Below are 166,663 nucleotides of genomic sequence, written 5' to 3'. Positions count from 1 at the left end.
CGGCCGCGGGCAGATATTGCCCGCGCCCGTCGACATTTCTGGACGCTTACTTGATGGCCTTCACACCTTCGGTCATTTCCTTCAGCCCGTCATCGACGGAGGTGCTGTCAGTCATGATCGCGTCATGCGCACGGTTGAGCACGACCTCGATCTTGGCGGCGTTCGGATTGACCGCCATCTCCAGGTAGGTTTTCGACGGCTTTAGCGCCTCTTTGCTGGCCGCATCCTCAGGAAAGCCGGGTGTTGCCGCGATCTTGGCGCTGACGTCATCCGTCTTGAGCGCGGGGAAGGTACCCGTCGAGGCGATGACTGCCGCGCCCTCAGGGCCGGTGACGAACTTGATGAAATCGAGCGCGGCATCCTTGTGAACGGAATTGGCGTTGACCGCCAGGCCCGAGATCTGCGCAGCGGTCGTGCCGGTCGCCACACCGTCGGGATGCGGGAACTTGACGATGCCCCAGTTCTTGCTCTTCGATTCACCCGATTTCACCTTGGTGATCTGGGTGCCGACGAACCAGGTTCCCATCGGCAGCATGCCGATCGTGCCATTGAAGAAGAGCGCCGAATAATGTGTGTTCGACGTCTTCAGGAAAGCATAGGAGGGAATCGCGCCATCCTTCTGCAGGGTCAGCGCCCGCTCGTACCAGGGCTTCAGGAAGCCGTAATCGCCGTCAACAAGCGTGTGTTTTCCGTCGAGGATGGCGGGCAGTTGAACGGTCGACCGCCAGGTATGCAGAAGCGCGCCGTAGGTCTTGTTGGTGCCCATGCCGCCCGAAAGCTTCTCGGCGGTTTCGTCGAACTGCGCCCAGGTCATGTCATTGGTGGGGTAGGCGACGCCTGCTTTGTCGAATATATCCTTGTTGTAATAGACGACCCAGAAGTCGGACCGGAACGGCAGCGAGTAGATCTTGCCGTCGATGGTCAGCTCCTCGATCAGGCCGCCATAAGGAGCCGGGTCGATTTTCTGATCCTTCACGAAGCCGCTGAGATCGGCGATGTTGCCGGCGCGCACCAGATTGGTGTAGCCCGGCACATCCTTGATGGTGACGATGTCGATGTCCTTGGAGCCGCCGGTCAGCTGCGTCGAGATCATCTGCTGGTAGTCCTGCGAGCCGAGGTCCATCGGCTCGAACTTCACGTTGGGATGCTTGGCCTGATAGGCCTCGATCAGAGGCTTGTAATAGGCGGTCTTGTCCCAGTCCCACAAAGCCCATTTGAGCGTCACGGCGTCCTGGGCAAGCGCTGCCCCGGCCGTCATCGCGGCCAAGGTGAAACCCGCCACGGCAAGTTTCACCGTCCCCCCGAATTTATCCAAATACATTCCCGTTCTCCTTCCCTGGATCATCTCTGGATCAGTTATTTTATGAAGCGTCTCGTATGCGGTTCGCGGTGCGGCTGTGTTGCGTTTGGCAGGTCTAGAACCGTCACCGCCGCCCGATGGACGCCGAATGCGACGGCGAACATTCCGAGTGAAAAATTGAAGGTTGCCGGCATGAACACGGAAACCGGATAGAAGAGGATGTGCGCCAGCCAAAGGCTGGCGGCAAAGGCGAGCGCGGCAAGCGCCGGGAGCGGACGGATGACGGAGGCGAGCGCGGCGAGGCGCAGCAGCCTAAGAGCCGGCAGATCGCGCATCACCATGAGAACGATGAGATGGCAGGCGAGGACCGCGACATAGGCGGTGGCGACGAGGGCGACCGTCAGCGGTGCGCTGAGCAACAGATTGTCGCGTGCGCCTGCGGCATAGGTGGCGATCGCATAGAGGCCGATTGCGAGCGCGCCGCCCAACGCCAGGCCCCAGGCGGTGGCGCGCCAGAAGTAGCGCAGAAAAGCTTCCGTGAAGTCCCTGAGAAGATAGGTGTTGCGATCTTCCACCAAGGCTACCGAGACCCGGGCCATGGCGGCGAGCGCTGCCGGCAGGGTCACGACGAAGAGGGCGGCCAGGATGAAGAGGATGTTCAGCTTGACCATCTCCCACCACTCGCGGACGAGGATCTCGGCGAACAAGGCAAGGCCGGTCCTCTTCGGCGCATCCTTCGGAATGCCCGGTCCCTCCCTCGTCCACATGTCCCGCAACCACTGCATAGCCATCTCCCGCAGGCGCCTCAGTATAGAATCGAGCGTTCCGTTTCCTTGTCGAACAGCTGCGCATTGGTCATATCGGCGACCAGCGTCGCCTCCTCGCCAATATCGGGCCGGTAGCGCGGCGAGACCCGGGCGATCAGATTGCGCCCGCCCGCCACCATGTTCAGGTGCACTTCCGAGCCCATGGGCTCGGCAAGTTCGACGATCGCCTTGAGCGGCGCCAGGTTCTCCGGTGCGATGTCGGCCGGCGGCAGTTCGTGGAAATTCTCCGGACGGATGCCGAGCACCAGTTCGCGGCCCTCGTAGGGGGCGATCCTGCTCTTGTCGAAATGGGCAGGCAGCGGCAGTTCCCGGCCGTCGAAGACGGCGACGTAGCCATCGCCCCGGCGCAGAATGGTCGAGGGCAGCATGTTCATCTGGGGCGCGCCGATGAAACCGGCGACGAACATGTTGACGGGGCGGTCATAGAGGTTCTGCGGCGTATCGACCTGCTGGATGTGCCCGTCCTTCATGACGACGATCCGGTCCGCCATGGTCATGGCTTCCACCTGGTCATGGGTGACGTAGATGAAGGTGGCGTTGAGTCGCTTGTGCAGCTTGGTGATTTCCGAGCGCATCGTGCCGCGCAGCTTGGCATCGAGATTGGAAAGCGGCTCGTCGAGTAGGAAGACCGCCGGATTGCGCACCATGGCGCGGCCAAGCGCGACGCGCTGGCGCTGGCCGCCCGAAAGGGCCTTCGGCTTGCGGTTCAGGAGATGAGAGATGTCGAGGATCCTGGCGGCGTCCTGCACCTGGGCATCGATGAAGTCACGCGACACCTTCCTGAGCTGCAGGCCGAAAGCCATGTTCTTGTAGACGGTCATATGCGGATAGAGCGCATAATTCTGGAAGACCATGGCGATATCCCGATCCTTGGAAGGAACGTCGTTCATGACGTCGCCGCCGATCTTGAGCTCTCCTCCCGATATCTCCTCGAGACCGGCGATCATCCGCAGCGTCGTTGATTTGCCGCAGCCGGAGGGGCCGACCAGAATGATGAATTCCTTGTCGGCGATCTCGAGGTCGATGTCGTGGACGACGGTGAGCGCACCGTAGCTCTTGTTCAGCTCTTTAAGCGAAATGCTGGCCATCGGGTTCTCCTGAATTCACCAATAGGAAGACCAGTTGCGCGAAAGGCGCGTCAAAGCTTCCATGTAATAATAATCTCCCCAGGAGACGCATTCATCGACACCCTCGCCGCGGCAGGTGTTGAACGGCGATTTCTTCGAATAGGTGGCGTGCAGCACCAGGCCGTTGGAGATCGTGGGGTCCTTGACCGCATAATGATCCACAAGGCTCTTCATCATGCGCCGCGCCAGCATGCGATAGCGTGCTGCCGGTTCCGGCTCGGCGAGATCGGCCATTTCCAGAAGGCCGCAGGCGGTGATCGACGCCGACGAGCTGTCGCGCGGCTCGCCGTCGCCGTCCGAAAAGACGAGATCCCAATAAGGCACCATGTCGGCAGGCAGCCGGTTGAGATAGAAGGCGAGCAGCCGGTCGAAGGTCCTGATATATTCCTCGATCCGCTCATAGCGATAGGAGAGCGCCATTCCCGAGATTGCCCAGGCCTGTCCGCGCGCCCAGGCGCTGTCGTCTTTGTAACCCTGCTTGGTGGCGCCGCGCACCGGCGCTCCGGTGATCGGGTCCATATAGAAGGTGTGATAGGTGGAATCGTCCGGCCGAACCGAGTTGGCGAGTGTGGTGCGGGCGTGAATGAGCGCGATCTCGCGGTATTTCGGATCGCCGGTTTCGCGGCTCGCCCAGTAGAGAAGCGGCAGGTTCAGCAGGCAGTCGATGATGTAGCGGTATTCCTCCGCCTTGCCCTTGCGCCCCCAGGCCTGGATGAACTGGCCGATGGGCTGGAAACGCTCGATCAACTGGTCGGCGGCCAGGATGGCGGCCCTGCGGCCATCCTTGTCTCCAACGAGCTTCCAGGCGGCGATGCAGGAGGGCGAATAGAGAAAGCCCATGTCGTGATGGTCCGTCTCGATGCGGTTCACGATCCGATGCAGGAACGACTGGACCTGGACCTGGGCGGCATCCCGGAAAACCGCCTCGCCGCTGTGCTCGAAAGCGAGCCACAGCTCTCCGGGCCAGAAACCCGCGGTCCATTGGTCGTTCGCCACGGCGGGATAGAAATTACCGACGCTCGAATGGTTCTGCGAGGCATGGGTGAACTCGGGGAGGTTGCGCCTGATCTGCCCGACGGCAAGATCGAGCGCGGCTTTGACCTCCTGGTCGGTGATCGGCTGTGGGGCGACGGACGAGACGGCGTTCATGGATTTAACCCTTCAGTCCCGTCGAGGCGATGCCTTCGACGAAGAAGCGCTGGAGAGAGAGGAAGACGACGAGAACCGGAATGAGGGCGACGACGGAGGCTGCCATGATAAGCCCGTATTCGGCCGAATATTGCGAGATGAACATGCGCAGGCCGATCTGGACGGTCTTCAGCTCGGTCTTGGTGAGGTAGATCATCGGCCCGAGAAAATCGTTCCAGGTGGTGACGAAGGTGAAGATCGTCAGTGTCGAGAGCGCGGGCTTGGACAGCGGCAGCATGATGCGCGCCCAGATCTGATACTCGTTCATGCCGTCGATGCGGGCCGCCTCGCAGAGTTCGGTCGGGATCGACATGTAGAACTGCCGCATCAGGAAGACGCCGAAGGCGGTGAAAGCCTGCAGGCAGATCAGCGCCAGGTGGGTGTTGTTGAGGCCGAATTCGCGCATCAGCAGGAATTGCGGCACCATATAGACCTGCCAGGGCATGGCGATCGTGGCGATGTAGCCGAGGAACAGGGTGTTCTTGTAGGGGAAATTAAGCTTGGCGAAGGCGTAGGCCGCAAAGCTGGAGGTCAAAAGCTGCAACAGCGTGACGATGATCGTAAGCTTCGACGTGTTGTAGATGAAGAGCGCAAGCGGGATCTTCGTCCAGATATCGACGTAGTTATGCCATTGCGGCTCGGACGGTATCCACTCGATCGGGAAGGCGAAGACGTCACGGCTGAGCTTCAGCGATGCCGAAAGCATCCAGGCGAAGGGCATCAGCATGAGGAGCGTGACGGCGATGACGATGGCGTAGATCGCGACGGATTTGAGGGTCACCTTGCGTCCTGCGATCCTCATTCGCCGTCCTCCCTCTGGCGCCGGAACTGAAAGACCGTGACCGCAAGCACGAGGAAGAACAGCACCAGGGCGACCATGCTGGAATAGCCGAGATCCCAGGAAATGAAGGCCTCGTTGTAGATGTGGTAGACGAGGACGAGCGTCGAGGTGCCGGGCCCGCCCTGGGTGATCATGTAGATCTGGTCGAACACCTTGAAGGACTGGATCGTCAGCATGACGGTGACGAAGAAGGTCGTCGGCCCGAGCTGCGGCACGGTGACATGGATGAACTTCTGCCAGAAATTGGCGCCATCGAGATCGGCGGCCTCATAGAGCTCTGAATTGATGCCCTGCAGGCCGGCCAGATAGATGACCATGTAATAGCCCATGTTCTTCCAGATGCCGAAGAGGATCACCGTCACCATCGCCCAGTGGCGATCGGCGGCCCATCCCGGCATGTTCTTGGGATCGAGACCGAGCGTGTAGAGGATCATGTTCACCGGTCCCATCTCGGGATTGAAGATCATGTTCCAGACGACCGCGACGGCCACCAGCGAGGCGACATAGGGGAAGAACATCGCCGTGCGGAAGAAGTCGCGCCCCGCGATCTTCTGGTTGAGGAGAACGGCGAGGCCGAGCGCGCAGATGAGCGTCGCCGGCACGGAGGCGACAGTATAGATCACCGTGTTCCAGAACGCCGCGATGAAGGCCTTGTCGTCGAAGAGCCGCCAAAAATTATCCAGCCCGGCGAATGTGATCGCATTCGAGCCGTCCCAATGCATGAAGGCGAGCGCGAAGGCGAACAGGATCGGGCCGAGCGTGAAGACGGCAAAGCCGATGAAATTTGGCGCGATGAAGGAGTAGGCGACGAGCGCGTTGCGGATCCTGCGCTGGCGCTTGGATAGGACCGCGACCTTCCGACCGGAGGTTGCCAGAGCGCCATCCGTCGCGATGACCGAATTCGATAGGGACACCGATGCCTCCTCTTCCTCCCGCAACGACATAGCACATATCCGGTATTGGTCAAACAAGTTCTGAACAGGTCATACGAATTTTATGGAAAGCGCAAAATACATATGATAGGTGAGCATGCAAACCAAACGGCCATCGATGCTTTTCCGGTACGGGGAGAGACATGTTCAGCGAGATTTCAGCAAAGCTGCCGGATGTGCTGGGCGATTTCACGCCCGGGGCGGTCTGCTCCGAGCGCGCCAGATGGAGCGCTGTGCCGCAAGCGGTACGGGAACTGGTCATTGGCGAGGCCGAAGAGACGCTTGCGCGCGCCTGGCCGCTGATTACGGCTTCGGATTACCGGGAGTTCACCGAAACCGGCAACCGCGCGCGCTTCGAGGAGCTTTATTTCACACGGCGCCGGATGCTCAACAATCTGGTGCTCGGCGAACTCCTCGAAGGCGGGGCGCGCTTCCTGCCGAAGATCGTCGACGGCATCTTCCTGATCGCGGAGGAGAGCGGCTGGCAGCTGCCGGCGCATAATGCCTATGAACGAAGCGGCGCGCGCTTGCCGCTTCCCGACAATTCGCAGCCTGTCGTCGATCTCTTCGCCGCCGAAACGGCCGCTCTGCTTGCCACCGTCGTCGCATTGCTTCGCGACGAGCTCGACGGCATGAGCCCCGAGATTACGGCACGCGTAGAGCGCGAGATCGAGATCCGCATCCTCTCGCCCTATCTCGGCCGGCATTTCTGGTGGATGGGCCGCGGCGAAGAGCGGATGAACAACTGGACGGCATGGATAAGCCAGAACGTCCTGTTGACGGTCTTCTCCCTGAAAACCGATCAGCCCACGCGTCACGCCGTCGTCAAAAAGGCGCTCGGCAGCCTCGACGCCTTCCTGAAGGACTATGCCGAGGACGGAGCCTGCGAGGAGGGCGTGCTCTATTACCGCCACGCCGCACTCTGCCTGCATGGTGCTTTGACGATCCTGGATACGGCGGCGCCGGGCCTGTTCGGCCGATTTTGGCAACAGCCGAAGATCCGCAATATGGCCGAATATATCGCTCACATGCATGTGGCCGGCCGCCACTATTTCAACTTTGCGGATTCCTCCGCGGTGGTCGAACCCTGCAGCACGCGGGAATGTCTGTTCGGACAGGCGGTCGGCTCTGAGATGCTGGCTGAGTTCGCTGCATCCGACAGAGCCGCTTCCGATAATCCGCACCTGCCGGGGGAATGGAACCTCTGGTATCGCGTGCAGGAACTGCTGGTCGGCCCTACGCTTCCCGCTGCCGCCGAGCCGCATCCCGCATCCCGGCGCGATATCTTCTATCCCGGCATCGGCCTGTTCATCGCCCGCGACGAGCAGTTTTCGCTTGCGGTCAAGGGCGGCAACAACGGCGAGGGCCACAACCACAACGATGTCGGCAGCGTGACGCTTTACAAGAACGGACGTCCGTTCCTGATCGATGTCGGCGTCGAGACCTATACCGCAAAAACCTTTTCGGCGCGGCGCTACGAGATATGGACGATGCAGTCGGCGTTCCACAACCTGCCGACATTTGCAGGCGTCATGCAGTTGGCTGGCGAAGCTTTTGGCGCGCGCGATGTCGAGGTCGGGTTCGACGAAGGGAGCGCGCGCATATCGCTCGATATTTCAGACGCCTATCCCCCCGAAGCGCAGTTGCACAGCTATTGGCGCGTCGTTTCCCTGCTGCGCGGCCGCCATGTCGAGATCGTCGACACCTATGACGGCGGCAAGCCGGCGGTCCTGTCGCTGATGACATGCCTGGCGCCGACCGTCAGCCCGGACAGGATCGACCTGGCCGACCTCGGCAGCATTTTCGTCGAGGGCGCCGGCGAGATCGAAATCGACGAGATCGGCGTGGACGACGCCCGGCTGAGATCGGCATGGCCCGAGAAAATCTATCGGCTGCGGGTGCCGTTTGCCGGCAGGCTGCTGAGATTGCAGATCGTCTAGAACAGGATGATTTTAGGCCGGGTCGGCCCAAAATTTGAATCCTGTTCTAAATTAAAGAGTTAGAGCATGACGTCGTCCGAAAATCGCTCACACTTTTCGGCATCATGCTCTGGGGAGGGCGAGCATGGAATTGACGCTGAAGATCGTGGATGCCGATGGGGCGGTGCTGGCGAGTTCCACAGGCCGGGACGAGACGTTCCTGGTCTATCGCCATAGCTATCGCGAAGGCGATCGCGTGATCGTGGAGGTCTCCGAGCCCGGGCATGTCTTCCTTTCCCTTGATGGCGCGATCCAACCCGGCCTGGTCTATATGAAGGAATGCGCCTATTCGCTCGCCGTGCCCTTCGGCGACAAGCGCAAGCCCTATTCGCCAAATGCCTTCAGGGGCGATATCCACCGGCTTTCAGCGCGAAGCACACGGCCGGGCGAGATCATTCACCGGCGCAATCTCGCCCTGAACCCCTGGGACGATCACGCCAATCGGGCTCTGTTTCCGCATGCGCGCGCCAATGTCGAGACCCGGGGCGAAGCGGTCTTTGCGGCGCGCAACGCAATCGACGGCGAAAAGGCCAACGATGATCACGGCTTCTGGCCCTATACGAGCTGGGGCATCAATCGCGATCCGCAAGCAGCATTGACGGTGGAATTCGGCAGGCCGGTCAGGATCGACGAGATCGCTTTCTATCTTCGGGCCGACTTCCCCCATGATTCCTGGTGGGAAAAGGTCAGCGTCACCTTCTCGAATGGCAAGACCTCCTGTTTTCCGCTGGTGAAATCGGGCACCGCCCAGGGCTTTCCCATAGAGCCCTGCATCATCGAATGGGTGGAACTACACGGTCTGATCAAGGCCGAAGACGCCTCGCCCTATCCGGCGCTGACCCAGATCGAAATCTGGGGAACCGAGGCGCCGGAGACCGGGACGTCGCGGTTGCGGTCGACGACAATTGCGGAGGCGCCGACGGGAGCGCTTGGTGACGACGTTTAGGGCGATCGCATGCGATAGCATCTCTTTCTGCTTCGGTCGGGAATAGAGGCCAAGCAACAGCTGTGGAAAGCGTGTCACGCTTCCGCCGGGCCGCCTGCCCATGCTAAGGAGGTCGGATGCGACTGCTTGTGGTGGAGGACAACAAGGATCTGGCGGCCTGGCTGGGTAAAGCCCTGCGACAGGCGCAATACGCTATCGACATTGCCCATGACGGCGAGGACGCGGAACATATGCTCAAGGTGGCGGAGTATTCGGCGATGATCCTCGACCTGGCGCTTCCCAAGCTTGATGGGTTGACGCTGTTGAAGCGATTGCGGCAGTCCGGAAACAAGCTGCCGGTCATCATCCTGACCGCGAATGCGAGCCTGGATGGCCGTGTTGCAGGACTTGACAGCGGCGCCGACGACTATCTCGCCAAACCCTTCGAAATCGCCGAGCTCGAAGCGAGGATTCGTGCAGTGGTCCGCCGCGGCCAGGACCGGGCATCATCCGAGATTACCGTCGGCAACCTGCGTTTCTCCGGCGGGACGCGGCAGTTTTTCGTCGCAGGCGAGCTGCTGCAACTGACGCCGCGCGAATATGCCGTGCTTGAGCAACTTGTCATGAAGCTTGGCAACACAGTCTCGAAAGCCGCCCTTTCTGAAAGCGTGTTCGGTTTCGACGACGAGGCGGATCCGAGCGCCATCGAAATCTATGTCCACAGGCTGCGAAAGAAGCTCGAGAGCAGTTCGGTTCAGATTGCCACGTTGCGCGGACTTGGTTATCTCCTCAGACATGTCCAGTAGCCTCGTCACAAAGGTGGGCGCGACGATCGCGCGGCTCAGCCAGAGCCTGAGGGTGCAACTGCTCTGCTGGGTGCTGCTGACCCTCTTCGGTGCGATCGGCTTCAATCTTTACGACAGCTTCTGGACGGCGGATGCCACAGCAAAGCTGGTGACGGATCGAACGCTTCTGGCCTCGGCTCGCGTCATCGCCGAAGCTGTCCGCGTCGATGAGGGCGGCAATGTTCAGGTGGACGTGCCGCCTTCCGCGCTGGAAATGTTCGATACGGGCTTCGGCGACCGGGTATTTTACCAGGTCATCACCGTATGGGGCAGTCTGGTGAGCGGTCTTCCCGACCTGCCGCTGCCGGCCGTACAGCGGGCAGGCGAGGATCGTGCGTTCCATGGCGCCGATGTGCGCGTCCTGATGCTCGACCATCCTGTCGTCGGCCTTCCCGATGACGGCACGATCTCCGTGACCGTCGCCGTGACGCATAACAGCCAGTATGCGATGCGAAGGCAGCTATGGCTTTCGGATTTTTCGAAGCAGTTCGTGCTCGTCTTCGTCGCAAGCCTGGTGACCATCCTCGGGCTTCAGCGAGGCTTGGCGCCGGCTCTGAGACTGCGGGACGCCGTGGGGCAGCGCGGGCGCAACCGTCTCGATCCGCTGCCGCCCGAGATGGTGCAGAGCGAACTGCGACCGCTCGTTCATGCCCTGAACGATCATATGGAGCGCGTCCAGAACCAGATGGCCGCACAGCGACGGTTTGTATCGAATGCCGCGCATCAACTCAGAACGCCGCTCGCGCTGATTTCGACGCAGGCGAGCGTGGCGGCCCGCGAAGCCGATGCGGCTCGCCGCGACGAGGCGCTTTTCGCCCTTCGCACCAGCACGAAGCAGATTTCGCGTCTTGCCGGCCAGCTGCTTACCTTGTCGCGGGCCGAGCCCGGAAGCCGGCGCCCGCGCAGCGATGCGACCGACCTCAGCAAGGCTGCCCGCGAGATCCTGGAAGCGCATGCCGAAGAGGCGCTCAAGCGCAACATCGACGTCGGCCTGGAAGCCGTCCGCCCGGTCATTGTCGACGGCGACGCGACGATGTTGCGCGAGATGTTGGTCAACCTCATAGACAATGCGATCCGCTATACCGGCCCGAATGGACGGGTGACCGTTGCCGTCGGGCAGGCGGACGGCAACGCCGTGGTCACCGTCGAAGACAACGGGCCGGGTATTCCGAGCGGCGAGCGCGAGCAGGTTTTCGAACGCTTCTACCGGATCATGGGGACCGAAGCCGAGGGGAGCGGTCTGGGGCTTGCGATCGTTCGGGAGGTTGTCGAAGGCGCTGGAGGTTCAGTCTCACTCGAAGATGCGGAAGGCGGTGGGCTCGTCGTGACGGTCCGGCTTCCGCTTACGTAAACCCGAATGCGCACTAATGCTCTTTCCAAGATTGAGAGAAGGCCGGGCATGGCGCCCGGCCTTCTGTTCGATCTGCCTTGGGAGGAGGTCGATTGGATCACTGGGTATCGAGGTGCTGCTGCGGACGCCATTTCGCCAGGCGGTTCTCGATCAATGTCATGATGTATTCGGCAAAAAGCGTGACGACCATGACGAGGAGGATTGCCGCGAACATGCCGGCCGCATCGAAGGTACCCTTGGCGATCGAGATGAGCTGACCGATCCCAAAGCGGGCACCGACGAATTCGCCGACGATTGCGCCGATGATCGCGAAACCGAAGGACACGTGCAGACTGGCGAAGATCCAACTCATCGCCGACGGGATGACCACCGTGCGGGTGACCTGCCAGTCCGAGGCGCCGAGAATGCGGGCATTGGCGATCATATTGCGGTCGGCCTCGCGCACACCCTGGAAGGCGTTTGCAAAGACGACGAAGAACACCATGATGAAGGCGAGAGCAACCTTGGAGGGCAGGCCGAGACCCATGATCATGATGAAGATGGGGGCAAGAACGACGCGCGGTATCGAGTTGATCGCCTTGATATAGACGGAGAAGATGTCCGACAGGAAGCGGTTGCGGCCAAGACCGATGCCGACGAAGACGCCGGTGATCGAACCCGCGAAGAAGCCGATCAAGGCCTCCTCCATCGTCACCCATAGATTATACCAGAGCGAACCTTCCGTGGTGCCTTCGGTTGCCCATTCGTAGAGGCGCTGAACGACGCCGCTCGGGCTCGAATAGAAGAACGGATCGATCCATTGCATGTTTGAGGACAGCTCCCACATGCCGATCACGAAGACCAGGATGGCGATCTGCCAAAAGCGCACCAGCGTCTTGCGCCGGCGCATTGCCTTCAGCGCCGATGCCTCGATTTCCGTGTCCGACGTGCCCGGCCGAAACATGGTGGCCGAACCGGCCTCAAGTGTGATGTGTGCCATGATATCCTCCCTCAGGCCGCTTCGCTCGCGCGGCGGTAGCTGGTCTCCACTTCCTCGCGGAGGTCCTCCCAGATCGTCTTGCAATAGTCGATGAAGCTCTGCTCGTAGCGGATTTCCGACACGACGCGCGGACGGGGGAGATCGATCGTGTAGACCGACTTTACCGTTGCTGGGCCGGCGGTCAGCACATAGACCTTGTCGGCGAGCGCGACGGCCTCTTCCAGATCGTGGGTGACGAACACCACCGAGGCCTTGCGCTCCGCCCACAGCTTTAAGAGCTCTTCATGCATGACGGTGCGGGTCTGGACGTCGAGAGCCGAAAACGGCTCGTCCATCAGCAGAATCTCCGGCTCGTTGATGAAGGTCTGTGCCAGTGAGACGCGCTTGCGCATGCCGCCGGAAAGCTGGTGGGGATAGTGATGGACAAACTTCGAAAGGCCGACACGGGCCAACCAGTCGCGTGCGCTCTTTTCCGCTTCAGTGCGCGACTTGCCGCGAAACAGCGGACCGGCCATGACGTTGTCGATCACGTTCTTCCAGGGAAAGAGTGCGTCGGTCTGGAACGCGAAGCCGACACGCGGGTCAATGCCGGTGATCGGACCGCCCATCAACCGGACTTCACCGGCACTTGGGCGTGCGAGACCCGTCACAAGATTGAGCGTCGTCGATTTGCCGCATCCGGTGGGGCCGACGACGGCGACGAACTCTCCGCGGGCGACCGTCATGTTGAAATCGCGCAAGGCCGTAAGGGACTTGCCAGTCGGCGAGACGAAGCGGCGGCTGACATTGATCAGCTCGATCGCCGGGATCTGGTTCTTGTCATTTTGCATGATGATACCTGAGGCGTGCTTTGGGCGCGTGCACGCAATGCCCATGGATCGATCGGGAGGTCGCCTCCGGTTGGGACCGGAAGCGACGCGACGCCTTACTTGACGTTCTTGACGAATTCCGTCGTGTAGGTCTTGGAAAGGTCGATCTGCTTGCCCTTGACGTTCTTGGAGAACTCCGAGAGCACGGCAAGCACGGTCTTCGGACCGTCTTCCGGCATGACGCCATCCGGTGTGAACATGCCCTTGCCGTCGTCGAGAGCCTTGATGTAGCCGTCCTTGTCGCCGACGTAGAAGTCCTTCGGCATCTTGTCCGCGATCTCGGCGGACGAATGCGTGTTGATGTAGCGCAACGTCTTGACGAAGGCGTTGGCGAGCTTCTGTGCCTCTTCCTTGTGCGCGTCGACCCAGGAGGCTTCCATGTAGAGCGAGGCGGCCGGATAGGTGCCGCCGAGCGCCTGACGGGTCGACTCGACCGTGCGCATGTCGACGAGCACGCTCGCCTCGCCGGTCTTGATCATGCGCGAGATCGTCGGCTCGGTCGTCATGCCGGCCTGGATCTGATCCTGTTGCATGGCAGCGATGAAGGTGCCGCCGGCGCCGACCGGAACCGTCACGACGTCGCCGGGCTTCAGCCCGGCCTTCGAGGCCATGAAGAGGGTCAGGAAGTTGGTGGACGAGCCGAGACCGGTGACGCCGAGGGTCTTACCTTTGAAGTCGGCCGGCGATTTGATGTCAGGATGTTTGCTCGAAACCATCTCGACTTCGCCCGGCGCCTGGCTGAACTGGACGATGGATTCGACGAATTTGCCTTTGGCCTGCAGGTCCACACAGTGGTCGTAGAAGCCGACCACGCCCTGGACGGCGCCGGCCAGAAGCTGATTTTCGGCATCGACGCCGGCAGCTTCGTTCAGCAGTTCGACGTCGAGACCCTCGTCCTTGAAATATCCGAGCGATTCGGCAAGCTTGGCGGGCAGATAGATCTGCTTTTCATAACCGCCGACCATGATGGTGATCTTATCGGCCGCATGTGCGGCGCTGGTCGCGAAAGATGCTGCGGCGAGAAGCGTCGAAAAAGCGACGGTGTGAAAAAGGCTGCGTGAAGAACGCATGGAAATCTCCTCCTGTGGTTTGCTAGCATCGTCGTCTCGCCACCTTGACCCGTGTCTCCTCCACGATGCTGCCTCTTCCTATGACGTCGAAGCTTTCAACTAGCTTTCAGTCGCGGATGGGTAAGCAGCCCGTCGAATTCCATCCATGCATCCCTCATCGCGGGAGCAACGGGCGCGTAGTCATTTCTTAAGCCAGATGCGCCGTCCCTTCCATAGATGTGTGCCCAGACGGATCTCTTTCCGAGCGCATGCAGCATCAAGCCATCGCGGCAAGCGCTTCAATGTGAAAACTGCGAGACAATATGTCCGCGATCGTCATCGCGATCTGGTGACCGGCGGCGAGCAGTCTATGAATCGACGGGCAGCCTCGACCGCGCCGCGCTCGGCGGGCCGTCATTCAGACGATTCCAGGCGCGGCGGAGCTGCCGCGCCGAGCCAAAGCCGGCGCGCATCGCGACGGCCTCCATGTCCAGCCGTGAACCGGCGAGCATCTCGCGGGCAAGAGCCACGCGCATAAGGTTGACGAAATCCGTAACGCTCATGCCTGTCTGCTCGTTGAACAGCCGTGAAAGGTTGCGCGGGCTGGCACCGCTGAGGTGCGCAAGCGACGCCACCGACCAGTCGTGAGAGGGGTTGGCGACCACCGCATCCTGCGCGCGGTGAATGACCGGGTGAATATGGTTGCGACCTTCAAGCCAGGGCGAAAGCTGCGGATCCGAGCCGCCGCGCCTGAGATAGACGACAAGATATCGCGCCACCGCGAGCGCGCAGGCATGTCCTGCTGCTTCGGCAACGATATGCAGCATGAGGTCTATGCCGGCGGTGATGCCGGCGCTCGTGAGGCGGTCTCCATCCTCGACATAGAGCCGGTTGTCCCGGACGCGCGCGGTGGGTGCGAGTCTCACCAGATCCTCTATGCAGGCGTGGTGGGTAGTGCAATCGCGGCCGTCGAGCATGCCTGCCTCGGCAGCGAGCAATGCGCCCGAGCAGATCGAGACCAGACGAATTCCCGGAAGAATGGCGCGCTTCAGCCATGCGACGATGGCAGCTTGGTCGGCGCGCTCCTGTTCGTTCCCTGGGGCGCTGTTTTTCATCGGGGCATCGGCGCTGCCGGCAATGATGACAAGCGCGGTATCGGGCAAGCGTTCCGGCAATGCGGCGACTCCCGTAACGGCAAGGCCGATCGAACTGCCGACCGTCGCCGATGGGCCGATATAGGCGACGGTAAAGCGCACTGTGCGCTGTTCGAGGTTCGCCTTGCGCAGCACTTCGATCGGGCCGGCCACGTCGAGCAGCAGCACGCGCGGCGGCACGACGACGAAGACCGGAATATCGAAGGGCTGCGCGGCGTCCGTCATGCGGCGAGCGACTTTCCGCGCCCAGCCAGGGCCTGTTCGACGGTCGCGATCCGAGCGAAACGGCCCGACAGGACCAGTTCGGTCCGGTCCCGGATTTCCTTGGCGTTCCAGGTGCGTCCTGCGGCATCGGTCATCGGGAAGGTCAGGGTCGCTTCGCCGATATAGTCGACTTGATAGCCGAGATCCGAGGCATGGCGGGTCGTGGTCTCGCAGCACTGTTCGGTGCGGATGCCGGAGACGAGGATACGACGGACGCCGTTCTCGGTCAGCCACACGTCGAGACCGGAACCGACCAGGGCGCTATGGCGGTTCTTCCTGAACGTCGCCTTGGGAGCGATCCTGAGCGGGGCGAGTGTGCTGACGAACCCGGATGCTTCCGAAAACGGCCCATTTTCATCGACATGGAAGATCTGGATGATGGGTATTCCATCGGCTTGCGCGCCGTCGATCAGAGCCTGCTGACGATCGATATAGGCGGAAGCGAGGTTTTCATCCCAGTAATCGCGGTGTCTGAAGGACTCTTGAGCGTCGATAACGAGAAGGACAGTATCATGGCCGGACATTTTTTGCTCCATGCAGGTTGATCATGAAGTCATATTCGGCGATTTGAAGACAGGGGAAAATGCGCGCGCCGGACAAATAACGGACAATTCGCGCCAATAGCCACGCTCAGGAGCGGCCTTGCGCCAAGCGCCTCGAGCCACATCCGGCGCCTGCCGGCCGTGCGCACATAATCAGTCCGCTTCCACGCAATTCCGGATCGGATGTCAGCTCGTAAAGCTTCGCAGATCCCTCAGCAAGTTGCGGTACCTGGCCTGGCTTCCGACCAGATGGTCGCGCATGGCGTTGCGGGCGGCCTGCTCGTCCCTGTCCGAGATGGCGACGACGATTGCCTCGTGCTCCCTGTGGATCAGCTTTCGATAGGCGGTCTGTTCGGCCGTCCTCGATTCCGGGACGAGCCTCGACTGCGGGATGATCGCAGAGCCCTGCGATTCCAGGAACTGCCTGAACAGCGGATTGTTCGTGGCTTCGGCGATTGCGGCATGGAGCTCGAGATCCGCATCGCGAATGGATTGATCGCTCTCGATGCATTGGAGGATTTTCCGATGACATTCGAATATCGCTTCCTCCTGTGCCGGCGAGCGGCGCAGGGCCGCTAGGCCCGCCGCCTCGATTTCGACAGGTGTTCTGATCTCGAGGACCTCAAGATCGGAGGCGACGCGGGCTTTGTCGACTTTCCGCGCGGAGAGCGCGGGATCGGCACCGAGCACGAAAATCCCCGCTCCCTGGCGCACCTCGACAAGCCCGTCGGAGCGAAGTGCGGCCACCGCCTCGCGCACGACGGTGCGGCTGACGCTGTGCGTTTCGGTCAGCTCGTGTTCGCTCGGAAGCTTGTCGCCGGCGGAATACTGGCCGCTCAATATGGCTTGCCGGAGGCTTTCGCCAACCTGTGAGACCAGCGACCCGGAGCCTTTGCTGCGATCCTTCACCTGCATTGCCACGTTTGACCCCCGCATCGGCCTCGATCCGAATGCCGTTCAAACGCGCGGCATTGCGAAATTCACGATTCATCACACATGTATGACAAATTTTGCCGCCTTTCAATGGATAAGAGCCGACGAGAGAAAATCCGGCACTGCGCTTACATCTCTCGACGCCGGTTTGGCATATGCGTGAGGACCGGTGGAAGCACTCACAACCGCCTGGTCGATTCTCCGCGTACGAATCTCGGCGTCAGGATGAAATCTTCAGGCGGCGCGGCGGCGCCCTCGGGGCTTGCTATTCTTGCCAGGAGGCGTTGTGCCGCCAATTCCCCGAGCTTCTGCGCATCCTGCACCACCATGGTGATGCGAGGCGTGATGACATTGCTCCAGGGCACGTCGTCGACCATCGCCAGCGACACGTCGTCAGGGCAGCGGAAGCCCATCTCCTGCATGACCTGAAGTGCTGCTAGGCCGGTCATGTTGTTGGCGCCGATGATGGCGGTCGGCCGGTCGCGGCGGGTCAAGAGGCTCATCGCCTGTGCATGGCCGCCAGTCCGGGTGTAGCCGCCTTCGACCACCAGCGAAGGATCGATGTCCACACCGGCGCCGGCCATCGTGTTCATGAAACCCTTCAGGCGCTCGTCGGCAGTGTGCAGGCCGCTCGGCCCGGAGATGAAACCGATGCGCCTGTGGCCGAGCTGCAGCAGATGTTCGGTCAGGATGGTGGTGGTAAGCGGGTTGTCGGAACCGACAAAATCGCGTTCCGCCCCTTCCACCTTCTGGTCGAACATCACGATCGGGGTTTTGAAGTCGCGCAGGAACGTCGCGTACTCCTCGCCGTGCCCGTTTGCCGCCAGCGCAATTCCGGCGATCTTCTGCGCTTCCAGCCGCTCCAGCAGCGCCCGTTCGAGATCGGCCCTGCCGGAGGAGTCGGCGATCAGGACGAAATAACCGTGGTCGAGCGCCTGGTGCTCGATCTTTCGACGGATGTCGCCGAAGAACATGTTGCCGAGATTGGCCGAAACGAAACCGATCAACGAGCTGCGTCCGCGCGCCAGCGTCTGGGCCACCGGGTCGATGCGGTAACCGGTCGATTTTATCGCCTGCTGGATGCGGTCGAGCGTCTCGACGCCGACCCGCTTCGGGCTGTTGAGCGCGAGCGAGACGGTCGAGATGGAAACCCCCGCAAGGCGCGCTACGTCTCGTATCGTGGTCATGTCTGTCGAACCGGTTCTAATACCTTGTTATGTCCGATTTTATTGGTCGGCGCAACATTTATGCTTCAAATCAGTTGTTTTGCGGGGCTTGCCTTTCTGATCTGGTGATCGCGAATTTCGGCTTGACAGACATCGGATCAGGCGAGATGATCATTTACCGAACCGGTTCGATATGATGTCGAGCCGGAAAACAGGGAGGAGAAACCTGTGACGAGTTCGGAACGCCAGCCGGAAAATCCGGCATCGGGTGGGGCGGAGAAACACGCCTGGTTCAGCCAGGATCGCCTGGGCATGTTCATCCATTGGGGCCTCTATGCCTTGGGAGCCCGCCACGAGTGGTTGAAGAACCGCGAAGAACTGACCGACGACCACTACCAGCGCTATTTCGACAATTTCGATCCCGATCTCTACGATCCCAAGGAGTGGGCCCGCCGGGCGCGTCTTGCCGGCATGAAATATGTCGTGGTGACGACCAAGCATCATGAGGGTTTCTGCCTGTGGGACAGCAAGGTGACGGACTACAAGGCGCCGAACACGCCCTGCGGCAAAGATCTGCTCACGCCGCTAGTCGAAGCCTTCCGCGCCGAAGGGCTGAAGATCGGCTTCTACTATTCGCTGCTTGACTGGCACCATCCCGATTTCCCGATCGACGTTCACCATCCGCTGCGCAACCATCCCGACGCCAAGGCCCTGAATGCCGGCCGTAACATCGCCAACTACGCGGCCTATATGCGCGAACAGGTGAGCGAGCTTCTGACCGGCTTCGGCCGCATCGACATCATCTGGTTCGATTTCAGCTATCCCGGGCGCGAATATCGCGGCCTGCCCGGCAAGGGGCGCGCCGATTGGGAGAGCGAGCGCCTGGTGGATCTGGTGCGCGAGCTGCAGCCCGGCATCATCGTCAACAACCGCCTCGATCTGCCGCCCGGCACCCTGCCTGACGTGACGACGCCGGAGCAGTATACGCCGCGTGTGGCCCCCGCCATCGCCAGCCAGGGGGTGCTCTGGGAAACCTGCCACACTTTTAGCGGCTCCTGGGGTTATCACCGCGACGAAGATACCTGGAAAAGCCCGGAACAGATCATCCAGCTGTTGATCGATTCCGTCGCGCTCGGCGGCAACCTGCTGATGAATGTCGGCCCGACCGGCCGGGGCACGCTCGATGCGCGCGCCATCAGCGCGCTCGAGGTTTATCAGAACTGGATGGCCGTCAACGGACGTTCCATCTATGGGGCAGGGCCATCTCGCTATCCGGTGCCTGCCGGCTGCCGTTATACCCAGCGCGGCAACCGCCTTTATCTGCATGTTTACAATTGGCCTTACCGCCACATCCACATCGAAGGTCTCGCCGACAGGATCGCCTATGCGCAGTTCCTGCACGACGCCAGCGAGGTGCACTGGCTGAGCCATGCCAAAGATGTGGATTCCAATATCGGCGTGACGGTGCCGGAAGGCATGATCACGCTCGAACTGCCGGTCCGGCGCCCGGACGTTACCGTGCCGGTGATCGAGATCGTCCTGAAGGCGTGAGCTCGATCGCACTCGCGTGTCCTTTGCGTTCATGGAGGGAGGAGAAACCCATGAAGGTTCTGAAGAAAACGCTTTTGCTTGCCGCTATCGGCAGCAGTCTTTTTGCCACAGCCGCATCGGCCGAGCAGGTCAACCTGACCTGGCAGATGTGGACCGGCTCCGAAACCGACACCAAGAGTTGGCAGCACCTGGCAGAGATGGTGACCGCCAAGTATCCCGATATCAAGGTGACGCTGACGACGACGGGCTGGGTCGACTACTGGACGCGGCTGCCGGTGCTGGCGGCATCGGGACAGCTCGCCGACATCGTTTCCATGCAGTCACTGCGCATGCCGAACTTCTATTCGCTGCTCGAGCCCCTGAATGACCGGGTCGAGGCCGATAAGTTCGACGTCGGCGCCTTCACACCCTCGATCATCGGCGGCATGTCCGTCGACAAGCAGCTTTACGGCCTGCCCTACGATGTCGGTCCGTGGGTCATCTACTATAACCAGGACGCGCTCGAAGCCGCCGGCGTTCCGCTACCGAAGCCAGGCTGGACACTTGCCGAGTTCACCGATGCCGCCAAGAAGCTGACGAAGGACGGCAAGTACGGCTTCGGTATCACTCCGACCAACTATTCGGTCCTGGCCGCGGCCTGGGGCGATAAATACGTCAACGACGCCGGCGAGCTTGACTTGACGAGTGCGAGCGCGGTTGCAGCCGCCGAGAGAGTGATCGGTTTCGCCGCCAAGGATAAGATCGCGCCGCTGGTCCCGTCGGGTGGCGCGGATCCCGGTGATGTCGTCCAGGGCCGGTTCAATTCGGGCAATGTCGCCATGTATATCGACGGCCCCTGGTCGATTATCGGCATGAAGGACCAGGCGAAGTTCAAAATCGGCCTCACCACCCTGCCGCGCGACGAAGGCGAACTCTCGGCCGTCACAGCAGGCTCCGGCTTCGGTATTTCCACGTCAAGCAAGAACAAGGATGCGGCCTGGAAGGCGATCCAGGTGCTGACCAGCCCGGAAGCGCTGACCTATCTTGCCGAAGGGGGGCGCGCATTGCCGGCGCGCACGGCGGCGCAATCCGCCTGGTACAAGGTGGCGGCCAAGGACATCACCAATGGCGGCGAGGCCATCGACTATTCCCTGGCGCACTCCGTGCCCTACGTGATCACCAACAACTGGGCAGCGGTGGAAAACCTCTTCAACCAGTATTTCCCGCCGGCTTTCGCCGGCAGCGCCGATGCCAAGCAGACGATGGAGTCCATCCAGAGCCTCGCGCAGCAATAAAGCGAGCGCGTCCGACAGGACGCGCTAGCGCCCGCCCGCGGCAGGACCTGCCGCGCATGGAGGAAGACATGTCGCAAAGCGCTGTTGCCGAAGTTCCCTTGCAGCCCGGTCGGCCCCGGCGCTTCCTGAAGCCGGAGACGCAGGCAGCCATGCTGTTCCTGCTGCCGAGCTTCCTCGGCTTCATGGTCTTCATGGCCTTGCCGATCGTGGCGTCGCTGGCGCTCAGCTTTACCAACTGGCAGCTGATCTCGACGCCGTCCTTCGTCGGCTTTCAGAATTATATCAGGCTCTTCACCGTTGATCCGGCCTTCTACACCATATTGCGCAACACGCTGTTCTTCGCAGTCGAGTATCTGGCGCTGAACCTCGTCATCTCGTTGACGCTGGCGGTCTGGATATCGAGCCTGAAGCGCGGCAAGGCGATCTTCCGGGTAATCTTCTTCCTGCCGACCTTCACGCCCACCATCGCGGCGTCGGTGGTGTGGCTGCTCATCTTCACACCGGACGGGCTGGCCGACACCATCATCCGCGCGCTCGGCCTCGGCCTGCCGAATTTCCTGCTGAGCTCGACCTGGGCCATGCAGGCGGTCGTGCTCGTCACCCTGTGGGCGAATGTCGGCTACAACGTCGTGATGTTCAACGCCGCGCTCGACCTTGTGCCGAAGCATTATCTCGAGGCGGCGACGATCGACGGCGCCAATGCCTGGCAGCGCTTCTGGCGCATCCGCCTGCCGCTCATATCGCCGACCATCTTCTTCGGCACCGTGATGACGGCCATCACCTCGCTGCAGATCTTCGACGAGATCTTTGCGATGACGCGCGGCGGGCCGGGTTCGGCGACGGCGACGCTTGGCTTTGCCATCTACCAGAAGGGCTTCACCAATTTCCAGATGGGCTATGCCTCGGCTCTCGCCTGGGTGATGTTCGTCATGATCATGGCGCTCACCATCCTGCAATTCCACATGCAGCGCAAATGGGTGCATTATGACGACTGATCCGACCTCACGGCATCCGCATTCCGTGTCCCAGCATCGTCACCGGATATTGCGGCGCATCGGCTCCTTCGCCAGTTACACGGGGCTTTCGCTGATCGCGTTGCTTTTCCTCTTCCCGTTCTTTTGGATGGTGTCGAACGCGGTGCGCTCCAATGCCGAGGTGATGGCCGTGCCGGTCCGCATCTTCCCCGAGGAATATCATTGGGGAACATTCGTCGAAGCCGTGGTTTCCTTGCCGTTCGGAACCTTCCTGTTGAATTCCTTCGTGGTCGCCTGCGGCGTTACGGCGATCGTGATTGCGGTCTCCTGCCTGTCTGCCTACGCTTTTGCTCGGCTGAAATTTCCCGGCCGGGAGGGTCTGCTGCTCACCTATCTCACCACGCTGATGATCCCGCAGGTCATGCTGGTCATTCCGCTCTTCCTCATCGTCAGCAAGTTCGGCTGGATCAACACCTATCACGGCATGATCCTGCCGGTCGCTTTCAGCTCTTTCGGCACCTTTCTGCTGCGGCAGTTCATCCTCGGTATTCCCAAGGATCTCGACGAGGCGGCGATGATGGACGGGGCTTCGCGCCTGCGCATCCTGGTTACGGTCATCATTCCGCTTGCCATGCCGGCCATCGGCCTGCTGGCGCTATTCACCTTCATCGCACAATGGAAGAGTTTCCTCTGGCCGCTGATCGCCACCAGCGGCGTCGAAATGGCCACGCTGCCGCTCGGGCTCACCCTGTTCCAGACACAGCAGGGAACCGCCTGGAACTACATCATGGCCGGTGCGACGATCTCCATGGTGCCGGGTGTCGTGCTGGCCATCGTGCTGCAGAGGGTGATTTACAAGGGCATTACCGTCAGCTCCGGCTTCGGCGGACGCTAATTTCTATAAGAGCAAAATCTTAAACGCATCACATCAAGTTTGATGTGATGTCCTTCAAGTTCGGTGGATTTGCGCCGAAGAAGGCGAATTGCGCAGCGGGATTCACGAAAACGGCCACGCTTGCATCCATCGCCTTGGCGATATCGATCTCTGCTGCCAATGCCCAGACGATCGGCGCCGGCGGAGCGCGCGTAATTACTCCGCCGACCATTTCGCACCATGCGACCACTCGCTCTTCAGCACCAACGAGATTAGATTTGAATGGAAGCTGCCACTAGCGGCTCGTGCCAGGCATAGCGTGGAAGAAGACCGGCGTATTTGGAGGCCCGCACATGCGCTTGCCACACCGCGCCATCGTTCGCCAGAAAGACAGGTGGTTCGGCGTCAGTCCATAGCGCTCCACAACCATTTATCGTCAAGCCCGGCCACAAACTCTCCAACACAATCCGCGCCTTGATCTAGTCCCGCCAGTGGCGATGCCCGCCCGTCATGTCCGGCCTTGCTGTTCGGGAGAACCCCCAAAGTAGGCTCCATGGAGAAACTTATTTCGCTCATCCATAGATAGCCGATCACAGATCAGGGGAGAGACCCGAGGGGAGAACACTGACCGCCGACAGGTCCGCAGCACGTCATCAGGCAAATGGACACAGTCTGGAATCGCCTCTTCCTCTCAAACCCTTTCTTCAATGAGCGGTATAGGCCCCGTCTACCAAATAGTGCCCCCCGGTGATGAAACTGGCCTGCTCGGACAAGAGGAAACACACAAGCGTCGCGACCTCTTCCGGTTTTCCACGCCTGCCCATTGGTTGAAGCGATGCCATGCGTCGCGTACTCGCCGCCTCAAGGTGCTCTGACAAAAGTGGCGTTTCGATCCAGCCGGGACCGACGGCATTTATGCGGATACCCAATCTCGCATACTCCATCGCAGCGACTTTCGTCAGCCCAACAACCCCGTGCTTGGCTGCGGTGTATGCCGCCGCGGTGGGTAATCCAACGGACCCGAGAGTGGAAGACAAATTCACGATTGCGCCGCCACCCAGCTTAAGCATCGCGCCAATTTCGGACTTCATACAATAGAAAACGCCGTTGAGATTGACGTTCATCACCCTGTGCCAATTGTCGAGCGGATAATCTGCGACCGCTGCGCGAACCCCATCGATTCCGGCATTATTGACGGCCAGGTCCAAGCCGCCATATGTCTCAACGGTAAAATCGATAAGCTTCTGCACATCTCCACTATCACTGACATCGACGACAAATTCATGGGCACGGCCCCCATTTGACCGGATTGCGTAGGCAGTCTTGTACGCTGCGTCCGCATCGATATCGGCAGCCACAACCTCAACACCCTCATCAGCGAGTTGTCGAGAAACGGCGGCGCCAATTCCGGAACCTGCGCCCGTTACGATCGCGACTTTTCCTTCCAGGCAAAGCTTCATCGTTTCAGTCCTTGTTGATATGCTAATATTCAATCAGAGGGAGATGGTTGATGCAGGAGGCTTCGCGGATGAACGAATGCGCATGATATTGCGGGGCTTGAGACATTTATCCGCGTGGCAGGCTCATAGTCTGTAGAGGTGGTTGTGGTGTTCAACAAGCGTCTCAATTTTGATTTGACCGGGACTGACTAAATTACTTGGCAGGTAGAAATGGACAAACACCATATCACACGCCGGGAGCTCATGTTGGGTAGCCTAGCGTTGATGCTTTCAGGATGTACTTTGGAGGATCGGCCGCCGCTGGGCTACGCATTTGCTATGGATCCGGATGTCGATCCCCGCTATCGGCGGCAGGAGGTCGCGTATACGGGAAGCGAACCTCCCGGAACCATCGTCGTTGATACAGGGAGGCGCTACCTTTACTTCGTGGAGGCGGATGGCCAGGCCACACGCTATGGTGTTGCCGTCGGACAGGAAGGACTGAGTTTCAAGGGCGAGGCCACCATCGGTCGCAAGGCAGAGTGGCCTTCGTGGAAGCCCACCGACGACATGATTCAGCGCAAGCCCCGGCTGGCGAAATATGCCGACGGCGTACCGGGAGGGCCGCTCAACCCTCTCGGCGCAGCGGCCCTTTATCTCTACCAAGACGGACAAGATACCATGTTCCGGTTGCATGGAACGAATGCTCCCTGGTCGATAGGCCATGCGGTATCAAGCGGGTGCGTTCGCTTGACGAATGCGAACATTGTCGACCTTTACTCTCGTGCTCTTGTGGGCACGCGCGTAGTCGTCATCTGATGCCATTTACCATTTGAAATCGCAGGGTTGGCTATATCGATAGGTATCTGCTAATGTAGGAATGTTGCACGTTGCATCATTTCTGCACTATCTAAAGTGCTATTGTCGCTAAACTTTGAGGTGTAGCCGTCGAAAAGCTATCCCATGATGAGGAGAGGACTTCATGATGAGCAGAATTTTAGTTGTGATCGTCGCGATGTTTGCGGTGGCCAATCTGAGCGCTTGCGGTTCGATGGGCAAGGGGAAGGCCCCACCGCCGGCAGAAGCAGTCTACAAGTAGCATATGGCGTTTGTTCTGAGGAAGGGTCGAGCAGGCCCTTCCTCTTCCTAACAGAATATACCGCCAGGCATGCCTTCGTTCGCGATTCACGGCGCAAAAGTGGCGTATCCGCTGACTTCAGGCTCGCGGTTGTAGGGCTTGCATATGGAGCATAGTGATGGCGCTTGGAAGAGGCGGTGTGTCGCTAGTTGTTATGTTGGCGGTCATGGCATCTTCATGCCAGACAGAAGACAAAAGGCCTCTACCGCATTATACGTCGAATGGCAGAGGCGTAGCTCCAACCAATGCGGCTGAAAACAAAGCAAATCGGTATTTCATCGAATTCCGCTCACGCTATGCGCTGACCTACGGCCACACCTACGTCGTTTTTGGGCGGGCGGATAAGAACGGAAATATGATCAATCCCGAAGTCGCCGGACTTGCGCCAGCATCTGACAATGCCGCGCCCTATGTATTAGGCCATTTCATACCCGTTCCGGCCTCGACCGGAGCAACGGATGGTGACCTGGAAGAGCAGTACAGGTCGGCAAGCTGGCGTGTGATGCTGACTGATAATGAATATCGCGACACAGTTGCGTATATACGCAAACTGCAGGCAACCACTCATCTCTGGGAGGCAACGGTTTATAATTGCAACGCCTTCGTGGCGGATATCGCACGGCACATGGGTTATAAGGCGCCCGGCATTTGGCTAAGGCCGCAACAATTCATTGCAACCCTGCGGGAGATGAATACAGGTTGATTGCGTGCGGGCGTTGGCGATCGCGGAAGGCCGATCATAGAAAGGTTCTGGTGACTTGATTTGAATTTATCAGTAGCCGTCGTCGGCGAGATGGTCTGGGTTCTTGGAATTGTGGCATGGTGCATCATTCGATACCCATTTGAGCGTCGCGCGAAGCGAGTGCCGGTCGTCAGCAACCGCCGTACCGGTTCGGAGGCGGTCGGGCTTGCTGCAGCTCTCGTCGGGCTTGCGATCGTGCCGGGATTTTACGTCGCGACTGGCATCCCTGAGGTGGCCGACTATACCGCCCATTTGTGGGCCGTCGTGATCGGGACAATACTTTTCTGTGCCGCAATGTGGGTCTTTCGAAGAACCCACAAGCAATTAGGACGAAACTGGTCGATTACGCTGGAGATCCGCCAGCGGCACGAATTGATATGCGCTGGCCCGTACTCCCTTGTCCGCCACCCCATGTACACGTCGTTCCTTCTGATGGGGCTTTCACAAGCGTTTCTGCTGTCGAACTGGGTGGCAGGCATGGCGGGCCTGATCGGCTTCACCGTTCTATTCTTCCTAAGGGTGGACAAGGAAGAACGTATGATGTTGGAAGTTTTCGGCCCGCAATACCACGCGTATATGGCGAAGACCAAGCGCATCATCCCTTATCTTTACTAGAGGTGGCTAGATGAGAGGCCGAACGATCAAGCTCTCGGCATCGCGACGACTTGTCGGAGATCTGATGAGATTCTCGATCGGGGTGCCACGCGTGACGGTCCAGCGGCAAATGAACCTTCGGCCGCTCCTCGATGCCAGAGACGGACCGGATGCCCGGCCGTCCTGGACTGTGCTTTTCTTGAAGGGATACGCCCTGCTCTCTCAAGAAATTCCCGAATTGCGGCGCGCTTATGTCAAGTTTCCAAGGCCGCAGCTCTATGAATATCCGGCCAGTGTGGCCTCCGTTGCCCATGAGCGCGAGCATGACGGAGAGCGGGTCGTTCTGCTGAGCATCATCAAAGCTCCCGAGCAACGCTCCATTTCCCAGCTGGAGACACTGATCCGCGCAGCAAGGTCACTTCCGGTTCTGGAGATCAAGGAGTTTCGGCGCTCTCTGAAGCTCGCTCGCGCACCTGCCCCTGTGAGGTGGCTGCTCATGTGGCTCGGGCTCAATATCGGGCGGAAGCGTGCGCGTTATTTCGGCACGTTCCAATTGTCTGTCTATTCGGGCCTGGGAGCGGAGTCCCTCAACCCGATCACCCCACTGACCACACTTCTCAACTACGGTCCAATCGGCGAGGATGGATCGGTTGCTGTCCGCATCCACTACGACCACAGGGTCATGGATGGAGCGAATGTCGCTCGGGCGTTAGAACGGTTCGAAAGAATCTTGAACGGCGAGATCGCCGACGAAGTAAAAAGCCTCGCCCAGAGCGGAACCCCTACCATCATGTCGGCGGTAGGGACGTCGAAATGACAGTGCAGGATGAGTTTCGTTTGGCTGTCGTCGTGGTTGGGGCTTCCCGCGGCATTGGACGAGCAATTGCAAAGATTGCGGCACGTGAAGACAATGTCGTCGTGCTCGTCGCGCGTTCGCCTGAAGGCCTCGCCGCTGTGGCGGCCGACGTACGGCAGGCCGGCGGCGAGGCGTTCACGCTGGAGCTGGATCTCTTCGCAGCCGATGCGTCGGCGCGTCTCGAGGCTTTTCTAACCGCCAACGATTTGGTCTGCGGCGTCCTGGTCAACAGTGCTGGGTATGGTCTGCGAGGTGCAGCAACGATACTCCCCGTCAACGATCAGCTTGGGATCATCGATCTCAATATACGCGCCCTGACCGACATGACCCTTCGCTTCCTGCCTGGAATGCTGGCGCGCGGACGTGGCGGCGTGATCAATCTCGGCTCCATAGCGGGTTTGGTTCCCGGGCCGTACATGGCTTTGTATTACGCAAGCAAGGGTTTCGTGCACTCTTTTTCGGACGCGCTCCATCAGGAAGTGCGCCGCTTTGGCGTTACCGTGACATGTGTCGCGCCCGGACCGGTATCCACCGAATTTCTTGAAAAGGCCGGCGCGAACCGGGCGGCTCTCTTCAAGATATTGCCCAAGCTGGACGCTGAATATGTCGCTGAGCGGGCCTGGAGCGGTTTCAACTCCGGCCGTCGCCGCGTTGTCCCTGGCATTTCAGCCAAGTTGATCACTCTTGTCGCCGCATTCTTGCCGACCGCAGCTATTCTCCCTCTGATCGGTCGCCTGCAGCGCAGGAGCAAAGATCCATGTCCTTGCGGTTCAGGGAAGAGCCTCAAGGAATGTTGCGGTAGCCGCTCCCCGGCACGGAGCAAGCTGCAGAAATAGTGCCCGTCGACGAGTTTGTCGAAACGATATCCGGAAAGCGGGATGATCGCGTTCAGTTGGTCGAGGAGACTACGGCGGCCGCGCAGAGCTTGACACATGAAACCGAAAGCCTTGCCGAATTGCTGCGGCGGTTTAGAACGGGCAGCGGCCGGGCATCGGAACATTGCCACTACGCGATGGCATCCTGACGTCCTGCCGATGCAGGCAAGAAAGCGCCGCCGCCTCGAAAGGGCGGCGGTGAGCGGTCATCGGCCAGCGTCGCCTCAGTGGCTCTCTGATGCGGGACCGTGAGAGTGGCCCGCAATGCTCTTGCGAACGTGACGAACTGCCGTCCAGACGGCGAAAAGCACGAGCGGGATGGCGCCGAGAACGGCGAGTTTCGACACGTGCGGATCGACGCCTAGTTCGGAAATGCTTTCCAGGCAGATCTTTGCGAGGCCGACGGTGTAATAGGTGATGGCGATGACGGAGAAGCCTTCGACCGCCTGCTGGATATGCACCTGGATACGCGCCCGTTCTTCCATCGACGTCAGCAGTGAGGCGTTCTGATCTTCGAGCTGAACTTGCACGGTGGTTCTGAGCAGGTCGCCGGCCAGGCTCACACGTTCGGCCAGTTCATCGAGGCGGCGTTCGGCGGCGTGAACCGCACGGACGGCCGGCTGAAAGCGCCGGTCGATGAAGGTGCCGATCCGCTGGCGCTGCTCGACGCGCTCCTCGCGCAGCTCCGACGATCTGCTTGCGACGATCTCGGCATAGGCTTTCGTCGCGCCGAAGCGGTGACGGGCGAGAGCGGAGAAATTGAGCACATCCGACGAGAGCTTGGTGACCTCGGAAAGCAGGGCTTTGTCGACCTTGACCGCACTCTGCATATGCGCGATCAGCAGGTCGAGGCGCCGGTCGAAGACGGACAGCTTCGACACCGTCTCGCGTGCCATCGGCAACGCCAGCAGCGCCATCATCCGGTATGTCTCGATCTCCAGGAAACGCCTGACCATGCGGCCGGTGCGATAGGCATTGAGGTTGCGGTTGAAGAACAGAAATTCGACGAAACCGCTGTCGGTCAGCCGGAAGTTCGAATGCACTTCCGCATCGCCGCCGCCGACCTGAGAGGCGACATAGTCGAGCCTCGGTTTTTCCGGACGCTGCCCGTCCTTTTCGTCCCGCACCAGCACCCGAACGGCCGCGATGATCTTCCCGTCGATCTGGCGGCAGCAGGCCTGAAACGCTTCAGGCGGATTGCTGCCGGGCTCGGTCGATGCGGGAACGACGAAGGTCAGGGTGAGGAACTCGGTATGAGCCTCCCACTTCAGCCGGCCGTCGCCGATGCGGCCGATGCCGTGGTTGCCCTCGCGGGTCGTGGAGACATCCTCCAATCCCGGCAGGGAACTTGGTATCTGAGGAGGGGCATTTTCTCCGACGATGGCGACGTGCCACACATCCGTGTCGCCATCGAAGTAAAGCGACGGCCGCGCGTGGAGCTCGTTGTGAAGTTCCCTTCGCAGCGGATGCTCGGAGCCCATCGGCATGGAAATGCACCTCTATACGATAGACAGTCGCTGGATCGCCGGATGTAACCGGGTTGCCGGCATGTGTGAGTTGACCATGGCGCCTGCGAGCCGGCGAAGGCTGACAACGCCTATAGCCTCTCCCGAACCACATGTCACCATAAAGGGCAACGATGTCGGCGGCTTGCACGACATCGTTGCCCCATTGTTCGATTGTCACCCGCTGGACTGGTGAGGCTGGCCTTACGACGAGGTTTCTTCCAGCCGTCGGCCGCCGGTCTCGATCATTCCGATAGCCGCGACCGCACCGATGGCGGCGACGATCGCGAACATCATGAACACCGAATTGATGCCCTGCGTCCCCACCATATAACCGACCGTGGTCGGCCCGACGGCCGAGGCTATGCGCAGCCATGATGTCGCAAGGCCGGTTCCGATGGCGCGCATCCGCGTCGGATAGATCTCCGGCGTGTACAGGTACAAGACCGCATTGATCGACCCGACGACGCCATAGGCAAGCGTTGCCAGCACGATCAACGACCAGAGCTGGCCTGCACCACCTGCAGCCAAGGCGCTCAACAGTGCCGCGCCGACCAGGAAGGACACGATGGCCCAAGTTCTTCGACCGATGCGGTCGATGCAGAAAGCGCAAACCAGAAGGATGGCGACTTGGGCGACATTGGTCATCGACGCCGCCCGAAGAGCGCTTCCGAGCTCGAGCTTGTAGACGGTGTGATAGAGTGTTGGCATCCAGTTGTTGAGGCTGTTGGCGACGAAGAACGAACTCGCCCAAAGGACCCAGGCAATCAACGTCCTCACGCGGAAGCGTGGAGACAGCAGCTCGCTCCAGCGGCTTCTCGGTTGCCGGGCGACCTGTGCAGGGGCGGGTGCTTCGGGCGCCGATTGCGGCTCCTGTTGATAATCGAGTTTTGCCTTTCTTGCGCTCGCCTCAGCCTGGCGGATGATCGCTTCCGCTTCGTCGAGGCGTTGCTGGCCGATCAACCAGCGCGGCGATTCCGGCAGCCGATAAAGCAGATAGGCGATGACGAGACCCGGAATGCCGCCGATGAAGAACAGCGATGTCCATCCGAGGATCGGCACGAGCAAGGTCCCAACCTGGCCGGTGATCATCAGCCCGACCGGAAAGATCATCTCGTAGAGCATGAAATAGCGGCCGCGTCCCTTCGCCCGCAAAAGTTCGCTGATATAGGTGGCCGCAACCGGCATTTCTCCTCCGACACCGATGCCCTGGATCAGGCGGCACAGGAAAAGCATCTGAAAATTGCCGGTGAGCGCGCAGGCGAGGCCCATGACCGACATCAGCGCTGTGGCCGCTGCCGCCGTGGGGACGCGGCCGAAACTTTCGGCAAGACGGCTGAAGAGCAGGGCGCCGAGCAATTGGCCGATGTAGCTGGCGGCGATCATCCAGCCGATCTGGGCCGGAGAAAGCTCCCATAGCTTGATCAGGATCGGAAGGACGAATGCCAGCGAAAGGGCATCGAAGGCATCGAGGAACGTGGCACTCCCCATGACGATCCGCGCCCGGCGGTGCCATGGTGTGAAGGGAATGGCTTCGAAACGGGCAGTCAGCGCTGCGGCGCGACCGCTGTCGGATGCCGGGGTCGGATCGTGGGCCTCAAGCCCAGCTGCGGTCGCGGATGCGGCCAGCGTAATTGTGTTGTCGTGCATTCTATCCTCCCAGATTCAGCACCTTGATGATGGGCGGCGCCTTCGTAGCGCCGGCGTTAGCCGTTAGCCGTTGACCGCCTGAACAGCGACCGGATCGCATCTGCGATCTGGTCGGGGCATTCGATCGGCGTCAGATGCCGCGCCGCGGGCAAGACGGTGAGGGATGCGCCCGGAATGGCCGCAGCGAGATCTCGGGCCGTCTCGACGGGGGTGGCGTAATCCTCCTCGCCGACGACCACCGAAACGGGAAACCGGAAACCTCCCAGATGCCGGCGCAGATCCGCATCGCCGAGCATGGCGCAGGTCGCGGCATAGGCATCGATATCGTTGGCGGTAAAGACCGACATGGCATGCTGAACCTGCGCCGGATGATCCATCCGGAATCGATCGCCGAACCAGCGCGTTGCCTGAAACTCAGCCATCGATGCCAGCCCTTCGCTGCGAGCCTTTGCCGCCCGAGCCCGCCATTCCGTGGGCGCGTTGGCACCATACCAGGCGGTGGTATCGATCAGCAGCATGGCGCGCACCAGCTCGCGGTGCCGCGCCGCGAAGGCCTGGGCCACGCAACCGCCCATGGAGCAGCCTGCGACGACGGCGTCACTCCACCCGAGTTCTCCCATCAGGTCGGCGATATCGTCGCCGAACCGCTCGACATCATAAGGGCCGGCAGGCTTGTCGCTCCTGCCATGGCCGCGGCAGTCCATCGTGACGATATCCGCATCCTCCAGCCGCCCGACGACCCGATCCCAGACACTGGCGTCGAGCGCCAGTGAATGGATCAGAACGACACGCGGCCCACCGGGCCGTCCGCTGCGTCTATATGCAAGGCCGATACCATCGGACGTTCTCGCATAGGCGACGGCGGAAGCCGTCTCGCGCACATTTGCTGCACTGTTGGACATCGACATTCCCTTACCCGGCAAGCGCCATATCGTTTTCGCCCACAAGCGGCACGTTCCACGCATCGTAGCCATAGAGCCAAGAGGTGTCTTCGTTGCCTCCTGACATCCAGGTATTGGCGCTCGAAATCGCCTGGATGCGCGAGGTGCGCGGCTTGCGGTTCGCCTCGTAGCGGCGGAACGCGCCTTCGATGTCGTCATTGTCGACGCCGGCAAGGCACCGCGCCAGCACTGCAGCGTCTTCGATCGAGGTCGCAGCCCCTTGAGCCATATAAGGCGTCATCGGATGGCAAGCGTCGCCGAGAAGCGCCACGCGTCCGTCGCTCCAGCGCGGCAATGGTTCACGTTCGAGGATTGCCCATTTGTGGCAGTCCGGGCATGCATTCAGAACCATCTGCACTTCAGGATGGAAGCCTTCATAGGCGGTGCGCAATTCCTTCACGTCGCCCTTGGCGGACCAGGATTCCGAGGTCAGCCAGTCGGCGGGCTCGGGCACGCTGGTGACGAAGTAGAGCGAGCTGCGATCAGCAGCCGTATAGTAGATGACGATATGGCGGTCGACACCCCACCACTTCGTTCTGGACGCCTGGATCTCGCCGCCGTTCATCAGGCTTGCGTCGAAGACCGCGCGGTAGGCGATCCGGCCCTTGTGGATCGGTTTGTCAGGGCCGACGACGATGTCGCGAACGAGCGAATGCACGCCATCGGCGCCGATTACGGCATCGGCATCCGCCTTCGTGCCGTCGGCGAAAGAGAGGGTCACGCCAGCCTTGGTCTGATCCAGGCCGACAAGCTTCTTGCCGAGGTGAACGATCTCCGGCGGCAGCACGGAATAGAGCGCTTCATGCAGGTCGGCCCGGTGCATGCAGAGAAAGGGCGCACCGTAAAGGCTTTCCGGCATCGGAAGCTCGCGCTTGATCTCGCCGGTATCCCAGACACGGTTGAGATGAGAATAGGGCTCGAACGCAAGCTTTTGAAGCCTGTCGAGGACGCCGATGCCGCGCAGCACGCGCGATGAATTCGGCAGCATCTGGATGCCGGCGCCGATGCGGGCAAATTTCGGTGCCTGCTCGTAGACATTTACGTCGATACCGATCTGGCGAAGGGTCGCCGCGGCGGCGAGACCGCCCATGCCGGCACCAACGATCGCGATTTTCGGTTTACTTCCAGCCATGCGATTTTCCTCCCTTGGCAATCAAGATGGAGGTAGTCGTAGTTCGGCATCCGTAGTATGTAAAATATTTATATAATTCATGTCTGAAACCTTTTAAGTTTAAGATGAAGCCCAATGGAACTGAGACACCTTCGCTATTTCGTGGCCGTCGCAGAAGAGGGGAGCATCTCGCGGGCCGCCGCGCGTCTCAACATTCAGCAGCCGCCGCTCGGTCAGCAGATCCGCGATCTCGAATATGAGCTGGGCGTTTCGCTCTTTGACCGGCATCCGAAGAAGATCTCGCTTAATGCTGCCGGCGCAGTTTTCCTTGCCGACGCCCGCGACATTCTCAAGCGGGCCGGTCAGGCAGTCGAGAATGTCCGCCGGTACGACAAAGGAGAGGCCGGCCATCTGTCGGTCGGCTTTACGAGTTCGGCGTCGCTGCATGTTCTGGCGCCGAAGCTGCTGCAGCAGTTCCGTCTTTCCTATCCGCTCGTGAAAATCGCCGTCGAAGAAAGCGAGACCTACGAACTCATTCTCGCCCTGCAGGAGGGGCGTATTGATGCAGCGTTGCTGCACATCGATGCAAATCGATTTCCGGATCTCGCCAGCACGGTGCTTTCCGAAGAGGACATGATCGTCGCCGTCCCTCTCGGCCATCCCCTCGCAGATGAAGGCCTCGGGCCAATCACCCTGAAAATGCTGGAGGGGCAGGATGTCGTCATTTATCGGCGACCCGACGGCCCAGGCATATTCGAGCGTATCTTGCAGTCCCTCGATCGTGCAGGTGTGACGCCTGCGATCGTCGATGAAGTCTATCGCATCGTCGCAGCGATCAACCTCGTTGCCGGCGGCCGCGGCGTCACGATCGTTCCGGCCTCCATGCAGGTCCTCCATCCGGAGGCCATTGCCTATCGCGCGCTCGCTCCCGGCCAACTTTCACCCTTGCCGCTCTGCATCGCTTACCGGCGTGATCTGAAGCTCTCGATCGTGAGGAATTTCGTTGCACTCACGAAGGAAATCGCTGCCGTCCCCGCGCATATGCGTGGTCGTGCCTGACCGTTGAGTGCGCGCGCTAGGCTATGAAGCAGCCGCATCGGCAGCAGAGACAGTTCGACCTCCGCCGAGGCCAGACGTCCAGGCCATCGACAATTCGAAACGCATCGAAGCGTTCGAGAGGAAACGAAAAAGCCACGGCCCTGTTGCGAGGCCGTGGCTGGTGCGTGCGCGCATTTTGCGGGACAACGCGTGACCGGTTACTTGGCGGCGAGCGCCTGGTTGACCTTGTCGACGTCGGCATTCATTGCCTTGAAGGTCTCGTCGAGGGAAAGCTCGCCGACGATCAGCTGGCTCATCCTCTGGACGATGAGCTGATAGATGGCGGAGGATCCCTTGAGACGTTCCAGGTCCCGGGCTGCCTGCGGCACGCTATTGCGGCTTCCGAGGAAGACGGCCATCGCTTCCTTGGCATTCTTGCTCTCGAGCTTGTATTGCGGGTCCTTGATGTCGGCGCCCGTCAGGACGACGTAGTTTTCAGCGATTTCACGCTGGACCTTTTCAGAGCCCAGGAACTCGATGAACGCGGCCACGGCCTCGGGAGACTTGGTGCGCTTGAAGCCGACGATCGCGGTGCCGCCGGGCATCGCATAGCAGCCGGCATCGCCGCACGGGGCGCTGATCGCCGTCCAGTCGAAGGCATCGCCGATCTTCTTCTGGAACGGATTGACCATCCAGTTGCCGGCGAGATAGGTCACGACGTTGCCGTTGACGAATTCGTCACCCATGTTCTTGTACTGGGTTCCGCCGGCAGCCCCCCACATTTCCTTGGGGAAGGAGCCGTCCTTCGTCCAGCCGTAGAGATCCGTGACATAGCGCTTGGCGGCATCGTCGGGGAAGAAGAACTTGCCGTCCTTGACGTAGTTCGAACCGTATGAGAATGCCGCGCCGGAAAAGCGGTGGCCCGAGCGGTCCATCGTGAAGGGGATCTGAGCGCCAGTCGCCTTGGCGACGCGCGCCGAGGCTTCGACGATATCCTTCAGCGTGGCGGTGGGCTTCGGAAGCGGTTCGCCGGCCTGTTCGAACAGCGTCTTGTTGACGAAGGGCAGGTTGAAGGTTTGCGACGCGATATAGCCGTTGATCGACTGCGGATCGTTGACGCCGGGGAAGCGAAGCGTGTTCAGGCTGTCGCCGTGCAGCTTGGCGAAGCCATCCGGGTCCTTCATGTAGGGACGCATGTCGAGGTAATAGGGGGCAAGCTGCCAGTCGGTGATCTTGGCGATGTCAGGGCCTTCGCCGACGGCAAGCTGCACCGGCAGCTGCTTGGCGACCGCATCATAGCCCGAAGAGACGAAGTTGACCTTGACGTCGGGATGCGCCGCCTCGAATTCCTTGCTGAGCGCTTCCATCCGCTCGACGTAAGCCTGGTCGTCGTCGGTGAACAGAAAGGTGATTGTCTTGGTTTCCGCCATGGCCGCGCCGGCCCATGCGAAAGAAGCGGTTGCCAACGCCAGTGCGACGGCCCCTGAGAGATAGGTTTTCATTTTCATCCTCCCATGAAAACATTTTCATCAATCGCGGCTTCAGCCATCGATAAATCAATTTCATATACTTGACATTCGTTCCGTCAAGCTATTTTCTGCGGCAATAGCGATGTTTTTGAGCAATTTGCAAAAATGGCGCGCACAAATAACCTAATGAAAATATTTTCATAGGATTGCGGAGGAGGCGGTCTGTGAAAACGGAATGCATCAAGCAGCCGGGCGAGATGGCGCCGGCCTACAGCGTGGCCAAGGGGCAGACGATCACGGCATGGGCCGTTTCCGGCCTGATCGCCAGCTATTTCCCCGGCGAACCGGCGCCGGCCGAAGATCGCGTAAACTATCGTTTCATCAACGGTTTTGTCGATGTCGGCGACCTGCCCTGCCGCAAGGCCTTCTGGTCGACCATGGTGGGGCGGCCGCTACTGCCCGACACCGCCTGGCCGACCGAAAGCCTCAATCTTCCCGGCTCGAACCGCCGCGTCGAGTTCACCGGCTTCTGGCACGTGCCGACGCATCTCAGGCGATGGCTGAAGGGCACGTTCAGGACTGAGGCCGCGCGAACGCTCAATCTCAGACTGAAGACCTGCGGCGGCGTTCGCATATGGGTCAACGGACAGGAGGCGGTGCGCTTCGAACCCTTCAAGCGCAACACCGAGAGCACAACCGACATAAGGTTGGCGCTGGACGCCGGAGACAATCAGATTCTCGTCCACGCCGAAGACTTGGCCGAGCGCGACACGACGTGGTTCTTCGAGCTCGAGATGCTGGACGGCGAGCCGCTCTGCGTGCTGCTGCCCATATCGCTGGACCAGGATGAGGTCCGCGAGCTGGAAGCCCTTGCGCGCGGCGTCCGTCCGGCTCGCGACGTCTTCGTCAATCAACCGCTGGAAATCATCTTCGGCGCCGCGCCGGAACGCGACCTGCCGGTGGAGCTCAAGGTCGTCGGCCATGGCCACGAGCGGCCCGTTCTCGCGCATTCCCGACTGACGCTCAAGGCCCATCAGGGCAGCCTCACGGCCGACGATATATGCGGCATTCCGGACGGTTATCACGGCGTGCATATGACGATCGGCAGCGGGCCGGGTTCGGTCACGCGGGTCATCGATGCCGGCTTCATGAGCAGCATTTCGCCGTTGCCATCAGAGGCGTCGCTCGCCGCCCGGAAGCGGCAGGCGCTGGAATACAGCGCCCGCTTCGGCGCAAACCGCGTCGGTCGCCTGATCGCCATGATGGAAACCGGCCATCACGACCAGGAAAGCTTCGACCGCATCATCGACGCAACGCTCGCCTCCATCGATGCGCGGGAGGATTGCTCGGATTTCATCATGGTGCCGCTCTTGTGGCTGCTCGGCGCCTATGCCGACCGGATGCCCGATGCCGTGGTCGATCGCATCCGGCACTCCGTTCGCTCCTACCGTTACTGGGTCGACGAGCCGGGCAACGACGCAATGTGGTTCTGGAGCGAGAACCATGTGCTCTGCTTTCATACGAGCCAGCTGCTGGCGGGACTTCTTCTACCCGACGAGCTGTTTTCGGCCTCGGGCAGGACGGGGCGGCAGCAGGCGGAACTTGCCGGCGAGCGGCTCGGCCGCTGGTTCGACAGCGTCGAAGCCCATGGCTTGGCGGAGTGGAACTCGGCCGCCTATTACCCGATCGATTTCATCGGCCTGCTGGCGCTGGAGCGCTGGGCCGAGACGGCGATGTCAGCGCGCGCCCGCGCCCAGATCGATCTCATCTTCCGGATGATCGCCCTTCATACGCTGGCAGGCGTTCCGGCCGGATCGCAGGGCCGCGCTTACGACAAGGAGTTGCGCGCCGGCCCGCTGACCGAGCTTGCGCCTTTCGCCCAGGTCGCCTTCGGGACCGGCTGGCTGAACAATGGTGTGGCGGCATTGACCATGTTCTGCGCCGGCGGCTACGAGCCGCCTGCCGATCTCAACGAGCTTGCGGCGCTCTCGCGCGCAAGAAGCGTCGAGGCGCGTTACAGCCAGGGCCTCGAGAGCGGAAAACTCGTGCTGTTCAAAAATGAGGCGGCGCAGCTTTCGACGGTCGTCGATCACAAGACCGGCCAGAAGGGGCATCAGCAGCATGTCCTCGACATCCGGCTGGCCGGCCACCCGATGGCGAGGCTGTGGGTCAACCATCCCGGCGAGGACGATCCCTGGGGCAATCAAAGGCCGTCCTATTGGGCCGGCAACGGCATCCTGCCGCGCGTTGCCCAGCATCGCGACGTTGCCCTGCTGATCGAGGACACAAGCGACGCACGCCACACATGGACGCACGCCTATATCGGCCGCGACGGGCTGGACGATCTCATCATCGAAGACAAGTGGCTCATCGCGCGATCGGGCCGGGGATTTTCTGCCCTCTGGGCGTCGAACGGCCTGGAGCTGATCACCGACGGCCCGACTGCCGGCCGCGAGGCGCGCTCCTACGGGCAGCTTTGCGGCTGGGCTGGTATCGTCGGATGCGGCAACGACGATGCCTTCAAGGCATTCATCGAACGCCTGCGCCGGACGACGGTTTCCTTCGATCCCGGGCTTCGGCGTCTCTCTCTGACGCCGCCGGGCGGCCCGGCGATCGACCTATCCTATGCCGACGGTCTTTCGATCGGTGGCGAGGCGAGGCCCTTCACCCACGATCAGCCGCATCCGATCCTCACCCACGACAGTGCAGCCTCTGGCGCCGGCACTGGCGGGCCGTTTTACTCGTAAAAACATAGGTCTCCAGCATGAACACAACATCTGTCGATAACGCCGCCCTCCTGACGACGATCGATCGCGTGGCAACGGCTTTCAGCCGGCTCAGAGGCATCAAGGAAGGTCTCGTGACGGGAAATTCCGCCTCCGGAATCCAGTTCGACGAATGGGACTGGGAAGTCGGCGTTGGTCTCTACGGCTTCCTGCGTCGCGCCATTTCCACCAATGATCAGAAAGCGCTGCAGGAACTCGTCGCCTGGTATGCCGGCCAGATCGAACGCGGCCTGCCGCCGCGCCAGATCAACAGTACGGCGCCGATGCTGCCGCTTGCAATCCTCGTTCAGCATGTCGACCGTCCCGATTTTCGCGCGCTTGTCGAGGACTGGGCCGAATGGCTCGTCAAGGAACTGCCCAAGACCGAGGACGGCGGCTTTCAGCACGTCGTCAAGGAGCGCCTCAACGAGGGCGAATTGTGGGACGATACACTGTTCATGGCCTGCCTGTTTCTCGCCCGCGCCGGCGTTCTCTGCGAGCGCAGCGAGTGGATCGACGAGGCCGTCTATCAGTTCGTGATCCACACCCGCTATCTCTCCGATCCGGTCAGCGGGCTCTGGTATCACGGCTGGACCTTCAACGGACGGCACAATTTCGCCAATGCCTTCTGGGCGCGCGGCAATGCCTGGATCACCGTCGCCATCCCCGAGCTGTTCGACCTCGTTCCGACGCTCGGCGAGAAGGACCGGCGTTTTCTGTCGAACGTCCTCGTCAGCCAGGTGCGCTCCTTGAAAGCATACCAGCGGCCGGACGGCATGTTCACGACGCTTCTCGACGATCCGTCGTCGCCGCTGGAAACCTCAGCCACGGCAGGCATTGCCTATGGCATATTGCGGGCCATCGATGCCGGCATTCTCGACAAGGACGACAGGGCCTATGCGGAGCGCGCGCTTGCGGCGGTGCTGGCGCAGATCGACGAAGAAGGCGTCGTCCACGGCGTCTCGGACGGCACGCCGATGGGCCATGACCTCGATTTCTACAGGCGCATCCCCAACGTGCCGACGCCTTATGGCCAGGCGCTGACCATGCTGCTGCTGACGGAAGTCTTTCTCGAGAACGGCCAGCGCCAATGAGCCCCGTGTCTCTTGTCGCGATCGAGCCGGCGGAGGGCGACGATACGGTCCGCCTGCAGGCGGCCATCGACGGCCTGTCGGCCTCGGGCGGCGGACGCGTGGAGCTCATGGCCGGCATTCATGTCTGCCGCGGGCTGCAGCTCAGATCCGGTGTCGACCTTCATCTAGCCGCCGGTGCGATCCTGCGTCCCGTTCCGGACTATGCCGCCTATGCGCATACGACCGTTTCGGTGATCGCCGAAAAATCCGACCGCGGCATGATCGTCGCCAAGGATGCGCGGCGCATCAGCCTGACGGGGAAGGGGCGCATCGAAGCCGGTTGCGACAGCTTCATCGTGGGAGACGACGAGACGGTGGGAACCTTCATCCCGGCCGAATTTCGTCCCCGCGTCGTCGTCTTCGAGGGCTGCGACGAGGTCGAGATCAGCTCCGTCCATATCTGCCGCTCGCCGATGTGGACGCTGCACTTCGTCAACTGCACCGATGTCGCGGTCAGGAACGTGACCATCGACAACGACCGCCGCCTTCCCAACACGGACGGGATCGTGCTGGATGCCTGCCGCGGCGCCGTCATCGAGGACTGCCGGATATCGACGGCCGACGACGGCATATGCCTGAAGACGAGCATCGGTCCTGACCGTGTCGCCATCGGGCGTTGCGAAAACATTCTCGTTCGTCGATGCTCCGTTCAGAGCCTTAGCTGCGCGCTGAAGATCGGCACGGAAACGCATGGCGACGTCACCAATGTCGTGTTCGAGGATTGCAGCGTCTCATCTTCCAACAGGGCGCTCGGCGTATTCTCCCGCGACGGCGGCCGGATATCGAACGTGAGGTTCTCACGAATTGCGGTAGAGTGCCGCGAGACGCCCGATGGTTTCTGGGGCTCGGGGGAGGCGCTGACCGTCAACGTCGTCGACCGTGTTACGGAACGCCCGGCCGGCGCCATCGACAATCTCATCGTCGAGGACATCACCGGGCGGATGGAGGGGGCGATCACCGTCATATCGACCTCGTCGGCCGGCATCAGTAACGCATCGCTGGCGCGCATCGCCATCGATCAGCAGCCTGGGCAGCTCGGCACGGCGCGGTCCTACGACCTGCGTCCGACAAACGCGGACCTTTCCCCGACAGCCGATGGCGGCGGCCGTGCCAATGCCTGGACCCGCGGGTCGGACGGGCGGGTGATCGGTCTTGAGCACTATCCGGGAGGAATGCCGGCCGTCTACGTGGCGGATGTCACCGGGCTCTCGATGAACGAGGTGCGGATCACGAGGCCGACACCACTGCCGCAAGGCTGGAACAAAAACGACGCCGTCTTCGAAACGGCGGCACCTGATGGGAGTGGGACATGGCAGAACTGAAACTTTCCAACGTCAACAAGTCGTATGGCTCGGTCAAAGTCCTGCATGACGTCGAACTCGATATCAAGGATGGCGAGTTCGTCGTCTTCGTCGGTCCGTCGGGATGCGGCAAGTCGACCCTGCTGCGTGTCATCGCCGGCCTCGAAGAGGTCACGGAGGGCGCAATCGCGATCGGGCGCCGCGACGTCAGCGCGCTCTCGCCGGCCGAGCGCAAGATCGCGATGGTCTTCCAGTCCTACGCGCTCTACCCGCATATGAGCGTTCGCAAGAACCTCGCTTTCGGCCTGGAGAACCTGAAGTTCAAGCGTGCCGAGATCGAGGCGCGGATTGCCGAAGCTGCCAGGATGCTGGCGATCGAACCCTATCTGGACCGGCGCCCGAAGCAGCTTTCGGGCGGCCAGCGCCAGCGCGTGGCGATCGGCCGGGCCATCGTGCGCGAACCGGATATTTTCCTCTTCGACGAGCCGCTGTCCAATCTCGACGCGGCGCTGCGCGTTCAGACCCGGGCCGAGATCACCAAGCTCCACCGCGAGATCAAGACGACGATGATCTATGTCACGCATGACCAGGTCGAGGCGATGACGATGGCCGACAAGATCGTCGTGCTGCGCGCCGGGCGGGTCGAGCAGGTCGGAGCACCGCTGGACCTGTTCGACAGCCCGCGCAATCTCTTCGTCGCGGGCTTCCTCGGCTCGCCGCGTATGAACATCATCAAGGGCAAGGTCGCTGGCATCGAGGAAAGCGGTGTCGTCATCGATGTCGGCAATGGTGGTAAGGTCGTCAGCGATGTCGATCCCGCCGGCATTGCGGTCGGACAGGCCGTTCTCGCCGGCATTCGGCCCGCGCATTTTTCACGTTCCAGCGAGCAAGGCCTGCCGTTCATCGTCCAGTATCACGAGGGCCTCGGCACCGAGACCTATGTCTACGGCAACCTTGAAGGCCATGACGAGCAGATCATCATTCATGAGGCCGGCCATTTCGCGCCGTCGCCTGGTGATCACATCCTGATCGACGCCGCCCCGGGGCGGGTTCATCTGTTCGATCCCGAAAGCGGCCTGGCCTTTGCCCGGCGGCCCGGACAGGGGAGGCGCTGAACATGGCGGCGCTCAAGGCAGGTGCGTTGCTGTCCCAGACAGGGGAAACGGCGATGAGAGTGGTCGAAGCCCCAATAAATGTGATCGAGCGCATCTTCGGCCGCAAGCGTATGCCATGGCTGTTCCTGGCGCCGAACCTCGTTCTGTTTGCCATCTTCACGTTCCTTCCGATCGCGATCGCGATCGGTTACGCCTTCACCGGCGGCACCAATCTTTTCGTGTCGGAGCGGCCTTTCGTCGGCCTGGACAATTTCCGCACGCTGCTTTCCTGCGGCAATTATCTGCAGCCGGGAACCTGCCAGGAATCGCTGTTCTGGACGGCCGTGTGGAACACGCTCTGGTTCGTGGCTTTCAATGTCGTCGCGACATTGCTGGTGGCGCTGATCACGGCGCTGATCCTCAATCGGGCGATCGTCGCGCGTGGTTTCTTCAGGGCGATGTTCTTCTATCCCGTCTTGCTGTCGCCCGTCGTCATCGGTCTCATCTGGAAATGGTTCCTCGATCGCAACGGGCTGCTGAACGCCTTCTTCCAGATGATTGGCATTCCCCCTGAGATCTTCCTGCTCGACGTCGGCTGGTCGCGCTTCTTCGTCGTCGCGGTATCGGTCTGGTTTCACATGGGTTTTTACACGCTCATCCTCTTGGCCGGCCTCCAGGCCATCCCGAAGGAGCTCTACGAGGCTGCCTCCATCGATGCCGCCTCACCACGCCGCACGCTGTTCAGGATCACGCTTCCCCTGCTGGCCCCCAACCTGCTGGTCGTGTTCATCCTTTTGATGATCAAGTCCGTCCAGATCTTCGACGAAGCCTGGGTTCTGACCAATGGCGGCGGCCCCGGCACGGCCAACAGCTTCATCGTCCAATATATCTACCAGATGGCATTCGGCAGCGATCTTCGCCTCTTCGGTCTCGCATCCGCGGCATCGGTTCTCATGGGGCTGGTGCTTCTGGTTCTCACCCTCATACAGCTGCGCATCGGCAAGCGAATGGAGTCCTGAGATGAACCCGATCAGCTTTTTCACGCGCACGCGCCGGGCCGGGCGCATCGATATCACCGACATATTGTCATGGGTCTGGCTGATCGGCGGAACCTTCGTGGTGTTGCTTCCGGTCCTCTGGGCGGGCCTCTCCTCGCTGAAGCCGGCCGCCGAGATCACCCGGTTTCCGCCGACGCTGCTTCCTCGGGCCGCCGTCGAGCAGACCGTGCCCGGCTTCGACAAGCCGCTCAGCCTCTGGCAGGTCACCGTCGACGGTCAGATGCGTGAAATGGCCATGGTCCGCCGCATCGGCCTCAAGGCCCAGATGGTCGATCCCGAAAATCCCGGACCACCCGTCAGCGTCGACGTCAAGGGGATGACGCCGGTGCAGAAGCTGACGGTCGCCACGCAGAATTACACCGATCCGCTGACGCGCTTCAACTTCCTGACGTTCCTCAAGAATTCAGTGTTCGTCACCTTCGTTGCAACGCTTCTGACGCTGATCGTCAACGCCATGGCGGCATTCGCCCTGTCGAAATACAAATTTGCAGGGGATACGACGGTCTTCGTCATCATCATTTCGACGCTGATGATCCCGCTCGCCGTCGTCATGGTGCCGGCCTATCTCGTCATCGTCGGGGTCGGGCTTGCCGATAACCTCTGGGGCGTCATCCTGCCGACGGTCGCCTCTCCGACCGCCGTCTTCCTGCTGCGGCAATATATGCTGACCATACCCGACGAGCTGATAGAGGCGGCGCGCGTCGATGCGGCGAGCGAATTCTGCATCTTCTGGCGCATCATCCTGCCGCTGACGGCGCCAGCTCTCGCGGTGCTGGCGATCTTTTCCGTGCTCTGGCGATGGAACGACTTCCTCTGGCCGCTCATCGTCCTCAACAGCCGCGAGAATTTCACCCTGCAGGTCGGCCTGAATGCATTCCAGGGAGAGTTCTCGGTGCAGTGGCACTATATCCTGGCGATGACATTCCTCAGCCTGCTGCCTGTCACCGTCGTCTTCCTGTTCCTGCAGAAGTACATCACCACGGGCATCGCCGGAACGGGCATGAAGTAAGCGGCGAGGCGTGGAGATAGGCCTCCCCGCAACCGCCGAAGAATCCACACCACGTCTTCCTCCCGGCTGAGGCGCGTCGCATTGAACCTGGTTCATGCGGCGTGTTTCGGCCTTTGTCTTCGTGCATGGCTCCCAAAATCGCCGCCCATTTTGTGGGCGGTATGCGTCGCCGCGAGCGTAGCGCTTGCCACCGAGGCCGGCCGCCTCCGCGACCTGATGGGCGGCCAGACGTCGATTTCAAAATGCTACGGCGTCCTGCAAATATCACAAAACGGTTTCGAAGAGCGGGATCAGGGCCGCGCCGATTGCGCCGGGGGCATCGATTATCTGCGCCACGGCAAGCCTGGGGACGTCGCGTAAAACCCCATGCCGAGGCAGGTTGTTGAATTCTGTCCGTTCGATCAGCATTCTCGCCAGTGAGTGCGGAAGCTCGCCGCCGAGGACGATCAATGCCGGGTCGAATATTGCGCAGATCGCATTGATGGCTCGATTGTGGGCCGGCGTGACGCGGTCGACCCACTCCTCAACGCCATCCCAGTCCATCAGGTCCTCGTTCTTCAGGTCCCTCAGGGTCAAGTTCATGCGCCCCTTGGCACGAAGATGTTCAAGCAGGACGCCGAGTGCAGGGCGTTCCTCGTAGTCCTGACGCCCGAAGAGAACGGAAAATTCGCCGGCGTTGCCGAAATTACCGCGAAACGGCATGCCTCCGGAAACCAGGCCGCCGCCATAGCCATGAAGATGGGCGATATAGGCGAAATCTGCGACATCGCGGCCAACGCCGAAAATGGCTTCCGCCAAGGCTGCGGTCCTGGCGACATTGTCTGCCCAGACCGGCAGCCCAAGTTGCTCTCCAAGCAGGGGTGCCAGGTCGATCAACGACCAATGAGCGAGCGGCAAGGGGCAATTGAATGCCGTCTCCAGCATGCGGTGGCCGGCGACGGCCAGGCCGACGCCGAGGACGTCACGCCGTTTGGCGCCCCGTCGGGCAAGAAGTTCTTCGACCGCCGCGTCGATCCGCTCCATTTCAACGGATAGCGAGGAGCCCGCCTGTGGGATTTCCATGTTTTCCAAAGGTTCGCCGAAACCCATGAGGCAAAGGCCGATCGAGCCGACGTTCACGGAGATGCCCAGCGTTAAACACCAGTCTTTGCGAAGGGTCAGCTCCGGGCTGGGCGGTCCCGGCCGTCGGGTTTCCGAATGGGAAAAGACGAGCATTCCTCGCTCATGAAGCCGCGCGACGATCCTGTGCAACGATTGCTGGGTGAGATCGAGCGGCTCTGTCAGGTCGGAGCGTTCGATCCCCGGAGACTTCCAGATCAGCCGCAACAGGTCGCGCTCGTTGCGGGAAGCAACGCGCATCGGTTGTGTGTCTCGCAAAAAATGCGCGGCAACATGGTCTAGCGGATCATACTTCATTTTCGGTTCGTTTTGATTTACACTGTGAGTGTGAACCACATTGGGAGGGCATTCTGCTTCTGTCAAACAAGGAATTCGATCCCCGCTTTGCCGGCACTGCTTACCTCATCGAGATTGGTCAAGCCAGTCAGGCTGACGGCCTTTCAAAGGGGATCGTGTCCGAGCGTTTGGAAGGCACGATATCGGCGTTGCGGCGATCTCAAACGAGATGGAGCGCTTGAGGCGGTTAGCCGGTCGGGGTGTGGAAAGGGAAACAACCGAGTTGCAGATATCGTTGAGATCCGAAAATACGGTGTGCGCTCCCGAGCGTGAAGTATATGGGTTTGCGCCAACCCATGAAGGCACTGACTTCGAGTCGATGGTTCGCGCCTATTCGGCGGGCTACGGGGTGTTTGGCGCGAAGCCGTTGAGCAACGATCGGGCCTTTGCCTGGGCCGCGGACTTGCGAACAAGTGAGGCATTTACGGTGCTTCATTCGGTTTATCAGAGTTCCTGGACAAGTCGGACGCTAGATGAGACGCCGCAACACCTTGCGTTTTACATTCCTCACTCGGGATCCTTCCGGCTGTCCATTGGAAAGACGGTGGTTGAAAGTGGGCCAGGTCGTCTCCTCATGGCCAACAACCACGAGGCTGGCGATCGTCTCATTCAAGGCGGCCCGCACTGCTCGGATGCCCTCTTTCTGGACTGGAAAGTTGTGAGGCGAATGCTCGTTTCACTGGTGGAAATGCCGATCCTCGACTCACTTGACCTTGAGCCGGTTGTGGATCTCGCAACGCCGTCGGGCCAGCTTATCGGCAGCCTGGTGCAGACGATCGTGCAGGGCATGCGCAATGGCGGTCCACTTCTGTCTTCACCTCTGGCCTTGGCGGCGATGAGCGAAACGCTTGCTAACCTCGTGATCCGTTTTGGCCGCCACCGTCTTTCCGACCATTTGGAAAAACAGAAAGTGTGTTTGATCGCGCCGTGGCATGTCCGGCGTGCTATCGACTATATGCACGCCAATATCGCAGAGCCCCTCACCATGACGATGGTTGCCGATGGTGTCGGTGTTTCGCTTCGTGCGCTGCAAACCGGTTTCAGGGCCTTCCGGGGAACTTCACCGGGCGGTTACTTGCGCACGATCAGGTTGCAAGCAGCTCGCGACCAATTGCGGGACCCGATGAATCAGCGATCCGTCCGCGAAATCTGCGCGCTGTGGGGTTTTTCTCATGCCGGCAGGTTCTCTATTATCTACCGCAGCGCCTTTGGAGAAAGCCCGCGCGATACGCGCCTGCGGGCTGAGCGCTTGCGATAAAGAAGGACGCCGAAAAGTGTGAACGGTTTTCGGCGTCATGCTCTAGGAGCGCGGCGGTGCGATACTGCCGCGCAGGACGAGATGGCATCCGAGTTCCAGGCGATGGGCCGGCCGCTGCGGATCGTTGGCGATCAGCCGCTGTTCGATAAGCGCGAGCGCGGCGGCGCCGAGCCTGTCTGTGGGAACGCTGACCGTCGAAAGCGGTGGACGGCTGAATTCGCCGGGGACGATATCGTCGAACCCCAGGACCGAAATCGCTTCCGGCACGCGTATGTCACGATCGGCCAATGCCTTCAGGCAGCCGAGCGCCAGATTGTCGGCCGCGCAGAAGACGGCGGTCGCGCCTTTCACCGTGGGATCGCGGTCGAGCAGCGCGTTGATGGCAGCCTCGCCGTGCCTGGGCTCATATCCCTCGGCCTCGACGATCATATCGTCAGGCACCGGAAGCTGGGCGGCAAGATAGGCGTCGGAAAAGCCGTCATATCGGCGCTGGATCGTCGTGCGGCCCTTCCAGGTCAGATGCAGGATGCGGCGATGCCCGAGCGCCAGCAGGTGCTCGATGCCGAGCCGCGCTCCGAAGCGGTTTTCGGGGGTGACCGTATCGACCAGCATGGCGGGGTCTTCTCCGTTGACGATGACAACAGGCATATCAGGGGAGGCGAGGCTTCGGATCAGTTCCGGCTGATCATCGTTCAGGACCACGATGCCGTCGGCACGTTCCGACAGCGCGATCTGCCTGACCTGAGCGCCGTCGATACGCCGGCGGGTGCTGACGAAGGGTACGATCCTGATGCCGCGGCGTTCGCACTCCCTGCGAAGACCGTTGAGGATCGTCCAGCTCACCAGATTGAGATCGCTCTCCGGTGCGGCATCGTCGGGAATCGCAAGAAGCAGGACGCGCAAGGCCGCAATCGTCGCCTTCTTCCTCCGGCGGTCGAGGTAACCCAGGCGTTTGGCTGAATCCAGAACCCTTTCGCGCACCTCGATCGTCAGCGGCGCGGTCCCGTTGAGCGCGTGCGAGGCCGTGCTCAGCGACACGTCCGCATCGCGCGCGACATCCTTGAGATTGACTTTGCGTTCCACTTTTTCCGTCGCGAATTGAGGTCCTGCCTTTGAAGGCATAGCTAACTTGATGTTTTCACATAAAAACTTGAGAAAAGCTACGTGCCTGGCGCGGTATTTTTCGTCATTCGACGATCAGTGAGGTTTGGCAAGCAGGCCATTGAGCAGCAGGTCGAAATAGACCCGCAGGAAGGCCTCCTTGTTGGGAGTGGGTACGCGGCGGTCGTCGAATATCAGCCGCAGAACTGTCGTCGTCAGGATGGGCGCGACCACGATATCGGAGAATTCCACCGGAACTTCGCGAAACTCCCCTGACGCCACACCCTCTAGAATGAGAGAGTCGACCTTGGTGATGATCGGCTCAATGAACTGATCGTGGTGGCGGTCGATCAGGTCGGGGAACCGGTGTCCTTCCGCAATGACGAGCCGCGTCAGCTCGCGGGTCGTGCGATCCTCGGCGATTTGCTCGTAGAGCAGGCCGAGAATGGAGATCAGCCGGTCGGTGGCGCTGCCGCTGAGGCTCGCGGTGATCCCCAGCAGTTCCTGAAATGGCACGGAGAAATGGTTGATCATGGCTTCGAAAAGCTTTTCCTTCGTCTCGAAGTAGACATAGACGGTACCCTTGGTGACGCCGACCCTGTCGGCGATGTCTTCGACCCTCGTGCCTGTGAAACCGCATCTCACGAATTCCTCGAAGGCGGCATCGAGAATCTGGATGGGTCGCAGCGCCTTCTGTTCAGAGCGTGTGAGCTTCTTCTGGGCTGTCATTTTTTGATCCTCCAACCTGTTGCGTGCGCTCTCTCCCTGCGACGCAAAGTTTCATTGACTAAGTGGTCAGTCAATTATATAGCAGCAGCCGTTGAGAGCAAGAGGTCAACTATGAGAACCATTCTGGTCGCCACAGCGATCATATGCGCCATCGGTCTCGGATCATGCAGCGATGAGAGCAGACCGACTGGGCCAACCCCACGAGAGGTCGGCGTCATCGTCGCTAAGCCTGAGCCGCTAGTCCAGGGCGGCGCGGTCACAGGAGAAGTGCGGGCGCGGGTTCAGACCGATTTGTCCTTCCGCGTCAGCGGCAAGATCATCGAGCGGCTGGTGGAAGTTGGACAATCCGTGAAGGCGGGGCAGCTCCTCGCGCGGATCGATCCGGAAGAACAGAAGGCCGACCTGGATGTGGCGGCGGCCAATCTTCAGTCGGCTGAGGCGCAGCAGACCCAGGCGCAGCTCGCATACGACCGCCAGCAGAGCCTGTTTCGAACGCAGGTGACGACGCGTGCGGCACTCGACCAGGCGCAGGAGGCGCTTCTGACCGCGCAGGCATCGACGAAGTCGGCGCAGGCGCTGTTGGAAACCGCTCAGGACACCTTGTCTTACACGGAGCTGAAGGCGGACGCCGATGGGATGATCACCGCCCGCAATGCCGAGGTCGGGCAGGTGGCGCAGGCCGCCCAGGTCGTCTTCACGCTTGCCCATGACGGCGACCGGGATGCCGTCTTTGAGGTGGTCGAAAGTGCGTTCCTGCGCCCGATCGACGGCGACGGCACCGTGACCCTTCTGTCTGACCCGACGCAGAAGATCGCGGCGAAGGTTCGCGAGATTTCGCCGACGATCGATTCCTCCACCGGAACCATCAAGGTCAAGGTCGCGATATCGAGCGACGCTCCGATCCCTCTCGGTGCTCCCGTCGTCGGAAGGTTCAATTACGTCTCGCAGGACGTCATCCAGCTTCCTTGGTCCGCCATGACATCCAAGGACGGCAAGCCGGCCGTCTGGATCGTCGATCCCGCATCGTCCGCGGTTTCGGTCCGAGCGGTCGACGTCGCCGGCTACGAGACCGGCAGCTTTATCGTCAAGGCGGGTGTGTCGGAAGGAGAGGTCGTGGTGGCCGATGGGACCAAGTTCCTCAGGCCGGGTGAAATCGTGTCTTATGTCAAGGAAGCTTCCAAGTGAGTATTCGTCTCAACATAGTCGCTCTGATGGTGGGCACGGCCCTGATCTCCTCCTGCGCACCGCAGGAGGAAAGCAAGGAGGAAGCGCCTCGTCCCGTGCTGTCGATGACAGTCAAGCAGACGGCCGCCGCGAGCCTGGGCCTGACCGGCACGATCGAGCCGACGATCGAGACCGAACTCGGCTTCCGGATTCTCGGGCGGATGATCGCCCGCAACGTCAATGTCGGCGATCTCGTCAAGAAGGATGACGTCGTTGCCGCCATCGATCCGCTGGCGCTGGAGCTTGCCGTGCGCAACGCGCAGTCCGACGTCGAGAACAGCGACGCCCAGCTCAGGAATGCAGTGACCACCGAGCAGCGCCAGCGTGCGCTGTTGGAGTCGCGATCCGGCACCGAAGCCTCGCTCGAAGAGGCTGAGCAGGCAAAGCGGACGGCGGCCGCCGCCGTCGCCAAGGCGCAGGCCAACCTCGACAAGGCCACGGAGCAACACGGTTACGCGCAGCTTCGGGCGGAATTCGATGGCGTTGTGACGGCGACCTCGGCCGAAGTCGGACAGGTGGTGTCGGCCGGGCAGACGGTTGTGACCATCGCCCGGCCGGACAAGCGCGACGCCGTCGTCGATGTCCCGCAGGCCGCCGCCCAGAAACTGAAGATCGGCGCGCCCTTCGAGGTGACGCTGCAACTCGATCCCACCATCCGCACGTCCGGGATCGTGCGCGAAATAGCACCGGAGGCGGAGACCTCCACCCGCACGAGCAGGACCAAGATCGCGCTCACCAATCCGCCCGAAGCCTTCAGGCTCGGCTCGGTCATCACAGCCTCGGCAACCATTGCCGCCGATCCGCAGATCGTTCTGCCTTCCTCGGCAATCCTCGTCGGCAGCGACGGCCCGAGCGTCTGGATCGTCGATGCGCCTGCCGGGAAGGTATCGCGTCGCCGCGTGAAGATCGACGGCGACGTCGAAGACGGCGGCAGCGTCCGCGTCAGCGAAGGGCTCGCACCCGGAGAAAGGGTGGTCGTGGCAGGCGTGCATAAACTTGAAGATGGCCAGGCCATTAGGATCGACCAGGAGATCAGCCAGTGAAGTCCTTCAATCTTTCCGACTGGGCGCTCGAACACCGTTCGCTCGTCTGGTACTTCATGATCGTCTTCATTCTCGCAGGCGCTTTCTCCTATGTGAAGCTCGGCCGCGAGGAAGACCCGAACTTCACGATCAAGACGATGGTGATTACCGCGCAGTGGCCCGGCGCCTCCGCCGAAGAGGTGACGCGGCAGGTGACCGACAGGATCGAGAAGAAGCTCCAGGAACTGGAATCGCTGGACTATACCAAGAGCGAGACCGTTGCCGGCCAGACGACCGTCTTCGTTGAGCTGCTGCCGACGACCAAGGCAAAGGATGTCGCTCCGACCTGGCTGCGCATCCGCAACATGATCGCCGACATCAAGGGCGATTTCCCGACCGGCGTCGTCGGTCCCTTCTTCAACGATCGCTTCGGCGACGTGTTCGGAAACATCTACGCCTTCACCAGCGATGGCCTTACCCAGCGGCAGCTTCGCGATCTCGTGGAAAACGCCCGCTCCGAGGTCCTGACCGTGCCCAACGTCGGCAAGGTCGATGTGGTCGGCGCCCAGGACGAGGCGATCTATCTGGAATTCTCCACGCGCCAGATCGCAGCACTCGGGATCGACCAGCAGTCGGTCATCCAGACCCTGCAGGCGCAGAATGCCGTCACGCAGTCCGGCTTCGTCGACGCCGGGCCGGAGCGCATCGCATTGCGGGTGAGTGGACAATTCACGTCCGAGGAAAGTCTGAGATCGATTAATCTTCGGATCAACAACCGCTTCTTTCCGCTGACCGACGTCGCCACGATCAAACGCGGCTACGTGGATCCGCCGTCGGCGCTGTTCCGGTTCAACGGCCAGCCTGCGATCGGGCTTGCGATCGGCATGAAGCAGGGCGCCAATCTTCTGGAGTTCGGCGAGGGGCTCGATGCGCAGATGAAACGTGTCGTCGCTGACCTTCCGATCGGCGTGGACGTCCACCGTGTTTCCGATCAGCCGGCCGTCGTCGACGAAGCGGTGTCCGGATTTACCCGGGCGCTCTTCGAAGCGATCGCCATCGTCCTGGTCATCAGCTTTATCAGCCTCGGTCTTCGCGCCGGCATGGTAGTGGCGATCTCCATTCCCCTCGTCCTGGCGATCACCTTCGTGGTGATGGAATATTCCGGCATTTCGCTTCAGCGCATCTCGCTCGGAGCGTTGATCATCGCGCTCGGGCTTCTTGTCGACGATGCCATGATCGCCGTCGAGATGATGGTGGCCCGCCTGGAGGCGGGCGATGGTCTCAGAAAGGCGGCCACCCATGTATACACGTCGACCGCCTTTCCGATGCTGACGGGAACGCTCGTCACGGTTGCGGGCTTTATTCCGATCGGTCTCAACGACAGCGCGGCGGGCGAATTCACCTTCACGCTTTTCGTGGTCATCGCGGTTTCGCTGATCGTTTCCTGGGTGGTGGCGGTGCTGTTCACGCCGCTTCTCGGCGTCACGATCCTGCCGAAGACCATGAAATCGCATCATGAGAAGAAGGGCCGCTTCGCCTCCGTCTTCTCCTGGCTCCTGGGCCTGGCGATGCGTTGGCGCTGGGTCACCATCATTCTGACGGTCGGCGTCTTCGGCCTTTCCGTCGGCGGCATGGGGCTGGTGCAACAGCAGTTCTTCCCCAATTCGGACAGGCCCGAGCTCATCATCGACTGGAATCTCCCTCACAACAGTTCGATCGCCGAAACCAACAGGCAGATGGCGAGATTCGAAAAAGAGATGCTGGCCGACAACGAGGATATCGATCATTGGACGACCTATGTCGGCCAGGGCGCGCCGCGCTTCATCCTGTCCTTTGACGTGCAGACGCCCAACGTGTCGTTCGGACAGACGATCATCGTCACCAAGGGACTCGACGTGCGTGACAAGGTGCGGGCGGAACTGCAGGACTATCTGACGAAAACCTTTCCCGGCACCGACGCCTTCGTGAAGCTTCTCGACATCGGTCCGCCGGTCGGCAAACCGGTCCAGTACCGGGTCAGTGGCCCCGATATTCAAAAGGTCCGCGACCTCTCCCAGCAGTTTGCCGGCGTCATCGGATCGCACCCGCTTCTGGCGAACATGGTCCTGGATTGGAACGAGCCGTCCCGCGTGGTGAAGGTCGATGTCCTGCAGGACAAGGCGCGCCAGCTCGGCGTATCCTCCGAAGACATCGCTACCGCGCTTAACGGCATCGTCGAAGGCTCGACGGCCACCCAGGTTCGAGACGACATTTACCTGGTCAACGTCATCGGCCGCGCCAGGGCATCCGAGCGCGATTCCATCCAGACGTTGCAGAACCTGCAGCTCTCCACCTCCAACGGCAAGGTCGTGCCGCTCTCCGCCGTGGCGAATTTCCGCTACGAGCTCGAACAGCCGACCATCTGGCGTCGCGACAGGCAACCCACCATAACGGTCAAGGCGGCCGTCGTTGGTCCGACGCAACCGGCCACGATCGTCGACCAGTTGAAGCCGAAGGTCGAAGAATTCCAGAAAGGCCTTCCGGTGGGATACAAGGTGGAAGTGGGCGGCGCGGTCGAATCCAGCGCCGATGCCCAGGGGCCGATCGCGGCTGTGGCTCCGCTGATGCTGTTTGTGATGGCGACCATCCTGATGATCCAGCTGCAAAGCTTCAGCCGGCTCTTCCTGGTGTTCGCCGTTGCTCCGACAGCCCTGATCGGCGTCGTCGCGGCGCTGCTGCTCAGCAACGCCCCCATGGGCTTTGTCGCGATCCTCGGCGTGCTCGCGCTCATCGGCATCCTGATCCGCAACTCCGTCATCCTGGTCGTTCAGATCGAGCATTTGCGCAGCGAAGGAATGGCACCCTGGCAGGCGGTCGTCGAGGCTACTGAACACCGCATGCGGCCGATCATGCTGACGGCCGCGGCGGCCACGCTGGCGCTGATCCCGATCTCGCGCGAGATCTTCTGGGGGCCGATGGCCTACGCCATGATGGGCGGCATCGTCGTCGGAACCGCGCTCACCCTGCTGTTTCTGCCTGCGCTCTACGTCGCGTGGTTCAGGATCCCGAGGGATGAAGGCGTTCAGACCGAAGCCGCGGCAAAGGCATGAGCATGGGCTTTGACGTCCATCGCATGCGGCCGCCGCGGCGGCCGCTGCATATCCTGGTCTCCGAGGAGAGAGCTCGATGACGGAACAGCGTTTGAACGGGTTTCCGATGGGAGCCAAGGCGATGCTGGTCGCAATCGGCCTGGCGATGCTCGCCGGTTGCGCCACGAGACCGTCGCCCGATGTGTTGAACCCGGTCCATCAGCCCGTTCACCCAGCTCATCTGAATGCATCGCTTCACACTGATGACGCCGCCCCAAGCCGGGTGAATGTGCTCGCTGCGACGAACAGGAGCCTCGACACCGCACGCGGCGGGTTCGGCAGCACCTGGGCTGACAATCTCACCTACGAGCAATATGCGTTTTCGGTCCCTCCCGGCCGGAAGGACACCGCGATCACCTATCCGACCTCGAGGCCGGATCCCGAACGCCAATTTGCCGTCATCAGGCGCAAGCAGCTTGCAAAGGACGCCTTCGTAGAGGAGGCGCTCCACTCTACGCAGTCCGACGGCACTGTCGGCATCTTCGTGCATGGCTATAACTATAGCTATCAGGAGGCGCTGTTTCGCACTGCGCAGATCGCCGCGGACGCCAACATTCCGGGCTCTCCGATTCTGTTTTCGTGGCCTTCGGCCGCAGCCGTCGCCGGCTATGTCGCCGACCGCGATGCGGCTCTCTCCTCGCGTAGCGACCTCGACTCGCTTGTCACGTCACTCTCGGCTTCAGGAAAGGTGAAACGCATCATCCTTTTCGGACACAGCATGGGCGGATTCCTGGTCATGGAAACGGTGCGCCAGCTCAAACTGCAGCATCGCGACGACGTCATCGGCAAACTGGCGGTGATCCTGGCGGCCCCTGACATTGACGTCGATGTTTTCCGCTCCCAGCTGAAGGATATCGGGCGGATGCCGATCCCGATATCTCTTCTCGTTTCGAAGGACGACCGGGCGCTGGTGGCCTCTAGCTTCATAGCGGGAGAGCGGGCGCGCGTCGGACGCCTCGATATTGACGATCCCGTCATCAGGGAGGCTGCCTTGAAGGAGAGGCTTCGGGTCATCGACATCACGTCGATCCAGGCATCCGACGGGCTGGGGCATGACCGCTACGCATCGCTCGCCAAGTTCGGAGCGCAGCTTGCCTCCTTCGAAAGCGGCAGGCGGTCGACCGCCGGCGACGTCGGCGCCTATGTCTTCGATGCTGCCGGCGCCGCGGTCGCAAGTCCGTTTCGTCTGGCCGGGCGTGTCGTCGGCTCGCAATGACCGGACTGAGGTAAGAGCGGCGATGGCTAATCCTCAGGCATCGCCAAGAGATGTGTACAATGTGACTATTAAATTGTCAGATGCACAAATGGAGAGCAGACTTTTGCCTGTGGTCAAATTGACCTCGAGGATATGGGAGGGCATTCATGAGCGTACGAAATCCGTCTCCCTCGTTGTACAACGAGGATCTTGCACCCGCCGAGGAGCGCAAATGGGGTGCATTCAGCATCTTTAACGTCTGGACGTCAGACGTCCACAGCCTGTGGGGCTATTATCTGGCGGCGAGCCTGTTCCTGCTGTGTGGCAGCTTCGTCAATTTCGTCATCGCCATCGGCATCGGATCGCTGGTCATCTTCTGCCTGATGAGCCTGGTCGGCAATGCCGGCGTGCGTACCGGCGTCCCCTTTCCGGTTCTGGCGCGCGCTTCCTTCGGCACGTTCGGGGCGAATGTTCCGGCACTGGTCCGGGCGGTGGTTGCCTGCTTCTGGTACGGGGCGCAGACCGCCGCCGCATCCGGCGCGATCGTTGCCTTGCTGATCCGCAACGACAGCCTGCTTGCCTTTCATCAAAACAGCCACATGCTCGGCCACTCGACCCTCGAGCTCATCTGCTACGTCATCGTCTGGGGTCTGCAGCTGCTGATCATTCAGCGCGGGATGGAAACAGTTCGCAAGTTCCAGGATTGGGCGGGTCCCGCCGTCTGGATCATGATGCTGATCCTCGCGGTCTATCTGGTCGTCAAATCAGGCACCTTCTCCTTCGGTTCCGAGATCCCGCGCGACGTGTTGATCGAAAAGACCAAGGATGCCGGCGTGCCGGGCGAGCCTGGCTCCTTTGCAGCCCTTGCCGCCGTGGCCGCCACCTGGATCACCTATTTCGCAGCGCTTTACCTGAACTTCTGCGATTTCTCGCGTTACGCGACGAGCGAGAAGGCGCTGCGGAAAGGCAATCTCTGGGGCCTGCCGATCAACCTCCTGGCCTTCTGCCTCGTTGCAGGCGTCACCACCACGGCCGCATTTACGGTCTATGGCGAGGTCTTGCTGCATCCCGAAATGATATCGGCGAAATTCGACAGCTGGTTCCTGGCGCTGCTTGCGGCGCTGACATTCGCGATCGCAACGCTCGGCATCAACGTCGTGGCGAACTTCGTGTCGCCGGCCTTCGACTTCGCCAATGTCTTCCCGCGCCAAATCAACTTCAAACGCGGTGGATATATCGCCGCATTGATCGCTCTCGTGCTTTACCCGTTTGCCCCGTGGGAGACGGGTGCTGCGCATTTCGTCAATTTCATCGGATCGACGATGGGACCGATCTTCGGCATCATGATGGTGGATTACTATCTCATCCGGAAGAGCCAGCTGAATGTCGAAGCGCTCTACCATGAGAATGGCGAGTTCCGGTTCCAGAACGGATGGCACGGCAATGCCTTCATCGCATTTGCGGTGGGGGCGCTGTTTTCCTCGATCCTGCCGACTTTCACCACCATCCTGCCGGACTGGTGGGGAACCTACGGCTGGTTCTTCGGCGTCGCCATCGGCGGGGCGATCTATTTCGTATTGAGAATGGGCGCGCGGCGCAATCCGGCCTTCGCGTCCTGACCGAATGAAAGGCGCCCGGCAATTGCCGGGCGCCTTTTTATGTCGGGGTTTCCTGTCGCCGCCCGTTTCAGCGGCGAGCGGCAACCGCATGCACGGCTGCACGGCCCGCGGGCTGCGCCATCGTTCTCGCCGTCGAGCGAAGGGCCGAGGACTGACTGACCGCATCGTCGAGCCTGAACTGGGCGATGAGTTCGCGAAGCTTCTGGGCTTCATGCGCGAGAGAATTGGATGCCGCGGTCGACTGTTGCACCATGGTTGCGTTCTGCTGCGTGGTCTGGTCCATCCGGTTGACTGCGACGTTGACTTCGCTGAGGCCGATGGACTGCTCTTTCGCAGAGGTGGCGATCGAATCCATATGGTGATTGATCTGGGTGATGAAGCTGCCGATGGTCTTCAAGGCCTGGCCGGTATCGCGCACCAGCTTGACCCCGCCTTCCACCTCTTTCGAGGAGTTCTGGATCAGGCTCTTGATTTCCTTGGCAGCACTTGCCGAGCGCTGGGCGAGTTCGCGGACTTCCTGGGCGACGACTGCGAAACCCTTGCCGGCCTCGCCCGCTCTTGCTGCTTCCACGCCGGCATTGAGTGCCAGAAGGTTGGTCTGGAATGCGATTTCGTCGATGACGCTGATGATGTTGGAAATCTGCTGCGACGAGGTTTCGATGCGTTCCATAGCCTCTTCGGCGTGGGAAACGACTTCCGCAGAAATCCCGGCGCTGCGATTTGCCTCCGTGGCCACCGTGCGCGTCTCCTCGGTTCGTTTGCTGGAGTTCGACACATTCGCCGTGATCTCTTCAAGTGCTGCCGCCGTCTCTTCGAGAGAAGCCGCCTGCTGCTCCGTGCGCTTTGAAAGATCGCTCGCGCCGGAGGAGATTTCCCGCGTGCCTTCGTCGATCGTGCCTATGCTTTCGGATATCGCCCTCAGCGTCGCGCCGAGCTGTGTGATGGACTGGTTGAAGTCATGGCGCAGCGCCTCGAAGTCTGGTGCGAAAGTCTCGTTGAGCTGGAAGGCGAGGTCGCCTGCCGCCAGCCGCTTCAAACCGGCGGCGAGACCCGAGGTGGCAATGCGCAAGCGCTCCGAGGCGTCGGCTTCCGCCTGCTCCTGGGCGGCAAGGCGATCGGCCTCCGCCCTGTTGCGATTCTCCTCGGCGTCCAGTGCCATCCGCTTGTTGGTGATAGCGGCCTGGCGGAAGATCTCCACCGCTCCCGCCATCGATCCGATTTCGTCGGCGCGGTCTGCAAAGGGAATCTCCGAATCTGTATCTCCCTCGGCCAGTCGCCGCATCGAGGCGGTGATGCCGGTAATCGGATTGGCGATGCCTGTCAGCACGAAAGCGACGGCACCGAGAACGAGCAATCCAGCAACGCCGATCGCGGCAAGCAGGTAGAATTCTATCGAGTCGAATGTTTGCTTGCTGAGTTCGGCCGCCTTGTTGCTGCCGCTGATGTCCAATTCGACCAGGGTCGCCGTGGCTTCCTTGAGCTTGTCCGAATAGGAGCGCATCTCTCCGCCCAGATATTGCCCGGCTTCTTCGGTCTTGTTGGCGCGGGAAAGGGCGAGCAGCTGCGAGCTGCTGGCGATATAGCTTCCAACACTGTCCTTGATCGTCTTGATCAGTTCACGCTCATGGTCGGATGAAGCCAGCAGGAGATAGGCGTCCACCGATTTGCCGACTGCATCCTCGGCGACTTTAATGGCGTCTTCGCGTGTTTTCTTTTCCGCATCCGACTGCGCGATGATGTGATCACGATAGGCGAGGCGCAAATTCGTCATGGCGAGATTGATCGCCTGCGAAGCCTGAACGCTCGGCAGCCAATGGCTCGCAATTTCTTCAGTGGAGCCGTTCGTCTTTCGGAGACCGTCGACCGCGAGATAGGCGACAAGACCAAAAAGAAGAGCTATGCCGCTGAAAATCAATAGCAAGCTCGATTTTATGTTTGGACGACGCATCGAAAGTCCTCATCGAACGCCGGCTTCATACCGGGTTGGCCAAGGAATTTTGTATCGAAAAAAATTTAACGATTTGTTCCATATGTAAAAATGCCGTTTACCAGTTTTCCGGAAAATCGCCGCCGCCTTCGTGCTCGGGCTCCCGCCAAAGCAGGAAAATGCCTATCGATGCGGCGTCAGGGATGACAGGAGCCAGAAATGATGAAGCGCATATTTTCCGCCCTTCTTGCACTGATCCTTCCGATGCAGGCAGCCGTTTCGCAGCCCGCCGACGAAGCTGGGGCACGCAAGGCTCGGTCTATCGCCCAGCTTCAATCGGAAGGTGTGCCGACCATCGATCATCTGCCGACCATCGAGCCCGAGAGCATCCGCCGAAATACAAAGGCTGTCGTTCAGCGGACGATTGCGCTTGCGATCGTCGCCGTGAAAGGCGAGACCGGCGACCACGAAATGGGTCAGGCTCTCATCCGGCAGTTCGACGCGACAAGCTTTTTCACCGCGAAGGAACGGGCGTTCATGGACGATCCCGATCCCACGGATCAGGACCGGACGAACTTCGCCTGGCGTTACGAGGGTGTGCAGGTCATGTTGTGGGCGCTCGGGATCAGCTCCGATCTCGAACGTCCCGATCATATTTGCGACGTGCCATTCATTGCGAACACGCTGCGCGAACTGGGGACGGACGGGCTGATGCGTCGCGCCAAGCTTCGTCCGCAGAAAGAACTCCTGGACGCCGCCGACCTCATTTACCGCTACGATTGGGCCGCCGTGAATGCGCGGCTGAAGGAAGAGGAGCCACCTGCCGGATTGGATAAGGGCGTGGTCTACGAACGGCATTACGCCCTCAACTGGCTGATTGGCTACATGGATCAGGATTGGGACGATATTTCCACGGACACGTGATGTTGCCTGGGCGCCTGGCCATGATGAAGGCGGCTGGTCAGACCCGCACCGACGCGGTGATGCATGTTTTACGAAATAGCATTATGATCGGCTGAGCGCCTGACCGGCGAAGGATTGGCCCGCGGATATATGATCCCGCGCGCGAATGGAGAGGATAGCTGGATTTGGAACGGCTGAAGGATCTGGAGAGTGCTCGTGAGCGGGCAGGTGGCGGTTCCACATCGCCTCCGTACGAACGGCCGGGCGTCGTGGCTGCCGCCGTTTACCAGCATGGGCAACGCATTCGCGACATCAGGATAGAAGAGGCCGGCGAATGGCGAAGCCGGGACAATGCCGTCGTCTGGATTGGCCTGCACGAGCCGGATGAAGTGCTGCTGCACCAGGTTCAGGCCGAGTTCAATCTCCATGCCCTGGCGATCGAGGACGCAGCACAGCCTCACCAGCGCCCGAAGCTGGAGATTTATGGGGATGCGATGTTCATCGTCGCCCGGACCGCCCATATGAAGGGTGACGAAATCGTCTTCGGCGAAACGCACTTGTTCGTCGGTCGCGGTTACGTCGTCTCCGTCCGCCACGGCGACTCGTCCTCCTATCTGGCGGTGCGGCAGCGATGCGAGGCCACGCCGGCAGCACTTGCCCACGGCGAGAACTATATTCTCTATTCCATCCTCGATTTCATCGTCGACAACTACATGCCTGTCATCGAGGTCGTGCAGGAGGAAGTCGAGAAGCTCGAGGATCTGGTGCTGCGCGAACAGCTGGAAAAGTCCGACATCGAGCGGCTTTACCTGTTGCGGCGTAAGCTGCTGCGGTTGCGCAACGCCGTGGTGCCCCTCGTCGACGTCTGTCGGCGGTACGAGCATATCGATCTTCCCGGCATGGATCCCACACTCCAGTCGCTGTTTCGCGATGTGACCGATCACGTGCGCCGGGTTCAGGAAGATATCGATGCGCTGCGCGAGGTCCTTGCCTTCGCCTTCGAGGCCAGCGTGATGATCGGCCAGACGGAGCAGACGGCGATCGCCCGCAAGCTCGCCGCCTGGGCGGCAATCCTCGCCGTTCCCACCGCGATCGCCGGTATCTACGGGATGAATTTCAACGATATGCCGGAGCTGAAATTCCAGTACGGCTATTTCGTCGTGCTTGGCGTCATCGTCACCTTGTGCCTGGGCCTCTTCGGTTTCTTCCGTCGAAAGAAGTGGCTATAGATATGTGATGTAGGGGGCAGACGGAATATCCGGGCTGGCGAAGATACGTCAGCACAAGGCCTTCAGCAGCCGATCCCGATGGCTGCGAACATAGTCCATATCGCTGAGATAGAGCCGGGCGTCTCCGGCAACCACGTCCTCCACGAACGTCTCATCTCCAGCGGCCGCACTCGCCAGCATGAAATCGACGAGCGCCTGAAGCCGCCAGCAAATCATCTCGGGGAGCTGGAGCCGTTCTTCCTTCGTCGCTCCATATGCCGTGCAGAAGAGTTCCGCTCGCCGCAGCTGTTCGTTGAGGCTGAAGGTCACATGAGGATTGGCAGGATCGGAAAGCGGCGCCCAGCGGTAGACCGAATAGGCCAGATCCCATAGGCGCGGCGCGGGATGGGCGGTATCGAAATCGATGATCCCGACAACCGCATGACCTGCCGTGGCGACGTTATAGGGCGCATAATCGCCGTGGCATATGATCTGGCGTGGCTCCTGTGGCGGCAACATCCATGTCTGGACCTCGCGATCCACTTCCAGAAATCCTTGAGATGCCGAATGAAAATCGCTCAGAAGCTTGGCTGCGGAAAGCAGCATGCGCTCCGATCCGACAAATTGGTCGCTCAGGTCTTCGCAGACGCGCCCGCTGACATAACTGACGACTTCCTGGTTTCCGGTTATCTCAATGGGATCCGGCGCTCCCGGAAAACCTCTGCTCCTGAGATGGCGCAAGAACCGGTGCACCGTCGGCGTCCATGCGCCGGCAGGCCTGATCACGGTGTTGCCGTCACGCCAGATCTGCCCAGCTCGCCCGCCCCCCAACAATTTCACTGTCCGGCCTCTTCGATATGGGCTTGAACCGTGGCGCCGAGGTTTGTCTCATGGCATTTCCGATAGAAAGCCACCACGTCGGAAGGCATTCCGTCGGGGATGGGGACGAAGTCTTCAAGCCGCAGGCCGCTTGAACCGTCGAGTTGCGGATCCGCCAGCTGGCTCTTGCTCAAGCTGCCGACACGATCGGCCAGGGCTTGGAAATAGGCGAGGTTCTCATCCACCGCCGAAGGGGAATAGGTCCGGCCGTGCGCCGGGATGACCAGTCTTGCATCCAGGCCACGTATCCGCTCGAGCGAGGAACGGATCAAGCGGAGGTCGTCTGCATTTTTGCTCCAGACTTCGGGAACGGGGTATTCCACCGCATCGACGGCCAGGCAGATGCGAAGTTCGGGAATCCATACGGCGATATGGTCGGGCGTGTGTCCAGGTGTATGAATGAGCTCCAGTGTCAGGTCGCCGCCGTTGAGGGTCATCGAGCCTGCGAACGTGATATCGGGACCGATGAGGTCGACATTCCGAAACCTCGACTCCTGGCTCGCCTTGTCCCTCAGGACTTCGCGTGCGGAAGGGTCGCGTAAACGGTCGAGCGCGGCGGCATGCGCGATAATCGGAGCGCGCCCGGCAATGGCGGCATTCCCCCAGAAATGATCCCAATCCATGTGCGAATTGATGACAATCAGCGGACGGGTGTTCGTCTGTACCTCGAGCAGGTCCAGCGCCGCCTTGCAGAGTTCGGGCGTTCCGAGCGTATCGATCAGGACGTTGAACCTCTGGGTCCGGACGAACACGGCATCAACTTCGTCTCCCGCCCTGACGATCACGATTCGATCATCGAGTTCGGGGTATGAACACAATTCCACCGATGGATTCACGTCTGGTCGCCTCTATTGCAATCGCAGTGATTCATTCGGATATATCAAGTCCCGTTCGGGCGCCTGCTCTTTCAGAACTGTGCGGAATGGGTCACCCTCCCTGGACGCGGAAGACTATCCAAATACGTCACGAAATTTCAAGGCTCGTCTGCGGAATCCAGGGCCTTTGATGCGCGAACGGAGCGGGTCCTATCGATCCCGCGCCAGTGCGGTCGACGATGTCTGCGCATCGCGAATGGCAGTTTCAGTGGAACAACCGCGGCCAACGGAAGTTTGCCTTCAAACCAAACTCGAGCGGCGGCCGATGTCATTCTCTCCAAACCAGGGTGTGTTGAGCACCCCACCCCGGATCTATTATGTCAATCCACTCCTTCTTCAGGGTATCGATGCGTGGCGTGAGGCTTTCGACCACGCTGCGGATACCGGTTTCGATCGTGTGCTGACGGCACCTCTCTTCGATCGGGGCGGGGAGCGCAGTATCTTTGCCTCCCAGGATCTGAATCGTCTCGATCCTCAACTGTCGCTCGGAAGCGCAGTCGAGGATGGGTTGGGACGCCTGGCGGAGGCCGCCCGCAAGAGCGGCGTCGCCCTGATGATGGACCTGATGCTCGACGGCAAGGCCCGGGATCCCAAGGCAGGCTTTCGCCCGGTCGATCCGAGGCGCTCGCCATTGGACCCGGCGGAACCGATGATCGCGATGGAGGCGGAGTCTCAATCGCGGCTGTTGGAAGAATGGACCGAACGGCTGCGAGGGTTGGCCGGTCTTGGGCTCGCCGGCTATCGGGCGCTGGGGATCGATCGCATTGCGCCGGCGGTTTTCAAATCGCTGATTTCGGCGGTGCGCGAGAAGGCGGACGCGCAATTCCTCGCCTGGACGCCCGGCACTGATTTCGGGGTGAGGGACGCGGTCAAGAATACAGGCTTCGATGGATGTTTTTCATCGATGGCTTGGTGGGATTTTGACGAGAGATGGTTCATCGAAGAACACCGCGTCCAGAAGCAGCTTGGCTGGCAGATCGCTTTTCCGGAGCCACCATTCGCCAGGCGGATCGCGCACGGAACCGAGAGCCGCGAAATCCTCGAACGACGCGCCATCAGGGCGCTGCGCCTTGCTGCCTCGCTCGGCGGTGGCGTGATGGTTCCGATGGGTTTCGAATATGGCGCAACCACGCCGCTCGATCCGACCCATGGGAATGGAACGGGCTTGCGGGGGATGCGCCATGACCTCGCTTTCGATATCTCCTCCGAAATTCGCCTTGCGAACACTGAGATCGGCAAGAACCCTCATGCGCGTGCCGCATCGCTGCGGCTTATCCGCAACGCCAACGGACCGGTCTCAGCGCTGCTGCAATCGGCGGTGGAAGACCTTCGCAGCGCCGAGAATGTGCGGTTCATCCTGCTCAACAGGGACCTTCGGAAAAGTGCGCCCGCTCCGGTAACCGCACTGCGCGAAGCGGCTTCCGGTTTTCTTCCCGCCGCAGCCGATGGTACGGCTCTGCGGCTGCGGGCAGGGGAGACCCTGGTGATCGAAGGCAAGGTGCCGGCGCCGATCACATCGCGGCCGATCCTCGATATCGAGCAGGCGGTCGCTTCGCCGCGCCTCGCGATCGAGAGCATTATGCCACGGGTCGATGACGGCCGCTTTCCCGTCAAGCGGGTGGTCGGCGACATCCTCACCGTGGAGGCGGATATATTCGCCGACGGCCACGACCCGATCGCCGCGGTCCTGCTCTGGCGACCGCTCGATGCGGCGGACTGGAATGAGACGGAGATGCAATTGGTCGAAAATGACCGCTGGCGCGCCGAATTCCTGCTGGAGCGCATTGGACGCTATGAATTTGCCGTCGAGGCATGGAAGAACCCGTTTGCGATCTTCCGCTACGAGTTGACGAAGAAGAACGATGCCAGGCTGGACCTGAAGCTCGAACTCCAGGAGGGATTGAACCTCATCCGCTCGGCTGAGATGCATGCCGGCGCAACGCTCAATGCCGAATTGAAGGCCCTCGGCGACAGTCTCGAAAGGGCGTCTGATGCCGAGCGCACGGCGATCCTGCTCGATGCCGGGACATTGGAATTGATGAACAAGGCGGACAGGCGACCGTTTCGGCTTCGCTCGACGGCAAGCGCCGTCGATGCCGAACGCAAGGAGGCTGCCTTTGCCAGTTGGTACCAGATCTTCCCGCGCTCGCAGAGCGGCGATCCGGACCGGCACGGCACCTTCGACGACGTCATCCCGAGATTGCCCGCCATCCGTGACATGGGCTTCGACGTGCTCTATTTCCCGCCGATTCATCCGATCGGCTCGACCAACCGGAAAGGCCGAAACAACAGCCTGAAAGCCGGACCGGGCGACCCCGGAAGTCCCTATGCCATCGGCTCCGGGGACGGCGGCCATGACGCTATCCATCCCGAGCTCGGCGAGTTCGAGGATTTCCGCCGGCTTGTGGAAGAGGCTGGCCGGCATGGCCTGGAGATTGCTCTCGACCTCGCAATCCAGGCGTCGCCAGATCACCCCTGGCTGAAGGAGCATCCCGGCTGGTTCGACTGGCGTCCCGACGGCACGATCAAATATGCCGAAAACCCGCCGAAGAAATACGAGGACATCGTCAACGTCGATTTCTACACAAAAGATGCGCTGCCTTCATTATGGGTGGAGCTCAGGGATGTCGTCCAGCTTTGGGTGGACCAGGGCGTCAAGCTGTTTCGCGTCGACAATCCGCACACAAAGCCCTTTCCGTTCTGGGAATGGCTGATCGGTGATATCAGGGCCCGTCATCCCGATGTCGTCTTCCTGTCGGAAGCCTTCACCAAGCCGAAGGTCATGTATCGGCTGGCAAAGATCGGCTTCTCCCAGTCCTACACCTACTTCACCTGGCGCAATGCCAAGTGGGAGCTCGAGCAATATATGCGGGAGCTGACGGAGACGGCGCCGAAGGAATTCTTCCGCCCGCATTTCTTCGTCAACACGCATGATATCAATCCGGATTTCCTGCAAAATGCGCCGCGCCCGGCCTTCCTGATCCGCGCAGCACTTGCCGCCACCCTTTCGGGATTGTGGGGCGTCTATAACGGTTTCGAACTTTGCGAGGGGCGTCCCGATGCCAAGCGCAAGGAATATGCCGACAGCGAGAAGTACGAAATCCGCGCCTGGGACTACGACCGGCCGGGCAATATCATCGCCGAAATCAGGACGCTCAACCGCATCCGGAGCGAAAACACCGCGCTGCATTCGCATCTCGGGCTGACGCTGCTGAATGCGCGAAATGACAATATCCTGTTTTTCGGGAAGGCGAGCCGTGCCCGCGACAACGTCCTGCTCATCGCCATCAGCCTCGACCCCCACAATTTCCAGCAGAGCGACGTCGAGCTGCCGCTCTGGCAGTGGTCGCTGGGCGACGGCGGCACGCTGGATGCCGAAGATCTGATCGGCGGGCATCGTTTCAAATGGACCGGCAAATGGCAGAGCATCAGTCTCAATCCTGAGGTCCTGCCCTATGCGATCTGGCGTATTCGCTCAAGGGAGGCATGAATGGACACGATGAATGCAGATAGCGCGCCGCAGCCGCTCTGGTACAAGGATGCGATCATCTACCAGCTGCACATCAAGTCGTTCTACGATGCCAATGGCGACGGGGTCGGCGACTTCGCCGGCCTGCACCAGAAGCTCGATCACATCGCAGCCCTCGGTGTCAACGCCATCTGGCTCCTGCCTTTTTTTCCCTCTCCGCGCCGAGACGACGGTTACGACATCGCCGACTATGGTAGTGTCAGCCCCGATTACGGGACAGTGGAGGACTTTCGGGCTTTCGTCGATGCCGCTCATCAGCGCAATATCCGCGTGATCATCGAGCTCGTCATCAACCACACCTCCGATCAGCATCCCTGGTTCCAGCGCGCCCGCCAGGCGCCGGCAGGGTCGCCGGAGCGCGACTTCTACGTCTGGTCGGATACCGATCAGAAATTTCCGGAAACGCGGATCATTTTCATCGATACGGAAAAGTCCAACTGGACATGGGACGCCGTCGCCGGCGCCTACTACTGGCACCGCTTCTATTCCCATCAGCCCGACCTCAATTTCGACAGTCCCCTTGTCATGGAGGAATTGCTGAGGGTGATGCGCTTCTGGCTGGAAACCGGCATCGACGGTTTTCGTCTCGACGCGATCCCCTACCTCGTCGAGCGCGAGGGGACGATCAACGAAAACCTGCCGGAAACCCACGCGATCCTCAAACGCATACGCGCCGCGCTCGATGCCACCCATCCCGGCGTGATGCTGCTTGCCGAGGCCAATCAATGGCCGGAGGACACGCGCGAATATTTCGGAGAGGGTGACGAATGCCACATGGCCTTCCACTTCCCGCTAATGCCGCGCATGTATATGGCAATCGCCAAGGAGGATCGGTTTCCGATCACCGATATCCTGCGCCAGACGCCGGAGATTCCCGACAATTGCCAATGGGCGATCTTCCTTCGCAACCACGACGAGCTGACGCTCGAAATGGTGACCGACGCCGAGCGGGACTATCTCTGGGAGACCTATGCATCCGACAAACGTGCCCGCATCAATCTCGGCATAAGGCGGCGTCTGGCGCCATTGATGGAGCGCGACCGCCGGCGGATCGAGCTGATGAACGGGCTTCTTCTCTCGATGCCGGGAACACCGGTGATCTATTATGGCGACGAGATCGGCATGGGCGACAATATCTATCTCGGCGACCGGGATGGGGTGAGGACGCCGATGCAATGGTCTCCGGACCGCAATGGCGGTTTCTCCAGGGCAGATCCGGCGCGTCTCGTCCTGCCGCCCGTCGCCGACCCGCTCTACGGTTTTGAGGCCGTCAACGTCGAGGCGCAGAGCACGGACGCGCATTCGCTGCTCAACTGGACGCGCAGAATGTTGGCGTTGCGCGGCAGGCATCCCGCCTTCGGGCGTGGCACGCTGCGGTTCCTTTCGCCGGAAAATCGCAAGATCCTTGCCTATCTCAGGGAGTATGAAGGCGAGGTTTTGCTTTGTGTTGCAAGTCTCTCAAGGTTGCCCCAGGCCGTCGAACTCGACTTGTCGAGCTTCGAGGGGCGCGTTCCCATTGAACTGACCGGCATGTCGCCGTTTCCGCCGATCGGCCAGTTGACCTATCTCCTGACCTTGCCGCCCTACGGTTTCTTCTGGTTCCAGCTGACGGCTGATGCCGACCCGCCGGCGTGGCGCACCGCACCGCCGGAACAGCTTCCCGATCTGTTGACGATGGTCATCCGGCGTAGCCTGCTCGACCTCGTGGATGAACCGGGTCATGCACGCATCCTGAGCGGCGAAATCCTGCCCGCCTATCTCTCCAGGCGGCGATGGTTCGGGGCAAAGGACCAGGCGCTTCAGGCCGCCCGACTGATCTCCGTGACACCAATCCCATTCGCCGACGGCGTCGTCCTCGGCGAGTTGGAGGTCGTGCTGCCGAACCACAGCGAATCCTACCAACTGCCGCTCGCGGTCGCCTGGGACGATGCCCACCCCTCCGCGCTTGCCCAGCAGCTTGCGCTTGGGAGGATTCGCCAGGGAAGACGCGTCGGTTTCCTCACAGATGGATTCGCCGTGGAGGCAATGGCGCGCGGCATTCTGCACGGACTTCGCGACCGCTCGCGCACCACCGGCCGGACCGGCACGCTCGAATTCCTTGGGACAGAACAGCTCGACAGTCTCGATATTTCAGGCGAACTGCCGGTGCATTGGCTATCGGCTGAACAGTCCAACAGCTCGCTCCTCGTCGGCGACGTAGCGATGATCAAACTGATCAGGCACATCTTCCCCGGCATCCATCCGGAAGTTGAGATGACGCGCTATCTCACTCGCGCCGGCTATGACCATACGGCGCCCCTGCTCGGCGAGGTCGCGCATACCGATTCCAGCGGACGCCGTTCCACCTTGATCATCGTCCAGGGGGCGATCCGCAACCAGGGCGACGCCTGGAACTGGATGCTGAACAATCTGCGCCGTGGGGCCGACGAACTGGTGCTGAACGATCCGGCGGTCCAACCAGACGACGACGTCTTCCGGTCGCTGATCAGTTTCGTCGCGATGGTGGGCCTCAGGCTCGGCGAATTGCATGTCGTGCTCGCTGCGAAGACCGGGGACGAGGCCTTCAGCCCGGTGGTTGCCGGCGACAGCGAGGTCGAGGCGATGAGGAAGGCCGTTGCCGGCGAGCTCGCCTATGCCATGTCGAAGCTCGATGAACGCGACGAGAATACCGACCCTGCAATCGACTTGCTCGCAAAGCCGCTTCTCGAGCGTCGTTCCGAACTCGCAGAGCTCGCCGGGACGCTGGCGGAGAGCTGCCGCCATACGCTGATGACACGCACGCATGGCGACTTCCATCTTGGCCAGATCCTTGTCAGCGAGGGTGATGCCGTCATCATCGACTTCGAGGGCGAGCCTGCGAAAAACCTGACCGAGCGCCGCGCCAAGACGAACCCGCTGCGTGATGTCGCCGGGCTTTTGAGATCGCTGAGCTACCTCGTGGCCACCGCGCAGCTCGATAACGACGCGGTCATCGAACACGAGAACGAGGTCCGCCGCGAGGCGATCGCCCGCTTCGGGCGCAATGCCGAGGAGGCCTTTCTCGATGCCTATTCGCAGGCTGTCTCCGTATCGAAGGAGCTTGACATGCCACCCGATCAAAGACGCAGGGTTCTCGATGCCTTTCTTCTCGAAAAGGCCGCCTACGAGATTGCCTACGAAGCTCGCAACAGGCCGAAATGGCTTCCGATCCCGCTATCCGGCCTTACCGAAATCGTATCGCGTCTGGCGGGGGTCACGGCATGAATGTTGAGCGCTCGGAACTTCTGGCGGGCATCGGACAGGATGCGCTATGGGCCTTGATCGAGGGGCGTCATGGCGATCCGTTTTCGATCCTCGGCCCCCACCAAAGCGGCGGCATGACGATCGTGCGGGTGTATCTGCCCGGCGCGGAAGCGGTCGATCTCATCGATGCGACGAGCGGCCGGGTGGTAGCGCCGTTCAGCATCGCCCACCCGTCCGGCCTGTTTGCGGCGGCGGCCGCCTCGAGGACGGGATACCGGCTGCGGATCACATGGCCGGATGCAGTTCAGATCACCGAGGACCCCTACAGTTTCGGTCTGCTGCTCGGAGAGCTCGACCTTCATCTGATATCGGAGGGAACTCACTATAGTCTGAGCCGCACGCTCGGCGCGGTTGATATGTCGATCGACGGGATATCAGGCGTTCGTTTCGCCGTCTGGGCTCCGAATGCGCGCCGCGTCTCGGTTGTCGGCGACTTCAACGCCTGGGACGGGCGGCGAAACCCGATGCGGCTGAGACCGTCGGCGGGCGTCTGGGAGCTGTTTATTCCGCGCCTCGCCCCCGGCGAAAGGTACAAGTTCGAGATCGTCGATGCTGAGGGGACCTGCCTGCCGCAGAAGGCCGATCCGGTCGCGAGGGCAAGTGAGGCCGCTCCGTCCACCGCCTCCATCGTCGCCTCGTCGACGCCGTTTCGATGGACTGATGACGGTTGGATGAAGGGCCGGTCCCGGCAAGACAGGCTGGAGGGCGCGTTCTCCGTCTATGAGGTGCACGCCGGATCCTGGCTTCGCGATCTAAAGGACGGCAACAGGTCGCTCGACTGGGTCGAACTCAGCCAGCGGCTGGTTCCCTATGTCGCCGACATGGGCTTCACCCATATCGAGCTGCTGCCGATCATGGAGCATCCGTTCGGCGGCTCCTGGGGTTATCAGCCGCTCGGTCTATTCGCTCCGACAGGCCGATATGGGACGCCTGAGGATTTCGCCTATTTCATCGACCGGTGCCATGGCGCCGGGCTCGGCGTCATCCTCGACTGGGTGCCGGCCCATTTTCCCACAGACGTCTGGGGGCTTGCCCGCTTCGACGGTAGCGCTCTCTACGAGCACGAAGATCCGCGGGAAGGCTTTCACCGCGACTGGAACACGCTGATCTACAATCTCGGCCGCAACGAGGTGAAGGGGTTCCTGATCGCCAGCGCGCTGGAATGGCTCGAGCGCTACCATATCGACGGTTTGCGGGTCGACGCCGTGGCCTCGATGCTTTACCGCGACTACAGCCGCAACGAGGGCGAATGGATTCCCAACCAATATGGCGGTCGCGAGAACCTCGAAGCCGTCGAATTCTTCAAGCACCTGAACAGCATCATTCACGAGCGCTGCCCGCACGCGATGACGATCGCCGAGGAATCGACGGCCTGGCCGGGCGTGACGAAGCCGCCAGAGCAAGGGGGGCTGGGGTTCGATATCAAATGGAACATGGGCTGGATGCATGACAGCCTGAGCTATATCGAGAAGGATCCGATTTACCGGAGCTATGCCCATGGCACGATGACCTTCGGAATGATCTATGCCTATTCCGAACGCTTCATTCTGCCGATTTCACATGACGAGGTCGTCTATGGAAAGGGCTCGCTGCTGACGAAGATGCCGGGCGACGAATGGCAGAAATTCGCCAACCTGCGCAGCTATCTCGCCTTCATGTGGGGCCATCCCGGCAAGAAGCTCCTGTTCATGGGAAGTGAAGTCGCCCAGCCCGGCGAATGGAACCATGACGGGTCAGTGACCTGGGATGTGCTGGACCGGCCTCAGCATGTGGGGATCCAGCGGCTGGTGAAGGATCTGAACGGCCTCTACGCGGACGAGCCGGCATTGCAGTTCGGAGACTTTCATCCCGAGGGCTTCGAATGGGCGGCAGCCGACGACGCCGTCAATTCCGTGCTCGGCATGCTCCGTTATGCGCCCGATCGTGCTTCATCGGTGCTGGTCATGTCGAACTTCACGCCGGTGCCGCGTTACGGCTACAGGATCGGCGTGCCGAGCGACGGTGTGTGGATCGAACGGATGACGACGGATGCGCGGGAATATGGCGGCTCGGGCCTGGTCAATGGCGCAGTGTCGACCGAACCCGTGCCCGCCCACGGCAGGCCGGTCTCGCTGTCACTGACGCTGCCGCCGCTATCGACGATTTTTCTGCAGGGGCCGTCGCCCTGACGGCGCGGCCGCGGACCAATCACCTCGGTGAGGGTTCCACCGTCACCTTAGACGACCGTAGACGGTCATCTCGGTCACGGTTCCACCGTCACCTGAGATAATGGATATGCGGGCGCGAGTGATAGGGAGAGGTTTCGATACGGGCCTCGACGGAAAAGACATTCCTGAGAAGATCCTCGCTCAACACGTCCTGCGGCGCGCCGGAGGCGACGATCCTGCCATGCTGCATGATGATCAGCTGGTCGCAGAACATGGCGGCATGGTTGAGATCGTGCAGGGCGACGATGCTGGTGATCGGCAGGCCGGAGACAAGCCGCATCAGGCCGATCTGGTGCTGGATATCGAGATGGTTTGTGGGCTCGTCGAGGATCAGCTCCTGGGGCGACTGGGCGAGCGCCCTTGCAATATGAGTGCGCTGCTTTTCGCCGCCCGACAGGCTCTGCCAGCGATCGTCGCGCTTCTCCACCATGCCGGCGCGCGCCAACGCCTCCTCGACTGCCTCTTCGTCGGCCCTCGTCCAGCCCGAGAACATCGACCGGTGCGGAAACCTTCCGAGCTTGACGACGTCGACGACCTTCAGATTGGCGTTCGTCGTGGCATGCTGCTCGACGAAGGCGATCCGCCGGGCGATCGACCGGCGGCTGATGGTCCAGATGTCGCTGCGGTCGAGGGTGACGCGGCCGGAATGCGGCCGCTTCAGGCCGGCGAGAAGCCGCAGCAACGAGGTCTTGCCCGAGCCGTTCGGGCCGAGCAGACCAAGCATCCGGCCGGGCTGCGCTTCCATGGAAACGCCATCGAGAATGGTCTTCCTGCCAATTTTCCAGATGAGGTTGTCGGCCTTGATGCTCATGATGCGCGCTGGAACCGGTAGAGGATGATCGAGAAGAAGGGGACGCCCACCAGCGCCGTGACGACGCCGATCGGCAGGATCTGGTTGGGAATGAGCGCGCGCGCGGCGATGTCGGCGAGCACCATGAAGATCGCCCCTGTTATGGCGCAGGCCGGCAGGAGACGGACATGCAACGGCCCGACGACAAAGCGGGCGACATGCGGCACGACGAGGCCGACGAAGCCGATCGACCCCACCATGCTGACGATCGTCGCCGTCATCATCGCCGTCAGGGCGAAGAGCACCATACGGGCGCGGCCGACATTGACGCCAAGCGAAGATGCCGCCTCGTCGCCGAAAGCGAAGGCGTCGAGCACGCGGGCGTAAAACAGGCAGCCGACGAGGCCGATGCCGAGGACGATCGAGACCAGCGCGAATTCCGGCCAGCGCACGCCGCCGAAGCTGCCGAGCAGCCAGAACATGACGTCGCGGGCCTGCTGTGCATTGGCTGATGTGGTGACGATATAGGACGTCGTGGCGTTGAAAAGCTGCGAAGCGGCGACACCGGCAAGGATGGTGCGATCCGCTCCGCCGCGCGTGCCGTTCGACAGCAGCGCCACGAAGAAGAAGGCTGCGAAGGCGCCGGCGAAGGCCCCGGCCGAGAGCGATACCGCGCCCGAGCCGATCCCTAGGATGACGATCGCGACGGCGCCGGTCGAAGCTCCGGCGGAGATGCCGAGAACATAGGGCTCGGCAAGCGGGTTGCGCAGCAGCGACTGCATGATCGCGCCCGACAGCGCAAGGCCCGCGCCGCAGAAGGCGGCGACGAGCGCCCGGCTCAGGCGATAGTCCCAGATGACAGTCTCATGGATGCGGTTCAGTTCGACCGCGGTCCATCCAAGCCGGTTAGTGACGGCCGAAAACGTGGTTGCAAGCGGGATCGGCAGGTCGCCGATCCCGACGCTGACGCCAATGGCGACAGCGATGAGGCAGAAAGAGGCGAGGAGCAGTGCGAGGACGGCTCCCAGCTGCCGGAAGAGACGGCCCGCTTCCGTCACTTCAACAGACCGAGAGCCTTCAGCTGGCCGGCCACCTGCTCAGCGCCGTAAACCGTGCGGACGGTCGGGTTCATGGCCTGGCCGTCCATGATTACGATCGCCTTGTTCTTGACGGCAGGGATCTGGCTGACGGCCGCATCGGTATTCAGGAAATTGATCTTGGCCTCCGGCTTGTCGAGCTCCCAACGGTTACGGTCGAGACTGGCGACGACGATGACGTCGGGATTGGAGGCGATGATGCCTTCCCAGCCGAGCGTTGGCCATTCCGCTTCCGCTGATATCGCGTTGTGTCCGCCGAGCAGGTCGGCGATAAAGCCGGACGCGCTATTCTTGCCGCCGAGATAGGCGTCGGCCGACGGGCTGGGGCTGGAGAACCAGAAGACGTAGGAAAGGTTCTTGCCGTCCTTCGAAACGCTGGAGCGAAGCTTGGCTTCGCGCGCCTTGAAGTCGGCGATCAGCGCCTGGCCGCGATCGGCGACGTCGAAAATCTCAGAGAGCTCATCGATCTCCTTGTAGAGAAGCTCCATGTTCCACAGCTCGCCGCGGCTGCCATACTGGTCCTTGACGTCCTTGGTGCTGAGGCAGGTGCTGGGCGAGAGATAGGTGGCGACGCCGACCTTGTCGAAATCTTCGCGCTTGGCGATCTTGCTGTTCGGGCCGACCAGGCTCGGCAAGGCCACCGCCACGAAGTCGGGATTTTCGGCGAGGATCGATTCGAAGGTCGGCATTTCGACGGTCAGAAGCTTGACCTTGGCATTGGCCTCGGCGAGCTGCGGCAGGACCTTGCTCGGCCAGAAGGCGGTGCCAGCCATCTTGTCCTCGAGGCCGAGCAGCAGCAGGATTTCCGCGCTATTCTGGCCGAGGCCGACCGCCCGCTCGGGCGCCTTCTTGAACGTTACCTCAGCACCGCAGTTTTCCAGCGTCAGCGGGTAGGTCGTCGAACCGGCCAAAGACGGATTTGCGGCAAGGCCGATCAGGGCGGAAAGGCCGCAGGCGGCCAGAAGCGATTTGAGGCTGGTCACGAATAAGTCCCCGGTGCGTGAGTATGTGCGGCCGCCGTATAGCCTCAGAAAGGGGCAGAAAACAAGACCAAGCAAATCAACTTATCGCAAAATTGCAGCTGCGTTCATTGCCTAACGGGGCCAACCGGTGACAGCGACTTGCCGTAGACTTCGAGGATCGCGGCGATCTCCTTGAGGATGCCGGAGAGCGGAAGCGTGCCCTTTCTGTTGAACGCCATGTCGCTGCGTTCGAAAAGGGCAAGGCAGATCTCACTTGAATCGTGGCGCGATTGGTAGGCGAGACCATCCGGCCGGTCGGCATGGTCCCAAAGCGCGTCGGTCCAAAGGCCGCATGGTTCGTAGGGGCCGGTGGAGACGGCATTATCGGTGCCGAGAGCCTGCAGGCCGGTTCCGTGCATGCGCACGATCCTCAGCGGTCTGATACAGCTGAGTTCACTGATGGCGCGGGTGGTGATTTCGGTCATGGACACCATCAACCTCTGGGGATTGCGCAGGATCGTTTCCGCAAGCGCTCCTCTGCGGCTCATCCCGACATAGAGAATTCCGAAACGTCCGCTGGCGCTGTCGAAACGATTGGTGGCGGCAACCCCGGGGCCGGGTCCAAAGAAGATGGGATCGAGATGCGTCCGATGGACCCTATGGAGAACCTGCCCGGCTGGAATGAGGTCGATCGGCAATGACGAATGGGCGAGCCAAGAGGGCGGGGGCAGTGCAGCTCCCGACGGCCCTCTGCCTGCATTTGCCGGCATCAGGCAAAGCCGTCGGAGGTTTCAATCCGGATCAAACGCCGGACTGGTTCACGATCGCCGTCGCGCAGCGCCTGCAGAGCTGTCCGACCACCGAGAACCGTATCGGAAGCAAGCAGAAAATCCAATGTGATCCAGGGACCGGCGGCGGCAAAACCACGCACGACGTCGGAAATCCCCGCGATCACCTCACCTTGATCAAACTGGCAGAGCGGATAGCGCCAGTCGCTGCCCTCACGCACGGCAAGCAGCGTGCCGGCCCGCCGCCTCTTGTCGACGGCCTGTCTGCTGATGCCGAGGATCCGCCCGGCGTCCTCGGCCGATATCGTCCCGCCGGCCCGTTCGACGAGATTTTGCCGATGCTCGACATTGCGAGCCAGTGCAGGAACCAGCGGATCGAGATCGTTTATCGCTGCGCCCACCATATCCGAGCGGCTAAGAAGCTGCGCCAACGATCCGGCGTCGGTCGGAGCTGAAAGCGCATCGGCCAGGTCCTTTGCCGGCACATTCGCCGAAATGCGCTCCAGCGCCGACGTCGCGCGTCGCAGAAACGCGGTTCTGATGGAATTCGGCTCTTCCTGTGTGGTGACGGGAGTGGATGCGTGGCGGGCCATGGAGCGGCTCCTTGGTTGACAAGGTATTTATACAGTTGTTGATAGTATGAAGTCAACCTGTGGAAATGGCCGTGCGGTCCAGTGGCACGAGGTCCACTGCCTGCCTCAAGTCATTTGGATGGCCTGAAGAAGAACAGCGGCCCCCGATCTCTGGTGCCGTATCCGAAGCGAACCCGCGCCGATGTCGACAGCATCAGGGTAAAGCCTTCGAGCATGTTCAGTTTAGCTTTCCAACGAGCTTTGCATAGTCCGAAAAGGTCAACCGCTCGCCTCTCCTGCCTGCCTCCTCAGCGAGCTGCAGCACACGGATGGGGAAAAGGATCGCGGCGCGGTTGGCATCGGACAGTTCATGGTCGTCATCCTCTTCGATTGCCTTCTTGGCTTTCGAGAGCGCGGCATTGAGTTCCTGGCTGGTGAGCAGTTCTTTCTCGACGATCGCATCACATATCGACGCCATGGCCATGATCAGGCCCTTGAGCTGGAGGTTGGCCGTATTCATGAGAACTCCAAAGGAACGGGGGGTATGATTGTGACGCTCCAGCGTCTCGCCGATTGCGTCGGTGAATTGCTACCTCAGTCCGATTGAACCGGCCGGATCGTGTCGACGGTGACGGCACCGTCGAGGATCCCGCGCATGACATCGCGCCTGTTCCGGTCGATCTCAATGACGGTATAGAGCTTGTCGTCCCGAAAGGCGCTGGCATTGACCGTCGTGACATCCTCGGCGGGAGCCGCATCCACTTCCATGAAGTCGAGCTCACGAGCTGCAGCGACGATCCTGGCGTCACCGGGCGTTCTGGCGGCGACGACGACGATACCGTGGCCCGGGGAATTGTCCCATCTCGGATCGTCGGGTGCGGCGATCGGCCCCAACCGGTAGATGTTGAGCATCTCGCCGCCGGTGCCGGGCGACGCTTGCGCAGCCGCATCCTCAATTTGCGCCTGGCTCTCGACCGACTTTCCGAAGGTGGTCGGGCTGGTCGCGTTGTTGATCTCTTCCTTGCCTGTCCTTGAGACGTTCGACATGTCGCTCTCCATTGTCTGGATGGAAACGACAGCCGGCAGCAAAGTGTTCCCGCGCGCGAAAAACCGCACATTGCACCGAGACGGTTTGCGGCGAGCATTTCCGATATCTGCAACTATCAGGCTCATTTTGGGCGGTGAATCATGTTAGGATGCACGCGGGACGGCCCATACCATTTTCTGAGTTGAGCGCTAAATTACCGATCGTCGAAGAGGGGGATTTTCGTGAGCAACCAATCCAGCGAATTCGCGCGCGACAGCGTTGCGGTAGACAGCCTCAATGGGCATGACCACAAAACGATGGCGTTCGACGACGCCAGCGCGCTTCTGGAAGTCCTTGTCGCGGTCAGACGCGGCGACTTTTCCGTACGGATGCGGTCCGACCTGACGGGTCTCACCGGCAAGGTCGCCGATGCCCTCAACGACATCATCGCCGCCAATCAGCGCATGGCCCAGCAGCTCGAGCATGTCGGGCAGGTGGTCGGCCGGGACGGGCGAACGAGCACACGCGTACGCTTCGGCCTGTCGGACGGCTCCTGGTCCGAAATGGAGGGATCGATCAACGGTCTGATCGACGATCTCCTATGGCCGACGACCGCCGTCACGCGCACGATCACGGCCGTTGCCAAGGGAGATCTCTTGCAGACCGTGCCGCTGGATGTCGATGGGCGGCCGCTCAAAGGCGAGTTCCTGCGCTCGGCCGACATCGTCAACACGATGATCAAGCAGCTGAGCGTCTTCACATCGGAGGTGACACGCGTCGCGCGCGAGGTCGGCACCGACGGAAAACTGGGCGGCCAGGCGCAGGTGCCGGAGGTGACGGGTGTCTGGAAGGATCTCACCGAAAGCGTGAACTCGATGGCGTCGAACCTGACGGCGCAGGTGCGCAATATCGCCGAAGTGACGATCGCCGTTGCGAATGGAGATCTTTCCAAGAAGATCACCGTCGACGTGCGCGGCGAGATCCTGCAGCTCAAGGAAGCGATCAACACGATGGTCGACCAGCTCAGGTCCTTCGCCTCGGAAGTGACGCGCGTCGCCCGCGAAGTCGGCACCGAAGGCAAGCTCGGCGGACAGGCGCTGGTGCCCGGGGTGGCAGGCACCTGGAAGGATCTGACCGACAGCGTCAACGCCATGTGCGGCAACCTGACGGCGCAGGTCCGCAATATCGCCCAAGTGACCACGGCCGTGGCGCGCGGCGACCTGTCGCGCAAGATCACCGTCGACGTCTCGGGGGAAATCCTGGAGCTCAAGGAAACCATCAACACGATGGTCGATCAGTTGAACGGTTTTGCCGGCGAGGTGACGCGCGTCGCGCGTGAAGTCGGCACTGAAGGTCGGCTCGGCGGACAGGCGCAGGTGCCCGGCGTGGCAGGCACCTGGAAGGACCTGACCGACAACGTCAACTCGATGGCCTCGAACCTCACCGCGCAGGTGCGCAACATCGCCGAGGTCTCGACGGCGATCGCCAATGGCGACCTGTCGAAGAAGATCACCGTCACGGTGTCAGGCGAAATCCTCGAGCTGAAAGAAACCATCAATACGATGGTCGATCAGTTGAATGCCTTCGCTTCGGAAGTCACCCGCGTCGCTCGCGAAGTGGGCACGGAGGGACGGCTCGGCGGCCAGGCCAATGTGCGTGGCGTCGCCGGCACCTGGAAGGATCTGACCGAGAACGTCAACTCGATGGGCGGCAACCTGACAGCCCAGGTGCGCAATATCGCCGAAGTCTCGACCGCGATTGCCAACGGCGACCTGTCGAAGAAGATCACCGTCGACGTGAAGGGCGAGATTCTCGAATTGAAGGAAACCATCAATACGATGGTGGACCAGCTGAACGCCTTCGCTTCGGAAGTGACCCGCGTCGCCCGCGAAGTGGGCACGGAAGGCCGGCTCGGCGGTCAGGCAAACGTGCGCGGCGTCGCCGGCACCTGGAAAGACTTGACCGACAGCGTCAACTCCATGGCTTCCAACCTGACCGGGCAGGTGCGCAACATCGCCGAAGTCGCGACCGCCGTTGCCCAGGGAGACCTGTCCAAGAAGATCACCGTCACCGTGTCGGGGGAAATCCTCGAACTGAAGGAGACCATCAACACGATGGTCGATCAGCTCAACGGCTTTGCCGGCGAGGTGACGCGTGTGGCGCGCGAGGTTGGCACGGAAGGCCGGCTCGGCGGCCAGGCGAACGTGCTCGGCGTCGCCGGCACCTGGAAGGATTTGACGGACAGCGTCAATTCCATGGCCGGCAATCTGACGGCGCAGGTGCGCAACATCGCCGAAGTCTCGACCGCAATCGCCAATGGCGATCTGTCGAAGAAGATCACGGTGTCGGTCTCGGGTGAAATCCTCGAGCTCAAGGAAACGCTGAACACCATGGTCGACCAGTTGAACCGGTTCGCCTCGGAAGTGACGCGCGTCGCGCGCGAGGTCGGAACGGAAGGCAAGCTTGGCGGCCAGGCGCAGGTGCCGGGTGTCGCCGGCACCTGGAAGGATCTCACCGAAAACGTCAATTCCATGGCCTCCAACCTCACCGGCCAGGTCAGAAACATTGCCGAAGTCACGACGGCCGTGGCGCGTGGCGACCTGTCGCGCAAGATCACCGTCGATGTGAAGGGCGAAATTCTCGAACTGAAGAACACCATCAACACGATGGTCGATCAGTTGAACGCCTTTGCCGGCGAGGTGACGCGTGTGGCCCGTGAAGTCGGCACCGAAGGCAAGCTCGGCGGCCAGGCGCAGGTCTCCGGCGTCGCCGGCACCTGGAAGGATCTGACCGACAGCGTCAATTCCATGGCCGGCAACCTGACAGCGCAGGTGCGCAACATCGCCGAAGTGGCGACCGCGATCGCCAACGGCGACCTGTCGCGCAAGATCACCGTCGACGTGCGCGGCGAAATTCTACTCCTGAAGGATACTTTGAACACCATGGTCGATCAGCTTCGCTCCTTTGCCGGCGAAGTGACGCGTGTCGCCCGCGAAGTCGGCACCGATGGCAGGCTCGGCGGCCAGGCCGTCGTTCCCGGCGTCGCCGGTACCTGGAAGGACCTGACCGACAACGTCAACCTGCTCGCCGCCAATCTGACGACCCAGGTCAGAAACATAGCCGAAGTCACGACGGCCGTGGCGCGCGGCGACCTGTCGCGCAAGATCACCGTCGACGTGAAGGGCGAGATCCTTGAACTGAAGAACACCATCAACACGATGGTGGACCAGCTCAATGCCTTTGCCGGCGAAGTGACGCGTGTTGCCCGCGAAGTCGGCACCGAAGGCAAGCTTGGCGGCCAGGCGCAGGTGCCGGGTGTCGCCGGCACCTGGAAGGACCTGACCGACACCGTCAACGTCATGGCCGCCAACCTGACCGAGCAGGTCCGCGGCATCGTCAAGGTGGTGACGGCGGTGGCGAACGGCGACCTCAAGCAGAATCTCACCGTCGCATCCAAGGGCGAGGTGGCCGCTCTTGCTGAAACCATCAACAACATGACCAACACACTCGCGACCTTTGCCGATCAGGTGACCACGGTGGCGCGCGAAGTCGGCGTGGAAGGCCGTCTCGGCGGCCAGGCGAACGTTCCCGGCACCGCAGGCACCTGGAAGGATTTGACAGGCAACGTCAACCTGCTTGCCGCAAACCTAACGACGCAGGTGCGCGCCATTGCCGAGGTGGCGACCGCCGTCACCAAGGGCGACCTGACGCGCTCGATCAAGGTCGACGCGCGCGGCGAAGTGGCCGAGCTCAAGGACAACATCAACACGATGATCGACAACCTCAGGCTCACCACCGAGCGCAACACTGAGCAGGACTGGCTGAAGACCAACCTGGCTCGCTTCACCAACATGCTGCAGGGGCAGCGCGACCTGACGCTGGTCGGCAAGATGCTGCTGTCGGAGCTGGCGCCTCTGGTCGGCGCCCATCAGGGGGTCATCTACCAGGTGGATTCCGACGAGCGGCAGCCGATCTTGTCGCTGCTCTCTGTCTACGCGAAAGGGGGCGAGGCGGCGCACCCGGCGCGGCTCGAATTCGGCCAGGGACTTGTCGGCCAGTGCGCCAGCGACGCGCGCCGCATCCTGGTCACCGACCTTCCCGACAATGTCGTTCCGATAAGCTCCGGCGTGTTCACGACCTTGCCGAGGAGCGCCATCGTGCTGCCTGTGCATTTCGAGGGACAGGTGAAAGCAGTGATCGAGCTAGCCTCCGTCGGCGAATTCACCGACTTGCAGCTCTCCTTCCTTGACCAGCTGACGACATCGATCGGCATCGTCCTCAACTCGATCGAAGCAACCATGCAGACCGAAGGCCTGCTCAAGCAGTCCCAGCAGCTTGCCGCCGAGCTTCAGACGCAGCAGCGCGAGCTGCAGCAGACCAACGAGCAGCTCGGGCAGAAGGCGCAGCAACTGGAGGAGCGCAACGTCGAAGTCGAGGCGAAAAACCAGGAAATCGAGCAGGCCCGGCGCGCGCTCGAGGAAAAGGCAACCGAGCTCGCGCTGACATCGAAGTACAAATCCGAATTCCTCGCCAACATGTCGCATGAGCTGCGCACGCCTTTGAATTCGATCCTCATCCTCGGCCAGCAGCTGGGAGAAAATCCGGATGGCAACCTCTCGGGCAAACAGGTCGAGTTCGCAAAGACGATCCACGGTGCGGGAACCGATCTGTTGAACCTCATCAGCGATATCCTCGACCTGTCGAAGATCGAGTCCGGAACAGTCTCGGTCGATGCCGAGGAGATTTTTGTCAGCAACCTGCTCGAGATGATGGCGCGGCCATTCCGGCACGAGGCCGAAAACCGGGACCTGTCGTTCTCGGTCGATGTCGGCGCCGATGTTGCAAAGAGCCTCATCACCGATTCGAAGCGACTGCAGCAGATCCTCAAGAACCTGCTGTCGAATGCCTTCAAGTTCACCGCGCAGGGCGGCGTGACACTTCGCGTCGCGTCGGCAACGAGCGGCTGGTCGTCTGATCATCCCTCGTTGAGGCACGCGCCGTCTGTCATCGCCTTCGAAGTCGTCGATACCGGCATCGGCATACCGCCTGAAAAACAGCGCATCATTTTCGAGGCGTTCCAGCAGGCGGATGCTTCGACGAGCCGCAAATATGGCGGCACCGGCCTCGGCCTGGCGATCAGCCGCGAATTGGCGAACCTCTTGGGCGGCGAGATCCAGCTGCGCAGCACCCCCGGTGTCGGCAGCACCTTCGTCCTCTACCTGCCGCTCACCTATGTCGGCGCCGGCGCGGCTGCGCCCAAGACCGTTCCGTCGGCAAATGTCGTGGAATTCGCCGAGGCGGCAGCAAACCGCCGCGCCGAAAAGCCGATCGAACATGTCGAAGACGATCGCCATCAGATAGTGGCCGGCGACTCGGTGCTGCTCGTCGTCGAGGACGATGCGCATTACGCCCGCGTGCTGGTGGATCTCGCCCGCGACAATGGATTCAAGGTTTTGGTGGCGATGCGCGGCAGCGATGCGCTCGCACTCGCGCAGGACTACAGGCCGGCGGCGATCTCGCTCGACATCTTTCTGCCCGACATGCTCGGCTGGACGGTGCTGAGCCAGCTCAAACAGAATCCGCAGACGCGGCACATTCCGGTCCAGATCATCAGTCTCGACGAGGATCGCCAGCATGGGCTGACCCGCGGCGCCTTCGCTTTCATGAGCAAGCCGACGACGCCGGAAGGTCTCGGCAAGGCGCTGTCGCGATTGAAGGCCTATGCGCAGCCGCGCCGCAAGCATCTGTTGCTCGTGGAAGACAACGAGGCCGAGCGTTTGAGCGTCACCGCCCTTCTCGGACACGACGACATCGATATCACCAGCGTCGGCTCCGGATCGGAGGCTCTCGCCGCTCTTCGGCAGAATGCAGCCGACTGCGTGGTGCTCGACCTCTCCCTTCCCGACATGTCCGGCTTCGAAGTGCTGGAGCAAATACGCGACGACGCCGAGATCGGCGAGGTGCCGGTGGTAGTGTTCACCGGCCGCGAGCTTTCCGCTGAGGAAGATGCGACGCTGCACAGCATGGCCCGCAGCGTCGTGGTCAAGGGGGTCGAATCGCCCGAGCGTCTGCTGGATGAGACCGCCTTGTTCCTGCACCGGGTTGTCGCCGACCTACCGGCAGCAAAACAGGCGACGCTGCAGGACCTGCACAGCTCGGACGAGGATCTGGTCGGCGAGACCGTCCTGCTCGTCGACGACGATGCCCGCAACATTTTCGCGCTGAGCAGTGTTCTCGAACGCCGGGGAATGAAAGTCCTGACCGCGACGACCGGCAGTGAAGCCATCGAGGTCATCAACAACGAACCATCCGTCGCCATCGTGCTGATGGATATCATGATGCCTGGGATGGACGGCTACGAGACGATGCAGGTCATCCGTTCGGAGCCCCGGTTCCGGCGGCTGCCGATCCTGGCGTTGACGGCAAAGGCGATGAAGGGTGACCGCGAGAAATGCCTGGAAGCGGGCGCGTCCGACTATCTGGCGAAGCCGGTCAATACCGAACAGCTTCTGTCGGCTCTTCGCATGTGGCTGCATCGCTGAGGATCTGGCCATGAACCCCGTCAACATCCTCCTCGTCGACGACCAACCGGCAAAACTCCTCAGTTACGAGGTCATTCTCGAAGAACTCCAGGAAAACCTCATCAAGGCGCAATCCGCTCGCGAAGCCTTCGAGCACCTGTTGCGCACTGAAATCGCGGTGATCCTCGTCGATGTCTGCATGCCCGAACAGGATGGATTCGAGCTCGTCAGCATGATCCGGCAGCATCCGCGCTATCAGAACACGCCGATCATCTTCGTTTCCGCCGTGATGCTGGCGGAACCGGACCGGCTGCGCGGCTATGCTGTGGGCGCGGTCGACTACGTCTCCGTCCCGATTGTCCCCGAGGTGCTGAGAGCCAAGGTGCGGGTCTTTGCCGATCTCTACAGGAAGACGAGGGAGCTCGAACGCCTGAACGCCGAGCTGGAGGCCCGCGTTCACCAGCGTACCGCCGAACTCGAGGCCTCGGCAGCGCAGTTGCGGGAGCTCAACGAAGAGCTCGAGCACCGGATCGATCAACGGACACGGGAGCGCGAAGAGGCGCTCGCACAGCTGTTCGAGGCGCAGAAGCTCGACACGATCGGCCACCTGACCGGTGGCGTGGCCCACGACTTCAATAACCTTCTGATGGCGGTTCTCGGCAGCCTGAACCTTCTGAAGAAGCGGCTTCCGGCCGATGAACGCAGTGAACGCCTGGTGACGAACGCGATCCAGGCGGCCGAACGCGGCACCGCGCTGACCCAGCGCCTGCTTGCTTTCGCACGCCGCCAGGAGCTCAAGCCGCAGGCGGTCGACTTCTTCAGGCTGTTCGAAAATGTCGAGGATCTTCTCGCCAAGGCGGTGGGGCCGCGCATCGAAATCCGCAAAAGCATCCCGGCGGATCTGGCACCCCTTCTGGTCGACAGCAACCAGTTGGAACTGGCGCTGCTCAACCTGTTCGTCAATGCCCGGGATGCGCTCGAAAGCGGCGGAGCCGTGACGGTTGCCGCGGCGGCAGCCGAAGACGCCCGCCCGGCCGGGCTCGCGGGCGGAAATTACATCCGGATATCGGTGTCGGACGATGGCGAGGGGATGGACGAGGCAACGGTCTCGCGTGCCGCCGAACCGTTTTTCACCACCAAGGGGGTCGGCAAGGGCACCGGTCTCGGCCTGTCGATGGTGCATGGCCTGGCGGCGCAATCCGGCGGCTCTATCCAGATATCGAGCGTCAGGGGCAAGGGCACGACGGTTTCGCTTTGGCTGCCCGTTGCCGAGGCATTCGTCAAGGTGCAGCCTCCCGTCGAGCTGCCGGCGACGGAGCCTTTGAAGCCGGCGTCGCGGCCGCTTGCCATTCTCGTAGTTGATGACGATGCCCTTGTCAGGACCGGGACCGTGGCGATGCTGGAGGATCTCGGGCACCTGCCGCAAGAGGCGTCTTCCGCTTCCCAGGCCTTGGAATTCTTTGCCGACGGGCAGGATTGCGATCTCGTCATCACCGATCACGCCATGCCGGGCATGACGGGCGCCGAGCTTGCGCGTCACCTTCGCTCCTCCTTTCCAGGCCTGCCCATCATCCTTGCCTCGGGATATGCCGAGTTTTCCGAGGACCATGGCCTCGGCCGGATGCTGCGGATGAAGAAGCCATTCACGCAGGAACAGCTTCAGACGGCCATGGATCAGGCGCTCTCGGGCAAAGTCGCGGTGGCCTGAGGGTCGAAGCGTAACGATGCCAAGGCGAACGGCGCGGCTATCCCGGTGATAGCGGCCGCTTTCGCGCGTCCGCGTGCGGACGAAACTTTTCGCTCCCGCAAAAGTTACCCAAATCCCATCCCATTTTCATCGAAGGCTTTCCCTTGACCAAAATGACGTTCGGACCGGCATTCACTGAAGAGGGCATTCTAGTCCGCCTCTGGGCTCCGCTGCATGAAAGCGTGTCGCTGAAACTCGAAGGCGCTGATCCGCGGCCGATGCAGGCGGTCGGGAACGGCTGGCACCACTATACGGTCGCGGATGCCGGTGTCGGTACCCGCTACCGCTTCGTCCTGCCGGACGGTCTCGAAATACCCGATCCCGCCTCGCGGTTTCAGCCGCAGGATGTGCACGGACCGAGCGAAGTGGTCGACCTTTCCTTCTATCGCTGGAAGACGAGCGACTGGACGGGACGGCCTTGGGAAGAGATGGTCATCTACGAGATGCATATCGGCTGCTTCACGCCGGAGGGCACTTTCAAGGCCGCGATCGAGCGGCTCGACCATCTGCAAGCGCTGGGCGTTACGGCGCTGCAGATCATGCCGCTTAGTGAATTTCCCGGCCGTTACAGCTGGGGTTATGATGGCGTGCTTCCCTATGCTCCGGACAGCAGTTACGGCCGGCCGGAAGATTTCATGGCGCTGGTGGACGCAGCGCACCAGCGCGGCATCTCGGTTTTCCTGGACGTGGTCTACAATCACTTCGGCCCCGACGGGAACTATATCCCCTCCTATGCGCCGCTCTTTACCGACCATCACGAGACGCCCTGGGGCAACGGCATCAATTACGACGGCGACGGATCGGAGATGATCCGCGAGTTCATCATCGAGAACGCCATCTACTGGATCACCGAGTTCAGGCTCGACGGTTTCCGCTTCGATGCCGTCCACGCCATCAAGGACGACAGCGCCGAGCATCTGCTTCACGCGCTTGCCCGCCGCGTCAGGGACGCGGCCGGCGACCGGCATGTTCATCTGATCGTCGAAAACGAGGAGAACGACAGCGACCTGTTGACGCGTGACGAAAACGGGGAGGTGAGGCTGTTCACCGCCCAGTGGAACGACGACGTACACCATGTGCTGCATATCACTGCCACCGGCGAAACCTTCGGCTATTATGCCGATTACGCTGGTGATGCCGGCAAGCTCGGCCGGGCGCTGGCGGAAGGTTTCGTCTTTCAGGGGGAGCACATGCCCTATCGCGGCGGAAGCCGCGGCAAGCCCAGCGGCTATCTCCCGCCCACCGCTTTCATCTCCTTCATCCAGAACCATGACCAGATCGGCAACAGGGCGCTGGGGGATCGGGTTCTGGCTTCGAGCCCGGCTGATGTCGTCAAGGCCGTCGCCGCAATCTACCTGCTGGCGCCCGAGATCCCGATGCTGTTCATGGGGGAGGAATGGGGTGCCAAAGAGCCTTTCCCCTTCTTCTGCGATTTCGACGAGGATCTGAACGAGAAGGTCAGGAAAGGCCGTCGCGAGGAGCTTTCCCGTCTCCCGGGCTTCGACGCCGACGACCTTCTCGACCCGACGGCGCCATCGACCTTCGCCGCCGCCAAGCTGGACTGGTCGAAACTCGCCTCTTCCGAGGTCCTTGGTTTTTACAGGACGCTTCTCGACCTCCGGCACCGCAGGATCGTGCCTTTGCTGAATGGCGCTGGCGCCGGGAACGCGGTCTTTCGCTCGGCGGGAAGCGCGCTCGCGGTGGATTGGACCCTGGCGCAAAACCGGCGTCTTCATCTGCACGCCAACCTCGGCGCCGAGGCGGCGGCGCCCGTCTCGCAGCAGGATGACGGCGAGACTATCTTCCGTCTCGGCGGCAGCGATGGCGGCGATCTGGCGCCCTGGACGGTGATCTGGAGCATCGGCGAGGCGTGACCGCGTGCTGACAGGAAGGCGATCGGACGATGAAATCTGCTGAGCTCGACAAGCTCGCCCGCCGGCATGGCATCAGCCTGACCAGACCCAGTCCCGACAATCGGGAAGTGGCGATATCAGGCGAGACCAAACGCAAGATCCTCTCGGCACTGAAGATCGACTTGCCGGGAACGGCCGATCCCGAGAACGGCGCGCTGCGGTGGAAGCCCAAGTCTGCGGCTAAGAAGATTGCCAGGTCATTTCTGCCCGATTTCCTTTCCGGCACGCGCGTCTGGGGCGTGAGCCTGCAGCTTTACGAGCTTCGTTCGGCGCGCAACTGGGGCATAGGAGATTTCGAGGATCTGTCCGATATGGCGGATCTCGCGGGATCGCTGGGCGCCGATTTCATCGGCCTGACCCCGCTTCACGCACCGTTTCTCGCCGATCCCGACCGTTGCAGCCCCTATGAGCCCTCGAGCCGCCAGCATCTCAACCCGCTCTATATCGCGGTCGACCGGCTGCCGGGTTTTGCCTGCAGTCCCGAACTCGAAGGGCAATTGGCAAGCCTTCGCCAAACCGATCTCGTCGACTACGCCGGCGTCGCACAGATCAAGCTGAGGGCCCTGCGAGATCTCTGGCCGGCCTGGCGACGGCGCGGCGTGATCGATGACGCCTATGATCCGGCCGATTTCGACGCCTTCGTCACGCTAGGCGGCAACAGCCTGCGGCTGCACGCGCTTTTCGAATGCCTCTCGTTTTCCATGGTCGAGCGCGGGGTGGGCGCCGGCTGGCAATGGTGGCCGGCCGATTTTCAGCGCTTCGACAGCGCCGTCGTCACCGAATTCGAGCGAGGACACGCGGACGATGTTCGTTTCCACATGTGGCTGCAATGGCTTGCTCACCGGCAACTGATGCAGGCGGCGGAGCGGGCGCGGAAGGCAGGCCTGCGGATCGGGCTCTATCTCGATCTTGCCGTCGGGGAGGCGGTCGACGGCTCGGCCACATGGAGCGAGCCGGATACCTATGTCGCCAAGGCCACCATCGGCAGCCCACCCGATCCATTCGCCGTGGACGGGCAGGACTGGCACCTTGCCGGATATCTGCCTTCCGCGATCGCGGCAGGAGAAATGTCGCCTTTCCGGCGCATGGTCAGCGCCGCCATGCGATATGCGGGCGCCATCCGCATCGACCACGCCGCAGCGCTTCGCCGCCTTTTCTTGGTGCCATTGGGCGACAGGCCAGACGGCGGCGCCTATGTCCGCTATCCCCAGGATCGGCTTCTGCAGATCCTCGCAGAAGTGTCCGCCGAGCATCGGTGCCTCGTTATCGGAGAAGATCTAGGACTGATCCCCAAGGGATTGCAAGACGATCTGGCGGCGGCCCACATTCTCTCCTACCGCATCCTTTCCTATGAACAGGACGAGAAGGGCTTCAAACCTGCGGACGTCTATCCCGTCCTGGCTTTGGCCTGCATTTCGACGCACGACCACCAGACCCTTGCCGGCTGGTGGCGTTGCGCCGACATTCGGGCCCGGTGCGACCACGGCATCGTGCCGCCCGATCTCACCGAGAAACATCTCGAAGACCGCAAGCGCGAGCGGAGGAACCTGAAAGCGGCGCTGAAGGCTGCCGGCCTCGAACTGCCGACCAGGCTTTCCCAAGCGCGGGCAAGCGAGGAGACGCTGAGTGAATTGACCGTCAGCGCCTATCGCTTCATCGCCAGGACGCCCTCGCTGCTCGCCGCGGTCCGTCTCGCCGATCTCACCGACGAAAAAAGGCCGACCAATCTGCCAGGCACCAGCGACAGCTATCCGAACTGGAAGCCGAAGCTATCGGTTTTGCTCGCGGATCTGATGTCGAGCCCCCTGCTGAACAGCGTGACGGCGGCAATGCGGGAGGAACGGCCGCGGGAGTGATTAAGGCCGGGCGAGCCGTCCGCTTCACCAATGTCGTTCGATAGGGCCTGCCGCGCATATGGAAATCGCTTCGCGCAGGGAACGAATAGGAAGCCGGCGAATTTTGAAGGAATAGGGACAGGCATTGCCGAGATGAGGACCCGTCCGCTTTCGCCGCGTCGGATGCGGCGACTATATTGATGGAAAAAAGACCATGACCAGCGCATTCATCCTTATCGCATTGGCTCTGATCATCATCTACGCCGGTCCGACATTGCTGTTCATCTGCGTCGGATATGCCGATTATATGCTGGAGCGGCGAAGGCATATGGTGGCGTTGAAGCACGCCGTGAAGCGTCGCAGCGACGAGTTTTGAGCCTTTCGCGGGAAAACCGCTTCGCACTTCTCCTGGAGTGGCTAGAGGTGGTGGACACCTTTCGTCGGCTTGGATGTTACTCTGATTTCCCAGAAAAGGGATGCAGAGGCAGGTTGGCAAAACCCGCCTCCGGCAGCCGGCGTTCGTGAAGCGCCTCTGCGAATAGTTAGTCGTTCGCCGTGACCTTGACGCCAAGCACCGAAGGAATGGTGTTCGGTGCGCCCATGGCAGCGCCGATGATCATCGGGACGGGAACCGGCTTTTCCGGCGCGGCGCTGATCGTCAGGCTTTTCGGTCCGTCGAGCGCCATCATCATCGGCACTAGACCTTTCAGCGATTGCGCCAGCTGGTCGCCCGTCACGCCCTGCTGCGAGCCGGCATAATCGAGCGCCTTCTTGGTGATCGAGGCATCGTCGAAGCGGATCGAGGCGCTGTTGATCGTCAGCTGCTGCATCAGCCCCAGCATCGCAAGGCCGGTGGCCTGGTTGGCTTCTTCCTTGTTCGGATTGGCCTCGGCAGTCTTCACCGCCTCCTGCAGCGATTTGATGAAGCCCAGCGTGTAACCGGAGAAATCGACGGCGAAATTCAGCCGGCCGACATTCTTGAAGTCGAAAGCATATTCGTCGACAGCGACCTTGCCGCTTTCGATTTCCCAGATGCCCTTCATCGTCACCGTGCCGTCGAGCGTCGTCAGGCCCAGTTTCTCGATGGCCTCCTTCGCATTCGAATCCTCGACCCGCGACAGGTCGGCCTTGAGACCGGCGACATTGGCGTCATAGGCAAAGCCGCCATCCTGGCGTTCGAGGTTCGACTCGATGCTGTCGATCGCGAGCACGTCCTTGCCCTTGATGTTGAGAGCGATCGGGCCGGTGCTGACGGTTTCATAGAGGAGGATGTCGTTCAGCGTATCGCCCGTCGCATTGGCGGGAATCGTCAGGCCTGTGATCTGGATCTCGTTTGCGGAAAAACGTCCTTCCTCCTGGCTGATATCGATATCCGGGAAGGAGACGGTCTTGGCGTGATAGCCACCGCCTTCGATTTCCTCGACGCCCTCGAAGATGAGGTCGCCGATCTTCAAAGTGTCGCCGGGCAGGCTCGAGGATCCCACCTGGACACCGGTCGCCGTTACCGTGTCGCCATCGGCTTCCGCCTTTTCGAAGGTGATGACCGTACCGCCGGCACTGGTTGCGGCATTGAGCTTCTTCATCATGTCCGTGCCATCAAGGGCAAGCGCCGGGCCGGCCAGCGTCAGGAACGCGGTGCTTGCCATCATCAGGTGGAGATTACGCATATGCTTCATGGAGATGTCCTTATGTAGAAAATAGATGCGAGGATTTCGAAATTTCCAGACGGGCCGAGTCCCGCTCTCAGGTCAGAAAAGGCGGTCCACGAAGAGCGCCGCTCGATTTCACGGCTTTCATCTGGTCAGCTAATTTGGGGGCGGTGAGGTCAGGATCAGCCGGAACGCTGCGGCTGAAGAAACATAGATATCCCTCCGCCGGTGAGGGGCGGCAATATTTTCTCTAGCAGGGGTAGCGTTGAGACTCATCCATTACACAAAAATTGTATTTCTTCGATTCTTGCAACCCTTCGAAGTTCGAATGCCGAGATGGGAGTCGCTCGTCCGCGGGGCGCTGCATGATTCAATTGCGCATTTCCGACACTCGCCCGCGCAACAAGTAGGCGAGCGCAAAGACCACCAGGAAGGGGTAGACGAGCACGATGATCGGCAGACCGGCAGCCAGCGCATCGTCTTGCATATAGATGTTGAGGATGCCGGCTCCGAGCACTAAGGGGTACAGCGGCGCAAATCTGTCGAACCACATCCTGAAAGGCCCAGCCAGGAGCAGAACGAGCGCCGGCAGAATGAAAATGCCGAGATTTCTTGCAACATTCATGAGCTCGGGACCGAACGGTTCGGTGGAGGAATAAAGTCGGCCCATCTGGCGGGCCGCCCACAGAGCAGCGATTGCGGCCCCGGCATATCCGGCTGGTCTTGCTAACATCGCCGAACTTCCTTTTGTTCACGCGCCGCGTTGGTAGGGTCGTCCTCTGACTATTATGGCCGCATATTGTCTGCGGCGTCGACGCATTCAAGAATTGTCGTGCGGCAAACGCCGGCCTCCTGCTGCATGAGAGGTTGCGCGCGCCAGGCTCGGTAGGCGATCCGGAATTCGATGTCCTTGTAAAAATAGGTCTTGGCTTTTGGTCGCACGCGGCTCCTGTCCAAAGCGTCCGCCGTTACGACAACATGTGCGGCAAGCCGTTTGAATTGCCATGGCGGCGAAGCTCGCTCCTTCTCGATCACCTCGACATGGTAGTAAAGATCGTGATCGGCAGGCTCCGGATGTTTGTGGACGGTGGCCCAGCGAACGGTCCGTGGTGAGAGGGAGAGAACGACGGTGGAAACATCAGGTGGTTTCACAGCGTCGGCACGCGCGAAGACCGCTGCGCCCAAAATGGTCGCGACAGCAAGAAGGATAGCTCCAGGACTTATGCGCATGTGCGATCGCTATAGGTAGGATTTTCGCTTCGGGTCGAATATCGGCGGATAATCCTCTTCGTCCAGCATGTCGAGAAAAGGGTTCAGTCCCTTCTCCTTGATGAAGCGGTACTCCGCATCGGAAATCAAATTCACCGTGAGGATCTCGACCGGATCATTCTCGACCATAAGCGCTGCCGCAATGCGCTGGTCAGTTTCGATGATCGGCGTGAGAAAGAGAAATGTCCTGAAATCGCATCCCTCGACCGGTGGGGTCGGCATCGGCACCCGATGGCCGAAACCGAACCAGGTCGCATCCATGAATGGAAGTTCGGCAAGCCAGCGCAGATTGACGATAATTTCGGGCGTCGGCTCACGCACGTACCACATCAGTTCGGCTCTGGGCTTTTCGCCCTTTTCCCGGTGCGAGGTCGGCAGCGTCATTCGCCGATCGCTCATGCCGTTGGTCAGGAGCACGTAACCTTCGTCCGTACCGACCGGCGCGAAGTCGCGTCCGAACGCATGAATTTCAATGCCGTCCGATCGGTCGTCTGCGAAGGAATATTCCGGTTCCTCCAGTTCATTCTCATAAACGGTGCGACGGTATGCGTTGAGAGATGTCGTTTCTGCTCCTGGCATCGTCGCCGTCTCTCCATTCTTTCCATTCCACGCAGACCTGGCAGGCCGGGCCGGCGCAGCACTACAGGCCAAGGTCATGGCCAGAAAACGCCTTCGACTGCATGCTCTGAGAAGTGGGAACATATTTAGAAGCACAACCACGCTTTGAATGGATTTTTAATGCCACCGGCCTCTGAAAAATTCAACGTCAACGTGAGGGGATAGACGACTGCTTGCGCTCCGACCGAGCGACGCGATGGCGCGGTCGTTCCGGTTTCGGGCCGAGGTCTCGCCTGCACTGATGTCTCCGGCCAAATTCTGGAACAATGTCTGTCGTCCCCTGTTACATTGACGATAAAAGCGGGTGTCGCGTGAAGACGAGGCAGTTGGAGGGATCGATGAAGCGGAGCATAGCAGTTGTGCTGGTATTTGCGCTTGTGCTGACAGGCTGCACGACCAGCGCAGGCAGTTATTCGTCGGCAGGACTGGCGCCCATTCCCGGCAGCATCACGTATAGTGGCCAGCCTCGCACGAAGTTGACGAAATCACCCGTGGGCTCTTCCTTCCCCCACACCTTCACAGATCAGTGGGGACGTCAGGTCGAGGAGATCTACATCATCCAGCCCGACCGGAGCTTGCTGATCGCCGCGCGTCACTACCGGCCCGTCTTCTCGCTCGACGACGACTAGAACAGGATGATTTCAGGCCCGGTGGGCCCAAAAAATCTGAATCTTGTTCTACATTAGATAGTTAGCAGGATGTCGGCTGAAGACCGCTTACACCTTTCGGCATCAAGTTCTAGGAAGGAGAAATGATCATGCCGCGCCGCAAGAGCACTGAGACGACGACCCTCGACACCAAGGGAGCCAAGATCGGCGAGCCCGTTCCGAAAGCCGTCATCGATACGAATACGGCCTCGGTCGGCGTTCCCCGGCAGACTGATCATAACCTGGCCGAAGAGCTCGGCGCGCTGCGACAGCAGATCGGCGCGCTCCAGCAGCAGGTCCTCGATGCCGCCCGATCGGCAAAGGGAAATGCCGGGAAAGCCATGCGTCAGACGGAGGCAGCGGTGAAGCTCTACCCGGCCTCAACGCTGCTGCTCGTCGCGGCGGTCGCCGGCGCACTTGCCTTTGCCGGACGCCGCGCCGCCCTGCCGCGCCGTAGGCATCAACCGGCACTGCGGGAGTTAAGGGATCTCTACGACACGATCCGCGAACGCCTCTGACAAGATTTCAGGATTGTCAGCATCGCGATTATGGCCGACGCTTCATTATCGAAGCGAGGGGATAATCATGTTCGATATCATCTTACGCAGCGCTCTTGATATCGTTGGGCGGACTGAGCGCCTTATCGAAGCAATGAGGCGACTGCTCCAGAGCGACGACCTCGACGAAGTCGAGGTCTACGATCTCGATTATGAGATCGAGCGGCTCGGGGACGTGGTTTTCAACGTGGACGAAGCCGTTCGATCGTTGGCGCGCACGGTCGAATGCTGGCCGCAGGCCACTCTCGCACACGGGATCCGTCGGACATTGCATTGACGGTTGATGGCCGCCTTGGCAACTGACGCGCCACCAATTCCGCCCTGAGTTGGCAGTGTCGATTCTGCGTGTCACGCCGATGTCACGCGACCGTCGCAGCAATATGTGCTTGATAGGCACCGTTAGGCTCACACCAGGGCGCGGTGGGGCTAAAATTGCTTTTTTCGTTGGGGCATCGCAATGACCTTGAAAACCTCGGGGGAGAAATCTCAACCCCATGAATTCATCTTTCCGGTTCACACCCGGACGATCGCAGAGATCAGGTACAATAGTCTCAGCCGCATCATGACGGTGGTCTATCACGACGGCCATTCCTGCACGACTTCCGGCATACAAGGCCCCGCAATGCTGAGGATCCTCGCCCAGCGTCCGTTGGAGAGCTCTCCGTTTCTGTTGCAGACGGTCATCTAAGGGGAAAGACGTTGCCGGCCCTTGCCGGTACGGCGCTGCTGGGCATCGGTTTTAATCAGCATGGTCGTGCATCTATTTCCCCTGGGCTGCGTTCACTCCCAACAGCCAGACCTATGGAGGGAACGCCGATGACCTTTCCACCACCGAAGACCGAATCCCCTGCGCAGCGCTTCGAAGAGGCGACCGCAGCTGCGCGCGACGCTTTGGAAAGGCTGATTGCAGCCGCCAATGAAGCCGGCTGGGGCACCGAGGAGGTGACCGCGGCACTGCTTAAGGCCGCGCAGTTTCTGAGCGATGCCAACAAGAGAGATCCCGATCCGGCCGACGATCCCTCAATCAGCGATTTGCCTGCAAGGGAGCAGATTGGTCACGGCGAACTCTACGATTAGACGGCGTAGCACTGGTTTTCCAACGCAATGAGACAAGGGTTGCCGGAATTCATGTCGAGTGTCGCACGTCTTTGCGCTCGGAACCCGTTCGCAATATGCAAAGGCTCGCTGGCCACGCGGGCGGTAGGGACGAATTTCAAGGCGTTGGTCAGCGCATGAGCAGCGCAACCAAACCAACCCGGGAGTTCACCCCGAGCTTGGAATAGATGTTTCTGAGGTGGGTTCTGACTGTTTCGTAGCTGATGTGATCGGCTATGGCCACCTCCTTTGGAGAATGGCCCGAGGCAATGCTTGATGCGATCCGAATCTCCGTCGCAGTCAGTTTGTAGGCTTCCATTAGGAAATCTCGCCGCTCATTGAGTGGCGTGGCCACCATCGGCTCGACAATGACGGCCACGGTCGGCCCCTCCAAGAACTCAGTGAACGCATCGGACTGGAGCCGGAGGAGTGTGATGCGATAGCTAGCCTTGTCCTTCGCTTTTGCAATCGCCGTATGCGGCCTTGTTTGCATACCCCTTCTGGAAGTCAGGAAATTAAGAACGGCAGTCGACCTCTCGCATTGAAGTTCGAGCTTGCCGCTTGGAGCGACTTGCACAGGAAAGCCAGCCTCCATTAAGCCTTCCGCGCTCTTATTCCATTGACGTGCTCGCCCTTGCTCCGAAACGTAGATCAGTCCGACGCCGATGCTATCAAACAGGGTTTGCGTCGTCTGTCTTTCCGGGGCGAGTAGATCGCGCTTCCGGATGAAGTCGAAAGCTCTTTTCAAATGAGGCGCGAGTATCGTGTAACGCCCGGCTGCCTCTTTGTTGAAATCGGTGTCGGCTGACGACGTGCAGGTCGATAGCACGAAGGTGCGGGTTTCCTCCCGAATGATCGAGACACCGATGCTCGTCTCGCATTGGGCCTGTCCCTTCAGCCAATCATTGTAGAATTCCGATTTGAGCAAGTCTTCGCGTGGAAAGATTTCGTCTCCGCAGACACCTTGACCAACCGGCACAAAGCTCAATCTCGGAATCCAGGGGTTCACTGCGGCAAAGTGGCTGCTGAACTGGTCGACATCATTCCTCGAAAACCCCGATACGTAGGGAACATGGGCCACAGGCGAGGCCAGATCGTGGTAATGGAGGGCAGCCTTTCCATTCGGCGAGGTTTGCGCAACGCGATCCAGAAAATCCTGCCAGTTGCACTCACCGAATAGACTTCCATAGATCAAATCTATCAGCTCAGATGAAGCGTCTTTTGACTGGAGCATGATCTTTCTGAAAATCCCACAGCGAGTATTTTCGGTATTAAATAACGTTGGTCAGGCAAAGACAACAGCAACCCCATGTAATATCAAATCGGCGACGATGGACATCAGTTGCCGATCGCAATGCGGTACTACTCGCTGCTTCAAGCGATGCGGGTATGGCCAGCTCAATAGGTTTCACTGGCCGATCGCCGCGACGGAGCCGCGCAGGATGAGGCTGGTGCTGACGCGCAGGCGTTCGACGGCAAGAGGGGTGCGTTCGATACGGGCGATGAGCCGCTCGCCGGCGAGCTTGCCCATCTCGTAGACGCGCTGGTCGACGATGGTGATCGGCGGAACAGTGACGCTGGTCCAATCGGCGTCGAGAAACGAAATCATCGACACGTCCTTGGGGATCGACAGGCCGAGCGATTGCAGCGACTTGAAGATGCGCAAGCCGACGAGGCTGTCCGATGCCAGCAGCGCCGTCGGCGCAGCGCTGTCGGCGAGCAGGCGTTTGATCACGCCGTCCGTCTGATGCTGATCCGTGGCGCCGAGCCTGACATAATGAAGAGGGTTCGGCAAACCCGCCTCGGTCAGGACGCTGACAAAACCCTCCACGCGTTCACGCACGGCGGAATTCGAGATCCGCCCGATATCGGTGAGCCCGCCGCCCTCGGCATCCATGGCAGAGACGTAGGCGAGGCGGCGATGTCCTTGCCCGATCAGATGCCGGGTCGCCGCGATGGCCGCATCCCGGTCGTCGCCGGTCACGGCGTCGACATCGAGTTCGGGGATCGCCCGGTCGAACAGGACGAGCGGCACGCCGGCACGGCGGACGTGGTGGAGATGATCGATACTGTCGCAGCGGGCCGGCGTGACGATCAGGCCATCGACGCGTTTGCCGATCAGGAGGTCGACGGCCGATTTTTCCGCATCGAGCTCTTCGCCCGAATTGGCGATGATGACGTTGAAGCCCGCAAGACGGGCCGCATCGCTAATGCCGCGCACTGCCAGGCTGAAGAAAGCGTTCTCGATGTCGCCGACCACGACCCCGATGATGCCGGATCTTCCGGTGCTCATGCTGCGGGCGAGTTCGTTCGGGCGATATTCGAGGGCGGCGGCCGCCGCCATGACCTGATCTGTGATCTTGGCGCTGACCACGCCGTAGCCGCCGAGAACGCGGGCGGCCGTGGCCTTCGAGACCTTTGCGGCCTTCGCGACGTCGGCGACCGTGACTGAACGTTTCGGATGAGCGGAATCTTCCATGGGCCGAGGACTACAAGAGTTGTTGACGACCGGTCAATTGACGGATATCAAATATGTTGTGAGACCGGTCTCTTTATATCAGAGACCGGTATCTTGTCCATAAATCTCTACCGCAACTGCGCGGCAGGGCAGGGCGACCGACAATGCCGACAAGAGCATTCCTTTCAGAGTGGAGAACGACGATGAAGCCTTTTCTATTTTTTCCGACCATCACGGCCCCGTTGCGGGCCGGCCTTGTCACATGCCTTCTTGCGATGGGCGCAAGTTCTGCGGCCGCCGTCGACAATCCCTATAACCTGATCGAGCCCGGGACTATCAGCGTCGGCACGATGGGCGATTCCAAGCCCTATACGTTTGCCACGGCGGACGGCCAGTTCACCGGTTTCGATATCGAGCTGTTTCTCAACGTCGTCTCCCGCCTCGGCTTTCAAAAAGACAAGGTGACGTTCACGGGTCAGGAATTTTCAGCACTCCTGCCGTCGGTCGCAAACGAAAGGTTCGACGTTGCCGTTGCGGCGATCGGAACCACCGAAGCCCGCAAGAAGACCATCGACTTTTCCGACGGCTATCTTGCCGGTTATCTCTCCGTCCTGACCCCGGATGCCGGTATAAAGGATGCCGATGGCCTCAAGGGCAAGCGTCTCGGCGTCGTGCAGGGGACCTTGCAGGAGGTCTATGCAGCCAAGAATTTCGGGGGAACCGATCTGGTGAAATTTCCCGACAACAATTCCGCGGTGGCCGCCCTCAACAACGGAACGGTCGATGCGCATTTTCTCGACTACGAGGCCGCCAAGCAATATGGCGAGCGCTATCCCGCGCTGAAGGTTGCCGTGAATATCCCGTCCTTCGATGCGCCTGCTGGCTTCGTGGTCCGAAAAGGAAATGACGCCTTTCGCACGGCGCTCAACGGCGCGCTTCACGATGCGATGCAGGACGGCACCTGGAAGACCCTTTACGAAAAGTGGTTCCCCGGCTCGCCGATGCCGGAACAGTATCTTCCCAAGAAGTGACGCCGCAAGCCGCCCGCTCATCGCGGGCGGCTTACCAAGGCTCTGCCGGACGGCGGCGTCCGCGCCGGGCAAGAATTCATGGGGATCTGAATGAACTGGCTTGAAAATCTGCGCCGCAGCTTCCTGGACTGGGACGCCATGGCGGAAGTTCTGCCGAGCATGATCAGCGTCGGCTTGAAGAATACCCTGATCCTCGCCGCTGCCTCGACCGTGCTTGGCGTCATCATCGGCATGGCGCTTGCCGTGATGGGCATCTCGCAGTCCCGCTGGCTGCGGCTGCCGGCACGCATCTACACCGATGTTTTCCGCGGGCTACCGGCGATCGTCACGATCCTGATCATTGGCCAGGGTTTTGCCCGGATCGGGCGTGAGATCTTCGGTCCGTCGCCATTTCCGCTCGGCATCCTGGCGCTCAGCCTGATCGCCGGAGCCTATATCGGTGAAATCTTCCGGTCGGGCATCCAAAGCGTCGAACGCGGCCAGATGGAAGCCTGCCGGGCGCTCAGCATGAGCCACGGGCAGGGCATGCGTCTGATCGTCATTCCACAAGGCATCAGGCGCGTTCTACCGGCGCTGGTCAACCAATTCATCGGAAACGTCAAGGATTCCAGCCTTGTCTACTTCCTTGGATTGCTCGCCTCCGAGCGGGAGATCTTCCGTGTCGGCCAGGATCAGGCCGTCGTCACCGGCAATCTTTCGCCGCTGCTGCTGGCAGGCGTTTTCTATCTCGTCATCACCGTGCCGCTGACCCACTTCGTCAATTATATCGATGCGAGACTGCGGCTCGGAAAACAAGGCCGCGGCTCGGGTGCCGCGAGCGGATTGGTAGAGGTGAGCGAACTGCGGGCCGCTGCCGGCAAGCATCCCACGGTCAAGGCGGCCGAGGAGAGTACGCCGCGCTTCAAAGGCGGCGCCCTGAACATCCGGGACCTCACCATGGCCTATGGCGATCTCGACGTGCTGAAGGGTGTCGATCTCGACATCGCGGCCGGTACCGTCACCTGCATTATCGGTCCTTCCGGCTCGGGCAAATCGACGCTGCTGCGCTGCATGAACAGGCTTGTCGAACCGAAAGGCGGCGACATCCTGCTCGATGGCGAGAGCATCCTGGCGATGAAGCCGGAGAGGCTGCGCCGGCGTGTGGGCATGGTGTTCCAACACTTCAACCTGTTTCCCGACCACACGGCACTCGAGAACGTCATGCTTTCGCTGACGAAGATCAAGAAAATGCCGAGGCAGGAGGCGCGGCGCATTGCCGAGGCACGTCTGGCCGATGTCGGTTTGGCAGAGCGCAGGGATCATCGGCCGGCAGGTCTGTCGGGCGGGCAGCAGCAGCGCGTCGCCATCGCACGGGCGCTGGCCATGGATCCGGAGGTCATGCTGTTCGACGAAGTGACGAGTGCGCTCGATCCCGAACTGGTGAAGGGCGTGCTCGACCTGATGGCCGCTCTCGGGCGCCAGGGCATGACGATGGCCGTGGTGACGCATGAGATGGGATTTGCGCGCAGGGTGGCCGATCAGGTCGTCTTCATGGATGAGGGCCGCATCGTTGAGGCCGGCTGCCCGCAGCAGATCTTCGACAATCCCAGAAGCGAGCGGCTGAAGCGCTTCCTTGCGGAAGTTCTCTGAAGCGCCTGAGGCAACGCATGGTGCCCCGGTCGTCCTCACGCCGGGCGTGCCGGATTTCATTCGATCTAGCAAGAGTAGAAAAACAAGGTTATCGACATGAATGCTTCCATCAAACCGTCGAAGGTCGTCGTCATCGGAGGCGGGATCTTTGGCGTCTCGACCGCTGTCCATCTGGCACGGCTCGGGGTCCGCACCGTGCTCATCAATGACGGCCCGCTCGCCAACGGCGCCTCCGGCCGTTCGCTCGCCTGGCTCAACTCGGCGCGTAAACGCACCGACGCCTATCATCGGCTGCGGTTGGCCGGCATAGATCGCTACCGCACGCTGGCCGTCCGGTATCCCGATGCGCCGTGGCTGCGATTCGACGGCGGCGTTACCTGGGATGCGGACGACGCCGCCAACGAGATCGCCGAAATCTTCGACTATGAGCGCGATCTCGGCTATCACGCGCAATGGTTCGCCCCGGAGAGAATTGCCGCGGCGACGCCGGGTGTCGACGCAAGCGCGGTGACTCGGCAAGGCGCGATCTTCAACCCCGGGGAGGGCTGGGTCGATCTTCCGTCCTTGATCGGTAGGCTCGCGGAGGAATTCCGCACGCTGTGCGGCGAGATCGTCACGGACGCGGGTCGCGCGACGGTCGATGTCGAAGGCGGGCGTGCCCGTGGCGTGATCACGGCGGACGGCATGCGCCGGGATGCGGATGCCGTGCTGCTTGCTGCCGGCGGCGACGTTCCCGCAATCGTGGCCGAGGTCGGCCAGCATATCGAGGACGCAACACCTGTCGCGCTTCTCGTGCGGACCAAGCCGATCCGCCATCCGCTGAAGGCCGTACTCAACACCCCTCGCATCGCCATCCGCCCCACGCCCAACGGCGGCTTCGCGCTCGATTCTGCCTGGTCCGAGGAAGAGGTCAGCGTAAGGCCCGACGGCAGCTATGATGTCAGGCAATCGACGTTGGAGGGGCTGCTGCGTGAGGCCTCCAGGGTTCTCGAGGGCAATCCGGCGCTGGAGATCGAAGATTATGGCGTCGGCCCGAAGCCCATCCCAGGCGACGGCGAGCCCGTCTTCGGCGAGTTGCCATCGATCTCGGGCTATTTCGTCGCCTTCAGCCATAGCGGCGCCACCCTCGGCCTGATTGCCGGCGAACTGCTGGCGGACGAGATCGTCACTGGACGCCGCCATCCGCTGCTGGCGGACTTTCGGCCGGAGCGTTTCAGCGCGTCGCGAAGATGAAGGCAGCAGCGGAGGCCGATGCATCCTTCTGAGCCGTCGAGCGTTCTATCGCCAGGAACAACTGGAGACGCATCATGTTCAAGGACGAACTCGGAGACACCGGCACAGATAAGGATAAGCGCGACGGTGTAGAAACCGCGCCGGCCTCCTTCGAAGAGGCGAGCATCAATCCGGATCTTATCAGACGTGAGGGTTTCGCCAGCGAGGCCGAATATCGGGCATATATTGCGACGCTCGGTGGTGATGTTTCCGTCGGAGACACCGTCGAGGAGCCTCTCCCGATCTACGAAAGTCATGTCCTGGAAGGCCGTCTGCAAGAACTGAGAGAAGAACTCGAAAACCTCCGCGCTCGCCTTCACGTGATCCAACATCAGGCCGCGACCGTCGTTACGGAGAACGTCCGATGGGCCGATGCCAGCGCCCATGCGCAGCTCGGCAATCAGCCTTGGCTCAAGCTGGCAGGCGCAATGGCGGCGACCTTCGTCGTCACGAGGGGCATCATGCGGTTGCCTCTGGGAGCCGTGGCGACGACGGCGCTACCGTTGGTGGCGGCGGCGATGAACCGGAACCGGAAGCTCGCGAGGTGAAAACCGTCAGCGTCGATGACTGATCAGGCGAAGCCGATTTCCGCGAGCAGAGGCAGGTGGTCCGAGGCAATCCTTGTCAGGCGGTTTTCCAGGACCGCTGCCTGTTTGACGACGAGATCGTCAGTGACGAAGATGTGGTCGAGGCGCATCAGCGGGTAGCGCGAGGGAAATGTCGCTCTCGGCGCGGCGCTGCCTGCGAGCTGTGCGTCCTTCAATGATCGCGCGGCAAGTCGGTAAGTCGCCGATGACGGAATGGCGTTGAAATCGCCGCAGAGGATGGTGGGAAGAGGTTCATCCGCCGTGCCCCGCAGCCAGCCGGGATTCAGCAATGTCGTCATCTGCCGGATGCGCTCGCGGCCGCGAAGGCCGAGATGGGTGTTGACGACCAGCAGTTTTCTGTCGCCGACCACTATTTCGACGGAAATGGCGCCGCGCTGTTCGCCGATGGATGGCAACGGTCCGGCCTTGACCGCGCCTGTCGGCAGCGAAGTGATGATCGCATCGCCATACTGCTCCTCGGCAATCGACAGTGCCGGATGGAAATGAGCCTGCATCTTCAAAAGCGAGGCGATCGCATGGGCCTGGTCGACGCCGCCGGTCCTGCGCCGGAGGACGTCGACCTCCTGAAGAGCGACGATATCAGCCTCAGCTTCGGCGATGACAGAAGCGATGCGGCCGGGATCGAGCTTCCGGTCGCCGCCGATACAACTGTGCACGTTATAGGTCAGGAGTTTGATTGATTTATCCGGCATGGGCCCCGCTGAAACTCGTTCCCCCGGGGGAAACATAGGAGTTCCCCGGGGAGAACATAGAAGTTCCCCCGGAGAACATAGAACTTGTTCTCCGGGGAACACAAAACTCGTTTGATCGTTCCCGATTATCGAACCATCGCGCTCGCACTCCTGAGGACAATCGATGAGCTTCAAAAGCATGATCTGGAATGGACTGCTCGTTGCTGCCCTTTGTCTTGCGGTCTTTCTCCTCTATCGGATCTTCCAGCAATACAGCCTCGATCAGATCGTCCAATCGGTTCGCAGCATCCCTTTTTCGACCTTTTGCACGGCACTTCTCTTTGCGGCGGGGTCCTATCTGTGCCTGAGCTGCTTCGATCTCCTGGCAATCCGTTCGCTCGGCAAATCCTTGCCCTATTCCAAGATTGCGCTGGTGTCCTTCATCAGTCTTTCGCTCGGCCACAATATCGGCTTTGCGGGCCTCAGCAGCGGCGCCTTTCGCTATCGTTTCTATTCGCGCTGGGGGCTGACGGCGGAGGACGTGGCGAAGATCATCCTGTTTTGCGGTGTCACGGTGGGGCTCGGGCTGATCACACTTGGCGGCATCGCCATGATCGTCAATCCCGGCGATGCCGGGCGCCTGCTGCGCATCGATCCTGCCAGCGTCCGCATCTTCGGTTTGCTGGCGCTGGTCGTGCCGGTGGTCTATGCGGGCCTTTCGTTTTTCATCCGCGGCACGTTGCGGCTGTGGCGCTGGTCGTTTCAGCTACCGCGATTTTCGATCGCGGTCGCACAGGTCGGGGTCGGGACGATCAATTTCATGCTCGTCGCCGCCTGCCTGCACCAGATGCTTTCGGCCTTCGGCGACGTTGCCTTCTTCAGGTCGGTGACGGCTTACGTGCTTGCCAATTCGGCGATCCTCGCAACGCATGTTCCGGGCGGTCTCGGCGTGCTCGAGGCGACGGTCTCCTATGTCGTGCCGAAGGAGGCGTCTATCGGCGCGTTGATTGCGTTTCGCTGCGCCTATTTCTTCATTCCGCTGGCGCTCGGCACGACGCTGCTCGTCATCAGCGAAGCCGTTTTCCGGCGGAGGTCACGCGGGGCGAATGAGGCGGCGGACGAGCGCGCCGAGGCCCAGTCGGTCTAAAACCGTTACGGGTCGAACCGGGTCGAAGATCGCCGTGCCTGAAATCGGTGAAATGCTGCCCGGCAGCTCGACGGTGAATTCCCGTAAACCCCGAGGGCCGTCATTGAGCGCCTCGACAGCCTCGATCAACGAGCCGCTTTGCATAAAGGCTGCGGCAAAGCTTTCCGGGGTTGTTCCGAGATATTCCGAAAGCAGGCGATTACGCAGATCCACGATCGCGCGGCGGTGCTCGCCATTACTGGCCTCGACAAGCATGTCGCATTCGCAATCCAGCCCTTCCGAGCGATTGTTCAGGTTGGAGGAGCCAATTCGGACCAGCTCGTCATCGGCGATGATCAGTTTGGAATGGACGAGCACCTCCACCTCGGCGCTCTCTTTCGCCGTGACTGGCCCGGGCACGATTGGCCCGGGCACGACGGCATAATAGACGCGCAGGCGGCCCGCACGATCGGCGCGTTTCAGGCGGCGGATGACCCGGTCGCGATTGCCGCCCATGACAATCCTTTCGATCAGCCCGTGAGAGTTGCGCGTGCAGATGATGACGACTTCAGGCCCGTCTTCCTCTTGCAGCCGCGCGGCAATGGCGTCGGCGACGCGGAAGGAGGCGAGATATTGCGCCTCGATGTAAAGCTGCCGCCGTACCCGGGCGATGACGTCCAATGTCATGGCGATGCCGTCGCTGATGCCGGGGCGAAGTGCGGTCGAGGGTTCCGTTAGCGCGAAGCTGACCGCGGTCTCCCTCATGGAAACGGCGAGATCGTCCGGCCAAGCAAAGGGGACGTTTTCGGCCAACGGCAGGTGGGTTTCACCGGTGGTGTTTTCCCAGCGCCGCCTGGCGATATCGCCGATCAACCTGGCAGCGTCGCCGGTGACCATTGCTTGAACGTCGTGCAGCGGATCATAGGAAACGCCCTTGGGGTCACGTCGCAATTTATCCTTGGCGCGGTGGAGCCAGGTGTCCCACCGGCGCGATGTCAGGTCCATGCCGCCGATGAAGGCGACGGCGTCGTCGATGCAGACGAGTTTCTGATGGTGGCAGCCGCGCAATGTCGGCTGAAGCTCGAAGCGTAGATCGATCCGCGCATTTCTGGGAAAGTTTTTCTTCCGCAGCATCTGCAGGGACTTGCCAGAATAAACGGGGCCGAGCGCCCAGATGAGGATGCGTATTTCGAGCTCCGGATTTGCAGCTGCCAGAGCATGCAACAGGTCGGCCAGCGTTTCGTCGGACTTATCGGGTTCCAACCGGATGTCCGGATTGAAATCCCACCCGACGATCCAGATGGTGCGCCGCGCCTGCCTCAATGCGCGCGCCAGCTCGGCGAAATAACTGTTGCCGTTGATCAGGAAGGCCGCCTTGGCAGCGCTCCCTTCCAGACACAAGGCGTTGCCCTCCTGTTTTTGGCGGGCGCCCGGCCGTTGTGATTTTGTCTGGGGCAAGCTCGGGTTATTGAAGATGGTTTCGAATGTCGTCATGATTGCCTCGGCCTCTAACTGGGAGAGCAAACGCTTGGAATATTTTTGGGTTCCATGCGGCGCCAGATGAGGCGGTCGGGTTGGTAGGGCCGGCGATACGAAGTGCAAGGATGCGAAATGTCACAACGAGCAGGCAGCGCCGATCTTCCCCTTCACGGGGGACGCGTACCGCATTGGCTGGGCGACCGGATGACGCGGTTGGGGACGCTGATCACTGAGGCGATCGTCCATCACTATGGCCGCGACGAATTCCTGCGGAGGCTCGCGCATCCCTTCTGGTTCCAGTCCTTCGGCGCGGTCATGGGCATGGACTGGCATTCTTCCGGTATCACCACCAGCGTTCTCGGCGCGCTGAAGCGCGGGCTTAAGCCGCGCGCCGGAGAGCTCGGGCTGCATGTCTGCGGCGGCCGCGGCGCGCATTCGCGCAAGACCCCGCAGGAGCTCGTCTCGATCGGCGAGCGTGTCGGTCTCGACGGGGAGGGGCTCGCGACCACGAGCCGTCTTATTGCCAAGGTCGACAGCGCCGCCCTTCAGGATGGGTTCGATCTTTATCTGCACGGGTTCATCGTCGCCGATGACGGCCATTGGGTGGTCGTGCAGCAGGGCATGAACGGCGACAGGCGGCAGGCCCGGCGCTATCACTGGCTGTCCGAAGGGCTGGAGAGCTTCGTCGACTCGCCGCATGCGGCAATCGAGGGAAGGAGCCAGGGCGAGATCATCAATCTTGCCGACCGGCGCGCCGAACGCTCGCGGCGCGGTCAGCTCGATCTGCTGGCGACCCTCGGGCCCGACCGGATCATCCGCGAAGCCGCCGCCTTGCAACGTGCCGAAGAGCCGGCGCCCGAACTGGCCGAACAGCCGATGCTGCCGCACCTGATCATGCCTGCTCATCACGATGTCCGCGAGAGCGACGTCAACATGCGGCGCTTGCATGGAAATCTGGCTGCCGCTGCCGACCGCGGGCCGGCGGATTTCGAAGAGCTGCTGCTCGTTCCAGGCGTCGGCGCCCGCACGGTGAAGGCGTTGGCGATGGTGGCGGAAGTCGTCCACGGCGCGCCCTGCCGCTTTTCCGATCCGGCGCGCTTCTCGATCGCCCATGGCGGCAAGGACCGCCATCCTTTTCCGGTTCCGCTCAAGGTCTATGACGAGACGATCGCCGTGATGAAATCGGCGGTGCAGAAGGGCAGGCTCGGACGCGAGGAGGAATTGCAGGCGCTCAAGCGCCTGGACGATCAGTCCAGGCAGATGGAACGCTACGTGACCGGTCCCGACCTCAAGGAAATCATTGCCGGTGAATTCCGCCAATCCGCCGATTTCGGCGGCCGGAGCGTCTTCGGCTGGGAGGAGCCGCCCGCGAAGTAAGGCATCCCTTTTATACCATTACCTTAAGTCGCTGAGCCAGGCAGGGCGACCTCGCCGTTTTCCTCACCATCCCAGTACCGGATGGAGGACGCTGAAACCTTGATAAGAACGATCCCAGGAGTGTCCACTCCTTTAGGAAACCACCGCTCGAGATCGGGGATCCAATGTTCTTCGAGTGCCGCCTTGTCCCGTACCAGCGACGCTGCGCCCTCGACAGCGATGAAAATCCCGGGCTTGCCGAGGAGGCTGGGAGGCGCCGTGAAGGTCAGCGAGACGGTTTCGATGCCTTCGATCTCCGTGATTTTCCTGCTGTCTTCATAGGAAAAGAACCAGGAATCCCCGTCATATTCGACGTCGCCGTTGTTGCTCATCGGTCGGGCCGAGATGCGGCCCGACCCGGCATTCGTCGACAGCATGCAGAAATCGATCTTCTTCAGTTGCGAGGATAGGTCTTCGAGGGTCATGGACATTGCAATCTCCCAGGTTTGTATGCTCGGGAGTAGCGTGCAAGCGTCCAGATTGTTCCAAGGTGAACAGCCCCGCATTCCGCTTTATGGTGCGACGACCACTTTCCAGTCCTGTTTCATGCTGACGACGTGAAATCCATATTTGCTCGCTGCATTGAGTGAATAACCGTCAGGCTCCGCGTAGGCGAATTCCCGGTCCGCATCGTCGTGGTTTATAAGAAGCTGGAAGCTCGGACCTTTCCGGTCTTTCGACCAGCGCATCATCGCAATGTCGCCACCGCCACCTTCATTGCCCCCGACGAAGACGGGACGCATTCCGAGAGCAAGGTTGATCGTCGGCGGCTTGCCTTCGCGGTCATTGACGTGATCGACGCTGCCATCGAAGACGAGCACGGTCTTGCCGCCACGCTCGTCAAGCCTGGTGCCGGCGGTACTTCCCATGACACGCTGCGGCGGAATGCCGAGCATGGCTTCGGAAACCGCCCGGGTGAACAGGATCGGACTTCCGCTGCAGATCCAGTTCTGGAACCCGTTGGCTTCAAGATAAGCGAGCAGTTCACGCATCGGCTGATAGACAGCGCGCGTGTAGGGAACGCCAAATCTCTTTTCCGGCGTCTTCTCCATCAGCGGCAATATCTCCGCAGAGAACTCTTCCGTGGTCTTTCCGTCCGTTGCCGCCGCGATGAGCTCGTTGAGGCCCTGTTCGCCGGCAGCCGCGAGTGCCGCCTCGTCCCCGCGCAAGAATGCCTGGATGCCAGGCTTTTCGGCGAGCATCGGTTTTGCGGTGATCGCGGCCTTGATATCGATGATGATCGGGATGAGTGCCGCAGGAACAGGTTTCTCCGGAATGAGTGTTCCATCCATGTCGAATACCGCCACGCGCTCTTCCTCGGGCACGAACTCGGGACCGGCGGGTGTCGTGACACGGGCGACAAAATCAATGATGGCCGCCTTGGTGGGGGTATCGTTCCAGGAAGCCAGCGGATCGGACTGAGCTAACCCTTGCTGCACGGCAAAGACGCAAAAATAAGCGGCAAAGAGACTGGCCAGAACTGCACGGCGCGTCAGTGGCATTGCTCCGAAGACGGCGATGGGGTTTGCGGGAGCGACGTGATCTTCGCCGCCGACAAGCGGCAACGACGGGAGCATGGTATCGGAGGCCTGGAAACGTCTTCTCATTTCGCTTTTCCTTCCGTGCGCCTGATGCAGCGGAAGCCGACATGGCTGGTGGAAGTATCCTCGGGTTCGGCGTGGCGGGCGGCAGGACGGTAGCGTCTGCAGTAGTTTGGAGCGCAAAGATGGGAGCCGCCCTTCAGCACCCGGCGCGCTATCCGGATTTCCGGCTGGCGCGGATCGTAGCTTGCCTCGGCGTCACTGCCGCGCGGGTTGCTCGGAATGCAGCACGAGTGTTTCGCCGGTTCGGGATGCCGGGGCGACCAGTAGTCGCTCGTCCATTCCCAGACGTTGCCGATCATGTCGTAGAGGCCGAAGCCATTCGGCGGGAACGATCGCACAGGCGAGGTACGTTCGTGTCCTTTCGGCTTCATCGCGTGGGTAGGGAACGTGCCGCTCCAGGTGTTTGCCATCGGGACGCCGCCGGGCGCGAACTCGTCGCCCCATGCATATTCCGCGTCATCCAGCCCGCCGCGGGCGGCAAGCTCCCATTCGGCCTCCGTCGGCAAATCGAGCCTGGCCCAGTCCGCATAGGCAGCGGCGTCCGCATAGGCGACATGCACGACCGGATGGTCGAGCTTGCCGCGCAGATCGCTGAGGCCGCCGAGAGGGCGGCGCCAGTTCGCACCGAACTTGAATGTCCACCACTGGGAGATGTCGGCGCCGTTCACGGCTTTCGGTTGCGTGAACACCAGCGACCCCGCCCTCAGCATCTCAGGCTTCGCACCGGGATAGTCCTTCGGATCGGGAGCTATCTCTGCGACGGTGACATATCCCGTCGCCTCGACGAATTCCTTGAACTGCCTGTTGGTGACCGGCGTCAGCGAAATCCAGAAGCCGTCCACCTTGACCGGGTGGGCCGGGGCTTCCTCCGGATAATGATGGTCGGATCCCATCGTGAACGACCTGCCGGGAATCCACACCATGCCCTCGGACTCGCGCCGGGCTTCTGTCGCGCTGTCGAATGCCAATGCCATCGCGGCCTCCAGAACCGATGTCCCGACCTTAGCTCCCGCGCGCCGTCAGGAAAGAATGTTACTGTTAACTCGACGTAACAACGCGTCCGTCATGCCACCGGATTGAGGGCGGGTAGGGCGGATTTTCGCGCTCGCCCCTTGTTCGTCGCTGCCAGGGTGATGGAGTCCGCGAACTTGCCGCGATCCAATTGCATGTCGCGCGACCGGAAGAGGCGCCGCTCGAGAATGGTGACCTGTGCCGAAAGCCGGGGATTGCCCTGCGCTTCAGCCCAGTCGGAAACCGACCGGAATCCGAGACTTCCGCTCCAATCCTGAAGCGCCCGATAGATTGCCGGATCGGGCCCGACCCTGATGATGGTTCGAAGGCGGCGAAGTCTTCTCCGTGGAGAGTTTCGGCGGCTCATTCGACGCCGTTCCGCCCATGAGCGGATTGCCGAGCCCTTTTGCCACGCGACAATTGCCGCGAAGCAGGCGAGCACGGCCGCGCATGATAACAGCACTACCTGCCAAGCATTCTTTCCTTGGTCTTCGCCAGGGGGATCGAATTTCGGATCGATGCGCTCGGTTGAGGCCGCCTTCGCCACGACGATATCGACGGCCGGAAGGGTCGCCGTCGCTCCGGCATGGGCATCGAGGTCGAACCATTGGTAGGAAACGGCCGGCGCCTGGAAGCTGCCTTCGGCCGAAGCCGTGTAGACCACCGTTTCGGTCCGGGTACTTCCGGTCTCGACGCTCCGGCCGATCCCGCGCTGTTCGACGCCGTCCGTCAGTGACGGCGGCTTCAGATATTGCGCGACCCCGGCTGCCCGTCCCAGATCGACCGGCGGGATCAGCATGGCCTGCGTGTCCTCGGCAAAGACGACGATCGTCCGCACGACAGCGTCGCCGGCCTTCAAGGTTGACGGGCTTCTGTCGAAGGACTGGGTTACCGTCAGGTCGCGGGCGGCGAAGGGCCTGGCGGTCTGGTCGGGAGCGGCCACGACCTCGAAGGCGGGAAGGGCTACATGCAGCTGCGCCTTGATCGCGCTTCCGTTCGCCGAATAGCCAAGATCGACCGCGATTTCGGGCAGCACGAAGGATCCGGTCTTTTCCGGGACGATCACGTAGCTCCTGCGTATTCCCGAATATTGGACGTCCGCGATCGTCTGGACGAGGTTCTGGGCACGATCGTCGGGAAGCGTGACAAGGGCATCCGGGACCTCGAACAGCGGATATTGCGGCGGCGACGTGAAGAATTCCGGCGCGAAAATGTCGACGACGACGTGGACCTGCTGGCCGGGGACAATCCCATCTGCGCCTTCGATGGCGGCGCGTCCGAAGGGCTCGGCGGCGATGGCCTGTCCGCATATGAACGCCCAAAGAAGCGTGGCTGAAAGTCTCATGGAGACTGCCTCCTCGCTTCGAGGGAAAACTTGCGGGCCATCAGGTCCGCCGGGCTGACGTTGATGTTCTTCATCCACATCTCCGAAGTCTGCTCGGCGATATTAATCAGACCTTCCTTGCCCTCCTTTCCCTTCTCGTCGAACTGGACGCTGTCGGGATCCTCGCTCGGCTGTTCGGGCTGTTCTTCCTGCTTTTCCTGCTGTTGCTTCAGGAGTTGCCGTGCGACGGCGAGGTTCGCCTCGGCCTCCGGCCATTCGCTTCGTTTATCGAGAGCCTTCTCATAGGCTGCGACAGCCTCCTCGAACTTCGATAGCTGGAGGAGAGCATTGCCTTGGTCGTACCAGCTCTCCGCCGTATCGATGGAAGCAAAGGCGTCGATCGCCTCCTCGAATTTGCCGGCTCGATAGAGGGCGACGCCCTTCCACATCGGATCGACGAAGCGGTCTGTGGCCCCGTCGTAATTACCCCGCTCGAAGGCAATGCGGCCCTGCTGATCGGACGTCAGCCATATATCGATCAGCCCGTCCGCACGGGCGCTGCCCGGCGACAGCATCCGCAGGGCGAGCAGCAACGTGGCTATCCGCACCACCCAGCCCTTGCGGAACGACAGGGCCATCGCAACCGCGACCGGGACGACCAGCCACCAGCCGAAATCGCGCCAGCGGTCACCCTCCGTCTCCTGCTTCTGCGCGAAGTTACTGCGGATACGCTGCATGATCCAGCGAACATCCGTGTCGTCGTCCGAAATTGTCGCGACATCTGCCCCGGTTTCATTGCCGATGGCCTCGAGCCCGGCGACGTCGAGCTTAGGAAAGAGACGTGTGTCGGATGCATCCGAGAGAAATCCGCCATCCGCCGTCTTGACCGGTCCGCCCGCCGACGTGCCGATCCCGAGAATGACGACGCCGTCGCCGCTCGACTTGAGTGTCTGCGCTGCAGCGGCTTCCACTCCGTCGGTCAGCAGCAGGATCGTTCCGGCGACCCCTTCTTTGTGCAGGAGGCTTTGTCCGAGCCGCAGCGCGGCTGTCGTGTCCTTGCCCGGCGTCGGCATGATGCGCGTCGCCAATGCCTCGGAGTAGCTTTCAAGCAGCGCCGCATCCTCGGTCGGCGGCAGGACCAGATGGGCGGTGCCGGCATAGGCGACGATCGCCGTGCGCGCGCCCTGTCTTGCCTCGATCACGTCCTTGATCTTGAGTTTCGCCCGCTCCAGCCTGGACGGGGTCACGTCGATGGCGTCCATTGTCTGCGACAGGTCGACGGCGATGACGAGAGGCGCTGTGTCCTCGACGAAGGGCGGCGGCTCACGCTGCCATGTCGGCCCTGCCGCCCCAACGATCCCGGCAGCCATGACGGCCGCCAGCAACCAGGATGGCCGCATTCTTGAGCGCCCCGAAGCATCGACAACGAGGCGGTCGAGCAGATGCGGCGCGATCATGCCCTTCCACTGTGCACGGATGTCGCCGGAGTGTGAAACCATCCAGAGGATCGCAGCCGGCAGTACGAGAAGGAGCAGGAGCCAGGGACGCAGGAAATGAAAATCCGCAATCATGCCGCCGCCCTCCGCCTGAACACGGCCGCCGTTCCCGAGGCGAGATAATAGGCCGCCAGCAATGCGACGGCGGCCAGCAGCGGCCAGTGGAACAGCTCGACCCGCGGCCGCCAGGACAGGTTCTTCTGATCCTCCGGCGTGATCTGGTCGAGCACCTCGTAGATCGCTGCCAGCTGCGACTGATCGCCCCCGAAGAAGTAGCGACCGCCGGTGCTCGCCGCGATCTTCTGTAGCGTCGCCGTGTCCAGCTTGTCCTCGCCCGTTGCAGCATGGTCTCCGATACCCACCGTGTGGACGATTACGCCCTTCGATTTCGCGATCTCCGCTGCCTTCAGGGGTGGCATTCTGCTGGCCGTGTCGTTACCATCAGTCAGAACGATGAGCACCTTTTCCGGAGTGGTCGTCTTCTCGAACATCTTGATCGCAAGGCCAAGAGCGTCTCCCAACGACGTCCGCGGTCCGGCCATCCCGGGGACGGCGTCGGCGATCATCGTCCGGACGAGCTGGTGATCCATCGTGAAGGGTGCGAGCGGATAGGGCGCGTCTCCGAAGGCGACGAGGCCAATCCGATCGCCAGGTCTTTTCTCGACGAAATCGGCGACCACCTGCCTGACGGCTTCGACGCGGGCGAGGGGCGCTCCGTCGGCTCCAGGAAAGTCCCGCGCATCCATCGACTGCGACAGGTCGAGGGCGAGAAGGATATCGCGCTGCGGCTCGATCTTCTCGATCGGCGGCTCCACGAACTGGGGGCGTGCCAGGGCGAGCACCACCAGGCACCAAGCCAGGGTCTCGCAGACGAGTTGAGGCCATGTCCTGCGCGTCACCACCGATCCCTCGGTCGGACGAACGCCCGCCGCCTCGGCGACCTGCGAGAAGAAGGGCAGTCTGACAGAGGCGGACGTCTCCCGATGCGCCGGCAGCAGCCACCAGACCAGCACCGGCAGCGGGAGGACAAGCAGAATCCAGGGCAGATCAAGCTGATACATGATGTTGCTCGATCCATTTGCGGGCGGCGATGACGAGATCGCCGCAGACATTCGACGGCAGGCCCGCGACGATCTCTGCGCCATGATATTCGAAGTCGTCCAGAAGGCGTTCGAGCGTGTCTCCGGCCCCATCCTGGTCATGCGCGTCGAGAAATCGAACCCAGCCGTCACCGGAAAGGGAGGCGACCTCCTCGCGCGGCCAGGCCGCCAGCGCTGTGCGCTTCAGAACTTCCGCGAGATCTCGGATAGCGTCGGGGCGCGTCGCGGGGTGTCGAAGTCTGTTTGCGACCCCTTCCAGCAAGGTCAGGGCCTCGCGCTTGTAAGCGTTGCAGCGGTGACGCCTGATCCATCGCAGCAGCACCAGGAGAGCAGCGAAGGCCAGCAGGGCTGCGACCAGAGTCCAGCCCCAGGCCTGCGGCCACCATGAGACCGGCGCCGGCACCACGATGTCGTGCAGCGAACGCAGCGCCATGTCCGTCATCGGATCAAGCTTTGCTGCCGGCTCCATCAACGCCTCCGTTGCCGCCACGCAGACTGCTCCAGCAGACGTCTGAGCTGCGGAGCGGTTTCCTCGGCGGCCGATATGGGCAGCATTGGAAGCCCGAGCTGACGCTGCCACGCTCTCAACTCCCGGCCGCGGTTGCGTGCGAACGCGTCGATCGAGGATCGGACGCTTGCTGTTCGCAGAACCAGCTCGGCCTGAGGGCCGCCGCCGCTGACGACGATGTCGCCCGATGTCGGCAGGTCCAATAGAAAGGGGTCGTAGACGAGCAGGCAGATCACGTCGTTGTGGATGGAGAGCCTCAGCAGGATGTCTCGTGTCGTCGCGGTATGGCCGTCGAAGTCGGAGACGACGACCACGAGATGGTCGTGGTGGGCGATATTTGCGACCGCCGACAAAACCTTGTCCAACGCTTGCGGGTCAGGTTCGCCTTTGCTGTCTGCGCGCAGGCCCGCGTTCTGCCGTGCGATTTTCTCCGCAAAGGCAATCACCGCATTGCGGCTGCGATGCGGTTTGACCTCGTTCGTCCCGCTTTCGCCGAAGACGAAGCCGCCGACCCGGTCGCCGGAACCCAGTATGCGCCAGGCGCAGAGCATCGCGGCTTCCGCTGCCGTTACCGATTTCATCGATCGCCTGCTGCCGAAGAACATATTGATCCGCTGGTCGACGATGATCAGCGCGGGCCGCTCCTTTTCCTCGGAGTAGACGCGGACCACCGGTCGGCTGGTTCGCGCCGTGACGCGCCAGTCGATGGAGCGGATGTCGTCACCGGGCAGATAGTCGCGAAGTTCTTCGAAGATCAGTCCCCGGCCGCGCATCGCCGATTGCATGCGGCCTGCAAGCTGCTGGTGGCTGCGTGCCTTCTGGACGAAGCTCAGATCTCGGGCTCTCGCTTCGAGCGCGACCAGTTCGTCCGTCGAAACATAGACGCCCGCATCGCTCATGAGACCGCCACCAGTTCGACGATGCGGTCGATCACCTTGTCCGGCGTGGCGTTCGACGCATGCGCCTCGTAGGACAAGATCAGCCTGTGGCGAAAAACGTCGTGGACGATCGCCTTGACGTCATCAGGGGTCACATAATCGCGCCCCTTCAGCCAGGCATAGGATCGCGAAACCTTGTCGAGGCCGATCGCACCGCGGGGGCTGGCGCCCACCTGCAGCAGCGTCGCGAGATCCTTGTCGTAGCGGTCGGGATAACGCGTGGCGAAGACGAGCGCCACCATGTACTTCTCGACGGGTTCGGAAACGGTGACAGCGCCGATCTCCTTGCGGGCGGCGAATACGGCCTGTGGGTTCAGCCTTTCCGGCGACGGCGGCTTCGCGCCGCCATGCGCCTCGTTTTCTTCATTGCGGTTGAGCCGCATGATGGCTGCCTCCGACGCCTCGTCCGGATAGCCGACCTCGACATGCATGAGGAAGCGGTCGAGCTGGGCTTCGGGCAGGGGATAGGTGCCCTCCTGCTCGATGGGATTTTGCGTCGCCATCACCATGAAGAGCGGCGGCAGGGGATAGCTCTTGCCGCCAACGGTGACCTGGCGTTCCTCCATGGCCTCGAGCAGCGCGGACTGCACCTTGGCCGGCGCGCGGTTGATCTCGTCCGCCAGGATGAGATTGGCGAAGATCGGCCCCTGCTGGAACCTGAATTCGCCCTTGCCGCCCTCGCTGAAGTAGATTTCGGAGCCGGTAATGTCGGCTGGCAGCAGGTCGGGCGTGAATTGAACGCGTGAAAGCTCTGAATCAAGGTTCTTTGCCAGGCTCTTGATTGCTCTGGTTTTTGCGAGACCGGGAAGGCCCTCGACCAGCAGATGGCCATTGGCAAGCAGCCCAAGGAGGAGCCGTTCGACCATGGTCTCCTGACCGATGATCGACCGGCCGATACGCGTGCCGAGATCGAGGATGTCGTCGCGAGCCGTCATGGGGGGCCTCGGTGAGAAGGAGAGGGGCGCGCAGACCGCCTGCGCGCCTTGGTGCGTTGCCTACTTCTCGATACCGCGATCCTTGAAGGATTGGTCAATCGCCTTGTCCACCTCCGCGCGGACGCCTTCGATGTTGAAGCTGGCGACCCGCTGGCTGGGCGGATACTTGACGAATGTTTCCAGGAAGGCCGCTCCCTGCAACTGACCCTTCACGAGCAGGTAGTCGTTGCGCGTGAGCCAGTCATTATACTGGTCCGAAACGGTGTCCGCGCGCTCGTATGGATCCATCCGCAGGTTGAACAGCTTCGGAATGCGCCAGGTGACGAATGGAGTCTGCCAGACGGCAAAGCCGCCCGGAGCCGGCTGTTCCTTGAAGACGACCTTCCAGTCGTCGTAGCGCGTCGCCACCAACCCGCCGTCGTCGTCGAAGTAGTAGAAGTCGCTGCGGGCGCTCTTATCGGCCTTGCCGGTGAGGTAGTCGAGCTGGTTATAGCCATCCAGATGGTTGCGGAAGCTGTTGGCGCTTCCATCCGGCTTCCAGCCACTCAGGAGGCGGCTTTTCACGTCGGGATCACCCGCGGCCGCAAGCAGCGTCGGGAACCAGTCGAGACCGGATATCATTCCATTCGAAACCTGGCCGGGCTGGATGTGGCCCGGCCATTTGACCATGGCCGGGACGCGGAACGCGCCCTCCCAATTGGTATCCTTCTCGCTGCGGAACGGCGTCGTCGCCGCGTCCGGCCAAGACCATTGGTTCGGCCCGTTGTCGGTGGTGTAGACGACGATGGTGTTGTCGGCGATCCCGAGTTCATCGAGCTTTTTCAAAATCTTTCCGACCATCTCATCGTGCTCGACCATGCCATCGGCATATTCGTTTCCGACCATGCCGCTCTGGCCCCGCATCGACTCCCGCACGTGCGTGAAGACATGCATGCGCGTCGCGTTCATCCAGGTAAAGAACGGCTTTTTCGCCTTCACCTGACGGTCCATGAAGTCCATCGCCGCAGAGCTGGTCTCATCGTCGATGGTCTCCATCCGCTTCTTGGTCAGGGGACCGCTATCCTCGATCTTGCCGTCGGCCGACGCCTTGATGACGCCGCGCGGCGAATAGGCTTTCAAAAACTCGGTGTCATCCTTCGGCCAATAGGGCGCTTCCGGCTCCTCTTCGGCGTTCAGATGGTAGAGGTTGCCGAAGAACTCGTCGAAGCCGTGTTTGGTCGGAAGATACTCGTCCCTGTCTCCCAGGTGGTTTTTGCCGAACTGGCCGGTCGCATATCCAAGCGGCTTCAGCGCCTGGGCGATTGTGATGTCGCCGGCTTGCAGACCGACCGGAGCACCGGGTGCGCCAACCTTGCAGAGACCGGTGCGCAGGCATGTCTGGCCGGTGATGAAGGTCGAGCGGCCCGCCGTGCAACTGTTCTCGGCATAATAATCCGTGAACATCATGCCTGATTTGGCGATGCTGTCGATGTTTGGCGTTTTGAATCCGACGACGCCGAAGGAATAGGCGCTGATATTTGTCTGCCCGACGTCGTCGCCGAAGATGACAAGAATGTTTGGCTTGGAGGTATCGGCTGCGGCCGGTGCTGTTGCCGCCTGCTGCGCGAATACCGGGGTTGCGATCGCGGCCGAGGTCATGGTCATCGCGACGGCGGCCGTGGCGGCAAGGAGTCGTCGATAGATGGGCGTACTCATCACGGGTTTCCTTTTTGCTTGCGGTTCGACATTTCGGTCTGCTTTTTGACCGGATGACTTGGCTGGAGATACTGCTTCAGGCCCAGCCAGGTGGTAAGCTTGTAACTGTTACTTCGAGGTCGGCCGGAGGTAACAATCGCCCGCCCAAGCCTGTTATTGCGTCAGAGGCTTCGACTGACGGTCGTTATGCAGGCTGTCTTCCAGCTCCGTTCCTGTCGGCTGCTGCCTTTTTGCAGGCTGCTCGACGATCGTCAGTGGTGCTGCAACTGCAGCGCCTGCGATCGTGCCGACGGTGCGCGCTGTCCCGCCCATGACGGCGGCGACGCCCTGTCCGAGAGAAATGTTGGAATCCGTCAGCGTTTGCCCGGTCATCAGACGCTGGCCGATGAGCTGAACGATGCCGGGACTTTCGGCGAACTTGCCATGATGGAGGCTGTCGCCGGTCTTCACCTTCGTGAGGTCGATCGCGGTGATCCCTGCCTTCTCCAACCGGGACCGGTAAGGCTCTTTCGATGGGTCTATGGCGCCGAGCCGCGACACATTGCCGGTGATGAAGCTCGACGCCGCGAGCGCCCGGTCGTCCTGGGAGACGAAGATCGTGAACTTCGGTTTCGGGTCTCCCATCTCGACGAACTGCTTGGCGAACACCTGAATGTCGATATCGGGCGAGGCGAGGATGACGTTGTGTATCTTGGCGTTGACGCGGCCGTCGCGGATGCCGATCTGCCGCAGCGATTCCATCGCCAGCCACGTTCCCATGGAATGCGCGAGGATGGTGATGTCCTTCACATCAGGATCGGCGGCGAGCACCCGCAGGGACTGCTCGAGCGCCGTGCGCGAATAGTTCGTGCTCTCCTTGTCGTACTCGTATCCGGTGAGCTGCGCGCGTGACGGCCAGGTGAAAAGGATCGGCGTTGCCTGCATGCCGCTGTCGTGGACGATCTGGGCGAGGCGGAAGACCGAGTCCTCGTATGTGTTGTTGAACCCGTGGATGAAGACGAGCGCATGCCCGCCCTGAATATGCTGGCGGAACCATGCCCGGCCTTCCGGAATGGAGTCTATCTGCTTCACCCGTGTGACGGCAAAGTCCGTGGCAGGATTAGGCGGCAGCCGCTGCGGCCACTGGACGGTGCCCGGCTCGCGCTTAGGCGGAATGGAAACCGCGACGTCGGTCATGGAGGGCTTGGGGCTTCGCTCGCCGTTGAACAACGTCGCCGGATCGCCGACGGCTGTCGGGTCGTTGCAACGAGCATGTCGACCTGCGCGGTTCCGGGCGTCGCCGCGGTCAGCGCCACAGGCTGCATGACGCCGCTTGGGTGTCCGCAGGCGCAAAGCGGCGCCAGGAGCACCAGCAGCGCGATCAGTCGAAGCGATGTCGCCCGGGGCATGACCGATCCCTATTGCGCCGCGATGTTCATCGGCTTGGTGATCGACAAGGGCATCGAGATCGTCAGATAGACGGCGTCTCCCTCGGCGCGGTTTTCGGCGGCGAACTCGTGGAAATACTTGATGCGGGTCGATATCGGCACTTCGCCGGCCTTGAACGTCCAGCCGATGGTCGCGCCGATAGCCGCGACGCGCCCCTTGAAATCACTGGACGCGCCGGCGCCGCTATCGCCACTCACCTGGTCGTAATAGTAGCCGACGAGACCGGCGTCGAACTGCTCGTTGAAGTGCTGGACCGCCGCCCACTCGACATGGAATTCGTTGCCCGTGCGGTAGTCGGTGGCAGGGTTCTCGGCATTGAACGTCATGCCGACAGCCGCCGAAAGATCCAGACCGATCGTCGGATCAAGCCAGGTCACGGCCGCGCTGATGTCAGCGCCCCAATGGTGGAATGCCAAGTTGGAGATCTCGCCATCCTGATAGTCGCCGATCGGAACATTGACCAGAAAACCCGTCGTCCAATGGAAGTTGCCGGCGTCCCAGCCGAGTGTTCCGCTGACGACAGGATCGCCAATCGTGAAGATCGTGTCGGTGATCGAGCCGCTCGCAGTTCCACCCCTCGGTCCGGCAAGCGTCAAGTCGGCATCCGTTTCCATCCAGCCAAAGGGAACGGTTGCGCCAAAGCCGAGACGGCCGCCGAGCACCTCCTCGCGCAGGACCCAGAGGACGGTCGGCGCTGCCAACACCGCTTTGCCCTCGACGCCGACGGCAATACGTCCGCCGGTGGGCAACTGCTTGCCGCCACCCAGATTGCCATTGTAGATCCAGATGTCGTTCTGAAAGAAGACGCCTGGAGGAGGAAGGATACCGGCCGCCGGCCCTTTGGAGCCCAGCAGATAAAAACCTGCGCCGCGTTCGGCCGCGAAGGCAAGATTAGGCAGCAGCGCCACCGCCGCAATCATCGTCAGTCGTCTTCCAACATTCCAGATCATGGCAAATCTCCACTCCGTGAAGCTTTGTTTGCGGCCAGCATCGGCGGAACCGGCCGCCGCGGCGAAGCTCGTGCGGGTCCCGAGCGCCGATTGACGCCTGTGGTCACCACCGCGGGATCGGCCAGTATGTTGCCTGTGAGAAAGGTGGAGGCGGCTGAGAAGACAGGCAGCTTGCGCATCATGGCGCCCTCGACATCATCGCCCGCAGTCTGCGGACAGATCGAAAGAAAGCCATCGAGGGCTGCCGGACAAGGATGTTACTGTTACATCGGGCCATTGCTGGCGAGTTCCGGCGATTTTAGGCCCGCTTCCAGAATGCCTGTTCGAAGGGCAGCTTTGAGACTGCTGTCATAACGTGCTCCGGAGAACATGGCCGCGACTGTCCGGTCGAGATCGGAGTGCTGTAGCCGAGCCGCGGCTATCTCCTGCTCCGTCACCGGCCGGTCACCGAGGCGAGCGATGGCGGCCAGCTTCAACACGGTCGTCGGCGTATCGGCTGCCGGGACTTGCCGGGCAAGGAAGACCGCTTCGGCATAGTGCCCTTGGCGGTAGGCGTCGAGGATCATGACGAAGTTCGCGTCACGTATCGTCTGGCCGACGAGATCTGTCGCCTCTTTCGCGAGGCGGACACCCTCTTCCCAGCGCCCGCTCAGGAAGAGGGCCATGGAGAGCTTTGCCAGGAGGTCGGCATTTTCCGGGTTCAGCGCAACGCCGCGCCGGCCGGCCGCGATCGAGGCATCGTTCTGGCCGACCTGGTATTGTGTCGCCAGCTGGGCGAGCGCCGGCCTTATCGAGGTGGGCGATATCGTTGCAGCCCGGTTCGCGAGGTCGAGACCGCGGCCGAAGTAGCTGTCGTCGCCGGTCGTGCGGCCGGTCCACATGAAGACGCGCGCAAGTGTCGCCATCGCGTCGGCGTCAGCGGGATCGGCGGCGATCGTTGCCTCCAGGCAGGGGCTGGCCGCCTTTAACGGGGCCAGCTGGCGCTGTTCAACGGCGAATTCGCCCCTCAGCACGCAGATGTTGCCGGTCGTGGATGCCGGCAGATTGCGCCGCAGCTCCATGGTGTTGACGACGCCGACAGGCCCTGCGATCCTGCGCGACACGCCGTAGACGAGCGCGCGCAGCGCGTCATCTCGCGTCGCTGTTCCGGTTGGGCGTCGATCCTGGTCGGTCCAGACGGCCTCTCCCGTGGCCGCGTCGGAAACCTGCCACCACAAGGAGACAGATGTCGCATCCTCACCGTAGCGCATCCTGACCGCGTAGGTCGTCTGCTCGGCCGGGTCGATGCCCGGCCTTGCCGTCCCGGCCTCGGATTTGAGGCGGACTGTTCCAAACCGAGCAAGCGACACGGCCAGATCTTCCATGACCGCCTCTCCGGCCACCGTATCCTTCTGCGCCGCGTTCAGCGATAATGAGACGAATGGCTTTTGTGTATCCAAGGGCACCGGCATGGCGGCGCGGAAGACAGCGTAGCCTCCGGCCAGGGCAACGACGGTGAGGCTCGCCAGCGCGACGGCTGCGTAAGGTTTTCGGCTGACCGTGGACCTTAACGACGCGGTCGCGTCTTCGACTGCCGGGACGACGTCCTCTTCGACATCGGAAACTTCGTCGCCCGGGCATGGCGGCTGCTCCCGCTCGACGAATACAGGAACATATCGCCCGCGGGGAATGTCCAGGCGCGCTCCGGGCTCGTCGCCGAGCTGCTCGTAATATTTCGCCAGGGTCTCACGAAGACGCGTCGCTTCTATGCGCACGATCGGATCGGATGAGGGATCGAATGATGGGGGCCGGTTGAAAACGTCGATCGCGATGGAATAGGCCTTCACCGTGTCGCCGCGACCTTCGAAAACGGCGTCGACGATGTACCTGAGAAACGCTCTATGGCGATCGGAGACATGAAGCCGTGGGTCGGCCAGAAGCCGCTCCGCTTCCGACCTTGCCTCGCTCTCACAGACCGCCTGGGCCCCGCTGCTCACGCCGTTCGCTGCCATTACGCACCTCACGCCCGCCCGTCCATAAGCTGTCGCGAATATGCGTCATGTCACTGAAAGTTGCAATCCTGTTCCCTTGCATGGTGAACGATAAGTTAAGAATGCCGGTCCGGCCGTGTCCGCGCCATGCGTGAACGGCAGCGGAGGACAACGTCGGACTCAAGCGCCTGGCACACGCCCCGGTACTCTTCGACGAGCCCGTCCTCTCCATCGCCGGGGCGCCGGACAAGGCGTTCCAGCGTGGCGGTCGCATCTTGATAAGCCTCGCAGAGAGCTTCGAAGGACGGATCGTTCGGCCAGAGGCGCTGAAGCTCGCCACGCAACGACGGCAGCCGCAGCATCAGCTTCAAAAGTCCGCGGTGGGCGGCATCTCTGACAGTGTCCATGGCGAGCAAGCGTTCCTTTCGGACAGGAGGCGTGCAATGAAGCGCGAGGCGCCTCGGTCCATTCTCGCGCCGGTCAACCGCAAAAATCGAGAATGTTACTGTAACAATCGTACGATAGCGCCCGCCTTCCGGATCACGGTAACCGTTACAGCCTGCGGCCGAAGACAGTTTCGTGCTGAAGTGCCTGCGGTCGATAGAGGAGGCTTCCGTGCGCCCGTATGCTCCAGCATTCCCGCTACTGCTGGCATTGGCTTGCCCCGCCGGTGCGCAGGAGGCGCACGACGCCGTCAACGAGGCCAACAACCCGCTCACGCCGAAGATCACCATCAACCTTCAGGACTATTATATTCCGAGCTTCATCGACACGCCGGGAGAGCCCGAGGCGAACCAATTCCTGCTGCGCGGCCTCATCCCGTCGGACATGTTCGGGCTGCCGCAGCTTCTTCGCTTTACACTCCCGATCGCGACGTCCCCCGACGTTCCAAACGGATATGTCACGGGGCTCGGGGACCTCACACTGATGGATCTCTTCATCCTGCCGAAGCATGGAGACGTCACCCTCGGCGCCGGTCCGCTGCTCGTCGTTCCCACAGCCACGGACGAGTCCCTTGGAAGCGGCAAATGGCAGATCGGAGCGGCGGGCGTCGTTGTCGCACCTCAAAGCTGGGGCCTCCTCGGAGCCCTCGCGACCTATCAGACGTCCTTCGCGGGCGTGGACGACCGGGAGGATGTGAGCCTTTTGACCATCCAGCCGATCCTCAACATCAATCTGTCGGACGGCTGGTATCTGCGTTCGTCGGCGACGTGGAACTTCAATCTCGAGAGTGGCAACTCCTACATTCCCATGGGCGCGGGCGTTGGCAAGGTGTTCCAGCTCGACAAGGGCGTGACGATGAATGCCTTCGTCGAGCCTCAGCATACGGTCTGGCACGACGGACCGGGTGCGCCTCGCTGGCAGATCTTCGCCGGCGTCAACTTCCAGTTTCCGGTCGGACGGTGATCGACCGGCAAGCAGGGCGAGATGACGTTCCTGCTATTTTGATCGTTTAATGACCGTCGGGCGGGACGGCCTCAGTCGGAACCGACTCTTTCAGATTCTTCCGGTGGAAGATGAAGAGCCCCGCAACGACGATGATTGCGGCGCCGACGATGATCTGCGTATCGGGAACATCGTCGAAGAACAGGTAGCCGAGGACGATCGCCCAGAGCAGCAGCGTATATTGCAGCGGCGCGAGCAGTGATGCCGGTGCGAGCTTCAGCGAGCGGGTGATGAGCAGATGCGCGCAGGAGGCGACGATGCCGAGCAGCAGCATGCCGGACCAATCGATGAGCGTTGCCGGCTGCCAGTGGCCGACGCTCAAGACGATGCCGGTGACGAGCGCGGCGATCGTCTGCCATGTCACCAGCGTCGTGTCGCTGGTCGAGCGCAGATAGCGGCTCATGACCAGCGACAGCGCAAAGGCAAGGCTGCCGGCAAGACCGAAGAACGATGGAAGCGACAGCATCGCCGTGGACGGACGCAACGCGATGACGACGCCGGCAAAGCCGATCAGAACGGCGAGCCACCGGCGCCAGCCGATCTTCTCTCCGAGAAAGAAATGCGAAAGCGCCGCGATATAGATCGGTCCGGCCATATAGAAGGTCATCACATCTGCGAGCGGCAGATAGGCGACGGCAGCATAAAACAGCGCGACATCGCAGGTCGCCATGAAAACACGGATGAACTGCAGGCCCTTCTGCTCGACGCGGAACAAGGCCATCGGCCCTTGCCTCAGGATCATTGGTCCGAGCACGATGAAGGCGCCGACCGAGCGGATCACCAGCACCTGGCCGACGGCAAAGCTCGCGACCAGCCACTTGCCCATCGCATCGTTCAGCGCAAAGAGCAGATCGCCGAGCAACATCAGCACGACGCCGGTCATGATCAGGTTTCCGGCGTTGGCGGCAGCCGTCTTGGTCTTCATCTCTCATATCCTCGCAAAACGGCCGCGCATGCGCGGCCGAGTGCGGCTTCTGCCTTAACAATGCCAATGTCAAGCGCATCGATGATGCGATGAAGCCGCCGTTATAAGGTCAGCGGTGTCCCCGCCGCACCTTAACCAAGATACTTAGATAATTTCGAGGATTGCTGCCATAACGGGACGGCTGCTTCGCGCCAAAGGGAGATTTCAGCTAAATGAAAAAGGCATCGTGAGATGTCCATCGATCTGGCACAATTCGCCTGTTCGCCGCGAGGTGCACAGGTTCGAGTTTGAACTTCGAAAACCAGCGTCAATTGATGGTTTCGAAATCGCCTGGCTTCCAGCCGTCAAATGCCAGTGGCTGCGGACCGTAGATACGGAAGTAGACGAACCATCCCTTGCCCTGAAGTGTCTTTATCCAACGGCCTTCGCCGCCAGGCGGCCGCTCGGGGCCGAAATACAGATCGATCGTCTCGCCCTTTAGGTCCTTCAACTCAAACAGGGAGCGCAAAGCCGCATTCTCCTGATCGGTCTGTATCTGACTGCGCGTCTGGGCATCGTAAACCGTGATAGACCAGAACAGTCTGTTTGGTACCGGTAGCGGGACCGTCAACTTGTAGGTCTTGCCGCCGTCCAGATAGGCCCCCGCCTTGTCCGTCAGTCCAAGCCAGTAGAGTGAGCCGGCAGCGGGATCGCGCCGGAACATGGCAGGTGACGTGGCGATGGCCTGATAGAACCATTTGTCGAGGGCGTAGTTATCCCTGTAGTCCTTGGCGTCGAAAGTCCCGTTCTCGTAGCGCAAGGCCGCCCATTGCCATTGCCGGTCATTCCATACAACCCGATCCGGCCTACGGTCTGCGAGTGCTTCCACCCGCATCTGTGCCGATGCCATCTTCGCCGCCTGTACCAGAATGCCCTTCATCCGTTCATCGGGAGCAAAGGGCTGACCTTTCATGATGCCGAGCGCGGCTAGATCGCCATATTGGCTTCGCGAATCCTCCAACGGCGGCTCGCTCTCGATGACGGTATGGAGCACTTCCCAGAATTTTATACTTGCCTCCCACGCCGTCGGCGTCTGGTTCTGGGGTTCGGGTGTCTGATCGTACCATGTGGGGGCGACCCAGCCGGCAGCGGGATTTAGTGGATGCACCTTGATGGTCTTCAGGCGCTCGACTGCACCCTTGACGTCGCCCTCCTGAGGGATGGCGCGCAGGCCGGCGATGACGCGATAGGATGTGGCCCGACCGACAAAATATCCGTCGGGGACTTCGCCTTTATATCCGGGAGGGAGCAGAAGATGCTTGCCGCCCTTGCCTGCGTCTGGGCCCGGCAAGCCCATGTCAATGATCCAGCGCTGGTTTATATCGAGGGCAGCACCCAGCAGCGGACCTGGAGGCACTTCGATGACAAGTGGGCCATCCTTCAGGTCGAGTATCATGCCGCCATAGGGCGTGTCGGAGTTAAGCGTGAAACCGACATGCTTAGGCATGGTTTCCAGAAAGCCAAAAGTCTGGTTGGGCTTTGCCCCAACGCGGATCATTTCTTCGTAGATCGCAGCGCTCGACACCGTCGGATAGAAAAAGCGATAGGCATGAATCGCACGGTTGAGGTCCAGTTCGTTGTAGACCTTCTCGACGGTTTCCGGTGTCGGATAGCCGCCCGTGAACTTATACTCCTGCGCGACGGCAGTGTTGGTGAACAGGAGTGCCGCGATGGCGGAGATCGCCAGCGGTCGTCTCGTCGAGCCCATGTTGATCATAACCCATCTCCTTACGCTTTGCGGCGAGCCGTCCGACGCCGCGATATCTGCGCCCCCTGCTTATTGCACGGCAACCTTCTCGACGTCGGGCAGCACCCACGCCTTTTCGAAGAACTCCTTCTTCGGGCCATAGGCGCGGAGCATCAGTTCGAATTCCCGCAGCGGATCGGTCGGCACCCAGTTTGCTTCCTTGCCCGCAGGCGCGGTCGGGCCGAAGTACAGATCGACGGAGCCGTCGGCGTTTTTCCGGACCTCGGCATTGTTGGAAGCCCTGCTTGCGCGCGTCATGTTTCTCACCAGACCGTGCGTCTGGCGGTCGTAGACGGTGACAGACCAATATTGGTCGACCGGAGCGTCCGCCGGTACCGTCAACTTGTAGTTTCGCGCACCATCGAGATTTTCGCCGTCCTTATCCTTCGGCGCGAGCAGGTAGAACTGGCCGGCACCGAGACGCTTTATGCCGATGTAGCCCAGCGTATAAATCATGCCGCGGACATCGGTTGGATAAAGGCTCGTGTCGGCATATCCGTTCGAAACGGCCTTGGCGAGCGCCGGCACGCCAGCCGGACGCCATTGGGTTCCTTCGTAGAACGGCTCCCATCCCGCTTCATACTTCGCATCGAGAAAGGCTTTCGCCTCCACTGCGCCGGCATCGAGCAGAGACCGGGTCTCGGCATCAGGCTTGAAGGGTTTGCCTTTCTCGATGCCGAGCGACTTGAGCGTGTCGATCATCGCCATGTCGCGAGCAAGCCACGGTTCGTTCTGCACGACACGGTTCAGGTGCTCGAAGAAGGTCGAATCGAAACGGATGGTGGAGTCGAAGAGAACATCCTGCGCGTCGGTGAACACCGTCTGTGACGGGTTGTCCGCCTTTGAGAGCGGGTAAACCTTAACCTTCTTGCCATACGCGACGGATTTGGCGACATCGTCGTTGCTATGGCTGGCTAGGTTCGACCTTACCAGCGCGTAGCCGCCAAAGGTGTCCGATTGCAGGGGCGTGAAGCCCTTCGGAACGGTCCCCAAAAAGCCTGGCGGCAGGACGACGAACTTACCACCCGCGCCCTTGTCCACGCCGAGGAGGCCCACATCTTCGAGCGGCATTTGCCACGCGGTGACGATATTGCCGTTGAGCGAACCTTCTTCCGCAGCCGGCACATCGATAACGATGGGACCATCATGCGTGTCGAAGAAGGTCATGAAATATATCGTGTCGGGATTGGGCGTGAGCGTCTGATTCATCCAGTCGAGCGCGCGGCCCCAATAAACGATCTCGTGTTGTCCGGCTTTGGTTGTGGTCAGCATCTCCTGGAGCATCAAGTCATAATTGACCGCCGGCATGCCCCAGATCACGGCCTCAACCGCGCGGCGCTCGATGGCACGGTTCTGAAGTGCCTGCTGCGAAAGACTCTCTGCCAGCGAGGGCATCGCAAGAAAAATCAAACAGACGATCGCGGCAATTCTCTTCATCATGGCGGTTACCTCCAGATTGAGGTGAATCTTGCGCGCCACGTGAAAAAAAGGAAGTACGTTACAGTTACATGGCCGTAACTGATGCAATTTACAGCGAGGAGGCTTCGGCAAGTTCGCCTTGAATTCAATGATGGCGACGACCGCTACGGGCCGACGGGAGCCTTTAGGCACGTATCATCCTGAGGGGCAATTCCACGGCAAGAGATCCTCAATCTGGCACTGCTTATGGCCGTTGACGATGGCAGTGAGCGTGGCGGTCAGGTCTAGAGCGCCCAATCATCCCAATTCTGGACTTCGGCAGCTTTATCGTCGCGGCAAATCGTTTCCAGCGCCAGCGAGGCTCGACTGGAGTGCCTTTGTTTATGCCGCAGGATCGCAAATTGGCGGGACGGCAGAGGGAAGCGCGCCTTTACCAGCAGACCTTGCGTCAAGAGCGGTGCGGCCACGGCACCTGAGACGACCGTCGCGCAGAGGCCTTCTCTTGCTGCCGATATGACCGCCTCGTTCGATGGCAGCTCGAGCGCGACAGCCAGATCTCCGGGGACTATGCCGAGATTGGAAATCGCCGCCTCGAAAGCCGACCGGGTTCCGGACCCCTTCTCCCGCATGACCCATTTTGTGCCCGAAACCAGGTCTGCCGGTGCAATTGGTTTGCTACGCGCCCAGGGATGGCGCGGACCGACGACGACAAGGAGTTCGTCCTCGGCAAGCGGCTGAACATACAGCGCCGGTTCATCAACGCTGCCTTCGACGAAACCGACTTCGGCCAATCCATCGAGAACCGCTTTCGCCGCCGTGGTCGTGTTGCCAATCATCAGCTTCAGGTCGATGCCCGGGTAGCGGATCTTGAAACGCATCAGCATCGCCGGCAGCCAGTAGCTTGCGATCGTCTGGCTCGCAAAAACGACCAGTTCACCCTTTTGCAAGCCGCCGAGATCGGACAGGACGAGCGCTGCGGCCTTTGCGCGCGCCAGCGTCGCTCTAGCCTCCCCCAGAAACACCCGTCCTTCATATGTCAGCTCTATACGGCGTCCGACGCGATGGAAAAGCTCGACACCATAGGAAGTCTCGAGATTGCGGATAGCCGAGCTGACGGCCGATGGCGTGAGCCCGATTGCAAAGGCGGCCTTGGTCAGATGCTCGCGTTCGGCAACCGCGACGAAAATGGAAAGCTGTTCAAACGTCATTGATTCAATCGTTCGATTTTACCGAATGAACCATACCAAACTATTCAATGGAAGTCGACAATCGAGTGTGGGAGATTGCAGTCCTCCGCAAGGTCTTGCCGATGCTCGTTTCCGCCTCACGTTCCCTGTCGCTTCCTGCCGTCCTGCCGGGACTCGTCCTGTGTGCGGCAGTCACGCTCTCTGCCTATTTCGTTGAACAACTGCAGATGATGGTTTTCGGCTCGCACTGGATCGAGAGCCTCGTGCTCGCCATTCTGATCGGTATTGCCGTGCGCTCCTCGGTCTGCTTGCCGCAGACTTTCATTCCCGGCATCCAATTCGCCGCCAAGACACTGCTCGAGATTGCAGTCGTGTTGCTCGGCGCCTCGCTCAGCACGGCTGCCATCAGGCAGGCCGGACTGCCGCTTGTCGGTGGAATTGCCGTTCTGGTTGCTCTGTCTCTGGTCGGCAGCTTTGTTATCGGGCGGCTCTTCGGGCTGTCGGCCAGCCTGGCGACGTTGGTTGCTTGCGGCAACTCGATCTGCGGCAATTCTGCAATTGCCGCCGCAGCGCCGGTGATCGGCGCCAAACCCGACGATGTCGCGGCCTCGATAGCCTTTACCGCCCTGCTCGGTATCGGTGCCGTGCTGACGCTGCCGCTTCTTCACCTGCTCTTTGGTCTCAGCGCAGTACAATATGGCGTTTTCGCAGGAGTGACAGCCTACGCCGTCCCGCAAGTCTTGGCGGCCACGGCCTCTGCCGGAGCCGTCAGCACCCAGGTGGGCACGCTCGTCAAACTGATCCGCGTAATGATGCTCGGACCCGTCATCCTCGTGCTCGGCGCAGTTCATGGCCGCCGCCCTGGCGGTTCGCCAGTCAATCTCCGCCATGTTCTCCCGTGGTTCATCCTCGGTTTTGCAGCCATGGCGACGCTTCGTTCCCTCGACGCGATCCCGGCGCCGCTGCTGCCCGGGATGGCAGCTGTCTCCGCCGCCTTCACCGTCACCGCCATGGCCGCTTTGGGCCTCTCCGTCGATGTCAGATCCGTCGCCCATACCGGCGGTCGTGTCCTCGCAGCGGCGGCGCTGTCACTGTTGGCGCTGGGGGCTCTCGGGCTTTGCCTGATCGGGCTGCTGAATATCGTCTGATCAAGGTGATATGCCCAAAATACTTGCAAAGATTCCGGTTGCCTTCCAAACGATCAGCGGCTAGCCTGTATATACAGGTCAGACGGAAGCAAAGATCGTCATGCGGGTCATCTCTTCACAGCAAGCTGCGGATCTTCTCGAAGACGGGATGACTGTCGCTGCTTCCGGTTTTGGAGGATGCTGTCATCCCGAGGCCATCACGGCCGCCGTCGAGGAGCGTTTCCTCGCCTCTGGAAACCCCCGCAATCTGACGCTTCTGTTTGCTGCCAGTACGGGCGATCGCCAGACGCGGGGCATGGGGCACTTCGGTTACGAGGGCCTGGTCGCCTGCGTGATTGCAGGGGGATGGCGCGGAACGCCGCGCCTTGGAAAGCTTGCGATCGAGGAAAAGATCGAAGCGCATTGCTGGCCGCAGGGCGTCATCGCGCAGCTCTATCGGGCGATTGCCGCCGGTCAACCTGGGGTGGTCACCCATATCGGGCTCGGCTCTTTCATGGATCCGCTTCATGGCGGCGGCCGCATGAATGCGACGACGCCGCGTCCCCTTGTCGAGCGTGTGTCGTTGCGCGGCAAGGAATGGCTGCTTTATCCGTCGATGCCGCTCGACTGCGTGCTCTTGCGCGGAACGACGGCCGACGAAGACGGTAACATCACCCTCGAGGATGAGGCCTTCCCGCTCGACGTGCTCGCCATGGCGCAGGCGGGCCGAAACTCCGGTGGCATCGTCGTCGTGCAGGTCAAGCGGATTGCCGAGCGCGGCTCGCTGCAGCCCAATGACGTTCGTATCCCGGCGGCGTTGGTCGATTATGTGGTCGTCTGCGAGGATCCGGCCCAGCACGGCATCAGTTTCGCCGAGACGGACAATATCGCCTATACCGGACGCGTCCGGATGGCGGCGAGCCGCCTGCAGCCGGCGCCGCTGTCGGTCGATAAGATTATTCAGCGACGTGCCTTCCTGGAACTGGCGCCGCTGAACCGCCCGACGATCAATCTCGGCATCGGCATTGCCGCCGGGATCGGCCGCATCGCCAGCGAAGAGGGGTTCGACGATTATACGGTGACGATCGAATCCGGCGTCATCGGCGGCGTGCCGGCCGAGGAGCTGTCCTTCGGCGCCGCGGTCAATCCGACCGCCATCGTCCCACAGGCATCGCAGTTCGACTTTTACGACGGCGGCGGCCTGGATATCGCCTTTCTCGGCATGGCCGAGGTGGATCGGCATGGGGCGGTCAATGTCAGCCGCTTCAATAATTCCATCGTCGGGGTCGGCGGATTCACCAATATCTCGCAGACGGCCAAGCATGTTGTGTATCTCGGCGCATTTTCGGCGGGCGGCGCGCAAATTGCGGTTGCCAACGGCAGGCTCGAGATCATCCAGGACGGCCGCCTTTGCAAGATCGTCGAGGCTGTCGACCAGATCAGTTCGAGCCCGGCCTTTGCGCCGGAGGGACAGTCACAGCTCGTCGTCACCGAGCGGGCGGTTTTTCGGGTGATCGGCGGATGCTTGACGCTGACGGAGTTTGCCCCCGGCATCGATCTTGCCGCCGATGTTCTCGACCGCCTGCCGAAGGGCATCGCGGTGTCGGACCAGCTGAAGCAGATGGATGCGCGCCTGTTTTCGACCCATGCCATGAAGGACTTTGCCCCATGAAAATCGATGGAGCCGCCATCATCGTCACGGGCTCGGCAACGGGCGTTGGGGCTGCATGCGTGAAGCAATTCGCCGAGGGCGGCGCCCGGGTGGTCATCAACTACAGCCGCAGCAAAAAAGAGGCCGATGAGACCGGCGATATCTGCCGCAGTCTGGGCGCGGAGGTCGAGATCGTCCAGGCCGACGTTGCCGATGACGCGGCTTGCCGCCGAATGGTCGCGGTTGCCGTCAACCGATGGGGGCGGCTCGACGCCTTGGTGAACAATGCCGCAATGACGGTCAAATCAGATCCTTTCGATCTGGAGACGCTGTCGGCCGAAGATTTCCAGAACGTTTTCGGTGTCAACGTCATCGGCGCCTATCAGATGTGCCGGGCGGCGGTGGCTGCGATGCGGGACAGCGGCGGCGGTGCGATCGTCAATGTCTCATCCAACGTTGCCTTTACCGGTGGCGGCAGCTCGCTTGCCTATACGGCTTCCAAGGGCGCGCTCAATGCGCTGACCTTGGCTTTGGCCCGCACCTGCGGTCCCGATATCCGCGTGAACGCGGTGTGTCCCGGCATCATCGATACGCGCTGGATGCGCGACACGCTCGGGCCGGATGCCTATGGAGCCATTGCCAAGCGATTTTCGGAAACCGCGCCGCTCGGTCGGGTTGCGACACCGGAAGACGTTGCCGGTGCCATTGTCTGGCTTGTTCAGGGGGCAGACTTCGTCACCGGCGAATTGCTTTCCGTTGACGGCGGCATCCGCCTGTCCGGTGGCGTTCGCAAACCCGTAGCATCCGGGGGAGCCGCTTCGTGACGCTATCGGCCCAATCCATCCTTGATTTTCCGGTGCCGCAGGCAACACATGTGGTCACCGCAAGGGATGCCATCCTTTACGCCCTGTCGGTTGGCTACGGCACCAACGCGCTCGACGAAAAAGCATTGAACTACGTCTATGAACGCGATCTCGTGACCGTGCCGACCCTTGCCAATATCGTGGCGCATCCGGGGCCATGGATGAAGGACACAGGCGTCGACTGGGCGCGTCTGGTGCATTCCGAACATCGCCTGACGATCCATCGGCCGGTCCCCCTCGATGTGCCGCTCGTCTCCCGCTCGCGCGTCCTGTCGGTGATCGACCGCGGCGTTGAGAAAGGAATGTTCGTCAGCTTCGAGCGCTTGATCGCAACCGTGGACGGTGATGAGCCGATCGCGACCATCGTTCAGACGAATGCGTGCCGCGGCGACGGTGGATGCGGCTCGGCTGGATCTGCGCCCGAACCGTTGCCGAAAGTCCCGGACAGAGAGCCGGACCTTGAATTCAATATCGACATCCCTGACAACGCCGCACTGCTCTATCGCCTGAACGGCGATCTCAATCCGCTGCACGTCGACCCTCAGGCAGCCGGCAAAAGCGGCTTTGACCGGCCGATCCTGCATGGGCTCTGCAGCTTCGGTTATGCGGGCTACGCCATTGTCGCTGCTATCGATCCAAGCATGGCCAGCGGCTTGAGCGCCATCGCGGCGCGTTTCAGCGCGCCGATCTTTCCCGGCGAAACGATCACCGTGCAGATGTGGCGCAACGATGCCGAGATTCGCTTCCGCGGCCTCGTTGCTTCTCGCGGCGCGACCATCCTCGACAATGGCATGGCGAGGTTGTCATGACGAAAGCGGTCAAACCGGCCGCCGGCGAGGCGCGCCACTATATCAGGATCAAGGAGCAGATCCTGGCCGAGATCGCCGAGGGCAAGCTGCAGCCGGGAGACCGGGTATCCTCTGAGAGCGAACTGGTGGCGGCATTCGGCGTCAGCCGCATGACGGCGAACCGGGCGCTGCGGGAGTTGATGTTCGAGGGTGTTCTCAAGCGATCCGCCGGGATCGGAACCTTCGTTTCACCCAAGCACCTCGACGTCGATCTGCTTCAGATCCGCAACATAGCCGACGAAATACTGGAACGGGGTCACAAGCATCAGGCAGCTGTCGTCGCGGCCGGCTTGATGAAGGCGGATGCCAACGTCGCCGATGCGCTCGAACTCATCCTCGGCGCTGAAGTGATGCATTCGCTGATCGTGCACATGGAAAACGACCGGCCCATTCAGGTCGAGGAACGCTATGTCAATCCCCTGGTCGCGCCCGACTATCTCTCGACCGACTTCCGCAGCATGACGCCGCACGAATATCTGACGAAAGTGGCGCCGATAACGGCGTTCGAACATATCGTCCAGGCCGTCAAACCGGATACGACGATACGCAAATATCTGGGCCTCAGGAATGATCACCCTTGCCTGCGCGTCTTTCGAAGAACCTGGTCAGGCGAGGCCGTCGTGACCTGCGCGCTGTTATACTATCCCGGCGCGCAATATCGGCTGGAAGCACGGTCCAGCAAGGGTCCCTCCAGGCCCGTCGCCATTCTCGGAGAGAAACAGTGAGCGCTACCAATTCTCCGTCGATCATCTTCAGTGCGGCGCCGCCGACGATCGAGGACATCGCAGCAATTGCCCGTCGTCAAGCAAGGATCGAGGTATCAGCCGAGGTCGAGGCCCGAATTGTGGCCGCACGCGCCGTCGTCGACCGTTATACGGAAAGCGATCTGCCGGTCTATGGCCTGACGACGGGACTTGGGGCGGGGGTCGATACACGACTTGCAACGGAAGATTTGGTGGCGTTCCAGATGCGCGTGCCGCAAGCCCGCTCGGTCGGTGTCGGAGAACCGCTTGCCCGGGAATCCGTGCGGGCGATGATGGCGGTCAGGGCCGCCGGCATGGCGGCGGGCGGTTCCGGCGTTTCGCTGAAAGTCTTCCAGGGTCTGATTGCCGCCATCAATGCCGGTGTGCATCCTGTCGTCCCCTCACTGGGCTCGATCGGTGCGGCGGACTTGGCCCCGCTTGCCCATATGAGCCGGGGCCTTCTCGGCTTCGGTGAGATCGAGCTTGGCGGCGAAGTGCTGCCGGCCGCCATCGCCCTTGAAAGGGCCGGCCTGAAGCCTCTCGAATTCGCGCCGAAGGACGGACATGCGCTTGTTGTGGCCAACAGCCTCTCCATCGGCCTCGCCTGCTTGACGCTTGTGGATATCGAGCAGCTCTTCGATTGGTCCCTGAAGGCGATTGCCGTTAATTTCGAAGCATTCCGGGCCAATGTCAGTGCCTTCGACGACCGCGCTCTGGCTGCAAGACCGGCCTTTGGGCAGCGCCGCGTCGCGGCTCAGCTGATGGAGCTTCTTTCGGGCAGCTCCTTGCTTGCCGCCGATGCAGCAAGGCGTCTCCAGGATCCTTTGAGCTACCGCTGCACACCGCAGGTCTGGGGCGCGTTGCGGCATGCGATCGATGAGGCAAGGCAGGCGACTGAGATTGAGCTCGTCAGTTCCAGCGACAATCCTGTTGTGATCGCATCCGAAGGCGTCATTCTTTCACACGGCAATTTTGACATGACCGCGTTTGTGCTCGCCTGGGAAAGGCTGGGGCAGGCGATGGCACATTGTGCGGCAGGCACCGCCTATCGGATCATGAAGATCATGTCGCCTGCTATGTCTGACCTGCCACGCTTTCTGACCCCGATGGGCCAGAGCCGTACCGGTTTTGCGACCGTGCAAAAGACCGTCTCTGCCATGGAGGCCGAAATCCGCCATCTGGCCATGCCGGTTTCGCTTTCGCCCATTCCTGTCGCCGATGGCGTCGAAGACCAGGCATCGATGGCTCCGAGTGTTTTGGCAAAGGCGCAGGCAATCGTCGAGCGCCTGCGCTATCTGGTCGCCATCGAACTGATCGCATCGGTACAGGCCGTCGAACTCAGAGGCGTCTCGGGCGAATTGGGCAAGGGATCGGCGCAAGCCTATGCCTTTGTCCGCACCCACGTCCCGGCGCTTGAAGAAGATCGCGCGCAAGGGCCGGATTTTGCGACGATTGCCGCATTGATCGGGCTCGGCCCGCAATAAGCCGGTTCGCCACTGCCCCGGCAAGAAGGGCAGGGTGCCGACCGGTCATGCCGACGGTTATTCCGGGGAATGCCGTCGGTTCGTTCATTGAAAAGTCAACAAGAGGGAATGACTATGAAAAATTGGACAAAAGGTATCTTTGCAGCCGGCATCATGACAGCCGCCATGTTCCAGTCTGCATCCGCAGAGACCATCAAGGTCGGCAGCAAGAATTTCACCGAGCAGTTCATCCTCGCCGAAATGTACGCCGCCGTTTTGGAAAATGCCGGCATCACCGTCGAGCGCAAGATCAACCTCGGCGGCACGCTGATTGCTCACCAGGCATTGGTGGCCGGCGAGATCGATCTCTATCCGGAATATACCGGCACGGCGCTCGCTTCTGTCGTCAAGGGTGAGATGTCGACCGATGCCGAGAAGGTCTACACGCAGGTCAAGGATTTCTACGCCAAGCAGTTCAACCTCACCTGGCTGAAGCCGAGCGGCATCAACAATGGCTATGTCATCGTGGTCCGGCAGGAAACGGCGCAGGCCAACAATCTGAAAAGCCTGTCGGACCTCGCCAAGGTTTCGAAGACCCTGGTCTTCGGCGGCGGCGCTGAATTTCCGGACCGCGCCGATGGCCTGCCCGGCCTGAAGCGTGTCTACGACGCCGAGTTCAAGGAGTTCAAGCAGTTTGCCAAGCTTGGCCTTCGTTATGACGCGCTGGAACAAAAGGACATTGACGTCGCCAATGGCGCCGCGACCGACTGGCAGATCGGCTCGAAGAACCTCGTGCCGTTGGCAGACGACAAGGGTCTGTTTCCGCCCTACTACGTGGCCCCGGTTGTCCGCCAGGACGTGCTGAAGGCCAATCCGAAGGTTGCCGAACTGCTGGAAGCGGTCGGCACCCATCTCGATAACGAGAAAATGCGGGTCCTCAATGCCAAGGTCGAGACCGATCACGAGGAAGCCAAGGACGTGGCGGTCGAATTCCTCAAGGAAAACGGCCTGCTGCCGAAATGATTGTCACGCCCGCGGCCGGGTATCGATCCGGCCGCGATCTGGCGTGGCGATTTCTTTAGGGTGACTGTTCGAAAATCCGTCCGTTCAGCAGCCGGACAGGAATGTGGAGAAGCGGGAAATGCAGGAAATCTGGATCGATTATCTCAACGCCCTCGATGCCAAGGCGCTGGCGCTGACGAATGACGAGATTCTCGATGCGGTGTCGAAAGCGCTGGATGCGCAGGGCAGGGGCGAAACCGTCATCGAGCCGCGTGTTCATCTTGTGCCGGAGAGCTCCGACAAAGGCCATTTCAACGTGCTTCGCGGCTATGTCAAAGCGCTGAACTATGCCGGCGTCAAAGTCGTCGGCGACTTCGTCGACAACTACAAGGTCGATCTGCCCTCGGAGCTTGCGGTTCTCAACCTGTTCGACCCGAACACGGGCGTGCCGAAGGCCATCATCGACGCAACTGCTATCACCGACATGCGCACCGGCGCCGTGACCGCCCTTGGCGCAAAGTATCTCGCCCGCAAGGACAGCAAGATTCTCGGCCATATCGGTGCTCGCGGAACCTCTTACTGGAATGTCCGGCTTCTCGACCATCTCTTCGATTTCGATGAAATCCGCGTGCATTCGCGCCGCCCGGAAAGCCGTGATGCCTTCGCAAAGCGTCTTGAGGCGGATCTCGGCAAGAGGATCATCGTCACCGACAATTGGCAGGATTGCCTCAAGGGCGCCGATATCATGGTCGAGGCCAGCCGCCTGCCGGAACCGGCGCCGCTGTTCAAGACGGAATGGGTGAAGAAGGGGGCCTTCGTCGTGCCCTATGGCACGATGAGCGCGCTTGAATTCGATCTCACCAATATCATGGACAAGGTCGTCGTCGACGATTGGGGACAATGCGGCCCCGGCAAGCCGTTCGGAGCACTTCGCCGTCACGTCGACGAGGGCAAGGTGACGGCAGAGAATCTGCATGCCGAAATCGGCCAGATCGTCTGCGGCATGAAACCCGGCCGCGAAAGCGACGAGGAGACGATCCTGTTCTGGCATCGCGGCCTCAGCACGACCGACGTGGCGCTCGGCGCCGCCATGGTCGATAAGGCAAGAGAAATGAACATCGGCCAGCGCCTGCGGTTCGCATAAATAGCCATGGTCATGTCCAAGCCAATCGCCTGTTCGAGAATGTATAATCTCAGCCCGCGCATTCGTGGCCTGTGGGACGCGCTGTTTGCGCTGGTCAGCCTACGTTCCGGCGTCGAGCTGGAGATCATCGCTCATGCCGCACCAGCACCCTTGTCGGCGTTATGGGCGAGACCGGACATGGGAGCGGTCTTCATGTGTGGCTATCCGTTTTCGCGCATGCCTGAGGGCTTAAGACCGGCTGCCCTTGCGGCACCCGTCTCGAGCGAAGCATGGTCTTTGGACCAGCCACTCTATGCCAGCCACATCCTCGTCGCCTCCACCGGGTCGGTGAACGCGGTGGCGGATCTCGCTGCGGCACGCTGGGGCTGGACCGTGCGCGATTCCCAATCGGGCTACCACGCGGCGCGCTCCTACCTTGCCGGCCGATTTGCGGGCACGATGAAGCAGAGCACGACGGTCGGACCACTGCTCAATCCCTCAGGCATCGTCGCAGCCCTCAAGGATGGTAGGATCGATGCGGGCGCGATCGACGCTTATGCCTTCCAATTGTTGTCGATGCACGAACGCGACGCGATCGATGGCCTTCGCATTCTGGCGACGACTGATCCGCTTCCTGCGCCGCTGTTGGTTGCCGCGCAAACATTACCCGTGGACATCGCCACAGCGTTACAGCGGAGCCTCGTGACGTTGCATGAAACGCCTGAGGGAGCGGCTGCTTTGGAACGGCTCGGCCTCAGGCGATTTTCGTCGGTCGCTCCGTCGGCCTACGATGTCCTGCCGCAGAGAGCCGACGACGCCGATCGCAGATTGGGGATCTCATGGTAGACAGGCGAACGAGCGCCCGGACGCGGAGGTCTCGACAATGAAATGGGTCCCTAAACACCTCGACCGGCTATTCGAAGCGCTGTTGGAGCACCTGTATCTCGTTTTTTCCTCGGTCGGCATTGCCCTGGTGATCTCGCTGATCGTCGGGATATGGGCGGCAAGGCGGCCGCGGAGCTTTGCGGTTATCATCATCTTCACCGGTATCCTGTTCGCCGTGCCGAGCCTGGCGCTGTTTGCGCTTCTCATTCCTGTCATGGGGATTGGGGCGGCACCCGCCATTACCGGTCTTGCCGCCTACTCGCTGATGATCCTGATCCGCAATATCGGCATGGGGTTTCAGGCAATTCCGCGTGACATACTCGAAGCTGCCGATGGCATGGGCTACGGCACCGCGCGCCGGATCTGGGAAGTCGAGCTGCCGCTGGCGATGCCCTATATCGTCGGCGGTATCCGCATTGCCATGGTGACGGTCATCGGCATCGCGACCGTTGCCGCCTATATCAATGCCGGCGGGCTCGGCGTCATCATTTTCGAAGGCATCGACCAGCGGTTTCCCGAAAAGATCATCGCGGGCGGGCTGCTGACGTCATTTCTGGCGCTCTTTGCCGACTACTGCTTTGCATCGTTCGAAAAGCTGCTGCGCCGGCGCAGTGGAGGTAAAGCAGCATGATCGTTATCGATGCATTCAGCTGGATCTTCAACAACTCCGGTACCTTCTTCAACGCTTTCAATCGCCATCTTCTGATGTGCGTCCTATCGCTCGGCATCGCTTTCGTCATTGCCGTGCCACTCGGATTTGCCGTTGCACGGGCACCGCGCGCCGCCTTTGCAGTGGTCAATATTGCCGGCGCCTTGCGCTCCATACCGAGCCTTGCGATCCTGTCGGCGGCGATGCCCTTTCTCGGCATCGGATTGTTGCCGTCGGTGGTCGCCCTCATCGTCCTTGCCGTGCCGCCACTGCTGTTGAGCACGATCATCGGCATCCGCGAGATCGACGCTTCGGTGATCGATGCGGCCGATGGAATGGGCATGAGCGGCGGGCAGATGCTGTGGGAGATCGAACTTCCTCTGGCCGTTCCGTCGATTCTGTCAGGCGTCAGGACGAGTGCCATCCAGGTCATCGGCGGGGCGGCGCTGGCCTCCTTCATCGGCGGTGGCGGGCTTGGCGATTTCATTAATGCCGGCATTGCGATCATGAACATGCCGCGCCTTCTCGTCGGAGCGGTCCCGATCGCGTTGCTCGCGATCTTTGCGGAACTGGCGTTCGGCGCACTGGAGCGCGTCTTCACTCAACGGCGCTAAGCGGCCGAAAGCGGATATCAGGATGATTCATCTCGACCATGTTACGAAGAATTACGGCGGAAGCGGCTCGCATGCGGTCGACAATCTCGATCTTCTGATCGAGACCGGTACGACGGTTGCCCTGATCGGCCCTTCAGGCTGCGGCAAGACCACGACCATGCGCATGATCAATCAGTTGGAAACACCCACGACGGGACGTGTGCTGGTCGATGGCAGAGATATCGCCCGGGTCGATCAGAAAGAGCTGCGCCGCAGCATCGGCTATGTCATCCAGCAAGTCGGTCTGTTTCCGCATATGTCAATCGCGCGCAATGTCGCGACCGTGCCGCGGCTTCTCGGTTGGGAAAAGGCGCGCAGTGATCGCCGGGTCGACGAACTGTTGGATCTCGTCGGACTTGATCCGGCCATCATGCGGCAGCGCCTGCCACACGAATTGTCGGGCGGGCAGCGTCAGCGCGTCGGTTTCGCGCGTGCGCTCGCCGCCGACCCTGCCATTATGCTGATGGACGAACCATTCGGCGCGATCGATCCGATCACCCGCGTTCGGCTTCAGGACGAATTCCGCGATATTCTCAGGAAGGTGAAGAAGACCGTCGTCATCGTCACCCATGATCTCGATGAGGCGATCAAGATGGGTGATCGCATCGCCATCATGCGGGATGGCCGCCTTCTTCAATATGATACCCCGCAGGAAATCCTCGCTCGTCCCGTCAATGAATTCGTCGAGAGTTTCCTCGGCCCCGACCGAGCCATAAAAAGGCTGAGCTTGATTGCCGTATCGATGATCATGACCGCGCCGGAACCGTCGAACGGCGATGCCGAGATCGACGCTGACGCCACGGTTCACGACGCCTTGGCGCTTATCCTCTCCGGTGAGATGCCGGGTCTGCACGTTAGAGCCGCGAATGGGACGCTTGCGGGATATTTGTCTCGTGACACCTTGTTGCGCGCCAATCGGCTGTAGAGCATCCAGCAAAGTGCGCAGCGGTCTTGCGCCCGAAATTGCACAAAACCAAAAAAGATAAAGCGTTTCCATGGCGCGGGGAAAGCGGAAGTGCTCCGGCTGGGTCGTTTGCGGAGCAGGACGACATCGCCAGTCGCTATGACGACCGGTATTAACCTTTGAGCGCTTGCAGGCAGGCATCGACCGCCACACGGGTGGATAGTGTTGAAATATATTTCATAGCATGAATTATATTGACAGCGCTCTGCCGTTGCGATTATCTGCCCATACCGGACTTCGAGGAGGAACTCCGGTCTTCAATGGATCATCGGCAGCTGCTGAGGCGCCGCCGGATATTTGGGAGGGGCTTCGGCCTCGAGGAGGAAACTTGCGCAAATTTCTAAGCACGACCGCATTGGCGGTCCTCGCATCGACGCTTTATGCCGGCATGGCCAGCGCGGACACGGAAAATCCGTTCCGCTGCAAGCCCGGTGAAAAATACGTCATGAACGTCATGGTATCGGGCGTCGAATATTGGTTCCCGGTCTATGAAATGTTCAAGCAGGCCGGTCAGCAGCTCGGTTGCGAGACTGCCTATACCGGCACGCCGGAATATGACGTCAACAAGCAGATCGCCACTTTCGACCAGGCGCTGGCCCAGAACCCGGCCGGTATTCTCGTTCACCCGATGAACTCCGACCCGTTCATCGAGCCGATCAACCGGGCGATCGACCAGGGCACGGCGGTCGTGACCTTCGCAGCCGATGCGCCGCTCTCCAAGCGCATCTCGTTCGTCACCTCGGACAATACCCGCGAAGGCACCTATGCGGCCGACGCGATTGCCGAAAAGATGGGTGGCAAGGGTGAATATGCCGTTCTGGAAAATCCGGGCCAGGACAACCACGACAAGCGTATCGCCGCCTTCATCGCCCGTATGGAGGAAAAATATCCTGATATGAAGCTGGTCGGCCGCGCTGCGTCCAATCAGGACCCGAACAGGGCCTATCAGGGTCTGATGAGCTTGGTGCAGGCACATCCGAACATTGGCGCCGTCTTCATGCCGGAAGCGAATTCGGCCATCGGCGCTTCGCAGGCCAACAAGGAAAGCGGCGGCAAGATCCTCGTGATGTGCGCCGACGTCAACGCCAACATTCTCGACATGATCAAGGCGGGCGAAGTGTTCGGCTCGATCAACCCGAACCAGGGCATGCAGGGTTACATGGGCTTCATGCTCCTGTGGCTTGCCAAGCATCCAGAACTCATCGACCCGATGAACGACGCAAAGCGCGTCGGCTTCAATCCGATGAGCATTCCGTTCGTCGACAACGGCCTGTCGATCGTTACGGCTGATAATGCCGATGACTTCTACTGGGACAAGTACCTGAAGCGGCGGGGTACCAAAGGCATCGAGGAGTAAGCCTTTGTGCCGGCTGTCCGGGGGCAGGAAACTCCGGACAGCCACCGCGAGCGGGAGGAGGAGACGATGATGGCGTCGGTGCCGGTTTTGGAAATCCGCAATGTCAGCAAGCACTTCGGTGCGGTGAAGGCGTTGACGGAGGTGAGCTTCAGCTTGGAAAAAGGCGAGGTTCATGCGCTTTGCGGCGAAAACGGCGCGGGCAAATCGACGCTGATGAACATCATTGCCGGCGTGTTGCAGCCGACCGAGGGCGACGTTCTCGTCGATGGCGCGCCGGTAAAGGTGACGTCGCCGGCCGTGGCGCAATCGCTGGGGCTTGGCCTCGTGCATCAGGAAATCGCGCTCTGCCCCGATGCGACGGTGGCCGAGAACATGTTCATGGCGGCGACCAACCGCCGCCGCTCGCCTTTCATGAACTATGGCCGGCTGGAGCGGGATGCGCAGGTCGTGATGAACCGTCTGGCGCCGATCGACGTGCGCCGCAAAGTCGGCGACCTGTCGATCTCCAGCCAGCAGCTTGTCGAGATCGCCAAGGCACTGACGCTCGATTGTCGGGTGCTGATTTTCGACGAACCGACGGCGGCATTGACGGAATCGGAGACGCAGATCCTCTTCGGAATCATCCGCGACCTCAAGGCGCAAGGTATTTCGATCATCTATATCAGCCACCGCATGGCCGAAATCTTCAGCCTGTGCGACCGGGTCACCGTGTTTCGCGATGGCCGTTATGTCTCGACGGAGAAAGTGGCGGACGTGACGCCGGATGATGTGGTGCGCCGCATGGTCGGACGCGAGATCACCCAGCTCTATCCGGAAAAGCAGGCGCCGACGGAGCGGACCGACGAGATCATTCTGAGCGTCCGCGATCTCGGCGACGGCAGCCGCTTCACGGATGTGAGCTTTGACCTGCGCAAGGGTGAAATTCTCGGCGTCGGCGGGCTGATCGGCTCGGGCCGCACCGAGATAGCCGAAGGTATTTGCGGATTGCGGCCGGTAACCGGCGGCGAGGTGCAACTGCATGGAGAGCGGCTGCGGGCGCGCTCTTATGCGCAGGCCGCGCAGACGGGCGTCGTCTATCTGTCGGAAGACCGGAAAGGCTCCGGCATTTTCCTCGATCTTTCCATTGCCCAGAACATTGCCGTTCTCGATTTGAAATCGCTGACCGGACCACTGGGACTGTTGAATTCCAAGGCCGAGGCGGATCGTGCCCACAACCTGGTCCGGCGGCTCGGCGTGCGGATGGGTGGCATCGACATGCCGGTCTCGTCGCTGTCGGGGGGAAACCAGCAGAAGGTGGCGATTGCCAAGCAACTGGCGGTCGATCCCAAGGTCATCCTGATGGACGAGCCGACCCGCGGCATCGATGTCGGCGCCAAATCGGAAATCCACCGGCTGCTGCGCGATCTCGCGCGCTCCGGCATCGGCATCGTCGTCATCTCGTCGGAACTGCCGGAGCTTCTCGGTCTGTGCGACCGGGTGCTGGTCATCCACGAAGGCACCGTTGCAGGCGAGGTCGAGGGCGAGGCGATGACGGAGGAAGCGATCATGCGGCTCGCCTCGGGGATCGGCGGCCACAACAATTCAAAGGCATCAGAGCATGCCGCGTAGGGAAAAAGCAGGGGCAGGAGACAGGGTCATGGCGGACGCTACATTGGCAACGGCACATCAGGCGCGCGCGCCCGGCTGGAAACGGTTGGGGACGATGCGCGAGGCGGGACTGATCGCGATCATCCTGGCGCTCTGCATTGTCATGAGTTTTGCCTCGCCGCATTTTCTGACGCTCGGCAACTTCCGGGCGATGCTGATGTCGTTTTCGGTGGAAGGGATCGTCGTCGTCGGCATGACCATCCTGTTGATCGTCGGCGGCATCGACCTGTCGGTCGGCTCGGTGGTCTGCTTCTCGATGGTGCTGTCGGGTTCACTGTTCCTGATGGGGCTCGATCCGTGGAGCGCATCCCTGATCGGGATCATTGCCAGCGGTCTGATCGGCTGTGTCATGGGCTTCTTCGTCACGGTTGTCGGGCTCAACCACTTCATCACCTCGCTTGCGGCGATGGTCATCGTGCGTGGTATCTGCCTGATCATCACCAAGGGCACGCCACTGTCGCTGTTTACCTTGCCGCCCTCGTTCAAGGCGGTCGGGCAGGGCACGTTCTATGGCGTCCCCTATGTGATCCTAATTTTTGTTGCGGTCGTCGTGCTGTTCGATTTCCTGCTGCGCCGGGCAACCGCCTTCCGCAAGGTGTTCTACACCGGCAGCAACGAAAAGGCGGCGCTCTATTCCGGTATCAAGACCAACCAGGTAAAGTTCTGGGTGACGGTGCTCTGCGCCACGCTGTCCGGCGTTGCCGGGGTGATCTATATGTCCCGCTTCGGCGCCGCGACCCCGACCTTTGGTGTTGGCATGGAGCTCAACATCATCGCGGCGGCGGTGATCGGTGGTGCGTCGCTGAATGGCGGCTCCGGCACGATCCTTGGGGCTATTCTCGGTATTGCCCTGCTGTCGGTCGTAACAAGCTCGTTGATCTTGCTTGACGTGTCCGTCTATTGGCAAGACATGATCAAAGGCTGCATTCTGCTTGCCGCCGTCTCGATCGACCATTTCCTGCACAAGCGGAAGGCTGCCTGATATGCCGATAGCCAAGCTCAAACCCGCAAATGCGCCGCGCGAGGAAATCGTCATCGCCCGGCAGATGCACCAGGCCCTGGTCCTACATTTCCTCGAGGGACTGACACAGGCGCAGATAGCCGATCAGCTCGGCATCTCGCACGCCACCGTCAATCGCCTGATCAAGCGCGGCCGCCAGCTCGGCCTGGTCGAGATCAAGATCAAGTCGCCGGTCGAGCCGCTGGTCGATATGGAAGAACGGCTACAAGCGCTTGGCGGCATCGGCCGCGCCGTGGTGGTGCCGACAGTGTCCGACAATCCGCAGACGGCGCTTCAAGCCGTCGGCGAGGCAGCAGCAAGGTTGCTGCTGGAAGAGATCACCGACGGCGATACGATCTGCATCACCGGCGGCAAAGGGGTGAGCGCCGTCGTGGCCGGTCTGCAGCCGCCGCGTCGGTTCAATGTCGAGGTCATTCCGGCAACCGGCTGCGTGCAAGGTAAACACTATACCGATGTCAACCATGTCTCGACCTTGATGGCTGACCGGCTTGGGGGGCGTTCCTACCAGATCCATGCGCCCCTCTTTGCCGATGATGCCGAGCAGCGGGCGATGCTGATCAACATGCGTTCCGTTGCAGACGTTTTCAAACGGGCGCGCGAGGCGAAAGTGGCGGTGGTCGGCATCGGCTCGATCCTCTCGGACGATTCGAGCTATTACGACCTGCATCCGTCCTCGAGCACCGACCGCGCCGCGATCGAGCGCTCCGGCGCCTCCTGCGAATTGCTGGCGCATCTGCTCGATGATCATGGCCAGGTCTGCGATTACAGCCTCAACCGTTCGCTGGTGTCCCTGACTCTGCCGGAATTCGCCTCGATCCCCACCAAGATCGGTGTGGCGAGCGGGCCGAACAAGGCAGGGCCGATCCTCAGCGTTCTGCGCGGCAATCATCTCGATACGCTGGTGACCGATGAGGCGACGGGTGCCCGCGTGCTGGCACTGGCGAATGGCGAAGGAAAATGGGCATGAGCGGACAGCAATTGACACGTGAGATCGGCAAATCGGGCGTTTCCGCCTCGGCGGTCGGACTCGGCACCTGGGCGATCGGCGGCTGGATGTGGGGCGGGACCGATGAGGCCGAATCCATCGCCGCGATCCAGGCATCGCTCGATGCCGGCGTGACGCTGATCGATACGGCACCGGCCTATGGGCTTGGACGTTCCGAGGAGATCGTCGGCAGGGCGTTGACCGGGCGACGCGACAAGGCTGTCATCGCCACCAAATGCGGCCTTGTCTGGCATACGCAGAAGGGCCGTCATTTCTTCGACCAGGACGGCAAGCCGGTGCACCGTTATCTCGGCCGCGACGCGATCCTGCATGAGGTCGAGGAAAGCCTGAGGCGGCTCGGAACCGACTATATCGACCTCTACATCACCCATTGGCAGGACCCGACGACCCCGATTGAGGAAACGATGCGGGCGCTGGAAGACCTCCGCATATCGGGCAAGATCCGGGCGATCGGCGCAAGCAATGTCAGCCCCGACGACCTTAATGCCTATATCGCTGCCGGTGGTCTCGATGCGATCCAGGAGCGGTTCAGCATGATCGACCGGGAGATCGAGGCGGAGCTTCTGCCGCTGACCGAGGCCAACAGCATTGCGACGCTGAGCTACTCGTCGCTGGCGTTAGGATTGCTGTCCGGCACCATCGGTCCTGACCGTGTGTTTTCCGGCGACGATCAGCGCAAGGGCAATCCGCGCTTTTCAGTCGGCAACCGCCAGAAGGCGACGGCGCTGGCCGACGCCATCCAACCGATCGCCGAAAAACACGGCGCCAGCATCGCCCAGATCGTGATTGCCTGGACGCTGGCGCAGCCGGGCGTCACCTTTGCACTTTGCGGGGCGCGCAATCCGGCACAGGCGCTCGACAATGCACGGGCCGGGACCATCCGGCTGGATGCGGTCGATCTTGCCGCCATCGATACGGCCATAGCGGCGAAACTGACTGACATGGACAGGTAGCGGATCGCCATCATGAAACGGCAAGAGATATTGGACGGGCTCCGCCAGAGCCCGAAGGTGGACGTCTGCGTCATCGGCGGCGGCATCAACGGCATCAGCGTCTTTCGCGAGCTGTCGCTGCAGGGACTGAACGTGCTGCTCGTCGAGAAACACGACTATTGCTCCGGGGCCAGCTCGGCGCTGTCGCGCATGGTGCATGGCGGGCTTCGCTATCTTGAAAACGGCGAATTCAAGCTGGTGCAGGAATCCCTGGTCGAGCGGGACCGGCTGCTGCGCAACGCGCCGCATTACGTCGCGCCGCTGCCGACGACGGTGCCGGTGTTCGATATATTTTCCGGCCTTGGCAATGGCATCGTCCGCTTCCTGGGCCTCAGCCGCCGCCCGAGCCGGCGTGGCGCCGTTGCCATCAAGGCGGGCCTGAGCATCTATGATTTCCTGACGCGCAAGCGGGCATTGATGCCGCGCCACCAGTTTCGCGGCCGGCGCACGACGCTTGCCAAGTGGCCGGCGCTCAATCCCGACATCAAGAGTTCCGCCACCTATTTCGACGCCTGGGTCAGCCACCCGGAGCGGCTGGGCATCGAGCTTCTGCAGGACGGTCCTTCAGCAAAGTTTGGGGCGATGGCACTGAACTATGCGGAACTGCGTCGGACAGAGGATGGCCAATATCGTGTCGAAGACCAGATCGGCGGCGCGTCGGTTACCGTCGAACCGGCGCTGATCGTCAACGCCACCGGCGGCTGGATCGACATCGCCAATCAGACTCTGCTTTCGCCAGAAGCGCGGCCGTCACCGCTGATGGGCGGCACCAAGGGCTCGCATCTGATCATCGACAATGCCGACCTGCGCGACGCACTCGCCGATCATATGATCTACTATGAGAACGAGGACGGCCGGATCTGCATCCTCTTTCCCTATCTCGGCAAGGTTCTCGTGGGCTCCACCGATATCCGCGTCGATGATCCGGAAACCGTGCGCTGCGAGGCGGACGAGCGGGATTATATCCTGCAGTCGCTCGCCTTCGTACTGCCTGATATTGCCATCCGGCCGGAACAGATCGTTTTCCAGTTTTCCGGCGTGCGGCCGCTGCCGGCCAGCACCGACAGTTTTACCGGGCGCATTCCGCGCGATCATTTCTGCACGGTCGTAGAACCGAAGGATGGTGGCCCACCGGTTCTGTGCATGATCGGCGGCAAGTGGACGACATTCCGGTCCTTCGGGGAACTGGCGGCCGACATGGCGCTGGAAAGGCTAGGCAGGCAGCGCCGTATTACGACAACCGATCGGCCGATCGGCGGCGGGCAGGCATTTCCCACCAACGCGCCTGTCTGGCTAACGCAGGTGGCGGCCAGCAAAGGCCTTTCCATCCAGCGCATGGCTGAGCTGTTTGCTCGATATGGCACGGATGCCGAGGCGGTTGCCGGTTTCATCGCGGCGGGCACCGATGCGGTGCTGCCGCACGCCGGCTACTCGGTGCGCGAATTGCAGTTCCTGATCCGCGGTGAAGCGGTGGAACATCTCGACGACCTGCTTTTACGGCGCACGACGCTTGCCGTTTCGGGCGAGCTTACGCTCGATATGATGGATGCCGCGCTCGACCTGCTGGCGCAGGAAAAGCACTGGACGCTCGCGCATCACGCCCGTGAGCGCGATCGTTTTCTCACCCTTCTTACCGAACGCCACGGCGTCGACGAAGATATGCTTTCGGCAAGGAACGAACCAAGGAGCACAGAATGCGACACAACAGCAAAGTCCGGATGAACCGGCTGTTCGGCGGCGGCCGCTGCCTCGACGTGGCGATCGATCACGGCGTCTGCAACGAACCGTCCTTCCTCAACGGGCTGGAGGATATTCAGGCCGTCGTCAAGGTGCTGGTTTCTGCCGGGCCGGATGCGATCCAGATGAATTACGGCCAGGCGGACCTGCTGCAGGAGGTGCCCGGCAAGGACAAGCCGTCGCTGGTCATGCGCATCGACATGGGCAATCCCTATAACCGGATCCGCCACCGCGACATGTGGGCGGTGCTGCAGAACGAGGCCGAGCCGTTGATCGGCGCGATCGAAATGGATGCGGCCTGCGTCGTCGTCAACCTGTTCATGCTGCCGGACGAGCCGGACCTGTTCCGCCAATGCGTGCAGAACATTTCCCGCGTGCGGGCCGATTGCGACAAGTATGGCATGCCCCTGATGATCGAGCCGCTGGTGATGCAGCCGGTCACCGAAAAGGGTGGCTACATGGTCGATGGCGATGCCGACAAGATCGTTACGCTGACGCGGCTCGCCCGTGAGATGGGTGCGGATATCGTCAAGGCGGATCCGACCACCAATGCCGAGGATTTCCACAGAGTGGTGGAAGCAGCCCGTTGCCCGGTTCTGGTGCGCGGCGGCGGCAAGGAAGATCTTCGCGCCGTCTTCGACAAATCCGCAGCCTTGATGCGGCAAGGCGCAATGGGCATGGTCTATGGGCGCAACATCTATCAGCACGCCAATCCGAGTGCCGTGGTGCGCGGGCTGATGGCGATCGTGCACGAGGATGCGAGCGGCGAACAGGCCTTTGCGCTCTACCAGCAGGGCTGAGCAGCGATTTCGAATCTGGGGAGGGGTTCTGCATGGGAAACTATCTTTTGGGGCTCGACGCCGGAAACACCGTCATCAAGGCGGTGATTTTCGACCGCGCGGGTAACGAGATCGCGGCTGCGTCCGAAGAGGGACACAGCCGCATGCCGAGCCCGGGGCATGTCGAGCGGGGGCTGGACGAATTATGGGCGAATGCCCGGCAGGTCATTCGCGCCTGCATCGAAAAGGCAGAGATCAAGCCGGAGGAAATCGCCGCGATCGGTTGCGCCGGGCACGGCAACGGTCTCTATGCGCTTGATCGCGACGGCGCTCCGCTCATCGGCATCCAGTCGCTCGACACGCGGGCGGCCGGGCTGGTCGACGAATGGCGAGAGGCCGGCGTTGGAGACCGGACCTATCCCATTGCCCGCCAGCGCCCGTGGCCATCCCAGACGCCGACATTGCTTGCCTGGTTGAAGCGTCACCGGCCGGAACTGTTCAATCGCATCGGCACGGTGTTCTTCTCCAAAGATTTCGTCGTCAACCGTCTGACAGGCCGCCGCGTCAGCGAGGTGTCCGACATGTCGGGGGCCGGCCTGCTCGATCTTGCCGCGCGCCGCTACGACAAGGCACTGATGGAAGCCTATGGACTGGGCGATTGCATGGACCTCTTGCCGCCGCTCATCGAAAGCGCCGACATTGCCGGTACGGTAACGGAAGAGGTCGCGACGCAAACCGGGCTCGCCGCCGGTACGCCTGTGGTCGGCGGGCTGTTCGACGTCGTCGCCTCGGCGCTCGGCTCGGGCGTTTCGCGCACCGGCAGCGCCTCTATCATTGCCGGCACATGGAGCATCAACCAGGTCGTTATAGACAGTCCCGACCTCGACGGGCCGGTCTTCATGTCCTCGACCTTCGATCGCAGCCGCTACATGGCGATGGAGAACAGCGCCACCTCGGCTGCCAATCTCGAATGGCTGGTGAGGGAGTTCTTCGAAGGCGAGCATGCGGAAGGCGTTTCGCCCTTCGATGCCTGCTGCGCGCTGGCCGGGGCGATCGAGCCCGCGGCAGACGACCCGCTCTATCATCCCTATCTCTATGGCGCCCAGCAGGACGGTCACGCACGCGCCGGCTTCTACGGCATTGCCGGCTGGCACACCAAGGGGCATCTCGTTCGCGCGCTTCTCGAAGGCGTCGCCTTCGGTCATCGCCAGCACATCGAGACGATCCGAAAGGCCGGGGCGGTGTTCAATGAAGCCGTGCTCTCCGGGGGCGGCTCGCGCAGCCTGATCTGGCCGCAGATCTTTGCCGATGTGCTCGGCGTACCCGTCACCGTTGCCCGCTCGCGCGAAACCGGTGCATTGGGGGCGGCGATTGCTGCCGGAACCGGCGTCGGCGTCTTCTCGGACTTCGGCGCCGGTGCTGCGGCCATGGTGCGAACCGAGCGGCATTATCGACCGGATGTCTCGCTTGAGGCGCATTATGCGCGGCGCTACGCTCTCTATCAGGATATCGCCGAAGCGATGGCACCGCTCTGGCGGCGTCTGACGGTGGTCCCGCCGGCGGCAGCGGGGGCGGCGGCGTGAACAAGCGTGTGGATGATGCAGCCATTGATGCGGGAAGCTACGACTTCATCATCGTCGGCGCGGGATCGGCGGGATGCGTTCTGGCCAACCGGCTGTCGGCCGATCCGAAAACCCGCGTCCTGCTGCTCGAAGCCGGCGGCAGCGACCGCTATCATTGGGTGCATGTGCCGATCGGCTATCTCTACTGTATGGGCAATCCACGCACCGATTGGATGATGAGGACGGCCGCGGAAGCCGGACTGAACGGTCGGTCACTGCCCTATCCGCGTGGAAAACTGCTGGGCGGCTGCTCGTCGATCAACGGCATGATCTACATGCGCGGCCAGGCGGCCGATTACGATGGCTGGCGGCAGGCGGGTAATTCCGGCTGGGGCTGGGACGACGTGCTGCCCTATTTCCTGAAATCCGAGGACAACTATCGTGGCAAGTCGCGGATGCACGGGGCAGGCGGCGAATGGCGGGTGGAAAAGCAACGGCTTTCCTGGCCGATCCTCGATGCCTTTCGCGACGCGGCTGAAGAACTCGGTATCCCGAAGACCGACGATTTCAACGATGGCGACAATGAGGGCTCGGGCTATTTCGAGGTCAACCAGCGCGGCGGCCTGCGCTGGAATACGACCAAGGCCTTTCTGCGCCCGGCGATGAAGCGGCCCAATCTTCGTGTGCTGACCAGCGCCGAAACCGAGCGGCTGGAATTTGACGGCAGGATGGTGACCGGCGTGCGGTTCCGGTTGAACGGGCAGAGCCACTTGGCTCGCGCCGGTCGCGAGGTCATCCTGTCCGCCGGTGCGATCAATTCGCCGAAAATCCTGGAGCTTTCCGGGGTCGGTCGCCCGGATGTGTTGTCCGCTGCCGGACTGGACGTCGCCCATGAACTTCCGGGTGTCGGCGAAAACCTGCAGGACCATCTGCAAATCCGTACCGTCTTCCGCATCGAGGGCGCAAAGACGCTGAACCAGCTGTACCACAACCTGTTCACCCGGGCGGGTATGGGGCTTGAATATATGCTGCGCCGGTCCGGGCCGTTGTCGATGGCGCCGAGCCAGCTCGGTATCTTTGCCAAGAGCGATCCGGCCGTTGCAACCGCCGATCTCGAATATCACGTGCAGCCCTTGAGCACCGACCGGCTCGGCGAGCCGCTGCACAAATATCCCGCCGTCACCGTCTCTGTCTGCAATCTGCGGCCGGAAAGCCGGGGGACGGTGCATGTTGACGGCCCGGACCTTTCCGTGGCGCCGGAAATCCGCCCGAATTATCTTTCGACCGTCGGCGACCGGATGGTTGCGACGAAATCGATCCGGCACGCCCGCCGGCTCATGGAGGCCGGTGCGATCGCCAAGTACCGGCCGCAGGAGATGCTGCCGGGCATGGAATACCGGACTGACGAGGAGCTGATCCGTCGCGTCGGCGATATCGCCACGACGATCTTCCATCCGGTCGGTACCTGCAAGATGGGCAGCGACATGATGGCGGTTGTCGATCCACAATTGCGGGTGCATGGGCTGGCGAAACTGCGGGTGGTTGATGCCTCGATCATGCCGACGATCGTGTCGGGCAATACGAACTCGCCGGTGATCATGATTGCCGAGAAGGCCGCGGAAAGCATTCTATCAGGGGTGTGATGAGTTCTTCGCCGTGATGAACTCTCGCATTGTCTAAAGCGAATGCGTGGAACATCCCCTTTTGTCAGAGACAAAATGCTCAGTTTGCCGCGACTGCGCTGGCGTGAGCGTCGTCACGCGTAATATTCGGAATTTCCAAGGTGCTGACGTCAAACGACACGCTCAGACCTCGATTGCCGTCGGTTCGGCTTAAAGCATGTCGCACAAAACCGTGCAGCGGTTTTGCGACAACGACGTGCGTAGCACAAAGACCTAAAGCGCGAGAGCGAACCTGAAAGATCGCGACGCGCTTTAGAGTACGAAGGCATTCGCGCCCACGACTCGTGAGGATGAGCCCAACCCGCTCAACGCAGGCTGGGCCACCTTCGATTTCGATCAGATGGTCGAGACGTTCTCAGCCTTCGATTTCCCAGTCTTGCGATCCTGTCCAACTTCGAAGCTGACCTTGTCGCCTTCGCGGAGCGACCCGCCGCTCTGCAGTGCAGACACGTGAACAAAAACGTCCTGGCCGCCACCCTCAGGGGTGATGAAGCCGAAGCCCTTGTCGTCATTGAAGAATTTAACGGTACCTGTCGGCATGAGATAACTATTTCCTTGTATCGTTCGACGATTTGCGAAGGCGAAACTATAGCTTCGGAGCTTCTCTATCAACCCTTTAGCACGCTAGAGGCTCTTTGAACGCAAAAAGATATCAGCTCCGACGAAGGTCAATGCGGCTCGTAACAACCGATCGACCTGTAGCGGGGTCTGTGTCGACGGTTGTGAGGCGCATGCCGGATGCCCCGGTTTTTTCAATCGTCATCTGCGCACGTCGGTCACCATTGACCTCTTTCGCCCATTTGATCGCGAGGCTTATGGCATTACCAGCGCGCTTTCCGCCTAGACCCGCAGTGCCGGTGCCCGCGCCCACATAGGAGCCGGTGTAGCTGTCACCGCTGGCCTTGAGTTTAGCGCTGATGACACGGGAAAAAACGACGAGACTGGTGCAGCGTCCATTGAGTGCAAGGGAACTTGCATTCGCGTCCGACTTGAAACGGCAAGTGACTTTAATCGTGGGTGCATTTGTCCGCACTTTCACCGTACCGTTACCGCTCCAGTTTCCCGCCAGTGTTTTGAGGAAGGCGGATTCGTCGGCGTGGGCGGCGCCGGCCGTGAGCATTGACGCCGTAGCAGCGGCGATGGCGCAGGCAAGGATCTTGATCATCTGAGTAACTTTCGGGCCACATAACATCCGCATCATGACGCTTGGCTCTTCGAGGAGGAGGGGTGTCATATAACCGCTCGGCGATGGTTTGGTTCCGTAGGGGAGGCATTCGATCGCGTTCTCAACGCAGTGCGGACGTTTTCAACAAGATCAACGTACAAATGATGCCCACGCACGCTGAAAGGGATTGCCGATCTCCCGCCTCAGGCTTTAGATCGGTCTTACACAATGAGATTGTGCAAGCCGGCCGCAATGACGTCAATTCCGCTATAGCGCCGCGCGTTGCGCAAAGGACGCGGCAGCGCTTTGAATTGCTGCCTCATTGGCCGCTGCCTGAGCTTGCCAGCCCATTGCGCTGTCACATATGAGGGGTCCGACGCCATTGCCTTCACTTGTTCTTCCTGGTCGCCCGCTTTCGTTGGCGCGCAACGTCATCTCCACGCCGAATGCTTACTTCTGGGCAACGCCCATCATCCTCGCACTGGCTGTCTTTCTATTCGTCTCGGAAGCGCCAGGGGTAATCCGCGATTTCCAGATCAGCCAGAACCCTTTGACGCTTGAAAATGGCGACGTGCAAAACGGGCGATGCACGACACGCAAGGCAGTCTTTACCGATTGCGAGGCACGCCTGGTCTACAGCTATGGTGGACGAGACTACGACACCGAAGTCGAGGTCATGTTCGTCGATTTCCATACCGGCGACTACGAAACGGGTCTGGTGATATCAGCCGATCACCCGGAACTTGCGACGATGAGCCTGGGTCTGGACATGCTCTGGAACCGGATCATCACGCTTACTGTGTTCGCCGTTCTGCTTGGCGGCATGGGCCTGGGGATGATTTTTCTCGCTATCCGCATTTGGCGGGTCAAGGGCCAACTGCTTCGACCTGCCTTGCTGACCCCTGTCCCGGTCGAGATCACCGCATTCGACCGCAAACGCGGCGTCCTTTCCATCACCTATAACGACAAGATCGCCGACGACAAAACGGGACGATCGGCTTACACGCGCATGAAGAATGGAGAGGAGCCTCTGATCGTCGGTGAAGCCAATGGCAAGGCGATCGGACTGGCCGTCAGGCACGGCAATACGGCCCTGCCGGTGCTTCTCGACGATCGTCTTCAGCGCGTGGAGCTTACGGATAATGAGCGCACCGCAGCTCTTGCACCTTTCGCGTATCAGCAAGAACGCGATCGGAATGCGCCGATTTTGATTGAAGAACCAAAAAGGACGGTATCGATCTGGAAGCGGCTGCAGCTTTTCTTCGGTGTGTTGCTTCTGATCGTCGTGGGTGTGGTCGGCTTCTGGCTTTGGTACGTCACGACCTCCACGACAGCGTTCCAATCGCCTGGCATGGACATCAACAATCTCATGCCAGCGCCGTTGAACGAGTGGGGATGCGAGCAGTTGAAGAAGCGGTTCGGTCAGGATCGCGCGCCGTTTGGTTGCGTCGCCGACGATTATACGAGCTGGAAATAGAAAGATGGCCCCCGCTGTCTGACCGAGCCTTCACGGTCAGTGGCGGACCGGAGCGGCACGAAACCGCGTCACTCTGGTCTGCGAGCGTAAAACGTGTTCCACCCATCGCCGTCACGGTTGATCCTGTGTGCGTCCCATTCAAGAGCAAGCCCCGCCTCCTTGATGCACAGCGCGAAATCGTCCCGGCGCCAGTAGGACATATGGTAGGCGCCGCTTGTCTCCCCGTCCCCATCGCGCATCGACACCAGGAAGACGCCTCCCGGGCGTAGCGCAGCGACGATCTTTTCGAGAACCGGGCCGGTCTGGTCACGAGGCACATGTATGAGGACACAGAGAGCGACGACCGCGTCATAGGGTCCGCCGAGATCGTCGGTGATGACGTTGAGAAGTTCGCCCTTCTTGCCGCGCGCGGCCTGCAGTTCTAGAAACCGTCGCGTCGCATCGGTTCGCCTTACCGAAACGCCCTGTGTCTCCAGGAAATCCGCATCCCATCCGGCCCCCGACCCGATCTCAAGGATCTGGCCACCCTTGCCGGCGGCGGTAGCGACCTGACGCAGTGCCGCCTCGAGGCTCGGCCAGGGAAACTGATCAACGATGCGACTATAGTCATCGGCGCAACCTTCATACGAATCGATCGTGCGCTGGGTGTTGGCCAAGGTGGCGGAAGAGATGTGCATTTGACCTCCGGATGTTCGCATTTGGGCGTCGCTCTGGGCGCCATATAGCCATCCTCGGTCTAAGGCGGGCATAAGCACATCAGGCAACATGCCTAGACGATGAAATAGGAATGCGATGCTTGTGTCGTGCGGACGACAGATAGCGGAAGGCGCAGCCAGACAAGCGAACTTCAGGCGGGATCAACGATCCGAAGCCGGTGGGCTATTGCGGCCGCGGCGCCGCGGCTGGGGACGGAAAGCTTGCTCAGGATGTTGGAGACATGAACGCTCGCCGTTTTCGAGGAAATGAACAGATTGACGGCTATCTCGCGATTGCTCTGTCCCGCGGCGAGAAGCCGGAGCACCTCGAATTCCCGATCCGTCAGGCCGAGGGGTGCCTTCGGCATGCCACCCTCCTTCCCGTTTCCAAGATCAATGCGGGCCTTTTCGGCGAGGGTCTCGATCTGGTTGCCCAGGAGGGAAGCGCCGGTCGAATGGGCAAGGTCTGCGCCTCGCTGGAAATGGCCCGCACCCTTCGCGCGCTGGCTGGCATTCACCGCAGCACAACCGGCCCGCATAAGAGCATATGCCTGCCGAAAGGGCTGGCTCAAATCAGCCCAGCTTTGGGCAACCGCTTCCCACGCTTCGAGGTCGGAACCCGTCGAGCGCGACATCTCGGCCAGGATGCCCAGCTTCTCGGCTTCCTCCACCACATTGCGGCACGGGGACCGAGCGGCAATGTCGGCGAAACGCCGCGCCACATCTTTCTGGTTCGTATCAACGGCAACGCGCATCGCCGAGGCCAGCAGTGGCCAAGAGACGCGTCCTTGTTTTTCGCAATGGGTCAAGACGGATCTTACCAGGGTCGCAGATTGATCCATGTCACCCGCCAGCGCGCGGCTTTCGATGTCAAATCTCAACAGATTGGCCGCCATGCGGCTCGCAACCTGAGGGCCGGGTGGCAGACTGCGCAAGGATCTCGCCGCAACGGCAATTCGATCCGAGTTCCCCAATACCAAGGCGATCTCCGCCTGGCATTCGAAAACATGAACGAGCCCGAGCGGCAGCGGATCCAATGCCGCCATTCGCTCGCATGTCTCAATGGCTTCGGAAACGCGGCCCAAGGCGAGAAGGGCGCGGCACAAAGGCGAACCGATTATCGCCCCGATATAGCGCGCCTGGCCGAACTCGACTGTCCGCGCAAAGATCGCCGGTCCGATTTCGGCGATCTGAGGATATTTTCCGGTCTCAAGCAGGGCACGAAGCAATGCGGCGCCCGCCAGCACCTCGACTCGTCCGATGGACGCCTGCCTGGCGCGGTCAACGATGCTCCAGAGCCTATCGATGTGGTAACGGCCCGATGCCATCTCCAAAGACTCCGCGACGATCAGTGCCTCTATGCGGTACTCCTCGTCATCGAGCCTTTCAGACAGGTCCTTCAGTTCGTCGCCCAAGCGCCTGGCGCGATCGAACTCGCCCCTTAATATCAGCGCGCGGGAAAACTGTCCCAGTCCGTCCGCGCGCAGCCTGGTGGAATCGAGCGCATGATCGAGCGCGCGCTCGAGGTCGGCGATCTCGCCCGGGATAAGCGCGTGTTGACGCATCACCGCGCGCTGCAGAAGAAGCGCTGCCAATTGCTCCTTGTCGCGACCGACATCCACTTCGGCGAGTGCGCGTTCGACAAAGGCCAGCCCCTGTTCCGCTTCCGCTGCCCAGCAGGCGGCATCGGCAGCGAGTTCCAACAGCTTGCAGTGATCCGCGCCGATCACTTCAATCGCATCATCGACCTCGGGCCACACTGCCAGCACGAGCTTCAGCATCTCCATCTGGTCAGCATAGGCGAAAGTGGCAGCGGCCTCAGTGGCAGATTGCCAGGCCCATCGCAGGCAATTCTCGGCTTGGCCGGCGCCGTACCAGTGGCGCGCGAGCGCAACGGAGTGCCAAACCCGATAGCTTGGAACCGGTCCGCGTTCGAGCACGTCCGCATAGGCGCGATGGATGGCCACCTTTTCGCCGGCGATCAGGTCACCCCGCACCGCTTCGTGGATAAGTGCGTGGCGGAACGCATATCCATCATGATCAGGCACCAGGATCCCAGCCAAAATCGCAGGACGCAGCCATTCTGCTAATTCAAGGTCGGCTTTGTTCGCGACGCTGCGAAAAAGCGCATGAGTGATATGCGGGCCGCCGAGCGCCATCACCTTCAAAAGCTCGGCCGTCGACGCCGGCATGTCCCTGACGGCTCTCAGCAGGTAGTCGTTGAGCGAACCAGGAAAATCTCTGCGCAAGCCTCCGCTCGCATCGATGAGTGCCTCCGTGAAAAGCGGGATTCCGCAGCACCGCGCATGGACCTCGTTGATCAGCGCAGGTGTTGGGGGGCGTCCCAGCAGCCCCTCGAGCTGCACGGCGACCTCCGCGCGCTGAAGGCGGGGAAGCGTCAACACCTCGGCACCCTCGGAAAGTGAGAGGTCCGCGATGGTCGTCCGCAGGGCGTTGGTGGCGCTGGTCTCCTCGGGTCGATAGGTGACGATCAGCATCAGCCGAATTTTCTTCAGCCGTGTCGCGAGGAAACGAAGCAGATCGCAAGTTGCCTGGTCGGCCCAGTGAATGTCCTCGAAGACCACCACGAGCGGTGTCTCCCGTGCCAGCTCCTCTAACAGCTTTCGCAGCACCTCGAACAGCCGCGCTCTTGCGATGCCCGCATCAAATCTTTCGGAGCTCTCGCCGAGTTCGGGAAGAAGCCAGGCCAGTTCTCGCGCACCCTCGGCGCCGACAAAGGATTTGACTGCCGGCGCGCCGCGCAGCTGAACAAGTTCATGCAGAACAGCCGTTACCGGCGCGTAGGGCAATGCCGATTCCCGCTGCTCAATGCACCCGCCTTTCAAAATCAGGGCGCGGCCGGACAGTCGGTTGGCAAACTCTTCAACCAGCCGCGTTTTGCCGCCGCCTGCTTCTGCCCCGACAAGAAAGGAACGTTGCCGCCCGCCGGACACATCTCGGAAAGCGGACTCCATCGAATCGAGTTCTACTGCACGGCCTGAAAACCGAGACCTTCTGAGGGATGTCGACACAAGATGCTCCGAAACCTGAAGTTCGAGATTAGCAGAGATGAAAACATAGTCATCCCGACGGTGCAGAGTAGCGATGCGGAGATCCCAAGTGCCGGCGATGTTCAGCCCCCCGGAACCTTGACCTGGATCCGACTGGATCACCTGATGCTGCCAAAGTGGATTTTAGGCCCCGTCATACTCAAAATGCCCGATGCGACACCACCCGCCTTAGCCACAGGGTGGGGAATATGCGGACGTCGAGTGGCGTTCGCGTGGAAGCCTGCGGATACGAAGGCCTGCGACTTTCGCCGCTTCACCCAAGCCAATAAAGGATGCCGCCAAGTGACTGAACGTATGATCAAGTTTGACGACGTCGAGATTGCCACTCAGGCTTTCGGCAATCCGGCGCATGAGCCGATCCTGCTCATCATGGGCGCCATGGCTTCAATGTTGTGGTGGCCGGACGGATTCTGCCAAAAGCTTGCTGATCACGAGTTCTATGTCATCCGCTACGATAATCGAGACACCGGCCGCTCGACGATCTACCCGCCGGGGGAGCCGCCCTATGCAATGGACGACATGGCCGAGGACGCCATAAGGGTACTTGATGGCTACGGCATCGACCGCGCCAATCTGATTGGAATGTCGTTGGGTGGCACGATCGCCCAGATCGCCGCACTGTCAAATCCGAAGCGCGTCAAGACACTAACGCTGATCTCCACCACGCCGGTGGGCGTTGATACCAGTGCTCTACCCCACACCACAGACGCCTACATGGAGCACGCAGCGACGGGTGAGCACGTCGATTGGACAGACAATGCCCAAGTGATCGAATTCCTCCTCAAGGATACCCGGATGATCGCCGGTTCGGCGCACCCTTACGACGAACGGCAGGCGCGGGCCTTCGTTGAACGCGACGTCGAACGGGCCAAAAACTTCGTCAGCGCAACCAATCATTTCATGCTGAAGGGCGGCCAGGCCTTAAGGGGCAAGTTGGGTGAACTTGCCGCGCCCCTCCTTGTCATACACGGAACCGCTGATCCGATTTACCCCTTTGAGCACGGTGAATTGCTGACACGAACCGTCAAGGGAGCGAAGCTCATTCGGCTCGAGGGCGGTGGCCACGAAATTCATCTCCAGGATTGGCAGGAGATCACTTCTGCTATCGAAGCTCATTGCGGTCGGTAGCTTGTGGCGTCAAAAAGCAGGCAGGGCGTGCCGAACAACAGCTACGCCCTTCCGTACATCCGGCTCGCGCGCAGTAGGCGTTGCGAGTAGGGGTGTTCGACCGCACCTCTTCGGAGTGCGCCGACATCAACCTGTTCGACGATCTCGCCCGCTTCCATGATGGCGACGCGGCTGCACATATGCGAGACGACGGCGAGATCATGGCTGACGAGCAGATAGGTCAGACCGCGATTGGTGCGCAGATCCTGGAGGAGATTGAGGATTTCGGCCTGAACGGACACATCGAGCGCCGATGTCGGTTCGTCGAGAAGCAGAACGTCCGGATCCAGCATCAGCGCGCGGGCGATCGCCACGCGCTGCCGCTGGCCGCCGGAGAGCTGGTGCGGAAATCTGTAGCTCAGCGCCGGGTCGAGGCCGACCGATCTGAGGACCGCGTTCATGTCGACAGAGTTCGTATCCAGCCCCTGGTTGCGCAACGGTTCCTTCAGCTGCGAGCGAATGGTCTTGCGGGGGTGAAGTGATCCGTAGGGGTCCTGGAACACCATCTGCACCCGGCGGAAGAAAGGTCGGCTGCGCTGTTGACTTAACGGCTCGCCGTGGAGCTCGATCCGGCCGTCATAGTTGGCGTTGAGGCCGGAAAGCGCCCTCAGGACAGTAGACTTCCCGCAGCCGGACTCGCCAACCAGGCCGAAAGCAGTTCCTTTTTCGATGGCGAAGCTCACGTCTCGGACGACAGGCCGCTGCCCGGGCCCGAAACGGACCGTAAGATTGTCGATTTTAATCACCGCGGCGGCTCCAATGCGAATTCTTCAAGCCAGGCCGGATCACGTTTCAGGATCGGCAGCCGGGAAGGCGGATCTTCGATCGTCGGCAAGGATGCCAGCAAGCCTTGCGTATAGGGATGTCGGGCCTTGTCGAGATCGCGCGCCTCGAGCACTTCCACGACCCGCCCCGCATACATGATGAGGACGCGATCGCAGAAATTCCGGATGAGATTGAGATCATGACTGATGAAGATCAGCCCGAGATTGCGGCGCAGGACGAGCTCGTCGAGCAGGGCCAGGATCTCGAGCCTCACCGTCACATCGAGCGCTGACGTCGGTTCGTCTGCGATCAGCACTTCGGGTTCGGCAATCAGCATCATGGCGATCATCGCCCGCTGGCCCATCCCGCCCGAGATTTCGTGCGGATAAAGGCGGGCCACACGCTCCGGATCGCGGATCTGGACGGCCTCCAGCATATCGAGCGCCTGCTTCCAGGTCTTTGCCCTGCTCGTCCTCGGATGATGGAAGCGGTAGGTCTCGGCGATCTGTTCGCCGATTCGCATGACGGGATTGAGCGAATATTTCGGATCCTGCAGGATCAGGCCGATCCGCCGGCCCCTGATCGTCATCATCGTTTTTTCGTTCGCCTTGAGCAGATCGACGTCGCGAAAGCGCATCCGCTCGGCATTGATGATCGCGGTCGGTGGCAGCAGCTTCATGATGGCGCGGCCAACGGTCGACTTTCCCGATCCGGATTCACCGACGATCCCGAGCTTTTCCTGTCCAAGGGAAAAGCTCACGCCGCGCACGGCCCGCACCTGTCCGCCGCCGAAGGCGATTTCGAGATTTTGAATATCGATCAAGGGCTCTGTCATTCTGAACCTCGGGGATCAAGAACATCGCGAAGTGCATCGCCGACGAGGTTGAAGGCGAGGCTGACGAGCGCAATGGCAATGCCGGGTGCTGCGATGACCCAGGGGCTGTCGAGCATGAATTCACGTCCGCTGGCGGCCATCGATCCCCATTCCGGCCATGGCGGCTGCGCGCCGAGGCCGAGGAAGCCGAGGCCGGCGGCGGTGATGATGATGCCGGCCATATTGAGGGTGACGCGGACGATCACCGAGGGAATGCACATCGGCAGGATGTGACGGGTGATGATCGCGAGTGATGTCGCGCCCTGCAGGCGCACGGCGGCGATATAGTCCGCCTTGCGCAGGCTGAGCGTCTCGGCGCGCGCCAGGCGCGCGATCGGCGGCCAGGCGGTTAGTGAAATCGCGATGATTGCATTGGTGATGCCTGGACCGAGCGCTGCGGCAAAACCCAACGCCAGCACGAGGCCGGGGAAGGAGAGAAAAATATCGGTGATGCGCATCAGGATTTCATCGACGATGCCGCCGAAATAACCTGATACGGTGCCGATCAGCAGGCCGAGCGGGGCGACAATGACCGTGACGAGCATGATGATGTAGAGCGTCGTGCGGGCACCATAGATCACCCGGGAAAAGACGTCGCGGCCAAAATTGTCGGTGCCGAGCCAATGGCTCGCCGATGGCGCGGCAAGCCGCCCGGCCATGTCCTGAACGATCGGATCGTAGCTCGTCAGCAGGGGTGCGGCCAGCGCCACCACGATCAGCAGCAGGATAATGGCCAGTCCCGCCAGTCCAAGCGGATGCAGGCTGAATTTCCGCCAGCCCTGGTGAATTTGCTGCGCCGATGACTGGAACCAGCCTCGAGGTTCCGGTGCGAGCAGCCAGTTGCGAAGGCCGCCGGTGTTGACGCTGTCTGCGTGCTCAGAGGAGATCGTCATGGCGTCACCGTGTCCTCGGATCAAGAATGCGATAAAGGAAGTCCGACAGGATGTTGATCGTCAGGAAGACGGCGCCGATCGTCAGGACCGAACCCATGACCACGTTCATGTCGTTCATCTGCAGCCCCCGGGTCAGGTACTGGCCGAGCCCCGGCCACCCGAAGACGGTCTCGATCAGCACCGCGCCTTCGAGCAGCCCGCCGAAGGTTAGCGCCATGATTGTTAAAAGCTGCACGCGGATGTTCTTGAAGGCATGGCGCCAGACCACCTTGCGGGTGCCGAGCCCCTTGGCCCGGGCGGTGATGATGTATTCCTGGCTGAGTTGCTCCAGCATGAAGCTCCGCGACATGCGGCTGATATAGGCGACGGAATAGTAGCCGAGGATTGCCGCCGGCAGGATGATGTGGCCAAGGGCGTTGTAAAACACCTCCCATTGGCCCTGAATCGCCGCGTCGATCAGGAGAAAGCCGGTCATCGGCGTGACGAGGCCTTCATAGAAGACATCGATCCGGCCCGAGGCGCCGACGAGCTTCAGCTTCGCATAAAAGACGAAGAGCGCCATCAGCCCGGTCCAGAAGATCGGGATGGAGTGGCCGGCAAGGGCGACGATCCGCGCGATGTGGTCGATAATGGTTCCGCGCCTGACCGCAGCGGTGATCCCTAAGGGAATGCCGACGATCGCCCCGATGATCATGGCGATTATCGCAAGTTCGATCGTCGCGGGAAAGATCGTCAGGAGATCGGTGAGGATCGGCTGGCCCGTCGTCGCCGACATGCCGAGATCGCCTGTGGCGATCTTGCCGACGTAGGAGAGGAACTGCATCCAGATCGGCTGCCCAAGACCCAGCTCGTTATAGACGCGATCGTAAACCTCCTTGCTGACTTCCGCCCCGGTGATGGCGAGCACCGGGTCGGCGGGCAGCAGGCGGCCCATCGAGAAGGTCAGGAAGAGCAGGCCGAGCAGCGTCGTCACGACTGCCACGACACGTCCCGCCAGGCGCCGCAGCAGGCTCAGTGCCGGGTGAGGGGCCGCCTCGGCGAACCCGCCCGCCGGGGAGGGCAGGCTGCTCCCCCCCTTCGATGTCATATCGGCGCTCGCCACGGCGTTCTACTCCTTGGTCACGTCATGCCAGCGCGTCGACCATGTCGTATGCCCGTGATAGCCCTTGACGTTGGCGCGCATGACATAGGGGTCGGTTCGCTGGAAGAAGATGACCAGCGGCGAAGCCATGCCGGCATAGATGCCGTCCATCTTCTTGAAGATGTCGGTGCGTTTTTCCGTGTCGCGCTCCTTCATCGATTGGTCGATGAGCGTGTTGAGCTCGTCCACCTTCATGCCCGTGCGCCAGAGGTAATAGCTGCCGAGGCGGGCCTCGTCGCTATTGTCGGGGTTGAAGGCATATTGCGTGGCCACGGCGAAGGGATCGGGCAAGCGGGCGCCGGAATTGCCGAGCAGCACTTCGAATTTGCGTTCGCGGAAGGCGGGCGTGAACTCGCCGGGCACGAGCTCGAGATCGAGGCCGGCGGCGCGCGCACTCGCCTGCAGCGCTTCGGCGAAGGGCAGGGTCGGGGCTCCCGACGGATTGAGCACCTTCTTCAAGCCATTGGGATATCCGGCTTCCGCCAGCAGCTGCTTGGCCTTGGCGGGATCGTAATCGTAGCGGACCGCCGCCTCATCGGGAGCGCCGATCATGCCGCGCGGGATCATCGACTGCCAGGGAAAGCCCGTATGGCGCATGATATTGCCGGAGATCGCTTTCCAGTCGAATGCATGCTGGAAGGCCTCGCGAACCTTTGGCTTCTGCAGATCCGGGTCTTTCTGATTGAGGGCGATATAGTAGAAGCCGAGACCCGGGACATTCTCGATGACCATGTCCTTCTTGGTGGCGAGCGCATCGAGGTCGCCGCTTGCAACATACTGGCCGACATCGACGTCGCCGGCTTCGAGCTGCAGCCGGAGATTGCCGGATTCAGGGATGTGACGAGCGACAACGCGCGCCATGGCCGGCTTGCCGTCCCAATATTTCGGCTGCGCATTGAAGATCGCGACATCGTTCGGCCGCCACTGCGCCAGGCTGAATGGGCCGCTGCCGGCGGAATTGGCGGAAAGCCAGGCGCCGCCGAAATCGCCGTTTGCCTCGTGCGACAGCACCGTCTTCTTGTCGACGATGCCGATCGACGAGCCCGCCAGCGAATAGAGCACCAGATCGGTATTGACCGCTTGCGGCAGCTCGATCTCGAGCGTGTGTTCGTCTTTTGCGCGAACGAGCTTTTCGACGTTTTCAGGTGTGAAGCCCCAGAGCGCGATGTCCGTGGAGCCGACCTGGCCCATCTTGATGACGCGCTGGATCGACCAGGCAGCATCTTCGGCGGTCACCTTGTTGCCACTCTGGAAGACCGCGTCGTCGCGTAATGTCAGCGTGATGATCATGCCATCCGCCGAGACGCTCCATTGCGTCGCGAGCATTGGCTTCAGCGTTTTAAGATCGTCCGGCGACAACTGCACGAGGTTGTCGTAGAGATTCGAGATCAGCTCCGAAACCGTGCGGGCATTGTTCTGGGCCGGATCGAGCGTCCTTATGCCGGTGAGATTGGTGCCGATCACCAGCATGTTGGGCGGCGACGCCGCGAAGCTGGGCTGCGCCGTCGTCAGGGCGCCGGCAATTGCGATCGTTGTCAGTACTTGTCTCAGCATCTCAAGACCTCCCAATCCTGTTGTTTGTGGATAGTGTCGAAATCAGCCGGCCGCCTTTACGGCCGGCTGGTCTGAATGAGTTTGAATGTCGCCTTCGGCCTCCCAGCCTTGAAGCAGCCGATGAAGCTCCTCGCGGTCATGCTGGTCGAGCTGCGGCAATCCCGGCACACGCACGGGACCGACATCGAGACCGGAATAGGTGACGGCTTCCTTGACGACGGTCACGTTCGTGCCATTGCGGAATTTGGTTCGCATCCGCTCGAATGGCTCGAGCTTGTTGACGACCGCCCTGGCGGCGGCAAAATCGCCTTTTTCAAGCGCAGCGTGGACCCCAAGCGAGAGCTTCGGCGCGACATTGACGAGGCCGGATGTGAAGCCGCGCGCACCCGCTGCCGTAAATGTCGGCGCCCAGCTCTCCGCCAGGCCGCAGACGAACAGCGCGCCGCCGGGGCTCGCCGCCGGGATCGCCCTCGACAACAACATCAGATCGGTCGTGGCGAATTTGATGCCGGCAATATTGCCGTGATTTGCGAGGCGGACGATATCAGCGACGGCGAAGCCATCCGCCCTGACATAGGCGATGAGCGGCAGGGCGGAAGCATCCGCAAGATTGCAGAAATAGTCGATCTGGGCTGCAGGTGCTGCGAAGGGATCGACGGGTTGATGCGACATGACAGCGGACGCGCCGATCGCCGCCGCATCTTTCGCCATCCCGATCGCCTCGCGCAGCGACCGGCCGATCGCCGCCGTCACCGGCGCCTTGCCGTTAACGCCTGAAACCGCCGCCTCGTGGACGATCCTAATCTCCTGCGGCGTCAGAGCATAGAATTCCCCGGTATTGCCGGCAGCGACGATGTTGTGAATACCCGCTGCCGCCACCCGCTCATAGACCTTCGCCGTGATCCGGGGTTCGACTTCACCCTGGCTGTCATAGGCGGTGACCGGAACACCCGATACGCCTGTAAGCGCCTTGCGCATGGTTGCGATGCTCATCTTTCTCCCCCGTTATCTTTCCATCAATCCGCCGTCACCCGGAGGGTGATCGGCACGTTGTCATCCGACGGGATGCTCCCCGAAGCGGAAGGGCGGCAGGCCCTCTGCATCCACGTCGAAGGCGATCACCGTCCCCGTCTCGAAACGCCCGCTGCGATCCGTCGACAGGCTCGTGACGAAGAGGGTGCGTAGATCCGGCCCTCCGAAACACGGCATCGTCGGTGCGGGGACCGGCAGAATGTAGATTTCGACGACTTCGCCTTCGGGCGATATTCGGTTGAGGCGACCGGCGGAAACGCCGGCACTCCAGTAGAACCCGTCACGATCGGTTGTCGCTCCGTCCGGCCGACCCTCGTCTTCAGTGAAGCTGCGGAGCCGGCGCCCATCGCCGAGGTCGCCCGTATCAGGATCG

At 61.3% G+C, this 166,663-nt stretch carries 141 protein-coding genes and 1 pseudogene (1 of these 142 only partly in view); 72 read left to right on the top strand and 70 right to left on the bottom strand.

Features of this window, described 5'->3' with window-relative positions; genetic code table 11:
- Nucleotides 1-46 precede the first annotated feature (46 nt).
- The 6 genes from HX898_RS20775 to HX898_RS20750 are packed head-to-tail and all read right to left on the bottom strand — an operon-like array spanning nt 47 to nt 6,227.
- The gene (locus tag HX898_RS20775) at nt 47-1,321 is read right to left on the bottom strand and encodes a sugar ABC transporter substrate-binding protein (protein WP_180195587.1); all 1,275 of its coding nucleotides are present in this window, start codon (nt 1,319-1,321) and stop codon (nt 47-49) included.
- 35 nt (nt 1,322-1,356) lie between these two features.
- Nucleotides 1,357-2,085 carry a YesL family protein gene (locus tag HX898_RS20770; protein WP_138388728.1) on the bottom strand — a complete coding sequence of 243 codons (729 nt, stop codon included), beginning with the start codon at nt 2,083-2,085 and terminating at the stop codon, nt 1,357-1,359.
- Between the two features lie 20 nt (nt 2,086-2,105).
- Nucleotides 2,106-3,215 (bottom strand): sn-glycerol-3-phosphate ABC transporter ATP-binding protein UgpC, encoded by a 1,110-nt coding sequence (gene ugpC / locus HX898_RS20765; protein WP_138388729.1) that lies wholly within the window; start codon nt 3,213-3,215, stop codon nt 2,106-2,108.
- A 15-nt stretch (nt 3,216-3,230) separates the two neighbouring features.
- Nucleotides 3,231-4,403 carry a glycoside hydrolase family 88 protein gene (locus tag HX898_RS20760; RefSeq protein ID WP_180195586.1) on the bottom strand — a complete coding sequence of 391 codons (1,173 nt, stop codon included), beginning with the start codon at nt 4,401-4,403 and terminating at the stop codon, nt 3,231-3,233.
- Nucleotides 4,404-4,407: 4 nt separating this feature from the next.
- Nucleotides 4,408-5,244 carry a carbohydrate ABC transporter permease gene (locus HX898_RS20755; protein WP_180195585.1) on the bottom strand — a complete coding sequence of 279 codons (837 nt, stop codon included), beginning with the start codon at nt 5,242-5,244 and terminating at the stop codon, nt 4,408-4,410.
- A complete protein-coding gene (locus HX898_RS20750) occupies nt 5,241-6,227 on the bottom strand; it encodes a sugar ABC transporter permease (RefSeq protein ID WP_180195584.1) in 987 nt (328 codons plus the stop codon). The genes HX898_RS20755 and HX898_RS20750 overlap by 4 nt, the downstream gene beginning before the upstream one ends.
- Nucleotides 6,228-6,358: 131 nt before the next feature.
- Here HX898_RS20750 and HX898_RS20745 point away from each other — a divergent pair, with 131 nt between their 5' ends.
- The 4 genes from HX898_RS20745 to HX898_RS20730 all read left to right on the top strand — a co-directional run bounded on the left by HX898_RS20745 (nt 6,359) and on the right by HX898_RS20730 (nt 11,315).
- Nucleotides 6,359-8,155 (top strand): heparinase II/III family protein, encoded by a 1,797-nt coding sequence (locus HX898_RS20745; protein ID WP_180195583.1) that lies wholly within the window; start codon nt 6,359-6,361, stop codon nt 8,153-8,155.
- A gap of 124 nt (nt 8,156-8,279) precedes the next feature.
- Nucleotides 8,280-9,140: a carbohydrate-binding protein gene (locus HX898_RS20740; RefSeq protein ID WP_180195582.1), complete on the top strand. Its 861-nt coding sequence runs from the start codon at nt 8,280-8,282 to the stop codon at nt 9,138-9,140.
- 116 nt (nt 9,141-9,256) lie between these two features.
- Nucleotides 9,257-9,925 (top strand): response regulator, encoded by a 669-nt coding sequence (locus tag HX898_RS20735; RefSeq protein WP_138332614.1) that lies wholly within the window; start codon nt 9,257-9,259, stop codon nt 9,923-9,925.
- Nucleotides 9,915-11,315, top strand: a complete 1,401-nt coding sequence (locus HX898_RS20730) for a sensor histidine kinase (RefSeq protein WP_180195581.1) — start codon at nt 9,915-9,917, stop codon at nt 11,313-11,315. The genes HX898_RS20735 and HX898_RS20730 overlap by 11 nt, the downstream gene beginning before the upstream one ends.
- 97 nt (nt 11,316-11,412) lie before the next feature.
- On the opposite strand, the gene HX898_RS20725 is transcribed toward HX898_RS20730, so the two are convergent.
- The 7 genes from HX898_RS20725 to HX898_RS20695 all read right to left on the bottom strand — a co-directional run bounded on the left by HX898_RS20725 (nt 11,413) and on the right by HX898_RS20695 (nt 18,292).
- On the bottom strand, nt 11,413-12,294 hold the full coding sequence (locus HX898_RS20725; protein ID WP_062942872.1) for an ABC transporter permease: 882 nt from the start codon (nt 12,292-12,294) through the stop codon (nt 11,413-11,415).
- A gap of 11 nt (nt 12,295-12,305) precedes the next feature.
- On the bottom strand, nt 12,306-13,124 hold the full coding sequence (locus tag HX898_RS20720; RefSeq protein WP_029871310.1) for an ABC transporter ATP-binding protein: 819 nt from the start codon (nt 13,122-13,124) through the stop codon (nt 12,306-12,308).
- A gap of 95 nt (nt 13,125-13,219) precedes the next feature.
- Nucleotides 13,220-14,233 (bottom strand): ABC transporter substrate-binding protein, encoded by a 1,014-nt coding sequence (locus HX898_RS20715; RefSeq protein WP_138388736.1) that lies wholly within the window; start codon nt 14,231-14,233, stop codon nt 13,220-13,222.
- 347 nt (nt 14,234-14,580) lie between these two features.
- Nucleotides 14,581-15,591 carry a helix-turn-helix domain-containing protein gene (locus HX898_RS20710; RefSeq protein ID WP_138388737.1) on the bottom strand — a complete coding sequence of 337 codons (1,011 nt, stop codon included), beginning with the start codon at nt 15,589-15,591 and terminating at the stop codon, nt 14,581-14,583.
- A complete protein-coding gene (locus HX898_RS20705; RefSeq protein ID WP_172643800.1) occupies nt 15,588-16,166 on the bottom strand; it encodes an isochorismatase family protein in 579 nt (192 codons plus the stop codon). The genes HX898_RS20710 and HX898_RS20705 overlap by 4 nt, the downstream gene beginning before the upstream one ends.
- 192 nt (nt 16,167-16,358) lie before the next feature.
- The gene (locus HX898_RS20700) at nt 16,359-17,108 is read right to left on the bottom strand and encodes a FadR/GntR family transcriptional regulator (protein WP_180195580.1); all 750 of its coding nucleotides are present in this window, start codon (nt 17,106-17,108) and stop codon (nt 16,359-16,361) included.
- Between the two features lie 176 nt (nt 17,109-17,284).
- A complete protein-coding gene (locus HX898_RS20695; protein WP_180195579.1) occupies nt 17,285-18,292 on the bottom strand; it encodes a LacI family DNA-binding transcriptional regulator in 1,008 nt (335 codons plus the stop codon).
- 207 nt (nt 18,293-18,499) lie between these two features.
- Here HX898_RS20695 and HX898_RS20690 point away from each other — a divergent pair, with 207 nt between their 5' ends.
- The 4 genes from HX898_RS20690 to HX898_RS20675 all read left to right on the top strand — a co-directional run bounded on the left by HX898_RS20690 (nt 18,500) and on the right by HX898_RS20675 (nt 22,965).
- Nucleotides 18,500-19,822, top strand: coding sequence for an alpha-L-fucosidase (locus HX898_RS20690; RefSeq protein WP_138332628.1), 1,323 nt, complete (start codon nt 18,500-18,502; stop codon nt 19,820-19,822).
- Nucleotides 19,823-19,872: 50 nt separating this feature from the next.
- Nucleotides 19,873-21,096 carry a sugar ABC transporter substrate-binding protein gene (locus HX898_RS20685; protein WP_128401448.1) on the top strand — a complete coding sequence of 408 codons (1,224 nt, stop codon included), beginning with the start codon at nt 19,873-19,875 and terminating at the stop codon, nt 21,094-21,096.
- Between the two features lie 68 nt (nt 21,097-21,164).
- A complete protein-coding gene (locus HX898_RS20680; RefSeq protein ID WP_180195578.1) occupies nt 21,165-22,091 on the top strand; it encodes a sugar ABC transporter permease in 927 nt (308 codons plus the stop codon).
- Nucleotides 22,081-22,965, top strand: coding sequence for a carbohydrate ABC transporter permease (locus tag HX898_RS20675; RefSeq protein WP_138332634.1), 885 nt, complete (start codon nt 22,081-22,083; stop codon nt 22,963-22,965). Before HX898_RS20680 ends, HX898_RS20675 begins: the two co-directional genes overlap by 11 nt.
- Nucleotides 22,966-22,993: 28 nt before the next feature.
- Here HX898_RS20675 and HX898_RS33450 read toward each other — a convergent pair whose 3' ends face one another.
- The gene (locus HX898_RS33450) at nt 22,994-23,125 is read right to left on the bottom strand and encodes a hypothetical protein (protein WP_281385746.1); all 132 of its coding nucleotides are present in this window, start codon (nt 23,123-23,125) and stop codon (nt 22,994-22,996) included.
- 523 nt (nt 23,126-23,648) lie between these two features.
- A complete protein-coding gene (locus tag HX898_RS20670; RefSeq protein WP_180195577.1) occupies nt 23,649-24,404 on the bottom strand; it encodes a glucose 1-dehydrogenase in 756 nt (251 codons plus the stop codon).
- Nucleotides 24,405-24,614: 210 nt separating this feature from the next.
- On the opposite strand from HX898_RS20670, the gene HX898_RS20665 reads away from it, so the two are divergent.
- The 6 genes from HX898_RS20665 to HX898_RS20640 all read left to right on the top strand — a co-directional run bounded on the left by HX898_RS20665 (nt 24,615) and on the right by HX898_RS20640 (nt 28,549).
- Nucleotides 24,615-25,202, top strand: a complete 588-nt coding sequence (locus HX898_RS20665) for a L,D-transpeptidase (RefSeq protein ID WP_180195576.1) — start codon at nt 24,615-24,617, stop codon at nt 25,200-25,202.
- Nucleotides 25,203-25,368: 166 nt separating this feature from the next.
- Nucleotides 25,369-25,482 carry an ABC transporter gene (locus HX898_RS20660; protein ID WP_138388989.1) on the top strand — a complete coding sequence of 38 codons (114 nt, stop codon included), beginning with the start codon at nt 25,369-25,371 and terminating at the stop codon, nt 25,480-25,482.
- Between the two features lie 157 nt (nt 25,483-25,639).
- Nucleotides 25,640-26,224, top strand: coding sequence for a hypothetical protein (locus HX898_RS20655; RefSeq protein WP_180195575.1), 585 nt, complete (start codon nt 25,640-25,642; stop codon nt 26,222-26,224).
- A 60-nt stretch (nt 26,225-26,284) separates the two neighbouring features.
- Nucleotides 26,285-26,878, top strand: a complete 594-nt coding sequence (locus HX898_RS20650; protein ID WP_246697945.1) for a protein-S-isoprenylcysteine O-methyltransferase — start codon at nt 26,285-26,287, stop codon at nt 26,876-26,878.
- A gap of 10 nt (nt 26,879-26,888) precedes the next feature.
- On the top strand, nt 26,889-27,674 hold the full coding sequence (locus HX898_RS20645) for a hypothetical protein (RefSeq protein ID WP_180195574.1): 786 nt from the start codon (nt 26,889-26,891) through the stop codon (nt 27,672-27,674).
- Nucleotides 27,671-28,549: an SDR family NAD(P)-dependent oxidoreductase gene (locus HX898_RS20640; RefSeq protein ID WP_180195573.1), complete on the top strand. Its 879-nt coding sequence runs from the start codon at nt 27,671-27,673 to the stop codon at nt 28,547-28,549. Before HX898_RS20645 ends, HX898_RS20640 begins: the two co-directional genes overlap by 4 nt.
- Before the next feature lie 263 nt (nt 28,550-28,812).
- On the opposite strand, the gene HX898_RS20635 is transcribed toward HX898_RS20640, so the two are convergent.
- From HX898_RS20635 to HX898_RS20620, 4 genes are all read right to left on the bottom strand, one after another.
- A complete protein-coding gene (locus HX898_RS20635) occupies nt 28,813-30,075 on the bottom strand; it encodes a DUF3422 domain-containing protein (protein WP_180195572.1) in 1,263 nt (420 codons plus the stop codon).
- A 222-nt stretch (nt 30,076-30,297) separates the two neighbouring features.
- Nucleotides 30,298-31,743: an MFS transporter gene (locus HX898_RS20630; RefSeq protein WP_180195571.1), complete on the bottom strand. Its 1,446-nt coding sequence runs from the start codon at nt 31,741-31,743 to the stop codon at nt 30,298-30,300.
- 56 nt (nt 31,744-31,799) lie between these two features.
- Nucleotides 31,800-32,651 carry an alpha/beta hydrolase gene (locus HX898_RS20625; RefSeq protein ID WP_138388751.1) on the bottom strand — a complete coding sequence of 284 codons (852 nt, stop codon included), beginning with the start codon at nt 32,649-32,651 and terminating at the stop codon, nt 31,800-31,802.
- Between the two features lie 4 nt (nt 32,652-32,655).
- Nucleotides 32,656-33,816: an FAD-dependent monooxygenase gene (locus HX898_RS20620; RefSeq protein ID WP_180195570.1), complete on the bottom strand. Its 1,161-nt coding sequence runs from the start codon at nt 33,814-33,816 to the stop codon at nt 32,656-32,658.
- Nucleotides 33,817-33,930: 114 nt separating this feature from the next.
- On the opposite strand from HX898_RS20620, the gene HX898_RS20615 reads away from it, so the two are divergent.
- Nucleotides 33,931-34,854 (top strand): LysR family transcriptional regulator, encoded by a 924-nt coding sequence (locus HX898_RS20615; RefSeq protein ID WP_180195569.1) that lies wholly within the window; start codon nt 33,931-33,933, stop codon nt 34,852-34,854.
- Nucleotides 34,855-35,051: 197 nt separating this feature from the next.
- On the opposite strand, the gene HX898_RS20610 is transcribed toward HX898_RS20615, so the two are convergent.
- Complete coding sequence (locus tag HX898_RS20610; RefSeq protein ID WP_180195568.1) at nt 35,052-36,335, bottom strand: ABC transporter substrate-binding protein; 1,284 nt, start codon at nt 36,333-36,335, stop codon at nt 35,052-35,054.
- 191 nt (nt 36,336-36,526) lie between these two features.
- On the opposite strand from HX898_RS20610, the gene HX898_RS20605 reads away from it, so the two are divergent.
- Genes HX898_RS20605 through HX898_RS20580 form a run of 6 tightly spaced genes read left to right on the top strand, consistent with a single transcriptional unit; the run spans nt 36,527 to nt 44,662 of the window.
- Complete coding sequence (locus tag HX898_RS20605; RefSeq protein ID WP_180195567.1) at nt 36,527-39,049, top strand: hypothetical protein; 2,523 nt, start codon at nt 36,527-36,529, stop codon at nt 39,047-39,049.
- 17 nt (nt 39,050-39,066) lie between these two features.
- Nucleotides 39,067-40,161: a glycoside hydrolase family 88 protein gene (locus HX898_RS20600; protein ID WP_180195566.1), complete on the top strand. Its 1,095-nt coding sequence runs from the start codon at nt 39,067-39,069 to the stop codon at nt 40,159-40,161.
- Entirely contained in the window at nt 40,158-41,522 is a 1,365-nt protein-coding gene (locus HX898_RS20595) for a glycoside hydrolase family 28 protein (protein WP_180195565.1), read from the top strand. The genes HX898_RS20600 and HX898_RS20595 overlap by 4 nt, the downstream gene beginning before the upstream one ends.
- A complete protein-coding gene (ugpC, locus tag HX898_RS20590) occupies nt 41,510-42,616 on the top strand; it encodes a sn-glycerol-3-phosphate ABC transporter ATP-binding protein UgpC (protein ID WP_180195564.1) in 1,107 nt (368 codons plus the stop codon). The genes HX898_RS20595 and ugpC (HX898_RS20590) overlap by 13 nt, the downstream gene beginning before the upstream one ends.
- A 2-nt stretch (nt 42,617-42,618) precedes the next feature.
- Nucleotides 42,619-43,614, top strand: coding sequence for a sugar ABC transporter permease (locus tag HX898_RS20585; RefSeq protein WP_138332668.1), 996 nt, complete (start codon nt 42,619-42,621; stop codon nt 43,612-43,614).
- Nucleotide 43,615: 1 nt separating this feature from the next.
- Nucleotides 43,616-44,662, top strand: a complete 1,047-nt coding sequence (locus HX898_RS20580; RefSeq protein ID WP_138332670.1) for a carbohydrate ABC transporter permease — start codon at nt 43,616-43,618, stop codon at nt 44,660-44,662.
- A gap of 264 nt (nt 44,663-44,926) precedes the next feature.
- Here the strand turns inward: HX898_RS20580 and HX898_RS20575 are convergent, their stop codons facing one another.
- On the bottom strand, nt 44,927-46,078 hold the full coding sequence (locus HX898_RS20575; RefSeq protein ID WP_180195563.1) for an ROK family transcriptional regulator: 1,152 nt from the start codon (nt 46,076-46,078) through the stop codon (nt 44,927-44,929).
- A gap of 241 nt (nt 46,079-46,319) precedes the next feature.
- Between HX898_RS20575 and HX898_RS20570 the strand changes: the two genes are divergently transcribed.
- Nucleotides 46,320-47,375, top strand: coding sequence for a helix-turn-helix domain-containing protein (locus HX898_RS20570; protein WP_180195562.1), 1,056 nt, complete (start codon nt 46,320-46,322; stop codon nt 47,373-47,375).
- 42 nt (nt 47,376-47,417) lie between these two features.
- Here HX898_RS20570 and HX898_RS20565 read toward each other — a convergent pair whose 3' ends face one another.
- Both HX898_RS20565 and HX898_RS20560 read right to left on the bottom strand, forming a co-directional pair.
- The gene (locus tag HX898_RS20565) at nt 47,418-48,497 is read right to left on the bottom strand and encodes a LacI family DNA-binding transcriptional regulator (RefSeq protein WP_180195561.1); all 1,080 of its coding nucleotides are present in this window, start codon (nt 48,495-48,497) and stop codon (nt 47,418-47,420) included.
- A gap of 75 nt (nt 48,498-48,572) precedes the next feature.
- On the bottom strand, nt 48,573-49,205 hold the full coding sequence (locus HX898_RS20560; protein WP_171600471.1) for a TetR/AcrR family transcriptional regulator: 633 nt from the start codon (nt 49,203-49,205) through the stop codon (nt 48,573-48,575).
- Nucleotides 49,206-49,316: 111 nt separating this feature from the next.
- On the opposite strand from HX898_RS20560, the gene HX898_RS20555 reads away from it, so the two are divergent.
- From HX898_RS20555 to HX898_RS20535, 5 genes are all read left to right on the top strand, one after another.
- Nucleotides 49,317-50,390 (top strand): efflux RND transporter periplasmic adaptor subunit, encoded by a 1,074-nt coding sequence (locus HX898_RS20555; protein WP_138388764.1) that lies wholly within the window; start codon nt 49,317-49,319, stop codon nt 50,388-50,390.
- Complete coding sequence (locus HX898_RS20550; RefSeq protein ID WP_180195560.1) at nt 50,387-51,472, top strand: efflux RND transporter periplasmic adaptor subunit; 1,086 nt, start codon at nt 50,387-50,389, stop codon at nt 51,470-51,472. The genes HX898_RS20555 and HX898_RS20550 overlap by 4 nt, the downstream gene beginning before the upstream one ends.
- The gene (locus tag HX898_RS20545) at nt 51,469-54,540 is read left to right on the top strand and encodes an efflux RND transporter permease subunit (protein ID WP_180195559.1); all 3,072 of its coding nucleotides are present in this window, start codon (nt 51,469-51,471) and stop codon (nt 54,538-54,540) included. Before HX898_RS20550 ends, HX898_RS20545 begins: the two co-directional genes overlap by 4 nt.
- Before the next feature lie 76 nt (nt 54,541-54,616).
- A complete protein-coding gene (locus HX898_RS20540; protein WP_138388767.1) occupies nt 54,617-55,795 on the top strand; it encodes an alpha/beta fold hydrolase in 1,179 nt (392 codons plus the stop codon).
- Between the two features lie 146 nt (nt 55,796-55,941).
- Nucleotides 55,942-57,393: an NCS1 family nucleobase:cation symporter-1 gene (locus HX898_RS20535; RefSeq protein WP_180195558.1), complete on the top strand. Its 1,452-nt coding sequence runs from the start codon at nt 55,942-55,944 to the stop codon at nt 57,391-57,393.
- Between the two features lie 67 nt (nt 57,394-57,460).
- Here the strand turns inward: HX898_RS20535 and HX898_RS20530 are convergent, their stop codons facing one another.
- Nucleotides 57,461-59,341 carry a HAMP domain-containing methyl-accepting chemotaxis protein gene (locus tag HX898_RS20530; RefSeq protein WP_180195557.1) on the bottom strand — a complete coding sequence of 627 codons (1,881 nt, stop codon included), beginning with the start codon at nt 59,339-59,341 and terminating at the stop codon, nt 57,461-57,463.
- Nucleotides 59,342-59,539: 198 nt separating this feature from the next.
- On the opposite strand from HX898_RS20530, the gene HX898_RS20525 reads away from it, so the two are divergent.
- Together HX898_RS20525 and HX898_RS20520 are read left to right on the top strand one after the other, a co-directional pair.
- The gene (locus HX898_RS20525; RefSeq protein WP_180195556.1) at nt 59,540-60,244 is read left to right on the top strand and encodes a DUF4272 domain-containing protein; all 705 of its coding nucleotides are present in this window, start codon (nt 59,540-59,542) and stop codon (nt 60,242-60,244) included.
- A gap of 164 nt (nt 60,245-60,408) precedes the next feature.
- The gene (locus HX898_RS20520; protein ID WP_171600465.1) at nt 60,409-61,452 is read left to right on the top strand and encodes a magnesium and cobalt transport protein CorA; all 1,044 of its coding nucleotides are present in this window, start codon (nt 60,409-60,411) and stop codon (nt 61,450-61,452) included.
- 48 nt (nt 61,453-61,500) lie between these two features.
- On the opposite strand, the gene HX898_RS20515 is transcribed toward HX898_RS20520, so the two are convergent.
- Nucleotides 61,501-62,271 carry a phosphotransferase gene (locus HX898_RS20515; protein ID WP_138388772.1) on the bottom strand — a complete coding sequence of 257 codons (771 nt, stop codon included), beginning with the start codon at nt 62,269-62,271 and terminating at the stop codon, nt 61,501-61,503.
- Nucleotides 62,268-63,146, bottom strand: coding sequence for an MBL fold metallo-hydrolase (locus HX898_RS20510; protein ID WP_138388773.1), 879 nt, complete (start codon nt 63,144-63,146; stop codon nt 62,268-62,270). The genes HX898_RS20515 and HX898_RS20510 overlap by 4 nt, the downstream gene beginning before the upstream one ends.
- Before the next feature lie 304 nt (nt 63,147-63,450).
- Here HX898_RS20510 and HX898_RS20505 point away from each other — a divergent pair, with 304 nt between their 5' ends.
- The 3 genes from HX898_RS20505 to glgB are packed head-to-tail and all read left to right on the top strand — an operon-like array spanning nt 63,451 to nt 72,164.
- The gene (locus HX898_RS20505; RefSeq protein ID WP_180195555.1) at nt 63,451-66,675 is read left to right on the top strand and encodes an alpha-1,4-glucan--maltose-1-phosphate maltosyltransferase; all 3,225 of its coding nucleotides are present in this window, start codon (nt 63,451-63,453) and stop codon (nt 66,673-66,675) included.
- The gene (gene treS, locus HX898_RS20500; protein ID WP_180195554.1) at nt 66,676-69,957 is read left to right on the top strand and encodes a maltose alpha-D-glucosyltransferase; all 3,282 of its coding nucleotides are present in this window, start codon (nt 66,676-66,678) and stop codon (nt 69,955-69,957) included. It abuts the gene before it with no gap.
- Nucleotides 69,954-72,164, top strand: a complete 2,211-nt coding sequence (gene glgB / locus HX898_RS20495; protein WP_180195553.1) for a 1,4-alpha-glucan branching protein GlgB — start codon at nt 69,954-69,956, stop codon at nt 72,162-72,164. The genes treS and glgB overlap by 4 nt, the downstream gene beginning before the upstream one ends.
- Before the next feature lie 88 nt (nt 72,165-72,252).
- On the opposite strand, the gene HX898_RS20490 is transcribed toward glgB, so the two are convergent.
- From HX898_RS20490 to HX898_RS20460, 7 genes are all read right to left on the bottom strand, one after another.
- Nucleotides 72,253-73,014: an ABC transporter ATP-binding protein gene (locus HX898_RS20490; protein WP_180195552.1), complete on the bottom strand. Its 762-nt coding sequence runs from the start codon at nt 73,012-73,014 to the stop codon at nt 72,253-72,255.
- Nucleotides 73,011-74,051 (bottom strand): iron ABC transporter permease, encoded by a 1,041-nt coding sequence (locus HX898_RS20485; protein WP_180195551.1) that lies wholly within the window; start codon nt 74,049-74,051, stop codon nt 73,011-73,013. The genes HX898_RS20490 and HX898_RS20485 overlap by 4 nt, the downstream gene beginning before the upstream one ends.
- Nucleotides 74,048-75,073 carry an ABC transporter substrate-binding protein gene (locus HX898_RS20480; protein WP_180195550.1) on the bottom strand — a complete coding sequence of 342 codons (1,026 nt, stop codon included), beginning with the start codon at nt 75,071-75,073 and terminating at the stop codon, nt 74,048-74,050. The genes HX898_RS20485 and HX898_RS20480 overlap by 4 nt, the downstream gene beginning before the upstream one ends.
- Before the next feature lie 104 nt (nt 75,074-75,177).
- Nucleotides 75,178-75,822, bottom strand: a complete 645-nt coding sequence (locus HX898_RS20475; RefSeq protein WP_180195549.1) for an RES family NAD+ phosphorylase — start codon at nt 75,820-75,822, stop codon at nt 75,178-75,180.
- Nucleotides 75,822-76,433, bottom strand: a complete 612-nt coding sequence (locus HX898_RS20470; RefSeq protein WP_180195548.1) for a helix-turn-helix domain-containing protein — start codon at nt 76,431-76,433, stop codon at nt 75,822-75,824. The genes HX898_RS20475 and HX898_RS20470 overlap by 1 nt, the downstream gene beginning before the upstream one ends.
- A gap of 217 nt (nt 76,434-76,650) precedes the next feature.
- Nucleotides 76,651-76,932: a hypothetical protein gene (locus tag HX898_RS20465; RefSeq protein WP_180195547.1), complete on the bottom strand. Its 282-nt coding sequence runs from the start codon at nt 76,930-76,932 to the stop codon at nt 76,651-76,653.
- Between the two features lie 74 nt (nt 76,933-77,006).
- Nucleotides 77,007-77,471: a hypothetical protein gene (locus HX898_RS20460; RefSeq protein ID WP_180195597.1), complete on the bottom strand. Its 465-nt coding sequence runs from the start codon at nt 77,469-77,471 to the stop codon at nt 77,007-77,009.
- 210 nt (nt 77,472-77,681) lie between these two features.
- On the opposite strand from HX898_RS20460, the gene HX898_RS20455 reads away from it, so the two are divergent.
- The 5 genes from HX898_RS20455 to HX898_RS20435 all read left to right on the top strand — a co-directional run bounded on the left by HX898_RS20455 (nt 77,682) and on the right by HX898_RS20435 (nt 89,831).
- On the top strand, nt 77,682-83,981 hold the full coding sequence (locus HX898_RS20455; protein ID WP_180195546.1) for a HAMP domain-containing protein: 6,300 nt from the start codon (nt 77,682-77,684) through the stop codon (nt 83,979-83,981).
- A 10-nt stretch (nt 83,982-83,991) separates the two neighbouring features.
- A complete protein-coding gene (locus HX898_RS20450; RefSeq protein WP_180195545.1) occupies nt 83,992-85,668 on the top strand; it encodes a response regulator in 1,677 nt (558 codons plus the stop codon).
- Between the two features lie 152 nt (nt 85,669-85,820).
- A complete protein-coding gene (gene treZ, locus HX898_RS20445) occupies nt 85,821-87,581 on the top strand; it encodes a malto-oligosyltrehalose trehalohydrolase (RefSeq protein WP_246697948.1) in 1,761 nt (586 codons plus the stop codon).
- A 29-nt stretch (nt 87,582-87,610) separates the two neighbouring features.
- A complete protein-coding gene (gene malQ, locus HX898_RS20440; protein ID WP_180195543.1) occupies nt 87,611-89,476 on the top strand; it encodes a 4-alpha-glucanotransferase in 1,866 nt (621 codons plus the stop codon).
- A gap of 193 nt (nt 89,477-89,669) precedes the next feature.
- On the top strand, nt 89,670-89,831 hold the full coding sequence (locus HX898_RS20435; RefSeq protein WP_012755472.1) for a hypothetical protein: 162 nt from the start codon (nt 89,670-89,672) through the stop codon (nt 89,829-89,831).
- A gap of 166 nt (nt 89,832-89,997) precedes the next feature.
- Here the strand turns inward: HX898_RS20435 and HX898_RS20430 are convergent, their stop codons facing one another.
- The 4 genes from HX898_RS20430 to HX898_RS20415 form a co-directional block, all read right to left on the bottom strand.
- Complete coding sequence (locus HX898_RS20430; RefSeq protein WP_180195542.1) at nt 89,998-91,131, bottom strand: hypothetical protein; 1,134 nt, start codon at nt 91,129-91,131, stop codon at nt 89,998-90,000.
- A gap of 343 nt (nt 91,132-91,474) precedes the next feature.
- The gene (locus HX898_RS20425) at nt 91,475-91,837 is read right to left on the bottom strand and encodes a hypothetical protein (protein ID WP_138388788.1); all 363 of its coding nucleotides are present in this window, start codon (nt 91,835-91,837) and stop codon (nt 91,475-91,477) included.
- 53 nt (nt 91,838-91,890) lie between these two features.
- Nucleotides 91,891-92,289, bottom strand: a complete 399-nt coding sequence (locus HX898_RS20420) for a DUF5086 family protein (RefSeq protein WP_246413294.1) — start codon at nt 92,287-92,289, stop codon at nt 91,891-91,893.
- 54 nt (nt 92,290-92,343) lie between these two features.
- A complete protein-coding gene (locus HX898_RS20415) occupies nt 92,344-93,075 on the bottom strand; it encodes a suppressor of fused domain protein (RefSeq protein WP_246413292.1) in 732 nt (243 codons plus the stop codon).
- A 254-nt stretch (nt 93,076-93,329) separates the two neighbouring features.
- Here HX898_RS20415 and HX898_RS20410 point away from each other — a divergent pair, with 254 nt between their 5' ends.
- The 5 genes from HX898_RS20410 to HX898_RS20390 all read left to right on the top strand — a co-directional run bounded on the left by HX898_RS20410 (nt 93,330) and on the right by HX898_RS20390 (nt 95,272).
- Entirely contained in the window at nt 93,330-93,620 is a 291-nt protein-coding gene (locus tag HX898_RS20410; protein ID WP_138388791.1) for a hypothetical protein, read from the top strand.
- A gap of 128 nt (nt 93,621-93,748) precedes the next feature.
- Nucleotides 93,749-94,156: a hypothetical protein gene (locus HX898_RS20405; protein ID WP_138388993.1), complete on the top strand. Its 408-nt coding sequence runs from the start codon at nt 93,749-93,751 to the stop codon at nt 94,154-94,156.
- 67 nt (nt 94,157-94,223) lie between these two features.
- A complete protein-coding gene (locus tag HX898_RS20400; RefSeq protein ID WP_138388792.1) occupies nt 94,224-94,472 on the top strand; it encodes a hypothetical protein in 249 nt (82 codons plus the stop codon).
- A gap of 180 nt (nt 94,473-94,652) precedes the next feature.
- Entirely contained in the window at nt 94,653-94,883 is a 231-nt protein-coding gene (locus HX898_RS20395) for a hypothetical protein (RefSeq protein WP_138388793.1), read from the top strand.
- A 128-nt stretch (nt 94,884-95,011) separates the two neighbouring features.
- Complete coding sequence (locus HX898_RS20390) at nt 95,012-95,272, top strand: hypothetical protein (RefSeq protein WP_138388994.1); 261 nt, start codon at nt 95,012-95,014, stop codon at nt 95,270-95,272.
- A gap of 148 nt (nt 95,273-95,420) precedes the next feature.
- Here the strand turns inward: HX898_RS20390 and HX898_RS20385 are convergent, their stop codons facing one another.
- Nucleotides 95,421-96,524 (bottom strand): helix-turn-helix transcriptional regulator, encoded by a 1,104-nt coding sequence (locus tag HX898_RS20385; protein WP_180195541.1) that lies wholly within the window; start codon nt 96,522-96,524, stop codon nt 95,421-95,423.
- Between the two features lie 174 nt (nt 96,525-96,698).
- Nucleotides 96,699-97,769, bottom strand: coding sequence for a LacI family DNA-binding transcriptional regulator (locus HX898_RS20380; protein ID WP_171600451.1), 1,071 nt, complete (start codon nt 97,767-97,769; stop codon nt 96,699-96,701).
- 182 nt (nt 97,770-97,951) lie between these two features.
- On the opposite strand from HX898_RS20380, the gene HX898_RS20375 reads away from it, so the two are divergent.
- The 4 genes from HX898_RS20375 (at nt 97,952) to HX898_RS20360 (ending at nt 102,228) form a co-directional block, all read left to right on the top strand.
- Nucleotides 97,952-98,779 carry an ABC transporter substrate-binding protein gene (locus HX898_RS20375; RefSeq protein WP_138388796.1) on the top strand — a complete coding sequence of 276 codons (828 nt, stop codon included), beginning with the start codon at nt 97,952-97,954 and terminating at the stop codon, nt 98,777-98,779.
- A 90-nt stretch (nt 98,780-98,869) separates the two neighbouring features.
- A complete protein-coding gene (locus tag HX898_RS33445; RefSeq protein WP_180195540.1) occupies nt 98,870-100,408 on the top strand; it encodes an amino acid ABC transporter permease/ATP-binding protein in 1,539 nt (512 codons plus the stop codon).
- A gap of 96 nt (nt 100,409-100,504) precedes the next feature.
- The gene (locus HX898_RS20365) at nt 100,505-101,641 is read left to right on the top strand and encodes an FAD-binding oxidoreductase (protein WP_180195539.1); all 1,137 of its coding nucleotides are present in this window, start codon (nt 100,505-100,507) and stop codon (nt 101,639-101,641) included.
- Nucleotides 101,642-101,715: 74 nt separating this feature from the next.
- Nucleotides 101,716-102,228 (top strand): hypothetical protein, encoded by a 513-nt coding sequence (locus tag HX898_RS20360; protein WP_180195538.1) that lies wholly within the window; start codon nt 101,716-101,718, stop codon nt 102,226-102,228.
- Between the two features lie 23 nt (nt 102,229-102,251).
- On the opposite strand, the gene HX898_RS20355 is transcribed toward HX898_RS20360, so the two are convergent.
- Nucleotides 102,252-102,980: an endonuclease/exonuclease/phosphatase family protein gene (locus HX898_RS20355; RefSeq protein ID WP_180195537.1), complete on the bottom strand. Its 729-nt coding sequence runs from the start codon at nt 102,978-102,980 to the stop codon at nt 102,252-102,254.
- Between the two features lie 163 nt (nt 102,981-103,143).
- On the opposite strand from HX898_RS20355, the gene HX898_RS20350 reads away from it, so the two are divergent.
- Nucleotides 103,144-104,106, top strand: coding sequence for a lysylphosphatidylglycerol synthase domain-containing protein (locus tag HX898_RS20350; RefSeq protein ID WP_180195536.1), 963 nt, complete (start codon nt 103,144-103,146; stop codon nt 104,104-104,106).
- On the opposite strand, the gene HX898_RS20345 is transcribed toward HX898_RS20350, so the two are convergent.
- Nucleotides 104,053-105,579, bottom strand: coding sequence for a phospholipase D-like domain-containing protein (locus HX898_RS20345; RefSeq protein WP_180195535.1), 1,527 nt, complete (start codon nt 105,577-105,579; stop codon nt 104,053-104,055). The genes HX898_RS20350 and HX898_RS20345 overlap by 54 nt on opposite strands.
- Nucleotides 105,580-105,696: 117 nt before the next feature.
- Here HX898_RS20345 and HX898_RS20340 point away from each other — a divergent pair, with 117 nt between their 5' ends.
- Nucleotides 105,697-106,941, top strand: coding sequence for a DUF763 domain-containing protein (locus tag HX898_RS20340; RefSeq protein ID WP_180195534.1), 1,245 nt, complete (start codon nt 105,697-105,699; stop codon nt 106,939-106,941).
- A 23-nt stretch (nt 106,942-106,964) separates the two neighbouring features.
- On the opposite strand, the gene HX898_RS20335 is transcribed toward HX898_RS20340, so the two are convergent.
- From HX898_RS20335 to HX898_RS20270, 14 genes and pseudogenes are all read right to left on the bottom strand, one after another.
- On the bottom strand, nt 106,965-107,411 hold the full coding sequence (locus tag HX898_RS20335) for a pyridoxamine 5'-phosphate oxidase family protein (protein WP_180195533.1): 447 nt from the start codon (nt 107,409-107,411) through the stop codon (nt 106,965-106,967).
- 81 nt (nt 107,412-107,492) lie between these two features.
- Nucleotides 107,493-108,587: a haloacid dehalogenase-like hydrolase gene (locus tag HX898_RS20330; protein ID WP_138388804.1), complete on the bottom strand. Its 1,095-nt coding sequence runs from the start codon at nt 108,585-108,587 to the stop codon at nt 107,493-107,495.
- The gene (locus HX898_RS20325; RefSeq protein WP_138388805.1) at nt 108,584-109,558 is read right to left on the bottom strand and encodes a formylglycine-generating enzyme family protein; all 975 of its coding nucleotides are present in this window, start codon (nt 109,556-109,558) and stop codon (nt 108,584-108,586) included. The genes HX898_RS20330 and HX898_RS20325 overlap by 4 nt, the downstream gene beginning before the upstream one ends.
- 89 nt (nt 109,559-109,647) lie before the next feature.
- Nucleotides 109,648-110,940, bottom strand: coding sequence for a BatD family protein (locus HX898_RS20320; protein WP_180195532.1), 1,293 nt, complete (start codon nt 110,938-110,940; stop codon nt 109,648-109,650).
- Nucleotides 110,937-112,490, bottom strand: a complete 1,554-nt coding sequence (locus HX898_RS20315; protein WP_180195531.1) for a VWA domain-containing protein — start codon at nt 112,488-112,490, stop codon at nt 110,937-110,939. Before HX898_RS20315 ends, HX898_RS20320 begins: the two co-directional genes overlap by 4 nt.
- Nucleotides 112,487-113,476, bottom strand: coding sequence for a VWA domain-containing protein (locus HX898_RS20310; RefSeq protein WP_180195530.1), 990 nt, complete (start codon nt 113,474-113,476; stop codon nt 112,487-112,489). Before HX898_RS20310 ends, HX898_RS20315 begins: the two co-directional genes overlap by 4 nt.
- Nucleotides 113,463-113,984 (bottom strand): DUF4381 domain-containing protein, encoded by a 522-nt coding sequence (locus tag HX898_RS20305; protein WP_180195529.1) that lies wholly within the window; start codon nt 113,982-113,984, stop codon nt 113,463-113,465. Before HX898_RS20305 ends, HX898_RS20310 begins: the two co-directional genes overlap by 14 nt.
- Entirely contained in the window at nt 113,984-114,922 is a 939-nt protein-coding gene (locus tag HX898_RS20300; protein ID WP_138388810.1) for a DUF58 domain-containing protein, read from the bottom strand. The genes HX898_RS20305 and HX898_RS20300 overlap by 1 nt, the downstream gene beginning before the upstream one ends.
- Entirely contained in the window at nt 114,919-115,896 is a 978-nt protein-coding gene (locus HX898_RS20295) for a MoxR family ATPase (RefSeq protein WP_138388811.1), read from the bottom strand. Before HX898_RS20295 ends, HX898_RS20300 begins: the two co-directional genes overlap by 4 nt.
- A gap of 60 nt (nt 115,897-115,956) precedes the next feature.
- Nucleotides 115,957-117,591: an arylsulfatase gene (locus HX898_RS20290; protein WP_138388812.1), complete on the bottom strand. Its 1,635-nt coding sequence runs from the start codon at nt 117,589-117,591 to the stop codon at nt 115,957-115,959.
- 153 nt (nt 117,592-117,744) lie between these two features.
- Nucleotides 117,745-118,979, bottom strand: a pseudogene (locus HX898_RS20285) (alpha/beta hydrolase).
- A gap of 9 nt (nt 118,980-118,988) precedes the next feature.
- A complete protein-coding gene (locus tag HX898_RS20280; RefSeq protein ID WP_180195528.1) occupies nt 118,989-119,969 on the bottom strand; it encodes a transporter in 981 nt (326 codons plus the stop codon).
- Nucleotides 119,970-120,232: 263 nt separating this feature from the next.
- Entirely contained in the window at nt 120,233-121,960 is a 1,728-nt protein-coding gene (locus tag HX898_RS20275) for a hypothetical protein (RefSeq protein ID WP_180195527.1), read from the bottom strand.
- Nucleotides 121,961-122,055: 95 nt separating this feature from the next.
- Nucleotides 122,056-122,346: a hypothetical protein gene (locus HX898_RS20270; RefSeq protein WP_180195526.1), complete on the bottom strand. Its 291-nt coding sequence runs from the start codon at nt 122,344-122,346 to the stop codon at nt 122,056-122,058.
- A 208-nt stretch (nt 122,347-122,554) separates the two neighbouring features.
- On the opposite strand from HX898_RS20270, the gene HX898_RS20265 reads away from it, so the two are divergent.
- Nucleotides 122,555-123,346 (top strand): hypothetical protein, encoded by a 792-nt coding sequence (locus tag HX898_RS20265; RefSeq protein WP_180195525.1) that lies wholly within the window; start codon nt 122,555-122,557, stop codon nt 123,344-123,346.
- Between the two features lie 46 nt (nt 123,347-123,392).
- Here HX898_RS20265 and HX898_RS20260 read toward each other — a convergent pair whose 3' ends face one another.
- From HX898_RS20260 to HX898_RS20245, 4 genes are all read right to left on the bottom strand, one after another.
- The gene (locus tag HX898_RS20260; RefSeq protein ID WP_180195524.1) at nt 123,393-124,310 is read right to left on the bottom strand and encodes a DMT family transporter; all 918 of its coding nucleotides are present in this window, start codon (nt 124,308-124,310) and stop codon (nt 123,393-123,395) included.
- A gap of 307 nt (nt 124,311-124,617) precedes the next feature.
- Nucleotides 124,618-126,066 (bottom strand): DUF1254 domain-containing protein, encoded by a 1,449-nt coding sequence (locus tag HX898_RS20255; RefSeq protein ID WP_246697944.1) that lies wholly within the window; start codon nt 126,064-126,066, stop codon nt 124,618-124,620.
- Between the two features lie 60 nt (nt 126,067-126,126).
- The gene (locus HX898_RS20250; protein WP_180195523.1) at nt 126,127-127,536 is read right to left on the bottom strand and encodes a DUF1254 domain-containing protein; all 1,410 of its coding nucleotides are present in this window, start codon (nt 127,534-127,536) and stop codon (nt 126,127-126,129) included.
- A 263-nt stretch (nt 127,537-127,799) separates the two neighbouring features.
- A complete protein-coding gene (locus tag HX898_RS20245; protein ID WP_180195522.1) occupies nt 127,800-128,723 on the bottom strand; it encodes a LysR family transcriptional regulator in 924 nt (307 codons plus the stop codon).
- Nucleotides 128,724-128,788: 65 nt separating this feature from the next.
- On the opposite strand from HX898_RS20245, the gene HX898_RS20240 reads away from it, so the two are divergent.
- The 21 genes from HX898_RS20240 to HX898_RS20140 all read left to right on the top strand — a co-directional run bounded on the left by HX898_RS20240 (nt 128,789) and on the right by HX898_RS20140 (nt 152,417).
- Nucleotides 128,789-129,850 carry a putative sulfate exporter family transporter gene (locus HX898_RS20240; protein ID WP_180195521.1) on the top strand — a complete coding sequence of 354 codons (1,062 nt, stop codon included), beginning with the start codon at nt 128,789-128,791 and terminating at the stop codon, nt 129,848-129,850.
- A gap of 100 nt (nt 129,851-129,950) precedes the next feature.
- Nucleotides 129,951-131,501, top strand: a complete 1,551-nt coding sequence (locus tag HX898_RS20235) for a CoA-transferase (RefSeq protein ID WP_180195520.1) — start codon at nt 129,951-129,953, stop codon at nt 131,499-131,501.
- Complete coding sequence (locus tag HX898_RS20230) at nt 131,498-132,304, top strand: SDR family oxidoreductase (RefSeq protein WP_180195519.1); 807 nt, start codon at nt 131,498-131,500, stop codon at nt 132,302-132,304. The genes HX898_RS20235 and HX898_RS20230 overlap by 4 nt, the downstream gene beginning before the upstream one ends.
- On the top strand, nt 132,301-133,152 hold the full coding sequence (locus tag HX898_RS33545) for a MaoC family dehydratase (protein WP_180195518.1): 852 nt from the start codon (nt 132,301-132,303) through the stop codon (nt 133,150-133,152). Before HX898_RS20230 ends, HX898_RS33545 begins: the two co-directional genes overlap by 4 nt.
- On the top strand, nt 133,149-133,916 hold the full coding sequence (gene hutC / locus HX898_RS20220; RefSeq protein ID WP_180195517.1) for a histidine utilization repressor: 768 nt from the start codon (nt 133,149-133,151) through the stop codon (nt 133,914-133,916). Before HX898_RS33545 ends, hutC begins: the two co-directional genes overlap by 4 nt.
- Nucleotides 133,913-135,418, top strand: coding sequence for a histidine ammonia-lyase (gene hutH / locus HX898_RS20215; RefSeq protein WP_180195516.1), 1,506 nt, complete (start codon nt 133,913-133,915; stop codon nt 135,416-135,418). The genes hutC and hutH overlap by 4 nt, the downstream gene beginning before the upstream one ends.
- A gap of 69 nt (nt 135,419-135,487) precedes the next feature.
- Nucleotides 135,488-136,420 carry a glycine betaine ABC transporter substrate-binding protein gene (locus HX898_RS20210; protein WP_173883659.1) on the top strand — a complete coding sequence of 311 codons (933 nt, stop codon included), beginning with the start codon at nt 135,488-135,490 and terminating at the stop codon, nt 136,418-136,420.
- A 118-nt stretch (nt 136,421-136,538) separates the two neighbouring features.
- Nucleotides 136,539-137,543 (top strand): ornithine cyclodeaminase family protein, encoded by a 1,005-nt coding sequence (locus tag HX898_RS20205; RefSeq protein WP_180195515.1) that lies wholly within the window; start codon nt 136,539-136,541, stop codon nt 137,541-137,543.
- A 6-nt stretch (nt 137,544-137,549) separates the two neighbouring features.
- Nucleotides 137,550-138,368: a PhnD/SsuA/transferrin family substrate-binding protein gene (locus tag HX898_RS20200; RefSeq protein WP_180195514.1), complete on the top strand. Its 819-nt coding sequence runs from the start codon at nt 137,550-137,552 to the stop codon at nt 138,366-138,368.
- A gap of 37 nt (nt 138,369-138,405) precedes the next feature.
- Nucleotides 138,406-139,038 (top strand): ABC transporter permease, encoded by a 633-nt coding sequence (locus tag HX898_RS20195; RefSeq protein ID WP_065283107.1) that lies wholly within the window; start codon nt 138,406-138,408, stop codon nt 139,036-139,038.
- Nucleotides 139,035-139,670, top strand: a complete 636-nt coding sequence (locus tag HX898_RS20190) for an ABC transporter permease (protein WP_029871235.1) — start codon at nt 139,035-139,037, stop codon at nt 139,668-139,670. Before HX898_RS20195 ends, HX898_RS20190 begins: the two co-directional genes overlap by 4 nt.
- A 22-nt stretch (nt 139,671-139,692) precedes the next feature.
- Nucleotides 139,693-140,634 (top strand): ABC transporter ATP-binding protein, encoded by a 942-nt coding sequence (locus tag HX898_RS20185; protein WP_138388830.1) that lies wholly within the window; start codon nt 139,693-139,695, stop codon nt 140,632-140,634.
- A gap of 367 nt (nt 140,635-141,001) precedes the next feature.
- A complete protein-coding gene (locus tag HX898_RS20180) occupies nt 141,002-142,030 on the top strand; it encodes a substrate-binding domain-containing protein (protein WP_180195513.1) in 1,029 nt (342 codons plus the stop codon).
- A gap of 69 nt (nt 142,031-142,099) precedes the next feature.
- Complete coding sequence (locus tag HX898_RS20175) at nt 142,100-143,638, top strand: sugar ABC transporter ATP-binding protein (RefSeq protein WP_138388997.1); 1,539 nt, start codon at nt 142,100-142,102, stop codon at nt 143,636-143,638.
- Between the two features lie 28 nt (nt 143,639-143,666).
- A complete protein-coding gene (locus HX898_RS20170) occupies nt 143,667-144,659 on the top strand; it encodes an ABC transporter permease (protein WP_018480686.1) in 993 nt (330 codons plus the stop codon).
- 1 nt (nt 144,660) lies between these two features.
- The gene (locus HX898_RS20165) at nt 144,661-145,665 is read left to right on the top strand and encodes a sugar-binding transcriptional regulator (protein WP_018480685.1); all 1,005 of its coding nucleotides are present in this window, start codon (nt 144,661-144,663) and stop codon (nt 145,663-145,665) included.
- Nucleotides 145,662-146,657: an aldo/keto reductase gene (locus HX898_RS20160; protein WP_180195512.1), complete on the top strand. Its 996-nt coding sequence runs from the start codon at nt 145,662-145,664 to the stop codon at nt 146,655-146,657. The genes HX898_RS20165 and HX898_RS20160 overlap by 4 nt, the downstream gene beginning before the upstream one ends.
- Nucleotides 146,658-146,669: 12 nt before the next feature.
- Nucleotides 146,670-148,418, top strand: coding sequence for a glycerol-3-phosphate dehydrogenase/oxidase (locus tag HX898_RS20155; RefSeq protein WP_180195511.1), 1,749 nt, complete (start codon nt 146,670-146,672; stop codon nt 148,416-148,418).
- The gene (locus HX898_RS20150; protein WP_173883685.1) at nt 148,415-149,233 is read left to right on the top strand and encodes a class I fructose-bisphosphate aldolase; all 819 of its coding nucleotides are present in this window, start codon (nt 148,415-148,417) and stop codon (nt 149,231-149,233) included. The genes HX898_RS20155 and HX898_RS20150 overlap by 4 nt, the downstream gene beginning before the upstream one ends.
- A 32-nt stretch (nt 149,234-149,265) precedes the next feature.
- Nucleotides 149,266-150,795, top strand: a complete 1,530-nt coding sequence (locus tag HX898_RS20145) for an FGGY-family carbohydrate kinase (protein ID WP_180195510.1) — start codon at nt 149,266-149,268, stop codon at nt 150,793-150,795.
- Entirely contained in the window at nt 150,792-152,417 is a 1,626-nt protein-coding gene (locus HX898_RS20140) for a GMC family oxidoreductase (protein ID WP_180195509.1), read from the top strand. Before HX898_RS20145 ends, HX898_RS20140 begins: the two co-directional genes overlap by 4 nt.
- A 375-nt stretch (nt 152,418-152,792) precedes the next feature.
- Here HX898_RS20140 and HX898_RS20135 read toward each other — a convergent pair whose 3' ends face one another.
- Together HX898_RS20135 and HX898_RS20130 are read right to left on the bottom strand one after the other, a co-directional pair.
- Nucleotides 152,793-152,996: a cold-shock protein gene (locus HX898_RS20135; RefSeq protein WP_018480679.1), complete on the bottom strand. Its 204-nt coding sequence runs from the start codon at nt 152,994-152,996 to the stop codon at nt 152,793-152,795.
- 112 nt (nt 152,997-153,108) lie between these two features.
- Nucleotides 153,109-153,621 (bottom strand): hypothetical protein, encoded by a 513-nt coding sequence (locus HX898_RS20130; protein WP_138388837.1) that lies wholly within the window; start codon nt 153,619-153,621, stop codon nt 153,109-153,111.
- Nucleotides 153,622-153,985: 364 nt separating this feature from the next.
- On the opposite strand from HX898_RS20130, the gene HX898_RS20125 reads away from it, so the two are divergent.
- A complete protein-coding gene (locus HX898_RS20125) occupies nt 153,986-155,098 on the top strand; it encodes a hypothetical protein (protein ID WP_171600421.1) in 1,113 nt (370 codons plus the stop codon).
- Nucleotides 155,099-155,166: 68 nt separating this feature from the next.
- On the opposite strand, the gene HX898_RS20120 is transcribed toward HX898_RS20125, so the two are convergent.
- Together HX898_RS20120 and HX898_RS20115 are read right to left on the bottom strand one after the other, a co-directional pair.
- Nucleotides 155,167-155,775, bottom strand: coding sequence for a methyltransferase (locus HX898_RS20120; protein ID WP_180195508.1), 609 nt, complete (start codon nt 155,773-155,775; stop codon nt 155,167-155,169).
- Between the two features lie 170 nt (nt 155,776-155,945).
- Nucleotides 155,946-158,825, bottom strand: a complete 2,880-nt coding sequence (locus HX898_RS20115) for an AAA family ATPase (RefSeq protein ID WP_180195595.1) — start codon at nt 158,823-158,825, stop codon at nt 155,946-155,948.
- A gap of 321 nt (nt 158,826-159,146) precedes the next feature.
- Between HX898_RS20115 and HX898_RS20110 the strand changes: the two genes are divergently transcribed.
- On the top strand, nt 159,147-159,992 hold the full coding sequence (locus HX898_RS20110) for an alpha/beta fold hydrolase (protein ID WP_180195507.1): 846 nt from the start codon (nt 159,147-159,149) through the stop codon (nt 159,990-159,992).
- Between the two features lie 41 nt (nt 159,993-160,033).
- Here HX898_RS20110 and HX898_RS20105 read toward each other — a convergent pair whose 3' ends face one another.
- The 7 genes in view from HX898_RS20105 to HX898_RS20075 are tightly spaced (at most 60 nt apart) and all read right to left on the bottom strand, a layout consistent with a single transcriptional unit that may run on beyond the window.
- The gene (locus HX898_RS20105) at nt 160,034-160,777 is read right to left on the bottom strand and encodes an ABC transporter ATP-binding protein (protein WP_138388842.1); all 744 of its coding nucleotides are present in this window, start codon (nt 160,775-160,777) and stop codon (nt 160,034-160,036) included.
- Complete coding sequence (locus tag HX898_RS20100; RefSeq protein WP_180195506.1) at nt 160,774-161,631, bottom strand: ABC transporter ATP-binding protein; 858 nt, start codon at nt 161,629-161,631, stop codon at nt 160,774-160,776. The genes HX898_RS20105 and HX898_RS20100 overlap by 4 nt, the downstream gene beginning before the upstream one ends.
- On the bottom strand, nt 161,628-162,563 hold the full coding sequence (locus tag HX898_RS20095; protein ID WP_138332805.1) for an ABC transporter permease: 936 nt from the start codon (nt 162,561-162,563) through the stop codon (nt 161,628-161,630). The genes HX898_RS20100 and HX898_RS20095 overlap by 4 nt, the downstream gene beginning before the upstream one ends.
- 4 nt (nt 162,564-162,567) lie before the next feature.
- Nucleotides 162,568-163,665, bottom strand: coding sequence for an ABC transporter permease (locus tag HX898_RS20090; RefSeq protein ID WP_180195505.1), 1,098 nt, complete (start codon nt 163,663-163,665; stop codon nt 162,568-162,570).
- Nucleotides 163,666-163,671: 6 nt separating this feature from the next.
- A complete protein-coding gene (locus HX898_RS20085; RefSeq protein ID WP_138388846.1) occupies nt 163,672-165,258 on the bottom strand; it encodes an ABC transporter substrate-binding protein in 1,587 nt (528 codons plus the stop codon).
- Between the two features lie 42 nt (nt 165,259-165,300).
- A complete protein-coding gene (locus HX898_RS20080; protein ID WP_180195504.1) occupies nt 165,301-166,251 on the bottom strand; it encodes a dihydrodipicolinate synthase family protein in 951 nt (316 codons plus the stop codon).
- 60 nt (nt 166,252-166,311) lie between these two features.
- Nucleotides 166,312-166,663: the 3' end of an SMP-30/gluconolactonase/LRE family protein gene (locus HX898_RS20075; protein ID WP_180195503.1), read on the bottom strand. It continues 539 nt past the right edge of the window; the window shows 352 of its 891 coding nt (coding positions 540-891); its start codon lies off the right edge, out of view; it ends in the stop codon at nt 166,312-166,314.

The sequence above is a fragment of the Rhizobium sp. WYCCWR 11128 genome (genome assembly GCF_013416305.1).
Taxonomy (GTDB): domain Bacteria; phylum Pseudomonadota; class Alphaproteobacteria; order Rhizobiales; family Rhizobiaceae; genus Rhizobium; species Rhizobium indicum.
The sequence above is the reverse complement of the archived record's forward strand: the minus strand, read 5'-3'. Positions and strand labels throughout refer to the sequence as shown.

Excerpts from the sequence above, each read along its gene's own strand:
- HX898_RS20340 (WP_180195534.1), top strand. The coding sequence starts at position 105,697 with ATGTCACAACGAGCAGGCAGCGCCGATCTTCCCCTTCACGGGGGACGC.
- HX898_RS20775 (WP_180195587.1), bottom strand. The coding sequence starts at position 1,321 with ATGTATTTGGATAAATTCGGGGGGACGGTGAAACTTGCCGTGGCGGGT.
- ugpC (WP_180195564.1), top strand. The coding sequence starts at position 41,510 with ATGGCAGAACTGAAACTTTCCAACGTCAACAAGTCGTATGGCTCGGTC.
- HX898_RS20310 (WP_180195530.1), bottom strand. The coding sequence starts at position 113,476 with ATGTATCAGCTTGATCTGCCCTGGATTCTGCTTGTCCTCCCGCTGCCG.
- HX898_RS20350 (WP_180195536.1), top strand. The coding sequence starts at position 103,144 with ATGAGCTTCAAAAGCATGATCTGGAATGGACTGCTCGTTGCTGCCCTT.
- HX898_RS20675 (WP_138332634.1), top strand. The coding sequence starts at position 22,081 with ATGACGACTGATCCGACCTCACGGCATCCGCATTCCGTGTCCCAGCAT.
- HX898_RS20245 (WP_180195522.1), bottom strand. The coding sequence starts at position 128,723 with ATGACGTTTGAACAGCTTTCCATTTTCGTCGCGGTTGCCGAACGCGAG.
- HX898_RS20135 (WP_018480679.1), bottom strand. The coding sequence starts at position 152,996 with ATGCCGACAGGTACCGTTAAATTCTTCAATGACGACAAGGGCTTCGGC.
- HX898_RS20525 (WP_180195556.1), top strand. The coding sequence starts at position 59,540 with ATGATGAAGCGCATATTTTCCGCCCTTCTTGCACTGATCCTTCCGATG.
- HX898_RS20200 (WP_180195514.1), top strand. The coding sequence starts at position 137,550 with ATGGTCATGTCCAAGCCAATCGCCTGTTCGAGAATGTATAATCTCAGC.
- HX898_RS20380 (WP_171600451.1), bottom strand. The coding sequence starts at position 97,769 with ATGGAAGATTCCGCTCATCCGAAACGTTCAGTCACGGTCGCCGACGTC.
- HX898_RS20230 (WP_180195519.1), top strand. The coding sequence starts at position 131,498 with ATGAAAATCGATGGAGCCGCCATCATCGTCACGGGCTCGGCAACGGGC.
- HX898_RS20355 (WP_180195537.1), bottom strand. The coding sequence starts at position 102,980 with ATGCCGGATAAATCAATCAAACTCCTGACCTATAACGTGCACAGTTGT.
- HX898_RS20660 (WP_138388989.1), top strand. The coding sequence starts at position 25,369 with ATGAGCAGAATTTTAGTTGTGATCGTCGCGATGTTTGCGGTGGCCAAT.
- HX898_RS20615 (WP_180195569.1), top strand. The coding sequence starts at position 33,931 with ATGGAACTGAGACACCTTCGCTATTTCGTGGCCGTCGCAGAAGAGGGG.
- HX898_RS20185 (WP_138388830.1), top strand. The coding sequence starts at position 139,693 with ATGATTCATCTCGACCATGTTACGAAGAATTACGGCGGAAGCGGCTCG.
- HX898_RS20655 (WP_180195575.1), top strand. The coding sequence starts at position 25,640 with ATGGCGCTTGGAAGAGGCGGTGTGTCGCTAGTTGTTATGTTGGCGGTC.
- HX898_RS20610 (WP_180195568.1), bottom strand. The coding sequence starts at position 36,335 with ATGAAAACCTATCTCTCAGGGGCCGTCGCACTGGCGTTGGCAACCGCT.
- HX898_RS20535 (WP_180195558.1), top strand. The coding sequence starts at position 55,942 with ATGAGCGTACGAAATCCGTCTCCCTCGTTGTACAACGAGGATCTTGCA.
- HX898_RS20670 (WP_180195577.1), bottom strand. The coding sequence starts at position 24,404 with ATGAAGCTTTGCCTGGAAGGAAAAGTCGCGATCGTAACGGGCGCAGGT.
- HX898_RS20235 (WP_180195520.1), top strand. The coding sequence starts at position 129,951 with ATGCGGGTCATCTCTTCACAGCAAGCTGCGGATCTTCTCGAAGACGGG.
- ugpC (WP_138388729.1), bottom strand. The coding sequence starts at position 3,215 with ATGGCCAGCATTTCGCTTAAAGAGCTGAACAAGAGCTACGGTGCGCTC.
- HX898_RS20705 (WP_172643800.1), bottom strand. The coding sequence starts at position 16,166 with ATGGAGCAAAAAATGTCCGGCCATGATACTGTCCTTCTCGTTATCGAC.
- treS (WP_180195554.1), top strand. The coding sequence starts at position 66,676 with ATGGACACGATGAATGCAGATAGCGCGCCGCAGCCGCTCTGGTACAAG.
- HX898_RS20205 (WP_180195515.1), top strand. The coding sequence starts at position 136,539 with ATGCAGGAAATCTGGATCGATTATCTCAACGCCCTCGATGCCAAGGCG.
- HX898_RS20620 (WP_180195570.1), bottom strand. The coding sequence starts at position 33,816 with ATGGCTGGAAGTAAACCGAAAATCGCGATCGTTGGTGCCGGCATGGGC.
- HX898_RS20405 (WP_138388993.1), top strand. The coding sequence starts at position 93,749 with ATGCCGCGCCGCAAGAGCACTGAGACGACGACCCTCGACACCAAGGGA.
- HX898_RS20095 (WP_138332805.1), bottom strand. The coding sequence starts at position 162,563 with ATGACGATCTCCTCTGAGCACGCAGACAGCGTCAACACCGGCGGCCTT.
- HX898_RS20600 (WP_180195566.1), top strand. The coding sequence starts at position 39,067 with ATGAACACAACATCTGTCGATAACGCCGCCCTCCTGACGACGATCGAT.
- HX898_RS20290 (WP_138388812.1), bottom strand. The coding sequence starts at position 117,591 with ATGAGTACGCCCATCTATCGACGACTCCTTGCCGCCACGGCCGCCGTC.
- HX898_RS20555 (WP_138388764.1), top strand. The coding sequence starts at position 49,317 with ATGAGAACCATTCTGGTCGCCACAGCGATCATATGCGCCATCGGTCTC.
- HX898_RS20665 (WP_180195576.1), top strand. The coding sequence starts at position 24,615 with ATGGACAAACACCATATCACACGCCGGGAGCTCATGTTGGGTAGCCTA.
- HX898_RS20315 (WP_180195531.1), bottom strand. The coding sequence starts at position 112,490 with ATGATTGCGGATTTTCATTTCCTGCGTCCCTGGCTCCTGCTCCTTCTC.
- HX898_RS20125 (WP_171600421.1), top strand. The coding sequence starts at position 153,986 with ATGAGGGGTCCGACGCCATTGCCTTCACTTGTTCTTCCTGGTCGCCCG.
- HX898_RS20560 (WP_171600471.1), bottom strand. The coding sequence starts at position 49,205 with ATGACAGCCCAGAAGAAGCTCACACGCTCTGAACAGAAGGCGCTGCGA.
- treZ (WP_246697948.1), top strand. The coding sequence starts at position 85,821 with ATGACGTTCGGACCGGCATTCACTGAAGAGGGCATTCTAGTCCGCCTC.
- HX898_RS20155 (WP_180195511.1), top strand. The coding sequence starts at position 146,670 with ATGAAACGGCAAGAGATATTGGACGGGCTCCGCCAGAGCCCGAAGGTG.
- HX898_RS20565 (WP_180195561.1), bottom strand. The coding sequence starts at position 48,497 with ATGCCTTCAAAGGCAGGACCTCAATTCGCGACGGAAAAAGTGGAACGC.
- HX898_RS20435 (WP_012755472.1), top strand. The coding sequence starts at position 89,670 with ATGACCAGCGCATTCATCCTTATCGCATTGGCTCTGATCATCATCTAC.
- HX898_RS20255 (WP_246697944.1), bottom strand. The coding sequence starts at position 126,066 with ATGATCAACATGGGCTCGACGAGACGACCGCTGGCGATCTCCGCCATC.
- HX898_RS20130 (WP_138388837.1), bottom strand. The coding sequence starts at position 153,621 with ATGATCAAGATCCTTGCCTGCGCCATCGCCGCTGCTACGGCGTCAATG.
- HX898_RS20755 (WP_180195585.1), bottom strand. The coding sequence starts at position 5,244 with ATGAGGATCGCAGGACGCAAGGTGACCCTCAAATCCGTCGCGATCTAC.
- HX898_RS20280 (WP_180195528.1), bottom strand. The coding sequence starts at position 119,969 with ATGATCTGGAATGTTGGAAGACGACTGACGATGATTGCGGCGGTGGCG.
- HX898_RS20465 (WP_180195547.1), bottom strand. The coding sequence starts at position 76,932 with ATGAATACGGCCAACCTCCAGCTCAAGGGCCTGATCATGGCCATGGCG.
- HX898_RS20645 (WP_180195574.1), top strand. The coding sequence starts at position 26,889 with ATGAGAGGCCGAACGATCAAGCTCTCGGCATCGCGACGACTTGTCGGA.
- HX898_RS20640 (WP_180195573.1), top strand. The coding sequence starts at position 27,671 with ATGACAGTGCAGGATGAGTTTCGTTTGGCTGTCGTCGTGGTTGGGGCT.
- HX898_RS20145 (WP_180195510.1), top strand. The coding sequence starts at position 149,266 with ATGGGAAACTATCTTTTGGGGCTCGACGCCGGAAACACCGTCATCAAG.
- HX898_RS20730 (WP_180195581.1), top strand. The coding sequence starts at position 9,915 with ATGTCCAGTAGCCTCGTCACAAAGGTGGGCGCGACGATCGCGCGGCTC.
- HX898_RS20390 (WP_138388994.1), top strand. The coding sequence starts at position 95,012 with ATGACCTTTCCACCACCGAAGACCGAATCCCCTGCGCAGCGCTTCGAA.
- HX898_RS20680 (WP_180195578.1), top strand. The coding sequence starts at position 21,165 with ATGTCGCAAAGCGCTGTTGCCGAAGTTCCCTTGCAGCCCGGTCGGCCC.
- HX898_RS20195 (WP_065283107.1), top strand. The coding sequence starts at position 138,406 with ATGAAATGGGTCCCTAAACACCTCGACCGGCTATTCGAAGCGCTGTTG.
- HX898_RS20085 (WP_138388846.1), bottom strand. The coding sequence starts at position 165,258 with ATGCTGAGACAAGTACTGACAACGATCGCAATTGCCGGCGCCCTGACG.
- HX898_RS20695 (WP_180195579.1), bottom strand. The coding sequence starts at position 18,292 with ATGACCACGATACGAGACGTAGCGCGCCTTGCGGGGGTTTCCATCTCG.
- HX898_RS20540 (WP_138388767.1), top strand. The coding sequence starts at position 54,617 with ATGACGGAACAGCGTTTGAACGGGTTTCCGATGGGAGCCAAGGCGATG.
- HX898_RS20630 (WP_180195571.1), bottom strand. The coding sequence starts at position 31,743 with ATGCACGACAACACAATTACGCTGGCCGCATCCGCGACCGCAGCTGGG.
- HX898_RS20725 (WP_062942872.1), bottom strand. The coding sequence starts at position 12,294 with ATGGCACACATCACACTTGAGGCCGGTTCGGCCACCATGTTTCGGCCG.
- HX898_RS20470 (WP_180195548.1), bottom strand. The coding sequence starts at position 76,433 with ATGGCCCGCCACGCATCCACTCCCGTCACCACACAGGAAGAGCCGAAT.
- HX898_RS20165 (WP_018480685.1), top strand. The coding sequence starts at position 144,661 with ATGCCGATAGCCAAGCTCAAACCCGCAAATGCGCCGCGCGAGGAAATC.
- HX898_RS20365 (WP_180195539.1), top strand. The coding sequence starts at position 100,505 with ATGAATGCTTCCATCAAACCGTCGAAGGTCGTCGTCATCGGAGGCGGG.
- HX898_RS20385 (WP_180195541.1), bottom strand. The coding sequence starts at position 96,524 with ATGCTCCAGTCAAAAGACGCTTCATCTGAGCTGATAGATTTGATCTAT.
- HX898_RS20530 (WP_180195557.1), bottom strand. The coding sequence starts at position 59,341 with ATGCGTCGTCCAAACATAAAATCGAGCTTGCTATTGATTTTCAGCGGC.
- HX898_RS20770 (WP_138388728.1), bottom strand. The coding sequence starts at position 2,085 with ATGCAGTGGTTGCGGGACATGTGGACGAGGGAGGGACCGGGCATTCCG.
- malQ (WP_180195543.1), top strand. The coding sequence starts at position 87,611 with ATGAAATCTGCTGAGCTCGACAAGCTCGCCCGCCGGCATGGCATCAGC.
- HX898_RS20735 (WP_138332614.1), top strand. The coding sequence starts at position 9,257 with ATGCGACTGCTTGTGGTGGAGGACAACAAGGATCTGGCGGCCTGGCTG.
- HX898_RS20410 (WP_138388791.1), top strand. The coding sequence starts at position 93,330 with ATGAAGCGGAGCATAGCAGTTGTGCTGGTATTTGCGCTTGTGCTGACA.
- hutC (WP_180195517.1), top strand. The coding sequence starts at position 133,149 with ATGACGAAAGCGGTCAAACCGGCCGCCGGCGAGGCGCGCCACTATATC.
- HX898_RS33445 (WP_180195540.1), top strand. The coding sequence starts at position 98,870 with ATGAACTGGCTTGAAAATCTGCGCCGCAGCTTCCTGGACTGGGACGCC.
- glgB (WP_180195553.1), top strand. The coding sequence starts at position 69,954 with ATGAATGTTGAGCGCTCGGAACTTCTGGCGGGCATCGGACAGGATGCG.
- HX898_RS20120 (WP_180195508.1), bottom strand. The coding sequence starts at position 155,775 with ATGCACATCTCTTCCGCCACCTTGGCCAACACCCAGCGCACGATCGAT.
- HX898_RS20710 (WP_138388737.1), bottom strand. The coding sequence starts at position 15,591 with ATGACGGACGCCGCGCAGCCCTTCGATATTCCGGTCTTCGTCGTCGTG.
- HX898_RS20100 (WP_180195506.1), bottom strand. The coding sequence starts at position 161,631 with ATGACAGAGCCCTTGATCGATATTCAAAATCTCGAAATCGCCTTCGGC.
- HX898_RS20580 (WP_138332670.1), top strand. The coding sequence starts at position 43,616 with ATGAACCCGATCAGCTTTTTCACGCGCACGCGCCGGGCCGGGCGCATC.
- HX898_RS20475 (WP_180195549.1), bottom strand. The coding sequence starts at position 75,822 with ATGCCGGCAAATGCAGGCAGAGGGCCGTCGGGAGCTGCACTGCCCCCG.
- HX898_RS20700 (WP_180195580.1), bottom strand. The coding sequence starts at position 17,108 with ATGCGGGGGTCAAACGTGGCAATGCAGGTGAAGGATCGCAGCAAAGGC.
- HX898_RS20395 (WP_138388793.1), top strand. The coding sequence starts at position 94,653 with ATGACCTTGAAAACCTCGGGGGAGAAATCTCAACCCCATGAATTCATC.
- HX898_RS20330 (WP_138388804.1), bottom strand. The coding sequence starts at position 108,587 with ATGAGAAGACGTTTCCAGGCCTCCGATACCATGCTCCCGTCGTTGCCG.
- HX898_RS20375 (WP_138388796.1), top strand. The coding sequence starts at position 97,952 with ATGAAGCCTTTTCTATTTTTTCCGACCATCACGGCCCCGTTGCGGGCC.
- HX898_RS20460 (WP_180195597.1), bottom strand. The coding sequence starts at position 77,471 with ATGGAGAGCGACATGTCGAACGTCTCAAGGACAGGCAAGGAAGAGATC.
- HX898_RS20425 (WP_138388788.1), bottom strand. The coding sequence starts at position 91,837 with ATGTTAGCAAGACCAGCCGGATATGCCGGGGCCGCAATCGCTGCTCTG.
- HX898_RS20450 (WP_180195545.1), top strand. The coding sequence starts at position 83,992 with ATGAACCCCGTCAACATCCTCCTCGTCGACGACCAACCGGCAAAACTC.
- HX898_RS20305 (WP_180195529.1), bottom strand. The coding sequence starts at position 113,984 with ATGGAGCCGGCAGCAAAGCTTGATCCGATGACGGACATGGCGCTGCGT.
- HX898_RS20190 (WP_029871235.1), top strand. The coding sequence starts at position 139,035 with ATGATCGTTATCGATGCATTCAGCTGGATCTTCAACAACTCCGGTACC.
- HX898_RS20270 (WP_180195526.1), bottom strand. The coding sequence starts at position 122,346 with ATGGACACTGTCAGAGATGCCGCCCACCGCGGACTTTTGAAGCTGATG.
- HX898_RS20720 (WP_029871310.1), bottom strand. The coding sequence starts at position 13,124 with ATGCAAAATGACAAGAACCAGATCCCGGCGATCGAGCTGATCAATGTC.
- HX898_RS20360 (WP_180195538.1), top strand. The coding sequence starts at position 101,716 with ATGTTCAAGGACGAACTCGGAGACACCGGCACAGATAAGGATAAGCGC.
- HX898_RS20150 (WP_173883685.1), top strand. The coding sequence starts at position 148,415 with ATGAACCGGCTGTTCGGCGGCGGCCGCTGCCTCGACGTGGCGATCGAT.
- HX898_RS20740 (WP_180195582.1), top strand. The coding sequence starts at position 8,280 with ATGGAATTGACGCTGAAGATCGTGGATGCCGATGGGGCGGTGCTGGCG.
- HX898_RS20335 (WP_180195533.1), bottom strand. The coding sequence starts at position 107,411 with ATGTCCATGACCCTCGAAGACCTATCCTCGCAACTGAAGAAGATCGAT.
- HX898_RS20585 (WP_138332668.1), top strand. The coding sequence starts at position 42,619 with ATGGCGGCGCTCAAGGCAGGTGCGTTGCTGTCCCAGACAGGGGAAACG.
- HX898_RS20250 (WP_180195523.1), bottom strand. The coding sequence starts at position 127,536 with ATGATGAAGAGAATTGCCGCGATCGTCTGTTTGATTTTTCTTGCGATG.
- HX898_RS20745 (WP_180195583.1), top strand. The coding sequence starts at position 6,359 with ATGTTCAGCGAGATTTCAGCAAAGCTGCCGGATGTGCTGGGCGATTTC.
- HX898_RS20415 (WP_246413292.1), bottom strand. The coding sequence starts at position 93,075 with ATGTTCCCACTTCTCAGAGCATGCAGTCGAAGGCGTTTTCTGGCCATG.
- HX898_RS20760 (WP_180195586.1), bottom strand. The coding sequence starts at position 4,403 with ATGAACGCCGTCTCGTCCGTCGCCCCACAGCCGATCACCGACCAGGAG.
- HX898_RS20635 (WP_180195572.1), bottom strand. The coding sequence starts at position 30,075 with ATGCCGATGGGCTCCGAGCATCCGCTGCGAAGGGAACTTCACAACGAG.
- HX898_RS20685 (WP_128401448.1), top strand. The coding sequence starts at position 19,873 with ATGAAGGTTCTGAAGAAAACGCTTTTGCTTGCCGCTATCGGCAGCAGT.
- HX898_RS20625 (WP_138388751.1), bottom strand. The coding sequence starts at position 32,651 with ATGTCGATGTCCAACAGTGCAGCAAATGTGCGCGAGACGGCTTCCGCC.
- HX898_RS20170 (WP_018480686.1), top strand. The coding sequence starts at position 143,667 with ATGGCGGACGCTACATTGGCAACGGCACATCAGGCGCGCGCGCCCGGC.
- HX898_RS20400 (WP_138388792.1), top strand. The coding sequence starts at position 94,224 with ATGTTCGATATCATCTTACGCAGCGCTCTTGATATCGTTGGGCGGACT.
- HX898_RS20080 (WP_180195504.1), bottom strand. The coding sequence starts at position 166,251 with ATGAGCATCGCAACCATGCGCAAGGCGCTTACAGGCGTATCGGGTGTT.
- HX898_RS20160 (WP_180195512.1), top strand. The coding sequence starts at position 145,662 with ATGAGCGGACAGCAATTGACACGTGAGATCGGCAAATCGGGCGTTTCC.
- HX898_RS20275 (WP_180195527.1), bottom strand. The coding sequence starts at position 121,960 with ATGGCAGCGAACGGCGTGAGCAGCGGGGCCCAGGCGGTCTGTGAGAGC.
- HX898_RS20320 (WP_180195532.1), bottom strand. The coding sequence starts at position 110,940 with ATGAGACTTTCAGCCACGCTTCTTTGGGCGTTCATATGCGGACAGGCC.
- HX898_RS20595 (WP_180195565.1), top strand. The coding sequence starts at position 40,158 with ATGAGCCCCGTGTCTCTTGTCGCGATCGAGCCGGCGGAGGGCGACGAT.
- HX898_RS20300 (WP_138388810.1), bottom strand. The coding sequence starts at position 114,922 with ATGAGCGATGCGGGCGTCTATGTTTCGACGGACGAACTGGTCGCGCTC.
- HX898_RS20750 (WP_180195584.1), bottom strand. The coding sequence starts at position 6,227 with ATGTCGTTGCGGGAGGAAGAGGAGGCATCGGTGTCCCTATCGAATTCG.
- HX898_RS20175 (WP_138388997.1), top strand. The coding sequence starts at position 142,100 with ATGGCGTCGGTGCCGGTTTTGGAAATCCGCAATGTCAGCAAGCACTTC.
- HX898_RS20345 (WP_180195535.1), bottom strand. The coding sequence starts at position 105,579 with ATGACGACATTCGAAACCATCTTCAATAACCCGAGCTTGCCCCAGACA.
- HX898_RS20505 (WP_180195555.1), top strand. The coding sequence starts at position 63,451 with ATGTCATTCTCTCCAAACCAGGGTGTGTTGAGCACCCCACCCCGGATC.
- HX898_RS20715 (WP_138388736.1), bottom strand. The coding sequence starts at position 14,233 with ATGCGTTCTTCACGCAGCCTTTTTCACACCGTCGCTTTTTCGACGCTT.
- HX898_RS20430 (WP_180195542.1), bottom strand. The coding sequence starts at position 91,131 with ATGAAGCATATGCGTAATCTCCACCTGATGATGGCAAGCACCGCGTTC.
- HX898_RS20325 (WP_138388805.1), bottom strand. The coding sequence starts at position 109,558 with ATGGCATTGGCATTCGACAGCGCGACAGAAGCCCGGCGCGAGTCCGAG.
- HX898_RS20295 (WP_138388811.1), bottom strand. The coding sequence starts at position 115,896 with ATGACGGCTCGCGACGACATCCTCGATCTCGGCACGCGTATCGGCCGG.
- HX898_RS20575 (WP_180195563.1), bottom strand. The coding sequence starts at position 46,078 with ATGAAGTATGATCCGCTAGACCATGTTGCCGCGCATTTTTTGCGAGAC.
- HX898_RS20210 (WP_173883659.1), top strand. The coding sequence starts at position 135,488 with ATGCCGTCGGTTCGTTCATTGAAAAGTCAACAAGAGGGAATGACTATG.
- HX898_RS20260 (WP_180195524.1), bottom strand. The coding sequence starts at position 124,310 with ATGAAGACCAAGACGGCTGCCGCCAACGCCGGAAACCTGATCATGACC.
- HX898_RS20490 (WP_180195552.1), bottom strand. The coding sequence starts at position 73,014 with ATGAGCATCAAGGCCGACAACCTCATCTGGAAAATTGGCAGGAAGACC.